The 212,568-nt window shown below is 62.7% G+C and carries 183 protein-coding genes, 6 tRNA genes, 1 pseudogene and 1 riboswitch; of the genes and pseudogenes, 130 read left to right on the top strand and 60 right to left on the bottom strand.

What is annotated here, in order from left to right; genetic code table 11:
- Positions 1 to 529, top strand: a 529-nt coding sequence (locus F759_RS0109625) for an FAD-dependent oxidoreductase (RefSeq protein ID WP_027799663.1), incomplete at its 5' end; no start/stop codon positions are given.
- A gap of 347 nt (positions 530 to 876) precedes the next feature.
- On the opposite strand, the gene F759_RS0109615 is transcribed toward F759_RS0109625, so the two are convergent.
- On the bottom strand, positions 877 to 1,449 hold the full coding sequence (locus F759_RS0109615; RefSeq protein WP_006051259.1) for a phasin family protein: 573 nt from the start codon (positions 1,447 to 1,449) through the stop codon (positions 877 to 879).
- A gap of 764 nt (positions 1,450 to 2,213) precedes the next feature.
- Between F759_RS0109615 and pbpG the strand changes: the two genes are divergently transcribed.
- On the top strand, positions 2,214 to 3,395 hold the full coding sequence (pbpG, locus tag F759_RS0109605) for a D-alanyl-D-alanine endopeptidase (protein WP_027799661.1): 1,182 nt from the start codon (positions 2,214 to 2,216) through the stop codon (positions 3,393 to 3,395).
- 97 nt (positions 3,396 to 3,492) lie between these two features.
- On the opposite strand, the gene F759_RS0109600 is transcribed toward pbpG, so the two are convergent.
- Positions 3,493 to 4,305: an IclR family transcriptional regulator gene (locus F759_RS0109600; RefSeq protein WP_027799660.1), complete on the bottom strand. Its 813-nt coding sequence runs from the start codon at positions 4,303 to 4,305 to the stop codon at positions 3,493 to 3,495.
- A 179-nt stretch (positions 4,306 to 4,484) separates the two neighbouring features.
- Between F759_RS0109600 and F759_RS0109595 the strand changes: the two genes are divergently transcribed.
- Together F759_RS0109595 and F759_RS0109590 are read left to right on the top strand one after the other, a co-directional pair.
- A complete protein-coding gene (locus F759_RS0109595; protein WP_027799659.1) occupies positions 4,485 to 5,207 on the top strand; it encodes a (Fe-S)-binding protein in 723 nt (240 codons plus the stop codon).
- 10 nt (positions 5,208 to 5,217) lie between these two features.
- A complete protein-coding gene (locus tag F759_RS0109590) occupies positions 5,218 to 6,633 on the top strand; it encodes a lactate utilization protein B (protein WP_027799658.1) in 1,416 nt (471 codons plus the stop codon).
- Between the two features lie 227 nt (positions 6,634 to 6,860).
- Here the strand turns inward: F759_RS0109590 and F759_RS0109585 are convergent, their stop codons facing one another.
- Positions 6,861 to 7,373, bottom strand: a complete 513-nt coding sequence (locus F759_RS0109585; RefSeq protein WP_027799657.1) for a hypothetical protein — start codon at positions 7,371 to 7,373, stop codon at positions 6,861 to 6,863.
- A 265-nt stretch (positions 7,374 to 7,638) separates the two neighbouring features.
- Here F759_RS0109585 and F759_RS0109580 point away from each other — a divergent pair, with 265 nt between their 5' ends.
- The 10 genes from F759_RS0109580 (at position 7,639) to iscX (ending at position 14,810) form a co-directional block, all read left to right on the top strand.
- Complete coding sequence (locus F759_RS0109580) at positions 7,639 to 7,878, top strand: hypothetical protein (RefSeq protein WP_027799656.1); 240 nt, start codon at positions 7,639 to 7,641, stop codon at positions 7,876 to 7,878.
- A gap of 182 nt (positions 7,879 to 8,060) precedes the next feature.
- Positions 8,061 to 8,558 carry a low molecular weight protein-tyrosine-phosphatase gene (locus F759_RS0109570; protein WP_027799655.1) on the top strand — a complete coding sequence of 166 codons (498 nt, stop codon included), beginning with the start codon at positions 8,061 to 8,063 and terminating at the stop codon, positions 8,556 to 8,558.
- Between the two features lie 131 nt (positions 8,559 to 8,689).
- The gene (gene iscR / locus F759_RS0109565) at positions 8,690 to 9,223 is read left to right on the top strand and encodes a Fe-S cluster assembly transcriptional regulator IscR (RefSeq protein ID WP_027799654.1); all 534 of its coding nucleotides are present in this window, start codon (positions 8,690 to 8,692) and stop codon (positions 9,221 to 9,223) included.
- Positions 9,224 to 9,296: 73 nt separating this feature from the next.
- Positions 9,297 to 10,520, top strand: a complete 1,224-nt coding sequence (locus F759_RS0109560; protein WP_027799653.1) for an IscS subfamily cysteine desulfurase — start codon at positions 9,297 to 9,299, stop codon at positions 10,518 to 10,520.
- A gap of 71 nt (positions 10,521 to 10,591) precedes the next feature.
- Positions 10,592 to 11,005, top strand: coding sequence for a Fe-S cluster assembly scaffold IscU (gene iscU / locus F759_RS0109555; protein WP_027799652.1), 414 nt, complete (start codon positions 10,592 to 10,594; stop codon positions 11,003 to 11,005).
- 131 nt (positions 11,006 to 11,136) lie between these two features.
- Positions 11,137 to 11,460: an iron-sulfur cluster assembly protein IscA gene (gene iscA, locus F759_RS0109550; RefSeq protein ID WP_027799651.1), complete on the top strand. Its 324-nt coding sequence runs from the start codon at positions 11,137 to 11,139 to the stop codon at positions 11,458 to 11,460.
- Between the two features lie 155 nt (positions 11,461 to 11,615).
- The gene (gene hscB, locus F759_RS0109545) at positions 11,616 to 12,143 is read left to right on the top strand and encodes a Fe-S protein assembly co-chaperone HscB (protein ID WP_027799650.1); all 528 of its coding nucleotides are present in this window, start codon (positions 11,616 to 11,618) and stop codon (positions 12,141 to 12,143) included.
- Between the two features lie 97 nt (positions 12,144 to 12,240).
- Complete coding sequence (hscA, locus tag F759_RS0109540) at positions 12,241 to 14,112, top strand: Fe-S protein assembly chaperone HscA (protein ID WP_027799649.1); 1,872 nt, start codon at positions 12,241 to 12,243, stop codon at positions 14,110 to 14,112.
- 143 nt (positions 14,113 to 14,255) lie between these two features.
- Positions 14,256 to 14,597 (top strand): ISC system 2Fe-2S type ferredoxin, encoded by a 342-nt coding sequence (fdx, locus tag F759_RS0109535; RefSeq protein ID WP_027799648.1) that lies wholly within the window; start codon positions 14,256 to 14,258, stop codon positions 14,595 to 14,597.
- A 15-nt stretch (positions 14,598 to 14,612) separates the two neighbouring features.
- Complete coding sequence (gene iscX / locus F759_RS0109530; protein WP_013588918.1) at positions 14,613 to 14,810, top strand: Fe-S cluster assembly protein IscX; 198 nt, start codon at positions 14,613 to 14,615, stop codon at positions 14,808 to 14,810.
- A 92-nt stretch (positions 14,811 to 14,902) separates the two neighbouring features.
- Here the strand turns inward: iscX and F759_RS0109525 are convergent, their stop codons facing one another.
- The 5 genes from F759_RS0109525 to F759_RS0109505 all read right to left on the bottom strand — a co-directional run bounded on the left by F759_RS0109525 (position 14,903) and on the right by F759_RS0109505 (position 21,883).
- The gene (locus F759_RS0109525) at positions 14,903 to 15,649 is read right to left on the bottom strand and encodes a glycine zipper 2TM domain-containing protein (RefSeq protein WP_027799647.1); all 747 of its coding nucleotides are present in this window, start codon (positions 15,647 to 15,649) and stop codon (positions 14,903 to 14,905) included.
- 251 nt (positions 15,650 to 15,900) lie between these two features.
- Positions 15,901 to 17,457 (bottom strand): lysine--tRNA ligase, encoded by a 1,557-nt coding sequence (lysS, locus tag F759_RS0109520; protein ID WP_051377195.1) that lies wholly within the window; start codon positions 17,455 to 17,457, stop codon positions 15,901 to 15,903.
- Positions 17,458 to 17,627: 170 nt separating this feature from the next.
- Positions 17,628 to 18,732 (bottom strand): peptide chain release factor 2 gene (prfB, locus tag F759_RS40740; protein ID WP_152530612.1). Its coding sequence is split into 2 segments (ribosomal slippage): positions 17,628 to 18,650 and positions 18,652 to 18,732, totalling 1,104 coding nucleotides; the frame shifts between segments, so codons are not numbered across the junction.
- Between the two features lie 165 nt (positions 18,733 to 18,897).
- Positions 18,898 to 20,604, bottom strand: coding sequence for a single-stranded-DNA-specific exonuclease RecJ (recJ, locus tag F759_RS0109510; RefSeq protein ID WP_027799644.1), 1,707 nt, complete (start codon positions 20,602 to 20,604; stop codon positions 18,898 to 18,900).
- Positions 20,605 to 20,641: 37 nt separating this feature from the next.
- Positions 20,642 to 21,883: a hypothetical protein gene (locus tag F759_RS0109505; RefSeq protein WP_027799643.1), complete on the bottom strand. Its 1,242-nt coding sequence runs from the start codon at positions 21,881 to 21,883 to the stop codon at positions 20,642 to 20,644.
- Positions 21,884 to 22,451: 568 nt separating this feature from the next.
- Between F759_RS0109505 and F759_RS0109500 the strand changes: the two genes are divergently transcribed.
- The 9 genes from F759_RS0109500 to ftsB all read left to right on the top strand — a co-directional run bounded on the left by F759_RS0109500 (position 22,452) and on the right by ftsB (position 33,993).
- Positions 22,452 to 23,705, top strand: a complete 1,254-nt coding sequence (locus F759_RS0109500) for a lipoprotein-releasing ABC transporter permease subunit (protein ID WP_027799642.1) — start codon at positions 22,452 to 22,454, stop codon at positions 23,703 to 23,705.
- Positions 23,698 to 24,441, top strand: coding sequence for a lipoprotein-releasing ABC transporter ATP-binding protein LolD (gene lolD / locus F759_RS0109495; protein ID WP_027799641.1), 744 nt, complete (start codon positions 23,698 to 23,700; stop codon positions 24,439 to 24,441). The genes F759_RS0109500 and lolD overlap by 8 nt, the downstream gene beginning before the upstream one ends.
- Positions 24,442 to 24,535: 94 nt before the next feature.
- Positions 24,536 to 25,324, top strand: a complete 789-nt coding sequence (locus F759_RS0109490; RefSeq protein ID WP_027799640.1) for a TatD family hydrolase — start codon at positions 24,536 to 24,538, stop codon at positions 25,322 to 25,324.
- 136 nt (positions 25,325 to 25,460) lie between these two features.
- Positions 25,461 to 28,208, top strand: a complete 2,748-nt coding sequence (locus F759_RS0109485) for a ComEC/Rec2 family competence protein (protein WP_027799639.1) — start codon at positions 25,461 to 25,463, stop codon at positions 28,206 to 28,208.
- Positions 28,209 to 28,450: 242 nt separating this feature from the next.
- A complete protein-coding gene (locus F759_RS0109480; protein ID WP_027799638.1) occupies positions 28,451 to 29,254 on the top strand; it encodes an alpha/beta fold hydrolase in 804 nt (267 codons plus the stop codon).
- Positions 29,255 to 29,376: 122 nt separating this feature from the next.
- Positions 29,377 to 31,050 (top strand): CTP synthase, encoded by a 1,674-nt coding sequence (locus F759_RS0109475; protein WP_027799637.1) that lies wholly within the window; start codon positions 29,377 to 29,379, stop codon positions 31,048 to 31,050.
- Positions 31,047 to 31,901: a 3-deoxy-8-phosphooctulonate synthase gene (gene kdsA / locus F759_RS0109470; protein ID WP_027799636.1), complete on the top strand. Its 855-nt coding sequence runs from the start codon at positions 31,047 to 31,049 to the stop codon at positions 31,899 to 31,901. Before F759_RS0109475 ends, kdsA begins: the two co-directional genes overlap by 4 nt.
- A gap of 260 nt (positions 31,902 to 32,161) precedes the next feature.
- Positions 32,162 to 33,445, top strand: a complete 1,284-nt coding sequence (gene eno / locus F759_RS0109465) for a phosphopyruvate hydratase (protein ID WP_027799635.1) — start codon at positions 32,162 to 32,164, stop codon at positions 33,443 to 33,445.
- A 116-nt stretch (positions 33,446 to 33,561) separates the two neighbouring features.
- Positions 33,562 to 33,993, top strand: a complete 432-nt coding sequence (gene ftsB / locus F759_RS0109460; protein ID WP_027799634.1) for a cell division protein FtsB — start codon at positions 33,562 to 33,564, stop codon at positions 33,991 to 33,993.
- 178 nt (positions 33,994 to 34,171) lie between these two features.
- Here the strand turns inward: ftsB and F759_RS0109455 are convergent, their stop codons facing one another.
- From F759_RS0109455 to F759_RS0109445, 3 genes are all read right to left on the bottom strand, one after another.
- Positions 34,172 to 34,561 (bottom strand): hypothetical protein, encoded by a 390-nt coding sequence (locus tag F759_RS0109455; protein WP_027799633.1) that lies wholly within the window; start codon positions 34,559 to 34,561, stop codon positions 34,172 to 34,174.
- A 234-nt stretch (positions 34,562 to 34,795) separates the two neighbouring features.
- Positions 34,796 to 35,746, bottom strand: coding sequence for an Hsp33 family molecular chaperone HslO (hslO, locus tag F759_RS0109450; protein WP_027799632.1), 951 nt, complete (start codon positions 35,744 to 35,746; stop codon positions 34,796 to 34,798).
- Positions 35,747 to 35,788: 42 nt separating this feature from the next.
- Positions 35,789 to 36,313, bottom strand: a complete 525-nt coding sequence (locus F759_RS0109445) for a gamma carbonic anhydrase family protein (protein WP_027799631.1) — start codon at positions 36,311 to 36,313, stop codon at positions 35,789 to 35,791.
- Positions 36,314 to 36,648: 335 nt separating this feature from the next.
- Here F759_RS0109445 and F759_RS0109440 point away from each other — a divergent pair, with 335 nt between their 5' ends.
- The 10 genes from F759_RS0109440 (at position 36,649) to F759_RS0109395 (ending at position 45,901) form a co-directional block, all read left to right on the top strand.
- Positions 36,649 to 37,572: a ferritin-like domain-containing protein gene (locus tag F759_RS0109440; protein WP_036023953.1), complete on the top strand. Its 924-nt coding sequence runs from the start codon at positions 36,649 to 36,651 to the stop codon at positions 37,570 to 37,572.
- A gap of 81 nt (positions 37,573 to 37,653) precedes the next feature.
- Positions 37,654 to 38,538, top strand: a complete 885-nt coding sequence (locus F759_RS0109435; RefSeq protein ID WP_027799629.1) for an alpha/beta fold hydrolase — start codon at positions 37,654 to 37,656, stop codon at positions 38,536 to 38,538.
- A gap of 130 nt (positions 38,539 to 38,668) precedes the next feature.
- Positions 38,669 to 39,499 (top strand): 3',5'-nucleoside bisphosphate phosphatase, encoded by an 831-nt coding sequence (locus F759_RS0109430; protein WP_027799628.1) that lies wholly within the window; start codon positions 38,669 to 38,671, stop codon positions 39,497 to 39,499.
- Positions 39,500 to 39,705: 206 nt separating this feature from the next.
- Positions 39,706 to 40,341 carry an L-threonylcarbamoyladenylate synthase gene (locus F759_RS0109425; protein WP_027799627.1) on the top strand — a complete coding sequence of 212 codons (636 nt, stop codon included), beginning with the start codon at positions 39,706 to 39,708 and terminating at the stop codon, positions 40,339 to 40,341.
- A gap of 47 nt (positions 40,342 to 40,388) precedes the next feature.
- The gene (locus F759_RS0109420; protein WP_027799626.1) at positions 40,389 to 41,051 is read left to right on the top strand and encodes a site-2 protease family protein; all 663 of its coding nucleotides are present in this window, start codon (positions 40,389 to 40,391) and stop codon (positions 41,049 to 41,051) included.
- Positions 41,052 to 41,057: 6 nt separating this feature from the next.
- On the top strand, positions 41,058 to 42,260 hold the full coding sequence (locus F759_RS0109415; protein ID WP_027799625.1) for a tryptophan--tRNA ligase: 1,203 nt from the start codon (positions 41,058 to 41,060) through the stop codon (positions 42,258 to 42,260).
- 17 nt (positions 42,261 to 42,277) lie between these two features.
- The gene (locus tag F759_RS0109410; RefSeq protein WP_027799624.1) at positions 42,278 to 42,874 is read left to right on the top strand and encodes a class I SAM-dependent methyltransferase; all 597 of its coding nucleotides are present in this window, start codon (positions 42,278 to 42,280) and stop codon (positions 42,872 to 42,874) included.
- 43 nt (positions 42,875 to 42,917) lie between these two features.
- The gene (gene dapA / locus F759_RS0109405) at positions 42,918 to 43,856 is read left to right on the top strand and encodes a 4-hydroxy-tetrahydrodipicolinate synthase (protein ID WP_027799623.1); all 939 of its coding nucleotides are present in this window, start codon (positions 42,918 to 42,920) and stop codon (positions 43,854 to 43,856) included.
- A gap of 125 nt (positions 43,857 to 43,981) precedes the next feature.
- A complete protein-coding gene (gene bamC / locus F759_RS0109400) occupies positions 43,982 to 45,121 on the top strand; it encodes an outer membrane protein assembly factor BamC (RefSeq protein ID WP_027799622.1) in 1,140 nt (379 codons plus the stop codon).
- 6 nt (positions 45,122 to 45,127) lie between these two features.
- A complete protein-coding gene (locus F759_RS0109395; protein ID WP_027799621.1) occupies positions 45,128 to 45,901 on the top strand; it encodes an MBL fold metallo-hydrolase in 774 nt (257 codons plus the stop codon).
- A 134-nt stretch (positions 45,902 to 46,035) separates the two neighbouring features.
- On the opposite strand, the gene F759_RS0109390 is transcribed toward F759_RS0109395, so the two are convergent.
- Positions 46,036 to 46,734, bottom strand: a complete 699-nt coding sequence (locus F759_RS0109390) for a Bax inhibitor-1/YccA family protein (protein ID WP_027799620.1) — start codon at positions 46,732 to 46,734, stop codon at positions 46,036 to 46,038.
- 310 nt (positions 46,735 to 47,044) lie between these two features.
- On the opposite strand from F759_RS0109390, the gene ndk reads away from it, so the two are divergent.
- The 17 genes from ndk to F759_RS0109305 all read left to right on the top strand — a co-directional run bounded on the left by ndk (position 47,045) and on the right by F759_RS0109305 (position 66,662).
- The gene (gene ndk / locus F759_RS0109385) at positions 47,045 to 47,470 is read left to right on the top strand and encodes a nucleoside-diphosphate kinase (RefSeq protein ID WP_027799619.1); all 426 of its coding nucleotides are present in this window, start codon (positions 47,045 to 47,047) and stop codon (positions 47,468 to 47,470) included.
- A gap of 160 nt (positions 47,471 to 47,630) precedes the next feature.
- Complete coding sequence (gene rlmN, locus F759_RS0109380) at positions 47,631 to 48,782, top strand: 23S rRNA (adenine(2503)-C(2))-methyltransferase RlmN (protein ID WP_027799618.1); 1,152 nt, start codon at positions 47,631 to 47,633, stop codon at positions 48,780 to 48,782.
- A 215-nt stretch (positions 48,783 to 48,997) separates the two neighbouring features.
- Positions 48,998 to 50,074, top strand: a complete 1,077-nt coding sequence (locus tag F759_RS0109375) for a helix-turn-helix domain-containing protein (protein ID WP_027799617.1) — start codon at positions 48,998 to 49,000, stop codon at positions 50,072 to 50,074.
- Between the two features lie 83 nt (positions 50,075 to 50,157).
- Complete coding sequence (gene ispG, locus F759_RS0109370; protein WP_027799616.1) at positions 50,158 to 51,474, top strand: flavodoxin-dependent (E)-4-hydroxy-3-methylbut-2-enyl-diphosphate synthase; 1,317 nt, start codon at positions 50,158 to 50,160, stop codon at positions 51,472 to 51,474.
- Positions 51,475 to 51,494: 20 nt separating this feature from the next.
- Positions 51,495 to 52,835 carry a histidine--tRNA ligase gene (gene hisS, locus F759_RS0109365; RefSeq protein ID WP_027799615.1) on the top strand — a complete coding sequence of 447 codons (1,341 nt, stop codon included), beginning with the start codon at positions 51,495 to 51,497 and terminating at the stop codon, positions 52,833 to 52,835.
- 78 nt (positions 52,836 to 52,913) lie between these two features.
- On the top strand, positions 52,914 to 53,543 hold the full coding sequence (locus tag F759_RS0109360) for a YfgM family protein (RefSeq protein ID WP_027799614.1): 630 nt from the start codon (positions 52,914 to 52,916) through the stop codon (positions 53,541 to 53,543).
- 77 nt (positions 53,544 to 53,620) lie between these two features.
- Positions 53,621 to 54,766: an outer membrane protein assembly factor BamB gene (gene bamB, locus F759_RS0109355; RefSeq protein ID WP_027799613.1), complete on the top strand. Its 1,146-nt coding sequence runs from the start codon at positions 53,621 to 53,623 to the stop codon at positions 54,764 to 54,766.
- Between the two features lie 606 nt (positions 54,767 to 55,372).
- Positions 55,373 to 56,710: a ribosome biogenesis GTPase Der gene (der, locus tag F759_RS0109350; RefSeq protein ID WP_027799612.1), complete on the top strand. Its 1,338-nt coding sequence runs from the start codon at positions 55,373 to 55,375 to the stop codon at positions 56,708 to 56,710.
- A 143-nt stretch (positions 56,711 to 56,853) separates the two neighbouring features.
- Positions 56,854 to 57,090 carry an RNA chaperone Hfq gene (hfq, locus tag F759_RS0109345; protein ID WP_006051315.1) on the top strand — a complete coding sequence of 79 codons (237 nt, stop codon included), beginning with the start codon at positions 56,854 to 56,856 and terminating at the stop codon, positions 57,088 to 57,090.
- Between the two features lie 58 nt (positions 57,091 to 57,148).
- Positions 57,149 to 58,336 (top strand): GTPase HflX, encoded by a 1,188-nt coding sequence (gene hflX, locus F759_RS0109340; protein ID WP_027799611.1) that lies wholly within the window; start codon positions 57,149 to 57,151, stop codon positions 58,334 to 58,336.
- 49 nt (positions 58,337 to 58,385) lie between these two features.
- Positions 58,386 to 59,780, top strand: a complete 1,395-nt coding sequence (gene hflK / locus F759_RS0109335) for an FtsH protease activity modulator HflK (RefSeq protein ID WP_027799610.1) — start codon at positions 58,386 to 58,388, stop codon at positions 59,778 to 59,780.
- Positions 59,781 to 59,792: 12 nt separating this feature from the next.
- Entirely contained in the window at positions 59,793 to 60,698 is a 906-nt protein-coding gene (gene hflC / locus F759_RS0109330; RefSeq protein WP_027799609.1) for a protease modulator HflC, read from the top strand.
- 41 nt (positions 60,699 to 60,739) lie between these two features.
- Entirely contained in the window at positions 60,740 to 60,931 is a 192-nt protein-coding gene (locus F759_RS0109325; protein ID WP_020065549.1) for a DUF2065 domain-containing protein, read from the top strand.
- Positions 60,932 to 61,159: 228 nt separating this feature from the next.
- Positions 61,160 to 62,311, top strand: coding sequence for an ATP phosphoribosyltransferase regulatory subunit (locus tag F759_RS0109320; RefSeq protein WP_027799608.1), 1,152 nt, complete (start codon positions 61,160 to 61,162; stop codon positions 62,309 to 62,311).
- A 214-nt stretch (positions 62,312 to 62,525) separates the two neighbouring features.
- On the top strand, positions 62,526 to 63,872 hold the full coding sequence (locus F759_RS0109315) for an adenylosuccinate synthase (RefSeq protein WP_027799607.1): 1,347 nt from the start codon (positions 62,526 to 62,528) through the stop codon (positions 63,870 to 63,872).
- Between the two features lie 3 nt (positions 63,873 to 63,875).
- Positions 63,876 to 64,466 (top strand): phosphoribosyltransferase, encoded by a 591-nt coding sequence (locus F759_RS0109310; RefSeq protein ID WP_027799606.1) that lies wholly within the window; start codon positions 63,876 to 63,878, stop codon positions 64,464 to 64,466.
- A 309-nt stretch (positions 64,467 to 64,775) separates the two neighbouring features.
- Positions 64,776 to 66,662, top strand: coding sequence for a potassium transporter Kup (locus F759_RS0109305; RefSeq protein WP_027799605.1), 1,887 nt, complete (start codon positions 64,776 to 64,778; stop codon positions 66,660 to 66,662).
- A 151-nt stretch (positions 66,663 to 66,813) separates the two neighbouring features.
- Here the strand turns inward: F759_RS0109305 and F759_RS0109300 are convergent, their stop codons facing one another.
- Together F759_RS0109300 and F759_RS43265 are read right to left on the bottom strand one after the other, a co-directional pair.
- Positions 66,814 to 69,162 (bottom strand): Tex family protein, encoded by a 2,349-nt coding sequence (locus tag F759_RS0109300; RefSeq protein ID WP_027799604.1) that lies wholly within the window; start codon positions 69,160 to 69,162, stop codon positions 66,814 to 66,816.
- Positions 69,159 to 69,491, bottom strand: coding sequence for a hypothetical protein (locus F759_RS43265; RefSeq protein WP_167334015.1), 333 nt, complete (start codon positions 69,489 to 69,491; stop codon positions 69,159 to 69,161). Before F759_RS43265 ends, F759_RS0109300 begins: the two co-directional genes overlap by 4 nt.
- Positions 69,492 to 69,513: 22 nt before the next feature.
- Between F759_RS43265 and F759_RS0109295 the strand changes: the two genes are divergently transcribed.
- The 3 genes from F759_RS0109295 to F759_RS0109285 all read left to right on the top strand — a co-directional run bounded on the left by F759_RS0109295 (position 69,514) and on the right by F759_RS0109285 (position 73,167).
- On the top strand, positions 69,514 to 70,446 hold the full coding sequence (locus F759_RS0109295; RefSeq protein WP_244438805.1) for a hypothetical protein: 933 nt from the start codon (positions 69,514 to 69,516) through the stop codon (positions 70,444 to 70,446).
- Positions 70,447 to 70,619: 173 nt separating this feature from the next.
- Positions 70,620 to 70,838, top strand: coding sequence for a DUF465 domain-containing protein (locus F759_RS0109290; RefSeq protein ID WP_027799602.1), 219 nt, complete (start codon positions 70,620 to 70,622; stop codon positions 70,836 to 70,838).
- A 64-nt stretch (positions 70,839 to 70,902) separates the two neighbouring features.
- Positions 70,903 to 73,167 (top strand): ATP-dependent DNA helicase, encoded by a 2,265-nt coding sequence (locus tag F759_RS0109285; protein WP_027799601.1) that lies wholly within the window; start codon positions 70,903 to 70,905, stop codon positions 73,165 to 73,167.
- 178 nt (positions 73,168 to 73,345) lie between these two features.
- Here F759_RS0109285 and F759_RS44010 read toward each other — a convergent pair whose 3' ends face one another.
- Both F759_RS44010 and F759_RS0109275 read right to left on the bottom strand, forming a co-directional pair.
- Positions 73,346 to 73,606, bottom strand: coding sequence for a hypothetical protein (locus tag F759_RS44010; RefSeq protein WP_084534229.1), 261 nt, complete (start codon positions 73,604 to 73,606; stop codon positions 73,346 to 73,348).
- Positions 73,607 to 73,839: 233 nt separating this feature from the next.
- Entirely contained in the window at positions 73,840 to 75,090 is a 1,251-nt protein-coding gene (locus tag F759_RS0109275) for a cupin domain-containing protein (RefSeq protein WP_027799600.1), read from the bottom strand.
- A 32-nt stretch (positions 75,091 to 75,122) separates the two neighbouring features.
- On the opposite strand from F759_RS0109275, the gene F759_RS0109270 reads away from it, so the two are divergent.
- Entirely contained in the window at positions 75,123 to 75,668 is a 546-nt protein-coding gene (locus F759_RS0109270) for an FKBP-type peptidyl-prolyl cis-trans isomerase (protein ID WP_027799599.1), read from the top strand.
- Here the strand turns inward: F759_RS0109270 and F759_RS0109265 are convergent.
- From F759_RS0109265 to F759_RS0109250, 4 genes are all read right to left on the bottom strand, one after another.
- Positions 75,648 to 77,069, bottom strand: a complete 1,422-nt coding sequence (locus F759_RS0109265; RefSeq protein WP_027799598.1) for a hypothetical protein — start codon at positions 77,067 to 77,069, stop codon at positions 75,648 to 75,650. The genes F759_RS0109270 and F759_RS0109265 overlap by 21 nt on opposite strands.
- Positions 77,056 to 79,743 (bottom strand): DNA mismatch repair protein MutS, encoded by a 2,688-nt coding sequence (gene mutS, locus F759_RS0109260; protein WP_027799597.1) that lies wholly within the window; start codon positions 79,741 to 79,743, stop codon positions 77,056 to 77,058. The genes F759_RS0109265 and mutS overlap by 14 nt, the downstream gene beginning before the upstream one ends.
- 183 nt (positions 79,744 to 79,926) lie before the next feature.
- Positions 79,927 to 81,225 carry a lysophospholipid transporter LplT gene (gene lplT, locus F759_RS0109255; protein ID WP_027799596.1) on the bottom strand — a complete coding sequence of 433 codons (1,299 nt, stop codon included), beginning with the start codon at positions 81,223 to 81,225 and terminating at the stop codon, positions 79,927 to 79,929.
- 402 nt (positions 81,226 to 81,627) lie between these two features.
- Complete coding sequence (locus F759_RS0109250; protein ID WP_027799595.1) at positions 81,628 to 82,431, bottom strand: inositol monophosphatase family protein; 804 nt, start codon at positions 82,429 to 82,431, stop codon at positions 81,628 to 81,630.
- Between the two features lie 421 nt (positions 82,432 to 82,852).
- On the opposite strand from F759_RS0109250, the gene F759_RS0109245 reads away from it, so the two are divergent.
- Positions 82,853 to 83,692 carry an RNA methyltransferase gene (locus tag F759_RS0109245; protein ID WP_027799594.1) on the top strand — a complete coding sequence of 280 codons (840 nt, stop codon included), beginning with the start codon at positions 82,853 to 82,855 and terminating at the stop codon, positions 83,690 to 83,692.
- A 209-nt stretch (positions 83,693 to 83,901) separates the two neighbouring features.
- Positions 83,902 to 84,846, top strand: a complete 945-nt coding sequence (cysE, locus tag F759_RS0109240; RefSeq protein WP_027799593.1) for a serine O-acetyltransferase — start codon at positions 83,902 to 83,904, stop codon at positions 84,844 to 84,846.
- A gap of 77 nt (positions 84,847 to 84,923) precedes the next feature.
- Here cysE and F759_RS0109235 read toward each other — a convergent pair whose 3' ends face one another.
- The 4 genes from F759_RS0109235 to F759_RS0109220 form a co-directional block, all read right to left on the bottom strand.
- The gene (locus F759_RS0109235) at positions 84,924 to 85,721 is read right to left on the bottom strand and encodes a UDP-2,3-diacylglucosamine diphosphatase (protein ID WP_027799592.1); all 798 of its coding nucleotides are present in this window, start codon (positions 85,719 to 85,721) and stop codon (positions 84,924 to 84,926) included.
- A gap of 51 nt (positions 85,722 to 85,772) precedes the next feature.
- The gene (locus F759_RS0109230) at positions 85,773 to 86,267 is read right to left on the bottom strand and encodes a peptidylprolyl isomerase (protein ID WP_020065568.1); all 495 of its coding nucleotides are present in this window, start codon (positions 86,265 to 86,267) and stop codon (positions 85,773 to 85,775) included.
- Between the two features lie 145 nt (positions 86,268 to 86,412).
- Positions 86,413 to 86,997 (bottom strand): peptidylprolyl isomerase, encoded by a 585-nt coding sequence (locus tag F759_RS0109225; protein WP_027799591.1) that lies wholly within the window; start codon positions 86,995 to 86,997, stop codon positions 86,413 to 86,415.
- 47 nt (positions 86,998 to 87,044) lie between these two features.
- Complete coding sequence (locus tag F759_RS0109220) at positions 87,045 to 87,857, bottom strand: tetratricopeptide repeat protein (RefSeq protein ID WP_027799590.1); 813 nt, start codon at positions 87,855 to 87,857, stop codon at positions 87,045 to 87,047.
- Between the two features lie 350 nt (positions 87,858 to 88,207).
- On the opposite strand from F759_RS0109220, the gene cysS reads away from it, so the two are divergent.
- The 7 genes from cysS (at position 88,208) to yfcF (ending at position 96,056) form a co-directional block, all read left to right on the top strand.
- Complete coding sequence (gene cysS / locus F759_RS0109215; protein ID WP_027799589.1) at positions 88,208 to 89,605, top strand: cysteine--tRNA ligase; 1,398 nt, start codon at positions 88,208 to 88,210, stop codon at positions 89,603 to 89,605.
- A 47-nt stretch (positions 89,606 to 89,652) separates the two neighbouring features.
- Positions 89,653 to 90,738 (top strand): DNA-3-methyladenine glycosylase family protein, encoded by a 1,086-nt coding sequence (locus F759_RS0109210; protein WP_027799588.1) that lies wholly within the window; start codon positions 89,653 to 89,655, stop codon positions 90,736 to 90,738.
- A gap of 124 nt (positions 90,739 to 90,862) precedes the next feature.
- Complete coding sequence (locus F759_RS0109205; RefSeq protein ID WP_027799587.1) at positions 90,863 to 91,834, top strand: acetyl-CoA carboxylase carboxyltransferase subunit alpha; 972 nt, start codon at positions 90,863 to 90,865, stop codon at positions 91,832 to 91,834.
- A 59-nt stretch (positions 91,835 to 91,893) separates the two neighbouring features.
- Positions 91,894 to 93,342, top strand: a complete 1,449-nt coding sequence (gene tilS, locus F759_RS0109200; protein WP_027799586.1) for a tRNA lysidine(34) synthetase TilS — start codon at positions 91,894 to 91,896, stop codon at positions 93,340 to 93,342.
- A 406-nt stretch (positions 93,343 to 93,748) separates the two neighbouring features.
- On the top strand, positions 93,749 to 95,002 hold the full coding sequence (locus F759_RS0109195) for an aspartate kinase (RefSeq protein ID WP_027799585.1): 1,254 nt from the start codon (positions 93,749 to 93,751) through the stop codon (positions 95,000 to 95,002).
- A 189-nt stretch (positions 95,003 to 95,191) separates the two neighbouring features.
- Positions 95,192 to 95,285: transfer RNA gene (locus tag F759_RS0109190), tRNA-Ser, on the top strand.
- Positions 95,286 to 95,396: 111 nt separating this feature from the next.
- Positions 95,397 to 96,056 (top strand): glutathione transferase, encoded by a 660-nt coding sequence (yfcF, locus tag F759_RS0109185; RefSeq protein WP_407668527.1) that lies wholly within the window; start codon positions 95,397 to 95,399, stop codon positions 96,054 to 96,056.
- A 422-nt stretch (positions 96,057 to 96,478) separates the two neighbouring features.
- Here the strand turns inward: yfcF and F759_RS0109180 are convergent, their stop codons facing one another.
- Positions 96,479 to 97,246 (bottom strand): DeoR/GlpR family DNA-binding transcription regulator, encoded by a 768-nt coding sequence (locus tag F759_RS0109180; RefSeq protein WP_027799583.1) that lies wholly within the window; start codon positions 97,244 to 97,246, stop codon positions 96,479 to 96,481.
- A gap of 179 nt (positions 97,247 to 97,425) precedes the next feature.
- Between F759_RS0109180 and F759_RS0109175 the strand changes: the two genes are divergently transcribed.
- From F759_RS0109175 to F759_RS0109135, 9 genes are all read left to right on the top strand, one after another.
- Complete coding sequence (locus F759_RS0109175) at positions 97,426 to 98,280, top strand: transketolase (RefSeq protein WP_027799582.1); 855 nt, start codon at positions 97,426 to 97,428, stop codon at positions 98,278 to 98,280.
- The gene (locus F759_RS0109170; protein ID WP_051377193.1) at positions 98,273 to 99,217 is read left to right on the top strand and encodes a transketolase family protein; all 945 of its coding nucleotides are present in this window, start codon (positions 98,273 to 98,275) and stop codon (positions 99,215 to 99,217) included. The genes F759_RS0109175 and F759_RS0109170 overlap by 8 nt, the downstream gene beginning before the upstream one ends.
- A gap of 30 nt (positions 99,218 to 99,247) precedes the next feature.
- A complete protein-coding gene (locus tag F759_RS0109165) occupies positions 99,248 to 100,045 on the top strand; it encodes a GolD/DthD family dehydrogenase (protein WP_027799580.1) in 798 nt (265 codons plus the stop codon).
- Positions 100,046 to 100,109: 64 nt separating this feature from the next.
- On the top strand, positions 100,110 to 101,057 hold the full coding sequence (locus F759_RS0109160; protein WP_027799579.1) for a D-ribose ABC transporter substrate-binding protein: 948 nt from the start codon (positions 100,110 to 100,112) through the stop codon (positions 101,055 to 101,057).
- Between the two features lie 68 nt (positions 101,058 to 101,125).
- Positions 101,126 to 101,761, top strand: coding sequence for a DUF2291 family protein (locus tag F759_RS0109155; RefSeq protein ID WP_027799578.1), 636 nt, complete (start codon positions 101,126 to 101,128; stop codon positions 101,759 to 101,761).
- Positions 101,758 to 103,296 carry a sugar ABC transporter ATP-binding protein gene (locus F759_RS0109150; RefSeq protein ID WP_027799577.1) on the top strand — a complete coding sequence of 513 codons (1,539 nt, stop codon included), beginning with the start codon at positions 101,758 to 101,760 and terminating at the stop codon, positions 103,294 to 103,296. Before F759_RS0109155 ends, F759_RS0109150 begins: the two co-directional genes overlap by 4 nt.
- Positions 103,297 to 103,316: 20 nt before the next feature.
- Positions 103,317 to 104,399, top strand: coding sequence for an ABC transporter permease (locus F759_RS0109145; protein WP_152530610.1), 1,083 nt, complete (start codon positions 103,317 to 103,319; stop codon positions 104,397 to 104,399).
- Between the two features lie 33 nt (positions 104,400 to 104,432).
- A complete protein-coding gene (locus F759_RS0109140; RefSeq protein WP_027799575.1) occupies positions 104,433 to 105,902 on the top strand; it encodes an FGGY family carbohydrate kinase in 1,470 nt (489 codons plus the stop codon).
- Positions 105,903 to 105,911: 9 nt separating this feature from the next.
- Entirely contained in the window at positions 105,912 to 106,721 is an 810-nt protein-coding gene (locus F759_RS0109135; protein ID WP_027799574.1) for an SDR family oxidoreductase, read from the top strand.
- Between the two features lie 79 nt (positions 106,722 to 106,800).
- Here F759_RS0109135 and F759_RS0109130 read toward each other — a convergent pair whose 3' ends face one another.
- The 10 genes from F759_RS0109130 to F759_RS0109085 form a co-directional block, all read right to left on the bottom strand.
- Positions 106,801 to 107,298, bottom strand: coding sequence for a 6,7-dimethyl-8-ribityllumazine synthase (locus F759_RS0109130; protein ID WP_027799573.1), 498 nt, complete (start codon positions 107,296 to 107,298; stop codon positions 106,801 to 106,803).
- 74 nt (positions 107,299 to 107,372) lie between these two features.
- Positions 107,373 to 107,540, bottom strand: a riboswitch (FMN riboswitch).
- A gap of 150 nt (positions 107,541 to 107,690) precedes the next feature.
- Positions 107,691 to 108,209 (bottom strand): hypothetical protein, encoded by a 519-nt coding sequence (locus F759_RS0109125; RefSeq protein ID WP_027799572.1) that lies wholly within the window; start codon positions 108,207 to 108,209, stop codon positions 107,691 to 107,693.
- Positions 108,210 to 108,355: 146 nt separating this feature from the next.
- Entirely contained in the window at positions 108,356 to 108,679 is a 324-nt protein-coding gene (locus tag F759_RS37490; RefSeq protein WP_036023939.1) for a DUF971 domain-containing protein, read from the bottom strand.
- Positions 108,676 to 109,671, bottom strand: a complete 996-nt coding sequence (locus F759_RS0109115) for a HEAT repeat domain-containing protein (RefSeq protein ID WP_027799571.1) — start codon at positions 109,669 to 109,671, stop codon at positions 108,676 to 108,678. The genes F759_RS37490 and F759_RS0109115 overlap by 4 nt, the downstream gene beginning before the upstream one ends.
- Positions 109,672 to 109,710: 39 nt before the next feature.
- On the bottom strand, positions 109,711 to 109,956 hold the full coding sequence (locus tag F759_RS0109110) for a 4Fe-4S dicluster domain-containing protein (protein WP_027799570.1): 246 nt from the start codon (positions 109,954 to 109,956) through the stop codon (positions 109,711 to 109,713).
- Positions 109,957 to 109,968: 12 nt separating this feature from the next.
- Positions 109,969 to 111,708 carry a fumarate reductase/succinate dehydrogenase flavoprotein subunit gene (locus F759_RS0109105; protein WP_027799569.1) on the bottom strand — a complete coding sequence of 580 codons (1,740 nt, stop codon included), beginning with the start codon at positions 111,706 to 111,708 and terminating at the stop codon, positions 109,969 to 109,971.
- Positions 111,705 to 112,514 carry a GntR family transcriptional regulator gene (locus tag F759_RS0109100; RefSeq protein WP_027799568.1) on the bottom strand — a complete coding sequence of 270 codons (810 nt, stop codon included), beginning with the start codon at positions 112,512 to 112,514 and terminating at the stop codon, positions 111,705 to 111,707. Before F759_RS0109100 ends, F759_RS0109105 begins: the two co-directional genes overlap by 4 nt.
- 99 nt (positions 112,515 to 112,613) lie before the next feature.
- Complete coding sequence (locus F759_RS0109095) at positions 112,614 to 113,801, bottom strand: porin (RefSeq protein ID WP_027799567.1); 1,188 nt, start codon at positions 113,799 to 113,801, stop codon at positions 112,614 to 112,616.
- A gap of 60 nt (positions 113,802 to 113,861) precedes the next feature.
- Positions 113,862 to 116,285, bottom strand: coding sequence for a glycoside hydrolase family 31 protein (locus tag F759_RS0109090; RefSeq protein WP_027799566.1), 2,424 nt, complete (start codon positions 116,283 to 116,285; stop codon positions 113,862 to 113,864).
- Between the two features lie 18 nt (positions 116,286 to 116,303).
- Positions 116,304 to 117,590 (bottom strand): MFS transporter, encoded by a 1,287-nt coding sequence (locus tag F759_RS0109085; RefSeq protein WP_027799565.1) that lies wholly within the window; start codon positions 117,588 to 117,590, stop codon positions 116,304 to 116,306.
- A 615-nt stretch (positions 117,591 to 118,205) separates the two neighbouring features.
- Here F759_RS0109085 and F759_RS0109080 point away from each other — a divergent pair.
- The 6 genes from F759_RS0109080 (at position 118,206) to F759_RS0109050 (ending at position 125,492) form a co-directional block, all read left to right on the top strand.
- Positions 118,206 to 118,553, top strand: coding sequence for a hypothetical protein (locus tag F759_RS0109080; protein WP_027799564.1), 348 nt, complete (start codon positions 118,206 to 118,208; stop codon positions 118,551 to 118,553).
- 422 nt (positions 118,554 to 118,975) lie between these two features.
- Positions 118,976 to 120,808, top strand: coding sequence for an extracellular solute-binding protein (locus tag F759_RS0109070; RefSeq protein ID WP_027799563.1), 1,833 nt, complete (start codon positions 118,976 to 118,978; stop codon positions 120,806 to 120,808).
- Between the two features lie 75 nt (positions 120,809 to 120,883).
- Positions 120,884 to 121,921, top strand: a complete 1,038-nt coding sequence (locus F759_RS0109065) for a microcin C ABC transporter permease YejB (RefSeq protein ID WP_027799562.1) — start codon at positions 120,884 to 120,886, stop codon at positions 121,919 to 121,921.
- On the top strand, positions 121,921 to 123,027 hold the full coding sequence (locus F759_RS0109060; RefSeq protein WP_027799561.1) for an ABC transporter permease: 1,107 nt from the start codon (positions 121,921 to 121,923) through the stop codon (positions 123,025 to 123,027). The genes F759_RS0109065 and F759_RS0109060 overlap by 1 nt, the downstream gene beginning before the upstream one ends.
- A gap of 74 nt (positions 123,028 to 123,101) precedes the next feature.
- Positions 123,102 to 124,688: an ABC transporter ATP-binding protein gene (locus tag F759_RS0109055; RefSeq protein WP_036023972.1), complete on the top strand. Its 1,587-nt coding sequence runs from the start codon at positions 123,102 to 123,104 to the stop codon at positions 124,686 to 124,688.
- Positions 124,689 to 124,826: 138 nt separating this feature from the next.
- On the top strand, positions 124,827 to 125,492 hold the full coding sequence (locus F759_RS0109050; protein ID WP_027799559.1) for a C40 family peptidase: 666 nt from the start codon (positions 124,827 to 124,829) through the stop codon (positions 125,490 to 125,492).
- 118 nt (positions 125,493 to 125,610) lie between these two features.
- Here F759_RS0109050 and F759_RS0109045 read toward each other — a convergent pair whose 3' ends face one another.
- Positions 125,611 to 126,570, bottom strand: coding sequence for a patatin-like phospholipase family protein (locus F759_RS0109045; protein WP_027799558.1), 960 nt, complete (start codon positions 126,568 to 126,570; stop codon positions 125,611 to 125,613).
- Between the two features lie 375 nt (positions 126,571 to 126,945).
- Here F759_RS0109045 and gltX point away from each other — a divergent pair, with 375 nt between their 5' ends.
- The 7 genes from gltX to F759_RS0109000 all read left to right on the top strand — a co-directional run bounded on the left by gltX (position 126,946) and on the right by F759_RS0109000 (position 129,915).
- On the top strand, positions 126,946 to 128,355 hold the full coding sequence (gltX, locus tag F759_RS0109030) for a glutamate--tRNA ligase (RefSeq protein WP_027799557.1): 1,410 nt from the start codon (positions 126,946 to 126,948) through the stop codon (positions 128,353 to 128,355).
- Positions 128,356 to 128,505: 150 nt separating this feature from the next.
- Positions 128,506 to 128,581: transfer RNA gene (locus F759_RS0109025), tRNA-Ala, on the top strand.
- Between the two features lie 178 nt (positions 128,582 to 128,759).
- Positions 128,760 to 128,835: transfer RNA gene (locus F759_RS0109020), tRNA-Glu, on the top strand.
- 102 nt (positions 128,836 to 128,937) lie between these two features.
- A tRNA-Asp gene (locus F759_RS0109015) sits at positions 128,938 to 129,014 on the top strand.
- A gap of 61 nt (positions 129,015 to 129,075) precedes the next feature.
- Positions 129,076 to 129,151: transfer RNA gene (locus tag F759_RS0109010), tRNA-Glu, on the top strand.
- 80 nt (positions 129,152 to 129,231) lie between these two features.
- A tRNA-Asp gene (locus F759_RS0109005) sits at positions 129,232 to 129,308 on the top strand.
- A 142-nt stretch (positions 129,309 to 129,450) separates the two neighbouring features.
- Positions 129,451 to 129,915 (top strand): GNAT family N-acetyltransferase, encoded by a 465-nt coding sequence (locus F759_RS0109000; RefSeq protein ID WP_027799556.1) that lies wholly within the window; start codon positions 129,451 to 129,453, stop codon positions 129,913 to 129,915.
- Positions 129,916 to 129,945: 30 nt separating this feature from the next.
- On the opposite strand, the gene F759_RS0108995 is transcribed toward F759_RS0109000, so the two are convergent.
- Positions 129,946 to 130,860, bottom strand: a complete 915-nt coding sequence (locus F759_RS0108995) for an AraC family transcriptional regulator (protein ID WP_027799555.1) — start codon at positions 130,858 to 130,860, stop codon at positions 129,946 to 129,948.
- 140 nt (positions 130,861 to 131,000) lie between these two features.
- Between F759_RS0108995 and F759_RS0108990 the strand changes: the two genes are divergently transcribed.
- Positions 131,001 to 131,402 carry a gamma-glutamylcyclotransferase family protein gene (locus F759_RS0108990; RefSeq protein ID WP_027799554.1) on the top strand — a complete coding sequence of 134 codons (402 nt, stop codon included), beginning with the start codon at positions 131,001 to 131,003 and terminating at the stop codon, positions 131,400 to 131,402.
- A gap of 130 nt (positions 131,403 to 131,532) precedes the next feature.
- Here the strand turns inward: F759_RS0108990 and aceB are convergent, their stop codons facing one another.
- Both aceB and F759_RS0108980 read right to left on the bottom strand, forming a co-directional pair.
- Positions 131,533 to 133,134, bottom strand: a complete 1,602-nt coding sequence (gene aceB / locus F759_RS0108985; RefSeq protein ID WP_027799553.1) for a malate synthase A — start codon at positions 133,132 to 133,134, stop codon at positions 131,533 to 131,535.
- 92 nt (positions 133,135 to 133,226) lie between these two features.
- Positions 133,227 to 134,105 carry a (S)-2-haloacid dehalogenase gene (locus tag F759_RS0108980; RefSeq protein ID WP_027799552.1) on the bottom strand — a complete coding sequence of 293 codons (879 nt, stop codon included), beginning with the start codon at positions 134,103 to 134,105 and terminating at the stop codon, positions 133,227 to 133,229.
- A 148-nt stretch (positions 134,106 to 134,253) separates the two neighbouring features.
- Between F759_RS0108980 and F759_RS0108975 the strand changes: the two genes are divergently transcribed.
- Entirely contained in the window at positions 134,254 to 135,156 is a 903-nt protein-coding gene (locus tag F759_RS0108975; RefSeq protein WP_036023935.1) for a LysR family transcriptional regulator, read from the top strand.
- 145 nt (positions 135,157 to 135,301) lie between these two features.
- Entirely contained in the window at positions 135,302 to 135,736 is a 435-nt protein-coding gene (locus F759_RS0108970) for a universal stress protein (RefSeq protein ID WP_027799550.1), read from the top strand.
- A gap of 285 nt (positions 135,737 to 136,021) precedes the next feature.
- Here F759_RS0108970 and aceA read toward each other — a convergent pair whose 3' ends face one another.
- From aceA to F759_RS0108955, 3 genes are all read right to left on the bottom strand, one after another.
- A complete protein-coding gene (gene aceA / locus F759_RS0108965) occupies positions 136,022 to 137,329 on the bottom strand; it encodes an isocitrate lyase (RefSeq protein ID WP_027799549.1) in 1,308 nt (435 codons plus the stop codon).
- A 481-nt stretch (positions 137,330 to 137,810) separates the two neighbouring features.
- Entirely contained in the window at positions 137,811 to 139,436 is a 1,626-nt protein-coding gene (locus F759_RS0108960; RefSeq protein WP_027799548.1) for a DEAD/DEAH box helicase, read from the bottom strand.
- Positions 139,437 to 139,862: 426 nt separating this feature from the next.
- Entirely contained in the window at positions 139,863 to 140,132 is a 270-nt protein-coding gene (locus F759_RS0108955) for an acyl-CoA-binding protein (protein ID WP_027799547.1), read from the bottom strand.
- Between the two features lie 303 nt (positions 140,133 to 140,435).
- Between F759_RS0108955 and tsaB the strand changes: the two genes are divergently transcribed.
- The 4 genes from tsaB (at position 140,436) to F759_RS0108930 (ending at position 144,064) form a co-directional block, all read left to right on the top strand.
- On the top strand, positions 140,436 to 141,245 hold the full coding sequence (gene tsaB / locus F759_RS0108945; RefSeq protein WP_027799546.1) for a tRNA (adenosine(37)-N6)-threonylcarbamoyltransferase complex dimerization subunit type 1 TsaB: 810 nt from the start codon (positions 140,436 to 140,438) through the stop codon (positions 141,243 to 141,245).
- A complete protein-coding gene (gene rimI, locus F759_RS0108940) occupies positions 141,242 to 141,736 on the top strand; it encodes a ribosomal protein S18-alanine N-acetyltransferase (protein ID WP_027799545.1) in 495 nt (164 codons plus the stop codon). Before tsaB ends, rimI begins: the two co-directional genes overlap by 4 nt.
- Complete coding sequence (locus F759_RS0108935) at positions 141,723 to 142,940, top strand: uracil-DNA glycosylase family protein (RefSeq protein WP_027799544.1); 1,218 nt, start codon at positions 141,723 to 141,725, stop codon at positions 142,938 to 142,940. The genes rimI and F759_RS0108935 overlap by 14 nt, the downstream gene beginning before the upstream one ends.
- Before the next feature lie 110 nt (positions 142,941 to 143,050).
- Entirely contained in the window at positions 143,051 to 144,064 is a 1,014-nt protein-coding gene (locus tag F759_RS0108930; RefSeq protein ID WP_027799543.1) for a DUF1853 family protein, read from the top strand.
- 10 nt (positions 144,065 to 144,074) lie between these two features.
- On the opposite strand, the gene thiD is transcribed toward F759_RS0108930, so the two are convergent.
- Together thiD and lplT (F759_RS0108920) are read right to left on the bottom strand one after the other, a co-directional pair.
- The gene (thiD, locus tag F759_RS0108925) at positions 144,075 to 144,884 is read right to left on the bottom strand and encodes a bifunctional hydroxymethylpyrimidine kinase/phosphomethylpyrimidine kinase (RefSeq protein ID WP_027799542.1); all 810 of its coding nucleotides are present in this window, start codon (positions 144,882 to 144,884) and stop codon (positions 144,075 to 144,077) included.
- Between the two features lie 58 nt (positions 144,885 to 144,942).
- Positions 144,943 to 146,250 (bottom strand): lysophospholipid transporter LplT, encoded by a 1,308-nt coding sequence (gene lplT, locus F759_RS0108920; RefSeq protein WP_027799541.1) that lies wholly within the window; start codon positions 146,248 to 146,250, stop codon positions 144,943 to 144,945.
- Between the two features lie 218 nt (positions 146,251 to 146,468).
- On the opposite strand from lplT (F759_RS0108920), the gene alr reads away from it, so the two are divergent.
- From alr to F759_RS0108905, 3 genes are all read left to right on the top strand, one after another.
- Entirely contained in the window at positions 146,469 to 147,539 is a 1,071-nt protein-coding gene (gene alr / locus F759_RS0108915; protein WP_027799540.1) for an alanine racemase, read from the top strand.
- Between the two features lie 75 nt (positions 147,540 to 147,614).
- Complete coding sequence (gene radA, locus F759_RS0108910) at positions 147,615 to 148,991, top strand: DNA repair protein RadA (protein WP_027799539.1); 1,377 nt, start codon at positions 147,615 to 147,617, stop codon at positions 148,989 to 148,991.
- A gap of 144 nt (positions 148,992 to 149,135) precedes the next feature.
- Positions 149,136 to 149,414 (top strand): DUF2866 domain-containing protein, encoded by a 279-nt coding sequence (locus tag F759_RS0108905; RefSeq protein WP_027799538.1) that lies wholly within the window; start codon positions 149,136 to 149,138, stop codon positions 149,412 to 149,414.
- 77 nt (positions 149,415 to 149,491) lie between these two features.
- Here the strand turns inward: F759_RS0108905 and F759_RS37485 are convergent, their stop codons facing one another.
- Both F759_RS37485 and F759_RS0108895 read right to left on the bottom strand, forming a co-directional pair.
- Positions 149,492 to 150,604 (bottom strand): CaiB/BaiF CoA transferase family protein, encoded by a 1,113-nt coding sequence (locus tag F759_RS37485; RefSeq protein WP_036023967.1) that lies wholly within the window; start codon positions 150,602 to 150,604, stop codon positions 149,492 to 149,494.
- A gap of 139 nt (positions 150,605 to 150,743) precedes the next feature.
- On the bottom strand, positions 150,744 to 152,684 hold the full coding sequence (locus F759_RS0108895; RefSeq protein WP_027799537.1) for an ATP-binding cassette domain-containing protein: 1,941 nt from the start codon (positions 152,682 to 152,684) through the stop codon (positions 150,744 to 150,746).
- A gap of 135 nt (positions 152,685 to 152,819) precedes the next feature.
- On the opposite strand from F759_RS0108895, the gene F759_RS0108890 reads away from it, so the two are divergent.
- Positions 152,820 to 153,299 (top strand): glutathione peroxidase, encoded by a 480-nt coding sequence (locus F759_RS0108890; protein ID WP_027799536.1) that lies wholly within the window; start codon positions 152,820 to 152,822, stop codon positions 153,297 to 153,299.
- A 37-nt stretch (positions 153,300 to 153,336) separates the two neighbouring features.
- Here F759_RS0108890 and cls read toward each other — a convergent pair whose 3' ends face one another.
- The 6 genes from cls to dapC form a co-directional block, all read right to left on the bottom strand.
- Positions 153,337 to 154,833 (bottom strand): cardiolipin synthase, encoded by a 1,497-nt coding sequence (cls, locus tag F759_RS0108885; protein ID WP_027799535.1) that lies wholly within the window; start codon positions 154,831 to 154,833, stop codon positions 153,337 to 153,339.
- A 398-nt stretch (positions 154,834 to 155,231) separates the two neighbouring features.
- On the bottom strand, positions 155,232 to 156,116 hold the full coding sequence (gene prmB, locus F759_RS0108875) for a 50S ribosomal protein L3 N(5)-glutamine methyltransferase (RefSeq protein ID WP_027799534.1): 885 nt from the start codon (positions 156,114 to 156,116) through the stop codon (positions 155,232 to 155,234).
- Between the two features lie 26 nt (positions 156,117 to 156,142).
- Positions 156,143 to 157,282, bottom strand: a complete 1,140-nt coding sequence (gene dapE, locus F759_RS0108870; protein ID WP_027799533.1) for a succinyl-diaminopimelate desuccinylase — start codon at positions 157,280 to 157,282, stop codon at positions 156,143 to 156,145.
- A gap of 234 nt (positions 157,283 to 157,516) precedes the next feature.
- Positions 157,517 to 157,882 carry an ArsC family reductase gene (locus F759_RS0108860; protein ID WP_027799532.1) on the bottom strand — a complete coding sequence of 122 codons (366 nt, stop codon included), beginning with the start codon at positions 157,880 to 157,882 and terminating at the stop codon, positions 157,517 to 157,519.
- Entirely contained in the window at positions 157,882 to 158,709 is an 828-nt protein-coding gene (gene dapD, locus F759_RS0108855; RefSeq protein ID WP_027799531.1) for a 2,3,4,5-tetrahydropyridine-2,6-dicarboxylate N-succinyltransferase, read from the bottom strand. Before dapD ends, F759_RS0108860 begins: the two co-directional genes overlap by 1 nt.
- A 165-nt stretch (positions 158,710 to 158,874) precedes the next feature.
- Positions 158,875 to 160,092, bottom strand: coding sequence for a succinyldiaminopimelate transaminase (gene dapC, locus F759_RS0108850; protein WP_027799530.1), 1,218 nt, complete (start codon positions 160,090 to 160,092; stop codon positions 158,875 to 158,877).
- Between the two features lie 531 nt (positions 160,093 to 160,623).
- Between dapC and F759_RS0108845 the strand changes: the two genes are divergently transcribed.
- The 5 genes from F759_RS0108845 to def all read left to right on the top strand — a co-directional run bounded on the left by F759_RS0108845 (position 160,624) and on the right by def (position 169,519).
- Positions 160,624 to 161,628, top strand: a complete 1,005-nt coding sequence (locus F759_RS0108845) for a DMT family transporter (RefSeq protein WP_027799529.1) — start codon at positions 160,624 to 160,626, stop codon at positions 161,626 to 161,628.
- Between the two features lie 160 nt (positions 161,629 to 161,788).
- Positions 161,789 to 165,307, top strand: a complete 3,519-nt coding sequence (gene smc / locus F759_RS0108840) for a chromosome segregation protein SMC (RefSeq protein ID WP_027799528.1) — start codon at positions 161,789 to 161,791, stop codon at positions 165,305 to 165,307.
- 115 nt (positions 165,308 to 165,422) lie between these two features.
- A complete protein-coding gene (locus F759_RS0108830) occupies positions 165,423 to 166,736 on the top strand; it encodes a cell division protein ZipA C-terminal FtsZ-binding domain-containing protein (protein ID WP_027799527.1) in 1,314 nt (437 codons plus the stop codon).
- 186 nt (positions 166,737 to 166,922) lie between these two features.
- Positions 166,923 to 168,989, top strand: a complete 2,067-nt coding sequence (gene ligA / locus F759_RS0108825) for an NAD-dependent DNA ligase LigA (protein WP_027799526.1) — start codon at positions 166,923 to 166,925, stop codon at positions 168,987 to 168,989.
- On the top strand, positions 168,986 to 169,519 hold the full coding sequence (gene def / locus F759_RS0108820) for a peptide deformylase (RefSeq protein ID WP_027799525.1): 534 nt from the start codon (positions 168,986 to 168,988) through the stop codon (positions 169,517 to 169,519). Before ligA ends, def begins: the two co-directional genes overlap by 4 nt.
- A gap of 146 nt (positions 169,520 to 169,665) precedes the next feature.
- Here the strand turns inward: def and F759_RS40720 are convergent, their stop codons facing one another.
- The 3 genes from F759_RS40720 to map are packed head-to-tail and all read right to left on the bottom strand — an operon-like array spanning position 169,666 to position 175,278.
- On the bottom strand, positions 169,666 to 171,852 hold the full coding sequence (locus F759_RS40720) for a pseudouridine synthase (RefSeq protein ID WP_084534226.1): 2,187 nt from the start codon (positions 171,850 to 171,852) through the stop codon (positions 169,666 to 169,668).
- A gap of 6 nt (positions 171,853 to 171,858) precedes the next feature.
- Positions 171,859 to 174,438 (bottom strand): [protein-PII] uridylyltransferase, encoded by a 2,580-nt coding sequence (locus F759_RS0108810; protein WP_027799523.1) that lies wholly within the window; start codon positions 174,436 to 174,438, stop codon positions 171,859 to 171,861.
- A gap of 30 nt (positions 174,439 to 174,468) precedes the next feature.
- Positions 174,469 to 175,278, bottom strand: a complete 810-nt coding sequence (gene map / locus F759_RS0108805; protein WP_027799522.1) for a type I methionyl aminopeptidase — start codon at positions 175,276 to 175,278, stop codon at positions 174,469 to 174,471.
- Positions 175,279 to 175,808: 530 nt separating this feature from the next.
- On the opposite strand from map, the gene rpsB reads away from it, so the two are divergent.
- The 16 genes from rpsB (at position 175,809) to F759_RS0108725 (ending at position 192,418) form a co-directional block, all read left to right on the top strand.
- Positions 175,809 to 176,561, top strand: coding sequence for a 30S ribosomal protein S2 (rpsB, locus tag F759_RS0108800; RefSeq protein ID WP_006048672.1), 753 nt, complete (start codon positions 175,809 to 175,811; stop codon positions 176,559 to 176,561).
- Between the two features lie 225 nt (positions 176,562 to 176,786).
- Complete coding sequence (tsf, locus tag F759_RS0108795; protein ID WP_027799521.1) at positions 176,787 to 177,668, top strand: translation elongation factor Ts; 882 nt, start codon at positions 176,787 to 176,789, stop codon at positions 177,666 to 177,668.
- A 219-nt stretch (positions 177,669 to 177,887) separates the two neighbouring features.
- A complete protein-coding gene (gene pyrH, locus F759_RS0108790) occupies positions 177,888 to 178,601 on the top strand; it encodes a UMP kinase (RefSeq protein WP_027799520.1) in 714 nt (237 codons plus the stop codon).
- Between the two features lie 100 nt (positions 178,602 to 178,701).
- Positions 178,702 to 179,262, top strand: a complete 561-nt coding sequence (gene frr, locus F759_RS0108785; protein ID WP_027775328.1) for a ribosome recycling factor — start codon at positions 178,702 to 178,704, stop codon at positions 179,260 to 179,262.
- Between the two features lie 154 nt (positions 179,263 to 179,416).
- The gene (gene uppS / locus F759_RS0108780; protein ID WP_027799519.1) at positions 179,417 to 180,199 is read left to right on the top strand and encodes a polyprenyl diphosphate synthase; all 783 of its coding nucleotides are present in this window, start codon (positions 179,417 to 179,419) and stop codon (positions 180,197 to 180,199) included.
- Positions 180,193 to 181,014, top strand: coding sequence for a phosphatidate cytidylyltransferase (locus tag F759_RS0108775; RefSeq protein ID WP_027799518.1), 822 nt, complete (start codon positions 180,193 to 180,195; stop codon positions 181,012 to 181,014). The genes uppS and F759_RS0108775 overlap by 7 nt, the downstream gene beginning before the upstream one ends.
- A gap of 10 nt (positions 181,015 to 181,024) precedes the next feature.
- Positions 181,025 to 182,230, top strand: coding sequence for a 1-deoxy-D-xylulose-5-phosphate reductoisomerase (locus F759_RS0108770; protein WP_027799517.1), 1,206 nt, complete (start codon positions 181,025 to 181,027; stop codon positions 182,228 to 182,230).
- Between the two features lie 7 nt (positions 182,231 to 182,237).
- Positions 182,238 to 183,677: an RIP metalloprotease RseP gene (gene rseP / locus F759_RS0108765; protein WP_027799516.1), complete on the top strand. Its 1,440-nt coding sequence runs from the start codon at positions 182,238 to 182,240 to the stop codon at positions 183,675 to 183,677.
- 67 nt (positions 183,678 to 183,744) lie between these two features.
- Positions 183,745 to 186,057, top strand: coding sequence for an outer membrane protein assembly factor BamA (gene bamA, locus F759_RS0108760; RefSeq protein ID WP_027799515.1), 2,313 nt, complete (start codon positions 183,745 to 183,747; stop codon positions 186,055 to 186,057).
- 47 nt (positions 186,058 to 186,104) lie between these two features.
- Entirely contained in the window at positions 186,105 to 186,626 is a 522-nt protein-coding gene (locus F759_RS0108755; protein WP_027799514.1) for an OmpH family outer membrane protein, read from the top strand.
- Positions 186,627 to 186,867: 241 nt separating this feature from the next.
- Positions 186,868 to 188,016: a UDP-3-O-(3-hydroxymyristoyl)glucosamine N-acyltransferase gene (gene lpxD / locus F759_RS0108750; RefSeq protein WP_027799513.1), complete on the top strand. Its 1,149-nt coding sequence runs from the start codon at positions 186,868 to 186,870 to the stop codon at positions 188,014 to 188,016.
- Between the two features lie 182 nt (positions 188,017 to 188,198).
- Positions 188,199 to 188,663 carry a 3-hydroxyacyl-ACP dehydratase FabZ gene (fabZ, locus tag F759_RS0108745; protein ID WP_027799512.1) on the top strand — a complete coding sequence of 155 codons (465 nt, stop codon included), beginning with the start codon at positions 188,199 to 188,201 and terminating at the stop codon, positions 188,661 to 188,663.
- 88 nt (positions 188,664 to 188,751) lie between these two features.
- Complete coding sequence (lpxA, locus tag F759_RS0108740) at positions 188,752 to 189,540, top strand: acyl-ACP--UDP-N-acetylglucosamine O-acyltransferase (protein WP_027799511.1); 789 nt, start codon at positions 188,752 to 188,754, stop codon at positions 189,538 to 189,540.
- A gap of 3 nt (positions 189,541 to 189,543) precedes the next feature.
- Entirely contained in the window at positions 189,544 to 190,713 is a 1,170-nt protein-coding gene (gene lpxB / locus F759_RS0108735; protein WP_027799510.1) for a lipid-A-disaccharide synthase, read from the top strand.
- Positions 190,710 to 191,507, top strand: a complete 798-nt coding sequence (gene rnhB, locus F759_RS0108730; protein ID WP_027799509.1) for a ribonuclease HII — start codon at positions 190,710 to 190,712, stop codon at positions 191,505 to 191,507. Before lpxB ends, rnhB begins: the two co-directional genes overlap by 4 nt.
- Before the next feature lie 122 nt (positions 191,508 to 191,629).
- The gene (locus tag F759_RS0108725; RefSeq protein WP_027799508.1) at positions 191,630 to 192,418 is read left to right on the top strand and encodes a TrmH family RNA methyltransferase; all 789 of its coding nucleotides are present in this window, start codon (positions 191,630 to 191,632) and stop codon (positions 192,416 to 192,418) included.
- 243 nt (positions 192,419 to 192,661) lie between these two features.
- Here F759_RS0108725 and ppsR read toward each other — a convergent pair whose 3' ends face one another.
- A complete protein-coding gene (ppsR, locus tag F759_RS0108715; RefSeq protein ID WP_013338896.1) occupies positions 192,662 to 193,477 on the bottom strand; it encodes a posphoenolpyruvate synthetase regulatory kinase/phosphorylase PpsR in 816 nt (271 codons plus the stop codon).
- A gap of 551 nt (positions 193,478 to 194,028) precedes the next feature.
- Between ppsR and ppsA the strand changes: the two genes are divergently transcribed.
- The 3 genes from ppsA to F759_RS0108700 all read left to right on the top strand — a co-directional run bounded on the left by ppsA (position 194,029) and on the right by F759_RS0108700 (position 198,046).
- Positions 194,029 to 196,434: a phosphoenolpyruvate synthase gene (gene ppsA / locus F759_RS0108710; RefSeq protein WP_027799507.1), complete on the top strand. Its 2,406-nt coding sequence runs from the start codon at positions 194,029 to 194,031 to the stop codon at positions 196,432 to 196,434.
- Between the two features lie 167 nt (positions 196,435 to 196,601).
- Positions 196,602 to 197,057: an NfeD family protein gene (locus F759_RS0108705; protein ID WP_027799506.1), complete on the top strand. Its 456-nt coding sequence runs from the start codon at positions 196,602 to 196,604 to the stop codon at positions 197,055 to 197,057.
- A 56-nt stretch (positions 197,058 to 197,113) separates the two neighbouring features.
- On the top strand, positions 197,114 to 198,046 hold the full coding sequence (locus F759_RS0108700) for an SPFH domain-containing protein (protein ID WP_027799505.1): 933 nt from the start codon (positions 197,114 to 197,116) through the stop codon (positions 198,044 to 198,046).
- A gap of 258 nt (positions 198,047 to 198,304) precedes the next feature.
- On the opposite strand, the gene smpB is transcribed toward F759_RS0108700, so the two are convergent.
- Positions 198,305 to 198,751, bottom strand: coding sequence for an SsrA-binding protein SmpB (gene smpB, locus F759_RS0108695; protein WP_027799504.1), 447 nt, complete (start codon positions 198,749 to 198,751; stop codon positions 198,305 to 198,307).
- A gap of 100 nt (positions 198,752 to 198,851) precedes the next feature.
- Here smpB and F759_RS0108690 point away from each other — a divergent pair, with 100 nt between their 5' ends.
- Both F759_RS0108690 and F759_RS0108685 read left to right on the top strand, forming a co-directional pair.
- A complete protein-coding gene (locus F759_RS0108690) occupies positions 198,852 to 199,289 on the top strand; it encodes a type II toxin-antitoxin system RatA family toxin (RefSeq protein WP_012433427.1) in 438 nt (145 codons plus the stop codon).
- Positions 199,286 to 199,618 carry an RnfH family protein gene (locus F759_RS0108685; protein WP_027799503.1) on the top strand — a complete coding sequence of 111 codons (333 nt, stop codon included), beginning with the start codon at positions 199,286 to 199,288 and terminating at the stop codon, positions 199,616 to 199,618. Before F759_RS0108690 ends, F759_RS0108685 begins: the two co-directional genes overlap by 4 nt.
- Positions 199,619 to 199,642: 24 nt before the next feature.
- Here the strand turns inward: F759_RS0108685 and F759_RS0108680 are convergent, their stop codons facing one another.
- A complete protein-coding gene (locus F759_RS0108680) occupies positions 199,643 to 200,620 on the bottom strand; it encodes a DMT family transporter (RefSeq protein WP_027799502.1) in 978 nt (325 codons plus the stop codon).
- A 44-nt stretch (positions 200,621 to 200,664) separates the two neighbouring features.
- On the opposite strand from F759_RS0108680, the gene F759_RS42845 reads away from it, so the two are divergent.
- The 5 genes and pseudogenes from F759_RS42845 to F759_RS44005 form a co-directional block, all read left to right on the top strand.
- Positions 200,665 to 200,814: a hypothetical protein gene (locus F759_RS42845; protein WP_154670910.1), complete on the top strand. Its 150-nt coding sequence runs from the start codon at positions 200,665 to 200,667 to the stop codon at positions 200,812 to 200,814.
- A 51-nt stretch (positions 200,815 to 200,865) separates the two neighbouring features.
- Positions 200,866 to 202,326, top strand: coding sequence for an IMP dehydrogenase (gene guaB, locus F759_RS0108670; RefSeq protein WP_020065652.1), 1,461 nt, complete (start codon positions 200,866 to 200,868; stop codon positions 202,324 to 202,326).
- A gap of 6 nt (positions 202,327 to 202,332) precedes the next feature.
- On the top strand, positions 202,333 to 203,154 hold the full coding sequence (locus F759_RS0108665; protein WP_027799501.1) for a hypothetical protein: 822 nt from the start codon (positions 202,333 to 202,335) through the stop codon (positions 203,152 to 203,154).
- A gap of 221 nt (positions 203,155 to 203,375) precedes the next feature.
- Positions 203,376 to 204,959: a glutamine-hydrolyzing GMP synthase gene (gene guaA, locus F759_RS0108655; protein ID WP_027799500.1), complete on the top strand. Its 1,584-nt coding sequence runs from the start codon at positions 203,376 to 203,378 to the stop codon at positions 204,957 to 204,959.
- A 326-nt stretch (positions 204,960 to 205,285) separates the two neighbouring features.
- A pseudogene (locus tag F759_RS44005) lies at positions 205,286 to 205,769 on the top strand (tyrosine-type recombinase/integrase); the annotation flags it as partial.
- 64 nt (positions 205,770 to 205,833) lie between these two features.
- Here F759_RS44005 and F759_RS37470 read toward each other — a convergent pair.
- Positions 205,834 to 206,478 (bottom strand): NADPH-dependent F420 reductase, encoded by a 645-nt coding sequence (locus F759_RS37470; RefSeq protein WP_051377190.1) that lies wholly within the window; start codon positions 206,476 to 206,478, stop codon positions 205,834 to 205,836.
- Between the two features lie 38 nt (positions 206,479 to 206,516).
- A complete protein-coding gene (locus F759_RS37465; RefSeq protein ID WP_407668526.1) occupies positions 206,517 to 207,233 on the bottom strand; it encodes an NAD(P)H-binding protein in 717 nt (238 codons plus the stop codon).
- A 121-nt stretch (positions 207,234 to 207,354) separates the two neighbouring features.
- Here F759_RS37465 and F759_RS44000 point away from each other — a divergent pair, with 121 nt between their 5' ends.
- The 3 genes from F759_RS44000 (at position 207,355) to F759_RS0108625 (ending at position 212,272) form a co-directional block, all read left to right on the top strand.
- Positions 207,355 to 207,642: a winged helix-turn-helix transcriptional regulator gene (locus F759_RS44000; RefSeq protein WP_244438804.1), complete on the top strand. Its 288-nt coding sequence runs from the start codon at positions 207,355 to 207,357 to the stop codon at positions 207,640 to 207,642.
- Positions 207,643 to 208,283: 641 nt separating this feature from the next.
- Positions 208,284 to 210,770 (top strand): two-partner secretion domain-containing protein, encoded by a 2,487-nt coding sequence (locus tag F759_RS0108630; RefSeq protein ID WP_027799499.1) that lies wholly within the window; start codon positions 208,284 to 208,286, stop codon positions 210,768 to 210,770.
- A 791-nt stretch (positions 210,771 to 211,561) separates the two neighbouring features.
- A complete protein-coding gene (locus tag F759_RS0108625) occupies positions 211,562 to 212,272 on the top strand; it encodes an extensin-like domain-containing protein (protein ID WP_051377188.1) in 711 nt (236 codons plus the stop codon).
- Positions 212,273 to 212,568 lie beyond the last annotated feature (296 nt).

Here is a 212,568-nt window from a genome sequence, read left to right as displayed (position 1 = left end):
CGACAAGCAGATGCGCACCAACGTGCCGCACATCTTCGCGATCGGCGATATCGTCGGCCAGCCGATGCTCGCGCATAAAGCCGTGCACGAAGCTCACGTCGCCGCCGAAGTGGCTCACGGCGAGAAGGCGTACTTCGACGCGCTGCAGATTCCGTCGGTGGCCTACACCGATCCTGAAGTGGCGTGGGCCGGCAANACCGAAGACCAGTTGAAGGCTGAAGGCATCAAGTACGGCAAGGCAGTATTCCCGTGGGCTGCTTCAGGCCGCGCGATCGCCAACGGCCGCGACGAGGGCTTCACGAAGCTGCTGTTCGACGAGGAAACGCATCGCGTGATCGGCGGCGGGATTGTCGGTCTGAATGCGGGCGACCTGATCAGCGAAGTGTGCCTCGCAATCGAAATGGGCGCGGATGCNACGGANATCGGCAAGACGATTCACCCGCACCCGACGCTCGGCGAATCGATCGGCATGGCCGCCGAACTGTACGAAGGCGTGTGTACCGATTTGCCGCCGCAGAAAAAGAAGTAATGCGCTCAGCGCATCCGCATCCGTGCGGATGGCGCCGACAAAAAAACGGCGCGCCCTTTGCGGGGCGCGCCGTTTCTCTTTGCGTTTCCGTTTGACCAGCCATCGGGTCAGCTGGGAATGCTTGGGCGACAGGTTGCGGCTACAAGCGTGCTCGCCAAGTTTCCGCGCAAAAAAATCCCGGCGCTTCGCCGGGCAAACGATACGTCATTCGACGTATCGGAGCGTTCGGCCAATTAAACCGTGTGAGCGGCAACGGCACGACGCTGTTGCTTACAGAAACGCCGGCGCAGCAGGAAGCTGGGCCGGCGTAAATATGCCTCCGGGTCACGCCCGGAGTAGCCGAAAGCTTAGACCGGCTTCTTGGCCGAGCGCGATGCCTGCGCGGCGGCTTGCGAAGCTGCCTTCGACGCGGCCGTAGCGGCTGCGTTGAAGTTGCTTTCCGCGATTTCGACAGCTTGCTTGGTCGCCTTGTGAACCGTTTCGTACGTGGTGTTGGCGGCGGTGATGGCCGACTTGATCACGGCGACAGCGGTTTCCGAACCGGCCGGTGCATTCTTTGCGACGTTTTCGACGAGCGACTGGACCTTGCGGTTCTGCTCTTCGAATTGCGCTTCAGCTACGCGGGCAAACTCGCCTTGCGTTGCCGAAACGATCTCGTACACGTGACGGCCATACGACAGGGCCTTTTCAGCGACCGGCTGTGCGAGGCTCGCTTGCAAGGCCAGCAACTCTTGCGCGTCTTTGACGGACAGCGCGCGTTGCGCGTTTTCCTGGCTTTCCGCGAGCGTCGACTTCACGACTTGCAGGTTCAGTTCAACCAGCTTTTCGACGCCTTCAAATGCCTTGGTCGTCAGGCCGAACAGCGTTTCAAAGTTGGCTTTCTGGGCTGCAGCGAATTGCTCGGGGGTCAGCAGAGTCATGGTTTTACGCTCCTGGATCGCGGCCGATCTTTGCGGACCGCATTGGGTAATGGCGAGACGCATAGCTTCGTCTGCCCGGACCGCGATGTATTGTGCATCGCAGCAATGGGTTCCATTTTAAGATGGCGCCGATGAATGTCAAGTCTTTTTTGTGCGTTGCACAATTTTAAGAAACTGCTTAGAAAACAATATGTTATGCGGCAGGCATGACAGACCCATGACTCAGGTCGAATTGACTGTCGCACTAGGCTCGTGCGACGCAAGGCGGTAATTTGTTCCGGTAATTAACGCGTTTTCGGCCAAGAACGGGACGCCAAGGCAAACGTCGCGTCACTAATTAACAAAAGGTCGCGGCACGAGCGAATCCATGTAAACCGTAAAGTGTCACGGAACGTTAATCGTTGATCCCGGTCGAATGCGCGTCTGTGATTTGCAGCGGGTGTTTAACACATACAGGCGGTTGCTTTTGATGCTGCCCGGCGGCGCAAGACCCTCGTCTTCTGCCGCGGCCGTGTTTCCCCTCATCAAGGTTGTCTCGAAATTGCCGTTATGCTTAAAGGATCATGCCCTTTTTGAGCGTGACGAGGGCGGCGACGCACGGCGCGTTGATCGTTTTTTTCGATCGAAGCGCGGCACTTATTTGTATTTTTGCGATCGGAGCTTACAAGCCGGTTTAAGGAGCACGTATAAGTGCTTCAAATTGCTAATTTTTCGTTGTTTTACTACACTTGCGGAAACCTCTCGCCGCTCCCTACAGAACACCCATGAAAACCGACATGTTTTCGTCGCTGAAAGTGATCCACGGCGCGGCGCGCAGCACCGCGTTGTCGGTGGCCGCTTCCATGATTCTCGCGGCCGCGCTGAGCGCCCCGGTGAGCACTTTCGCCGCTACGCCTGCTGCATCGGCAAAAACCTCGAAACACGCCAGGACCGCGAAGAAGCCTGCCGCCACCGCCAAGGTGTCGAGCAAGGCTGCCAGAGCCGGCAAGGGCGCCGTGGCAAAAGCCGCCGCCGCCGATGACGACGCGCCCCGCGCGAGTGTCAAGCGCAAGCGCGTGACTTATACCTCGAACGGCCGCCATCGCTCGGTGGTGCGGCGCGTCGCGTATGAGCCGCGGCAGCCGACCGTCGGCCAGGCGTTCGGCCTGCACGAAACGCCGGACGCGCTGATGCTGCGCTCGAGCGTCGCGTACGTGGTCGATCAGAACACCGGCGAGCCGCTCTTTGACAAGAACTCGCGCGCCGTGGTGCCGATCGCGTCCATCACCAAGCTGATGACTGCAATGGTCGTGCTCGATTCGAAAGAACCGATGACCGATCAGCTCGAAGTCACGGACGAAGATCGCGATTACGAAAAGAACACCGGTTCGCGCCTGTCGGTAGGCTCGGTGCTTTCGCGCGAAGACATGCTGCACATCGCGCTGATGGCATCGGAAAACCGCGCCGCCGCAGCGCTCTCGCGCTACTACCCGGGCGGCCGCCCGGCATTCCTAGCAGCGATGAACGCGAAGGCGCGTCAACTCGGCATGACCGACACACACTTCGAAAACCCCACTGGTTTGACGAGCCAGAACGTGTCGAGCGCGCGCGATCTCGTGAAAATGGTCAACGCGGCGTATCAATATCCGCTGATCCGCAGGTTCTCCACGGATCACAGCTACGAGGTGTACACCGGCAAGCGTACATTGGCTTACAACAGCACCAATGCGCTCGTGCGTAATCCGACGTGGGACATCGGTCTGCAGAAGACGGGTTTCATCAACGAAGCAGGCGAATGCCTCGTAATGCAAGCCAATATTCACGGCCGCCCGATGGTGCTGGTCCTGCTCGATTCGTCGGGCAAGTATTCGCGGTTTGCGGATGCCACGCGGCTGCGCACGTGGCTCGATAGCGGCGGCGATCAGGCGCGTATCACGAGCGCGGACGCTGGCGGACCCGGCACCTGAGCGGGTTCATTTTCGGCTGGTTGGCCGACAGCTGTCGGCAATAAAAAAGCCCCGCATCCGTTGCGGGGCTTTTTTCATTCAGCGCGAGGTTCTCGGATCACGCATGTGAGTTTGAATGATGGCCATGAGCCTGCGAAGCTTGTGGCCGATACCCGAGCGCCTCAGAAATGACAAGCGCAGTCTGGCTGATTTGTCCGAGCCAGGAATCCTGAAGCCGGTCAGCCGGCGCGGAGAGCGACAAACCCGCGACGAGCTTACCCGTATCGTCGTAGATTCCCGCAGCGATGCAGCGCACGCCCAGTTCCAGCTCTTCGTTATCGCGCGCGCAGGCCTGCTGGCGTACATGCGACAGTTCGCGCTCCAGCTTGGCGAGGTCGGTGATGCTGTTCTGCGTGTGGCCGGACAAGCCCGTACGCGTTGCGTACGCGCGCACACGCGTCGATTCGTCGGCGGCTAAAAAAAGTTTGCCCACTGACGTGAGATGCAGCGGCGCGCGTCCGCCGATGGCTCGCACTACCTGCATGCCGGAGCGCTCCGAATACGCGCGTTCTATGTACACGATTTCGTCGCCCTGACGCACCGACAGGTTCACCGTCTGCCCCGTCTGGCGATGCAGTTCGCGCATCGGCGTGAGCGCCGCGTCGCGCACCGACAGGCGCGCTTTCACGAGATTGCCCAGTTCGAGCAGGCGCATGCCGAGCCGGTACGTGCCGGGATCGGACCGGTCGACCAGACGGCACATCACCATGTCGTTCAGGATACGGTGCGCGGTGGACGGATGCAGTTCCGTGCGGATGGCAAGTTCTTTCAGGCTGACCGGGTCGCTATGCGCGGCGAGTGCGTCGAGCAGGCGCATCATGCGTTCGATCACCTGGATCGAGGTTTTGGGATCCGGGTTCGTGTCGCTCATAAGAAGAATCGGTTGACGCGTCAAACAGCGGAAACTGATTGTATCTCGTATCGTGAAAAAAGCGAACGCAGTTGGAAGAGCGCTTCGAATTCAGCGAGACCTTCGTCCCACGCCTTCTGGACGTTGGTATTGTGCGCCAAACAGCGGATAATCAGGGACGTTTTCCCGGAGGAGGGCTCATGCGAGTCGGATTGTTCGTCACCTGCCTGATCGACCTGATGCGGCCCGAAATCGGATTCTCGGTGATCAAGCTGATCGAAGGCGCGGGTTTTGAAGTGATCGTGCCGCCGGCGCAAACGTGCTGCGGACAACCCGCTTACAACTCGGGCGAGCGGCGCATTGCCCGCGATCTTGCCGAGAAGACGCTGCGCGAGTTCGAACAGTTCGATTACGTGGTGGTGCCCTCGGGCTCGTGCGGCGGCATGATTCGCACGCACTACGGCGACCTCTTTGCCGACGATCCCGAACTGATGAACCGCTTTGGCCGGCTGCGCGCCAAGGTGTTCGAACTTACCGATTTCCTCGTCAATGTCGCGCATGCGCAATTGCAGCCGGGCGAGTTCTCGGGGCAGGTCACGTATCATGACTCATGCTGCGGCCTGCGCGAGCTTGGCGTGAAGGCCCAGCCGCGCGAACTCCTCGCTCAGGCGGGCGTGGCGGTGACGGAGATGAAGGGTTGCGAGCACTGCTGCGGTTTTGGCGGCACGTTCGCGGTCAAATATGGCGACATTTCCACGGCGATCGTCGACGAAAAGTGCGCCAATATTCGCGAGAGTGGTGCTGGCACGGTCGTGCTTGGCGACCTGGGCTGCATGCTCAATATCGAAGGGCGTCTGAGGCGTACCGGCGATACGGCCACGCGCGTGCTGCACATCGCGCAAGTGCTGGCCGGGGACGTGTGAGGAGATCGCCATGCAAATCGAGTCGATGCAATTCAAAGCGCGCGCCGGTCAGAAACTCGCGGACCAGCGGCTGCAACAGAACCTGACCAAGCTGTCCACCAAGTTCGTTTCCGCACGCGCCACGGCGCTCACGGCGATCGACTTCGCAGCCACCCGCGCAGCGCTCAAGGAGCGTCGCAATCGCGCGCTGGAAAATCTGGACGTGTGGCTGGAAACCTTCGAGCGCGAGGCAGCCCGGCGCGGGGTCACGGTGCTCTTTGCGGAAACCACTCAGGAGGCGGCGCGGCTCGTCGGCGACATTGCGCGCCGGCACGACGTAAAGAAGGTGATCAAGACCAAGTCGATGGTCACCGAGGAAATGCGCCTGAACGAAGTGCTCGGGCAAATGGGCGTGCAATCCATCGAAACCGACCTGGGCGAATACATTCTGCAGATCAACGGCAATGAGCCGCCGAGTCACATCATCGCGCCGGTCGTCCATAAGGATAAGGACGAGATCGCCGACCTGTTCGCAAAAACACATGGCCGGCCGCGTCTTACCGAAATCCCGGACATGACGCTCGAAGCCCGGCAGGTACTGCGCCCGCACTTCATGAGTGCGGATATGGGCGTGACGGGCGGCAACTTTGTGATCGCGGAAACCGGCTCGGTGGTGCTCGTCACCAACGAGGGCAACGAGGGCATGTGCACTGTCATGCCGCGCGTGCATGTTGCCGTCACCGGCATCGAGAAGGTACTGCCCACACTCGAAGACCTGGCCACGGCCATGCGTCTGCTGCCGCGCTCGGCCACCGGGCAGACCATGTCCAATTACTTTTCCGTGCTGACCGGGCCGCGAGGCGAGGGCGATCAGGACGGGCCCGAGCATATGTACGTGGTGCTCGTCGACGGCGGGCGCACGGGGCTGATCGGCGGTGATTTCCAGGAGATGTTGCGCTGCATTCGCTGCGGCGCGTGCATGAACCATTGCCCGGTGTATCAGAAGGTGGGCGGCCACGCGTATGGCTGGGTCTATCCGGGTCCGATGGGCTCGGTGTTGACGCCCAGCTACGTTGGCCTCGACAAGGCGCTGGATCTGCCGCAGGCCGCCACGCTGTGTGGCGAGTGCAATAGCGTGTGCCCAGTCGGCATTCCACTATCCGATCTCTTGCGCAAACTGCGCGAGAAGCAGGTCGAGCGACGCCTGCGTCCGTGGAAGGAGCGGGCGGGTCTTGCCGTGTGGGGCTTTCTGGCGATGCATCCGGACGCTTATGCCCTCGTTACGAAGCTCGCGGTGCGGGTGCTGGAGCGCATGGGTGGGCGCAATCGGTCGATCGCCAAGCTGCCGTTGGCGGGCGCCGGCTGGACCGATACGCGCGAGATGCCCGCGCCGGTCGGACGTACTTTCAGGGAGTTATATGCCGCCCAGCGCAGTCATATCGGCTGACGGCTGACGGCTGACGGCTGACGGCTGACGGCGGATGGGTGGGCGGTTGACGGCCCGCGGCCATCCGCATGACGGCGCCGCCAACCGTTTTCGTCTAGCTGGCCGGCGGGCTCGCCGCGCTCACGCAATGTTGCTCACCTTGATGTCGATTGCGCAGGAACAACTTCATAGCAGGCGGCGGCGCATGGCAAATCACGTCGCGCCTCGTCTAGCCGCTGAAGAGCGGCTTAGTGATCCGTCGGGCCGCCCGACGGGCGATTCGGATTTCCTCTAACCACCGGCGCGCCGCCATTGCCCCGGCCGCCTCCGCCGCCTGCCTGCTGTGTTGGCGTTGGCGCGGGCGGCGGCGCGGCCGCAGGCCGCGGTGCATTCGACCCGCTCGGCCCCCGCGGACCGGCCGCCGCACCGTGAGGCGGCGGGCCGCCACCAGGCTGGTCGCGCGAACCGCCATTGCCGCCGTGGTTGCCATGGTCTCCGTCGTGATAAGGGTGTCCGGGATAACCGCGATACCCTGGCCCCGGGCCGTAATATCGGCCCGGACCGTCGTAATATCCTGGCCCGTAGTAATTGCTGTAGCCCATGTAGACGTTCGTCTGGGGGGCGACCGGCACGCCGTAGCCATCGTAACCGTCATAAGTGCTGTAGCCGTTGCTGTACATCGGGGTGCCGTCCGGATACACGGCGCAGCCGCCCAGAAGAGCGGCGACGGCGACAGCGGCGAAAGGTGCGAAGCGTTTCATTTCAAGCCCAAGGCGGAAGGTTTCATATCTATAAGACCGCAATTATCCGGATCTGTCGCGGTAGCTTTGTATGCTTTTGTAATGACTTATTTTTCGTGCCAGCCTGACGCCGCAGGGGCGTTGGGCCTCACTCGGTTCACTGTTCCATTTGGGGCAACGCTGTATCGCACTGCGACGGGTTACTCTCGATTGCCTCTTTCTATAGGATTCGAAATAGGCATAGTGAGCGCTGAGCTCGCGAGCCACCTCCCGGAAGAACGACATCATGAGAAAGACAATAGCGGTGTACTGGCCTGTCGCACTCGTCCTCGCATTGGCGACGGTAGCAAGCTTGCGTATTTGCGGCGACGCGGCTTCGCGTTCCACGCAGGCGCCTTTGGCGGCAGATCGCCTGACCGCCGAACTCGCGCGCGCTGTCTCCTACGGCATGATCGACGATGCTTCGTCGGCGCCGGACAAGCCCCTGCGCGCCGTCACGGCGTTGCCGCTGCCGCAGGCATCGTGAGCTAACGAATGATCGCGCGGAAGCGGCGCAGCGGCCGGCGAGATTGTGCGCGGCTTTGTATAATCGCGGCACCGCGCGGCTGGCGGGCGATCTTAGCAATGCGGCCGTCGTGCTGCCGCATGCCGTTGTTTGCGGCCGTTCGCATCCTCACTGCGTTGTGACGCGTCAAGAAGAAGCCTTCGATGAAAACTGTGTCCATCTGCTTTATCTGCCTCGGGAACATCTGCCGTTCGCCGACCGCGGAAGGCGTGATGCGCCGTCTGGTCGAAGAGGCGAAGCTCGGCGAACGTATTCTGATCGACTCTGCCGGCACCGGCGACTGGCACATCGGCCAGCCGCCGGACGAGCGCGCGCAGCACGCGGCGCGCGGCCGGGGCTACGACCTTGCAGCGTTGCGCGGACGGCAGATCGCCGGCATCGACTTCGACCGCTTCGACCTGTTGATCGCAATGGACGACAAAAACGTGGCCGCGCTACACCACGTGTGCCCGCCGGGTCAGCAGGACAAGATTCGTCTGCTGATGGAGTTCGTGCCCGAAACCGACGCTCGCTGGAGTGGCTCGCGCGAAGTTGTCGATCCATATTTCGGGGGCGCCGAAGGCTTCGAGCAGGTTCTCGACCAATGCGAAGCTGCCTGCCGCGGCCTGATTGCGGCGCTGCGTCCCCAATTAATGGGGTAGGCGCACTGCGCACCTGAAATGGGCACGCCAACAATTAAGCAATGACCCAAATCGCGATAGGGATACTTGACTAAATCGCTCATGTATTTATACTTGACAAAACTTGTCGAGAATTGCGGTTCCCCATACATATGAGACTCACCACGAAAGGCCGTTTCGCCGTCACGGCGATGATTGACCTGGCGCTGCGCCAGGAGCAGGGCCCGGTGACGCTTGCGGGTATCAGCCAGCGCCAACATATCTCCCTGTCGTACCTCGAGCAGCTGTTTGGCAAGCTGCGTCGCCATGAAATCGTCGAGTCCGTGCGCGGACCAGGCGGCGGCTATAACCTTGCCCGCCGTGCCGAAGACGTGACGGTGGCCGACATCATCATCGCGGTAGACGAGCCGCTCGACGCCACCCAGTGCGGCGGCAAGGGTTCATGCGAGGGCACGAAGCAGCACGACGGCCACTGCATGACTCACGAGCTGTGGTCCACGCTGAACCAGAAAATGGTCGAGTACCTGGATTCTGTCTCCCTGAAAGACCTGGTCGATCAGCAGCGTTCGCGCGAAGGCGCGCCGGCTGTCTTGCGCGACCGGCGCAGCGAGGCGCCGGCGGCGGTCGAGCCAGTTCGCGTGGCGCCCAGAGGGCCCAATTCCGTTTTCAACATGGCCGGTTCGTAAAGCGCGGCGCGACATCACCGCAGCCCGATAGCGAATTCAGAAGCCAGAGCACACGACGTCCCCGGAGCGATAGATGAATAACGACATTCCCCACCTGCCCATTTACATGGACTACAGCGCCACGACCCCGGTCGATCCGCGCGTGGTGGACAAGATGATTCCGTTTCTGCGCGAGCAGTTCGGCAACCCCGCATCGCGCAGCCACTCGTATGGCTGGACGGCGGAGCGCGCAGTCGAAGAAGCGCGCGAGAATGTCGCGGCGCTGGTGAACGCCGACCCGCGCGAAATCATCTGGACCTCGGGCGCAACGGAGTCCGACAATCTCGCGATCAAGGGCGCCGCGCACTTCTATAAGAGCAAGGGTAAGCACATCATCACGGTGAAGACCGAGCACAAGGCCGTGCTCGACACCTGCCGCGAACTGGAGCGCGAAGGCTTCGAAGTCACGTATCTGGACGTCAAGGACGACGGTCTGATCGACCTCGAAAAGTTCAAGGCCGCGATCCGCCCGGACACCATTCTGGTGTCGATCATGTCGGTGAACAACGAGATCGGTGTGATTCAGGACATCGAGGCAATCGGCGAAATCACCCGTGAAAAAGGCATTATTTTTCACGTGGACGCGGCGCAGGCCACCGGCAAGATCGACATCGATTTGCAAAAGCTGAAGGTCGACCTCATGTCGTTCTCGGCGCACAAGACTTACGGTCCCAAGGGTATCGGCGCGCTGTACGTGCGCCGCAAGCCGCGTGTGCGTATCGAAGCGCAGATGCACGGCGGCGGTCACGAGCGCGGCATGCGTTCGGGCACGCTGGCGACGCATCAGATCGTCGGCATGGGCGAGGCATTCCGTATTGCGCGCGAAGAAATGGCAACGGAAAACGAGCGCATTCGCATGCTGCGCGACCGCTTGCTGCGCGGCCTGTCGGAGATCGAAGAAGTGTATGTGAACGGCGACATGGAAAAGCGTGTGCCGCACAACCTGAACATCAGCTTCAATTTCGTCGAAGGTGAATCGCTGATCATGGCGGTGAAGGACGTGGCGGTGTCGTCGGGCTCGGCGTGCACATCGGCTTCGCTGGAACCGTCGTATGTGCTGCGCGCGCTCGGCCGTAACGACGAGCTTGCACACAGCTCGATCCGCTTTACGGTGGGCCGCTTCACGACCGAGCAGGATGTGGACTATGTGATCAATCTGCTGACGACGAAAATTTCGAAGCTGCGCGATCTATCGCCGCTGTGGGAAATGCACCAGGACGGCATCGACATCTCGACGATCCAGTGGGCAGCGCACTGACGCGCCAGTTGGTTTAAATCATCGCGCAGTTCATCAGACACGCAGATTGAAACGAATCAAGGAGTGTAATCATGGCTTATAGCGACAAGGTTCTGGACCACTACGAAAACCCGCGCAACGTCGGTTCGTTCGCGAAAGACGACGACACGGTCGGCACCGGCATGGTCGGCGCGCCCGCTTGCGGCGACGTGATGAAGCTGCAGATCCGCGTGGGCGCGGACGGCACCATTGAAGACGCGAAGTTCAAGACGTACGGCTGCGGTTCGGCGATCGCGTCGAGCTCGCTCGTCACCGAATGGGTGAAGGGCAAGACGCTCGATCAGGCTATGTCGATCAAGAACACGCAGATCGCCGAAGAACTCGCGTTGCCGCCGGTAAAGATCCACTGCTCGATTCTCGCGGAAGACGCGATCAAGGCAGCGGTCGCCGACTACAAGCAACGTCACGGCGCAACGGTCGAAGAAAGCGACAAGCAACACGCTTGAAGCTTTAGGTTCGGGAGCGATTGGATGAAGGCAGGCGGGCGGCGCGATAAAGACGCGCCGTCAGGCATGAGCGACATTTGATGCAGGCAGGGTAGCGGTGCGTCGGCACGCACCGCGCAATGAGAAACGCTATGGCAATTACGTTGACCGAAAAGGCAGCACAGCACGTCCAGAAGTATCTGACCCGTCGCGGTAAAGGCGTGGGGCTGCGCGTGGGTGTGCGCACCACCGGCTGCTCCGGCTTGGCTTACAAGCTCGAGTATGTGGACGAACTCGCGCCCGAGGACGAGGTGTTCGAATGCAACGGCGTGAAGATCATTGTCGACCCGAAGAGCCTCGCTTATATCGACGGAACCGAACTGGATTTCGCGCGTGAAGGGCTGAACGAGGGCTTCAAGTTCAACAATCCGAATGTGAAAGACGAGTGCGGTTGCGGCGAGTCGTTCCGCGTCTAACTCGAACATTTCCGCGTGCAGCGGACAAAAGGCGGCGCGGGCCGCCTTTTTAGTTTGCTCCGCGAATTCGCGCGGCGCGTCTGCCTCGCTCCTGGTCCGACCGCGCCGTGCACCTTCGCACATATGCGTTTTTAAAGACGGAATTTTTTGACCCGATGGCCTCGCTGAACGACAGCCACTTCGACCTGTTTGGTCTTCCCGCGCAATTCGCGCTTGATCCGGCTGCGCTGGATCACGCATATCGCACGGTGCAGGCGCAAGTGCATCCGGACCGCTTCGCGGCAGCCGGCGACGCGCAAAAGCGCATCGCAATGCAATGGGCGACGCGCACGAACGAGGCGTATCAAACGCTGCGCGATCCGTTAAAGCGCGCGACGTACCTGTTGCATCTGCGTGGCATCGACGTCGGTGCGCACGACAACACGGCAATGGAACCGGCGTTCCTGATGCAGCAGATGGAGTGGCGCGAAGGCATTGAAGACGCCGCCGCTGCAAAGAACGTCGATGCGCTCGACGCGTTGCTCATCGAATTGCGTGACGAAGAACGCGTGCGTTTCGACAAGCTCGGCGCGTTGCTCGACAGCGGCGCAAATCAGGCGGCGGGCGAGGCGGTGCGGCAGTTGATGTTTATCGAACGGGTGGCGGCGGAAATCGGCACGCAGATCGAGCGGCTCGAGAACTAGCGTCGCTCGCCGCATTGCATCGGTGCAAAGCGGCTTTGGCATTACATCCAGCAACGCAACATTCAGGACGGAGTCTCACGGCTCCGAGAAGATCCAGATGGCCTTACTGCAAATCTCCGAACCCGGCATGGCGCCGGCGCCTCATCAGCGGCGCCTGGCGGTCGGTATCGACCTCGGCACGACCAACTCTCTCATCGCCGCCGTGCGCAGCGGCGTGCCCGACGTGCTGCCCGACGAAGACGGCCATGTGCTGCTGCCGTCGGTGGTGCGCTACCTCGAAAAGGGCGGCCGCCGCATCGGCCGCGCGGCCAAGGCTGAGGCCGCAACCGATCCGCGCAACACGATCGTCTCGGTCAAGCGTTTCATGGGACGCGGCAAGGCGGAAGTGGAGGGCGCCGAAAACGCGCCCTACGATTTCATCGACGCGCCCGGCATGGTGCAGATCCGTACCGTCGACGGCGTGAAGAGCCCGGTCGAAGTGTCGGCGGAAATTCTCGCGACGCTGCGCCAGCGCGCCGAAGACACGCTCGGCGACGAACTGGTCGGTGCAGTAATCACGGTGCCGGCCTACTTCGACGAAGCTCAGCGCCAGGCGACCAAGGACGCCGCGCGTCTCGCAGGCCTGAACGTGCTGCGCCTGTTGAACGAGCCGACTGCGGCCGCGATTGCCTACGGTCTCGATAACGGCTCCGAAGGCTTGTACGCCGTCTACGACCTCGGCGGCGGCACGTTCGACCTGTCGATTCTGAAGCTCACGAAAGGCGTGTTCGAAGTGCTCGCGGCAGGCGGCGACTCGGCGCTTGGCGGCGACGATTTCGACCACGCGTTGTATCGCCATGTGTTGCAGCAGGCGGGGATCGCGCCGCAATCGCTGGCTCCGGAAGACGTGCGTCTGCTGCTCGACAGCGTTCGCACGACCAAGGAGGCGTTGTCGGACGCGCCTGAAGCTACCCTCGCCGTGACGCTTTCCAACGGCACCAGGATCGATCTGACGATCGGGGAAGCCACTTTTGAGGCCATCACTCAGGCGCTTGTGCAACGCACGCTCGGTCCCACGAAAAAGGCGTTGCGCGACGCAAAGGTGACGACGAAAGAGATCAAGGGCGTCGTGCTGGTCGGCGGCGCGACCCGCATGCCGGTGATTCGCCGCGCGGTCGAATCGTTCTTCGGCAAGCCGCCGTTGACCAATCTCGATCCGGATCAGGTCGTCGCACTCGGCGCCGCGATCCAGGCCGATCTGCTTGCGGGCAACCGCGGCGCGGACGGCGACGACTGGCTGTTGCTCGACGTGATTCCGCTGTCGCTCGGCGTGGAGACGATGGGCGGCCTGACCGAGAAGATCATCCCGCGTAATTCGACGATTCCGGTCGCGCGCGCGCAGGATTTCACCACCTTCAAGGACGGCCAGACCGCGATGGCGATCCACGTCGTGCAAGGCGAGCGCGAGCTCGTCAGCGACTGTCGCTCGCTCGCGCGCTTCGAGCTGCGCGGCATTCCGCCGATGGCGGCCGGCGCCGCGCGCATCCGCGTGACGTATCAGGTTGACGCGGATGGCCTGCTGTCCGTGTTCGCACGCGAGCTCGGCTCGGGCGTGGAGGCGTCGGTAGTCGTGAAGCCATCGTACGGTCTCGCCGACGACGACATTGCGAGGATGCTCGAAGACAGCTTCTCGACCGCAGAAGTCGATATGCGCGCCCGCGCGCTGCGCGAGGCGCAGGTCGAGGCGCGGCGTCTCGTCGAAGCAACCGACGCCGCGCTAGCCGCCGACGCCGAACTGCTCGACGACAGCGAACGCGCGGAACTCGACGCGCTGCTGAACGGTTTGCGCGCAGTCGCACAGAGCGACGACGTCGACGCAATCGAAGCGGCAACGAAAACGCTCGCCGAGGGCACCGACGAATTCGCCGCTCGCCGCATGAACAAGGGCATTCGCCGCGCGCTGGCCGGCCGCAAGCTCGACGAGATCTGAAGCCTCGCGCGGCTAGCGTCGGCAAGCGGCGGCTCGCCGCAAAAACTGAAAGCGCGACGCGCGGACTTAAAAACTCCGTGCGTCGCCAGTAAAATGGTGCGAAGCCTGTTTGAGGCCGCGCCTCAGACCCAAACGGAAAATGTATGCCTCAAATCGTTGTGCTGCCTCACGTCGAACTGTGCCCGGAAGGTGCGGTGATCGAAGCCGTGCCCGGCAAGAGCATTTGCGACAACCTGCTCGATAACGGCATCGAAATCGAGCATGCCTGCGAGAAGTCGTGCGCATGCACGACCTGTCACGTGATCGTGCGTGAGGGTTTCGCCGCCTTGACGCCGTCCGAGGAAGACGAGGACGATCTGTTGGACAAGGCGTGGGGGCTCGAGCCGGCTTCGCGTCTGTCGTGCCAGGCGATGGTGCCGGCCGAGCAGGACCTGGTCGTCGAAATCCCGCGTTACTCGATCAATCACGCGAAGGAAAATCACTAACAGGAGGACGCAGCCATGAAGTGGACCGATACGCAAGACATCGCGATGGCCCTGACTGACAAGCATCAGGACGTGGATCCGCAGCAGGTGCGCTTCACCGACTTGCACCGCTGGGTCACCGAACTGGAAGGATTCGACGACGATCCGAACCGGTCGAATGAAAAAATCCTCGAGGCGATTCAGGCTGCATGGATTGAAGACGCGGATTACTGAGTTCGCGAGGCGGCTTGCGCTGATGCGGCTGCGGTAAAGAAAAAGGCGATTCCATTGGAATCGCCTTTTTTATGCACGTCAGATGCGCAGCGTTAATCCGCGACGAGCGTGCCGTTCTGCACGCGAACGCGCTGCCCCTGCTGGAACGGCGGCGCTTCGTGATAGGTGAAGTAGCGCGTCTTGCCGTTTTCCATCCGCACTCGCACCGAATACGAGGTACTGCTGCGGATATGCTTTTCGACTGAATTGCCGGCGAGCCCGCCGCCGAGCGCGCCGAGCAGCGTCATCGCCGTGCGCCCATTGCCGCTGCCGAACTGATTGCCGACCACGCCGCCGGCCACCGCGCCGCCGACCGCGCCAATGCCGGTGCCGTGTCCTTCCTGACGCACCGCCGAGATTGCGACGACCGTGCCGCAACTCGCGCAGTAGGCCGGCTGCGTGGGCTGATGCTGCTGAGCGTATTGTGGCGCGGGCTGTGCCTGTTGCTGCTGAACGTATTGTTGCTGCGCGGGAGATGGTGCCGGCGCGGGTTGCGGCTCGGCTTGCTGCGGCGCGGACTGCTGTGCGATCTGACCGGAACTCCGTTGCGCCGACGGGTTCGCCGGTGCAGCGGAATCAACCACGGCCGGCTGGCCGCTCTGCGGCAGAATCTGGGCCGCCTGAGTCTGGTTCGTCGGTTCGCCGTTGCTCGACGCCTTGGGGAACATGCCCGTCATCGCCGCCGTCGCAACCAGGCTCGCGATAATCACAGCCCCGGCAGCAGTCGCGATGAGCGGATGAAGCCGCCGCTGCGGTGCAGACGATACCGGCTGCGCCACTTGCGTGTTGGGTTTATCCATATTGGCCTCCGTCTTTGGCAGAGTGATTTTAATGAGACCAAGTCTCCGGGAAATCGATCCAGTGGACGTTTCTAATTGTAACGATTTGCTGGAAACGGCGCTTTCCCGCAGCCCCGCGACGCGCCTTTTACCGATGGTTACACACCGTCCAGCCGTCGTACCCATTGACCGCTACGCACAACGCAAAACGCCCGGCATGAGAGCCGGGCGTTTTCTAAACCGTACGCAAGCGCGCACGAGCCGCGTAACGTTCAGTCTTCGCGGCGCAGATGCGGGAAAAGAATCACGTCGCGGATGCTCGGGCTGTCGGTGAGCATCATAACCAGACGGTCGATGCCGATACCGCAGCCGCCCGCCGGCGGCATGCCGTATTCGAGTGCGCGGATATAGTCGGCGTCGTAGAACATGGCTTCTTCATCGCCGGCGTCTTTCTGGTCGACCTGCTTCTTGAAGCGCGCCGCCTGGTCTTCCGGATCGTTCAGCTCCGAAAAGCCGTTGGCGATTTCGCGTCCGGTAATGAAGAGTTCGAAGCGCTCGGTGATGCCCTCGACCTTGTCCGACGCGCGCGCGAGCGGCGATACCTCGACCGGATAGTCGATGATGTACGTCGGCTCCCACAATTGCGACTCGGCGGTCTCTTCGAACAGCGCGAGTTGCAGCGAGCCCACGCCCGCATTCAGGAACTGCGGCTGCGACGCGTCCACGCCGAACTTCTTCAGTTCCGCGCGAAGGAACGTGCTGTCGGCCAGCTGCTCGTTCGTGTATTGCGGCGCGTATTTCTGGATGGCCTGGGAGATCGTCAAACGATGGAACGGCTTCGCCAGATCCAGCTCGCGCCCTTGATACGTGATCGTCGCGGTGCCCAATGCGTCGATCGCGGCCTGGCGGATCAGCTGCTCGGTGAAATCCATCACCCACTTGTAATCCGTGTAGGCCGCGTAGAACTCGATCATCGTGAATTCCGGATTGTGGCGCACGGAGACGCCCTCATTGCGGAAGTTACGGTTGATCTCGAAGACGCGCTCGAAGCCGCCCACCACCAGCCGCTTCAGATACAGCTCAGGCGCGATGCGCAGGAACATCTGCATGTCGAGCGCATTGTGGTGCGTGGTGAACGGCTTGGCCGCCGCGCCGCCGGGAATAGGGTGGAGCATCGGCGTTTCGACTTCCATGAAGTCGGCCTCCGCCATGAATTTGCGGATCGACGAAATCGCCTTCGTTCGCGCGACGAACGTCTTGCGCGTTTCCGGTGTGACGATCAAGTCGACATAGCGCTGGCGATACTTCATCTCCTGGTCCGACAGACCGTGGAACTTGTCGGGCAGCGGACGCAGCGACTTCGACAGCAGGCGCAGTTCGGTGCAGCGCACCGACAGCTCGCCCTTGTTGGTGCGAAACAGCACGCCGCGCGCCGCGACGATGTCGCCCATGTCCCACTTCTTGAAGGCGTCGTACGTTTGCTGACCGACATCGACCGGCGTGATGAAGAACTGGATTTGGCCCGAGCCGTCGCGTACGGTCGCAAAGCTTGCCTTGCCCATCACGCGCTTGAGCATCATGCGGCCGGCGATGGCGACTTCGAGCGGGTTCGCTTCGAGCGCTTCCTTGTCGGTGTGCTCGAACTGCGTTTGCAGATCTTCAGCATGATGCGTGGGACGGAAATCGTTCGGATAGGCGACGCCTTGCTCACGCAACTCGCGCAACTTTTCGCGGCGCTCGGCGATGATCTTGTTGTCGTCCACCTCGGGCGCGAGGTTCGGCTGTGCCGCATCAGGCAAGGCCGCATTAGGCTGGATCGGTTCGTTCATGATGGTTTGGTATTCGTGGTCCGCATCGGTGGTCAGCATTCGGTGGCCTGCAATCCGCGAGCGGCTATCGGCGCTCATATTGCTGTGGCCCGCTTGCGGACAGCCAGTCGGTGACAGACCTCAGGCGGTAAAAAGATACGGCGCGGCCTTGCGTGCCGCGCCGGTCGCACTTAGACGCCTTGCTTCAGGCTCGCACTGATAAACGGATCGAGATCGCCGTCGAGCACGCTCTTCGTATTGCTGATTTCGACGTTGGTGCGCAGGTCCTTGATACGGCTGTTATCCAGCACGTACGAGCGGATCTGGTGACCCCAACCCACATCGGTCTTGCCCGCTTCAAGCTTGTCCTGCTCGGCCTGACGCTTGCGGATTTCCGCTTCGTACAGACGTGATTTCAGCATGGCCATTGCTTCGGCGCGATTGCGGTGCTGCGAGCGGTCGTTCTGGCACTGCACGACGATGCCCGACGGCATGTGCGTGATACGCACCGCGGAGTCGGTCTTGTTGATGTGCTGCCCGCCCGCGCCCGACGCGCGGTAGGTATCGATACGCAGATCGGCCGGGTTGATGTCCACTTCGATCGAATCGTCGACTTCCGGATATACGAACACCGACGAGAACGACGTATGACGGCCGCCCGACGAGTCGAACGGCGACTTGCGCACGAGCCGGTGCACGCCGGTCTCGGTGCGCAGGAAGCCGTAAGCGTATTCGCCTTCGATCTTGATCGTGGCGTTCTTGATGCCCGCGACGTCGCCGTCGGTCTGCTCCAGCACTTCCGTCTTGAAGCCCTTGCGTTCGCAATACCGCAAATACTGGCGCAGCAGCATGGACGCCCAGTCGCACGCTTCGGTGCCACCCGCGCCGGCCTGGATGTCCAGGAACGCGTTGTTCGGGTCGGCCGGGTTCGCGAACATACGGCGAAATTCCATGTCGGCGACACGCTGTTCGAGCGCTTGCGCATCTGCTTCGCAGGCGATCAGCGTTTCGTCGTCGCCTTCTTCACGCGCCATGTCGAACAGCTCTTGCGCGTCGCGCAAGTCGTTGTGAAGCGACGTGAGTTTGCCGACGGTGTCGTCGAGCAGTTTCTTTTCCCGGCCGAGCGCCTGGGCGTGCTTCGAGTCGTTCCAGACGTCCGGGTCTTCGAGTTCCCGGTTGACTTCGATTAGACGCAGTGCTTTGTCGTCGTAGTCAAAGATACCCCCGTAGGTCGGCTGCGCGTGTGCGCAGGTCCGCCAGAGAGGCTTCGATCGCGTTAAGACGTTCCGCTTCCATGTCGATCTTTTGTGGCTTCGTAAAAAGGGGAAATTATAGCCGATCGGCGCGCCACGCCGCAGGCGCATCGGCGATCCGGCCGGTGTTTGGGGTTGATTTTGCGGGGATTTTCGACGCCGCGGCAGGTTTCGCGCGGCGGCGTCGGGGAAGCCGTTGAAGGGCGCTCTAGCTCGCCGCGTGCTCGACGATCAGCTGCACGCGCGAGACGCCGTTCCACGTGTCGCTCGCGAGCCGATACGCGACGGTGGTGCGCGCGGGCAGCGTATCGGTGTGATTGAACCAGATCGCGTTGAAGCGCTGGCGGCCGCGCACGAGTTGCAGCTTCAGGTGCTTGTCCTTCACGAGCGCCTGCGAGGCGATGTCGAATTCGCCCGAAAACACCGGCGCCGGGAAGCCTTGGCCCCAGACGGCGGCGTCGAGCATTTCGACGAACTGCGGCGTGAAGTACGCGTCCTCCAGTTCGCCGTCGGTTTCGACGGTGCGCGAGAGCGCGTCGTCGGTTAGCCACTCGCGGCCGACCGCTTCGAACGCGGCCGTGAAGCGCGGCACGTCGGCAGTTGCGAGCGTCAGGCCTGCCGCCATCGCGTGGCCGCCGAACTTGACGATCATGCCCGGCTCGCGCTTCGAGATCAGATCGAGCGCGTCGCGCAGATGAAAGCCCGCGATCGAGCGCCCCGAGCCTTTGACGAGCTGGCCGCTGTCGTCGGCGAGCGCGAAGGTGAACGAGGGCCGGTGGAATTTCTCCTTCAGCCGTCCTGCCACGATGCCGATCACGCCCTGATGCCATGCCGGATTGAACAGCGTGATGGTGGCCGCGCCGTCGGGGTCGATCAACGAGAGGTCGTCGAGCGCCTGCTGCTGCATGCCGGCTTCGATCTCGCGGCGCTCGCGGTTCATCGTGTCGAGTTGCTGTGCGAGTTCCCATGCGCGGCCGACGTCGTCAGTCGTCAGGCATTCGATTCCGAGCGACATGTCCGACAGGCGTCCCGCCGCGTTCAGCCGCGGCCCGAGCGCGAAGCCGAGGTCGAAGCCGGACGCGTTGCGGGCGTCGCGCGCGGCGGCGCGAAAGAGGGCGGCGATGCCGGGCTGCATTTTTCCCTTGCGAATGCGCTGCAAACCTTGCGCGACCAGCACGCGGTTGTTGCCGTCGAGTTTCACGACGTCCGCGACGGTGCCGAGCGCGACGAGATCGAGCAGGCCGTCCAGACGCGGCTCCGGAAAATCGTGGCCGAACGCGCCGCGCCGGCGCAATTCGGCACGCAACGCGAGCAGCACGTAAAACATCACCCCGACGCCCGCAATGCACTTGCTCGGAAACTCGCAGCCCGGCTGATTCGGATTGACGATTGCGCGTGCGGCCGGCAACTGGTCCCCGGGCAGGTGATGATCGGTGACGAGCACGTCGATGCCGAGCGCATTCGCCGCTTCGACGCCGTCCACGCTCGCAATGCCGTTATCGACCGTGATCAGCAGTTCCGGCTTGCCCGACGCATTGCGCGCGGCCAGCGCGACGATCTCCGGCGTGAGGCCATAGCCGTATTCAAAGCGGTTCGGCACCAGATAGTCGATCTGGCCGCCGAACATGCGCAAGCCCCGCACGGCGACCGCGCAGGCGGTGGCGCCGTCGCAATCGTAATCGGCGACGACCAGCATGCGGCGCTTTTGCTGGATCGCGTCGGCGAGCAGCACGGCAGCGTTTTCGCAGCCCTTCAGCGCGACGGGCGGCACGAGGCGCGCGAGGCCGGTTTCGATTTCGTCGGGCAGGCAGACGCCGCGCGCGGCATACAGGCGCGCGAGCACCGGATGCAGGCCGTGGCGCACGAGAATTTCGGCGTCGACAGGAGAACAGGCGCGCGTAACGATTCGGGTCATTCTGAAAGGCCGTCCGTAGGGTCGGTCATGCAATCGATCATTCGATGAAGAGCGAGGCGAGCACGCGCCGTCGCCAGAATTTGCGCAAATCGCCGCGCGTGATGCTGAGCGTGACCGAGCCCGTGTCGCCGCACAAGGTCAGGCCGAGTTCGGCAAGCGCACCGGATTGCAGCGCTTCGAGCGCCGGTTCGAGCCAGTCGCCTTGCAGTGCCGCGAAGGCCGTGTTCCAGCGCGCCCAGTCCTGTTCGATGTACGGCGCGGAAAATGGGTCGAGTTCGACCAGCATGGTGTTTAGCGCGTGGCTCGTAGCGTTGGCTTGCTTGTTATTCGCGCGGCCGATCGAGTGGTTTGCCGTTGCACCGCTCACGTTTTCGCCCGGGCGGTCTGCCAGCGAAAACAGCGCCGCGAACGAAGCGGGCGGCGCGCCGACGGGCACGCCGGCTGTCATTGCGAGGCCGCGCGTCGCGGCGGCGTCCGAGAAAACGCGCGCGAAGGGACTTTGCACCGGCCGCGCCGCGCCTTGCGCATGAAACCAGATCGAATTGACGGCGGGCAGACCGCGCGCCTCGCGCGCTTCGTTCACGGGATGCTCGAACCAGGCCATCTGCACTTCATTCTGCAACTTCATCCACGCACGCGAACGCTCGCCGGAATGCGCTTCGTGCGGCAGCCAGATTTCGATGTTGCGGCCGCTCGCGCGCAGCGGCGATGCGCCGGCGAGCGTGCCGAAGCCGTCTCCCGACAGATACCAGCGCGCGGGTTTCGGCGCTTCGATGCGCACGCCGAGTTCCTCGATCAGCGGGCGGGCCACGGCGAGCAGCGCGCTCGCCTCTTCATCGGACAGTTCGAGCGATGCCGGATCGATCAGCACCAGGTGGTCATGCGCGATGCGCACGTGCACTGGCTGCACGCACGCCCACGTCGCGTCGCCAGGCTCGCCGCCGTCGGCACGCAGCATGTAGGGCGCGAGCGGCGCTTCGTCGGCGGTTGCCGCGCCGGTTGAGTCGCTCGGGTAGCTCGCATTCGTTGCGCCTGTCGGGCTTGTCGGGCTTGTCATGCCAGTGGTCAAGACGCCGAACTGACGCGCGATCCAGCGCTCGTGCGGCAGGGTGCGCTGGAAGTCCTCGCCGATCACGCGCTCCACGAGCGTCGCGCGGGCGACCAGCCGGTCGAGCGCCGGGCTCCGGATGTCGTGCAGGGCAGTGGAGGCGTCGGCTGCGGCGGGCAGCGCGAATGGAAGCAGAAGATGAAGGCGGTCGGCGTGCATGATGCTGCGCATTGTAGGGCAAAGCGCGCGGCGCTTTCGATGGGTGCGTGCGGTTGCGCGCATCGATATTGCGCGGGGCGGCCGTGGCAAGGCCCGGCGGGCGTGTGTGCCTGGCGCCAAGCGGCTCGGCAACGAAGCGGTCCAGGAATCAACTGGTCCTGGAACCAAGCGGTCCTGCAACCGCAACCGGCAAACCCGGCAAACCCGGCAAACCCGGCAAACCCGGCAAACCCGGCAAACCCGGCAATCCGGCAATCCGGCAATCCGGCAATCCGGCAATTCGAACCCGGAACCCAGCACTCCGGGCGGTCCTTGCAAAGCCCCCGGACAGCCTCCATTGCGCGGCAGCGCGGCATTGTATGGCAAACTTCGCGCTTGGTTGACGGTGGCGGCATCGGCAATACCGGGCGGGTTTGCGCTGCAAGGTCAGACCGGAACCATCCGGATTGCCGCGACACCAATGATCAGGACACTCGGGCCGCGCTCGCGACGCGAATGCAGACGCAACTGCGGACGCACCGGCACGCAACAGCGCCGCACGGCGGCCGAGAGTAGCCGAAGAACGCAGAAAAGGACTCGCTTGAAATTTCCCTACGAATGGCAAATAGGCTGGCGCTACACCCGCGCCGGCAAACGCACGACCGGCAACGGCTTCATCTCCTTCATCGCACTGGTTTCGATGTCGGGCATCGCGCTCGGCGTGGCCGCGCTGATCGTCGTGCTGTCGGTCATGAACGGCTTCCAGAAAGAAGTGCGCGACCGGATGCTGTCGGTGCTCGCGCACGTCGAAATCTTTTCCCCGACCGGCTCGATGCCTAACTGGCAGCTCACGGCCCAGGAAGCGCGTCAGAACAAGGAAGTGATCGGCGCGGCGCCCTATGTCGAAGCGCAGGCGCTGCTCACACGTCAGGACGCCGTGAGCGGTGTCGCGTTGCGCGGCGTCGAGCCGACGCTAGAACCGCAGGTATCCGACATCGGTAAGGAGATGAAAGGCGGCAAGCTGACCGATCTCGTGCCGGGCGACTTCGGCATCGTGCTGGGGGCGGACCTCGCAACCAACCTCGGCGTGGCGGTCAACGACAAGATCACGCTGGTTGCGCCCGAAGGCACCATCACGCCGGCCGGCATGCTGCCGCGCCTGAAGCAGTTCACGGTGGTGGGCATCTTCGAGTCGGGGCATTACGAGTACGACAGCACGCTCGCACTGATCAACATCAAGGACGCGCAGGCGCTGTTCCGGCTGCCCGCGCCGACCGGCGTGCGGCTGCGCCTGACCGACATGCAGCGCGCGCCCGAAGTTGCGCATCAGCTTGCGCGCAGCCTGTCGGGCGACCTGTACATCCGCGACTGGACGCAGCAGAACAAGACCTGGTTCTCGGCCGTGCAGATCGAAAAACGCATGATGTTCATCATCCTTACGCTGATCATCGCGGTCGCGGCGTTCAATCTGGTGTCGTCGCTCGTAATGACCGTGACCAACAAGCAGGCCGACATCGCGATTCTGCGCACGCTCGGCGCGCAGCCTGGCTCGATCATGAAAATTTTCGTCGTGCAGGGCGTGACGATCGGCTTTATCGGCACGGCAACCGGCGTGGCGCTCGGTTGCCTGATCGCGTGGAGCATCCCGTGGCTCGTGCCGATGATCGAACATATGATCGGTGTGCAGTTCCTGCCGCCGTCGGTGTATTTCATCAGCGAACTGCCGTCCGAACTGATTCCCGCCGACGTCGCGCGAATCGGCATCATCGCATTCGCGATGTCGGCCGTGGCGACGCTTTATCCGAGCTGGCGCGGTGCCAAGGTCCGTCCCGCGGAGGCGCTGCGCTATGAATGACCGTTCCGCAACTTTACCCATGACCGCTCAGGAAATCGCGCCGCATCCCTATGTGCTGGAAGCGACCGGCATTTCGAAGTCCTTCGTGCAGGGCGGTTTGAATGTGCAGGTGCTCAACAACACTGAACTGAACGTTCGGCGCGGCGAGAAACTCGCGATTGTCGGCGCATCGGGTTCGGGCAAGAGCACGCTGTTGCATGTGCTCGGCGGCCTCGACGATCCGAGCGCGGGCCACGTCTCGGTGATGGGCAAGCCGTTCACGAAGCTCTCCGAGCGCGAACGCAACGACTTGCGCAATCGAGCGCTCGGTTTCGTGTATCAGTTTCATCATCTGCTGCCGGAATTTTCCGCGCTCGATAACGTCGCGATGCCGCTGCGGATTCGCCGCATGACGACCGAGGCGTCGCGCCGCGAGGCGTTCGCGGTACTGGAGCGGGTCGGCATGGCGCATCGCGCGAAACATCGGCCGGGCGAGCTGTCGGGCGGCGAGCGTCAGCGTGTGGCGATCGCGCGGGCGCTGGTCACGAGGCCGGCATGCGTGCTCGCCGACGAACCGACCGGCAACTTGGACGGGGGCACCGCCGACACCGTCTTCAACCTGATGCTCGAACTGTCGCGCACGCTGGAGACGAGTTTTGTGATCGTCACGCACGACCCCGAACTGGCGGGGCGGTGCGATCGCATCATGCGGCTGCGCGAAGGCGTTTTGCACGAAGAGCCGCCGGTCCCGGTGTGACGGCGAGGCGGCACAGGGCTTGCAACGCTCGACGCGGGCCGCGTCGCGAACACCGATGCGGGCCGCTCAATCCGCTCCGTTAGCGAGGCAAGTCATGTGGATCGATACGCACTGCCATCTCGACGCTTCCGAATTCGACGCCGACCGCGAGCACGTTGCGGCGGCGGCGAAGAGCGCGGGCGTGGCGCGTATCGTGATTCCGGCCATCGGCCGGCAGAACTTCGCGGCTGTGCGCGAACTGGCGCACCGTTTCGACGGCGGCGCGTACGCACTGGGCATTCATCCGCTCTTCACACCATCCGCAGAGGAACGCGACCTTGAACTGCTGCGCGCGGAAATCGAGGCGAGCCTCGACGACCCGCGCTTTATCGGCATCGGCGAAATTGGCCTGGATTATTTCGTGGACGGCCTCGACGACGCTCGCCAGCAATTCTTCTACAACGGCCAGCTTCAGATTGCGCGCGAATTCGATTTGCCCGTGATTTGCCATGTGCGCAAATCGCAGGACCAGGTCATCAAAGGATTGCGCCGACATCAGATTCACCGCGGCATCGCGCACGCATTCAACGGCAGCTTCCAACAGGCGCAGGCGTATATCGACCAGGGCATTCATCTGGGCTTCGGCGGCAATCTGACTTTCGAGCGCGCGCGGCAGATTCGCCGGCTTGCCGAACAGCTACCGTTCGAGGCGCTCGTGGTCGAAACCGACGCGCCGGATATTGCGCCGTCGTGGATCTATAAGCAGCGCAACTCGCCCGAGCAGATTCCCGGCATCGGCGCGGGCCTCGCGCAATTGCGGGGCATGGCCGTCAACGAAGCCGCCCTAGGCACAACGGCTAACGCGCTCGCCGCGCTGCCGCGGCTCGCGCTTTCATCTGCATAATCAACCTCATTGATTTACGAGTGGTTCGCGCCGGGCGAGACCCACGTCCGGCGGCTTACTGACGCCCTGCGCGCCCCGCGCCGCGCGGCTGTCCGACGTCTCGTCCGGCGCATAGCCAGTGGCGGGCGGAGGGCGGATGCGTGCATGGTGGTGTGGATTTGCGTTGGGCGTCGTCTGGCTTCAGCGGCAGGCGGCGCTGCCCGGCTGGGGCGGCTGGTGCGCGGTGGTGTCGTTGGCTTGCGCGGCGTCGGTTGCGGCAGCGTGGGGCTTGCGGGGACGTTCTCATCTGGAGGACCGCGAGCGCGCCGCGCATTTGCACGAGCCGCTTCGCCGCTTGCGCTCGTTCGCCGGCTGGAGTGCGCTCTCGTGCGCTGCGTTCTGCGCAGGCTTTGGCTATGCGGCGTGGCGTGCCGAAACACGGCTTGCGGCGAGCCTGCCGCTCGCGTGGGAAGGCCGCGACATCGACGTGATTGGCAGCATCAAAGGACTGCCCGCGCGCGACGACAAGGGCGTGCGTTTTCTGTTCGATGTGGAGTCGGCGGACGCGCTTGCCGTCGAATCGCCGTCGGCCGAACCGGTCAGGTTTCCGCGCGTCGTTCAACTGTCATGGATCGCTGACGAAGCGCCGCCGCCGCTTCAAGCGGGCGAACGCTGGCGTCTGCGTGTGCGTCTCAAACGGCCGCACGGCAATGCAAACTTTGGCGTGCGTGACGCTGAAGCCACCTTGCTTGCGCGCAACGTGCGAGCCATCGGCTATGTGAGCGCAGCGGCGCTGGGGGTGCGGTTGCACCCGGATGCGCGCGGCGTCCGTGTGACGGTGGACCGCTGGCGCGCGGCGCTGCGTGCGCGGATCGACGCGGTGCTCGCCGGCGCGCCGCATCGCGGCATCGTCGTCGCACTGGCGATTGGCGCACAGGACGAAATCAGCGCTACCGACTGGCAGTTGATGCGGGCCAGCGGCACGAGCCATCTGGTGGCGATTTCGGGGTTGCATATCGGCTTTGCCGCGGGACTCGCGGCCTGGCTTTCCGGTGCATTCTGGCGACGCTCCGGATGGGTCGGCCGCAACTGGCCGCTGTGGCTTCCCGCGCAAATCATCGCGGTGACCGGCGGCGCGCTCTTCGCCGCGTTGCATGCTGCGTTGGCCGGCTTCAACGTGCCTGCGCAACGCGCGCTGTGGATGGCAGGCGTCATTGCGCTCGCCTACGTGAGCGGGCGCAATGTGCCGCGCTCGGGCGTGCTCACGTGGGCGCTCGGGCTCGTGCTATTGATCGATCCGTGGGCGGTCGTGTCGGCGGGATTCTGGTTGTCGTTCTGCGCGGTGGCGGCGATTCTGTTCGCCACCTCAGGGCGGCCCCGGGTGCGGAATCGCGAACAGCATACGCACAAGACGGACGAAAGCGGGGGCGCGCCCGGCCGATTGCCGCGTCTGCGCGCCACCGCGGTCCGCCGCATTCGCGCTTTCGGTGGAAGGCTGCGCGGCGCCGCGCACGTCCAGTTTGCTGTCACCGTCGCGCTTGCGCCGCTGACCGTCTACTGGTTCGCACAGATTCCACTGATCGGGCCGCTCGCGAACGCGTTCGCGATTCCGTGGGTAAGCCTGCTCGTCACGCCGTCAGTGCTGGCAGGCGTCGCGTTGCCTGCGCCGCTCGATGCTTACGCGCTGCGCACCGCGCATGCATTGCTCGACGTGATGACTGGCGGATTGCAGTGGCTGTCCGGGCCTCGGTGGGCGCTCTGGTGGTTGCCGCAGCCGGATGGATGGACGCTCGCCGCCGCAGCGGCGGGCGTGCTCTGGTGTCTCGCGCCGCGCGGCTGGCCGCTGCGCTGGGCGGCGCCGCTCACGTGGTTGCCGCTGCTCGCGCCAGCGCCGTCCGGGCCGCCGCATGGCAGCTTCCGGCTGACCGCGCTGGACGTTGGGCAGGGCACGTCGGTGCTGGTCGAGACGACGCATCATGTGCTGCTGTTCGACACGGGGCCGGGCCCCGAGTCCACGCACGCGGGCGAGAGGATCGTCGTGCCATATCTGCAGGCGCACGGCGTGAACGTTCTGGATACGCTGATCGTGAGCCACGCCGATTCGGACCACTCTGGCGGCGCTCCGGCCGTGCTGGATGCAATCGAAGTCCGTCAGATGGTCGCGGCTCTCGCGCCGGCCAATGCGCTATGGGCGAATGCGCGGCAACGCGGCGCGCAGACGCTGCCATGCGCGGCGGGACAGCGCTGGCAGTGGGACGGCGTCGAATTCTCGATGCTCTGGCCCGACGCGGGGCCGCTGCAAGGCAAGCCGAATGCCCATTGCTGCGTGCTGCGGGTGAGCACGTTGCCGGGTGCGGTTTCGGCGTCGGATGAGCGGAGTGGGGCGGACGACGGGTCCAACGGAACAGCGGATCAAACGGCGGACAGCGGATCGCACGACACGGCGGATCGCGCTCGACAGGGCAAACCGAACGACACGGCCGACAGCCGATCGCAACAGCAAGCGCAAGGCACAGGCCTTGCAGCGCTATTGACCGCCGACATCGAGGCGCCGGCCGAGCGCATCCTGTTGTCGCGCGATCGCGAGATGCTGCGCGCTCAGGTGCTCGTGGTCCCGCATCATGGCAGCAAGACGTCGTCGACCGAACCGTTCCTCGATTCTATCGACCCGCTCGTCGCGCTATTTCAGGTAGGCTATCGCAACCGGTTTCATCATCCCAGTGCGGGCGTGCTGGCGCGTTATTCGGCGCGGCATATCCAACTCGGACGCAGCGATACGGACGGCGCAGTGCGCGTTCTCATCGATCCGGACTTTGCAGCGCGACGGGGCCCGCATGCGCCCGATGCCGCACTCACGATCGAGCGTTATCGCGACACGCACCGACGTTACTGGATGGATCGTTGAACCGATTGCAGATTGCGGCCGCGGGCATGGGGAACCGAAAAAAGCAACGCATAGCACCACATAAGAGCAACGCAGAAAAGCATGCGGCCAAAGCGGGCGGCCTTGCTAACGGAAACTGCACTGCAAACGTCACGACGTAGCATTCCGCACGGCATCACCCAGCGTCACAGCACCACGCACATCCCGCGAGAACCGCCAGACCTCACCCGCCGTGCAAAAAAACAGAACGGAGATAGCCGCAGTTGAAAAATATCATTCACTTCTCGCATGCGAACGGTTTTCCGGCGTCTACTTACCGGACGATTTTCGCGGAACTCTCCGACGACTACGAAGTGCGCTACATCGATCGGATCGCGCATGATCCGCGCTATCCGGTGACGCAGGACTGGCCGCATCTCGTCGAACAACTGCTCGACGACATCGGTCGCACCTATGAGCAGCCCGTGTGGCTCGTCGGACATTCGCTCGGCGGTTATCTGTCGCTGATGGCCGCGCTAAAGAAACCGCAGTGGGTGAGGGGGGTCGTCATGCTCGATTCTCCTGTGGTCGCCGGCTGGCGCAGCAACATTCTGCGCGTGTCGCAGTGGACCGGGCTCGACGAGCGGCTCTCGCCCGCCGCCGCCACGCGCTCGCGCCGCACGCACTGGGCGAGCCGCGACGAGGCATGGCGGCATTTCCATTCGAAGCCCGCGTTCGCGCGCTGGGACGAGCGCATGCTGTCCGATTACATCGAGTTCGGTATTCCGCAGGTCTCGCACGACGGCTCGCGCAGCCTCGCGTTCGATCGCCGCATCGAATATCAGATCTACCGGACCTTGCCGCATACGCTCGGATCGCGGCTCGCGCGCGGCGCGCCGGTGCCCGTGGGATTCATCGCCGGCACGCGGTCGAAGGAAATCCGCCAGGTGGGCTTGCGCGCCACACGACGCGCGACCGGCGGCCATGTCGAATGGATCGAGGGCAGCCATCTCTTTCCGATGGAAAAACCGATCGAAACCGCGCGCGCAGTGCAGCGGATGTTACGCGAACTGGAGCAGCGCGGCTGAGGCTCTGCGCACCGGTCATCGGTGACTTGCGCGGTGCGTATGCGAGCCGGGGACGCTCGTATTTTGCTGGGGTCGAGACCCCGCTTTACGGTATAATCCGTTTTTCCCGCGAGCATCCAGCGATGACCAAATATGTTTTCGTCACCGGCGGCGTAGTATCTTCCCTCGGCAAGGGTATTGCCGCCGCTTCCCTCGCCGCGATCCTCGAATCGCGCGGTCTCAAAGTCACCCTTCTCAAGCTCGATCCCTACATCAACGTCGACCCCGGCACGATGAGCCCGTTCCAACACGGCGAAGTGTTCGTGACGGAAGACGGAGCGGAGACCGACCTCGACCTCGGCCACTATGAGCGCTTCATCAGCACGAAGATGCGCAAGGCCAATAACTTCACCACGGGCCAGATCTACGAATCGGTAATCCGCAAGGAACGCCGCGGCGATTATCTCGGCAAGACGGTGCAGGTCATTCCGCACATCACGAATGAAATCCAGGCGTTCATCGAGCGTGGCGCGGCGTCGGCTACCTGCGGCGAGCCGGACGTGGCGATCGTCGAAGTGGGCGGCACGGTGGGCGACATCGAATCGCTGCCGTTCCTCGAAGCCGCGCGTCAAATGAGCCTGCGCATGGGCCGCAACAGCGCGTGTTTCGTGCATCTCACGCTGGTGCCTTGGGTCGCCACTGCCGGCGAACTGAAAACCAAGCCCACGCAGCACAGCGTGCAGAAGCTGCGCGAAATCGGTATTTCGCCGCACGTACTGCTGTGCCGCGCCGACCGCCGTATTCCCGACGACGAGCGCGCGAAAATTTCGATGTTCTCGAACGTGCCGGAAGACGCGGTGATCTCGGTGTGGGACGCCGACAGCATCTACAAGATTCCGCAGATGCTGCACGATCAGGGTCTCGACGCGATCATCTGCGAAGAACTCAAGCTCACGCCGAAGGCCGCCGATCTGTCCATGTGGGCCGACCTCGTCGAGAAGCTGCAGAACCCGCAGCACGAAGTCACGATCGGCATGGTCGGCAAGTATGTCGATCTGACCGAGTCGTACAAGTCGCTGATCGAAGCGCTGCGCCACGCGTCCATGCATACGTCCACACGCGTGAACATCGAGTACATCGATTCGGAAGAGATCGAGACGCAAGGTGTCGAAAGTCTCAAACATCTGGACGCCGTGCTCGTGCCTGGCGGCTTCGGCCGTCGCGGCACTGAAGGCAAGATTGCGGCGATCCGCTATGCGCGCGAAGCGAAGGTGCCGTATCTCGGCATCTGCCTCGGCATGCAACTGGCGGTGATCGAATTCGCGCGCGACGTGGTTGGTTTGAAGAACGCGAACAGCACCGAGTTCGATCAGGAAACGGAAAACCGCGTGGTCGCGCTGATCACCGAGTGGTACGACCGCGAAGGCCGTGTCGAAAAGCGTACCGAAGAATCGGATCTCGGCGGCACGATGCGCCTCGGTTCACAACGTTGCCCGATCAAACCCGGCACGATGGCCGAAGAGATCTACGGCAAGGATGTGAACGAACGCCATCGCCACCGTTATGAAGTCAATAACCGCTTCGTGCCCCAGCTCGAAGCCGGTGGTCTTATCATCAGCGCCCGTACCCCGAGTGAAGACCTGCCCGAAATGATGGAACTGCCGCGCAGCATGCATCCGTGGTTCGTCGGCGTGCAGTTCCACCCGGAATTCACGTCCACGCCGCGTGACGGTCATCCGCTGTTCAAGTCGTTCGTCGAGGCAGCGCTCGCGCATCAGCAGTCGCGCGTCGCGAACGAAGTCGGGGAGAAAGCATGAAACTGGGCGATTTCGAAATCGGGCTCGACAAGCCGTTTTTCCTGATCGCGGGCACCTGTGTCGTTGAGTCGGAACAGATGACGATCGACACGGCCGGCCGGCTGAAGGAAATCTGCGCCAAGCTGAAGATTCCGTTCATCTACAAATCATCGTACGACAAAGCCAACCGCAGCAGCGGCAAGTCGTTTCGCGGTCTTGGCATGGACGAAGGTTTGCGCATTCTGTCGGAAGTGAAGCGTCAGCTCGGCCTGCCGGTGCTGACCGACGTTCACGCCGAGCACGAAATCGAGCAGGTCGCTTCAGTGGTCGATGTGCTGCAAACGCCGGCTTTTCTGTGCCGTCAAACAGACTTCATTCATGCGTGCGCGCGTTCGGGCAAGCCGGTCAATATCAAGAAAGGCCAGTTTCTCGCGCCCCACGACATGAAGAATGTGATCGATAAGGCGCGCGACGCGGCGCGCGAAGCCGGGCTGTCTGAAGACCGCTTCATGGCGTGTGAGCGCGGTGTGTCGTTTGGTTATAACAATCTCGTGTCGGACATGCGTTCGCTCGCGATCATGCGCGAAACCAATGCGCCGATCGTGTTCGACGCGACGCATTCGGTGCAATTGCCGGGCGGGCAGGGCACGAGCTCGGGTGGTCAGCGCGAATTCGTGCCGGTGCTGGCGCGTGCCGCGGTGGCGGTCGGCGTTGCGGGTCTTTTCATGGAAACGCACCCGAATCCGGCGCAAGCCAAATCGGACGGCCCGAACGCGGTGCCGCTTCACCGCATGGCCGACCTGCTCGAGACGCTCGTCACGCTCGATCAGGCCGTCAAGCGCGCGCCGTTCCTCGAAAGCGATTTCAACTGATTCACGCGTTCGCCGCGTGTCGGCTTGCGTCTTGGGCCGCCCGGTAAAGTGCGCACGTGGCGGATGCGCACAATGGTCGTCGAACGTATCGGCGCGTAGGTTGTCTGTCGGGAGACCGTGCTTGGCATGGGCATGGGCAAGCGCTAAAGCGCCAACTCTGGTCGACGCGCTCTGCATGGGACCAGAGTAAGCGCTAAAGCGCTAACTCTGGTCGACACACTGTCACAGTAAAGAATTTATCGTCATTTCTTGAGGAAACCATGAGTGCTATCGTAGATATCATCGGTCGAGAGATTCTCGATTCGCGAGGCAACCCCACCGTCGAATGCGACGTGCTGCTCGAGTCGGGCACGATGGGCCGCGCCGCGGTGCCGTCGGGCGCGTCCACCGGTTCGCGTGAAGCGATCGAGTTGCGCGACGGCGAAACCGGTCGCTACGGCGGCAAGGGCGTGCTGAAGGCAGTCGAGCACATCAACACCGAAATCTCCGAAGCGATCATGGGCCTCGACGCTTCCGAGCAGGCTTTCCTCGACAAAACCCTGCTGGAACTCGACGGCACGGATAACAAGTCGCGCCTCGGCGCAAACGCGATGCTGGCTGTTTCGATGGCCGTCGCGAAGGCCGCCGCTGAAGAAGCCGGCCTGCCGCTTTACCGTTACTTCGGCGGCTCCGGCGCGATGCAACTGCCGGTGCCGATGATGAACATCGTCAACGGCGGCGCGCACGCGAACAACAGCCTGGACATCCAGGAATTCATGATCGTGCCGGTCAGCCAGCCGACCTTCCGCGAAGCATTGCGCTGCGGCGCCGAAGTGTTCCACGCGCTGAAGAAAATTCTGTCGGACCGTGGCATGAGCACGGCGGTGGGCGACGAAGGCGGCTTTGCGCCGAACTTCGGCAGCAACGACGAATGCCTGTCGACCATCCTGCAAGCTATCGAAAAAGCCGGCTACCGCGCCGGAGAAGACGTGCTGCTCGCGCTCGACTGCGCGGCCAGCGAGTTCTACCACGACGGCAAGTACCAGCTGGCAGGCGAAGGCCTGCAACTGTCGTCGGCGGAATTCGCCGATTACCTTGCAACGCTCGCCGACAAGTTCCCAATCGTGTCGATCGAAGACGGCATGCATGAAAGCGACTGGGAAGGCTGGAAGCTCCTGACCGACAAGCTCGGCAAGAAAATCCAGCTCGTAGGCGACGACCTGTTCGTGACCAACACGCGCATCCTGAAGGAAGGCATCGAGAAGGGCATCGCGAACTCGATCCTTATCAAGATCAACCAGATCGGTACGCTGACGGAAACCTTCGCGGCGATCGAAATGGCCAAGCGCGCCGGCTACACGGCTGTGATCTCGCACCGCTCGGGCGAAACAGAAGATTCGACGATTGCGGATATCGCCGTCGGCCTGAACGCCGGTCAGATCAAGACGGGTTCGCTGTCGCGTTCGGACCGCATCTCGAAGTACAACCAGTTGCTGCGTATCGAAGAAGACCTCGGCGATATCGCCAGCTATCCGGGCAAGTCGGCGTTTTACAATCTGCGCTAATGGTTGTGAGTGGACTGTTTCCCGCGCTGACCGATGAGCCGGTTTTTCTTCGTCTCTGATTGACCTCGCCGCCCTGCGTATAGCGCAGGGCGGCGCGTATTTATTGTGCTTACTTCATGCGGCTCGTCACTGCTGTACTGATCGTTCTGCTGGCGTTGATCCAGTATCCGCTCTGGTGGGGCCACGGCGGCTGGCTGCGCGTGCACGAGCTGCAGCAGCAACTCGCGCAGCAGATGCAAAAGAACGCCGACGCGAAACTGCGTAACGAGCGAATTCAGGGCGAGGTGCAGGACTTGCAGAACGGCACCGCTGCCGTCGAAGAGCGTGCCCGCTACGAAATGGGCATGGTCAAGGACGGCGAAGTGTTCGTGCAGTTCGTTTCGCCGAATGCGCCGTTGCCGGCGGCGAACGCGTCTTCGGCTACGACGTCGACTCGCGGCGAGGTGTCGGCTGCACCGCTGCATGTGGTGCCGAATCCGGAGTCGCGAACAAAGCCTGAGCGCAAGCGCGGCGGCAAGGCAGCGAAAGACAAGAAGCCCGGACACTGAGTGCGACGGCGGGTCAATGCGACGGCGGTCAATGCAAAGCCGGCACAAAGGCGCGGTTCAGATCACACTGAACCGCGCCTTTTTTGCATCAACAGCCATTCAGCAGCCGATAGTGAGGCGGCGACGAGGCCTCATTAGCCGGCATCCCGGCATCCCAGCATTGCCCCCGCCCGGACCATCACCAGCCCCAATACGATCCATAGCCGATGCCGACACCGCTGCCCCAGCCGTGCCCCCATCCGCCGCCGTAATAGCTGCCGTACACGGTGACGGGCACGGGCGGGCTGTAGTAGTAGCGCGACCACGCCTGCGCGGCGTTTTCGGCGGCGATGGCCTGGTTCTGCTCGGCCATGACCTGCTGGTCGATTGAGTCGTAGCGCTGACGCTCCGCAGGGGAAAGCGGCTGTGCGGTGCTGGCCATGCCCGACTGGTCGGCGGGCAGCCGGCTGTAAATGGGCGAAGGGCCCGGCGGGTCCATCATGCAACCGGCCAACGCGGTGACGCCCGCCAGTGCCGCCAGAATGCCAAGCGCGCGAGTGGGACGTAGCAACGAAGTAGGAATGTTCATGTTCGGCCTCGATCGGTCGGATACCTAAGTAAAACATGCAAGGCAACAGGCGCGGCACGTATCGTTATGACTCAAAGCAAGGCGGCGCAACCTTGCAACGTCAAAGATACCGCGCCGCCGATGCTTATGGAAAGCGTGGGCGGCGCGCGTGACTACTGGCGAAGACATGTATGGCCGGTTCTTCTATGGACCCCGCCGCACTCGCGGAAAGCGACCGCGCAGCCAGCCGTCGTTTCAGTGCCGTTGCCCGGCGGCCGGCGTCACACCTTGTGAGAGTGCGTTGGCGAGAAAAAGTTGCGCCACGTCGACCGGGTCGAATTCATACCGCTGGTTGCAGAACTCGCAATGGATCTCGACGTGGCCGCGCTCCTCGATCACGCTGTCCACTTCCTCGCGACCGAGCATCTTCAGCATCGAGCCGACTTTTTCGCGCGAGCAGGTGCATTCGAAGCGCGCGGCGGCCGGCTCGAAATGCTGGACGTTCTCCTGCCAGAAGAGCCGCCGGAACACCGTCTCCGGTTCTTCCTTCAGCAATTCGTCTTGCGACAGCGTGCCGCCGAGCGTGCAGACGCGCTCCCACGTATCCGCGTCGAGCTCGCCGGGGTGGGGGACGATGCCGCCGTCGCCGGGCAGCTTCTGCAACAGCATGCCGACCGCGCGCTCGGCATTCGCCGCGAGCCACAGGCGCGTATCGAGCTGTTCCGAGTGATGCATGTAGTGCTCGAGCACTTCCGCCATCGAGTTGAGCGGACCGTCCACGCCCGACAGCGGCACGATGCTCTGGTACGGCTGCTGGCCCGGTTTCTTGTCGCGCGGATCAAGCGTGATCACGCAGCGGCCGTGGCCGCTTGCGTTGAGCAGTTCCACCAGCGAGGCGCTTTCGCCGATCATGCTGCCTTCGTCGCCGGAGAGCTTGGCGGTGGCGCGCATCGACAAATCGGAGCTGCATTGGACCACCAGCATCTTGGCCGGGCCGTCGCCGAAAATCTGCATGATCAGCGTTCCGTCGAACTTCAGATTCGCCGACAGCAGCGCACACGCGGCCATCATCTCGCCGAGAATCGTCCGCACCGGCGCCGGATACTCGCGGCGCGTCAGCACTTCTTGCCAGGTATTGCGCAGCGAGACGATTTCGCCGCGCACCGGCGCCGCGCTGAACATGAATTTTTGCAACTGGTCGCTCACAACTTTTCCTCTATCGAATGGCGCGCCACGGCGCCCGGCCGGTTAGCCGATGCGCACGAGCTGCGCCTTGAAATGCTCGCGGCGCTCGGCATAGCTTGCCGTGCCGCGCTGCATGTTGGCGATATCCGTCTCGGTCAATTCGCGCACCACTTTCGCGGGCGCGCCGAGAATCAGCGAATTATCGGGAAACACCTTGCCTTCGGTGACGATGGCGCCCGCTCCGACCAGACAGTTGCGGCCGATTACCGCTCCATTCAAGACCACCGCCTGAATGCCGATCAGCGAACCTTCCTTGATCGTGCAGCCGTGCAGCATGACCTGGTGGCCGATCGTGACGTTCGGCTCGATCGTCAGCGGAAAGCCGGGGTCGGTGTGCAGGACCGCGTTTTCCTGGACGTTGCTGCCTGCGCCCAGCGTGATCGGCTCGTTGTCGCCGCGAAGCGTCGCGCCGAACCAGACGCTGGAATTCTCCGCGAGCGTCACATTGCCGATGATGGTCGCGGAATCCGCGACGAACACACTTTCATGGATGTTCGGTGCGGCGTCGCCAAGCTTGTAAATGGTCACGTTGTCTCCTCGTGGATCGTTCGCTGGGCGCGGGACGGACCGCGGCCGTGCGTGGCTGGCGGCTCTTCGTCGCCGCGTCCGACGCTCGCGATTGTCGAATCGAGTATTGTAAACGGTTGTGTGGTTGTGCCGCTTGGCGAGATGTGCCGGGCGGTGGGCGTTCCTGTCATGGCTGTTCGAGCGGCCCTGGCCGTCTGCGGGTGTTCGATGGGTCACGCCGGTCTTGCGTGCAGGTGTGCTAGCGCTTCCGAGCCGCCGCTCTTGCCGTTGACGAACCCTCCGCGGCGCGCGCCACTCGACATCTGTCTATTTATTGCCTTTGCCAATTCCCTTTCATGATGTCCCTCGTTCCGCCCGCTTCCTCCGCGCCGTCCGCTCCGATCGTCCAGTCCGCGCCCGAGATCGGCGGCCAGCCCCTTTGCGCGCGTAACGCAGCGCTCGCCGCGCTATGCGAAGCCGATCCGGCAAGGAAGGCGGCCGCGGCGCGCGCGTTATATGCGGGTGTGCTCGATGGCAGCGTGCCGTGCTCCGCGACCCTCCAACTCGACGAGCCGCCGGAATTGCCGGGCCGGCCCGCGCGGCCGGAACTCGTCGAGCCGCGCAAGCTCGGGCGGCGCAGCATGCAATCGGCGCAAGGGCGCGCGGTGCTGCTGCACGCGCTCGCCCATATCGAATTCAACGCGATCAACCTGGCGCTCGACGCGGTCTGGCGCTTCGCCGGCATGCCCGCCGCTTTCTACACCGACTGGCTCAAGGTCGCGGCCGAAGAGGCGTATCACTTCTCGCTGCTTTCCGCGCGGCTCGCGGAATACGGCCATGCGTACGGCGATTTTCCCGCTCACGACGGCCTGTGGGACATGTGCGAACGTACCCGCGGCGACGTGCTCGCGCGCATGGCGCTGGTTCCGCGAACGCTGGAAGCGCGCGGCCTCGACGCCTCGCCGCCCATCCGCGCACGCTTGCAGCAGGCGGGAGACGATGCGTCGGCGTCGATTCTCGACGTGATCCTGCGCGACGAAATCGGCCATGTGCTGATCGGCAATCGCTGGTTTCGTCATCTGTGCGACGAGGGCGGTCTGGATCCGCATGTCACTTACACGCGCCTCGCCGACCAGTATCACGCGCCGAAATTGCGCGGTCCGTTCAATTTCGAGGCGCGCCGCGACGCCGGTTTCGATGAGGCGGAACTCGCGGAACTGGCGGCGTTGGCGGGCATCGACACGGACAGCGCGCAGACCGAGCCCGGCGCCCGCGATTGAGGCTCCCTACGACTTGCAGCGGCCCCGCCGTCCGCTTATCTCGTTGTAATCGAACGATCATTCTTTTTTGCATATCCGCTCATGAACACTTCCCGTTCCGAGTTCGTCGCCGTGCGAGGCGTCCGTCTGCATGTGCGGCGTTGGGGCAGCCCCGATGCGCCAGCGCTGTTCATGCTTCACGGCTGGATGGACGTGGCGGCGTCGTTCCAGTTCGTCGTCGATACGCTCGGCGGCGACTGGCAGGTCATCGCGCCGGACATGCGGGGCTTCGGCCTGTCGGACTGGCCGGTCGCGCAAAGCGGCGGTGGCCATTACTGGTTCCACGATTACCTGGCCGATCTCGACGCATTGCTTGATCACTATGCGCCGGCCGGTCAGGTCAATCTGGTCGGTCACAGCCTCGGCGCGAACGTCGTCTGCCTATATGCGGGTGTGCGGCCGGAGCGGGTGCGTCGCGTGGTCGACCTGGAGGGCTTTGGACTTGCGCCTTCGCATGCAGCGCAGGCGCCGAAACGTCTGCAAAACTGGCTCGACGAACTGCGTGATCCGCCGCAACTGAAGCGTTACGCGTCGCTCGACGAAGTCGCCGGCCGTCTCGTCAAAACGAATCCGCGTCTCGCCCCGGCGCGTGCGCAGTTTCTGGCGAAGCATTGGTCGAAGCCGGACGGCGAGGGGCGTTTCATGCTGCTTGCCGACCCGGCGCATAAGCTGCGCGGTCCCGCGCTGTACCGTCTCGACGAGGTCATGGCCGTGTGGCGCAAGGTGAGCGCGAAAGTGCTGCACGTCGAAGCCGCCCATTCGCCGACGCTCGTTGCGCTCGCCGGCGAGATTCCGCTCGATGAATTCAAGGCGCGCTTTCAGGCGTTCGCGGACTGGCGCGAAAAGATCATCGACGAGGCGGGGCATATGGTGCACCACGACCAGCCCGAGCAGGTGGCGGCGCTGATCGAAGGCTTCTGCGCGTAGTTCGAGCGCGAAGGCGAGCGCGAGCACGCAGCCGGCGCAGCAAGCCGGCAGAAAACCCCCGGCGAGAGATTGCTCTGCGTTCACTTACTGCGTTGCAGTAAAATGGCTGCAGAACCTTCTCCAGACGATGATGAACGCCGACCTCCACTGTCACTCCACCGTTTCCGACGGCCAGTTCGCGCCGGCCGATGTCGCGCGCCGTGCGCATGCGGGGGGCGTGACATTGTGGTCGCTGACCGACCACGACGAACTGGCCGGCCAGCGTGAAGCCCGGGAAGCCGCCGAGGAACTCGGCATGGGCTATCTCAGCGGCGTCGAAATTTCGGTGACGTGGGCGGCGCGTACGGTGCACATCGTCGGGCTCGGCATCGATCCCACCAGTTCCGTGCTGATCGACGGCCTCGCGCGCACGCGCAACGGCCGCGCCGCGCGCGCCGAGGCGATCGGCGAGCAACTGGCCACGCTCGGCATTCCCGACGCCTATCAAGGCGCGCTCAAGTACGTGTCGAACCCGGACATGATCTCGCGCACCCATTTCGCGCGTTTTCTGGTCGAGAACGGCTACGCCAGTTCCACGCAAGACGTGTTCAACCGCTATCTCGGCGATGGCAAGCCTGGCTATGTGTCGCACCGCTGGTCGAAGCTGGCGGACGCCGTCGGCTGGATCAAGGCTGCGGGCGGCGAGGCGATCGTCGCGCATCCCGGCCGCTATGCGTATTCGCCGGTGGAATTCGACGCGTTTTTCGCCGAATTCATCGAGCTGGGCGGCAAGGCGATCGAAGTCGTGACCGGCAGCCATACGCCCGACCAATACCGCGAATACGCCGACGTCGCGCGCCGCTTCGGCTTCGAGGCATCGCGCGGCTCGGACTTCCACGCGCCCGGCGAGGGCCGGGTCGAACTCGGCACGCTGCCGCCGCTTCCTTCCGATCTCAAGCCCGTCTGGGAACGCTGGCTGTGAACGCGCGCCGTGCCAATGCGGCACGTCGCGTGCGAGAGCCGGCTGATCGCGTGCACTCCCGCTTGCCGCGCGCGGTCCGGCGCCGTTCCGTGGGGGTTCAGCCGGTTGCCCGGGCGTCACGCGTTGCGCTCATTTGCTGTCCGTTCGCCGTCATTCGACATCGTCCGCCGTTTATCCGTAGCTATCCGTAGCCATTGTTAGCCGCCATGTCCCAATATTTTCGGCTTCATCCAGATAACCCGCAGCCGCGCCTCGTCAAACAGGCAGTGCAGATCATCAACGATGGCGGCGTGGTCGCGTTGCCGACCGATTCGAGCTACGCACTGGCCTGTCATCTCGACGACAAGAATGCGGTCGAACGCCTGCGCCGGATTCGCGGACTCGATGAAAAGCAACTGCTGTCGCTCCTCGTGCGCGACCTGTCGGAACTCGCGAACTTCGCGATGGTGGATAACCGCCGGTACCGGCTGATCAAATCGGTGACGCCGGGGCCGTACGTGTTCGTGCTGCAAGCCACGAAGGAGGTGCCGCGGCGCCTGTCGCATCCGTCGCGCAAGACGATTGGTCTGCGCGTGCCGGAGCATGCGATCACGCTCGCGATTCTCGGCGAACTCGGCCAGCCGCTGCTCGGCTCAACGCTGATCCTGCCGGGGGAAACGGCGCCGCTGAACGATCCGGAGGAAATCCGCGCGCGGCTCGAAAAGCAGCTCGATCTCGTGATCGATGGCGGCCCATGCGTGTGCGAGCCGTCCACGGTGATCGATCTGACCGGCGACGAGCCGGTGCTGGTGCGGGCAGGGCGCGGTTCTCTTGCGCCATTCGGTCTTGAAGAGACGGCATGAGCGAAAGCGGACAGACGCACGCAATCGCATTGTTACAATAGCGAGTTATGGATTCTTCCCTGATACAAACCATCGCGGTGTACGCGTTGCCGGTGATTTTCGCAATCACGCTGCACGAGGCCGCGCATGGTTACGTCGCGCGCTGGCTCGGCGACAACACGGCCTATGTGCTCGGCCGCGTTTCCATCAATCCGATGCGCCACATCGATCCGCTCGGCACGATTGCGATTCCGTTGCTGCTTTATTTCGCCACGAGCGGCGCGTTCATGTTCGGCTACGCGAAGCCGGTGCCGGTTGCTTTCGGCAACTTGCGCAATCCGCGCTGGGGGAGCCTGTGGGTTGCCGCGGCGGGTCCCTTGTGCAACTTCGTGCAGGCGCTCGTCTGGGGTCTGTTCGGCGTAGCGCTCGCAGTCATGGCCGTCGACGAACCGTTCTTCACGCGCATGGCGGGCGCGGGTGTCGGCGTGAATCTCGTGCTCGGCGTGCTGAATCTGTTTCCGTTGCCGCCGCTCGACGGCGGACGCGTGCTGATGGCGCTGCTGCCGCCGCGCCAGGCCATCGCGCTGTCGCGGCTCGAACCGTATGGCTTTTTCATCGTCATGGCGCTGGTCATGACGGGCACGCTGACGCGTTACTGGTTAAGCCCGCTCGTCACGCTCGGTTACAGCGCGATCACTGCAATCCTGACTCCACTTGTTTCGCTTTTCTAAATAACCATGTTCCCAGACCGTATCTTCTCCGGCATGCGGCCCACCGGGTCACTGCACCTCGGCCACTATCACGGCGTGCTGAAAAACTGGGTGCGGCTGCAGTCCGAATACCCATGCTTCTTCTGTGTGGTCGACTGGCACGCGCTCACGACTCACTACGAAACGCCCGAGGTGATCGAAAAGAACGTCTGGGACGTGCTGATCGACTGGCTCGCTTCCGGCATCGATCCGGCGCAGGCCACGCTGTTCATCCAAAGCAAGGTGCCCGAGCATGCCGAGCTCGCGCTGTTGCTCGGCATGAGCACGCCGCTCGGCTGGCTCGAACGCGTGCCGACCTACAAGGAGCAGATGGAAAAGCTGAAGGACAAGGATCTGTCCACTTACGGCTTTCTCGGCTATCCGGTGCTGATGGCAGCGGACATTCTGCTGTATCGCGGCTCGCTCGTGCCGGTCGGTGAAGATCAGGTGCCGCACGTCGAAATGACGCGTGAAATCGCGCGCCGTTTCAACTATTTGTACGGCCGCGAACCGGGCTTCGAAGAGAAGGCCAACGAGGCCGCGAAGAAGCTCGGCGGCAAGCGCGCGAAGCTTTATCACGAACTGCGCAACGCCTACCAGCAGGAGGGCGACGACGAAGCGCTCGAACAGGCGCGCGCCATGTTGCAGGAATCGCAGAGCCTGTCGATGAACGACCGGGAGCGCCTGTTCGGCTATCTCGAAGGCTCGCGCAAGATCATTCTGGTCGAGCCGCAGGCCATGCTGACCGAAGCGTCGCGCATGCCGGGCCTCGACGGCCAGAAGATGTCGAAGTCGTACGGCAACACGATCGGCCTGCGCGAAGACGCCGAGACGATCACGAAGAAAGTGCGCACCATGCCGACCGATCCTGCGCGCGTGCGCCGCACCGATCCGGGCGATCCGGACAAGTGCCCGGTGTGGCAACTGCATCAGGTCTATACCGACGAAACCACGCACGAGTGGGTGCAGAAGGGTTGCCGGTCCGCAGGCATCGGTTGTCTCGAATGCAAGCAGCCGGTGATCGACGGCATCCTGCGCGAACAGCAGCCGATGCTCGAACGTGCGCAGAAATACATGGACGATCCGTCGCTCTTGCGCGCGATCGTCGCGGACGGCTGCGACAAGGCCCGCCGCTTCGCCACGGAAACGATGCGCGACGTGCGCGAGGCAATGGGCCTGTCGTACAACTAGATGGGCGCGCCGAAGCGATGAATACGACCGCGGCCATACATGGATTGGGCGAGCCGTCGCGCTGGGTGTGTCATTGGGCGCATCTCATCGCGGCGCGCGGGGCGGTGCTCGACGTTGCTTCGGGCGCGGGGCGGCACGCGCGGTTCTTTGCGTCGCGCGGCCATCCGGTGACGGCGATCGACCGCGACGCGGCCGCGCTACGCACGTTGGCGGACGAGCCGCTGATCACGCCGGTTACGGCGGATCTCGAAAGCGCCCCTTGGCCCTTGCCTGCGAACGCGCAGTTTGCGGCAGTGATCGTCACGAACTATCTGCATCGGCCGCTCTTTCCGCGACTGATCCACTCGCTTGGGCCCGGTGGCGTACTGGTTTACGAGACCTTCGCGCAAGGAAACGAAACGGTGGGCAAGCCCTCTAATCCCGCGTTCCTGCTCGCACCCGGCGAACTGCTCGAGGTCGTGCGCGGCCGCTTACGGGTGGTCGCGTTTCAGGACGGTTTTCTCGCGCAGCCACGTCCGGCTTACGTCCAGCGCATCTGCGCAATTCTGGAGGCGGACCGCTCGGACGACTCCGCACAGGCGGTGCCTCCGCCTTGTTACGAGTTGGCTGGCTAATCCGCTACAATCGCGGTTTACCTGATCAAATTCATGGCGTTTCATGACTAACGGCAACCAATCCGGCAACTCGCGCGGCAACCCGGCCGGCAACGACGGCGTTCAGATTCGCGGCAGCATCCCTGCCATCATCACCCCGATGCTCGAAGACGGCAGCCTCGATCTGCCGGCATTTCGCAAACTGATCGACTGGCACGTCGCGGAGGGTACCAATGCGCTCGTCGTCGTCGGCACGAGTGGCGAGTCGGCCACGTTGTCGGTCGAAGAACACGTACTGATGGTCAAGACCGCGGTCGAGCACACTGCGGGCCGGATTCCGGTGATCGCGGGCTCGGGCGGCAATTCGACCACGGAAGCCATCGAACTCACGCGCCAGGCGAAAGAAGTCGGCGCTGATGCCACGCTGCAGGTCGTGCCGTACTACAACAAGCCGACGCAGGAAGGCATCTATCGCCATTTCGTGAAGATCGCCGAAACGGTCGATCTGCCGGTGATCCTGTACAACGTGCCGGGCCGCACGGTCGCGGACATGAGCAACGAGACCATTCTGCGTTGCGCACAGGTGCCGGGCATCATCGGTGTGAAAGAAGCGACCGGCAATATCGATCGCGCGGCGCATCTGGTCAAGTCGGCGCCGGCTCACTTTGGCATCTACAGCGGCGACGATCCCACGGCAATCGCGCTGATGCTGCTCGGCGGCCACGGCAATATTTCGGTCACGGCAAACGTCGCGCCGCGCGCGATGAGCGAGTTGTGCAAAGCCGCGCTTGCGGCGGACGCGAAGACCGCGCGCGAGATTCATCTGAAGCTCCTGTCGCTGCACAAGAACCTGTTCATCGAATCGAATCCGATTCCGGCGAAATGGGCACTGCAGCAATTGGGTCGTGTGCAGGGCGGAATCCGCCTGCCGCTCACGCCGCTCGACGCGCAATACCACGAAGTGGTGCGCGGCGCGCTGCGCGAAGCGGGTCTGCTCGGATAAGCGGTTCATCCGCGTATCCGCCAGCGCTCACTCAGCCCACCGGCATTCCCTTAACCGACGTCGATCCAGCCCACGTTCCCGCCACTCAGAACCAGGCACCGCGTTCCAGCATCACGAAGGACCTCATGAAACGTTCCGCACTTTCCCTCCACGCAACCCGCATGGCGGCGCTGACGCTTGCTCTGGTGACGCTCGCCGGCTGTGACACCCTGAACGACTGGTTTGCTTCAGATCGCGTGAACTACAAGGGCGCGGGCAGTGCGCCGCCGCTCGCGGTGCCCGGCGATCTGACGACCACGCCGACCGATCAGCGCTACGTCGCGCCGCCCGCCAATCTGGCGCTGGGCGGCGCGACGCAGCGCGCGGTCACGGCGGCCGGCAATTCCACGGAAGGCCAGCCGAGTGCGCAGGACCCGTACGGCATGCACATCGAGCGCGACGGTGACCGCCGCTGGCTGGTCGTAGATGGCCGTTCGCCGGAACAGCTGTGGCCGCAGTTGCAGGAGTTCTGGCAGGAAAACGGCTTCGCGCTGAAGACCGACGCGCCGGCTACCGGCATCATGGTGACCGACTGGGCCGAAAACCGCGCCAATATTCCGGACGACTGGTTCCGCCGTACGGTTGGCAAGGTAATTGACTTCGCTTATTCGTCGGGCACGCGGGACAGTTTCCGCACGCTCGTATCGCGCGGCCCGTCGGACACCACCGATATTTCCGTCACGCACAGTGCAATGGAAGAAGTGCTGACGGGGCAGGACAAGACATCGTCGCGCTGGGAAGAGCGTCCGCGCGATCCGGCGCTCGAAGCGCTGTTCCTCACGAAGCTGATGCAGAAATTCGGCCTGACCGAAAAGCAGTCGAAGCAACTGTTGACGGAAGCGCGCACGGCCGCGGCACCGGCTACGCTCGACAAGAGCGCGGGCACATCGACGCTCGATCTGCAGGAATCGTTCGACCGTGCATGGCTGCGCGTCGGCCTTGCGCTCGATCGCACCAACTTCACCGTCGACAACCGCGATCGTGCGAAGGGCATCTACTACGTGCGCTACGCCGATTCAATGCAGGAACTGAAGAAAGAAGGGCTCCTCGGCAAGCTGTTCTACAGCGGCAATTCGGCGAAGAAGCCGGGACAGGAGTTCCTCGTCAACGTGCGCCCGAAGGGTGACACGGTGACGCAAGTCGCGGTGCTCGACGCGAATGGGCAAATCGACAATTCGTCCGACGCCCAGCGCATCGTGACGCTCTTGCACGCCCAACTGAACTAACGGGCCGTGCGGTTCGCAAGTCTTGGCAGTGGCAGCGAAGGCAATGCATTGCTGGTGGAAGCGCAAAGCGGCGCGACCACCACGCGCGTGCTGCTCGACTGCGGCTTTTCGGCCAAGGAAGTCGAGCGGCGTTTGATGCGGCTCGGCGCGAGCGCCGACGGTCTCGATGCTATCGTAATCACTCACGAACACAGCGACCATATTGGCAGCGCCCTGACGCTGGCGCGCAAATGGTCGATTCCGCTCTATATGAGCTGGGGGACCGCCCGCGCGGTAGGCGCCGATGAAGCCGACGTCGATCTGCACGTGCTGTGGGGCGACGAGGCGGTGGCGATCGGCGACCTGAGCGTCCTTCCGTACACGGTCCCTCACGACGCCCGCGAGCCGTTGCAATACCTGTTCTCAAATGGCGCGAGCCGCCTTGGCGTCTTGACGGATGTCGGCACGTCCACGCCGCATATCAGCGCCGTCTTGAGCGGTTGCGACGCGCTCGTACTCGAATGCAACCACGATGTGCGGATGCTGGCCGGTAGCCGCTATCCGCAATCGCTGAAGGCGCGCATCGGTGGCAATCATGGGCATTTGAACAACGACGCGGCGGCCGACATTCTGGCCTCGCTCGATCGCTCGCGTCTGCGCCATCTGGTTGCCGCGCATTTGAGTCAGCAGAACAACTTGCCGGAGCTCGCGCAGGCCGCCGTGGCTAGCGTGCTGGGCGCGGCGCCGACCGAGGTGGTGGTGGCTTCCCAAGCCGAAGGTTTTGCCTGGCTGAGCGTGTGAGTTTCCGTGCGCTCGCTGCTTCGTCGTCAGAAGCGGCGGCGTAACGAAAAAGCCCATAACGATTGCTCGTTATGGGCTTTTCGGCAAGGCGAGCGTTTGCGGTGCCGCGCCTTTCTGGATCGAAACGTCAGACTTTAATTGCGGTTGCCGCCGAAGATGCCGAGCAGCGCGAGCAGGTTGACGAACACGTTGTACAGGTCGAGATAAATCGCGAGCGCAGCCGTGATGTAGTTCGTCTCCCCGCCGTTCACGACGCGTTGGACGTCGAACAGCATGTAGGCGGAGAAGATCACGATTGCCATGACGGAAACCGTGAGCATCAGCGCCGGCAAGTGCAGGAACACGTTCGCGACCGACGCCAGCAACAGCACGATCACGCCCATGAAGAGCCACTTGCCGAGACCGGAAAAGTCGCGCTTGCTGACGGTGGCGATGGTTGCCATCGAGGCGAAGATCACACCGGTGCCACCGAAGGCGAGCATGATGAGCGACGGGCCGTTGGAGAAACCCAGCACGAAGCCCAGAATGCGCGACAGCATCAGGCCCATGAAGAACGTGAAGCCGAGCAGCACGAACACGCCGGCGGCACTATCTTTTGTTTTCTCGATGGCGAACATGAAGCCGAAGGCGATCGCGAAGAACGCCAGCATGCTCATGGCCGGACTTGTGGCGGCGAACAGCGAGAAACCGGTGGCGAGGCCCACCCATGCGCCGAGCACTGTCGGAATCATGGACAGCGCGAGCAGCCAGTAGGTGTTTCGTAGCACGCGGTTACGCGTTTCGACCGTGCTGACTGCGCCAGTGCGGCCAAAGCTATACGGATGATCGTTCATGGTCTCTCCTTACGTCAGAAGCGTGTTGCGTGATGGTATCAGCGGTTTGTCCAGCGCTCTCGCAGCGGGCGGTGCCGGAGGCTCTTCGCTACCCGTTGCGGACTACCCGTTCCTAAGATTGATGCGGTGGCGAGGAGTTTCAATGCCTTCGGAGGTCTGGAAAGCATGTCATGGCCTACGCTACCAGCATTCAGAAACTCCTGCTTGGAGTCTTTCAGTGCTGTAAGGGTTCAATCGCAATCATACCCGGGAACATGCTACAATAGCGGATTCATTTGAATCTGTAACCTCTTAATTTTTTGGAGTTTTTATGGCGATCGAACGCACCCTGTCGATTATCAAGCCGGACGCAGTGGCCAAGAACGTGATCGGCCAGATCTACAGCCGTTTCGAAAGCGCTGGTCTGAAGATCGTGGCTTCGCGCATGGTCCATCTGTCGCGCGCCGACGCTGAAAAGTTCTACGCCGTGCACGTCGCACGTCCGTTCTTCAAGGACCTGGTCGAGTTCATGATCTCGGGTCCGGTGGTCGTGCAGGTGCTGGAAGGCGAAAACGCCGTCCTGAAGCACCGTGACCTGATGGGTGCGACGGATCCGAAGAAGGCCGAAAAGGGCACGATCCGCGCTGACTTCGCCGACAGCATCGACGCAAACGCGGTGCACGGTTCGGACGCCGCTGAAACGGCTGCGGTTGAAATTGCATTTTTCTTCCCGCAAGTGAACGTCTACTCGCGCTAAAGCTGGATTGCCCCGGCGGTCGGTGCAGCCGATTCGTTCAGTCACACGAATCGCCGGGCAAAGTAGTAAGGTAAGAGCAGCAGGGATGGGCGCGAATGGCTTTGCGTTCATGCAGCTTGTTGCATGAACGCAGTCTCGCACTGAAATGGCAGGATTCGATATGACGAGCAGTTCCACCGTCAACCTTCTCGACCTCGACGCCCAAGGGCTCGTCGCCTATTGCGACAGCCTGGGCGAGAAGCCGTTTCGCGCCAAGCAGTTGCAGCGCTGGATTCACCAGTACAACGCTGCGGACTTCGACGGCATGACCGATCTCGCGAAGTCCTTGCGCGAAAAACTCAAAGGCCGCGCTACGATCTCGATGCCGGGCATCGTCAGCGACCATATTTCCACCGACGGCACACGTAAGTGGCTGATCGACGTCGGCAACAGCAACGCAGTCGAAACTGTTTTCATCCCTGAGGAAACGCGTGGCACGCTGTGCGTGTCGTCGCAAGCGGGATGCGCGGTGAACTGCCGTTTCTGTTCGACCGGCAAGCAGGGTTTCTCCCGCAATCTCACAACCGGCGAGATCATTGGCCAGCTGCGCATGGCCGAGTTCGCGCTGCGCGCGTCGCGCGGCGTAGCTGGCGGCCGTGCCACGGGCGGTGACGGCAAGGGTGAGCGCGTTGTCACGAACGTTGTGATGATGGGCATGGGCGAGCCGCTCCTGAACTACGATGCCGTCGTGCCCGCCATGCGCCTGATGCTCGACGACAACGCTTATGGCTTGTCGCGCCGGCGCGTCACGTTGTCGACCTCGGGCGTCGTGCCCATGATGGACCGGCTTGGCGCCGATCTGCCGGTTGCACTGGCCGTTTCGTTGCATGCGCCGAGCGATCCGCTGCGCGACATGCTGGTGCCGCTGAACAAGAAGTACCCGCTGCGCGAATTGATGGCGGCCTGCCAGCGCTATTTGAAAGTCGCGCCGCGCGATTTCATTACGTTCGAATATTGCATGCTCGACGGCGTGAACGACAGCGAAGCGCAAGCGCGCGAACTGCTGGCGCTCACACGAGACGTCCCGTGCAAGTTCAATCTGATTCCGTTCAATCCGTTTCCCGAGTCGGGCCTCGTGCGCTCGAAGCAGGAGCAGATCAGGCGGTTCGCACAAGTGTTGATGGACGCGGGCGTCGTCACTACAGTGCGCAAAACACGCGGCGATGATATCGACGCTGCCTGCGGTCAGTTGGCCGGTGCGGTGAAAGACCGCACGCGCCTTGCTGAGCGCACCGGGAAGGCAGCGAAGGTCATCGAGGTTCGCGCCGTGTAGGTCGGGAGGGCGGCGCGTGCGGGTATTCGGCGCAAGACGCCGGAAAATGCTCAAAAGCGCTTCGCAACCCGGCGATTGAAAAGAAAGTTTGCAGAATCGATCGGAAGCGGCACAAGAGGCCGCGCATTTTGTTATAAACGGTCTGCGATTCGGACATGAGGTTTGGACCCGTCCGGTTGCACAAGTGAAAAAGAATCGACGCGAAAGGATTTGGGATGAGTGAGCCGCAGCACCCGCAGCCGCAGGACACAGACACGAACGAAGGCCACCCGGCATCTGTCACGCGGGCGGCGGTGCAGCCTGCGGTACAGCCCGTTGCGCAGTCGGGCCTCGAGTCGCTTGCGGCGGTTGGCGCGCGCCTGACCCAACTGCGCGAATCGAAGGGCTGGTCAATCGAAGACGTATCGGCCCGGCTCAAAGTAGCGCCCGCCAAGTTGCGTGGGCTCGAATCGGGCGACATTAGCCATTTGCCGGACACGACCTTTGCGCTTGGCGTCGTGCGCAGCTATGCGAAGATGCTCGGCGCCGATCCCGCGCCGTTTACACAGGCCTTGCGTCGTGAGAAAGGCGTGCCGGCACCGGATCTGTCGATGCCGGCATCTTCGGGCAAGGACTTGCCGCGCGGCCGCGTGTCGTTGTCGCTCGGCGGCGGTGCGCAAAAAAGCCGCTCGTGGTTATGGGGCGTGGCGGCGGTGATCGTCGCGGTGATCGCGCTCGCTATGTGGCACACCAATGGCGGGGAATCGACGGCATGGCTCGCGCGTTTGAAAGCGAGCGCGAATGGCGGATCCGGTGGCGCTACCGGCGTATCGGGCGCCGTTGCGCAAGGTTCGGCGGCAGGCTCCGAGGTTATTGCGCAAGAAGCCGCGTCCGAGCCCGAAACGCAGGCTGGAACGCAGAGTGCCGCATCGGCTACGCCGATGCCCGTGCCGCTCGCGGCTGGCACTGCGCCGGCTTCCGCGCCGCCCGTCACCGCGGCGCGAGGCGCGAACGCTCCGGCGGTGGTCGCCGGCGCATCGGCGGCAGCAGCGGCGCCGGTTGCCGGTTCGGCAATCATTGCGCTGCGCGTGGCTCAGGATAGCTGGTTCAGCGTGCGCGGCAAGGACGGCAAGGAAGTGTTCTCCGGCCTCGTGCATGCGGGCGATACGAAGGAAGTGACGGGCGAGGCGCCTTTCAAGGTCACGGTAGGCAACAAGGCCGGTCTTGAGTCGATCACGCTCAACGGTCAGCCGGTCGATCCGTCGAAGTATGCGGCGACGAAAGGCAACGTGGCGCGCTTCGCGCTGCCTTGATACACACGGTGTGCGCCGCGGCCAACCGGACCGTGGCGCGTTTTCAATTGAGGCGCTGCATTTTTGTGGCGCGTGCGGCGTAAATGGGTTTTTCGATGCAATCCGAAGCTCAATCCCAATCCAGTAGCAAGATCGTGTCTAACGAGCCGGTGTTCGGCGGCCAGGCTGCGCGGCGCAGGTCGCATGCGGTCGACGTCCGCTGGGGTGGCCAGCTCGTCACCATCGGGGGCGACGCGCCCGTGCGCGTCCAGTCGATGACCAACACGGACACCGCCGACGCCATCGGCACGGCTATCCAGATCAAGGAACTGGCGCAAGCCGGCTCCGAACTGGTGCGCATCACGGTGAACACGCCGGAGGCGGCCGCGGCGGTGCCGGCGGTGCGCGAGCAACTCGACCGCATGGGCGTGTCGGTGCCGCTGGTCGGCGATTTCCATTACAACGGCCACCTGCTGCTGCGCGATTACCCGGCGTGCGCGGAAGCGCTGTCGAAGTACCGGATCAATCCGGGCAACGTCGGCCACGGCGCGAAGCGCGACACCCAGTTCGCGCAGATGATCGAAGCGGCGGTGAAGTACGACAAGCCGGTGCGCATCGGCGTGAACTGGGGCAGTCTGGACCAGGACCTGCTCGCAAAAATGATGGACGAAAACGCTGCGCGCGCGACGCCGTGGGAAGCGCAAAGCGTCATGTACGAAGCGCTGATCCAGTCGGCGATCGGCTCGGCAGAGCGCGCGGTCGAACTCGGTCTCGCGCGCAACAAGATCATTCTGTCGTGCAAGGTGAGCGGCGTGCAGGACTTGATCGCCGTGTACCGCGAACTTGCGCGCCGTTGCGAGTTCGCGCTGCATCTCGGCTTGACGGAAGCGGGCATGGGATCGAAGGGCATCGTCGCGTCGACGGCGGCGTTGTCGGTGTTGCTTCAGCAGGGCATCGGCGACACGATCCGTATTTCGCTCACGCCGGAGCCGGGCGCATCGCGTACTGGCGAAGTGATCGTCGGCCAGGAAATTCTGCAGACGATGGGCCTGCGCTCGTTCACGCCGATGGTGATCGCGTGTCCCGGCTGCGGCCGCACAACCAGCACGCTGTTCCAGGAACTTGCATCGCAAATTCAGACGTATCTGCGCACGCAGATGCCGGTGTGGCGCGATCAGTATCCGGGCGTCGAGAAGATGCACGTCGCGGTGATGGGCTGCATTGTCAACGGTCCCGGCGAGTCGAAGCAGGCGAACATCGGCATCAGTTTGCCGGGCTCGGGCGAGAATCCGGCCGCGCCGGTGTTCATCGACGGCGAGAAGGTGAAGACGCTGCGCGGCGAGAACATTGCGCAGGAATTCCAGCAAATCGTGAGTGACTACGTCGAGCGCCGCTACGGCCGCGCCGAGGCACTCAACTAAACATCGGCTATCGAAGACAGATGACTGAACAGAAGAAAAAGCTCGAAAAGCTGTCCGGCGTGAAGGGCATGAATGACATCCTTCCGCAGGACGCCGGGTTGTGGGAGTTTTTCGAAACTACCGTCAAGTCGATGCTGCGTTCGTACGGATACCAGAATATTCGTACACCGATCGTCGAACATACGCAGCTCTTCACACGCGGTATCGGCGAAGTCACCGACATTGTCGAGAAAGAGATGTACAGCTTCACCGACGCGTTGAACGGTGAAAATCTGACCATGCGCCCGGAAAACACGGCAGCGGTGGTGCGTGCGGCGATCGAGCACAACATGCTGTACGACGGCCCGAAGCGCCTGTGGTACATCGGCCCCATGTTCCGGCACGAGCGTCCGCAGCGTGGCCGTTATCGCCAGTTCCATCAGGTGGGCGTGGAAGCGTTGGGCTTTGCCGGTCCGGACGCCGACGCTGAAATCATCATGATCTGCCAGCGCCTGTGGGACGACCTGGGCTTGACGGGCATCAAGCTTGAAATCAATTCGCTCGGCCTCGCGGAAGAACGCGCGGCGCATCGCGTCGAACTCATCGCATACCTCGAAAAGCACATGGAGGTGCTGGACGAAGATGCGAAGCGGCGCCTCCACACGAACCCGCTGCGCGTGCTCGATACGAAGAATCCTGCGTTGCAGGACGTCGCGCAGAATGCGCCGAAACTGATCGACTTTCTCGGCGAGGAATCGCGCGCGCACTTCGAAGGTTTGCAACGCATTCTGAAGGCGAACAACATTCCGTTCAGGATCAATCCGCGTCTCGTGCGCGGTCTCGATTATTACAATCTGACCGTGTTCGAATGGGTGACGGACAAGCTCGGCGCGCAGGGCACCGTCGCGGCGGGCGGCCGTTATGATCCGCTGATCGAACAGCTCGGCGGCAAGCCCACTGCGGCTTGCGGCTGGGCGATGGGCATCGAGCGGATTCTCGAGTTGCTGAAGGAAGATCAACTCGTGCCGGAAGATGAAGGCTGCGATGTGTACGTAGTGCATCAAGGCGACGCGGCCCGCGAGCAAGCCTTCATCATTGCCGAGCGGCTGCGCGACACGGGTCTCGACGTGATCCTGCATTGCAGCGCCGACGGTCAATCCGCGAGCTTCAAATCACAAATGAAGCGCGCCGACGCAAGCGGCGCCGCGTTCGCGGTGGTGCTCGGCGAAGATGAGATCGCCAACGGCACGGTCGGGGTCAAACCGCTGCGAGATACGCATGCTAACGGCGGTAAAAACGAGCAACATAACGTGCCCGCCGAAGACTTGACCGAATTTCTAATCAATGCGATGGTTGCAACCGCCGAAGACGGCGAAGACTGATCGCGATGTCGTCGAGCCGGTTGGTTCCCGATCGGACTCGACACGCACACGTAGCAAGAAAGAGGAAATCGCCGGGCAATGAGTTACCACGACGAACAAGAATCGATTGAAGGTCTGAAGGCTTGGTGGGCGCAGTGGGGTAATGCAACCACGTGGATCGTGCTGGTGGTGCTGGTCGCCGCAGCCGGCTGGAACGGCTGGAATTTCTGGCAGCGGCGCCAGGCGGCGGAAGCCGCTGTGCTGTACGACCAGGTGCAGCAGGCCGTGGCATCGGGCGACAAGGCGAAGATCACGCGCGTCGCCGCCGACATGGAAGACAAGTTCAGCCGCACGGCGTACGCGCAAATGACCGCGCTTGGCGCCGCCAAGGCGCTCTACGCCGCAGGCGACGAAGCAGCGGCGAAAGCCCAGTTGCAATGGACGATCGATCATGCGAAGGACGACGAGTTCAAGCAGATCGCACGGCTGCGCCTTGCTTCGCTGCTGCTCGACGAAAAGGCTTACGACCAGGGTCTCGCACTGCTCGCCGAGCCGCAGTCCGACGCGTTCAAGGGCGTCGTCGCCAACGGCCGCGGCGATCTGCTGGCCGCTCAAGGCAAACGTGACGACGCGCGTGCGGCCTACAAGCTCGCGATCGAATCTCTGCCGAAGAGCGACAGCTCGGCGCGCCAGTTGATCCAGTTCAAACTGGATGCGCTGGGTGGCTAAGCGCCGCGTGCGGCGCGCCGCATGCAACGACCAACCGGTCTTTCTTTAAACCTATTTCCTGAATGCTTCGTCCACCGATGAATCTGCTGAAACGTTACGCTGTGCCCGTTGTCTGTGCGATGACCGTCCTCGCTCTCGCGGCATGCTCATCCACGAAAGACGAGCGCCGCGTGCCGACGCCGCTCACCGAGTTCAAACCCGTGCTCGACGTGCAGCAAGCCTGGAAGACGAGCGTCGGGAAGGCAGGCCGTTATCTGTTCTCGCCCGTCGCGGTCGGCGACGCCGTTTATGCGGCCGGTGCAAACGGCTCGGTCGCGAAAATCGACGCGCAAACCGGTAAGGACGTCTGGCGAGTCAAGCTGCACGACGACATCTCCGCAGGTGTGGGCAGCGACGGCACGCTGACGGCGGTCGGCGGCCTGAAGGGCGACGTCTACGTACTCGGCGCGGACGGCAAGCAACTGTGGACGGCCAAGGCGCCCGGCGAAATCATTTCGCCGCCGCTCGTCGGTAATGGTCTCGTTGTCGTGCGTACTGTGGACGGACAGATCGTCGCATTCAATGCACAAACCGGCGAGCAGAAGTGGAACTACCGCAATCGCGCGGTGCCGCTGAATCTGCGTGTGTCGTCGGGTATGACTTTCGCGGGCGACGCGGCGGTGCTGGCCGGTTTCCCCGGCGGCGCATTTGCCGCGATCAACCTGCAGACGGGCGAGAATTACTGGCAAACGCCGGTCTCCTATCCGAAAGGCGTGACGGAAGTGGAGCGCATCAACGACGTGACCGGGCCGCCCACGCTGGTCGGTTCGGAAACGTGCGCCGTGACGTTCCAAGGGCAGATCGGCTGTTTCGACGCGAACTCGGGCCGTGCGCTGTGGGAAAAGGCGTTCTCGAGCGCGAGCGGTCTCGCGCAGGACGACCGCGCGGTCGTCGCAGCGGACGACTGGTCGGTCGTATCCGCATTCGACGTCACCAACGGCACTCAACTGTGGAAGAACGACAAGCTGAAGAATCGCGAACTGGGCGTGCCGTTCATCCTCGGTCATGCGGCCGTGCTGGGCGACTATCAGGGCTATGTGCACTTCCTTTCGCGCGACGACGGCACGTTGGTCGCACGCGTGAAGACGGACGGCAGCGCGATCACCGCGGCGCCGGTGCTGGCCGGCGAAACGCTTGTCGTGCAAACGCGCGACGGCGACCTGTACGGTTATCGCCCGCGCTAATCCGACAGAAAGCATATTGAACGCGCAGGCCGGCTTTGCCGGCCGCGCGTTTTTTGCGGCGCGTGCGGTTGCAGTGTTCCTGGCGTTCCGCAGCGCACCCGGGGCCCCGCAGGCGGCATCGCCAAGGAAGTATAGAAATGGAATCCCGTCGCACTGGCTGTGTCGACGGGCCGACAAAGCGGCTGAGATAATCGGCCGACAAAAGCAGCCGACAAAAAGCAGCTGAGAAAGCGGCTTAAGAGAGCGGTGAACAAGAGCAGCGGCCAAGGGCAGCGCACAGAAACGGCGCATAAAAGCGGCGCACACCGGGGCCAAACAGAAGCGGCCCATGTGGCCTTGGTCACTGCTTGTAGCGCCGCCTTCCAGGCATTGCAAGACGGCAGCGCAATTCGCGAGCGAACCGCCCCGCAGCAAGGGAAAGCCTCGTAGCCTGGCCGCGCGGCGCATACAGCTAAACCCCCGTCCGCCTCGGCGCGCATATGGACAGCGCATCCGGGGCTGGCCGAATTCGTGATAATTTTCGTCAAACGCTGCCGTCTAGCGGCGCAATGGCGTCGCAACGCGGACGGTCGATTCCGATCCGCGTTTCACCGTGAACAACATCTGATGAAACCCGTTATTGCCCTCGTAGGGCGCCCCAATGTGGGGAAATCCACGCTCTTCAATCGTCTCACGCGTTCGCGTGATGCGCTCGTCGCCGATTTGCCCGGCCTCACACGCGATCGCCACTACGGCGAAGGGCGCACCGGCGAGCGGCCGTACCTGGTTGTCGACACGGGCGGTTTCGAGCCCGTCGCGAAAGACGGCATCCTGCACGAGATGGCGCGTCAGACGCGTCAGGCGGTCGAGGAATCGGACATCGTCGTGTTCATCGTCGACGGGCGCAATGGTCTTGCGCCGCAGGACAAGTCGATTGCCGACTATCTGCGCAAGACTGGCCGGCCGATCTTCCTCGTCGTCAACAAGGCTGAGGGGATGAAGTACAGCACGGTCGCCGCCGACTTTTACGAGCTCGGCCTCGGTGATCCGCGCGCGATTTCCGCTGCGCACGGCGACGGCGTGACGGAAATGATCAACGAGGCGCTCGGCGTCGCGTATGCGGGTCAACCGGAAGAGAGCGACGACGAAAAGGAAGCGCGCGGCGTGAAGATCGCGATCGTCGGCCGTCCGAACGTCGGCAAGTCCACATTGATCAACGCGCTGGTCGGCGAAGAACGCGTGATCGCATTCGACATGCCGGGCACTACGCGCGATTCGATCTACGTCGACTTCGAGCGCCAGGGCAAGCCGTACACGCTGATCGATACGGCTGGTTTGCGCCGTCGCGGCAAGGTGTTCGAAGCGATCGAAAAGTTCTCGGTGGTGAAAACGCTGCAGTCGATTTCGGACGCGAATGTCGTGATTCTGCTGCTCGATGCACGCCAGGACATTTCGGAGCAGGACGCGCATATCGCCGGTTTCGTGGTGGAGCAGGGCCGCGCGCTGGTGGTCGGCGTGAACAAGTGGGACGGGCTCGACTCGCATGTGCGCGAACGCACCAAAGCCGATCTGGAACGCAAACTAAAATTCCTCGACTTCGCCAAATTTCATTTCATTTCCGCTGCGGAAAAGTCTGGGATTGGTCCGTTGATGCGCTCGGTCGACGACGCGTACGCCGCGGCAATGGCCAAGCTGCCGACGCCGAAGCTCACGCGCGCGCTGATCGATGCAGTGGAGTTCCAGCAACCGCGTCGCCGAGGTCCGGTGCGGCCGAAATTGCGCTACGCACACCAGGGCGGACAGAATCCGCCGATCATAGTGATTCACGGCAACGCGCTCGACGCGATCACCGAAACGTACAAACGCTACCTTGAAAACCGCTTCCGTGAAACTTTCAAGCTGACCGGGACTCCATTGCGAATAGAGTTCAGATCGTCGACGAACCCTTACGCGGACAAAGGCTGAAACCCGCGTGTGCGTTGGGTTTGGCCGCTTGGGCAGGGCTCCCGCGCGAAAACGAAAATCGGCTATAGTGTAGCGGTTGGCTGCGGATACCTTTTTCTTCCGTCGTCAATTTAGTCAACCTGCAAAAAAATACGGAGTTTGCTATGAGCAACAAAGGGCAATTGTTACAAGACCCGTTTTTGAACGCACTGCGTAAAGAGCATGTGCCGGTGTCGATCTACCTGGTCAACGGCATCAAGCTTCAAGGGAACATCGAATCGTTCGACCAGTACGTCGTGTTGCTCCGGAATACGGTCACCCAGATGGTCTACAAGCACGCAATCTCGACTGTCGTGCCAGCCCGTCCGGTGAATTTCCACCCGGATTCTGAACAGTCCTAAACCCCCGTCGCGGCCGGCGTAGCGTCGCCCGTTGGCGATCACTCCCGGCCGCCTCATTTTGATACCCTCCAATTTGATCAATGCAGCGCTTGTCGGCATCGACTTCGGTAAGATCGATTTCGAAGCCAGCCTCGAAGAACTCAGCCTGCTCGCGCAAAGCGCGGGCGCGAATCCTCTAGTCACCCTCACCGGGCGCCGGGCCAGTCCCGATGCAAAGATGTTCGTCGGCAGCGGCAAGGCCGAAGAACTGCGTCTCGCGTGTGAGGCGAACGACATCGAACTCGTCATCTTCAACCACGCTCTTGCGCCTGCACAGCAGCGCAATCTGGAGCAAGCGCTTAATCGGCGCGTGGTCGATCGCACGAGCCTCATCCTCGACATTTTCGCGCAACGCGCCCGCAGCCATGAAGGCAAGCTGCAGGTTGAGCTCGCGCAATTGCAGTATCTGTCGACGCGGCTGATCCGCGCATGGACCCACCTCGAGCGGCAAAAAGGTGGTATCGGCTTGCGCGGTCCGGGCGAAACGCAGCTCGAAACCGACCGCCGGCTGATCGGCGAGCGCATCAAGGCGCTCAAGACGCGACTCGAGAAGTTGCGCCGTCAGCACGGTACGCAGCGTCGCCAGCGTTCACGCAATCAGACGATGTCGGTGTCGCTCGTCGGCTATACGAACGCGGGCAAGTCCACCCTCTTTAACGCGTTGACCAAGGCGCAGGCGTACGCGGCCAACCAGTTGTTCGCCACGCTCGATACGACCTCGCGGCGCGTTTATCTCGGCGACGAAGCGGGGCAGGTGGTGGTGTCCGACACGGTCGGCTTCATTCGCGAACTGCCTCACCAACTGGTCGCCGCGTTTCGCGCCACGCTCGAGGAAACAATCCACGCCGACCTGCTGCTGCATGTCGTCGACGCGTCGAGCGCCGTGCGCCTCGATCAGATCGATCAGGTGAACGAGGTGTTGCACGCAATCGGTGCGGACACCGTCCGGCAGGTGCTCGTGTTCAACAAGATCGACGCGGTGCCGGAGTTGGCGGCCCGTGGGGACGCAGTCGAGCGGGATGAGTATGGTAATATTTCGCGCGTCTTTTTGAGCGCGCGCACGGGGCAAGGGCTGGACACATTGCGCGCTGCCATCGCTGAAATCGCTACTGCCGAACCTCTTCCCGACACGTTGCTCGACTCCTCGGAAGAAGACCGGTCCGCAGCACCACGCGACGACCGCAAGGTCACAGAACTCGGGCACTGACCCGTTCCAATTGCACTGACCCGCTGTCTACTCTGGTGAACGAACACAGGTGAACGATTACAACGAGCGGAGTATCTGGCTGCGCATGCGCGCCATGCTTTCACTGAACGATCCGCGCTGGGGCCGTGGCGATGGCAATGGTGAGCGTCAGCGGCCCGGTGAGCCCAAGCGTCCGCAGAGCAAGGACGGTGAAGGTCCGCCCGATCTCGACGAGATGTGGCGGGATTTCAACCGCCGCTTGAGCCGGATGTTCGGCCGCAAGGGCGGCGGTGTAGGCGGGGGCCGTCCGGACAACGGGCGTGGCGCGCGCATCGGCGTGGGCATCGTAATCGGCGTGCTGATCGCGATCTATCTTGGTAGCGGCGTGTTTGTCGTACAGGACGGCCAGGCCGGTGTCGTGATGCAGTTCGGCAAATATCGCTACACGGCGGGCCAAGGCGTGCACTGGCGCTTGCCCTATCCGTTCGAAGCGCATGAGCTCGTCAATATCGGCCAGGTTCGCCAGGTCGAGATCGGCCGCAACAATGTCGTGCGTCTTGCGAATGTAAAGGACGCGTCCATGCTGACGCACGACGCGGACATTGTCGACGTTCGCTTTGCTGTGCAGTACCAGATACGCAAGCCGACCGATTACCTCTTTCGCAGTGTCGATCCTGATCAGAGCGTGATGCAGGCCGCGCAGGCGGCAGTGCGCGGCATCGTCGGTGCGCGCAGCACCAATGACATTCTTTATCAGGATCGCGAAACAATTCGTCAGCAGCTGATGGCGGCGATTCAGCAATCGCTCGATGAGTATCAGTCCGGCCTCGCCGTGACCGGTGTGACGATCCAGGGCGTGCAGGCTCCCGACAAGGTCCAGGCCGCGTTCGACGACGCCGCCAAGGTTCGTCAGGAAAACGAGCGTGCGAAGACCGACGCACAGGCCTATGCAGCCGAGTTGCTGCCGCGCGCGCAAGCGGATGTGGCACGCCAGATCGACGACGCAAAAACGTACAGCGACAAAACGGTGGCTCAGGCGCAAGGCGACGCCGAGCGCTTCAAGCAGGTCTACGCGCAGTACTCGAAAGCGCCCGCTGTGATCCGCGAGCGCATGTATCTGGAAACCATGCAGCACATCTACTCGAATACGACCAAGGTGTTTGTAGACAGCAAGAGCGGCAACAACGTGCTGTATCTGCCGCTCGACAAGCTCGTCGAGCAAACCCGCCAGCGCGTCGCAGATGCCGCTGCGGCCGCCTCGGCAGCATCCGGCGCGGCTGTCGCCGGCGCACCGCAGGCAGCGAATCCGGGCGCACCGGCCGCAGGCGGATCGTCGGGGGCAGCAGCAGGTGTGTCTGCGTCCGCCGCAGCCGCCACACCCGCTAGCCGTCCGGCGGCCGGCAGCGACCCGCTGCGCTCACGCGACTCCTTCCGCAGCCGTACGCGCGAAGACGACGTTCAATAAGGAGCGCACATCATGAACAAGATCATTGCGCTCGTCATTGCGGTTGTCATTGTGCTGCTTGCCGCTTCGTCGATGGTATTCGTTGTCGACCAGCGCCATATGGCGGTGTTGTCGTCCCGTGGCGACGCGGCCCCGACCTTGCTCGGCCCAGGCTTGCACGTGAAGTTGCCGCCGCCGTTGCAAACGGTGACGCTCGTCGATAGCCGCATCCAGTCGCTCGACGCGCCGGACGAAGACCGCTACGTCACGTCGGACAAAAACGATTTGCTCGCGAACCCGGTCGTCAAATACCGCGTGACCGACCCGCTGAAGCTGCTCGCCGAAACGAAGGGCGACGTGCAAAGCCTGCCGGAGCGCCTCGCGCTCGCCGCGCGCGGTGCGCTCGGCGACGCGTTCGGCAAATACACGCTATCCGATGCATTAGCCAAACAGCAGGCGCTCGCCGACGAGGCTCGAGGAGCGATGGAGAAGACTGCGGCGTCGCTGGGCGTGTCGGTGGTGGACGTGCAGTTGACGCGTGTAGACTTCCCGGCCTCGATGGCGGATTCCGTCTACAAGCGGATGATCGCCGAGCGCGAGCAGGCCGCGGCCGACGAGCGCGCGAAGGGCGCAGCCGAAGCGGACAAGATTCGGGCAGACGCCGTCGCCCAGCAGCAGGCGATTCTCGCGGACGGTTATCGTCAGGCGCAGACCATCAAGGGCGAAGGCGACGCAAAGGCAGCCGAGATCGCCGCACAAGCGTATGGCAGCGATCCGGAGTTCTATCAGTTCTATCAAAGCATGCAGGCGTACCGGAACACCTTCAAGCCAGGCGACGTGATCGTGGTCGATCCGAGCAGCGAGTTCTTCCGCTTCATGCGTAGTCCGACCGGTGGCGCGGCCCCGGACGCTTCCGCGGCCCCGCGCAAACACCAATAACCCGGAACGCCGCGGCATTCGCATCGCGGCCCCTTCTTCGCATGGATATAGTCGGCTCGTTACTGCTCGCGATCGCGTTGATGCTGATTATCGAGGGGATGTTCCCGTTCGTTTTTCCGAGCGCCTGGCGCGACACGTTCCGTAGAATAGCGGAGCGGCCCGCGCATCAGATTCGTGTCGGTGGGCTGATCGTGATGCTGCTCGGACTGATTCTGCTGTTTTTCGTGACTTGACCGAGCCGGCTGGCTGGCGCGCGGAGGCAGCGCGCCGCCAAGCACCGGCCGTGAAGATTGCCGCCATGCTTCCGTAGCGCAGGCGCGCGTTTCCAATACGCTGCCGATGCCACGTGACGCGGCATGTCGGGCAGCCGCGAGACTCGCCAGAATCGAGCCTTGGCCCGCCATTCACACACATTTGCCGGCGCATTCAACCGCCGTGTTCAACGTCGTAGGACTGTATCGATGTCGACCTGGTTACTTCCCGAGAACATTGCCGACGTGCTGCCGTCGGAAGCCCGCAAGATCGAAGAATTGCGGCGCCATTTGCTGGACCGTTTCCGCTCGTACGGCTACGAGATGGTCATGCCGCCGATGCTCGAATACATCGAGTCGCTGCTGACGGGCGGCGGGCACGATCTGAATCTGCGCACCTTCAAGCTCGTCGACCAGTTGTCCGGACGCACGCTCGGCCTGCGCGCCGACATCACGCCGCAAGTTGCGCGTATCGATGCGCACTTGCTGAATCGCCAGGGCGTTACGCGTCTTTGCTACGCCGGAAACGTCGCGCACACGCGGCCACGCGGCCTGCATGCTACGCGCGAGCAGATTCAGATCGGCGCGGAAATCTACGGTCATGCGGGCCTCGAAGCCGATCTGGAAATCCAGCAACTGATGCTCGATGCGCTGCGTCTCGCGGGCCTTGCCAAGGTGCGTCTCGATCTGTGTCACGCGGGTGTGCTCGCTGCGTTGATCGAGGCCGAACCGGCGGCTGCGGATCTCGGCCAGTCGCTTTACGACGCGCTGGCGGGCAAGGACGTGCCGCGGCTCGTCGAATTGACCGCGGGCCTCACGGCCGTCACACGCGATGCGTTGCGCTCGCTGCCCTCGCTTTACGGCGACGCCTCCGTGCTCGAAGAGGCTCGCGCACGTCTGCCGAATGCGCCGGCCATTGCGCGCGCGCTCGACGACCTCGCGTTCCTCGCGAGCCAGGTAGAAGGCGCCGAAGTGATGATCGACCTCGCCGATCTGCGCGGCTACGCGTATCACAGCGGCGTGATGTTCTCGGCGTATGTGGACGGCGTGCCGAACGCGGTCGCACGCGGCGGCCGTTATGACCACGTCGGGCAGGCTTATGGGCGGGCACGGGCGGCGACCGGCTTTTCGCTCGATCTGCGCGAAGTGGCGCGCATCTCGCCGGTCGAAGCACGCAGCAGCGCGATTCTCGCGCCGTGGCAACACGACGACGCGCTGCGCGTGAGCGTCGCCGCGTTGCGCGATGCGGGCGAAGTGGTGATCCAGGCGTTGCCTGGGCACGAGCACGATCTGGATGAATTCGCGTTCGACCGCGTGTTGGTCGAGCGCAACGGCGCATGGACGGTCGAGCCGCGTTCCTGACCACGATGCATAGAGCCGCCCACGCGCTTTTCTCGATGCATATCGAAGCGCCTCACACGCACCGTGCGTGAGTCGCCGAACACGGCGCGGTCATCGGCCGCGCTTCTTTCGCAATACCCACCATAACGTGCATACCGTTGAGCGGAAACGGAAAAATTCCGGAAGCTTCCGCGAACCTAGGTAGAATACGTTTTTAACCAGCTTACGAAACAACATGTCTGCCAGCGCAGTGAATGTGAACCCCGGGCGCAACGTCGTCGTCGTGGGGACCCAGTGGGGTGATGAGGGCAAGGGCAAGATCGTCGACTGGCTGACGGACCACGCTCAAGGCGTCGTTCGCTTCCAGGGCGGTCACAATGCCGGTCACACGCTTATCATCGGCGGCAAGAAAACCATCTTGCGCCTGATTCCGTCGGGCATCATGCATCCAGGCGTCGCGTGCTACATCGGCAATGGCGTCGTGTTGTCGCCGGAAGCGCTGTTCAAGGAAATTGGCGAGCTGGAAGCTGCCGGGGTCGACGTTCAGAAGCGCCTGTTCATTTCCGAAGCCACCACGCTCATCCTGCCGTACCACATCGCTATCGACCAGGGCCGCGAAGCGCGCCGTGGCGCGAGCAAGATCGGCACCACTGGCCGTGGCATCGGCCCGGCGTACGAAGACAAGGTCGCACGCCGCGGCTTGCGCGTACAGGATCTGTTCGAACCCGCCACGTTCGCCGAACGTCTGCGCGAAAACCTCGACTATCACAACTTCGTGCTGACGCAGTATCTCGGCGTCGCCGCTGTCGACTTCCAGCAAACGCTCGACACGATGCTGAGCTACGCGGACCGTCTGAAGCCGATGGTCACGGACGTATCGCGCCGTCTCTACGACGCGAACGCCGCGGGCAGCAACCTGCTGTTCGAAGGCGCGCAGGGCACGCTGCTCGATATCGACCACGGCACCTATCCGTTCGTCACGTCGAGCAACTGCGTCGCCGGCGCCGCGACCTCGGGCGCAGGCGTCGGTCCGCAAAAGCTGAACTACATTCTTGGCATCACGAAGGCGTACTGCACGCGCGTCGGTGCGGGCCCGTTCCCGAGCGAGCTGTACGACGCGGATAACGCCGCGCGTCAGGAAGCAATCGGCCTCGAACTCGCCACCGTCGGCAAGGAATTCGGCTCGGTCACCGGCCGTCCGCGCCGCACCGGCTGGCTCGACGTCGCAGCACTGCGCCGTTCAATCCAGATCAATGGCGTGTCGGGCCTGTGCATGACGAAGCTCGACGTGCTCGACGGTCTCGAAGAAGTGAAGCTGTGCGTCGGTTACACGGTCGACGGCAAGAACGTCGATCTGCTGCCGCGCGGCGCGTCCGAAGTCGCGCGCTGTGAGCCGGTGTACGAAACCTTCGCGGGCTGGAAGGAAAGCACGGTCGGCATCAAGGAGTGGGACAAGCTGCCGGCGAACGCGCGTGCGTACCTGTCGCGCGTTCAGGAAGTGGCAGGCATCCCGATCGACATGGTGTCGACCGGTCCGGACCGCGACGAGACCATCCTGCTTCGTCATCCGTTCAAGGCTTAAGCGATGGTGCAAGGTGTACCCATGATTGCGATGAAAGATCCGCGCAACGACGACAAGAACCTCTGGGTCGGCTGGGACGAGTATCACCGGCTGATCGAATTGCTCGCGATGGCGGTGCATGAGTCGGGCTGGAAGTTCGACAAGATCCTGTGTCTCGCACGCGGCGGCTTGCGCGTAGGCGACCAGCTGTCGCGCATCTATGATCTGCCGCTGGCTATTCTCGCCACGAGTTCGTATCGCGAAGCGGCCGGCACGGAGCAGGGCGAACTCGACATTGCGCAATACATCACGATGACGCGCGGCGAGTTGCACGGCAATGTGCTGCTGGTCGACGATCTCGTCGATTCGGGTGTGACGCTCGCGCGCGTGCAGCAGCATCTGAAGGAGCGCTATCCCGCCATCACCGCGGTGCGTTCGGCGGTGCTCTGGTACAAAGGCTGCTCGAAGGCGAAGCCCGATTATCACGTGCAGTATCTGCCGACCAATCCGTGGATTCATCAGCCGTTCGAGGAGTGGGACACGGTTCGTCCGCATAACCTCGGCGCGTGGATCAAGCGCGGCATGGCGCAAGCGCAGGAGTCCTCGGGAAACTGATGGACCTGGACGTCGCAGGCATGGCGTTGTCTAGCGCATGCAGTGCCGCACCGTGCCGATACAGCGCATCTGAAGCGGAGCCCGATTGGGCTCCGTTTTTTTATGCGCCCACATTGACGCGTGCCGCGTTTTGACAGTGTGGAATGACATTGGCAGCACAGCGATTCGCGCAGCAGACGCGCACATATCGCAGTGCTACACTGCGCGGACCATCCACGTGGTGTATCCACAACAAGCCGGGCGGCGTCATGCACGCGGTTTAGAATAGCGGTCGTTTTTTCCGCCCTGGGAACGGATTTCCTCGCGTTTATGACAGATAACAATCACGTGCACAAACAGCCCCTGCCTTCCCTCGCGATTGCCGCGATCGGGGTAGTGTTCGGCGATATCGGCACGAGCCCGCTGTACGCGCTAAAAGAAGCCTTCAGCCCGTCGCATGGCATCCCACTGACCGATCAATCCATTCTCGGCGTGATTTCGCTGCTGTTCTGGGCCATCGTGATCGTGGTCGGTATCAAATATGTATTGTTCGTGATGCGCGCCGACAACAACGGCGAAGGCGGCGTGCTCGCGCTCATGGCACTGGCGCTGCGTTCGCTCGACGAAAAATCAAAAATGGCCGGCTTGCTGATGATGCTCGGCATCTTCGGTGCCTGCATGTTTTACGGCGACGCGGTGATCACGCCTGCCATTTCGGTGATTTCCGCAGTCGAGGGTCTGGAGATCGCGGCGCCGCATCTGTCGCATCTCGTGTTGCCGCTGACTATCGTGATTCTCGTGTTGCTGTTCTGGATCCAGCGGCACGGCACGGCTACGGTCGGCCGCCTGTTTGGGCCGATCATGCTGCTGTGGTTCGTCGTGCTGGCTGCGCTCGGGCTCTGGCATATCATGCAATCGCCGAATGTGATCCGCGCGCTGAACCCGTATTACGCGTACACCTTCATGGCGGCGCACGTGCTGCAAGCCTACGTCGTGCTCGGTTCGGTGGTGCTGGTGCTGACGGGCGCCGAGGCGCTCTACGCGGACATGGGCCACTTCGGTGCGAAACCTATCCGCATGGGCTGGTATGTGCTTGTCATGCCGTCGCTGGTGCTGAATTATTTCGGCCAGGGCGCGTTGCTGATGCACGACGCGAAAGCGATCGAAAATCCGTTCTTCCTGCTCGCGCCGCAGTGGGCATTGCTGCCGCTCGTCGTACTGTCGACGGTCGCGACGGTGATCGCTTCGCAGGCGGTGATCTCGGGCGCGTATTCGTTGACGAGCCAGGCGATTCAACTCGGCTACGTGCCGCGTATGAAGATCCTGCACACATCCGAACTGGCAATCGGCCAGATCTATGTGCCAGTGGTGAACTGGATGCTGTTGTTCATCATCCTGTGCATCGTGATTGCGTTCAAGAGCTCCGACAATCTCGCGGCCGCCTACGGCATCGCGGTGACGGCGACGATGGTCATCACCACGATCCTCGCTTGCGTCGTGATGGTGAAGGTGTGGAACTGGAACAAGTTTCTGGTCGGGCTGATCATCGCCGTGTTTATCACGATCGATTTAGGATTTTTCGGCGCCAATCTGCTGAAGGTGGAAGAGGGTGGCTGGCTGCCGCTCGGCATCGGCGCGTTGCTGTTCTTCCTGCTGATGACGTGGTTCAAGGGCAGGATGATCGTTAAGGAACGCACGGCCGCCGACGGTATTCCGCTGATGCCGTTCCTGCAGGGCCTGCTCGCGCATCCGCCGCATCGTGTGTCAGGTACGGCGATCTATCTGACGGGGAGCGATTCGCTCGTGCCTGTCAGCCTGCTGCATAACCTGAAGCACAACAAGGTGCTGCATGAGCGCACGATCTTCCTGACCTTCGTCACACGCGATATTCCGTATGTGAACGATGCGGAGCGCGTGACGGTGAAGAACATCGACGGCGGCTTGTATCTCGTGAAGGCCGCATACGGGTTCAATGAAACGCCGGACGTGAAGGCGGTGCTCACCGAAATCGGCCGCACGCACGACATGACTTTCGAACTGATGGACACGTCGTTTTTCCTCGCGCGCGAAACGGTCGTGCCGACGCAACTGCCAGGCATGTCGGTGTGGCGTGAAAGAGTATTTGCGTGGATGCACCAGAACGCAGCGAAGCCGACGGACTTCTTTAGTATTCCGGCGAATCGCGTTGTGGAGTTGGGCACGAAGATCGAGATCTGACGGCGCAAGGTTCGGCGCCTTCACATCGCGAAGTGCCTCGCCGGAAATAGAAAACCCACGCTTTTGCGTGGGTTTTTTGTTGGCTGACGCGCGGCAGAAGGTGCGCGCTCAGTGGTGCACAAGCGCTTCGTACATCGAACGCACTCGGTCCTTACTTCTGCTTGAGCTTCGCGAATGCAGCGGCCATTGCGCCGCCCGCTTCCGGCTCGCGCGAGCGCTGTTGCGGCGCGCCGCGTCCGTTACTGCCCGAGCGGCCAAAGTTGCCGCGATCCTGCTGTGCACCGCCGCCGCTACGCGCCGCCGCCGCGCCGAACTCGTCATCAAGACGCATGGTGAGCGCGATGCGCTGGCGCTTCACATCGACTTCCAGCACCTTGACCTTGACGATCTGTCCGGCCTTGACGACCTCGTGCGGGTCTTTAATGAACTTCGTTGACATCGCCGATACGTGCACGAGCCCATCCTGATGCACGCCGATGTCGACGAACGCGCCGAAAGCCGCGACGTTCGTGACGACACCTTCGAGCACCATGCCCGGCGTCAGATCGCTGACTTTTTCGACGCCTTCGCGGAACGTCGCCGTCTTGAACTCCGGACGAGGATCGCGGCCCGGCTTTTCCAGTTCCAGCAGAATGTCACGCACGGTTGGCAGACCGAAACGATCGTCGACGAATTCGCCCGGCGACAAACCTCGAAGCGCGTCGCGATTGCCGAGCACTTCGCCAACGTGCTTATTGATTTTGGCGAGAATCCGTTCAACGACCGGGTACGCTTCCGGGTGCACCGACGAGCGGTCGAGCGGATTTTCGCCGTTGTTGATGCGCAGAAAGCCGGCGGCCTGTTCGAACGTCTTGTCGCCGAGACGCGGCACCTTGCGCAAATGCTCGCGCGACGGGAAGGGCCCATTCGCATCGCGATAATCGACGATGTTGCGAGCCAGCGTGGCGTTCAGCCCGGACACGCGCGCGAGCAGCGCAACCGACGCCGTGTTCGCGTCCACGCCGACCGCGTTGACACAGTCTTCAACCACCGCGTCGAGCGAGCGCGCGAGTTCCCGCTGATTCACGTCGTGCTGATATTGGCCGACGCCGATGGCCTTCGGCTCGATCTTCACGAGTTCGGCGAGCGGGTCTTGCAGACGCCGCGCAATCGACACCGCGCCGCGCAGCGACACGTCCATGTCGGGGAACTCCTTCGCCGCGAGTTCGGAAGCGGAATAAACCGATGCGCCCGCTTCGGACACGACGATTTTTTGCAGCTTGAATTCCGGATGACGCGCGATCAGTTCGCTCGCGAGCTTATCCGTTTCACGCGACGCGGTGCCGTTGCCGATGCTGATCAACTCGGCTTGCGTCTGTGCGCAGATGCGCGCGAGTTTCGCGATCGAGCCGTCCCAGTCGCGACGCGGCTCGTGCGGGTAAATTACGTCGGTGGCGAGCACCTTGCCGGTCCGATCGACCACGGCCACCTTTACGCCGGTACGCATGCCTGGATCGAGACCGATCACGGCCTTCGGACCTGCTGGCGCAGCCAGCAACAGATCCTTCAGATTGCGCGCGAACACGCGAATCGCTTCGTGTTCGGCTTCGTCGCGCAAATTGGTCAGCAGTTCGTTCTCGATGTGCGGCTGAACCTTCACGCGCCAGCACCAGCGGCACACGTCGGAGAGCCACTTGTCGGCCGGCCGGTTCTGATTGGCAATGCCGAAGTGACGCGCGATCAGCGCCTCGCCCGGATGCGGCACTTGCGCGTCGAGCTCTTCGCCAAGGCCCAGCTTGACCATCAGCACGCCTGCATTGCGGCCGCGAAACAGCGCCAGCGCGCGATGCGACGGCACGGTGCGGATCGTCTCCGCGTAGTCGTAGTAATCGCGGAATTTTTCTTCTTCAGCGGTTTCCTTGCCTTCGACCACTTTCGACGACACCACGCCCTGATTGAACAGATAATCGCGCAGCTTGCCGAGCAGGTCAGCGGTTTCGCCGAACTGCTCGGAGAGGATGTCGCGAGCGCCGTCGAGCGCGGCCTTCACGTCGGCGACGCCTTTCTCGGCGTCCACATACGCGGCGGCTTCGGCTTGCGGGTCGAGCAGCGGATTGCCGAGCAGCGCGTCGGCGAGCGGCTGCAAACCGGCCTCGCGGGCGATCTGCGCGCGCGTGCGGCGCTTCGGCTTATATGGGAGGTACAGGTCTTCGAGCACCTGCTTGCTGTCGGCGCCCTCGATCGCGGTGCGCAGCTCGTCGGTGAGCTTGCCCTGTTCGTCGATGCTGGCAATGATCGACGCGCGCCGATCCTCCAGTTCGCGCAGATACAACAGGCGTTCTTCGAGGTTACGCAGCTGCGTGTCGTCGAGATTGTCGGTCACTTCCTTACGGTAGCGGGCGATGAACGGAACAGTCGCTCCTTCGTCGAGGAGTTGCACCGCGGCCGCGACCTGGCGCGGCTGGACTGACAGCTCGGCGGCGATGCGCTGTACGATCTTGAGTGCTACGGTTTCCGTCATAAGCTCTTGGGTTTCCTGCGGACTCGATCAAAGGCCGTGCGCCGGCGGCGCCTTGCGGCGCCGGGCACGCAGTGCGTGCGCGCTGCGACCAGGTTGCTAGAGCGGGGCATTTTGCCACAAATGCCAAAGGGCTCAACCGCAGGGGGTGATAGAATTTCGGGCATGTTCCGTTGCCCCTCTACGACGTTGCCAACCTCCTTTTCTTTCAACCGCCCGGACTTCCGCTCGCCACATTTGCCGCCGTTCGCAGTGCGCTGGCCGTTCGCGTCGCGTGGCCGAGTGTCGCGCGGCGTCGACGTCAGCGCGTTCATTTCCAGCAGGATGTTCATGGCGGCCTGCGCGGCGTGTGTGATGGCTGCCACGCTCGTGTTATCGGCGCCTGCTTCGGCGCAGTCCGTGGCGCCTGAAAGCGGTGCTATTACGCCTGCGGTAAAGCCCGCGGCGTCGGCTACACGGGGCGCGGCATCGTCGCAGCAGGCCGTGGGCATCGGTGGCGAGACGAATGGCTCAGTGAATGCCGCCGCTGGCAACGCAGAAAGCGGCGACAGCACAACATCCGAAGACAGCGAGTTCGACGCGCGGCAGAAAGTGCTCGACCAACGCAGCGACGAAAACAACTATCGCTATGGCGTCGCCGAGCACAACTGCTACAGCACGTTTTTCGTCAACCACTGCCTGAACAAGGCGCGCGATCAGATGCGCACGGTGCAGGCGCAGATCCGCAAGGAACAACTCGCGCTCGACGGCGAGGAGCGTGTGCAACGCGCCCGCAAACGTGACGAGCAGGCGGCGCTAAAGCGCGCGCAAGACGAAGCGAGCGCGCCGCAGCGCGCCGCTGAAGACGCGCGCAACGCCCAGGCCTACAAAGAGAAGCAGCGTCAGTATCAGCTGAACGAGGCGCAGCGCAGTGCGGAGGCGCCGCAGCGCGCCGCTAACGCCCAGGCGTACGAGGAAAAGCAGCGTCAGCATGCGATCGACCAGGCGCAGCGCGGCATCAGCCCGTCGAAAGCCATGGCCAATCAGCAGGCTTACGATCAGAAGCAGGCCGACTTCCAGCGCAAGCTCGATGAGGCCCGTCAGCAGGGCGCGCAAAAGGCTCAGGAACGCGTAGAGAAGCAGCAAAGCTTCGAGAAGAAGCAGGCCGAAGCCACTCAGCACAAAGCCGACGTCGAAGCGCGCCAGAAGCAGGCCGCCGAAAAAGCCGAGCAGAAACGTCAGGATCAGTTGAAGCAGCAGAAGCAACTCGAAGAGCAGCAGAAACAGCAGCAGCAACAGCAACAATGAGCCCGCGCGCGGCGTTGCGCTCGTGTGGCGGGCGCCTGCGCGGTTGTAGTATCTCAAGTAGTGCACGCAGTGGTGCAGACAGTCGTAGCGCGTTTTGAGCCGGACAGCAACCTCAGGCAACGGGCTGAACATGGCGAACATGCAGCCCACGCAACAGTCGAGCGGAGGCGAGCATGCGCGATCAACATCACGTCATCAACGCGGACACACTTCGCGACCGGATTCTGCAACTGGAATCGGAGCACAGTGGGCTCGACCGCTTGATCGATCGAATGTCGGATGAGTCCGGCATCGACGACTTCGAGTTGCAGCGCCTGAAAAAGCGCAAACTCAAGGTCAAGGACACCATCATCTTGCTGCAATTGCAGCTCGAACCGGACGTACGCGCCTGAGTTCGCGGCCTGGCAGGCGCTGGGCGCGCGCTGCGCGAGCCGGATTTTGCAGGAAACGCTTGCCTTGAATTCACCGCTTGAAACTTCACGACGCGCGACGGCCGCCGACGACGCCTCACAAACCGGCACACCCGCGCCGCGTCCCGCCGCGTCTGCGCTGAGTGCGTCGCTCAATCCGAGCCGCGCCGCTGAGCTCAACGAAATCTTCGCCGACAACGGTTTGCTGGCCAGGCAGATCGACGGCTACCGCTCGCGTGCGTCGCAGATCGAAATGTCGCGCGCCGTCGCAGCCGCAATGGAAGCGTCGGGCCGAGCGATGCCCGAGCCCGCGATGTTCGAGGCGCACAAGCGTCCGGCGCGGCGCCTGCAAACTGCTGGCGCCGATGCCGCAGTGGAAACAGCAGAAGCCGACGAAGCGCAGGGCCTGGATGGCGGCGAGAACACGCTGATCGTCGAGGCGGGCACTGGCACCGGCAAGACCTATGCGTATCTGGTGCCGGCCATGCTGTGGGGCGGCAAGGTGATCGTTTCGACTGGCACCAAGCACCTGCAGGACCAGCTCTTTCAGCGCGATATTCCGACCGTGCGCGACGCGCTTGCGGTGCCCGTGTCGGTCGCCATGCTCAAGGGCCGCGCGAACTATCTGTGTCACTACTACCTGCAGCGCACGGCCGATAACGGCCGCTTGCCGTCGCGCCAGGAAACCTCGTATCTGCAGGACATCGTTCGGTTCGCAAAGATCACGCGCACGGGCGACAAGGCCGAACTCGCAAGCGTGCCGGAAACTGCTGCGGTGTGGTCGATGGTCACGTCCACGCGCGACAACTGCCTCGGCCAGGAGTGTCCGCATTACAAGGACTGCTTCGTGATGCAGGCGCGCCGCGAGGCGCAGCAGGCCGACATCGTGGTGGTCAATCACCATCTCTTTTTCGCCGACATCATGTTGCGCGACACCGGCATGGCGGAACTGCTGCCCACGGCCAACACGGTCATCTTCGACGAAGCGCATCAGCTTCCCGAGACTGCCACGCTCTTTTTCGGCGAGACGCTTTCCACCGCGCAGTTTCTCGAGCTCGCACGCGATTCCGTTGCCGAGGGTTTGGGCCATGCTCGCGACGCGGTCGACTGGGTCAAGCTCGGCTCCACGCTGGAACGCGCCGCGCGCGACGTGCGGCTCGCGTTCAAGGAAGACTCGGTGCGTTTATCGATCGGTCAGTTGCCGGACGATCACCCGTTGTTCTCGGCACTCGAAGCGCTCGAAACCGAACTCGACGCGCTGACATCCGCGCTTGCGTCGCAAGCCGAACGCGCCGAGTCGATCGGCGCATGTCTGCGCCGCGCTCGCGAGTTGCAAGGCGTGCTTGCCGGCTGGACGACTCCACCTACCGAGCTCGAGCGTCAGGCGGTCGATGCGGCTCAGAGCGGCTCCGCTGAGGGCCGCAATGAGCGCGCCGATCCCAACGAGAAGGTGCGCTGGATCGAAGTGTTCGCGCATACCGTGCAGTTGCATGAGACGCCGCTCTCGGTCGCGCCGATCTTTGCCAAGCAGCGCGCCGGCGTGCCGCGGGCGTGGATCTTTACATCGGCCACCTTGTCGGTGCGCGGCGACTTCACGCACTACGCTGCGCAAATGGGCCTGAACGCAAAGCGTTCGATGACGCTGCCGAGTCCGTTCGACTATCCGTCGCAAGGGCTTCTGTATGTGCCGCGCAATTTGCCGCAGCCGTCGTCGCCGATGTTCACCGACGCTGTGTTCGACGCCGCGCTGCCAGCAATCGAAGCGTCCGGTGGCGGCGTGTTCATGTTGTGCACGACGTTGCGCGCCGTGGACCGCATCTCCGCCAAACTACGCGACGTGATTGAAGCGCGCGGCTGGAACTATCCGCTGCTCGTGCAGGGCGATGCAAGCCGCACGGAATTGCTCGATCGGTTCCGCTCTTATGGCAACGCGATTCTGGTGGGCAGTCAGAGTTTCTGGGAAGGCGTCGATGTGCGCGGCGACGCGTTGTCGCTCGTCGTCATCGACAAGCTGCCTTTCGCCCCGCCTGACGATCCGGTGCTGTCAGCGCGTCTCGACGCGCTGACGAAGAAAGGTCTGAGCCCGTTTGCGGTTCATCAACTGCCGCAGGCTGTCATTACGCTGAAGCAGGGCGCGGGCCGACTGATTCGCGCGGAAACGGATCGCGGCGTTCTGATGATCTGCGACACGCGTCTCGTTGACAAACCTTATGGACGCCGGATCTGGCAGAGCTTGCCGCCGTTCAAGCGCACACGTGAAATCGAGGTGGTGCGCGAGTTTTTCGAAGAGAACGCGGAGGCCGCTCAATAGTGGCGTCTCAATCGCCACGTCAATGGCCGGCTTTCGTTTCATTGATACGGTTGCAAAAGCGGCGCTTGAATGACAAAACGCCACGGACCTGAGTCCGTGGCGTTCTGTTTTACCACTCGGGAAATCAAGTTGATTTCCCGATGCAGTTTCCGCCCGAAGGCGAACCCTACGCGACAGCTTACTGGCTTGCGCCCGAAGCCGGAGCAGCAGCCGAAGCAGCAGCGCCTGCGTCCGAAGCAGCGGTCGTAGCCGAAGCAGCAGCGTCGCTCGCAGCAGCAGCCGCACCCGAAGCAGCAGTAGCCGAATCCGAAGCTGCTGCAGCCGGTGCCGAAGCGGCAGCTGCGTCGCTAGCCGGGGCCGCGGCTTGGTCGTTGCTCTTGTTGCATGCAGCCAGTGCCACAGCTGCCAACAGGGATGCTACGAGGAGGGATTTCTTCATGATCACGTCCTTTTATGGTTAAAGGTAAGCAACAGCGCAAAATAATACCGGTAATGTGCTCCAACACCGACCTGGGCCGCTGGTGGAGACGCTCTTTTCACGAGCAGGAATCTTCCCTACGGCTTGGGCGGAAATTATATGCACTTTCGTACTGACAATCCATAAATCCGGGGTCAATACGTTGTCTTTCTCATACAAAATTTCAATGTACTGTGTATAACAGACACGCGAGGCTAGGCAAGCTCGCCCATCCGTATCCAGCCCGCACAATACCACTCGTGCAGCCGTGCTGTCACCGACGAATCGTGTGAGAGTGTTACAAAGCGTTTCGCACTCAGACAGCGGTGATCGGCGAGATCAAACAACCATTTTTTCGCGCCGTCGAACGGGGTTTTCTCTCCATTTACGAAGAAAAAACGGCGGTTGTACAACAAATTGGTCTTGCGGTCCAGTCGCACACCTAACGTTGATGCCTGACTGATGAAACGCGCTTCGTTGAGCGGCCTTTGCGGCGGATCGAAGACGACGCTCGGCTTGGGTTCGCTGAGGTACGTGCCAAGGAACGACGCAATGTCCTGCTCATTCCAGCTGATTCCAGCAAGGATTGCGCCAACCCGTTCGACCAGCGCTGCCGGCAGTTCGGCGGGCCGGTCTACGGCAGGCTGTTGAGGATCGCGGTAAAGCGCGCCTGCAGGAATATTCTCCTCGCGACGTTCGGCCAGATGGTAAAGGAACTGGGCCGTTAGCTCGCCCGCCGACGGTGCGCGAAAACCGATCGAGCAGGTCATGCATTCGCCTTCGGCTACGCCGTCGTGCGCGATATGCGGTGGTAGATACAGCATGTCGCCGGGCTCCAGCACCCACTCTTGCTCTGCCTCAAAGTTCTGTAAAACTTTCAACGGCAGGCCGGCTTGCAGCGTCAGATCTTTCTGCGCACTGATGCGCCACCTTCGCTTGCCTTTTACTTGCAAAAGAAACACATCGTAGGAATCGAAGTGCGGGCCGACGCCGCCGCCGTCGGTGGCATACGAGATCATCAGATCGTCCAGACGCGCGTCCGGCACGAAGCGGAAGCGGTCGAGCAGGGCGCGCGCGCGGTCGTCGTGGAGATCTACGCCTTGCACTAGCAGGGTCCACGCGCGCTGCTTGAGCGACGGCAGTTCGTCTGGCGCGAACGGTCCATGCTGCAGTTGCCATTTATTGCGGAAGTGCGTGATGAGCCGCGCCTCGACTTCATCCTGGTCCGCCAGTTCGAAGAACTCGTCGCGCGAGAGCGGCGACTCGACATTGGGAATCGCCTGGCGGATCAACAACGGCTTTTTCTGCCAGTAGCGGCGCATGAATTGTGACGGCGTGAGGTTGCCGAGCAGTGGTGTGGGCGTGTCGGGCGAGGGCGGAAGAATCGCGGAAGCCGGCTTTTTAGCCGACGAGGAATTGCGTGCCGAAGCTGCTTCGGCCGGGTGGTCAGTGGGCCGCTTGGGCATCGTATAATGTGAGTTGTATTCTGGAGAATCGAATGAAAATCGCAAAGAACACCGTCGTGTCGGTCGCTTATAAGCTGTCGGATGCGCAGGGCAATCTGATTGAAGAGAGCGACGAGCCGATGGTCTATCTGCACGGCGGCTATGATGGCACGTTCCCCAAGATCGAGGAAGAGCTCGACGGCCACGAGGCCGGCTTCGAGACCCAGATCCAGCTGGAGCCGCAAGATGCATTCGGTGAGTACGATCCGGACCTCGTGAAGATCGAGCCGCGTAATCGCTTTCCGGAACCGCTCGAAGTCGGCATGCAGTTCGAAGGCACGCCGGAAGAAGGCGACGAGGATCTCGATTCGCTCGTCTACGTGGTGACCGACGTCGCGGAAGACAAAGTCGTGCTCGACGGCAATCATCCGCTCGCCGGCATGGCGCTGCGTTTCGCGTTGACGGTGAAAGACGTACGTCCGGCTACCGAAGACGAAATCCAGCACGAGCACGCGCATGGTGCGGACGGCCTGGAAGTCCTCGACGAAGACGACGAGGCCGACGACGACAGCGGCAAGTCAGGGCCCACGCTGCACTGAGCTTGCGGGGCCGCCGGGAGCGCCTGAAGCGCCCGAGGCCCCCGGCATGTGCGGCTGCGCGGAGGGCATTGTCTGCGCAGGCGGAATCGACGTAGCGGGTCCGTATCCGCCGCCGCCTTGGTCGGCTGGAATGTGCGGTAACGGGTCGAGTTGCTGCGAGTCGGGTTGTGGCTGGCCGGGCGTCTGAAAGAGCGGCGGCAAGTCTGACGCGGGCCCGAGCGACGGCACGGCCGGCATCGAAGCGGCGGGCTCCTCCCGCAGCAACGGAGGCTGTGCCGTAGGCATCGGCATGTGCCGCGGTACATCGCGCACGGTCACGCGAAACGGCGGTTTTTTGCCGAAATCCGCTTCTATCTGAATCCACTGGTTAAGACGATCATGCGGTGCAAGCGCGACACGCGTGAGGTTCGTCACCAGATTCCCCTTGTCGTTGCGTAGCGGCTGATCGATCACAAAGCCGGCGCTTGCGCGTTCGTCGTCGGAATGGATGACGAGCACCGGTCCAGGAAAGATCTGAGCGAGCTTCACGAGGCTGCGCTTGAACTCGAGGAATCCATCGCGGCGCGGATTGCGTCCGAAGCGCAGCCACGCAAAACGTTCGGGCCGTTCATAGCGCTCAGGATCGGGATCGCCCTGAATGAACACGACGATTGCGCGTGCGTCGCGGCGCTTCGCAAATTCGCCGGCGTGTTCGAGCCAGAATGCATTGGCGATCACGCGGTCTTCGAACTCGCCGTTGCGCCCGCCCGCAGTCAGATAGTGATTGTTCGGACTGGGCGCGTTCAGGCCGACGAACACGGTGTCTCCCAGTTGCCAACGCACATTCTCCCGATACGGACGAAAGCGCGACACCTCGCTCTCGCGTGTCAACGCAATCGGGTTCTGGCCCATCGAGTTAGCGTCGCTAAACAGCGTCTGGCGTAGCAGGTCAAGCCGTTCGACTGGATCGAAACCGCCGGCCTGGGCGCTCGCGCAATCGATCCAGTCGTGCTGGCCGGGGATGAAAAACAGCGCGGGCCGCGACGTTTCGAAGAGCGCGTGGCGCCGTTCGTACAGCGCATCGCGGCACGCTTCTTTCGGGCCTTTGAGATTGCCGTCGTAGACGATGAACGACACGCCGCGCTCCCGGCCGATGGCATCGATCAGCCGCTGCGTCGACGCTTCGTCGGCGGGGCTTTGCATGGTATTCGCGATGACCGCGAAGCTATAGTTCGGCGCTTCCGCATATGCCGCGGTTGCCGGCAGAAAAAAAGCAGAAGCGAAAACAAACGCGAAAGCAAACGCCGATGCGAAAGTCGCGGCAACGCACCCGCGGCCGCATGCTAGTGTCGAGGCAATGACCAGTGCCGCGCGGAATCGGCGCGGCCGCTGCACAAGGCTGCGTGCGTCAATGATCGGCATCCGGCGCAGAGGCCAGCTCATGCAGTTCATACAACAGGTCGAGCGCTTCGCGTGGCCGCAGATCGTTTGGATCGATGCCACGCAGACGCTCGGCCAGCGCTTGCATTGCGGAAGATGCCGCAGGCGCATCGCTGTCTGTGGCGCGTTCATCGTCCGTGTCTTCGAGCAGCATCGGCGGCGGCGCGGCAAACAGATCCAGTTGCGGAGCCGGTTGCGCCGCCGACTGCTGTTCGAGATGGGCGAGATGCTTGCGCGCCGCGCGAATCACCGCGTTCGGCACGCCGGCGAGCTGCGCGACCTGCAAACCGTAGCTCTGATTCGCCGGTCCTTCGTTGACGGCGTGCAGGAACACAATGCCGTGTCCATGCTCGACCGCCGACAGATGCACGTTGGCCGCCTGTGGAAATTCGGCCGGCAACTGCGTGAGTTCGAAGTAGTGCGTTGCGAAAAGCGTATGGCAGCCATTGTGCGCAAGCAGATGCCGCGCGATGGCCCATGCGAGCGCGAGGCCGTCGAAGGTGGACGTGCCGCGGCCGATTTCATCCATCAGCACGAGGCTTTGCGGCGTAGCGTCGTTCAGGATGGCAGCGGCTTCCGTCATCTCGACCATGAACGTCGAACGCCCGCCTGCGAGATCGTCTGCTGCGCCGATGCGCGTGAAGATGCGGTCGATCGGGCCGAACGCCGCGCGCCGTGCGGGCACGTAGCTGCCTACGTAGGCCAGCAGCGCGATCAGCGCCGTCTGGCGCATGAAGGTCGACTTGCCGCCCATGTTCGGGCCGGTTATCAGCAGCAGTTTGCGCTCGGGCGTCAGCGTACAGTCGTTCGCAATGAACTGCTGGACCTGTGCCTCGACGACCGGATGACGGCCCTGTTCGATTTCGATGCCTGCATTCGGCGAGAAGCTCGGTGCGACCCAGTCGAGTGCGCGGGCACGTTCGGCGAAAGCTGCGAGCAGATCGAGCTCCGCGAGTGCCGACGCGACGCGCTGGCAATCGGCAATGAACGGCAGCAGTGCCTGCAACAGCGCGTCGTAGAGCGAACGCTCGCGGGCAAGCGCGCGTTCCTGCGCGGACAGCGCCTTGTCTTCGAACGTCTTCAGTTCCGGCGTGATGTAGCGCTCGGCGTTCTTCAACGTCTGACGGCGGCGGTAGTCGTCCGGCACCTTGTCGGTCTGGCCGCGCGTGACCTCGATATAGAAGCCGTGCACTTTGTTGTATTCGACGCGCAGATTGCCGATGCCGGTGCGCGCGCGTTCACGCGTTTCGAGATCGATCAGGAATTGCCCGCAGTTCTCCGAAATATCCCTGAGTTCGTCCAGTTCCGCATCGTAGCCGCGCGCAATCACGCCGCCGTCTCGCACCATCGCGGCCGGCTCCGGCGCGATGGCGCGCGTGAGCAGTTCGACGCAAGCTTGCGGCGGCTCGAGCGACACGTCGATGCGCGCAAGCGAATCCGCATTCGATGAAACAGCCGCCAGCTTCGCGCGAAGCTCGGGCAGCGCGATGAAGGTATCGCGCAAGCTCGACAGGTCCCGAGGCCGCGCGGACAGCAATGCGAGGCGGCCAGTGATCCGCTCGATGTCCGAAATATGCCTGAGCGCGCTGCGCAGCGAGTCGACGTCCGCACCCGCGGGCGCCTCGAGCAATGCGCCGATAGCCTGCTGACGCGACTGCGCGAGCGCCGGATCGCGCGGCGGATGATGCAGCCAGTGACGCAGCAAACGGCTGCCCATAGTCGTGCAGCACGTATCGAGCAATGAGCACAGCGTGGGTGACTCGGTGCCGCGCAGCGTCTGCGTAATTTCGAGGTTGCGCCGCGTGGCAGGGTCGAGGCCGATATATTCCGATTCGTACTCGACCTTCAGGCTGCGCACGTGCCGCAGTTGCTGACCTTGCGTGGCCGCCGCGTACAGCAGCAACGCGCCGGCCGCGCCGCATGCGCAGGTGAGCGAATGCGCGCCGAAGCCGTCGAGACCCGCCACTTCGAGTTGATCGCACAGACGCTGCGTTCCCGAGGCGACATCGAAATGCCACGCGGGCACGCGGGTCAGTGCGCGGGCGCCGGTGGGCGGCGTCCAGCTTGCCGAATCAGCAGCGGTGTCGGCAACCAGAATTTCCGCGGGATCGATCCGTTCGAGCGCCGCGGCGACCTGATCGGGGGCGGCTTCCGCGAGCCGCAATGCGCCGCTCGCGAGATTCAGCCACGCAAGCCCGACGCTCGTCGCGACGCCGCGCCGATTGTGCGCGACGCACACGGCGAGCAGAAAGACGTCGTTCTTGTCGGACAGGAGCGCAGCATCTGTGAGCGTGCCCGGCGTGACGACGCGCACTACCTTGCGCTCGACCGGACCCTTCGACGTTGCCGGGTCGCCGATCTGCTCGCAAATCGCGACGGATTCGCCGAGCTTCACAAGTTTCGCCAGATACTGTTCGACCGCATGATGCGGCACACCCGCCATCTTGATCGGATTGCCCGCCGACGCTCCGCGCTGCGTGAGCGTGAGGTCGAGCAGACGCGCGGCTTTTTCCGCGTCGTCGAAAAAGAGTTCGTAGAAGTCGCCCATCCGGTAGAACACCAGCGTGCCCGGATGCTCCGCCTTGATGCGCAAATACTGCTGCATCATTGGCGTATGTTGTGCGACGTCGCTGGCCGCTGCGGTTTGAATGCCCATCCTCGGTGTCTTTTGCGTTAGCTGTTCAGGGCGTGAGTTTAACCCGCCGGCGCGGCGAGCGGACCCTAGCCGGATGGCCAACGCACGCTGTCACGCGAATTGCTCAGTCGCCGGCGCAGTCAAGCACAGCAAGCCCGCGCAAGCATCTGCGCCGTCCACGAATGTTTCGCACTCACGCCCACGTCATTCTTCGAGCAGCGCGCGCATATTGGCGCTACGTTCGTTCTGCGCGCTGCGCCTTTTCGCGAGCCACATCATGAATGTAATGAACACGCCGAACACGACGATGATCCATTGCGCCGGCATCTTTGCCGTGAGCAGCAATGCGTACGCGCCGAGCATCAGCAGCACGGCGAGATTCTGGTTGAAGTTCTGCACCGCGATCGAATGGCCGGCGGACAACAGCGTCGCGCCGCGATGCTGAAGTATCGCGTTCATCGGCACGATAAAAAAGCCGGACAGCGCGCCGAGCAGAATCATTAGCGGGTAGGCGAGCAGGATATAGACCGGCGCCACGTACGAGCCGATATGGACGCTGGCGTGTGCGGGGAAAAGATTCTTGTTGTAGAAGGCCATTGCAATCGCCACGGCGCCGGTGAGAATGCCGATCGGCAGCACGCGCAACGAACGGCGCAGCGGGATCAGCACGGCCGCCGCTGCCGCGCCGACGGCAATGCCCAGACCGGTGACACCCTGCATGACGGCTGCCTTCGAGAGCGACAAGCCGAGGTTGACATTGGCCCATTTCAGCACCAGCAATTGCAGCGTCACGGCGCCGCCCCACATCAGCGTCGTCACCCACAGCGCGATCTGCGCGAGCTTGTCGGCCCACAGCACGTTAAAGCAATGATAGAAATCGCCGACGAGTCTCGTCGGCTGCGACAGGCGGTTCGGATAGCGCGCGCCGGTATCGGGAATGAAGATGTTGATGCCGGCGGCGACCGCGTAGGTGAGCATCACGGCGAACATCGCGAGGTCGGCCGACGAACCGATCAGCGGCAAATGCGCGCGCGCGACGAATTTATCGGCGAATGTGCTAATGAGCGCGCCGCCCACCATCGTGCCGACGATGGTCGACAGCACGGTCGCCGATTCGAGCCACGCGTTCGCCTTGACGAGTTTTTCGGCTGGCAGCAGCTCGGTGAGAATGCCGTACTTCGCGGGCGAATATGCGGCCGCGCCGAGGCCGACCACGCCGTAGGCGATCATTGGATGGACGCCCGCGATCATCATTAGACAGCCGCTCGCCTTCAGTGCATTCGAGATGAACATCACGTGCCGCTTTTGCATGGAATCCGCGAACGCGCCGACGAATGGCGCGAGCAACACGTACGAGACGGTGAAGAAGATCTGCAGCAACGGCGTGACCCACGCGGCGGAACGGATCACGGATAACAATGCGATGGCGGCGATCAGCAGGGCATTGTCGGCAAGCGACGAAATGAACTGCGCCGCGATGATTGTGTAGAAGCCTTTTTTCATGAAGCGGATGGGAAGCTGCGCGCGAAGGCTTCGGCGCAGACAAAGGCGCGGACGAGGCGCGTATGCGGGCGCAGCGTGGAACGCGAAATGCAGCCGGCGAGGAAAGCGCGCCGGCGCGGCTTCCCGCTTTGTAGCACGAACGCTCGCACGATGCTGGCGCGCCGACGAAAAAGCGGCAGAGGCCGCTTATCGTGAATGTGTCCGTCGTGATTTTCGCTCGCGCGGCATTGCTTGCGAGTGGTGCGTCACGTTTCCAGTGCGCGTTCTTCGGGCGCCGCGGCCGGACGCGCATGCCGAAGTCAGGCGAGGCCGCGCGGGCTGCCGGAGCGGCGGGGTGTGATCGACCGATGACGCGATCAACCCGTGACGTGATAGACCGATGACCGAGCCCGCCGCGAACCCTTAAGCCGCTTGTTGACGGGTACGGCTGTAGCGCGACAGGATCGGCACCATCTGCGCATAGATCTTCGGATTGCCGGCGACGACTTCGCCGACGTGCAGGAAGTCCGAGTCGCCGGTGTAATTGCCCACGAGACCGCCGGCCTCGGTAATCAACAGACTGCCCGCGGCGACGTCCCACGGATTCAGGCCTTGTTCGAAGAAGCCGTCCATGCGGCCCGCAGCGACGTTCGCCAGATCGAGCGCGGCGGCGCCCGGGCGCCGCAGACCCGCACACGCCTGCGTCATTTCTGCAAACTGGCGGCCATACGCTTCGAGACCGTCGGTTTCGCGGAACGGAAAGCCGGTGCCGATCAGGCCGTCGGCCAGCCGGTCACGCTTGGCGACGCGAATGCGGCGGTCGTTCAGGAACGCGCCGCGGCCACGCGAAGCGGTGAAGAGGTCGTTGCGGGTCGGGTCGTAAATCACGGCCTGGGTCACGATGCCTTTGTGCGCCAGCGCGATCGACACACAGTAGTACGGAAAGCCGTGAATGAAGTTGGTCGTGCCGTCGAGCGGATCGATGATCCACTGGTACTCGGACTCGTTCTCCGACTTGCCGGATTCTTCGGCGAGGATTGCGTGGTCGGGGTAGGCGGTCTCCAGCGTGTCGATGATCGCCGCTTCAGACGCTTTGTCGATCTCCGTGACGAAATCGTTGTGCTGTTTCTTGCTGACCTGAATCAGATCCAGGTCGAGGGACGCGCGGTTGATGATCTGTGCTGCGCGGCGCGCGGCCTTCACAGCGATATTGAGCATGGGATGCATGGACTGATCCTTGTGCCGGGGCAGCACGGCTGCTTGCCGGTAAATGAGCGCTAGGCGCGCGCGAATTGGCGCCCTCGACGAGGCGCGAAAAACAGCACGGAACGCTCGCCCGATACACGACCGGTGCGCATTCCGCCAACGGAGACGAATTGAATAAGAACGAAGCGCCCGCTTCGCCCGTTGCATGCATTGGGCTCGGGGCAGGCGCGAATACCGGTATTTTACCTGAGTCCGGACGTCGCGGCAGCGTTCGGGACGAGGAGGCTTGCGGGCAGGGCTTTGCTACGCACTTCGATACGCGCTTCGATACGAGATGTGACGCGCAATGTGATGCGCGATGTGGCGTGCCATGTCGCGTGCAATTCGGCGCCTTCGCGCGTTGGCGCTACCATACGCGTTCTTTGGCTTGCAAAACTTCATCGTGGATCACACCCATCATTCTTCCGATCCCGCCGTGGCGGACTTGCGCGGCGGCTTCACGTCGACGCGCTTTGTACTCGTCGAGCCGAGCCATCCCGGCAACGTCGGGGCCGCCGCGCGCGCACTCAAAACTATGGGTTTTTCGCGGCTCGTGCTGGTCTCGCCACGCGTGCCGCATGTGCAGAGCGATCCGGAAGCCATCGCAATGGCAAGCGGCGCCGACGACGTGCTCGCTTCGGCCCACGTCGTGCCGACGCTTGCGGATGCGCTCTCCGGCGTGCATTGGTCGATCGCGCTGACCGCGCGGCAGCGCGAATACGGTCCTCCGCAATGGACGCCGCGTGCAGCCGCAAGCCTCGCGCGCGACGAAGCGTTGCACGGCGAGATCGCGCTCGTGTTCGGCAACGAGCGCACGGGCTTGTCGAATGAAGACGTGGAGCGATGCAGCGCGCTCGCGCATATCCCGGCCAATCCGGCCTACAGTTCGCTCAATCTCGCGCAAGCAGTCCAGGTGTTGGCCTACGAGCTGCGCATGATCTATCTGACGAGTTGCGCCGACACCAACGCGCCCGCAATCCGTGCGCCGCAAACGTCGGCCGCATCTGCGGAACCGGCAGGCGCGCGTGCCGCGAGCAATGAAATTGAAAGCATGTTTGCGCACCTCGAAAGCGCGCTCGTCGCGCTCGAGTTTCTCGATCCCGCGAATCCGAAGAAACTGATGTCGCGTTTGCGGCGGCTCTTCGCGCGCTCGGGTCTGGAGCGCGAGGAAGTCAATATCGTGCGTGGCATCGCCAAGCACATCCTGCTCAAGACGGGCCGCAAGGACGACAGCACGCAGTAGCGTGGCGCGCGGTGCGACGACGCAGCAAGTTGGCGGACGCCAGCTAACACGACGACCTTTTGCGCTACATGGACTTCCGGCAGGTTTGCGGGAACCGTCCTACAATCCTCGAAACGTTCAAAGCAAAGCTGCCGGTCTGCTATACGGCGGCCCTGCACGCGTATGGCGTTTCGCGCATGCAGTCTTTCCCCCACAACATAGTCCCTGCCATGTTCACGAGACTTCGCGAAGACATTGCTACGATCCGCGAGCGCGATCCCGCTGCCCGCAGTGCCTGGGAAGTGCTCACGTGTTATCCGGGCTTGCACGCGTTGGTGCTTCACAGGCTCGCGCACGCGTGCTGGCAGGCGCGGCGCCGCTGGCTTGCGCGTTTCATCTCGCAGATGGCGCGCTTCATGACAGGCATCGAAATTCATCCCGGTGCGACGGTGGGGCGGCGCGTGTTCATCGATCACGGGATGGGCGTGGTGATCGGCGAGACTGCACAGATCGGCGACGATTGCACAATCTATCAGGGCGTGACGCTCGGCGGCACGTCACTCACGCGCGGCGCGAAACGGCATCCGACGCTCGATCGCGGCGTGATCGTAGGTGCGGGCTCGAAGGTGCTCGGCGGTTTCACGATCGGCGCGGACGCGAAGATCGGATCGAATGCGGTGGTGACGAAGCCCGTGCCGCCCGGTGGTACGGCTGTGGGCAATCCGGCGCGCGTCATCGTGCCGGCGGCGGCTTCGACTGCTTCCGCGGCTGCCGCGGCGTCTGTCGTTGCGAGCGCGGCGGCCACCGCGGCTGCGAATGTGGCTGCGGATGCGACCGCCAACGGCGGCGCGAGCGCCGCTCGCGATGCCGCAACGAATGAACGCGCTTCTTCGAACGGCACGGCGCGCGAGAGCGGCAAGCTCGCCGTCGAGCGCAGTGCGTTCTGCGCCTACGGCATCACGCCGAATGCGGACGATCCTGTGTCGCTAGCCATTCATGGACTGATCGATCATGCGGCGACGCAAGCCAAACGCATCGACGAAATCGTCATTGCGCTCGAGCATCTCGGCACGAGTCTCGAAGGACTGCAAGGCGCCGACGCAGCGCTGCTCGATTTGCGGCGCTTGTCCGCGGCGATTGCCGGCAAGGTGGATGGGGTGGCAGTGGAGCGCTGATCTTTGAAGCGGTGATGTATCGCGCGCGTGACGCCGCTGCGTGCGGTGCGCGGCGGCGAGGCACGCATGCATCGCACTCAGTCAAGCGGCAACGCCCGAATTCCTTCAGCGTCGATACGCAGATAGCCGCCGCGCCGTTCGCCATGATCGAGGTCCCAGTCGGGCAGCACCCAGCGTATTCCACCCGGCTCGCGATGACGCGCGGGGCGGTGCGTGTGCCCATGAATCATCGTTGCCGCTTTGTACCGTTTGAATAACGCCGCGACGCCTTTTGGCGTCACGTCGTATTTGAGCGAGACAGGCCGCGAGCGGCCGTGCTCGCTTTTCGCGCGCATGTTTTCGGCGAGCGCCTGACGCCACGAATACGGCGACGCGAGGAACAGCATCTGCGCGAGCCGGTTGCGCGCCAATCCCCGGAAGAGCTGGTAACCGCGATCCGCCGTGCACAAGCGGTCGCCATGCGCGAGCGCGATGCGCGTGCCGAATGCGGTGATCACGAATGGATCGGGCAGCCAGATGGCGCCGGCCGCTTTCATGAAGCGCTTGCCGAGCAGAAAATCGCGATTGCCATGCATGATGTAGAGCGCGATGCCGCGCTCGGTCAGCGTGTGCAACAGCGCGGCCATACGCGCGACGAACGGCTCGGCGAGCATGTCGTCACCGATCCAGTATTCGAACAGATCGCCGAGAATGAAAACAGAGTCCGCCTGGTCGGCGGTGACGCGAATGAAGTGTTCGAACGCGGCGACCGTGCGCGGGATCGCCTCGCTCAAATGAATGTCGGAGAGGAACAAAAACGGGCGTGCGGCGTGCGGGCGTTTGCCCTCGCCAGGCACGCCCGCGGCGACGCTTCGCAGCGGCGTTTCTTGCAGCATTGAAGGTGCCTAAGTCTGGTTTTTATAGTCCGGGTCTGGACGTGCCGGCAATCAGTCGACGATCACGGCCTTTTCGATCACGACGTCATCAACCGGCACGTCCTGATGGAAACCCTTCGAACCCGTCTTGACCTTCTTGATCTTCTCGACGATGTCCATGCCTTCGACCACCTTGCCGAACACCGCATAGCCCCAGCCTTGCGGCGTGGGCGACGAGTGATTCAGGAAGTCGTTGTCGTTCACGTTGATGAAGAATTGCGCGGTTGCCGAATGCGGGTCGTTGGTGCGAGCCATCGCGACCGAACCGTTCACGTTCTTCAGACCGTTGTTCGCTTCGTTGTTGATCGGCTCGGCCGTCGGCTTCTGCTTCATGCCGGGTTCGAAGCCGCCGCCCTGAATCATGAAGCCGTCGATCACGCGGTGGAACACCGTGTTGTCATAGTGACCGGCCTTCACGTAGTTGAGGAAGTTTTCAACCGACTTCGGCGCCTTCTCGGCGTCCAGTTCGAGTTTGATGACGCCGTGGTTCGTATGCAGTTCAACCATGATGGAATCCTTTGATGAACGGGTGGGTGGAAGAGGCGCGGTGAGCCGTCGTGCTGCATTTGAATGCGGTTGATGCGGGCCGCGCCGGGCGTGGATCTGACGCTTGGGTACGAGCGTTCCGTGTTCCGTTACTGCACTGTTACCGTTACTTGCTGCTGACGACGCTAGCCGATTCGATCACGATCGGCTTTTGCGGCACGTCGCCCATCGGGCCGCGCGTGGTGGTCGGAGCGCCTTCGATTTTCTTCACGACGTCCATGCCGCTCGTGACCTTGCCGAATACCGCGTAGCCATTGCCATCCGGATTCGGATAGTCGAGGCCGGCGTTGTCTACCGTGTTGATGAAGAACTGCGCGGTGGCCGAGTTGGGGTCGCTGGTGCGCGCCATCGCAAGCGTGCCCGCCATGTTCTTCAGACCGTTGCGGCTTTCGAGCGGAATGGGCGCGCGCGTGGGCTTCTCAGCGAAGCTCTGCGTATAACCGCCGCCCTGAATCATGAAGCCGCGAATCACGCGATGAAAGATCGTGCCGCTGTACTGACCGGACTTCACATAGTCGAGAAAGTTGGCGACTGTCTTAGGCGCTTTCTCAGGATACAACTCGACGCGAATATTGCCTTCCGACGTCTTGAGGAGGACGGACGGATGCGCGGCTTGCGAACCGGACTGCGCAGACGCGGGTGCGTTTGCGATCAGGGCGGCGCTGCCGAGCGCCAACATCAACCATTTCATGAAGATCCTCAGGGTTGGAAAAAACGTATAGCCGCAAGCGGGCGGCTTTATTGCGAAGGCGCCATGTAAGGCGGCATGGCGAGCGAGCCGTTTGCGCCGCCGTACTGGAAGCTCGGCGTTTGCGTCATGTTCGCAGTGGCGCGGTCCGTATAGTTCTCTTGCACCGCAGCGGCTTTTCTAGTCGACTTGCCCGTTTTTGGCGGCGACACGATCTTCTGGATGTCGGCGATGCGCTGCGTGGTCGTGGCGCTTGCCTTGCCCAGGCTCTGCGCGCGGCGGTACGCTTCGTTGGCCATGCGCAAATACAGGTCGCCCAGGTTCTCGTAAGCGAGACCGTAGCCTGGATTGACCTTGGTCGCGGTTTCGAGCGCCGCGCGTGCTTCCACATAACGGCCGTGCTTCGCGTACAGCGCGGCAAGATTGTTATACGGTTCGGGCAGCTCGGGATACAGCTGCGTGAGTTCGGTGAATGCGGTAATCGCTTCGTCGTCGCGGTTCAGATGCGCGAGCACCGTGGCGCGCTTGAACTTCGCCTGCGCGTCGCGCGGGTTCGAAGCGATGCGCGCATCGAGTTGCGTGAGCGAGGCTTGCCAGTCTTTCTGCGCGATCGACGCGTCGATTTCGGGCGTGTTGTCGCGCACTGCGGGGCCTTGCGGCATGGTCGGCGATTTCTGCGCGAACGCCGCGGTGCCAGGCAGAATGCCGAGGGCGACAGCCACGGCGACGCGTAACGTAAAGGCGCGCGCGAGGCCGCCAGCAATGTTACGCGCAATGCCACGGCGAGCGCCGCGTATGGGGCGCTCGAAGGCCGTCGCGGCGAGGGTCGCAGCGCTGCGCGCGCGGCCGCTGGAAGGTTTCATAGGCTCGGGTCTGGATGTTATACTCCGAGCCATTCTAACAAAAGGTCTGCGCGTTCCGTCGAACCGCCGGCTGTCTTTTCGCCACTCGTGGTCGTCTCCGCCTTGATAGCAGTCTGACCGCCGCACCAGATGCACCGGTTTGCTGCTGTGCGTGTTTCAACAGTCAGGCAACAGCCGGACACAGTCGGGTACTCAAGCAAGGGCCGAACAAGGGCCAGGCAAGAGCCAAGCAGCAGCCCGGCAAAAGTCAGGTCATAGTCAGGCAACAGTTCGTCCCCGCCGTCTTGTATTCGGGGGGCGGCACGCACGAAACACATTGCGGATTTCTTTCGGCCCACGCACCGTTCTCTATGGAATCACTGCGCATCTACAACACGCTCGCGCGTGACAAGCAAACTTTCGTGCCCCTGCAAGCAGGCGTCGTGCGGATGTACGTCTGCGGGATGACCGTGTACGACTATTGTCACGTCGGTCATGCGCGTGTGATGGTCGTGTTCGACATCGTGCAGCGGTGGCTGCGCACGCTCGGCTACCAGGTGACGTACGTGCGCAATATCACGGACATCGACGACAAGATCATTCGCCGCGCCGTCGAGAACGGCGAGACGATCAAGTCGCTGACCGATCGCTTCATCAACGCATTGCATGAAGACGCGGACGCGCTCGGCATCGAGCGGCCCGACATCGAGCCGCGCGCAACCGACTTCATTCCTCAGATGCTCGGCATGATCGAGAAGCTCGAAGCGAACGGCTACGCGTATCAGGCGAGCGACGGCGACGTGAATTACACGGTGCGTAAGTTCGCGGGCTACGGCAAGCTCTCCGGCAAGTCACTGGAAGATTTGCGCGCGGGCGAGCGCGTGGCCGCGAACGACGCGAAAGAAGACCCGCTCGACTTCGTACTGTGGAAGCAGTCGAAGGCCGGCGAACCCGCCGACATCGGCTGGGATTCGAAGTATGGGCGCGGCCGTCCCGGTTGGCATATCGAATGCTCGGCTATGGGCTGCACGTTGCTCGGCGATCAGTTCGACATTCATGGCGGCGGGCAGGACTTGCAGTTTCCGCACCACGAAAACGAAATCGCGCAAAGCGAAGCTGCTACCGGTCAAACCTTCGTGAATTACTGGATGCACAACGGCTACGTGCAGATCGACAATGAGAAGATGTCGAAGTCGTTGAATAATTTCTTTACGATTCGCGAAGTATTGGAGCAGTACGATGCCGAGGTCGTGCGTTTTTTCATCGCACGTGCGCATTACCGTTCGCCGCTGAATTACAGCGACGTGCATATCGACGACGCCCGCAACGCCCTCGGCCGTTTGTACACCGCGCTGAAGGACGTCACCCCGGACGGCGCCGCGCTCGACTGGAACGAAGCGCATGCGCAGCGTTTCCAGGCAGCGATGAACGACGACTTCAACACGCCGGTTGCAGTGTCGGTGTTGTTCGAGTTGGCAACTGAAGTGAACCGCACGCGCGACCCTGCGCTGGCCCGTCAACTGCGCTCGCTCGGCGCGGTGCTCGGGTTGCTCGGGCGCGAACCGCGTGCATACCTGCAGCAGGCAGCGGGCGCAGCGGTACAAGGCGCGCTCGAGCCCGCGGCGATCGAAGCGAAGATCGCAGAGCGCGTGGCCGCCAAGCAGGCGAAAGACTATGCGGCAGCAGACCGGATCCGGGCCGAATTGCTCGAGGCCGGCGTTGCACTTGAAGACAAACCCGGCGGGTTGACCGAGTGGCGGCGCGTGTGAGCGCACCTCGTACTTCCCTCTGAACGACTCGCCAGGCAGGAGGCAGGATGGCAACGGCCACGAAGACGCCGGCTAAACGAGCCGCGTCTCAAACAAACGCAGCAGCCGCGGCAAAGTCGACTCGAACGTCGGCTCGCACGGCAGGCGGCGCTGTAAAGGCAGCATCGTCGAAAGGCGCGGGGGCGGCGGCAAAGACCGCGGCTGGCGCGTCGAAAAAGACCGCGGTCAAACGTGCGCTTAACGGCTCGTCCGCACACGCGCCGGCGCCTTCGCCGAATACGAGGCGTACAAAGGTGTCGTCCGCGAGAACGGCGCGTGCAAAGGCCAGCAACGGCGCATTGCCCGCCGAACTCGCCGGCGACGTGCAGGAACTCGCGCGCGTCGCAAAGGTGCAAGAGGGCGAAGGAGCCGAGATCGTGCGCAAGACGCGTGCGTCGTCTTCGGCTGGCGGCGAAGCGGCGAGCGCAAGCGAAGTCGCGGTGCCGGTGCAGATCGGCGGCCTTGCGCCTGAAGTCGCGCGCCCGGACTACTGGGACAAAGCGTGCGCCGACCTCGTCAAGCGCGATCGCATTCTGAAGAAGCTGATTCCGAAGTTTGGTCCGGTGCATCTGCTAAGCCGCGGCGATCCGTTTGTCACGCTCGCGCGCTCGGTCGTCGGCCAACAGATTTCGGTGGCATCGGCGCAGGCCGTGTGGGCGAAAGTCGCGGCCGCATGTCCGAAGCTCGTGCCGCAACAGTTCATCAAGCTGGGCCAGGAAAAGCTGACAGCTTGCGGCTTGTCGAGGCGCAAGGCGGAGTACGTGCTCGATCTCGCGCAGCATTTCGTATCGGGTGCATTGCACGTCGGCAAGTGGCGATCGATGGAAGACGAGGCGGTGATCGCCGAGCTCACGCAGATCCGCGGCATCGGCCGCTGGACGGCGGAGATGTTCCTGATCTTTAACCTGTCGCGTCCCGATGTGCTGCCGCTCGACGACCTCGGTCTGATCCGCGCAATCAGCGTCAATTATTTTAGCGGCGAGCCGGTCACGCGCAGTGAAGCGCGCGAGGTCGCCGCGAACTGGGAGCCGTGGCGCACGGTCGCCACCTGGTACATGTGGCGTAGTCTCGACCCGTTGCCGGTCGACTACTGAAGCAACAAGAAGCGACGCCGCCTCGCAGCTATCAATTGTTAGATTCTGATAGTTGCGAAGTGGTTTAGACATCGGCGAGCGCGGTTAGAATACGCGCTGCCGGTAAGTCCAAGGATTAAAACCAATGAAGACCACCTTTCTGGATTTCGAACAGCCGATCGCTGAACTCGAAGCGAAGATCGAAGAATTGCGCTTCGTGCAGGACGATTCGGCCGTCGATATTTCGGAAGAGATCGAGCGGCTGTCCAAGAAAAGCCAGCAACTCACGAAAGATCTGTATGCGAACCTCACGCCGTGGCAGGTTTCGCAAATCGCCCGTCATCCGCAGCGCCCGTACACGTTCGACTACGTGAACGAGCTCTTCACCGATTTCCACGAACTGCACGGCGACCGCAACTATGCGGACGACCTGTCGATCGTCGGCGGCCTCGCGCGTTTCAATGGCCAGGCCTGCATGGTGATCGGTCATCAGAAGGGCCGCGACACGAAGGAACGCGCGCTGCGCAACTTCGGCATGCCGCGTCCGGAAGGCTATCGCAAGGCCGAGCGTCTGATGCGTCTCGCCGAGAAATTCAGCCTGCCGATCTTCACCTTCATCGACACGCCGGGCGCGTATCCTGGCATCGGTGCAGAAGAGCGCGGGCAGTCGGAAGCCATCGGCCGCAATCTGTATGTGATGGCCGAACTGAAAACGCCGCTGATCGCAACGATCATCGGCGAGGGCGGTTCGGGCGGCGCGCTTGCCATCGCGGTCGGCGACAGCGTCCTCATGCTGCAATTCTCGACCTATTCGGTGATTTCTCCGGAAGGTTGCGCGTCGATTCTGTGGAAGAGTGCTGCGAAAGCGCCGGAAGCAGCGGAAGCGCTGGGCCTCACCGCGCATCGTCTGAAGGCGCTGGGTCTGATCGACAAGATCGTCAACGAGCCGCTCGGCGGCGCCCATCGCGACCCGAAGGGCATGGCGGCCATGCTGCGCCGCGCGCTCGCCGATTCGCTGCGGCAGTTCCAGGGCATGAGCATCAACGACCTGCGTCAACGCCGTTTCGAACGCCTGATGTCCTACGGCAAGTTCAAGGAGACGACGCCGGGCGCCTAAGCCCGTGCGCGTTCTCTTTCGTCCATCGGCGCACAACGCGTTAATACTGCGCTAGCAACGTGACTTCCACTGCCGAATCGCCCGCCGACCGCCTCGTTCTCGAGGCGGTCGGCGTTGCGCTTGCCGCGCTGCCTTTCGATGCCCGGATTGCGGTGGCGTTCAGCGGCGGCGTCGATTCCAGCGTGCTGCTCGATGCGGCGGTGCGTGTCGCCGGCGCTTCGCGTTGCGTGGCGCTTCATGTTCACCACGGACTGAGCGCGAACGCCGATGCATGGCTCGCGCATTGCGAGGCGTTCGCGCGGGAACGCGGCGTCGAATTCGCGGCGCGGCGCGTCGAGGTGTCGCGCGATGCGGGTGTGAGCGTCGAGGCGGCCGCGCGCGACGCGCGTTATCGTGCGTTGGATGCGCTTTGCGCAGAGCGCGGCCTGCATTCGCTATGGCTCGCGCAGCACGCGGACGATCAGGCGGAAACGGTGTTGCTGCAACTGCTGCGCGGCGCGGGGCTCGCGGGTCTGGCGGCAATGGCGCCGGAGTTTTCGCCTCTGGGTGCAGCGGCGGCGCGCGTGCGACCTTTGCTTCATCTGCTGCGTGCGCAACTCGAACGGTATGCGAGCGGACGGCATCTGCGCTGGATCGACGACGAATCGAACGCGGACACGCGCTATGCACGCAATGCGCTGCGCCATGAAGTCACGCCCGCCTTGGCCGTGCATTTTCCTGGTTTTCGCGATGCCCTTGCGCGCACCGCATCGCATGCCGCATCAGCGCAACGTTTGCTCGACGACCTCGCACGTATCGACCTCGACATGGTGTCGCGCGACGACGGGCGTGCACTCTCGCATGACGCACTTATCGCCCTCGACGACGATCGCGCGCTCAACCTGCTGCGTTACTGGATGCGCTTGCAAGGCTTTGTCGCTGCGTCCACAGCACGGCTTGGCGACGCGCTGCGTCAACTGCGCGAAGTGGGCGCGGGCGGCGACGGGCATCGCTTGCGTATCGATCATGCAGGGCATGCATTGCGCAGCTATCGGGGACTCGTGTATTGGGAAGCGGGCGATAGCAGCGATCCCGCCGACGAGTCCGCACTCGTCGAACGCGAAATCAGCGAACTCGCCTGGCACGGCGAAGCGACGTGGCGTTTGCCGCAATGGCGCGGCACGTTTGTCTTCGAATCGATCGACGCCGCGGCCTCGACTGCCGCGGCGCATCGCGATGCGATTCCCATCAGCGTATTCCAGCGTGCATTGCTAAGCGCACGTTCGCGCAGCGGCGGCGAGCGCATGCGCATAAGCGACGCGCCTGGTGCGCCCAGTCGAACGCTGAAGAACCTGTTCCAGGAACGCGGCATTCCCGCGTGGAAGCGCGACGTGCCGCTGCTCTACATCGGCGACGAACTGCTGTTCGTTCCGTTGCTCGGCGTGAATCGCGCAGTGTTGCCTGCACATGTGTCGCCGGGTGAGTCCTGCGTGACGATCGTCTGGCGCGAGGACTTGCTGATCGCGTGACCGGCCGGTCGGACGCGCGGTATCACGCCGTGAACCTTGGAATTGGCGCGAGGAAGGGCACAAGCAAGGCCGCTAACATCGGTGCGGATGCGCGCCGGCCAAGGCTTTGCCAGCCACGTCGCAAGCCTCGCCACGGCCTTTGCGGCTTGTCTTTTTGCGCCTGATCGGGTACGTTAACTTGTTTGCCCGGCCCGCTTTTGCCCTCGCTTTTGTCGGTTTTCCGATCGTGATCCGAATTTTCCGGTAAGCCATTAGCGATCAATCACGGGCAAATCCGCGCGTGCTGCACGCGCGCTGCATCTACGCCGCCACACACTTTGCCGCCGTTCACGAGACGTTGCGCCCCTGTGCTTTTGTGCGGTCGTCGCCAGCGCCAGCGCGGTTTCTCCTCCAGTTCAGAACGACAATGGCACTCATCGTACATAAATACGGCGGCACTTCGATGGGCTCCGTCGAGCGCATCAAGAACGTCGCCAAGCGCGTCGCGAAATGGCATAAAGCCGGCCACAAGATGGTTGTCGTGCCGTCGGCAATGTCCGGCGAAACGAACCGCCTGCTCAGCCTTGCAAAAGAGATCACGACCCAGGCCAGCCCGCGCGAACTCGACATGATCGCGGCCACCGGCGAGCAGGTTAGCTCGGGTCTGCTCGCCATCGCGCTGCAGGAAGCCGGCGTCGACGCGGTCAGCTATGCCGGCTGGCAAGTGCCGGTCAAGACAGACAGCGCGTTCACGAAAGCGCGCATCAGCGAGATCGACGGCGAGCGCGTTCTGCGCGATCTCGATGCGGGCAAGGTGGTCGTGATCACGGGCTTCCAGGGTATCGACCCGGACGGCAACATCACCACGCTCGGCCGCGGCGGTTCCGACACCTCGGCGGTCGCGGTCGCGGCTGCGTTGAAGGCCGACGAGTGCCTGATCTATACGGACGTCGACGGCGTGTACACGACGGACCCGCGCGTGGTGGAAGAAGCGCGCCGGCTCGATCGCGTGACGTTCGAAGAAATGCTGGAAATGGCAAGCCTGGGTTCGAAGGTGCTGCAGATCCGCTCGGTGGAATTCGCCGGCAAATATCAGGTGAAGACGCGCGTGCTGTCGAGCCTGACCGATCCGCTCATCCCGCTCGACGCTGAAATGAAGTCGGGCACCCTGATTACTTTTGAAGAAGACGAGACCATGGAAAAAGCAGTCATCTCGGGCATCGCGTTTCAGCGCGACGAAGCTCGCATCGCCGTGATGGGCGTGCCCGACAAGCCGGGCATCGCGTATCAGATTCTCGGCCCGGTGGCGGACGCGAATATCGACGTGGACATGATCATCCAGAACCAGAGCGTGGAAGGCAAAACGGCTTTCACGTTCACCGTGGGTCGCGGCGATTACCAGCGCGCTATGGACATTCTCACGAACCAGGTGAAGGGTCATGTTCAGGCCGAACAGGTGCTGGGCGATCCGAAGGTGTCGAAGGTGTCGGTGGTCGGCGTGGGCATGCGGTCGCACGTGGGTATCGCGAGCACGATGTTCCGCACGCTGTCGGAAGAGGGCATCAATATCCAGATGATCTCGACCTCCGAAATCAAGATTTCGGTGTTGATCGACGAGAAGTATATGGAGCTCGCGGTGCGCGCGCTGCACAAGGCTTTCGAACTCGATCAGCAGGCGTAATTCGATGCAAACGGCGGGGCATAGAGGAGCGTCCCGTTCGTTGAGGTCCGTTTGCGCGGTCGCGTGAAAAAAGTCCTCATTCAATGACGATATTGGCACAAAAACCGTTCGTCGGACATTGACCTTGGCGGTTCGGCCCGCTATTATCTTGGCTTCGTCGCGCTGACTCCCTGCGCGACCGAAAGTTTGGGAGACGTGGCCGAGAGGTCGAAGGCACTCCCCTGCTAAGGGAGCATCTGGGCCAAAACCTGGATCGAGGGTTCGAATCCCTCCGTCTCCGCCAGTGATGGTGGCAAAACCCCGTAAGTCGAAAGATTTACGGGGTTTTTGTTTTCTCGGCCACACAATGCGACTACCAGATGGCAAACACATGTGTGCGCTATCTGACGAGTTTATGAACCTGCCCACCAAGGAGCGCGCCGTGCACGAAGTCCCTCTCCACCTGTTCGCCGATGCGCAGTTTGCGAGCCCTTATGCGATGTCAGTATTCGTGGCTCTCGAGGAAAAACGCTTGCCGTTCGCATTGTCGACCCTGGATCTGGACAGCGGCGCGAATCATGAAGCGAGCTATGCAGCAAAGTCGTTGACGCAACGCGTACCCACGTTAGTACATGGAGACTTCGCTTTATCGGAGTCGTCGGCAATCACCGAATACCTCGACGACGTATTTCCCGAAACGCCTCTGTACCCTCAAGACCGACAGCTTCGCGCGAGAGCGCGCCAGCTGCAAGCCTGGCTTCGGAGCGATCTGTTGCCGATCCGGCAGGAGTGCTCAACGGAAGTCGTGTTCTACGCACGACGAGGAGCGCCGCTCAGTTCTGCGGCCGAAGCAGCGGCCCAGAAACTCTATTCCGCAGCCGACGCTTTACTGGCGCAAAACTCCGCGAACCTTTTCGACGAGTGGTGCATCGCCGACACGGACCTTGCTTTAATGCTGAATCGGCTGATCCTGAATGGCGATCCCGTATCGACCAGATTAGTGGACTACGCTGCGTATCAGTGGAAGAGACCCGCCGTACAGCGGTGGCTTGAACTGAACCGTCCTCCGCTGTGAAACGTGAAGTCCCGGACAAACGCGGTGTGTCGCGCGTGCCTCCGTGCCATGCGGGCGCGAACGGAGCACAATAAACAACCCACGGGCGCCTGCGTCGCAGGTGTGAAGGTTCGCATCACTCGCCAGCGGATGGTCGGAGAAATCGCCCGACCCAGTGGCGCGGACATAGCAGCCGGAGTAACGCCCGGCCGCCCGTGGCAGCTTCGAGGCCGAGCGTCGTTAGAGCCGCCCGAACCTTCGCGCCACGGACCGCTTCCGCCGAAGCGCCGCATGTTCAACGTGACGCCACAAGAGACAAACGAGCTTGCATGCACCGCGGGTTTGCAGGCCGTGCTCCACACCGTTACCTTCTTTCGATCGCAACTTGCGAACAGGAAGAGCGGAGTCATAGACGCGACTAGCCTTCGAGAAACGCCCTCGTATCAGGCATAGATGATCTCAGTACCGCTGTCCGTGAGCCACTTTGCAAACTCGCTTCCGAGGCCCTCGTCCGTGACGAGGTAGTCGATCCGGTCCATCGCTCCGAATGCGGCGAACTCGCGTTTGCCAAACTTCGTCGAGTCGGCCAGCAGATAGACGGTGCGGGCCGCATCGATCATCGCGCGCTTGACATGCAGGTCGATGAAATCCGGATACGAAATTCCAGACTGCATCGACACGCCGCCTGCGGCAAGGAACAGCTTGTCGACGAACATGCCCTCGAAGAAAGTCGATGCCTTTTCTCCGGAGACAGCGATGGTCTCCGGCTTGAAGATGCCACCCGTCAACATGACCTGGTTGGTTGGCTCGGCGCCCAGAAGAATGGCGATATTCAGCGCATTGGTCACGATACGCAGGTTCTTGCGCTCCGTCAGGTTCCAGGCCAACTCCGTGGTGGTTGCGCCGCAATCGAGAATGACGGAATCGCCGTTTTGGATCAGGCTCGCGGCCTTCCGCCCAATCAGCGCTTTCTGCTCGCTTGTCGGAAGGATCTTCGCCTCGTAGCTGCGCTGAGCGGCCTGCGGCTGCGCGCTCTTGAGCCGCACGTTGCCATGCACTCGCTCGACGCGCCCGAGCCGTTGCAGTTCGTCAATGTCCTTGCGAATGGTCGGCATCGACACGCCGAATTCACTCGAAAGCTCCGAAAGCTTCACGAGCTTGTCCGCTTGCACTTTTTCGAAAATTTTTTCTGTTCTGGTTCGTTGATCCATTTGCGTTCCCCGCGAACCGCCCCTGCGAGCGTCGCCATTACACCGTCGTATTCTGCCTGATTCGGCCCTCGCATAGCTCAGTCTAAGTGTTTTCCCTCTTTCATTCTATTTCTCTTTGACTTTCGATAGAAAGTAAAAGAAACTAAATAACAAGCAAACAGGAAGTTCGGGAGCAGGGAATGGAAAACCCCTTCAAGCAGTCAGGCGAGGTACTGCACCGGCGGGCGCAGGAAATCCGCAAGAAGATTTGCGTGATGAATGCAGCGGCCAGAAGCGGCCACACCGGTGGCGACATGTCGGAGGCGGACATTCTCGCAGCGCTTTACTTTCATGTGCTTCGCTATGAAATCGGTCAGCAAAACACCGTTCGCTGGCATGACGAGTTCGTGCTGAGCAAAGGCCACGGCGTGGGCGGCCTCTACTCGTGCTTCGCCGAACTGGGGTGGCTGCACGACGAGGAACTGCTGACTTACCTGAAGGACGATTCGCGACTTCCGGGCCATCCGGTGCGGCAAAAGCTGCCGGGGTGGATCACCGTCAACACCGGCGGACTGGGCCACGGGCTGCCGATCGCAGCCGGCCTCGCAATGGCCAAGCAACGCCATGCCGCGCAAACCGGGGGATCGACGGGACGCATATTCGTGCTGACCGGCGACGGCGAACTGGAGGAAGGTTCGAACTGGGAAGCGGCGATGGCCGCCGCGCATTTCGAATTGTCCAACCTGGTTGTCATCGTGGATCGCAACCGTCTGCAACTGGCCGACTTCACCCACAACATCATGGATCTCGACCCGCTGGACGAAAAATTCCGCGCTTTCGGTTTCGAGGTCCATGACGTGAACGGGAACCAGGCAGATGCAATATGGAAACTGATAGAAAGCCTCGACTACGAAAACAGAAAGCCGAAGGTGGTAATCGCCCACACGATCAAAGGGCGCGGCGTGTCGTTCATGGAGAACGTACCCGCGTGGCATCACAAGTTTCCCGACGAGAATCAGTTGCAGCAGGCGTTGAAGGAGCTGGACCATGCGTGAGTACGCCGATTTGCGCGATGGCGCAGTGAGCGCGCTGGGCCGGCTCACGGCCGCCGGCGAGGACATCATCGTGATGGTGGCGGACTCCACCTCCACCTCGAAGATCGGTCCGTTCCTCGAAAGGTATCCTGACCGGGTCATCAATGTGGGCATCGCCGAGCAGAACATGGTCGGCATGGCAGCCGGGCTCGCGCTCGGCGGTCACATCGTCTTCACGGCTAATGCGGCGCCGTTTCTCGTCGGACGTGCGAACGAGCAGGTCAAGAACGACGTCTGTTATAGCGCGACGAATGTGAAGATGCTCGGGCTCAATGCGGGCGTCGCGTATGGCCCGCTTGCGTCGACCCATCATGCAATCGACGACATCTCGATCATGAGCGGCTTCGGCAACGTACAGATCTTCGCGCCGTGCGACGAGGTCGAGGCGGCTCAGATGATCGATTACGCGGCGGCAGTCGATGGTCCTGTGTATATCCGCCTCGACAACGCAAAGTTTCCGGTGGTTCACGACGCTGCGTACCGCTTCGCGCCTGGCCGGCCCGATGTGCTGATCGAAGGCAGCAAGGTCGCCGTCATCGCGCTTGGCTCCGTCGTCGGCGAGGCACTCGACGCATGTGAACTGCTGCAAAAGGAAGGCGGCATCAACCCGACGCTCGTCAATCTGTCCTCGCTGCGGCCGCTCGATCACGGCGCGCTCGCTGCGATCGTCGAGCGGCACGAGGCAATTGTCACCGTGGAGGAGCATTCGTTGCACGGCGGCATCGGCGCCACGGTTGCAGTGCTGATGGCGCGGCGCGGGATCGCGCGTCCTCTGACGATGCTCGGCGTGACCGAGGGCGAGTTCGCTCATTACGGCACGCGCAAGGGCATTCGCCGCCATTACGGAATCGACGCTGCGGGCATTGCCGAAACCGTTCGCGCGCAGTGCGCACGCTAGAAGTCCAAGACGAGTTCCAGGAGACAAACAATGGGCATTCAATACGACATGTCGTTGCGCCACGGCGTCGATTTCGACTTTCGACTCGACGGCAAGATTGCAGTCGTGACCGGTGGTCTCGGCGGCATCGCAATGGCGACCAACGCGGCGCTCATCGCGAAGGGCGCACGCGTCGCCATTCTTTACCCGAGCTTCGAGGAGCCGCGAGTCCAGGCAGCGATCGACGAATTGGGCGCAGCCAACGCGAAGGCGTTTTCTTGCGACGTCGCTAACGAAGCCGACGTAGAGCGGGCTATCGGCGCGGCGCATGAGCACTTCGGCGACCTTCATCTGCTCGTGAATGCCGCCGGCTGCATCACCCTAACGCCGGCCGAGGACATCGGTTACGACGAGTGGCAAAAGCAGATCGGCGTCAATCTGACCGGTCCGTTTCTGTGCTCGAAGCACTTTGCCCGCCATGTACTCGCGAGCGGTCACGGCGGCAAGATCGTCAACATCGCGTCGCAGGCCGCGACCGTCGCCATCGATCAACACTGCGCGTACACGTCGGCCAAGGCCGGTCTGATCGGCATGACAAAGGTGCTCGCGAAGGAATGGGCTCGCCGCGGCATTACCGTGAACACCGTGTCGCCCACTGTAGTGCTGACCCCGATGGGCGCGGCGGCGTGGGAGGGCGAAAAGGGTGAGGCGATGAAGAAGCTCATTCCCGTCGGCCGCTTTGCGTATACCGACGAAATCGCCGCAGCCATTCTGTTCCTGTTGTCGAACGGCGCCGACATGATCACGGGCGCCGACATCATGATCGATGGAGGTTACACCATCTGCTGAAGCGTCGTTACCCGCGGTCGCTTGCAGGCCGCATTATCGAAAAGAAATTCAATCGGAGACAAACATGTACAAAAAGCTTGCCGTTGCGACCGCCGTGACTGCGTCGTTGGTGACTGCCATGCAACCCGTCGACGCCGATGCCGCGAGCAAAGGCACCATCGCAATTCTCGTCAACGCGCTGGACAACCCATACTACGCGGCCGAGGCAAAAGGCGCAGACGCGGAAGCGAAAAAGCTGGGTTACGACACGATCGTTCTATCCCACGGCGAGGACGTCAACAAGCAGAACGAACTCGTGAATCTGGTAATCGGCAAAGGCGTGAAGGGCATTGTTCTCGACAATGCCGATTCGAACAGCAGCGTCGCAACGGTGCGTACAGCACAGGAAAAGAAAGTACCTGTGGTGCTGATCAATCGCGAGATTCCGAAAGACGGCATTGCTATCGCGCAGTTGAGCCACAATAATCTGCAAGCCGGCACCGAAGTCGCGCAGCGTTTCGTCGAGGCTATCGGCGAGAAAGGCGAGTATGTCGAACTGACCTGCAATCTCGCGGACAAGAACTGCGTCACGCGCTCGCAGGCTTTCCATCAGGTGCTGGACCAGTATCCCGATCTGAAGATGGTTGCGCGTCAGGATGCGAAGGGCGCGCTGTTGCCGGGCAAGCAGGCGATGGATTCGATCCTGCAGGAACACTCGCACATCAAGGGCGTGATCTGCGGCAACGGGCCGGTCGCGCTCGGCGCGATTGCTTCGCTTGAATCGGCAGGGCGCAAGGATGTCGTCGTGATGGGCATTGACGGAAGCAATGACGAACGCGACTCGCTGCTGCAAGGCAAGCTGAAAGCAAGTGTGATGTTGCAGGCGCAAGGCATCGCCATTCACGGTGTCGATCTGCTCGACAAATACATCACGACCGGCAAGACGGGCGAACCGGAACGCCAGCTTACGCGCGGCATTCTGATCACCAAAGATAACGCTTCCAAAGTGAAGGATTTCTACTACACCAAGTAGTACATGGTCGGTGTCGCGCGGGTGCGGCTCACGCTGCACCTGTAGAAGTCCTGTCAAGTGAGGTTATCATGGTTCATTCCATTTCCGCTGCCCGGTTCGCGCTCGCGGCATTGGCTGTTGCGTCGCTCGCCGCGTGCCACGTCGTGACGGATACAGAGCTGGCCGAGATTCGCAGTCAGGGCCAGCACCACGGCCCCGATGCAGCCAGATTGTTCAATGAACAGCTGATTCCCTACGCCGATAAGAACGCCAAACCGGCCGCCCAGGTCATCGGCGCGCTCAACCAGAATTTCGACGACGCTTGCAAGCAGTACGGCTTTCGTCAGAGCACGGCGTTCCCTTGCAATTTCTGGATTCGCGTGCAGGGAAAAGTCACGCGTATCGACAGCGCGTCGCGCGTGGGCAAGGCATACGTCGACGTAGGTCAGGCTGCGGGCGCAGAGCCGGTTCAGGTGGTTCTCGAAACAGGGCCGGTCGTGGTTGGCACAGGCGTGCGTGACGGCTTTCCCGGCATCAAGTACAGCGACTTCGACGACCAGACGCGCTTCGCCGCTTTCGGGCAGGAGATCAATAAGCTCGTGGTGGCGCGTGCGCAGCAATCGCTGAAACTGAAGATAGGCGAGACCGTCGACGTGGCCGCCGTCTATAGCAGCTGGAGCGAGCCGACGGGCGAAATCCGCGCGATACCGGTGGCCTGGAAATGAACCAGCCCGCAACCATGAACCCGGCCAGTGTGATCGAAACGCGAGGCCTGTCGAAGATTTATCCGGGCACAGCCGCGCTCGTCGACGTCGATTACACAGTGCGCCGCGGCAAGGTGAACGTGCTGATCGGCGAAAACGGCGCGGGCAAATCGACGCTGATGAAACTGCTTGCCGGCGCCGAAACGGCGACCTCCGGCGAGATCCTGATCGACGGCAAACCCGCTCACATCACCGACGTGCGCAGCGCCGAACGTTATGGCGTCGGCATCATCTTTCAGGAGCTCAATCTCTTTCCTGACATGACGGTTGCCGAAAACATCTTTGCCGGTAATGAGCTCACGAGTGGCGGAGTGATTCGTAGCAAGGACGAAAACCATCAGGCCAAAGTACTGCTCAACCGCCTGCAGATTCCGATCGAACCGCGCGCGCGCGTGGGAGACCTGTACGTCGGACAGCAGCAACTCGTTGAAATTGCCAAGGCGCTGTCCAAGCACATCAAGGTGCTGATCATGGACGAGCCGACGTCTGCGCTGTCGAAGACCGAGGTCGAAATTCTCTTCAAGATCATCCGCCAGCTGAAGGACGAGGGCGTGACCGTCATCTACATTTCGCACCGGCTCGAAGAGATCATGGCGATCGGGGACTGCATCACCGTGTTGCGTAACGGCCGGCTCGTTGCGGAGGACGACGTAGCGAACATCGACATACCGTGGATCATCGAAGCGATGGTCGGGTCGTCGAAGAAACGCTTCGCGTTCGAACAGCATGCAGTGGGAGCCGAAGTACTGAAGGTGAAGGATCTCGCGCTCAAGCGCTCGAATGGAATCTACGCCGTCGATCACGTGTCGTTTTCCGTCAGGGCGGGCGAGGTCATCGGCATTTACGGTCTGATGGGCGCGGGCCGAACCGAGCTGCTCGAATCGTTGCTTGGCGCACAGCCGCTTGCGCTCGGCGAGATCGAGCTGGCCGGCAAGGCCATCGAAGATCTGCCGATCCCGAGGCGTATCGAAGCCGGCATTGCGCTAGTACCCGAGGACCGGCAAAAGCAAGGCATGGTGCAACTCATGTCGATTCTCGAGAACATGACTTTATCGAGCCTCGGCAAGTTCGTTCGGCGCTTTTCGTTCGGCGCGCTCACTCGTGAAAAACAGGTGGAAGCGGCCAACGACATCGTCAGGCGTCTTGCGATCAAGGCCGCCTCGGTCGATGCGCCGATTATGTCGCTATCGGGCGGCAACATGCAGAAGGTCGTGATCGGCAAGGCTTTGCTGACGGCGCCGAAAGTACTGTTGATGGATGAGCCGACGCGCGGCATCGACGTCGGCGCAAAGGAAGACGTCTACAAGACGATTAGCCTGCTCGCGAGTTCAGGCATTGCGGTCATCTACGCGACGTCCGAACTGGATGAAGCGATGGCGGTGTCCAACCGTGTCTTCGTGATGGCGAGCGGCAGGCTGACCGCAGTCATGGAGCGTTCCGAGTTCGACAGCGAACGCATCGTGCGCGCGTCGACGCCTGCCACAGCCGTGGTCTGAAGCAATTCGAGGTTGAAATCATGAACACTCCAAATAGCGGCAACGCGTCGGTCCATCCGGTGCACACGAGGCACAACCGTCATACCGCCTATGTGGCCTCGCGTATTGCGGTCAATCTCCTGAAGCTGAGAATCTTCATCGCACTGTTTGCAATCGTCATTGTCTTTTCGTTCGCGACCGAGAACTTTCTGTCGGCGAGCAACATGTTGATCATGGCCAAGCATGTGACGGTCGTCGCGATTCTGTCCATCGGCATGACGCTCGTGATCCTGACGGGCGGGATCGATCTTTCCGTGGGCTCGATTGTCGGCATAAGCGGCATGGCGGCGGGTTATCTGCTGCTGGAAGGCGTGAAGATCGGGCACCACGTCGTGTTCTTTCATCCGATTGGTGTTGCGCTGATTGCGTGCGCGCTCGGCGCGATCATTGGCGCCGTGAACGGTTACCTCATCACGATGCTCAACGTGGCGCCCTTCATCGCAACGCTCGGCATGCTGTACGTGGTGCGCGGCGCGGCGCTGCTGGTGAACAACGGCAGCACGTTTGCCGACCTCGAAGGCAATCCGGCGTTGGGCAACACCGGCTTCGAGTTCATCGGCAACGGCACGATACTGGGCCTGTCGATGCCGGTCTGGATCATGATCATTCTCGCTGCGGTGACGATCTTCGTCGCCCGCAAGACGCCGCTTGGCCGGCGCATTTACGCGATTGGCGGTAACGAGCAGGCCGCGCGTTTTTCGGGTATTCGCACGAACCGCGTAAAGCTCTTTGTCTACATGTTTTCCGGCTTCTGTGCCGCGATCGTCGGGCTCGTGATCACCGCGCAATTGCAAACGGCTCACCCGTTGACAGGGCAGACGTTCGAACTGAATGCGATCGCCGCGGTGGTGCTCGGCGGCACCGCGCTGATGGGCGGCCGGGGCACGGTCTTCGGCTCGGTGGTCGGGGCATGTGTGATCAGCATTCTCGGCGACGGCATGGTGATGTGCGGAATCAGCGACTTCTGGCAGATGGTGATCAAGGGACTGGTGATCATCTTTGCCGTCGTTATCGATCAGTTGCAACAGCGCCTGCAGTCGCGAATGGTAGCGCTCACGGCGTGAGCCTCGCCAAACGACTCATCAATGGAATGTCACATGCAATACGTTCTGGCGATCGATCAGGGAACCAGCGGCACCAAGGCGCTTGTGTTCGACAGCGACGGGCAGGTTCACGCGCGAGGCTTCGCGGCCGTAACGTGTACTCATCCGCGCACGGGTTTTGTCGAGCAGGACGCCGACGCGCTGTACGAATCCGTGCTGGACGCAGTGCGCGGATGTCTCGCGAACTTTGCGGGCGATCGTCATGCGATTGAAGGTGTCGGCATTTCGAATCAGCGCGAAACGGTCGTGGTGTGGGATGCGCAAGGGCGGCCCATCGTGCCTGCGGTGTCGTGGCAGTGTCAGCGGTCGCTGGCAATCTGCGAGCGTCTGCGCAACGACGGCATGGCGGCTGTCATCGCGGACAAAACGGGGCTGCTGATCGACCCGTATTTCTCCGGAACGAAGCTCATCTGGCTCAACGAAAACGATGAACGCGTGCGCTCGCGAATCGCCGAGGGCAATGCGTTTTTCGGCACAGTCGATAGCTGGCTGCTTTATCGTTTAAGCAAGGGCGAAGCGTATTGCACCGACTATACGAACGCGTCGCGAACGATGCTGTTCAATCTCGCCACGCTCCAGTGGGACGACGAACTCGTCGATTCATTCGGACTGCGCGGACTCAGGTTGCCGGAGTTGAGGCCGTCGGCGTCGGCATTCGGCGCGACGGATTTCGATGGACTGCTTGACCGGCCGCTACCCATCGTGTCGATGATCGGCGACTCGCACGCGGCGGCTGTCGGCGAAGGGTGCCTGAAGGCGGGGGTTGCGAAGGCGACCCTGGGAACGGGGTCGTCGATCATGATGAATGTCGGCGACAAGCCCCAGGCGCCCGCGCATGGCCTCGTGTCCACGTTGTGCTTTGCGACCGATGAGCGCGTGTACTACGCGATGGAGGGCATCATCATCAGCGCCGGATCCACTCCGGCCTTCCTCAAGGAAAAGCTTCGTCTTTTCGACGACTTCGCTGACGCGGAACAGGCATTTGCAGACTACGACAATGGCGGCGTGTTCCTGATTCCCGCTTTTTCCGGCATCGGCTGTCCTCACTGGAAGTATCCGGGCGGCGCGCAAATCGTCGGCCTCAATTTTTCGACGTCGTGGCAGAACGTGGCGCGTGCCGCGTACGAGTCGATCGTCTACCAGATCAAGGATGTGATCACGGTAATGGAAGAGGCCGCGAAGGTTCCGCTTCGCGAACTCTTCCTCGATGGCGGGCTTGTGCAGCGCCCGTTTCTGCTCCAGTACCTGTCGGATACATTAAACCGGCCCGTGAGCACGCTCGCGTTGAGCGAGATCTCGGCGGCTGGCGCGGCAGCGCTTGCTTCGTTGAGCGCCGGAATAATCGGCTCGCTCGATGCTTTCGAGGCAAAACGCGCGGTCGCGCGGCGCGTCGAGCCAGGCAGCGGAGTAGACGCGGCGGCGCGCAATCATGCCCAATGGTTGCGCTGGATCGAACGTCTCTAAGCGGATTTCATGAGGAGAGTGGAAGTGGTCTACGAGGCAAAGCGGTTCGTGAACAAGGTTGTTGTCGTAACGGGCGGCAGTCGCGGCATCGGTCTCGCGGTTGCTGAACGCTTCGCTCGGGAAGGCGCGAGCGTCTGTGTTTCCGCTAATGAGAAAGGCGTGCACGATGCGGCGGCGCAATTGCGCGATGCGGGCTTCAACGCGATCTCGGTAGAGACCGACGTGACGGACAAGGCACAGGTCGTTGCTCTTTACGAGGAAGTGGCCGGCAAGCTAGGCGAAGTCGATGTCTCCGTGCAGAACGCGGGCGTCATCACCATTGCGAAGCTGCCGGATCTCACCGAGGCCGAGTGGGACAAGGTAATGGCAGTGAACACGAAGGGCGTATTCCTGTGCTGTCAGGAAGCGGCGACGCGCATGCTGCGGGCAAGAAAGGGCGGCCGGCTGATCAACACGGCTTCGGGGCAGGCGCGGCAGGGGTTTGTCTATACGCCGCATTACGCGGCAAGCAAGTTCGGCGTGCTCGGCATTACCCAAAGCCTTGCCAGGGAACTCGCGCCGACCGGCATCACGGTCAACGCGTTTTGCCCCGGCATTATCAGCACGGACATGTGGTCGTATAACGACGAAGCGTGGGGCAAGCTGCTCGGCAATTACAAGCCGGGCGAACTGATGGCCGAGTGGGTCGCCAACATTCCGATGAAACGCGCGGGAAGCGGCGAGGACGTGGCCGGCCTCGTAACGTTCCTCGCTTCCGAGGACGCAGCCTATATCACCGGACAAACGGTCAACGTCGACGGCGGCATGTTCATGTCCTGAGCGCGAGGCGGCCTTCGCAACGCGGCCGTGGGCAGCGCTTCAGACGTTGCCCGAAGCCGCGTGTCGTGCACATGAAGAGTCAGCGCACCGGCAATGCAGCCAGCTTGGCGACCGTATCCGCGCAGGCGTGAGCCGCCTCCGCGCCTTTCACGACGAAGTGTTCCTTGAAGAAGCCAATGTGCTCGTCGCCATGATGAAAGTGATGAGGTGTTAGAACAGCGGAAAAGACCGGCGTACCCGTTTCGAGTTGAACCTGCATCAATCCGTTGATGACGGCTTGTGCAACGAACTCGTGACGATAAATGCCGCCATCGACGACGAGTCCTGCCGCAACGATGGCCGCATAGCGGCCGCTTTGCGCGAGGCGCTTTGCGTGCAACGGAATTTCGAAGGCGCCTGCGACTTCATAAAGATCGATGTCTTCCGAGGCATATCCGTGTTTCTGGATCGACTGTAAAAACGACGACTTGCACTGGTCGACAATGTCGCGGTGCCAGCATGCCTGAACAAACGCAATGCGCGGACGGATGCCGGACGAGGACACTGTTTGTGATTCGAGAGAGGTAGACATGTTCATGGACTTCAGCCTGTTTGTATGAACAGGGCGAAGGACGGCCAGAAGCCTTCACTTTGCGTGAAGGACGCTGACCGTCCTGTTCTCTTTCATCCGGACTATTACCGTCGGCCCCGGAATCCAACCGGGTCTGCTGACCTCTCTTTTCGCGGTGAAAACATGGCGAAACGAGAGCGCTCGCGGGCTACGTCCCGTTAAAGACGATTACCGCCGGTGGGGAGTTGCACCCCGCCCCGAGAACGTGTTCTTGACGAACGGGGTGTACGTTACCAGAAATGCGGATGGCTCGCTCGCTGAGTCAACCTGTGAATGGCAGCCGGACGCGGGTGATGAAGCGATGATAAAGCCATGCGACGCGGGCACGTTTTGCGCGGAATGACGATGCGTCAGACGATTCAGCCGGCCTGATCTTTGCCGTCGACGCTTGGAATGCCGCCTCGCTTATCGACGTCAACTGCGTCGGCTGTTTTGCGCACCAATCGGAAAAGCGCCGGATGGCAAGTCAGCGCAGACGCCTGGTTACAGGACGCGACGCGTTGTGCCAGTGTGCGCCCGCGCAGCTCTGCACAGGCTGCGTCGCAGGAAACTTTTTCACGGCACGCCGCAAGCGTTGCGGACAGCGCTTGCGAGCGCAAGGGATGCGCGTAGTTGGCCGTCAGAAGATCGTCGAACACAGTGGGCGATTGCAAGTAGTCGCGCGCAACGGCTTCATTGCCGGCGAGCCGTGTTGCAATCTCCAGGACCTCGCGTTCCGTCTCCTTCAAAAATGCTTCGGACAGCGTGAGGTCAGGCGCATGGCGCGAGGCCCACAACTGACTTGATTCGACAAAGTGCGCAAATGAGAGCCACTTCCCGTCGATTTGCATGGACGCCAGTTCCTGAGCGACAAGGTCACTCAACAAAAACACTTTCATTGCTTATCTCGTTGTGAGGCGGGGCGGTACGCCCAGTCGGTCAACGAGTATGTATGCGCAGGGTTCGTCGCAAAAATGGGAGGATTCTCATTTGAACGAGCCGTGTCGATGCTTAAGCAGTGAACGAGCGGCGTCGGGACGCCTCTTTAAGGTTGTCCGGATTCTTCATATTCTGGCTTGCTTCTGGCGTCTTTTGCCAGCCCTTCAAGGTAAGTCCAAGGGAAAATGCCGCGCTCATGGCCGTCGTCGAACACCAGTTGCAGACCATAGCCCGACGGCCGCGCATCGAGCAGTCTAACGTCGGGCAGCGATGATGGCGCCTGTCCATCGAGCTTGCGCCTGCGACACTGTGCGCATAGGCATGCCGAGCGCAGCGCAGCAAACGGCAACTGTGCAATCGCACCGCCCGGCCAGCGTATCGACAGGCTAGCGATAGTCGCGTCGATCGCCACGTATTCAGGCACGTTCATCGTTGACGCCCGGCGATTTGGCTCAGCGCGATCCGCACCGCCTTGCGAACGTCCGGATCGGCGTCGGCTTGCGCCGCTTCGAGTGCGCTCAGTATTTCAGCGTCGCCGATTTCACCGAGCGCAAGCGCGGCTTCCTTGCGCACGTTGCTGATCGGATGCGAGAGCAGGGCAGCGACGTGCGTCGCGCTAGCGGCGTCGCCGATCTGCCCCAACGCGCGCAGTGCGCGCAAACGTACTTGCCAATAGGCGTCGCCGAGCGCTTCGATAAGCGCATCGCGCGATTTAGCGACGCGCAGTTTGCCGAGCGTCGTGGCGGCTTCTTCGCGCACCTGCCACGCGTCGACGTGCAAGGCGCCGAAGAGCGCGGCCGCTGCCTCAGGGTGCCCCGGCGGCGCAAAGCCGAGTGCCGCTATCGCGGCGCGCCGGATCGAAGTGTCGGGATCGCTGGTCGCGACAGAGGCTAATGGGCCAAGCGCAACCGGATCCTTCAACCATCCCAATACGCCGACGGCCTCGACGCGCACGTTCGCGTCCGCGTCCGCGAGCGCCTGCAACGCCGGTGTCAGCGCATCGGCCACGCGCAGTTCGCGTAGCGCGCGCAACAACGCTGAACGCACGAACGGGTCGGGTTGCTTCAGCCAGTCGAGTAGTATCGCGCCGGAGGACGCTTGCTTCAGCTCCGACAGGCTCTGTGCGGCGCTTGCGCGAACCGCCGCGTCGTCATCGAGCAACGCGTTGCATAGCGCGTCCACCACATCGCCGCGCTCCCATGAGGCAAGCAGACGCGCGGCCTCGCCGCGCACATCGGGCGATGCATCGCGCCGCAGCGCTGCGACGATAGGCTCTATGACATAGGTATCCTCCAGATCGGCCAGATCGATTAGCGCAATCCGGCGCACGACGGCGTCTTCGTCGGCGAGACGAGACAGGAGGGCGGCTGTTTCCCCTGCACTACTATCGAGCGAAGCGCCCGGATCGATCGAATGGGACATGGGCGGACCTGAATGGAGAGAAGGAACTGCGCGCATCGCTCAACGCAGAAGATACGGAATGGACACTTTCACTGCGCCCGTCGGACAATCCTGCTCGCAAGGCATGCAGTACCAGCACTCGTCGAACTGCATGTACGCCTTGCCTTTTTTTATGTCGATCGCGAGCAGGTCGAGCGGACACACATCGACGCATACCGTGCAGCCCTTTTCGGCAATACACCTGTTTTCGTCGATCGTGACGGGCGCTGAACTGCGCTGGAAAATATCGTGCGGCGTAAAAGACATCGGGTTGCTCCGTCAGGCAGTTGCGGCGTCGAGCGCAGGCTCGCCGATTCGCAGGCTACGATAGGCATCGCGTTCGTTTTCGTTAAGCGCAACGATATACGGTTCGACCGCGCGCTTTTCGCTCGTCATGCGGCCGTTCGCGTCCTTGCGCAGATGTGTGTGGCAGAACCACTGCGCATCGTCGCGCTCGGGGTAGTCCACGCGATGGTGATACAGACCCCAGCGACTCTCGGTTCGAAAGAGCGACGCACGTGCGGCCATTTCCGCGCAATCGCGTATCGCACGCACCTCGGCCGCGCGCATCAATTCGTGCGGATGTGTGGCCGATATCGACTCGATATCCTCACTGATTTCTGCAAAGCGTTGCAGACCGATTTCCATTTTTCGCGTGACCTTCGGCGGTTGCAGATAATCGTTCACCGAGCGACGCAGCTTGTACTCGACCTGTGCAGGCGAAAGGCCGTTCTCGCGCTCGAGTGGTGCATAAATGCGCGTGCGTTCGGCGTCGATCTGCTCTGCGTCGATGGCGGCGTGTTCGCGGCCCGCTACATATTCCGCCGCGTTATGACCCGCGAACCATCCGTAAGTAAACGCGCCGAGCATGTAGTTGTGCGGCACCGCCGCCATGTCGCCGGCCGCATAAAGACCAGGCACGCTGGTTTCCGCGCGCGCGTTGACGTACACGCCCGAAGCACTGTGCCCGCTGCAAAAGCCGATTTCCGAAATATGCATCTCGATCATCTGCGTGCGGTAATCGGTGCCTCGCCCTTCATGGAAGCGGCCGCGGCTCGGACGTTCGTTGGTGTGCAGAATCTGTTCGATCGTTTGAATCGTTTCTTCCGCGAGATGGTCGAGTTTCAGGAACACGGGACCGTTGCCGCTTTGGAGTTCCTGATAGAACTCCCACATCATCTGGCCGCTCCAGTAGTCGCATTCGATAAAGCGTTCGCCTTTGCCGTTCGCGGTAAAGCCGCCGAGCGGCCCGGTCACATACGCGCAAGCCGGGCCGTTATAGTCCTTGATGAGCGGGTTGATCTGGAAGCACTCGAGGTTCGCGAGCGCGGCGCCGGCGTGATAAGCCATTGCGTAGCCGTCGCCGGCATTGGTCGGATTTTCGTATGTGCCCATCAGATAGCCGGAGGCCGGTAGACCTAGCCTTCCCGCAGCACCGCAACTCAGGATGACGGCTTTCGCGCGCACCACGTAGAAGTCGGCGGTGCGGCAATCGAAACCGAGCACGCCGCAAACACGGCCTTGCGAATCGGTCAGGAGCCGCGTCGCGACGATCCGGTTGGTAATCGCTACGCGTGCGCGTTTGAGCTGCCTGTACAGCACTTTCTTGATGTCATGACCCTCAGGCATCGGCAGCACATACGAACCCATGTGATGCACTTTCTTTACTGCATAGTCGCCGGTGCCGTCCTTTTCGAATTTGACGCCCCAGCGGTCCAGTTCCTCGATCGTCGTGAAACTGTGGCGCGCATACGCATACACGGCCTCCTGATCCACGATGCCGTCATTCGCGATCGTTATTTCGCGCGTGTACTGTTCGGGCGTTGCGTGACCCGGAATCACCGCGTTGTTTAGCCCGTCCATACCCATCGAAATTGCGCCGCTGCGCTTCACGTTGGCTTTCTCGAGCAGCAACACCTTCAGCGATGGATCGCGCTCCTTCGCCTTTATGGCAGCCATCGGGCCTGCCGTTCCGCCGCCGACCACCACCACGTCGTAGTCGAGTACATGCGTATTCATCGTGCCTCCGTCGCATTTTTGCTGCTCTGTTGCAGGTGTTTTTCGCGGTCGACGCGCAGCCGGTACTGAAAGGCGTCGCCGCGAAAGTACAGGTATTCGAAATCGACCGGCTGTCCCGACGCGTCATGCGTGAGACGCTCGATACGCAACACGGGGCTGCCTTCTTCGACGCGCAATGCGTCGACCATGTCTTGATCGGCGAGAATCGCGTCGATGCAAACATCGGCGTGACCGAGCGGCACACCGCAGTCGTTCTCGAGAACCAGGAATATGTCGCGCGTCGTGAGGTCCGCAATCGCCAGGCGCTTGCCGATGGCTTGCGGGACCCATGTCAATTCGAGCGATATGGGCTCGCGATTGAGCAGCCGTACGCGATGAATCTCGGTGACCGGCGCGCCTTCGGCGAGGTTCAGGCGCGCGGCAACGTGGCGTCCGGCTTCGACCGTTCCGAAACTGCGCAACTGGTTGACGATTTCGTAGCCCATCGACGACATGGCTTCCGCGAAGCCCTGCAATGACGTGACATTCTGGAACGCCTTGGGCTTGGCGACGAAGGTGCCTTTGCCGTGCAGCTTGAACAGCAGACCTTCCTTATGCAGATCGCCGAGCGCTTGACGAACAGTGATGCGGCTCACGTCGAACATGCGGCACAGTTCGTGTTCGGACGGCATCTGCGAATGCGGCGCATAGGTGCCGTCGAGTATGCGCTCGCGCAGCACGTCCTTGATCTGCGCGTAAAGCGGAAGAGGCGTAGCCGATACCATTGCGGTATCGGCTGTTACCGGCACGAGAGTCGTTTTGGACATCGCTCAAACTTGTTATGACAAGACGATGTGCAGTCTAGTAAGACACCGCCTCGCTTCAAACCAAGTTTTTCTGCTATGTATTTCTCGTCGCGGAGTTAGTCAGAACGCGTGCCGCAGTCCCACCATGCCGACGAACTGCGAAGGCCCCGAAGAGGGCGTCGCATTCTGCGAGTCGCCGACCACGGCCACAGCGTCGATAATGCTCGTGGCGCCGCTGCCCGCCGCGGCGAGTGTCTTGCCGCGCGCGAGTTGATACGCCTCCAGCGCGTAAAGCGTGGTGCGCGTCGACAGGCTGTAGGTCTGTTCGAGCGAGATCTGGTGATAGCGCGCCGGGTCGCTGACACCGTTCGCTTTGTTCGCTCGCGTATAGCTGTAGCCGGCGCCGACAATCACGGCAGGCGTGATCCGGTAGGTCGAAATGACGCCGTATGTGTTGAACACGCCTTCGTTTGCGAACAGCGAGCCGTGGCCCGGCGCATATTGCACGTTTGAGTAGTTGATGCCGATCATCAGATCCTGCGCGGTATAGCGCGCCGCAGCCGCGAAGAGTTGTGCGCTGCGTGCGCTCGCGTAGCCGCTATTCACCGGCGAGTTGATTGCGTAAGTGCCGAGCGCCGCACTCGTCGCGATATCTTTCAGCTTCACGTAACCCGCGGCGATGGCGAACGGCTTGTAATCGTAGCGCAATGCCGCGCTGAAGTGACTGCCGTTGGCGACGCTGCCGGGCACGCCGCCGAGTCCGTATTGCGCGCTGAATTGCAGACCGGCGAGTGTCGGAGATAGATAGGTTACCGAATTATTTAATCGCAGTGTGGTGTCGAGTGAGTCGATGTCGCCGGGATGCGCGCCGGTTGCACCCGTCAGTACGCCTGTCGGCCCGAGCGCGCCGACCATCTGGAAGTAGGGCGTGTACTGGCGGCCGAGCGTCACCGTTCCGTAGCGGTCGTTGCTGAGCCCCACATACGCCTGCCGGTTGAAAATAAAGCCCGAACTGCTTTGTGCGCCGGTCAACGAGTTAAAACCGCTTTCAAGCCGGAAAATTGCTTTGGTGCCGCCGCCGAGATCTTCCGCGCCGAGCAGGCCGAACTTGCTTGCCTGCAGATTCCCCTGACTCATATAGAAGTTCGCATGGCCGCGCTGATTGCTGACATAGGTGAACGCGTTGTCGACGACACCGTATAGCGTGACGCTGCTTTGCGCCGATGCGCCGCTGGATAGCAACGCGCCCGCGAGCGGCAGGCAGGACATGACGACCGCGCGGGTGCGCGCGCGCTTCAATGAGTTCATGGTTTGGAAGTCTCCGATCTAGTTGTGCGGCGTTGTGTTGTTGAGCGCAATAGCGTGCGTTCAGGGCGCGATGGAAATAGTCAGGCATCGCCAGCCATCGGCGCGGTGGTCGTTCAGCAGCGCTCCACGTTCGCAGATGACCGCGCGCGTTTCGTGCATCGGCACGAACACGCGGATTTCGCTCAGCGCATCCGCCATCGCACCTTCGCGTTCGATCGCAACGCGCAGCGCATTCGCGTCGCTTGCGATCGTCAGGTTCCAGCGGCCTTGCGCACCTGAGCGCCAGGCTTCCGTTTCGCCGTCGTCCTCGATAGAGCCGCCGTGCGCCGTGCCAGCGCCCGCATATGGCACAGCGATGAATGCGCGTTCGTCAGCGGGGCGGCCAAAGTGTTGTTCGGCGATGTTGAGCGCAATCACGCTGCCCTCACGCAGCAACATGACGGGCTGATCGAATGGCGCGGGCAGCGTGACTGTCTGGCCGCCATCGAACGATTCGCCGCTCCAGTACGACACCCAGCGCATTCCCGAGGGCAGATAGACGTCGCGCGTCGATTGGCCCGCATCGACCACCGGCGCGACCAGCATCGACGAACCGAGCATCATGTCGTCGCCGTCGGCAAGGCAGCGCGCGTCGTGCGGGAACTCTGCGAACATGGGACGCACAACGGGTTCGTAGGCGCTGTGCGATTGCCAGAGCAACTCGTAAAGATACGGAATCAGCCTGTAGCGCAGTTTGATCAGAGCGGCGACCTGCTGCGTGACTTCGGGGTACATCCACGGTTCGTTGACGGTGCCGTCGTCGTTCCAGGAGTGAATGCTGAAGCGCGGCAGGAAGATGCCGAAAGCGACCCATCGTGCGAAGAGTTCCGGACCGGGCGCGGGACCCGAGAATCCGCCGATGTCATGACCGCTGTTCGACACGCCGGACATGGCGAGACCGAGGCCCATTTTGAGATTGAAGCGCAGGGTTTCCCACGACGTGTAGTTATCGCCCGACCAGGTCTGCACATAGCGATGCATGCCCACGCCGCCCGAACGCGACACGAGAAATGGCCGGCGTTCAGGCGTGAATTCGCGTTGCGCATCGCGCGAGGCACGCATCATCAACTGGGTTTGCAGAACCTTCGCCTGGTGGGCTGGATAGGGCTTGCCAAAACCGCGCGCGATCGCATCGCGAGCCCAGACCTCGAACTCATTGTTGTCGTTCCAGGTCGCGGCTATGCCGTGTATCAGCAGGCTATCTTTCACGCGTGACTTCCACCAGTCGACCGTGGCGGGATTGGTGAAGTCGAGATAAGCGCCGACCTCGTCCCAGAACTGCACCCAGGCGGGCTCGCCGTTGCTCGATGCAATCAGCAGCCCCGCGTTTGCAGCCTCTTCGAACGCGGGGTGGTCTTGCAGCAGGCACGGCTTGATGTTCGCGCACAGGCGCACGCCATGTTGAAGGTAGCCGTTCACGAAGCCGTCGATGTCCGGAAACTTCTCGTGATTCCAGTTGAAGACGTAGCGTTTCTCACCGATCGATGTATAGCCCGACGACAGATGAAACGAATCGCACAACACGTCGTGCTCGCCGCATCGTTCAATGAATTCGCTCATGCGTTGCTGCGCATCCGGCGCGTCGGTGTAACTCATCGTCGAACCGGAGTAGCCGAGTCCCCATCTGGGCATCCATGCGGGACGCCCGGTAAGCCACGTAAAGCGGCGTACCGCGTGCAAGGGCGTGTCCGCCGACGCGATGAAGTAATAGTCGAGGTCGCCATGCTCCGCGATGAAATGGCGATAGTGGCCGTGATAGTTATCGAGCTCGCGGCCCAGGTCGAAGCGGCAATCCGCGAGTGTGTCGTAAAAGAGCCCGAAGCCTGTCGACGTTTGCGGCTGCCACGTCACGTAAAACGGTATGTGCTTGTAGAGCGGATCGGTAGTGCGCGCGTTGTAGCCCATCGCGTCGATGTTGCGCATCTCGTACGACTGGTCCGCGCGATCGAGTGAACCAGCGCGTTCGCCGAGGCCGACATACATCTCGTCTTTACGACGCTCGATGTAGTGATACACGCGCTCGTCCCACCAGCCGAAGTTGTACGACTGCGTTTTGCGGTCGTTCATCACGCGATGCCATTCGGCGCCGCGCAGGATGTCCCACGCGCAGAATCCGCCGTCGAGCGTCACGCTCAAACGGATGCACGCCGTTTGCACGATGAGTTGCACGCCGTCGTTCGACACGTCGAAGGGCGGCGGTGCGAAGCCGCTCGTATCGCGGCGCTCGCGGCCTTCGAGCGGGACGTCCTCGAGGCCTGGCGCGATGGCCCATGTGCGTGGCCCATGCAGTTCACCGTCGGGCAGCACCAGCACACGGATGATGTCTTCGGCGAGGACAAAGAGTTCGATCCGGCAATTTTCCGCGGCTTCCAGAACGATGTGATGGCCGGCGTGAGACGCCAGCGCAAAGCGCGGCGGGCGCTTGAGGTTCGTGATTGAACGCATGATGGGTTCTCGATGAAATCACACTGTCGCATTCGAAGCCGCGTCGGCCTCGCGCGGACGTGCGTCGCGCGAAACGCCGCGCATCAGGATGATCAGCAGCGTTGCGCCGATGATGTCGAAGGCGCCGAGCGCACCGAAGAGCGGTGTGTAGCCGATGGTGTCCGCGAGCGCGCCCACCAGCAGCGAAAAGCCGAGGCCGCCGATCCACGCGGCCATGCCCGCAAAGCCCGCGACGGTGCCGACTTCACTTGGATCGAATACGTCGGCGGCGAGCGTGTTGACGAGCGCCGAGATCATCTGATGCGCGAAGCCGCCCACGCAGAAGAGCGCGATGGCTTCATACGGTGAAGCGACGAGACCGATGCATGCGGGTCCGAGCATCATTAGCGCGCCGAGCGCGACGCCCGCGATACGCGACCAGACGAGCGGCACGCGCAGATGCTTCATCAGGAAGGGCGACAGGTAGCCGCCGAAGAGCCCGCCCAGATCCGCTGCGAGAAACGGCAGCCACGCGAACAGCGCGATCTGCTTCAGATCCATGTGACGTTGCGTCGCGAGATAAAGGGGAATCCAGAAACTGAATGTCTGCCATGCCGGTTCCGCGAAGAAACGCGCTTGCGCGATAGCCCAGAAACGACGCGTGCGCAGCACCTCGCGGATGCTGCTGCGCCGTGGCGCGGGCGGCGTTTGTCCGCTGACGATGGTGTTGCGCTCGGCGTCGCCGATCCGCGCATGCTCGGTCGGGGAACGATACAGCGCGTACCAGGCGGCGGCCCACACGAAGCCGAGCGCGCCGGTCACGGCGAACGCGCTTTGCCACCCATAGCGAAGCGACAGGTACACGACCAGCGGGGGAGCGAGCAGCGAACCGAGGGACGTGCCCGCGTTGAAGTAGCCCACCGCGACCGATTTCTCGCGATTCGGAAACCACTCGGCGACGACCTTCATGCCTGCCGGAATGGCGACCGCTTCGGTGAGGCCCATCAAGCCGCGCAGCGCAGCGAGCGAGAACCAGCCGCTGGCGAAGCCATGCAGCACGCCGGTTAGCGACCACAGACAGGCAAACAGCGCGAAGCCGAGGCGCAGACCAATCAGATCGATGATGAGCCCGCAGACCGGCTGCATCACGGTGTAACCCACCTGGAAGGCGCCGACGACATACGAGTACTGCTGCGTACTCATGTGCATCAGCTTCATCAACTCGGGCGCCATCACGCCGAGCGCGTTGCGCGACAGGTAATTGACGATCGTCCCAGCACATACGAGGGCGATGATCCACCAGCGCAAACCAATGATTGTCTTCAAAGTCTGTCTCCATGCCCGCATGTCCGGCGGCTGGCCGCTCGTGCGGCGATGCGCGAATTCGAACATTTTAGCCGGCTTTAGTGTCAGTCATCGTATCACTACGTGTTCGGTTTGATACTAGGGAAAACCATTGCTATTCAACGAACTGCGCGAGGAAAAAGGGGTTAATCTACTTTGTCGCACTGAAATTGGTGCGGAAGTCTGATGACTGCTTTTCCGGAAATTCTCGCATAAATGTTCTTTCGAACATGTAATGTTCATTCTCGGTCGGACTTGTGATGTGCGAAAGCAGTGTCGTGGGGCGCACGCGGCGACATACGGCGAGTAACTCCGTTCTATGGGTATTCCCTGCGATTGGCACGTCAATCTGGCACGTCGATCATTCGTCATCCTATGTAATTGATCAGCCCGTCGAGCTGTCCGCGAAGGTTAAAGAGTCTCTCCTCGCCGTCTAAGCCCGCCGTTTTTTTCGCCCGAATCGCTCGCGAATGTAACGGGACGTAACCTCCCGCACTCGCTGCGATTTTATGCATCAGTTATTACAAAGTTGAAATACGCGGCCTGCGACCTTGCGTTATATTTCCGCCAACAACACATTCTTCCAAAGGGTGATCCATGAAGTCCGCTCGTTTTGTTCCGCTATTGATCGGGGTTATCGCGTTGGGTGCGTCGAGTGCCGCTATGGCCGGCGGGCTCAACATCGGGGTCAACATAGGCATTCCCGCGCCGGTCTACGTCGCGCCAGCTCCGGTCTATGCGCCGCCCCCGCCGCCTCCGCCGCCTGTCGTATACCAGCCCGCGCCCGTGTACTACGGTGGTCCCGCCATCGTGATCGGCTGGCACGGCGACCGTTACTGGGACGGTCGCCGCTACTGGGCGCGCGACGACTGGTATCGCCATCATCCTTCGGGGCGTTATAACTACGGTCGCGATCACTACGATCACGGTCGCGGCTGGCATTGAACGCTGCCGACGAATTGCTAGTGACGATAAGAACCGCCCCAATGGGCGGTTTTTTTCATGGTTTCGCGTACCGCTCGATGAGATCCTCGGAAGATGTCATCCGCGCGCAAGTACTGAGCGCCGAGCGACGCATCGAGATTACGCACGCTCGCTTCGCGCGAGGTCTTTGACAGGCTCGTTGCGGCTTGTCGGATATCGGGCGCCTGTCCTCCACGAGGCCGAGCGAAGCTACGGTTTGCGAGGGTTTATTGGGTAGAATTCGTCACAACGCAATTGCCCACTGAACGATCACCAAGGCGCTTATGACAACAGGCTCGCGACGGGTTCCATCGCCTCATGCACTTCGATGCAGCGCAATGTCGAGGCCCTCGCGTGTCGATGTCACGGTTGTCTCGCGTTCATGGCGTAATGCCCGCGTTGCGATGCTGTGCGGCGCGCTGGCCGTCGCCGGTTTGTTCGCCGCGCCGCAAGCTCACGCGGTATATGCGATCGGGCAGTACGGCAAGCCGAAATATCCTGCCGACTTCAAGCACTTCGACTACGTCAATCCGGATGCGCCGAAGGGCGGCACGCTCGTGTTGGCCAATCCGAGCCGCCTTACGAGCTTCGACAAATTCAATCCGTTCACCTTGCGCGGCAACACCGCGCCCGGGGTCGATCTGCTGTTCGAGAGCCTGACGACCGGCAGCAGCGACGAAGTGGCATCCGCGTATGGACTGCTCGCCGACGACATCAAGGTCGCGTCGGACGGCCTGTCGACCACATTCCATATCAACCCGCGCGCGCGTTTTTCGAACGGCGACGCTGTCACCGCGGACGACGTCAAATATTCGCTCGACACGTTAAAGAGCCCGCAAGCCGCGCCGCAATTCATGTCGATCTTCGGCCAGATCATGCGCGCGGTGGTTGTCGATCCTCACACCGTACGGTTCGAGTTTCAGCAGCGCAATCGCGAGCTGCCGTTGCTCGCGGGCGGCATGCCGGTCTTCTCGCGCAAGTGGGGGATGAGGCCGGACGGCAGCCATATTCCATTCGATCAGTTGGCGTTCGAGAAACCGATCGGCAGCGGCCCGTATCTGATCGAACGCTACGACAACGGGCGCACGATCACATTTCGGCGCAACCCGGACTATTGGGGCGCGGCGCTGCCGGTGCGTGTCGGCACGTACAACTTCGATCGCATCGTCTACAAGCTGTATTCCGATAGCGTCGCGCGGCTGGAGGCGTTCAAGGCGGGCGAGTACGATGCGCTCGTGGAGTACGTCGCGCGAAACTGGGTCCGACGCGACGTCGGCAAGAGGTTCGACAGCGGCGAGCTGATTAAAAAGGTCTTCCCGCAACACAACGGAACCGGCATGCAGGGCTTCATGCTTAACACGCGGCGGCCGCTGTTTCAGGACGTGCGCGTGCGCCGGGCGTTCGATCTCGCGCTCGACTTCCAATGGCTGAACCGGCAGTTGTTCTTCAATCAGTACACACGTATCGACAGTTTCTTTGCCAACACCGACCTGCAGGCCAAGGGACTGCCCTCGCCAGGTGAACTCGCGCTGCTCGAACCGTGGCGCGCGAAGCTCGATCCCGCGGTTTTCGGGCCGCCGCCGAAGCAGCCTGACACCGATCCACCCGGCTCGCTACGCGCGAATCTGCTGCAAGCACGCGCGTTGTTGCAGCAGGCCGGATGGACGTATCGCGACGGCGCGCTGCGCAACGCAAACGGCGAGCCGTTCCAGTTCGAGATACTCGACGACTCGGGATCGGCCGCTCAAATGGAGCCGATCGTCGCAACGTTCATTCGGAACCTGAAAAAGCTCGGCATCACAGCGACATTTCGCGTAGCCGATTTTGCGGTCTACCAGAAGCGGCTCGATGCATTCGATTTCGACACCACGACGATCCGCATGCCCGATGTGCAGGTGCCCGGCTCCGAGCAGATCGAGCGCTTCGGCAGCAAGGCGGCGGACACGAACGGTTCCGACAACATGATCGGACTGAAGTCGCCCGCAGTCGATGCCATCCTGCGCGCGCTCGTGCAAGCGCAGACGCGCGAGCAACTGCTCGATGCGACGCATGCGCTCGATCGCGTGTTGATGCATGGCTACTACGTCGTGCCGCACTGGTACAGCGCGACGCATCGCGTGGCGTTCAAGCGTGGGCTTGCGTGGCCGTCGACGCTGCCCCTGTACTATGGAGCCGAAGGCTGGATTACATCGACGTGGTGGTTCGCGCAGCCGCAAGCAGGAACGCAGGCGCAGTAATGCCGTCGGCTGATCTGGTCACAACGGTCCCGCTATTGCTATTCATACCTCGCCCTTGCAACGGAAACGCCCGCCATGTGGAGCTACATACTCAAACGCCTGCTGCTGATGATCCCCACGCTGCTCGGTGTTTTGACGCTCACGTTCGTCGTGATCCAGTTCGTACCCGGCGGTCCGGTCGAGCAGATGCAACACGAATTGCGCAAGGGTGCCGAGGGCGCGGTGCCGTTCGGTTTGCGCGCGCATAACGGCGTCGATGCGCAGCAGGTCGCGCAACTGAAAGCGCTATACGGTTTCGATAAGCCGCCGTTCGAGCGCTACGTGTTGATGCTCAAGCGCTTTTCGACATTCGACCTCGGGCAGAGCTATTTCCGCCATCAGAGCGTGTGGTCGCTGATCGTGTCGAAGCTGCCGGTGTCGATCAGCATCGGCTTATGGACGTTCTTTCTCACGTATCTGATTTCGGTGCCGCTCGGCATTGCGAAAGCGGTGCGCAACGGCTCGCGCTTCGACATCGCGACGAGCCTCCTGGTGCTGATCGGTTACGCGATTCCGGGTTTCGTGCTCGGCGTGCTGCTGCTCGTGCTGTTCGGCGGCGGTACATTTCTGCAGCTGTTTCCGTTGCGCAATCTCACGTCGGATAACTGGGCGCAACTGAGCGTCGTGGGCAAGATTCTCGATTACTTGTGGCATATCGCGCTGCCGATCACAGCTTCGGTGGTCGGCAGTTTTGCGGTAATCACGATGCTCACGAAGAATGCGTTTCTGGACGAGATTCGCAAGCAATACGTGCTGACCGCACGGGCGAAGGGTCTCTCGGAAAAACGCGTGCTGTGGAAGCATGTGTTTCGCAACGCAATGTTGCCGCTGATCGTTGGCTTTCCTGCTGCGTTTATCGGTGCTTTTTTTACAGGCAGCCTGCTGATAGAGACGCTTTTTTCTCTCGACGGTCTCGGCTTGCTGTCGTATGAGTCGGTCGTGCGTCGCGATTATCCGGTCGTGCTCGGCACGCTGTATCTGTTCACGTTGATCGGTCTGGCGACGAAGCTGATTTCCGATCTTTGCTATGTGTGGGTCGATCCCCGCATCCAATTCGAACAACTGGAACGCTGATGAATCGAGCCCGCCTTTCAGCCGATGCAGCGGCGCGCGTCGAACCCGCGCGCGCGTTCGTCTCGCCTTCGCCAGCGCGCCGTGTATGGCAGCGGTTTCGCCAGCAGCGCCTGGGTTACTGGAGCCTCATCGTATTCGTGGTGGCCTTCGCGGCGAGCCTGGCCGGCCCGCTCTGGTCGAACGACAAGCCGCTCGTGGTGCGCTACGACGGCCACCTGTATTTCCCGCTCTTCAGGACCTACGCGGAAACCACGTTCGGCGGCGATTTTCCGACGCCCGCAGACTATCTCGATCCCTATATCAAGCAGCGTTTCGATACGCCGGGCAACTTCGCGGTGTATCCGCCGAACCATTACTACTACGACACGCTGAACTATTTTTCAAAAGCGCCGAATCCGGCGCCGCCTTCGCGTGAAAACTGGCTCGGCACCGACGACCGCGGCCGCGATGTTTTCGCGCGACTGTTGTACGGCTTTCGAGTTTCGGTGGAGTTCGGCCTCGTGCTGACCTTCATTGGGACGATACTTGGCATCGCCGCCGGCGCCGTGCAAGGATATTTCGGAGGACGTATCGATATTGTCGGGCAACGTCTGATCGAAATCTGGAGCGCGTTGCCGGAGCTCTACCTGCTGATCATTTTCTCGTCTATTTTCGAGCCGGGGTTCATTCTGCTGATCGTGCTGCTTTCGCTTTTTGGCTGGATCGGCCTGTCCGATTACGTGCGTGCGGAGTTCCTGCGTAATCGTCAGCAGGACTACGTGCGCGCGGCAAGGGCGATGGGCCTGTCGAACTGGCAGATCATGTGGCGGCACCTGTTGCCCAATAGCCTTACGCCGGTGATCACGTTCCTGCCGTTTCGCATGAGCGGCGCGATTCTCGCGCTCACCAGTCTCGACTTTCTCGGCCTAGGCGTGCCTTCGCCGACGCCGAGCCTCGGCGAACTGCTCGCGCAGGGCAAGGCGAACCTCGACGCGTGGTGGATCTCGTTGTCCACCTTCGGCGTGCTGGTCGCGATGCTGTTGTTGCTCACCTTTATGGGCGACGCGCTGCGTAACGCGCTCGATACCCGCATCTCCGATGCAATGCGCGCCGGAGGCAATCAGTGAACGCTCAACGGCAAGCGCAGGCGCCGCGCAAGGGGCAAGGACATGGCAGCGCCGAAGCGGCGAGCGCGGCGCCGCTGCTAGAACTCGATCGTCTGCATGTGAGATTCGGCGACACAGTGGCTGTGAACGACGTCACGCTGGCGATCCAGCGCGGCGAGCGCGTTGCGCTCGTCGGCGAATCCGGCTCGGGAAAAAGCGTGACCGCGCTGTCGATCCTGCGTCTGTTGAGCGACGCGCAGGTGAGCGGCTCGGTCCGTTTCGACGGCGAGGATCTGCTCGCCAAAAGCGAGCGTGAGATGCGCGGCATGCGCGGCTCGGACATCGCGATGATCTTTCAGGAGCCGATGACCGCGCTCAATCCGCTCTATACAGTCGGCGACCAGATCGCGGAAACGATCGTCGTTCATGACGGCGTTTCGGCGGCGGAAGCACGCAAGCGCGCGGTCGCGCTGCTGGGGCGCACGGGCATTCCCGAGCCGGGCAAACGCGTGAACAGCTACCCGCATCAACTCTCGGGCGGACAGCGGCAGCGCGCGATGATCGCGATGGCGCTCGCGTGCCGTCCCCGTCTTCTTCTCGCCGACGAACCGACTACCGCGCTGGACGTGACGATTCGCGCGCAGATCGTCGAGCTGCTACTCGAACTGCAGCGCGACGAAGCCGAAAAGCGCGGCATGGCCGTGCTGCTGATCACGCACGACCTGAACCTCGTGCGCCATTTTGCACAGCGCATCGCGGTGATGGAGAAGGGCGTACTGGTCGAAAGCGGGCCGGTCGAGCAAGTGTTCGAGTCGCCGCAGCACCCGTACACGCAGCGGCTGCTCGAAAGCCGGCCGCAGCGCACGGTCGTCCCGGTGCTACCTATTTCGCCGGTGCTGCTGGAAGCTCGCGATGTTTGCGTCGATTTCAGAACGAAGTTGCCGGGATTCGCCGGCTGGTTCCGCTCGGGGCGGTTTCGCGCGGTTGCGGACGCGGCTATTTCGGTGCGGCAGGGCGAGACGCTTGGCATCGTCGGTGAATCCGGTTCCGGGAAATCGACGCTCGCAATGGCCTTGCTCGGGCTGCAGCGCACCGCGCACGGCGAAATCGAATTTCAGGGCAGGGCGCTTCGCAGCTATCGCGGCGCCGAGCAGACCGCGTTGCGCTCGAATATGCAGGTGGTGTTTCAGGACCCGTTCAGCTCGCTTTCGCCTCGCCAGACGATCGAGCGGATCGTCGGCGAAGGGCTGCCGTTGCACCGGCCGCACATGACGCCGCAGGCGCGGCGCGATAAGGTGCTTGCCGTGCTGCGCGAGGTCGGGATCGACCGGACCGCGCTGCTGCGTTATCCGCACGAGTTTTCCGGCGGACAGCGCCAGCGCATAGCCATTGCACGGGCGCTCGTGGTTGAGCCGCGGATTCTGATCCTCGACGAACCGACCAGCGCGCTCGACGTTTCTATCCAGCAGCAAGTGCTGAAACTGCTCGCCGGCTTGCAACAGAAGTACAACCTGGGCTTCGTTTTCATCAGCCACGATCTGGCCGTGATTGGAGCGATGGCGCACCGCGTTGCGGTGATGCAAAACGGTTCTATCGTCGAAAGCGGAGACGTTGAGAAAATCTTTTCGACGCCGGCCCACCCGTACACTCGAAAGCTCCTGAAAGCAGCGTTGAATCACTGATTTTTCACCCCTTTCACCAATTGGGTGCGGGTATCGATTGTATTTTTCTATTTGTTTTGACACGTGAATACTTACTGGCTAGTATCGACCAAACTTTTTTCCGTAGACCCCTGATTCTTTAGCAAAAAATACCGACCAATGCAGCACAGAAATCTGACCCAGGCTTGCACGCGCGCCGTCGCCGGGATGTTCATTGGCGTCTTGATCGCAGCAGCTCCCGGCGCTTTCGCCGACGAAGTAAGCAGTTTCAATCAGAATGCCTCATATTCGCCGAGCAACGCGGCGAGTTCTTCCTCCCCCTCCAATTCGCAAACGCTCGGCAGCAATACTGACGGCGGCGCCAAATCGTTTCTTTCCGGCATGGCCGGCAAGGCGGGCGACGTGGTCGTCGGCGCGCTGAACATGATCGGCGTTCGCTACCGTTGGGGCGGCAACACGCCGGACTCGGGGCTCGATTGCAGCGGCTTCGTGCGCTACGTGTTCCAGGACACGCTGGGCATGGCGCTGCCGCGCCGCGCCGAGGAAATGAGCCGTGTCGGCGAGAAGGTCCGCGTGAGCGACCTCAAGCCGGGCGATCTGGTGTTCTTCAACACCATGCGCCGCACGTTCTCGCACGTGGGCATCTATATCGGCGACAACAAGTTCGTGCATTCGCCCTCCACCGGCAGCACGATCCGCGTCGACGACATGGATAGCGGCTACTGGGAAAAGCGTTTCACCGGCGCGCGCCGGATCGAGACGTCGTATCAGGACGGCGAAGATCTGCGCAAGCGCGTGAATGCGACGATCGGCGGCAATAACTGATTTTTGCTGAGCCGGCAGTTCGGGCACAGCACAAAAGCCTGCTTCAAATGAAGCAGGCTTTTTGCGTTTTGGAGCCGGTCCGCCGGTCCTGTGCCGAACCCCGCAACGCCGGGCTGCGCTAGGCCGCCGCACGGCTCACGGCCAGCTTGCGTTGTAGTTCCGGCATGATCTTCGCAACGGCTTCCTCGCCGGCCAGGATCGCGGCGTTGCGCTGCGAGAAGTCACTGCCGCTCATGGCCGCGAGATTCGGACGGATGACGATGTCGGCGTATTTGTCGAGTTCATACGCCTTGATCGTCTGGCCCATGATCGTGAAGGTTTGCATGAGCACGTCGAAGGAGTTGGCCGTCAGGCCGCTTTCGGGGCGCTGCGAGATATCCACGGCGATCACGAAGTCCGCGCCCATTTTGCGTGCGAACGACGCTGGCACTGGGCTCACCAGACCGCCGTCGACATATTCGTGCCCGCCGATTTTCACCGGCTCGAAGATCGACGGCACGCTGCATGAGGCGCGCACCGCGATACCTGTATTGCCGCGCTGAAAGAGAATTGGCTGGCCGGTTTTCAGGTCGGTAGCGACCACGCCGAGCGGCTTCACCATTTTTTCGATCGGGCGATTGTTGAGCGTGGTGTTCAGATAATTTTGCAGGGCGATGCCTTGCAGAAAGCCGCGCGTGCGAAATGGCATGGCCCAGTCGCTGATGGATGCTTCATCCATGTTCAACGCCAGCTTGTTTAGCGCGAAGCCGTTCATGCCCGACGCGTAAAGCGCGCCGACCACCGAGCCGGCGCTCGTGCCGGCCACCAGATCGACCTGAATGTTGCGCGCCTCCAGCGCCTTGATGACGCCGATATGCGCGAAGCCGCGCGCCGCGCCGCCACCTAGCGCAAGCGCGACGCGAATCGGCCGCTGCGGCTTGTCCAGCGGCGCCGCGCCTGTGGTGGGCGTAGCTGTGGCCGCATTCGACGACGACGCGCCGTCAATTCTGCTGCCTGCTGTGGTGCAGGCAGCGAGTACCGCTGAGGCTGCGGCGAGCGAAAAATTGCGACGGCCGTAACGGGGCGACGAAGGTTTCAACGAGTTCTCCAGCAACGGCGTGTGCAGCGCGACGGGCGCCGCTTTGGGCCGCAATCAGGCAAGGGTCGGGGTGAGTGCAAACAGCGGTTCGATGCGCGGATGAGCGCGTCTGCGCCTCAGCGCGCGCACATCATAAATCAAAGCGGCGCATGCGCGGCGGCCGGTAACGAAAGCTTGCGCGGACACTGCCCGTGGCCATCAATAGCCCATTCGGACGAGGGCGGGCCGCGCGCTTACGAAAGGTATAATTCGACTTCCGCTTCAATTCCTTCGTGTCCATGCACGGCAGCCGTCGTGTCGTATGGGCGCGGTTCGCTGCCGCGCTTGACGGGCGATGTTTGTCCGGCGCCGGCGCCAGTCTTCGAGTAACCGCTAATGACCACCTCCGTTCGTACCCGTTTCGCACCGAGTCCCACCGGCTTCATTCACCTCGGCAACATCCGCTCAGCGCTGTATCCGTGGGCGTTCGCGCGCAAGATGAAAGGGACCTTCGTGCTGCGGATCGAGGATACCGACGTCGAGCGTTCCACCACTGAATCTGTGGACGCGATTCTCGAAGGCATGGAATGGCTCGGCCTCGATTTCGACGAAGGCCCGTTCTACCAGATGCAGCGCATGGACCGTTATCGCGAAGTGCTCAAAGAGATGCAGGACGCGGGGCTCGTCTACCCGTGCTACATGTCGACGGAAGAGCTCGACGCGCTGCGCGAGCGTCAGCGTGAAGCCGGCGAGAAGCCGCGCTATGACGGCACATGGCGTCCGGAGCCTGGCAAGGTGTTGCCCGAACCCCCGGCGGGAGTCCAGCCGGTGCTGCGCTTCCGTAATCCGCTCACTGGCGTGGTGGCCTGGGACGATGCGGTGAAAGGGCGCATCGAAATCTCCAACGAGGAGTTGGACGACCTCGTGATTGCACGGCCGGACGGCACGCCGACCTACAACTTCTGCGTGGTGGTCGACGATCTCGATATGCGCATCACGCACGTCATTCGCGGCGACGATCACGTGAACAACACGCCGCGGCAGATCAACATTCTGCGCGCGCTCGGCGGCGAGCCGCCGGTCTATGCGCACCTGCCGACCGTGCTCAACGAGCAGGGCGAGAAGATGAGCAAGCGTCACGGCGCAATGAGCGTGATCGGCTATCGCGATGCCGGTTATCTGCCGGAAGCGGTGGTGAACTATCTGGCGCGTCTTGGCTGGTCGCATGGCGACGCGGAAATTTTCTCGCGCGAGCAGTTCGTCGAATGGTTCGATCTCGAGCACCTGGGCAAATCTCCGGCGCAGTACGACCACGACAAGCTGAACTGGCTGAACGCGCACTACATCAAGGAAGCCGATAACGCCCGACTCGCCGGACTGGCGCGGCCGTTCTTCGCGGAACTGGGTATCGACGAGGCGACCATCGCTCAGGGCGCGGATCTGACGGCGGTCGTTGGGCTGCTAAAGGATCGTGCATCGACGGTCAAGGAGATCGCGGAGAACGCCGCGATGTTCTATCGCACGCCCGCGCCGGACGCCGAAGCACTAGCGCAGCATGTGACTGATGCGGTGCGCCCGGCGCTCGGCGATCTTGCCGCTGCGCTGAAGACGGTCGAGTGGACCAAAGAGGCGATCGCCGCAGCGCTGAAGGCAACGCTTGGCACCCACAAGCTGAAGATGCCGCAACTGGCGATGCCGGTCCGTCTGCTGGTCGCGGGCACGACGCATACGCCCTCGATTGATATGGTGCTGATGCTGTTCGGCCGCGATGTGGTCGTGGGGCGTATCGGGAAGGCGTTGGCATAAGACGTGAAAGGGCCCACAAGCGGGCCCGAGCGCGTTCCGGCGTGCATTGAGTGTGTTTGCATGCGAGTTCGGAAAAAAGTCGCATGCGATTGCTCAAAGGGTATTTACAAAGCGCAAATTGGCCTCTAGAATCTCGTTTCTGTTCTGCAAGGGGGTATAGCTCAGCTGGGAGAGCGCTTGCATGGCATGCAAGAGGTCAGCGGTTCGATCCCGCTTACCTCCACCATCAGAGCAGAGTGAAGTCGTTCCGAAGTCTGGAGCTTGTAGAAAAAAAGACTTCACAAGCAGCAGTATCGTAGTTAAAATAGCGGTCTTCGCAGTTGGCGGAATAAATAACTAGCATTTAGCTTTTCGCTGGTTAATCCGACTCAGCGGCGAATAAAAGGCATGTCTGAAAAGATCATGTCCCCTTCGTCTAGAGGCCTAGGACATCACCCTTTCACGGTGAGTACAGGGGTTCGAATCCCCTAGGGGACGCCAAACATCAGCGTCGCTTTAGCGTTCGGGTTAATGCCCGATCAGCAGTAAAGCAGCGCAGCTTGCAGAGAAATAACCGACGCTCGCAAGCCAGGTGTGAAGACTGGAGTGGTAGTTCAGTTGGTTAGAATACCGGCCTGTCACGCCGGGGGTCGCGGGTTCGAGTCCCGTCCACTCCGCCAGACAAAGCCCGTTCATACACACTTGAACGGGCTTTTTCATTAAAGGTGTAAGCAGTACGTTGTCCCCTTCGTCTAGAGGCCTAGGACATCACCCTTTCACGGTGAGTACAGGGGTTCGAATCCCCTAGGGGACGCCAGAATATCGGCGTCGTTCGGTTGGAAGTTGAACGGTGCAGTGGGTGAGTGAGCGCAGCTTGCTTGCCGGGTGTGAAAATCTGGAGCGGTAGTTCAGTTGGTTAGAATACCGGCCTGTCACGCCGGGGGTCGCGGGTTCGAGTCCCGTCCGCTCCGCCAGATTTGAAAAAGCCCACTTCGAAAGAAGTGGGCTTTTTTTATTCCGCTGATCATCCCGCCTGGATATGCTCGGGACAAACAGCCATTGCCAGCGCGCGCGGCCTGTTTTACCGTTTATCCGACTTCTCTTCGTCGTGCCACCATGTTCGATCCAACCGAAGCTCCGTTGCCGTTCCATCTGCGCAAAGCCAGCATGGACGATTTCGAGTTCGCTGAGGCGCTGACTCATAGCAACATGGGCGGCTATTATCAGCGGCATCATCTCGTCTGGCGTGGCGATCTCTTTCTCGGCAGTTGGCGCGAGTCGGAAAATTTCATCCTCGAAATGGACGGCAAGCCGATTGGCGTGTTGCGCATCACGCAAGAAGGCGATTCGCTGCATATCCGCGACGTGCAGATTGCTGAAGGGTACAGGCGGCTCGGCGCGGGCACCTATCTGCTGGATATGTCGCACCAATGGGCGCGCGAGCGCGGACTGCGCGAACTGCAGTTGCGCGTGTTCGTCGACAATCCCGCAGCGCGGCTCTATCAGCGCAAAGGCTACAAACTGACCGGGCCGCGGCTCGCACAGCTTGGCGCGATCCGTCATCTTGCGCGGCGCGTTTGAGCCGCGCGCCCGGCGACCCAGGTTCAGCGTTCATCCGTGTTCGCTGCTCGCCGCATCCGCCCGATGCTGCGCTGCCTGCTCGCCGGCATTCTCGTCCAGGTCCGCATCGTCGCGGCTTTCGCCATTTTCCAGACGATGTTCCGAGCCCCGTTCGATAAACGCGCGCGGGCTTTCACCAAACGCACGCCGGAACATCGCGGAAAATGCGCTCTGGCTCTGATAGCCCAATTCCTGGGCGACATGCGACAGTGGCCGTCCCTGACTCAGTAGTGGAATCGCCCGCGCGAGAATCGCCTGTTGCCGCCATTGCGAAAAGCTCACGCCAAGCTCCTGCCGGAAAAGCCGCGCAATCGTGCGCGTACTCGCTCCGACGCTCGCCGCCCATTGTTCGAGCGACTCACCGGGCGTCGGGTCCGCGATCACCGCCTCGCACAGCGCGCGCAGGCGCTTTTCGTTGGGCATCGGCACCGACAGCGGCAGTGGCTCCGAACGCGTCAGCTCATCTAACGCGAGCGCGCCGAGCAACTGCTCGCGCGCGGGCGAGATGCCAGACGTGTCGAGCGCGGCAATCACTTCGCGCAGCAGGTTCGAGACTTCGACGACACGGGGCGCGTCGAGTCCCGCAGGCACCGCGCTTTCACTGATATACAACGTGCGCAGGAACGCATCTTCGACGGCCACCACCTCGTGCGTGACGTGCGGCGGCACCCAGATTGCTCGGGAGGGCGGCACCATCCATGTCGTGCCGGTCGTCGCGACGCGCAGTACGCCGCGCGACGCATACGCGACCTGTGCCCAGGCATGCGTATGACGCGCAAAGTGAGAACCCATCGGCATGGGCCGCGAGCGCACGCGAATCGGATGCGCGTCGTTCGGCTGAAACTCTGGCGGAGTGTCGGTCAAGCTGACGAAGCTCGAGCGGTCCGAGCCGGCGTACGGAGTCATGGCGAAGGTCGATCCACGGAACGAAACGCTATGGGCATGAGGCCCGAACATGAGTGGGTTCTCATTGTAGAACGTGCCCGCTTTGAGACGTTGCATAATGTCCCGATTGACCGACCACCATTCGAGGAGCACGAACGACGATGCAAACCGTCTTTGTCTACGGCACGCTGCGAGCGGGCGAAGTGAACGACATCCGCGAAGCCGCGGCGCGCAACGACATAGCCGAGCCGAACCTGCTCGGCACGGCCACGGTTCGCGGCCATCTGTTCGACTTCGGTTCGTATCCGGGACTCGTCGTCGACGAACAGGGCGTGGACGTGATCGGCGATGTCTATGAAATCGACGATCAACTCGTCGCCGTGCTCGACGAGATCGAGGCGGTGTATCCAGGCATCGAAGATCGCTTTCTCGCCCGTGAAGTGATGGTGAAAGTGGACGGCAACGTCGTGAACTGCCGCTTCTATCCGGTCGCTCCTCAAGCGGTGAAGGGTCTCCACGAAATCAGGTCCGGCGACTGGGTCGAGTATCGCGCCACGCGCTGACACACCTAGCGCGCGCTCACACGCGCTAAAAACAGCATAAAATACGGCCCGTCAGGCATGCGCCTGACGGGCCGTTCGGCCGGACATTCATTGCACGCGGTCGTCGTTATGAGCCGACGAGCGTTCGCGTTCAGATTTCTTCGTAGAGCGGCAGCGTCAGAAAGTCGGTGAACTGCCCGGACGTCGACATCTCTTCGAAAATTTGCGCCGCGCGTTCATACGGTTTCGTATCGCCGCCAACGGCCTGCTTCACTTTGTCGAGTTCCTGCACAGCGAACTCGCGCACAAGTTCGGCCGTCACCTTACGGCCATCGTCGAGCGTGCCTTTCGGCGAGCGAATCCACTGCCACACTTGCGAGCGCGAAATCTCGGCGGTGGCCGCATCTTCCATCAGGTTGTGGATCGGCACGCAGCCGTTGCCCGCGAGCCATGAACCGAGGTAGTGAATGCCGACGTTGATGTTGTTGCGCAGACCGGCCTCGGTGATCGGCGCTTCCGGGCGGAAGTCCATCAGATCCGTTGCGGTGACGAGCACGTCGTCGCGTTGCTTGCCGATCTGGTTCGGCTTGTCGCCGAGCACCTTGACGAACTCTGCCATCGCGATCGGCACGAGGCCCGGATGCGCGACCCAGCCGCCGTCGTAGCCGTCGCCGGCATCGCGCGCCTTGTCGGAGCGCACGCCGGCCATCGCCTTGTCGTTGGCAGCAGGATCGTTCTTGATCGGAATCAGCGCGCTCATTCCGCCAATGGCCGGCGCGTTGCGGCGATGGCAAGTCTTCAGCAGCAACAGCGCATACGCGCGCATGAACGGCGAGGTCATCGTGATCTGCGAGCGATCCGCAAGGCAGAAGCCGCGGTCGGACTTGAACTTCTTGATTGCGGAAAAGATGTAGTCCCAACGACCGGCGTTGAGCCCCGAGCTATGTTCACGCAGCTCGTACAGAATCTCGTCCATTTCGAACGCGGCGAGAATGGTTTCGATCAGCACCGTCGCGCGAATCGTGCCGCGCGGCACGCCGACTGCTTCCTGCGCGGCGACGAAGATGTCGTTCCACAGACGCGCTTCCAGATGGCTCTCCATCTTCGGCAGATAGAAGTAGGGGCCCGAGCCGCGCGCGACCAGTTCCTTCGCGTTGTGCACCATGAAGAGCGCGAAGTCGAAGATGCCGCCCGACACGCGCTTGCCGTCCACCTTCACGTGCTTCTCGTCGAGATGCCAGCCGCGCGGACGCACGATCAGCGTGGCGACCTTCTCGTTCAGCTTATAGCTCTTGCCGTTCTGCTCAAGCGAGATCGTGCGGCGCACGGCGTCCTTCAGATTGATATGGCCGGTGATCTGGTTGTCCCAACTCGGCGCATTCGAATCCTCGAAGTCGGTCATGTACGAATCCGCGCCCGAGTTCAGCGCGTTGATGATCATCTTGCGCTCGACCGGACCGGTGATCTCCACGCGGCGGCATTGCAGGTCTTTCGGCAGCGGCGCAATGGTCCAGTCGCCGTCGCGCACGTTCTTTGTCTCGGCGAGGAAGTCGGGGCGCTCGTCGGCGTCGAGCCGTTTCGTGCGTTCCGCGCGCGCCTGCAACAACTGCTGACGGCGCGGCTCGAACGTGCGATGCAGCGCGGCGACGAGTTCGAGCGCTTCGCGCGTGAGGATCGCTTCGTAGCCCGGCTTGATTTCTGCGGTAATTTCCATGCCCTGCGGCAGCGACAACGATGACAGCGAATTCGCCATGTTTTCTCCTTGGTCGGTCAGATTGCAAAGATGCAAAGTTGAAACGCGGTTGTAGTGGTTGAGTCGATTCGATAAGTTGCCGAAGGTGAGCGTCATGCGCCGGGGCTGCGGCGTGTGCGGCTCGCTGCGGCGCCAGCGCGTCCGGCGCGTCTGGCAGACGCAAGGGTTTTCAGGAAGGCCAGCAGATCGCTCATGCCTGCGCCGGCGCCATGCGGCGTCACACCGAGTTCTTCGAGCGGCGCGTTCTGCCGGTTGAGCCAGAACGTGGTGAAGCCGAACCACGTCGCGCCGGCCACGTCCCAACCATTCGACGACACGAAGACAATCTCGCGCGGATGCGCGTCGAAGGCTTGCGGGCCGAGCGCGTAGGCGGCGGGTGCGGGTTTGTATGCGCGCACGGCGTCGACGGAAAGCACGTGATCGAACAGGCCGCTCATGCCCGCGCTCTTCACCGCGACATCTAGCATTTGGGGATTGCCGTTGGAGAGAATCGCGAGGCCGGGGCGCGAGCCGCCCGACGTACTCGCCGATGTGCAGACGGCGCGCGCAGGGCTCGATGCGGATATCGACGCCGGCTTGGAGGCACATGTGGCGGACCCAGGTCCAGACGCCGCATCGCGCAGCACACGCAGCGCAGGCACAGCATCGGGAAACGCGGACAGGCACGCGTACTCGTCCATCAAACGCTTTTCAGCCGTACGGCCGAGCGTGAGTTGAAGCTTTTTCGCGGAAAAGCGCAGAGCGTCGAGCGTGACGTCCCAGAACGGACGGTAGTGCGCGCCGTCGCCGGCATCGGCCAGCGTGCGCAACTGCGTGTACTCGATCTGTTTCTGGCGCCACAACTGGGAGAGCGCGTCGCCGCGTCCGGGGAAGATCTGCTCTGCGGCAGCGATCACCGAATGCACGTCGAAAAGCGTGCCGTAGGCGTCGAAAATCACTGCTTTAGGGGAAAGTGTCGTTGTGGCCGACATTGCCGTGCGCTCCAGTCAGAGGTCAGGACGGATTGTATTAGCGGTGCTGTGCGCTAAAAAAGAGGCTAAGGATCACTTGATCTTTTACTTTCACCCACCTAATCTGACGCGCACCGGTCAACTTTGCTGCGCCAGCGGCGCCGCTTTCATGGACAGATTCAAGCAGATCGAGACCTTTGTCACCGTCGCTGCCAGAGGCAGCCTGTCGGCTGCGGCGCTTGCCGAGGGCGTGGCTCCCGCGATCATCGGCCGACGTATCGATGCACTCGAAGAACGTCTCGGCGTCAAGTTGCTGGTGCGCACCACGCGCAAGATCACGCTGACTTTCGAGGGCTCGGCGTTTCTCGAAGACTGTCAGCGCATCATTCACGACATGCAGAACGCCGAGGCGAGCGTGTCGGCGGGCGGTGTGAAAGCGAGCGGCCACCTGCGGCTGTCCGCACCGGCCGGTTTTGGACGCCGCCACGTTGCACCGCTGGTGCCGGCGTTCACAGTTGCGCATCCGGATGTTTCGATCACGCTCGATCTGTCGGACCGGCTCGTCGATCTGGTCAACGAAGGCTTCGATTGCGCGGTACGGCTCGGCGAATTGCCCGATTCGTCGCTGGTGTCGCTCAAACTCGGCGAAAACCGGCGCGTGTGCGTCGCTTCGCCGTCGTATTTGAGTCGGCGCGGCGCGCCGCATAGTCTCGCGGATCTTGCGCAGCACAACTGTCTCGCGCTTGGCGCGAGCGCCAATCAGCAGCGCGGCTGGATGTTCCAGCAGGGCGATAAAGTCGTGTCGATCAAGGTGTCCGGCACGATGGAATGCTCGGACGGCGCGGTGCTGCATGAGTGGTGTCTCGAAGGACACGGCCTCGCGTGGCGTTCGTGGTGGGAAGTCGGCGCGGACATCGCGGCGGGGCGCCTCGTGAGCGTACTCGACGAGTTCGCGGCGCCGCCCATTGGGATCCATGCGGTGTTTCCGCAGCGCCGCCATCTGCCGCTGCGAGTGCGGCTTTTTCTGGATTTCCTCAAGCATACGTATGGCCTTCCGGAGTACTGGGGCTGACGCCACGCAACGGGTTTTCGATATTCGGACAGACCCTCAATAGCGGTTTGCGGCAGGTGTCCGCGACCTACAATCGTTTTGAGGCCGGCATGCCAAAAACGCAGCCGATACGGCCGCCCGACATGGACACGGATACGGAGGGCACATGTTCAAGCACATTCTCGTTCCGACCGATGGTTCAGATCTCTCGCGCAAGGCGATTGCCGGCGCCATCGACCTCGCCCAGGCGGTCGGCGCGCGCATCACCGCATACGCGTGCCTGCCGCAATATCCGTATGCGCCGTTCTCCGACATCGTTGTCGAACCTCCGTCCGAGTTCCTCGAGCGCAGCGAACGCGAAGCGCAGGAGCATCTGCGCGAAGTGGAGTTCGCCGCCAGCCGTGTCGGGGTTGTCGTCGATAGGCACACCAGCGTGCATCCGGCGCCGTATCTCGGCATCATCGAAGCGGCGGAGCGGGGCGCATGTGACGTGATCTTCATGGCCTCACACGGGCGACGCGGTCTCGGCAGCCTGCTGATCGGCAGCGAAACGCAGCGCGTGCTTACACATACGAAAATTCCGGTGCTCGTGTACCGGTAGACCTCGCCGATGTCCGGTTCCGCGGTTTGCGCCGGCAGCGGAAAAACGCGCCGGCGACCAGGCCGGCGCGTCGTCCGTTCGCCGCACAATGCATTGTGCTGGCTTTTTGTGCAGCCCCCGCCTTATCGCAACCCGCCATCGGCGCCGCGCACTGCGCCGAGGCACCGACACGCCGACACGCCGATGGCGAAGCTCCTCCCTGTTGACGGCGGCGTCCCAACAAAACCGCTTCGCCGTTGTTCCGCCGTCCGTCTGCCTTTCGTTTTCGCGATCGGGCGCGAGACCTTACGCGACTTTCTTGTCGAAGAACTGTTCGTCTTCCGTCGAGCCGTGCAACGCGGTGGTCGATGCTTCGCGCTCGACTGTTTGCGTCACCGCGTCGAAGTAGCCCGTACCGACTTCGCGCTGGTGCTTCACGGCGGTGAAGCCCTTTTCCGCTGCCGCGAATTCGGCCTGCTGCATCTCGACGAACGCCGTCATCTGGTTGCGGGCATAGCCGTGCGCGAGGTTGAACATCGAGTAGTTCAGCGCGTGGAAGCCGGCCAGTGTGATGAACTGGAACTTGTAGCCCATTGCGCCCAATTCGCGCTGGAACTTGGCGATGGTCGCGTCGTCCAGGTTCTTCTTCCAGTTGAACGACGGCGAGCAGTTGTACGACAGGAGTTGATCCGGGTACTCCTCGTGGATCGCGTCGGCAAATTTCTTCGCGAACTCGAGGTCCGGCTTGCCCGTTTCGCACCAGATCATGTCGGCGTACGGCGCGTAGGCGAGGCCACGCGAGATCGCCTGTTCGAGACCCGGCTTCGTGCGATAGAAGCCTTCGACCGTGCGCTCGCCGGTCAGGAACGGCTTATCGTTTTCGTCGACGTCGGATGTGATCAGGTCGGCGGCTTCGGCATCGGTACGGGCGAGCAGCACGGTCGGCACACCCGAGACGTCCGCAGCCAGACGCGCAGCCGTCAGCTTCGCGACGTTTTCGCGAGTCGGTACGAGCACCTTGCCGCCCATGTGGCCGCACTTTTTCACCGATGCCAGTTGATCTTCGAAGTGCACGCCCGCCGCGCCGGCTTCGATCATCGCCTTCATCAGTTCAAATGCATTCAGCACGCCGCCGAAACCGGCTTCGGCGTCCGCGACTATCGGCGCGAAGTAATCGATATACCCTTCGTCGCCGGGATTCTTGCCTTCCGACCACTGGATCTGGTCGGCGCGCGTCAGCGTGTTATTGATGCGCTTGACGACGAGCGGCACCGAGTTGGCCGGATAGAGCGACTGGTCCGGGTACATTTCGCCGGCCACGTTCGCATCGCCCGCGACCTGCCAGCCCGACAGATAGATGGCCTTCAGACCGGCCTTGACCTGCTGCATCGCCTGATTGCCGGTGAGCGCGCCGAGGGAATTAACGAACGGCTCGGTGTTCACGCTATGCCAGAGCTTTTCGGCGCCGCGCTTGGCGAGCGTGTGTTCGACCTGCACGGAGCCACGCAGACGGATCACGTCCTCAGCGGTGTAGGTGCGCTTGACGCCTTTCCAGCGCGGATCGGTTTGCCATTGCTGTTGAAGTTGGCGGGCTTGTTCTTCGCGCGTCGTCATGGTTTTCTCCTTGGTTGCCTGAAAAAATGGATGCTGGACTCTGTCTTCGTCGAAGCGATCAGCCGGGGAGGCGTTTTGTTTCGCGAAGTCTTATATAAGAGTCTAGGCAAATCGACCGATGAGCAATAGTCGCCCGCCCGCGATTTTCTAATAATTGTTGTCCTTAAAAATCATTGACTTATCAATTACATTCCGCATTAAGAAACGATTTTTCCCATCTTGCAATGGGCACCGTTGTGCCGTGCAGCAAGATTTTTTACGACGCAAAAAAATTTTGCACATCGTGAAATCCAGGTGGCGATAATCGATGGACGAAAAAAAACCGATGCCTGAGCACCGGTTTTTCATTTCGACTTAACGACAGCACGAAGCTGCCGGGGTCTTTTCAACTAACTATTTCTTGCCTATTCCAGCCAGAACGCGGCTTCCGCACTGAGGCGGGCACGCCGTTGCTCCAGCTGTAAGCGTTGACTCACGCGTCTTAGCTGCCGCGACGTGCGGTACGCGGGCCGTCGCTGCGGCGTGCGCCGTAGCCGCCGTCACGCGAGCCGCCGTAGCCTTCGCGCGAACCGCCGCCAAAGCCGCCATCACGCGAACCGCCGCCAGCCGGCTTGCCGGCCCAGCCGCCGCCGGTGCCGCTGCGCGAGCTGCCGGCGTTACCGGCCGGCTTGCCCGAGCCGCTGCCGAAGCGGCGTCCGCCGCCATTGCCGCCGCCCGGACGGCCGCGGCCGCCAAAGCCAGGACGGCCGTTGCCCGACGGGGCCGACTTACGCGGCTCGAAACCCGCGACGACGTTGACCGGCAGCGGCGTGCGCACGAAACGCTCGATGCGCTTGAGCGCGCCCTGTTCGGCGTGATGCACGAGGCTCACCGCGATACCCGAGCGGCCAGCGCGGCCGGTACGGCCGATACGGTGCACGTAGTCTTCGGCGAACTTCGGCAGGTCGTAGTTGAACACGTGCGTGATGCCCGGGATGTCGATACCGCGAGCGGCGACGTCCGTTGCCACCAGCACGCGCACGCGGCGCTCGCGCAGTGCGCGGATCGTGCGGTTACGCGCGCCTTGCGGCAGATCGCCGTGCAGTGCGGCCGACTCGAAACCGGCGTCGGCGAGACGCCCAGCCAGTTGGTCCGCGTCCATCTTGGTTGCCGTGAAGACGATAGCCTGGTCGAGGCCGGAATCACGCAGCAGATGGTCGAGCAGACGGTCCTTGTGATCGCGGTCGTCGACGTAATGAACGGTTTGCGCGATGTTGGTACGCTGTTCCAGGCGCTGAACGATCTCGATACGCTCCGGGTCCTTCAACAGGCGGCCGGTCAGCGAACTGATCTTGCCGTCGAGCGTGGCCGAGAACAGCATGGTCTGACGCGTGGCCGGCGTGGCGGCGACAATCGTTTCGATGTCTTCGATGAAACCCATGTCGAGCATGCGGTCGGCTTCGTCGAGCACGAGAATCTGCAGTTGCGACAGATCGATACGGCCGCGCTCGAGGTGGTCGATCAGACGGCCTGGCGTAGCGACCAGGATTTCCGGGTTCTTCGCCAGCAGCATCAGCTGTTGGCCGTAAGCGACGCCGCCGAGAATGCTGACGGTGCGCAGGCGCTTCAAATGCTTGCCGTACGTGGCGGCGGCGGTGGTGACCTGCATCGCGAGTTCGCGGGTCGGCGTCAGAACCAGCATGGTCGGACGGGCAACCGGTTGCGGGCGGCGCGTGCGGGCGCCGTCGGCCGGACGCGGTTCACGCGGCTGGCTGGCTTGTGCCTTTTGCAGTTGCGAGAAACGCTCGATAGCGGGCAGCATGAACGCGGCGGTCTTGCCCGAACCGGTCGGGCTCGAAACCATCAGATCGCGGCCGGCGATGCCAGCGGGGATCGCGCGTTGCTGAACCGGCGTGGGGTTCTGGTAACCAGCGGCGGTCAGCGCGGAGACGACATCCGCGGACAGACCGAGCGACGCGAACGTCGGGCCGGCCGGGACTGCGGCTTCAGCGGCGACGGCTTCCGGAGCGGCAGCAACGGCTGCGGCTTGTGCGGGTGCGTCGGCGAGACCGAGTGCCTGGTCGGCGATGGCGTTCAACGGGCTGCTGGGGGTATTGCTCGAAGTCATGAGAATCCTTGGTACACAGGGAATTAAAACGTCGGCGCCAATCGGCATACCCAAGTCGTCGGATTCAGCGAGCAAAGAAGCAGCGAGCAAATCGAAAAACGGGGGCAACTCGCAACAATAAAGGCGAGTTTTTCGTTAGAAGCTGTATCGGATGCGACACGCCAACATGGCTTGCCGCCAGCCTGGGACATGATCGCCCGTAGGGGGCTAGGCAGGAGGGGACAGGTTCTAAACTGGATTGGAGCTAAACGCTACGAGGCGCTGCGCCGCAAAGGCCGCTTATGAAAGCGGGCAAAGCAGTGAAGCGCAGGCAACATTGTATAGGTATTTGTTGCACTGCGCCACCGTTAGGACATTTCTTAGCGGAAAACTTGCACCGCGCGAGGCGCAGCGCGGTGCTGCGAGCGGCTTTGAACGAATGGGCCTTCAGGCGGACGCGCCGCTCCTCAGCGATTCGACGAGTTCCACGTACTGCTGCTTGGCGGCGTCCTGCGCGGTGCCCTTGAGCGCGGCCCACGCGTCGTATTTGTATTTGCCGACGATATCCGCGAAGCCCGGCTTGTCGCCGTGGACGTCGCCTTCGCTGGCTTGCTTGAAGAGCGCGTAGAGGCGCAGCAGCGTGAGATTGCCCGGACGCTCAGGCAGTTGCTTGACGTCTTCCTGGGCTTGGGTGAATTGCGTGTCGAGGTCCGTCATCGTCGTGCTCTCCGGCGGGATGGTTAGGTGGCCGACGATCATAACAATTGCATGCCCTGGCGTGGCCGAGGGCTTATTCCAAACGTTAGCTGTTGGCGAGTACCGAACCGGCGCGCGAATATATAGCCGGTATCGATATGCGGTTCCTGTTCCGCGTGATCCAGTTGCGATTGCGCGTCGTCCGATTCCGGTACCGCATCGGCAGCCGATTACGCGTCCGGCGCCCGCCGCCCGCCGAACGACATGCGTCGTGCCGAAGACCAAACCGCATCGGCGCGCGCGGCGCCGATTACAATACGGTCCATGACTCAAACAGTGCTTCTTGCCCTCGATACTTCCACCGAATTCTGCTCGGTAGCGCTTCTGTCGGCCGCCGCCGTCGATGTCGACGCAGCGGACCACGCACGCGCCGAGCCGCGCGCGTGGGTGCGCCACGAGCAGACGGGCGCCGTGTCGAGCATGCGCCTGCTGCCCGCGATCCGCGAACTTTTCAGCGAAGCGGGTCTGGCGCTCGCCGACTGCAACGCGATCGCGTTCGGTTCTGGTCCGGGCTCGTTCACCGGCCTTCGCACGGCCACGGGCGTCGCGCAAGGGCTGGCGTTCGGCCTCGATCTGCCGGTCGTGCCGGTCAGCACGCTGCTGGTTTGCGCGGAAAGCGCCCGGCGCCGCGATCCGGCCGCCACACGTGTGCTGGCGGCGCTCGACGCCCGCATGGACGAAATCTATTGGGCCGACTACGCGTGGGACGAAGCTCAGGGCGAATGGCGCACCGTTCAGAGCGCATCGCTCGATACGCCCGAGCGGCTCGTGTTGCCCGACGAGCCCTTCACGCTCGCAGGTAACGCTGCCGCGGCCTTCAGCGCGCGGCTGCCGGCGCTCGCAGCCGCCCGGTCCGTCGATTACGAGGCATTGCCGCATGCGCTGCCGCTCGCGTACGCCGCGTTGCGCGCATTTCACGCGGGTCGCACCGTGCCCGCCGATCAGGCCGCGCCAGAATACATCCGCAACAAGGTCGCGCAAACCACGGCCGAGCGCATCGCGGAAAAAGCGGCAAAGGCAGGGCAGGCCGCGGCGCTTGCCCATGACGCCCTGCCTCGCGAGGGACGGCAATGAGCGGCGTGCTGCTGGCGGACCGCTATATGTCGCCGATGACCGAAGGCGACCTCGACGAAGTGGCCGCCATTGAAAAGCTCGCCTACGAGTTTCCCTGGAGCCGCGTCAATTTCGGCGACTCCCTGCGCAACGGCTATTTCGGCGTTTGTCTGCGGCATGTTACGGGCACGCTGATCGGCTATTGCGTGCTGATGCCGGTGGTCGACGAAATGCATTTGCTGAATCTGTGCGTCGCGCCCGCCGCGCAAGGCGCCGGCGCCGGACTCACACTACTGCGCGAGGCCGTGCGCATTACCCGCGCAGAGAAGCTCGACGGGCTGCTGCTCGAAGTGAGGCCGTCAAATCATCGCGCGATACGGCTCTATGAGCGTTTCGGCTTCACGTCGATTGGCCGGCGCAAAAACTATTATCCGGCGCGGCATCGCAGCCGGGAGGACGCCATCGTGATGCGTTTATCGTTTGTCAGGGAGGGCGCGGATGGCGCTGCATGATTCGGTACTGGAAGAGTTCGGGCTCGCGCCGCGCTGGGTGCGTCGCGGGATGGCGGCGGTGCAGGAACCGGCTGCCGGCGCTGGTGCAGAGCAGGGTGTCGACGCGCCCCGCCCGCATGGTGCGAGCGACCTCACGCAGAGCGATGCGCGTGCGCCTTCCGCGGCCGGCTTGACGCCGCAAACGTCGCGCACCTCCGCGATACGCGGGGCCGAGCCGTCGCGACAAGCCGACGACGACCTGCACGCGCAAACGCATACCGAAAGCGATGCGCGAGCTCGTGGGACTCAGCCGCCACATCCGGCAGGATCTCGCGATAGCGTTCGGCACGTACGGCCGGTCGAGCGCGTCGACGATCCGGCGCACATCGTTCCGGACGCGGCACAGCGCGAGTCTCGGCCGCCGCCCGCACCGGACGCGGGGCAGCAGCGCATATCAGGCGCAGCCGGGAGCCGCAACCCGGCAACCGCACAGCGGCAGAGCATACCCGAGCCGTCCTCTTTCGACGCCCCGCCCGCCGACGACTTCGCATGGTTCGACGACCTCCCGCTTCATGCACCGGGCGACGTTGGCGCGCCCATGCACGCGCGCCGCGAAACGCTCGAACCTCCCGCGATCCACACGCTCGACTGGGACGCGTTGAGCGAGCGCGCTTCGACCTGCGAACGCTGCCGGTTGTGCGAGAAGCGCACAAAAACCGTGTTCGGCGTAGGCGATCGGAACGCCGACTGGATGCTGATCGGCGAAGCGCCCGGCGAGAACGAGGACCGCGTGGGCGAGCCGTTCGTCGGCCAGGCGGGCAAGCTGCTCGACAACATGCTGCGTTCGCTCACGTTGGCACGCGACGCCAACGTGTATATCGCGAACGTGATCAAGTGCCGCCCGCCTGGCAACCGCAATCCCGAGCCCGATGAAGTCGCGCGTTGTGAATCTTATCTGCAACGCCAGGTGGGGCTCGTGAAACCCAAGCTGATCGTCGCGCTCGGGCGCTTTGCCGCGCAGAGCCTGCTCAAGACGGACGCGAGTATTTCGTCGTTGCGCGGCCGCGTCCACGAGTATGAGGGCGTGCCGGTGATCGTCACCTATCACCCGGCCTATCTACTGCGCAGTCTGCCTGACAAGGCGAAGGCGTGGGCCGATCTGTGTCTCGCGCGCGATACGTGGCTTGCGGGCGGCGGCGCACCGTCGAACGCGGCGAAGCGGTGAACGTGGATGAGCCGGCGGCGCGTCGTCCGGCGCAAGCGCGCGAGCACATCGCCGGCGTCGACTCTGTTGGGGCGACGGTTGGGAGCGGCGATGCCGCCAGTGCGCACACCATTCTTTCCACGTTACTCGACACGTTGCGCGACTGCGCAGTTCGCGATCTCGCCTGGCTGCTGCTGAGCGCCGATCTGTTGCGTCCGCAACCGCCGATGGGCGAACTTGCTGCTCCTTTCCAGACCTCGCTGCAACTCCACGACACGCTCGACTGGCTGCGCGCGCTCGATGCGGCGCCCGCCCAGTTGCATCACGACCTAGCCGCGACGCGCATCACGCGTCTTGGCCGCTACGCCGAACGCTTGCTCGGCTGGTTTCTGCAACATGGACCGGCGGCGCGGCTCGTCGCGGCGGGCGTGCCGCTGCGGCGCGCGGGGCTCACGCTCGGCGAATGCGATTTTCTTTTACGCACGCAGGACGGTGCGCAGCTTCACTGGGAGCTTGCGGTGAAGTGCTATCTGCATGCGGGCGATGCAAGCGGGCTAACCGCGCTAACCGCCCCGCAGTCAGATGTGCGTTTATCAGCAGCGCCGTTACCAGCGGCTGGATCGCCGCAGCTATCGAACTATGTGGGCCCGAACCTGAAAGACCGCTTCGATCTCAAGCTCGCCCATCTGCTCAATCACCAGTTGCCGCTGAGCGCGCGCGAGGACTTTGCGTCGACGGGTTATCCGGGCCCGTGGACACCGCAAATGTTCGTCAAAGGCTGGTTGTTCTATCGGCATGGCGAGACGCCAGCAGATCCGGTCGAGGTCGACCCCGCGCATGGCCGCGGCTGGTGGGTGACGTGGAGTGACTGGCTGGAATTCGCGGCGGCACACGCGCAGCATTGGCGTGTGTTGCCGCGGCTCGAATGGCTGGCGCCGAGGCGCTATCGTCACGACGAACAGCACGCGGCGTATAGCGCTTGGGTCGATCCGCTAACGCTCGCCGCTCAAACGTCGCATCAACCGGGACCGACGATGGTCGCCGCATTCGCAGCGGACAGCGCGGGCAACCTGCTCGAACGCTCGCGCGGGTTTATCGTGCCCGACGAGTGGCCCGAGCGGGCGCGAGCTTACGCAAGCCAGTAAGCCTGCCGCATTACCACCATCGATAGAAATGATGCACGGGGCCGACGCCGCTGCCGACCTGCAGGCGATCGCTTGCCTGCAATGCGCCGGTCAGATACTGCTTTGCATCGGCGACCGCGCTCGCAAGGTCGTCGCGTTGCGGAACCAGCGCCGCAATCGCCGACGACAGCGTGCAGCCCGTCCCATGTGTGTTCTTCACGGGCACGCGCGGGCCGCCGAGGCGCAGCGTGCCGCTTTCCTGAACCAGCCAGTCGGGGCTATCGGCGGCGCCCAGATGGCCGCCTTTCATCAGCACCGCACGGGCGCCGAGAGCGCGCAGCGCTTCGCCTTGCTCGATCATGCCGGCTTCGTCGGCAGCGGCTTGCACGCCGTCGAGCAGTGCGGCGGCTTCGGGAAGATTGGGTGTCAGCAGATCGGCGAGCGGCAGCAATTCTTCGCGCAGTGCGGCGACCGCATCCGGCAGCAGCAGCGCATGGTTACTCTTCGAGATCATCACCGTATCGAGGATGATGTGCTTGGGCTTGTGCCGGCGCAACGCATCGGCGACCGCGCGAACAATCGACGCGTTGGCGAGCATGCCGATCTTCACCGCGTCGATGCGGATGTCGTCGAACACGGCGTCGAGTTGCGCGGTGATGAAGCTCGCGTCCGGCGCGTGAATCGCGGTGACGCCGCGCGTGTTCTGCGCGGTAAGCGCGGTGATCACGCTCGCGCCATAAGCGCCGAGCGCCGAGAAAGCCTTCAGATCGGCCTGGATGCCGGCGCCGCCGCCGGAGTCGGAGCCGGCGATCGTCAGCACGTTGGGAATCGGTTGAGTCATGGCAAAGCGGGAAAGGGTAAAAGCGCGCGCGCGGCAGAAGGAGGCACGCCCGGACGTGTCAGTGCTTGACTTCGCCGATCAGCGCCACTGAGTCGAACGCGCGCTGGTTCGCCTGGTGACGCCGCATCACGATCCACATCATCAGGCAGACGAAGCTGCCGAACAGCACGATCACCGCCGTGACCGGCACGTCCAGCCAGACGAGCACCGCGTACAGGCACAGCATGACGAGCACGGAGAGATTTTCGTTGAAGTTCTGTACGGCAATCGAGTGGCCCGCCGACAGCAACACGTGGCCGCGATGCTGGAGCAGCGCATTCATCGGTACGACGAAGAAGCCGGACAGGCCGCCGACGATCATCAGGAAGATATAAGCGACGATCAGATAACCGGGCACGTGTATCCGGCCGAAGTACACGCCCCAATGCGCAGGAAACAGGCTGCGCGTGTAGAAGGCCATCAGCATCACGGCAAGGCCCATCATGATGCCCACCGGCAGCACCGACAGCGACTTCTTCAACGGCACGCGCGAAGCGGCGAAGATCGCGCCGCCCGCGACGCCGACAGCCACCACCGCCTGCAGGATCGCCGCTTCGGAGAGCGACATATTGAGCGACACTTCCGCCCACTTCAGCACGATGAATTGCAGCGTCGCGCCCGCGCCCCAGAACAGCGTCGTGACCGCGAGCGAAATCTGCCCGAGCTTGTCGCGCCAAAGCACGAGAAAACAGTCGGCGAAATCGGTGACGAGCTTGATCGGGCCGCGTTCCTGTTTCGGGTAGCGCGCGCCGGTGTCGGGAATGCGCAGATTGAAGAGCGCGGCGATCACGTAGATCACCATGATGACCAGCATCGCCGCTTCAGCGGGTGTGTTGACCGTGGGAATATGGTGCCGCAAGATGGGCGCCGCAATATGCGGACTGATCAGTGCTCCGCCGAGCACGGTGCCGAGAATGATCGAACCGACCGTGGTACCTTCGATCCAGCCATTGGCGGCGACGAGCCGGTCAGGCGGCAGCAGTTCGGTGAGAATCCCGTATTTGGCGGGCGAATACGCAGCCGCGCCGAAACCCACGATTCCGTAGGCAAGCAGCGGATGCGCGCCGACCAGCATCGTGATGCAGCCGAGCACCTTGATGGTGTTCGTGATGAACATCACGCGTCCTTTCGGACGGGAATCGGCGAAGGCGCCCACGAAGGCGGCGAGAACGACGTACGACAGCACAAAAAACAGCTTGAGCAGCGGCGTCATCCAGTTTGGGGCGTGTAGATCTTTCAGCAGTGCTATAGCAGCGATCAGAAGCGCATTGTCGGCCAACGACGAAAAAAACTGCGCGGCCATGATGGTGTAAAAACCTTTTTTCATCTGATGCGATGCTGTCCTCGCTGCGGTCTGTCCGCCCCGGCCGTTTGTTATGCGTCCGGGCTTATGCCGTTCGAAATGGGTTGTGCGCACGGCTTTATATCACGAAAATAGCTGCATTCAGACTAGCAGAATCCTTGATCGCACCGCCCAGCGGGCTGCCGCGCGTTGAAAACGCCCTGTAAGCTGCTGATTCGCAAGCGTCTTTACGAAAATACTCCATGCCGCGCCCCCTCTCAGCCACGATTCACACCTCCGCCCTCGCCAATAACCTCGCCGTCGCGCGCCGCTATGCGCCTAAATCGAAGATCTGGGCGGTCGTCAAGGCCAACGCCTATGGGCACGGCCTCGCGCGCGCTTTCCCAGGTTTGCGGGCAACGGACGGCTTTGGGTTGCTGGACCTCGAAGAAGCCGTGAAGTTGCGTGAATTGGGCTGGGCGGGCCCAATTCTTTTGCTCGAGGGATTTTTTCGTCCGACGGACATTGACGTCATCGACCGCTATAGCCTGACGACGGCGCTCCATTCGGACGAGCAGTTGCGCATGCTGGAGATGGCGCGTCTGTCCAAGCCTGTCAACATCCAGTTGAAGATGAATAGCGGGATGAACCGGCTCGGCTATACGCCGGAGAAATTCCGCGCGGCGTGGGAGCGGGCGCGCGCATGTCAGGGCGTCGGCCAGATCACCTTGATGACCCATTTCTCCGACGCCGACGGCGAACGCGGCGTGGCTCACCAGATGGAAGCATTCGAGCGCGGCGCGCAAGGCATTGCCGGTGCCCGCAGCCTCGCCAATTCGGCGGCCACGCTGTGGCATCCCGAATCGCACTTCGACTGGGTGCGTCCGGGCATCATTCTGTACGGCGCGTCGCCGTCGGGCGTGTCGGCCGCCATCGAAGGCACCGGCTTGCAGCCGGCCATGACGCTCGCGTCCGAACTGATTGCCGTGCAAACCATCGCGGAAGGCCAGACAGTCGGCTACGGGTCGCTCTTCAAGGCGCGCGCGCCGATGCGCATCGGCGTGGTGGCGTGCGGTTACGCCGACGGCTATCCGCGAGTGGCACCCGAAGGCACGCCGGTGATCGTCGACGGCGTGCGCACGCGGGTCGTGGGACGTGTGTCGATGGACATGCTCACCGTCGACCTCACGCCGGTCCCCACCGCGAATGCCGGCTCGCGCGTCGAATTGTGGGGCACGTCGCTGCCCATCGACGATGTTGCGCGCGCCTGCGGCACGATCGGCTACGAGCTGATGTGCGCGGTCGCGCCACGCGTGCCGGTGCGCGCCGAGTAATAGGGGGCGCGCTGCTTCATCGGGCGGTGCGGTCAAGACAAAGAACACCAAACACCAGTAACCAGGCAAGAACGCGTGGCAAAAGCAAAAACGTTGTACGTATGCAGTGAATGCGGCGGTCAAACGCCGAAATGGGCGGGGCAGTGCCCGTCCTGTCAGGCCTGGAACACGCTCGTCGAATCGGTCGCCGAAACGCCTTCCACGCATCGCTTCCAGTCGCTCGCGAAGAGTGCGCCGGTGCGGCGTCTTGCCGATATCGAAGCGTCCGACGTACCGCGCTTTTCCACCGGCGTCGGCGAATTCGACCGTGTGCTCGGCGGCGGTCTGGTGCCGGGCGGCGTGGTGCTGATCGGCGGCGATCCGGGCATCGGCAAATCGACGCTCCTGCTGCAATCGCTCGCCGAAATCGCCGCCGACAAGCGCGCGCTCTATATCAGCGGCGAAGAATCGGCCGCGCAGATTGCGTTGCGCGCGCAACGATTGTCGCTGCTCGAACCGGGCTCGAAAGCGAGCGAACTGCAATTGCTCGCCGAAATCCAGCTTGAGAAAATCCAGGCGACGATCGCGGAGCAGCGGCCCGACGTCGCAGTCATCGACTCCATCCAGACGGTCTATTCCGACGCGCTTACGTCCGCGCCGGGCTCGGTCGCGCAGGTCCGCGAGTGCGCGGCCCAATTGACGCGCATCGCGAAGCAGTCGGGCACCACGATCATCATGGTCGGCCACGTGACCAAAGAAGGCGCGCTTGCGGGGCCGCGCGTGCTGGAGCACATCGTCGATACAGTGTTGTACTTCGAGGGCGACACGCACTCGTCGTTTCGCCTCGTGCGCGCGATCAAGAACCGCTTCGGCGCAGTTAATGAACTCGGAGTGTTCGCGATGACCGAGCGCGGCTTGCGCGGCGTCGCGAATCCGTCGGCGCTCTTTCTGTCGCAACACGAGCAGTCGGTGCCGGGCTCGTGTGTGCTGGTCACGCAGGAGGGCACGCGGCCGCTATTGGTCGAAGTGCAGGCGCTGGTGGATTCCGCCAACGCACCGAATCCACGGCGCCTCGCCGTTGGTCTCGAACAGAATCGGCTCGCGATGCTGCTAGCGGTGCTGCATCGGCACGCCGGGATTGCGTGTTTCGATCAGGACGTGTTTCTGAACGCGGTGGGCGGCGTGAAGATCACCGAGCCGGCCGCGGATCTGGCGGTGCTGCTCGCCATTCATTCGTCGATGCGCAACAAACCGCTGCCGAAGGGGCTCGTGGTGTTCGGTGAAGTCGGGCTCGCCGGTGAAATCCGGCCGTCTCCGCGCGGCCAGGAACGCTTGAAGGAAGCGGCGAAGCTCGGCTTTTCGGTAGCCGTCATTCCAAAGGCCAACGCGCCCAAGCAGCCGATCGACGGCTTACAGGTCGTTGCGGTCGAGCGCATCGAACAGGCAATCGACCGGGTCCGCACGCTCGAGTAGACGGGCATTGCGCACGCTGCGCGCCGCTTGGGCGCCGTAATGCGCCGTAAATATCTCCAGGTTGGCTGTAACCAACAAGCCCTTCCTTTTTCCTTAAGCTCCACAGCTATTGCATCCCTTCGATGCCCGAAAAAGGATCGCGCCTTGAAACAGTCACATGAAACCATAGCCGAGCGGCCGATACAGGTGCGCGGCTGCCGGGTCTCTGCGCCCATTCAGCAACCGTGGGGCGGCGCTTGCCGGATCGTCGAGTGGATCGACAGGACGGGACAGATTTCGCGCCGCGTCGTAGCGGGCGACGCAACCGCCGCCGAGGTGCGCGCGACGATCAATCGTCACGTGGAAGGCCGCAAGCATTTGCTCTACGACGATGAAAAGACGCCGCGGCAGACGTTGCCGCGGCAGACGCCGGCGCGGCGGTGAGGCCGAAGGCGCGGGCGCGAGGCGTTTAAGCGAGGCGGGCTTCGATTGCCTTCGGTTGCGCTTCAGTCGGTCGCCGGTCAGGCTTTCGGGCGTAGGTCGCTCCGATCTTCGAATTCGTCTGTGAGTTCATCCGGCTCGTCATGATCTTCATGCGCTTGCGGATTGAACAACGGATGCCGCGCGGCTTCCGCCACCGTCAGCACCGGCGAGACGCAGCAATCCAGCGGTTCCAGCAACGCGACCCAATCATCGAGCCCACGCGTGCCGATGAGGTCCGCAAGCTCCTGCGTGAGCGCGGCCGCGTCCGGCCCACCGATCGCTTGGCCGAGACTCCAGTGGCGCGTCGCCCACTCGGGTCGGTCGAGCGCCATGCACAAGCTTTCCCAGAACTTCAGTTCCAGCGCGCCGACCGCGAGCCAGCGGCCGTCGAGCGTCCGGTACAGGTTGTAGCACGGCACGCCGCCATTCAGCAGACCGGCGCCCGCCGCCGTTTCTTCCGCTGGGTTTTGCGCCGCGTTTGCAGCGTTGTTTCGCGCCGTGCTTCCATTGGCGTTAGCGAGCGCGACTTGCGCGACCACGTTGTGCGCATGGGTGGCGTGTGTCATCGAAACGTCGACGAAACGGCCTTCGCCGCCGCGCGATACATGCCATAGCGCGGCGAGGATTTGTGTGACCGCACTGAGCGCGCCGCCGAGCAGGTCGGCGATCTGGAAATTCGGCACGATTGGCGTGCCGTCGCGGCTCGTCAGTTGATCGAGAACACCCGCGTAGCCGATGTAGTTCAGATCGTGCCCGGCGTAATCGGCAAACGGACCGCGTGCGCCGTAGCCGCTGATCGCGCAATACACGAGCCGCGGATTGGCCGCGCGCAGCGTCGCATAGCCCACGCCGAGCCGGTCCATCACACCCGGCCGGAAGCTTTCGATCAATACGTCCGCTTCGGCGGCGAGTGCGCGCAGCACATGACGTCCCGCTTCCGATTTCAGGTCGAGGCGCGTCTCGCGTTTGCCGCGATTGACGAGCCGGTAGAACGCGCCAGGCCGTCCGGCCACGCGGTCGCTCGACGACTGCATCATCGTGCGGGTCGGGTCGCCCGCACCGGGCGCTTCGATCTTCAGCACTTCGGCGCCGAGTTCGGCAAGCCGCAACGCGGCGACCGGGCCGGGCAACAGGCGCGTGAGGTCGAGCACGCGCAAGCCGGTTAGCGGAGGCGGCGCGGCTTCCGCCGCCGAAGAGCCGGCGGAAGAAACCGAAGATGCAGCGGAAGACATCGCAGATGACAAAGCCAACCTCTCGTCGATGCCGGCGCGGATCGCAAACAGCGTCCCGCTAGCCGATTTGTTCGAGTTCCTCGTGTGTCTCGAGCCATTCGGCTTCGAGTGCTTCAAGGCGCGCGTTCACATCTGCCTGACGGCGGATTGCGTCCGTCAGTTTGCTCTTCTGAGCCGGCTCGTAGCTGGCCGGATCGGCGACGAACGCATCGAGCGTCGCTTTCTCCGCGTTGAGCGCGTCCATTTCCTTCTCGATCTTCGTAATGCGGCTTTGCAACGGCTTCTTCAGATGCGCGAGCTTCTGACGCGTTTCCGCTTCCAGCCGGCGCTGTTCCTTGCGATTGACGCCGCCGTCCGCGCCATTCTCCGCGCCGTTCGAAGCATTGCCTGCCTTCAATGCCGCACGCTGCTCGGCCGCATGCTGCAGTAGCCAGTCGCGGTAATCGTCGAGATCGCCGTCGAACTCCTGCAACCGGTGCTTCGCGACCAGCATGAATTGATCGGTCGTGGCGCGCAGCAAATGCCGGTCGTGCGACACGAGAATCAGCGTGCCTTCGAACTGCGCGAGCGCCACGGTCAACGCGTGACGCGTTTCGAGATCCAGGTGGTTAGTCGGCTCGTCGAGCAGCAGCAGATTCGGCTTTTGCCAGATGATCAGCGCGAGCGCGAGCCGCGCCTTTTCCCCGCCGGAGAATGGCGCGATTTTCGACGTCGCCATTTCGCCGGAAAAATTAAAGCTGCCGAGAAAGTCGCGCAATTCCTGTTCGCGCGTGTCCGGTGCGAGGCGCGCGAGGTGCTGCAAAGGCGTGTCGTCAGCGCGTAGCGTTTCGAGCTGATGCTGCGCGAAATAACCGATACGCAGGCCCTTGCCTTCACGCACGTGGCCGCCGAGCGGCGCGAGCGTGCCGGCCAGCGTCTTGATCAGCGTGGACTTGCCCTGGCCGTTGGCGCCAAGCAGACCGATGCGCTGGCCGTTCTGGATAGACAGCGTCACGCGCTCGACGATCGGAATCTCGACGCCTTCCTCGCTGTGATAACCGCAGCGCACGTCTTCCATCACCATCATCGGATTGGGCGCGGAATCGGGCGTGCGGAATTCGAAGGTGAACGGCGATGCGGCGTGCGCCGGCGCGATCAGTTCCATCTTTTCCAGCGCCTTCACGCGGCTTTGCGCCTGGCGGGCCTTGGTGGCCTGTGCCTTGAAGCGGTTGATATAGCTCTGCAAATGCTCGACCGTGCGCTGCTGTTTTTCGTACGCGCTCTGTTGCAGCGCGATCTGCTGCGCGCGCAGCACTTCGAATTGCGAGTAATTGCCGCCGTAACGTTTGATCTGCTGCTGTTCCAGATGCAGCGTGACGTTGCAGACGGAATCGAGAAATTCGCGGTCGTGCGAGATCACGACGAGTGTGCCCGGATAACGGTGCAGCCAGTCTTCGAGCCAGATGATCGCATCGAGGTCCAGGTGGTTGGTGGGTTCGTCGAGCAGCAGCAGGTCCGAACGGCACATCAGCGCCTGCGCCAGATTCAGCCGCATGCGCCAGCCGCCCGAGAAACTGCTGACCGGCTCGCGGGTCTGGTCGAGCGTGAAACCGAGACCGAGCAGCAACGCTTCGGCCCGGGCGGGAGCGGTGTAGCCGTCGGCGTCCGCAAAGGCTGCATGCGCTTCGCCTTCGGCTGCGCCGTCGTGCGCGGCGGAGGCGGCGGCGATGCGTTCTTCGATGGCGCGCAACGCGGCGTCGCCGTCGAGCGTATAGGCGAGGGCGGTTTTGTCCGCAGCGGGCGTTTCCTGGGCGACGTGCGCGATCTGCCACGTGGGCGGGATCGAGAAATCGCCGCCGTCCGCGTGCAGTTCGCCGAGCAGCACGGCGAAGAGCGTCGACTTGCCCGCGCCGTTCGCGCCCACGAGGCCCGCCTTTTCGCCGGGATTGAGGGTGAACGTGGTGTTGTCGAAAAGCGGCTTGGTGCCGCGCGCGAGGCTGAACTGGTTAAAGCGGATCACGAAGAGGCCGGCTTGAGAAAAACGCTATTTTAGACTGCCGGGGATGACACCGGGCGCTCAGCCGGCATCGGCCATTCGGCCGACTGTAATCGCCGCGCTTTTGGCATAGACTGACGGCTTTCGTGGGGAGTGCAGATGACATCGATTTATTCTTTTTCGGCCCGCACGCTAGGCGGCGACGAAGTTAGCCTCGGGCAGTACGAAGGCAAGGTCTTGCTGATCGTCAATACGGCAAGCGAATGCGGATTCACGCCGCAGTATGCAGGCTTGCAGAAGCTCTATGACACCTATGCGGCGCGCGGGCTCGCGGTGCTGGGCTTTCCATGCAATCAGTTCGGCAAGCAGGAGCCGGGCGACGCCGCGCAAATTGGCAGCTTCTGTGAAAAAAACTACGGCGTGACTTTCCCGATGTTCGACAAGGTGGATGTGAACGGCGCTAACGCGCATCCGCTGTTCCGTTATCTGACGGGCGAGGCGCCTGGCCTCCTGGGCCTCGAAGCAATCAAGTGGAACTTCACGAAGTTTCTGATCGGCCGCGACGGCAACGTGGTCAAGCGCTATGCGCCTTTGACCAAGCCTGAGGCGATTGTCGAGGACATCCAAAAACTGCTGTAACGCGGCGGCGCGCGTTAGGGTGCTTCATTACGGTGCTTCAAAGAATCGGCGAAAACAGTCGAGCCACATGCATCAGCACGCGCCGCAATGCGCTCGCCTTGCGATACTCGTTGCGGTCTATCTCGCGCGATTGCGCGAAGTCGGCGAGCAGCATCGCCTCGACTTCTTTAGCGAAATCGTGGTCGACGGTCATCACCATGATCTCGAAGTTCAGGCGGAACGAGCGGTTGTCGAGGTTCGCGCTGCCCACCGCCGCGGCGATGCAGTCGATCAACACGACCTTCTGGTGCAGGAAGCCCGGCTGGTAGCGAAAGATGCGAATACCCGCGCGCAGTGAATCGTACGCATATAGTTTCGAGGCTTCGAACACCACCACATGATCGCGCCGGCTCGGAATCAGAATGCGCACATCCACGCCGCGCAGCGCCGCGAGCCGCATCGCTGAGAACACGGCTTCGTCGGGCACGAGGTAGGGAGTCGTAATCCAGATGCGCTCGCGCGCCGCGTTGATCGCTTCGACGAAAAAGAGCGAGCAGGTTTCCTGCTTGTCGGCTGGGCCGCTCGGCACGACGAGGCAGTGCATGTCGTAGCCCGTCGACTGATGCGCCAGGTTTGCCGGCTGCGCCTGGCCGAGCGGCTCGGCTGCATCGGACGGCGGCATCGGCGGTAGATCGAGTTGCGGCAACTGCTGCGTCGCCCAGTACCAGTCTTCGGTGAACACGAACTGGATGCTGGCGACCGCGGGTCCGCGCACTTCGATATGTGTGTCGCGCCACGGCGAGAGCGGCGGCTTGCCGCCCAGATACTCCACGCCGACATTGTGCCCGCCGACGAATGCGCGTTCGCCGTCGACGGAAACAATCTTGCGGTGGTTGCGAAAGTTCAGTTGCAGCCGGTTGACGAACAGGCGATTGGTGGCGAACGGATGCGTCTCCACCCCACCCGCGCGCAGCGACGCGACGTAGCGGTGCGGCAGGTCGAAGCTGCCGATGCTGTCGTACAGGAAATAGACTCGCACGCCTTGCTGCGCTTTCGCTATCAGCGCCTCCTTGAACATCTCGCCGAGCGCATCGTCGCGCACGATGAAGAACTGGACGATCACGTAGTGCCGGGCGTTCTCGATGGCCTCGAAAATTGCCTCGAATGTTGCAGCGCCGTTCACCAGTGTGCGCACGGAATTACCGGGCAGAAACGGCATGCCGCCGAGACGCGTGAGCGAGTGCACGAGCCTGCCGCCAAGTGCGTGCGCAGGCAGTCGTGACGACGAAGCCAGCTTGTCCCACTCGGGAGGATGCGCGTGCGCGCGCAGCAATTCGTTTTCGACGCGACGCGCGTCGGCGTAGCCGGCGAATTTACTGCGTCCGAGAAAAAGATAGGGGACGAGCGTGAAATACGGCATCGCGACCAGCGACACAGCCCATGCAATTGCGCCTTGCGACGTGCGGGTGTTGAGAATCGCGTGACACGCCGCGACCACGCCGAGTATGTGGGCGAGGGCCACCAGCGTGCCGACGTGAAGCAGGTCGAATTGCATAGGCGGGCGAAGGAGTGGGCGAAGCGCTGTACCGGCTCGCTGGGCGAACACGGGCAGCTAAGGAGCTAACGGCGCTCATCTTACCGAAGGCGCGCGGGTTGGGGGCGGGTTGCGTCGAGCTCGTGTTGCGTGGCGGTGATATTTGCGAGAGTCTCGCGCTGCATGCAGTGGCCGGCGAGCCCGCCGCACGCGCACGCCGCACGCCGCACGCCGCAATGGCTTCGCGTGCGGCCTGATGCCGAAACGGCCATCCGGCCGCATGAGACCACAGCCAGCGTTTTGCATCGCGTCGCAATGAGTGCTGAAGCGCCCACTGTGACCGACTGCGCAGTCAGCAGCCGAAGCACCCACTGCGACCGACAGCTAAAGCCTCGACTGCGGTCGATAGGCTGACGGTTTCACACCGGCAGGTCCGCGGCCTGGATCAGGAACACGTTATCGTCGCCGGCGCTGGTCGACAGCCATACGAGGTTCAGGCCGCCGAACGCCGCTTCGACATGCTGGCGCTCGTTGCCGATCTCGATCACGAGCACGCCGTCGTCGGTGAGCCAGTTACGTGCGTGCGCAATGATCCGTCGCACGATGTCCATGCCGTCGGCGCCGCCCGCGAGCGCCATTTCCGGCTCGTGCTTATATTCGGCGGGCAGCTCCTGCATCGACGTGGCGTTCACGTAAGGCGGATTGCTGATGATCACGTCGTAGCGCCGTTCCGCGAGCGGCGCATACAGGTTGCCTTCGAAAAGCGCGATGCGCTCTTCGAGCTTGTAGTCGGCCACGTTGCGCGCGGCGACTTCGAGAGCAGGCCCGGACAGATCGACCGCGTCGATGTCGGCATTCGGAAACGCGTGCGCCGCAAGAATCGCGAGGCAGCCCGAGCCCGTGCATAGTTCGAGTACGGCGCCGACTTGCTCGGGATCTTCGACATAAGGTTGCAGCCCGTCTTGCAGCAGCTCGCCGATGAACGAACGCGGCACGATCGCGCGTTCGTCGACATAAAAGCGAAAGCCGTGCATCCACGCTTCCTGCGTGATGTACGCAGCCGGCACGCGCTCTGTGGCGCGGCGCTCGATCACGTTGAGCACCGCGTCGATCTCGGCCGGGCTCAGGCGCGCGTCCATGAACGGGTCGAGCAGGTCGAGCGGCAGATGCAGCGTGTGCAGTACCAGATAGGCGGCTTCGTCATATGCATTGGCCGAGCCGTGACCGAACGAGAGCTCCGCCTGGTTAAAGCGCGACACCGCGAAACGCAGCAGATCGCGGACGGTGGAAAAGGGCAGCGTCATCGCAAGAGTCCTTGGATATTTCTGGGTTAAGCGATCAATTGTTCGAGCACGCGGCGGTACACGTTCTTGAGCGGCTCGATGTGTGCGACTTCGATATGTTCGTCGATCTTGTGAATGCTGGCATTCAGCGGGCCGAACTCGACCACCTGTTGGCAGATCCGCGCGATGAAGCGGCCGTCCGACGTGCCGCCGGTGGTCGACAGTTCAGTGCTTATTCCGGTTTCGTCCTTGATTGCCCTCGCGAGCGCGTTCGACAGATCGCCGTGCGGCGTGAGGAACGGCAAGCCGCTCACGGTCCATTGCAGGTCGTAGTCGAGGCCATGCCGGTCGAGGATCGCGTGCACGCGTTGCTGCAAACCTTCCACAGTGCTGGCTGTGGAGAAGCGGAAGTTGAACATCACGTCCGCATGGCCCGGGATCACGTTGGTGGCGCCGGTGCCGCTGTGAATGTTGGACACCTGCCACGTGGTGGGCGGGAAGTATTCGTTGCCGTCGTCCCAGCGTTCGGCGACGAGATCCGCCAGCGCGGGCGCGAGCCGATGCACCGGATTTTTCGCCAGATGCGGATAGGCGATATGGCCTTGCACGCCCTTGACCACCAGCTTGCCCGACATCGAGCCGCGCCGGCCGTTTTTCACGGTGTCGCCGAATTGCGCACTGGAAGTCGGTTCGCCGACGATGCAGTAGTCCATGCGCTCGCCGCGCGCTTGCAGCGCTTCGACCACTTTGACGGTGCCGTCCGTAGCGGGGCCTTCTTCGTCGCTGGTAATCAGAAACGCGATCGAGCCGCGATGCCGCGGGTGCGCCGCGACGAATTCCTCGCTCGCGACCACGAAGCCGGCGATCGAGGTTTTCATGTCGGCTGCGCCGCGGCCGTACAGCTTGCCGTCGCGATGCGTCGGCTCGAACGGCGCCGACCGCCATTGCTCGAGCGGGCCGGTGGGCACGACATCCGTATGGCCGGCAAACGCGAGCAGCTTGCCCGCGCGGCCGTCGACGCCGCGTTTGACGGCCCACAGGTTGGTCACGCCGTTCGATTCAATGGTCTCGTGCTCGAAGCCGAGCGCGGATAGGCGTTCGATCAGGAGGCGCTGGCAATGCTGGTCGTCGGGCGTGACGGAGGCGCGCGCGATCAGTTGTTCGGTAAGGGCGAGGGTGCCGGACATGGATTCAATACAAGCCACTTTAGAATGAAAAAATGCCGGCTGGCGGTGACGCACCGCAGCCGGCAACAGCTTTGACGCAACTCGGCGAGTCCGCGCTCAGCAACACGACGCTGCGGCTGAACAACCGGCGCAGTGCCTGAGCGCCGAGCAGCGCGCTATCGCAACCGCGCAGTGCTCACGCAAACGTCGCCGCACTCCCAGCGCGCATGCAAACGTCGGCAAACATAGCCGCGCTTACGCGAACAGCGCCGCATATTCGTCGGGCGAAAAACCGAGCGACTTGACCCGCCCGTTGATCACCAGCACAGGCCGCTTGATCACCGACGGCTTGTGGATCATCAACGCGATCGCGCCGGGCTGTGTGTCCGCCGCCGCCTTCATGTCGTCCGACAGGCCGCGCCATGTGGTGCCGCGACGGTTCAGCAACGCGTCGAGCTTGACGTCCTTCAGCCAGTCCTGCACGAGCGGCTCGGTCACGCCGGCCTTCTTGAAGTCGTGAAACTCGAACTCGACGCCGTGCTCTTCGAGCCACACGCGCGCTTTCTTCACGGTGTCGCAGTTCGGAATACCGTAGACGACGGTTTTGGTGCCGCGCGCCATCAGTCGCCTCGCAGCAGCTCGTTCAGGCCGACCTTCGCGCGCGTCCTGGCGTCGACCTTCTTGACGATCACGGCGCAGTAGAGGCTGTGCGAGCCGTCCTTTGACGGCAGGTTGCCCGCCACCACGACCGAGCCGGCCGGAATGCGGCCATACGTGACTTCGCCGGTTTCGCGGTCGTAGATCTTGGTGCTCTGGCCGAGATACACGCCCATCGAAATAACCGAATTTTCTTCGACGATGACGCCTTCCACTACTTCCGAACGCGCGCCGATAAAGCAGTTGTCTTCGATGATGACCGGGTTCGCCTGGAGCGGCTCCAGCACGCCGCCGATGCCCACGCCGCCCGACAGGTGCACGTTCTTGCCGATCTGCGCGCAGGAACCGACGGTGGCCCACGTATCGACCATCGTGCCTTCATCCACGTAAGCGCCGATGTTGGTGTACGACGGCATCAGCACGACATTCTTCGCGATGAACGAGCCGCGGCGCGCGATGGCCGGCGGCACGACGCGAAAACCGCCGGCGGCGAAGTCTTCAGCGGTATAGCTGGCAAACTTCGAGGGCACCTTGTCGTAAAACTGGCTGTAGCCGCCCGCCGGCATCGGCGCGTTGTCTTCGAGGCGGAACGACAGCAGCACGGCTTTCTTCAGCCATTGATTGACGACCCAGTCGCCGTCCTTCTTTTCGGCGACGCGCAGCGCGCCCTTATCCAGTTGCTCGATGGCGCGGGCGACGGCTTCGCGCACGTCGGCAGGGGCGGCCTTGGGCGACAGTTCTGCGCGGTTTTCCCAGGCGGTGTCGATGATTTGCTGAAGTTGTTGCGACATATGCGTGCTTTCTGAAGAGTTGAAGTCTGAAGAAGGGAGGCGGTGCGCAAGGCGTTCGCCGGGAAAACGGAACAGGAACAATCAGCGGCAAGCCCGGCGACGAATCTCGCGACGGGCCTGGCTACGAACCGGGTAACCAGCCCGATAACCAGCGCGGCAAGAAACTCAACCCGCGAGCCCGCGGCAAAAATCGACGATTCGTTGCGCGCCCTGCGTGCATTCGTCGACATCGGCGACGAGCGCGAGGCGCACGAAATTGCGGCCGGGGTTCACGCCGTGCGCGGTGCGCGCGAGAAACGAACCCGGCAGAACCGTCACATTATAGTCGGCGTAAAGACGCTGGGCGAACTCCGTGTCCGTGAGGCCGGTGCGCGAGACGTCGGCCCACAGATAGAAAGCGGCGTCGGGCAGGCGCACATCGAGCACCGCGGCGAGCATCGGCGTGACGGTGGAAAACTTTTGCACGTACTTCGCGCGGTTCTCGCGCACGTGCGCTTCGTCGTTCCAGGCCGCGATGCTCGCGCTTTGAAACACCGTCGACAAGGCCGCGCCGTGGTACGTCCGGTACAGCAGGAAGTCCTTGAGGATCGAGGCGTCGCCGGCGACAAAGCCCGAGCGCATGCCAGGCACGTTCGAGCGCTTCGACAGGCTCGACAGCATGACGAGCCGCTCATAGCCGCGGCCTAGCTTGTGCGCGGCTTCGAGGCCGCCGAGCGGCGGGTTGGCTTCGTCGAAATAGATCTCGGAGTAGCACTCGTCGGAGGCGATCACGAAGCCATGACGGTCCGACAGCGCGAAGAGTTCGCGCCAGTCTTCGAGCGTCAGCACCGCGCCGGTCGGATTGCCCGGCGAGCAGACGTATAGCAGGTGCGTGCGGGCCCAGATGTCGGCCGGCACCGCCGAGTAATCGCACGCGAAGTTGCGCGCCGGGTCGCTATTGACGAAGTACGGCTGTGCGCCCGCGAGAATCGCCGCACCTTCGTAGATTTGGTAGAACGGGTTCGGACAGAGTACGATCGCAGGCTCGCCTTTCGCATTGCGCTTCGGGTCGATCACCGTTTGCGCTAGGGCAAACAGTGCCTCGCGCGAGCCCGACACCGGCAGCACTTCGGTGGCAGGATTCACCGGTGGCAAGCTGTAGCGCTGCGTGACCCACTTGGCGATCGACTCGCGCAACGGCAGCGAGCCTACCGTGGCCGGATACGCGGAGAGACCGCCGAGCGAGGCGATCACGGCGTCGGTTATCAGCGCGGGTGTTGGATGTTTCGGCTCGCCGATGCCGAAGCTGATATGCGCGAGGCCGGCAGCCGGCGTGACGTCTTTGAAAAGCGCGCGCAGCTTTTCGAACGGATAGGGCTGAAGGGAGTCGAGTAGCGGATTCACTGGGCGGATCGGGCCTGATCGAAGAGGGCGCGGAAAGATGTACGGCGGCGCATGCGCTGGGCCGCGCCGCGCCGTGCAAAAGGCGGCAGGGCGGCAGCGGCGGCGAGCAGAGGATTATAGCGTGACGCGCCGGGGCTGGCGGCTGCGGCGCGTCGGAGGTGTCCTTGATGCAGTGGCTGAAGCGCGCCGCGCAACCAAAATTTCGACGAACAGACGAGCCGCCACCGTAAAGAGGCCACACCGCGAAGCAGCGTCGCGGGACATTGGAGCCAACGGGCGCAACGAGGCGTTAGCCACGCGTGAACCAGGCATCAACCCGGCAGCATTAACCGCCAGGCCGCGCAGACAATGCGCCGCAGCGGAAACGACGCGGACCCTGAAAGGCCCGCGCAGAAACAACGCAGGAACAGCAATGTACGCAGCAATCCACGATACGTCCGCACAACGAGGGCACGAAAACGCCGCAGTCCGCGGCACGAGCAGCACCGCGAACCGCATCGCCCGCAGCACCGTCTCGCGGAGCCCGTCGCCATGACCAACTGGCTTCGCACAGGCTGGCCGACGCTCGCGATCATGCTGGGCGCCTCGGTGTGGGGAATGATCTGGTATCCGCTGCGTATGCTCGCATCGCTCGGCGTGACCGGCACGGCCGCGAGCGCGCTGACGAGCGGCGCCGGTTGCCTCTTCGTGCTGCTGGTGCGCCATCGGGCGGTGAAGACCGTGCGCTGGCACTGGCTGCTGCCGGCGCTCGCGCTCGCCGCGGGCATCACGAATCTTGGCTTCGTGTGGGGATCGATCCACGGCCAGGTGATGCGCGTGCTTCTGCTCTTCTATCTGACGCCCGCATGGACCGCGCTCTTCGCGCACTTCATCCTGCATGAACGGCTGACGTGGGCGGGCGCGGGTCTCGCCGCGCTGTCGCTCGCCGGCGCGATGACGATGCTGTGGTCGCCGCAGCTCGGCATCCCGCTGCCGGGCAACCTCGCCGAATGGGCGGGCCTCGCGGGCGGCATGGGCTTCGCGATGAGCAACGTGCTGATCCTGAAGACAAGCCGTGTGTTACCGCAGATGAAACCGGAGATGCGCACCGCGACCATCTTCGGCGGTGCGGCGATTTTCGGCGCGTGCGCGTCGCTGTTCGAAGCGATGCCCGCGCCGCCCACGGGCGCTCATCTCGGCACCGCCGCCTGGCTGGTGCTGGGCCTCGGTTTTCTGCTCGCGTCGAACAACATGCTCGTGCAATACGGCCTGTCGCGCGTGCCGGCCAACCGGGCGTCGATCATCATGCTGTTCGAACTCGTGGTCACGACCATGTCCGCGTGGCTCTTCGCCGGCGAGACGCCCGGCCCACGCGAATGGGCGGGCGGCGCGTGCATCGTGCTTGCGTCGGCGCTCTCGAGCTGGATGCATCGGACGAAAACAATGCCGCCCGATCCCGCCAATCAGGACCCGGGCGCCGCGACTGCGTGCGAGGCGGACATCGACAAGCGCGACGACCCTAAGGACGGCAAGAAGCGCACACGCGCGATGGTATGATTGCCCCTCATTAGCTGGCGCATGCGTGACGCGCATGCAGCCGGCGCCCAAATCCCGAGGGCTGGCAAGGCGCGCGGGGCCGTATCGCTGCACCGGCGGACGGCTCATGCGGCCTTCGTGAGCCACCTATTATTTTTCCTTCTCAAACAGCGAAATCGCCGTGCGTCTGACCTCGATCAAACTCGCTGGATTCAAGTCATTCGTCGATCCCACGCATTTCCAGGTTCCGGGCCAGCTAGTCGGCGTGGTCGGACCGAACGGATGCGGCAAATCCAACATCATCGACGCCGTGCGCTGGGTGCTCGGCGAATCGCGCGCCTCCGAGCTGCGCGGCGAGTCGATGCAGGACGTGATCTTCAACGGTTCGACTGCGCGCAAACCGGGCAGCCGTGCTAGCGTCGAGCTCGTGTTCGACAACGCCGACGGGCGTGCTGCCGGGCAGTGGGGCCAGTATGCCGAGATTGCCGTGAAGCGCGTGCTCACGCGCGACGGCACGTCTAGCTACTACATCAATAATCTGCCGGCGCGTCGCCGCGACATTCAGGACATCTTCCTCGGCACGGGTCTCGGGCCGCGCGCCTACGCGATCATCGGGCAGGGCATGATCGCGCGCCTGATCGAAGCGAAGCCCGAAGAACTGCGCGTGTTTCTCGAAGAAGCCGCGGGGGTATCGAAGTACAAGGAACGCCGCCGCGAGACGGAGAACCGTCTACACGACACACGTGAAAACCTGACGCGGGTCGAGGATATCGTCCGCGAACTGGGCACGAATCTCGAGAAGCTCGAGGCGCAGGCGGTGGTCGCCACCCGCTACAAGGAACTGCAGACCGACGGCGAAGAGAAGCAGCGTCTGTTATGGCTGCTGCGCAAGAACGAGGCTAGCAGCGAGCAGGAGCGTCAGCAGCGCGCCATCGAACAGGCGCAGATCGACCTCGAAGCGCAAACCGCGAAGCTGCGCGAAGTGGAAGCGCAGCTCGAAACGCTGCGCGTCGCGCATTACTCGGCGAGCGACGCCATGCAGGGCGCACAAGGCGCGCTCTACGAAGCGAATTCCGAAGTGAGCCGGCTTGAAGCCGAGATCAAGTTCATCGTCGAATCGCGCAACCGCGTGCAGGCGCAAATCGCGGCGCTCACCGCGCAGCGGGAACAGTGGCAATCGCAGGCTGAAAAAGCGCAAGGCGATCTCGAAGACGCCGAAGAACAGCTCGCCGTCGCCGAAGAAAAAGCCGTGATCGCGGAGGAAGAAGCCGCCGCGAAACACGACGCAATGCCCGCGCTCGAAGCCCGCTGGCGCGATGCGCAAGCGGAACTGAACGCGGAGCGCGGCGGCATCGCGCAGACCGAACAGGCGCTCAAGCTCGAAGCCGCACATCAGCGCAACGCCGATCAGCAATTGCAGCAGTTGCAGCAGCGTCATGAGCGGCTGAAGTCGGAAGCGGGCGGCCTCGACGCGCCCGACGAAGCTCAGCTGGAAGAGTTGCGCATGCAGCTCGCCGAGCACGAAGAGATTCTGCACGACGCGCAAACGCGTCTTGCCGATGCCCAGGAAACGCTGCCGCGCCTCGACGCCGAACGGCGCGCCGCGCAGGAGCGCGTGCAAGCCGAAAGCGCACAGATTCATCAGCTCGACGCGCGCCTTGCCGCGCTCAAGCAGTTGCAGGAAAACGTCCAGACCGAAGGCAAGATTCAGCCGTGGCTCGAAAAGCACGAACTGGGCGGCCTGCCGCGTCTGTGGAAGAAGCTGCATGTCGAAGCCGGGTGGGAAACCGCGCTCGAAGCCGTGCTGCGCGAGCGGCTTGCCGCGCTCGAAGTGTCGAACCTCGACTGGGTCAAGGCTTTTGCTACCGACGCGCCGCCGGCCAAGCTCGCGTTCTACGCGCCGCCCGTCGCGGGTCAGCCGGTCGCGGCGTCGCCCGCACTGCGTCCGCTGCTGTCGCTGGTTCGCATCGACGATGCAGGCATCCGAGCGGTCTTGAACGACTGGCTCGGCCTTGCGTTCGTCGCTGATGACTTGCAGCAGGCGCTCAGCATGCGCTCGCAATTGCCCGAAGGCGGCTCGTTTGTCGTGAAGGCGGGGCATGTGGTCACGCGCGTCGGCGTGCAACTCTATGCCGCCGATTCGGAACAGGCCGGCATGCTGGCCCGTCAGCAGGAAATCGAAAATCTCGCGCGTCAGGTGCGCGCACAAGCACTGCTCGCCGACGAAGCGAAAGCCGCCGCGATCCGCGCTGAAGCCGCGCACACGCAAGCCGCGCAGGCGCTGAGCGACGTGCGTCAGCAGGCCGAGCGCGCGACGCAGCGTGTGCACGCATTGCAACTCGACGTGCTCAAGCTCACGCAGGCGCACGAGCGCTACACGCAGCGCAGCACGCAGATTCGCGAAGAGCTCGAAGAGATCAACGCGCAGATCGAAGAACAGCGTGCGATGCGTGCGGAATCCGAAGCGAACTTCGAGCGCCACGACGGTGAACTGGCGGAATTACAGGCTCGTTTCGAAGATCATCAACTGGCTTTCGAAGCGCTCGACGAAGCGCTCACCGCTGCACGCGGCGAGGCGCGCGATCTCGACCGCGCCGCGACCGACGCGCGCTTCGCCGCGCGCAACATGGCGAATCGCATCGACGAATTGAAGCGCAGCATTCAGGTCGCGCATGAGCAGAGCGAGCGGGTTGCGGCGTCGCTCGAAGATGCGCGCGCCGAGCTTGAAACGATCAACGAGCAGACCGCTCACACAGGCTTGCAGGACGCGCTCGATATTCGCGCAGTCAAGGAAGAGGCGTTGCATGCCGCGCGTCTCGAACTGGACGACCTGACGGCCAAGCTGCGCGCCGCCGACGAAACGCGTCTGACGGCCGAGCGTGCGCTGCAACCGCTGCGCGACCGCATCAACGAATTGCAGTTGAAGGAGCAGGCCGCGCGGCTGAACGGCGAGCAGTTCATCGAGCAACTGTCCGCGGCCGGCGTGGACGAGGCGGAGCTGCAAGCCAAACTCACGCCGGACATGAAGCCGTCGTACCTGCAGGGCGAAGTCACGCGGATCAACAACGCGATTACTGCGCTCGGTCCGGTCAACATGGCTGCGCTCGATGAACTGAAGGCGGCCACGGAGCGCAAGTCGTTCCTCGACTCGCAATCAGCCGATTTGACGAGCGCGATCGAAACGCTCGAAGACGCAATCCGCAAGATCGACGGGGAAACACGCACGCTCTTGCAAGGCACCTTCGACGAAGTGAACCGTCATTTCGGCGAACTGTTCCCGCGTCTCTTCGGCGGCGGCCAGGCGAAACTGATCATGACCGGCGACGAAATTCTCGACGCCGGCGTGCAGGTCATGGCACAGCCCCCGGGCAAGAAGAATTCGACGATCCACTTGCTGTCGGGCGGCGAAAAAGCACTCACTGCCACCGCACTCGTGTTCGCGATGTTCCAGTTGAATCCGGCACCGTTCTGTCTGCTCGACGAAGTGGACGCGCCGCTCGACGACGCCAACACCGAACGTTTCGCGAACCTCGTGCGCGCGATGTCCGACAAGACCCAATTCCTTTTCATCTCACACAACAAGATCGCGATGGAAATGGCGCAGCAACTGATCGGCGTGACGATGCAGGAGCAGGGCGTGTCGCGCATCGTTGCCGTCGACATGGAAACGGCTGCGGGTTTCGCCCAGAATATCGTTTAAGTTTTCGTTTGAATCAAGGTAGCGCGGGCGCCCGCGTTCAGCGCTGCGGCATTGGCCGCGCGATACGTGTGACGGGCGCCGGGCCGCGAGATAAAGAATTGCTGATGGAGCATGCATGGACGAGTTGACACTCGGTTTGATCGGCGCGGGTGCCGTGGTGGTCGGGGGCGTGGTCGTGTACAACGCGTGGCAGGGCGCCAAGGTGCGCCGCAAGATGCCACGGTCCATGCCCGCGGACGCCGCGGAGAATTTCGCGCGCGACGACCATCAGGAACAGAGCCCGTTCATCGAACCGGCTAGGCCGACCACGCGCCGCGAGCCGGTAGTGGGCTCGGAGGCGTCTGCCGATACGGCGTCGGCTCGCGTCGAGCCGACTTTTGGCGCACCGCTAGGCGCCGCGCCGCTCGATACGCCGGCCGATATTCAGGCCGAGTCGACCACACCGAACGGCTATCTGTCAGCCGGCGACGATGCCGCGACGGAAGCCGGTGCAAGTGCCGATGCTGGCAAGGACGCAGCGGCAGCCGGTCAGCCCACGAGCCACACGTCGCGCGAAGCCGACGAGCAGATCGAGCCAATTCTGCCCGCTGCCACGACGATCTCGTCGGCGCCGCCGGCCATCGTCGATCGCCGCATCGACTGCATCGTGCCGATTCGTCTGAACGGACCGGTTGCCGGCGACAAGGTGATTCCGCTTGCGCAGCGTTTGCGCCGCGCCGGCAGCAAGCCGGTGCATATCGAGGGCAAGCTCGAAGGCGGCGCGTGGGAGTTGCTGCAAAACGGCGCGCGTTATGAAGAGCTGCGCGCGGCCGCGCAGTTGGCCAATCGCAGCGGTGCACTGAACGAACTCGAATTCTCCGAGTTCGTGACAGGCGTGCAGCAGTTCGCCGACGCAATCGACGCGTCGCCGGAATTTCCCGACATGCTCGAAACGGTCGCGATGGCGCGCGAGCTCGACGGTTTCGCCGCGCAATGCGACGCGCAATTGTCGATCAACGTACTGTCCGACGGTGCGCCCTGGTCGGCCAATTACGTGCAGGCCGTGGCGTCGCAAGACGGCTTGCTGCTCTCGCGCGACGGCACGCGTTTCGTCAAGCTCGACGCGCGGCAGAGTCCGGTGTTCATGCTGCAATTCGGCGACACCAACTTCTTGCGCGACGACCTCACGTACAAGGGTGGCCAGATGATCACGCTGGTGCTCGACGTGCCGGTCGCCGATGAAGACATCTTGCCGTTCCGTCTGATGTGCGACTACGCGAAGTCGCTCGCGGAGCGCATTGGCGGGAGGGTGGTGGACGACGGCCGTCGCCCGTTGCCGGAGACCGCGTTGCTCGCCATCGAAAAGCAGTTGATGACGCTGTACGCGAAGCTGGAACAGGCCGGCATCCCGGCGGGCTCGCCCGCCACGCGGCGTTTGTTCAGTCAGTAACCCGCTGCGGATTTGAAGTGTCTGCAACGGCCGCGCATCGCGCGGCCGTTGTCGTTTCGAACGGGCACCGCGCACACTTTCGCATGCTCGCGCTCGGGCCTGCAACCTGGCCATTCGGCCGATGTAAAGGGGCACGCTTCCTGCGATAATCCAGTGTCCGATTTCACTGAAGAAGCGCTCGACAGCATGGCTCGAACTCCCGCCTCACATTCAGCAACCAGCGCTCCGGCCGAGCGGGCCGCGTGGCTGCGCGCGGAACTTGAACGCGCCAATTACGCGTACTACGTGCTCGATCAACCGGACCTGCCGGACGCGGAGTACGACAGGCTGTTCAAGGAGTTGGAGGGCATCGAGGCGCAGCATCCCGACCTGATCGTGCCGGATTCGCCCACTCAGCGCGTGGGCGGTGAGGCGGCGAGCGGATTCGAGCCGGTCGTCCACGACCAGCCCATGCTGTCGCTGAACAACGGCTTCGCGGACGAAGACATTCTCGCGTTCGACAAGCGCGTCGGCGACATACTCGGCAACAATGCGAAGGAGCCGCCGGTGCCGGTCGACTACGCGGCCGAACTGAAGTTCGACGGCCTCGCGATCTCGCTGCGTTATGTCGACGGCGTCTTCGTGCAGGCCGCTACGCGCGGGGACGGCACGACGGGTGAGAACGTCACCGAGAACGTCCGCACGATCCGCTCGATTCCACTCAAGCTCAAGGGCAAGCGCGTGCCGCACATACTCGACGTGCGCGGCGAAGTGCTGATGTTCAAGCGCGACTTCGAGCGTCTGAACGAGCGTCAGCGGGCCGCGGGTCACAAGGAGTTTGCCAATCCGCGCAACGCCGCGGCGGGCAGCTTGCGTCAGCTCGATTCGAAGATCACCGCGCAAAGGCCGCTGTCGTTTTTTGCGTATGGCATCGGTGTACTCGACGGGATTGAGATGCCGGCTACGCACAGCGAACTGCTCGACTGGTATAAGGAGTTGGGCCTGCCGGTCAATGCGGAACGTGCGGTCGTGAAGGGCGCAGAAGGTCTGCTCGCGTTTTTCAACGCGGTCGGCGAGAAGCGCGACAAGCTGCCGTACGACATCGACGGCGTGGTGTACAAGGTCAACCGGCGCGACGAGCAGGACGCGCTCGGCTTCGTGTCGCGTGCGCCCCGGTTTGCGCTCGCGCACAAATTCCCGGCGCAGGAAGCGCTGACGAAACTCGTCGCCATCGACGTGCAGGTCGGCCGCACCGGCGCGATCACTCCGGTGGCGCGCCTCGAGCCGGTGTTCGTCGGCGGCGCGACTGTCACGAATGCCACGCTGCATAACGAAGACGAAGTGCGTCGCAAGGACATCCGTATCGGCGACACGGTGATCGTGCGGCGCGCGGGCGACGTGATTCCGGAGGTGGTGAGCGCGCTCACCGACCGGCGCCCGCATGACGCTCGCGAATTCGTGATGCCGACGCATTGCCCCGTGTGCGGCTCGAACATCGAGCGGTTGCCCGACGAGGCGATTGCGCGCTGCACCGGCGGCCTGTTCTGTCCGGCGCAGCGCAAGCAGGCGCTGTGGCACTTCGCGCAGAGGCGCGCGTTGGACATCGACGGGCTGGGCGAGAAGATCATCGATCAACTGGTCGAGCAGAACCTGGTGCGCACGCCCGCCGATCTGTTCAACCTGGGCTTCGCGACGCTTGCAGAGCTTGACCGGTTCGCCGACAAGTCCGCGCAGAACCTGCTCGACTCGCTCGAGAAGGCCAAGCACACTACGCTTGCCCGCTTTATCTACGCGCTCGGTATTCGCCATGTGGGCGAATCGACGGCGAAAGATCTGGCGAAGCACTTCGGCTCGCTGGACCCGATCATGGACGCGTCGGTGGAAGCGTTGCTGGAAGTCAACGACGTCGGGCCGGTGGTCGCCGAATCCATTCACCAGTTTTTCGCGGAGGAGCACAACCGCACCGTGATCGAGCAATTGCGCGCACCGGGCAAGGTCACATGGCCGGAAGGGCCGCCCGCGCCGAAGGCGCCGCAAGGCGTGCTGGCCGGCAAGACGGTCGTGCTGACGGGCACGTTACCGAGTCTCGCTCGCGAGGAGGCCAAGGAAATGCTCGAAGCGGCCGGCGCGAAAGTGGCCGGCTCGGTGTCTAAGAAAACAGACTATGTGGTGGCGGGCGCCGAAGCTGGCAGCAAGTTGGCAAAGGCCGAGGAACTCGGCATTCCCGTACTCGACGAAGATGGTATGCGTAAGCTCCTGGAGGGGCAGCTATGATCCGCGAAATTCTCAAGATGGGCGATCCGCGCCTGCTGCGTATTGCCGATCCGGTCGATCACTTCGACACGCCGGAATTGCATGATCTCGTGAAAGACATGTTCGAGACCATGCACCACGCGAACGGAGCGGGGCTCGCCGCGCCGCAGATCGGCGTCAATCTGCAGGTGGTGATTTTCGGATTCGGCAGCAACGAACGCTATCCGGATGCGCCACCGGTGCCGGAAACGGTGCTGATCAATCCGACCATCACGCCGGTTTCGCTGGATATGGAAGAGGGCTGGGAAGGCTGCCTGTCGGTGCCGGGGCTGCGCGGCGCGGTCAGCCGCTTTTCGATGATCAAGTATCACGGCTTCGACCAGTACGGCAAGCCGATCGATCGCGTTGCCGAAGGTTTTCACGCGCGCGTCGTGCAGCACGAATGCGATCATCTGATCGGCAAGCTGTATCCGATGCGGATTACCGATTTCGCCAAATTCGGCTTTACCGAAGTGCTGTTTCCAGACCTGGATCCGAATACCGACGATTAACCGGCCGTTTCATTCGGCGGTAGCGTCGTCGCGGCAACAAAAAACCCACGCATCCGCGTGGGTTTTTTTCGGGGCCGCCACCGCGCCGGATGCCCTTAAGGTGGCGTGGATCGGTCAGGCGCGTGATCAGCGGTTGTCGGCCGGCGTCAGAACGACTCGTCCGCTGCCAGGTAGCGCCACTGTCCGGGCGGCAGTGCGCCAAGCACCACACGGCCCATCCTCACGCGTTTGAGGCCCATCACTTCGAGGCCGACGAGTTCGCACATGCGGCGAATCTGGCGCTTCTTGCCCTCGCGCAGCACGAAACGCAATTGCTCGCCGTTTTGCCAGCTGACTTCGGCGGGCTTGAGCGGCACGTCGTCGAGCGAAAGGCCGTGACGCAACAGCGCGAGACTTTCCGGCGGGAAGTGACTTTCCACATCGACTGTGTGCTCACCGTAGGCGACGCGCACCAGGTATTCCTTGTCGATCTCCGAATGGCCGCCGATCAACTGCTTGGCAATGCGGCCGTCTTGTGTCAACACCAGTAAGCCGGTCGAATCGATGTCCAGGCGCCCGGCCGGCGCAAGCTGACGCAGATGCGCGACGGAAAAGCGGATGTCCGAGCGGTCGCCGTCCCAGCGATTCTCTGGCGTAACCAGCGTGATGGCCGGCTGATAGCCGTCTTCTGCCTGGCCCGACACGTAGCCGACTGTCTTATGGATCAGCACCGTCACCTGGCTCGCTTGCACGGCTTCGGCAGCGGGGTCGATTTCGATCCGCTGATCTGGGCGAACCTTCGTGCCCAAGGTGTCGATCCGTTCGCCGTCGACTAGCACCCAGCCTTTCTCGATCCATTCGTCGGCTTCGCGGCGCGAGCACAGGCCCAGCTCCGACATGAGCTTGGACAGGCGCAGCGTGCCGGGGGCATCTTCGATATCGCGACGCGGCGTGCGCGGGGCGGTGTCGCCGTGCGCGCGGTGTTCGGCCAATGCGCCGCCACGCGGTTTGGGCTTGCCGGATCGCGCCGGGCGATCGTCGCTGAAACGGCGGTCTCCCGCCGGTGCCTTATCGAAGTTGCGTGCCGGGCGTTCGCCACGATCGGTATGCGTAGCGCGCGGCGCGGCGTGCGAGTCGGTTCGCGCCGGGCGATCGCCGAATTCCCGGCGGGCCGGGGCACGTTCGCTTCGTTCTGCCCGGTCGTCGCGGGGTGCGCGTGCTGGACGGTCCGAGCGGTCGCCATAGCCGCTCTTGACCGGCTTCGCGAAGCTGCGTTCGCCTTCGGAACGGCGCGGTGGGCTGTCGCCGCGCGGTCCGCGCTCGCCGCCGCGGCGGTCTTGTGAAGCGCCACGGTCGTTGCTGAAGCGAGGGCGGTCGGAGGCATCCCGTTCACCGCGCATTGGACGCTCGCCACGTGAGCCGCCTTCGGAGGGACGGGCTGCTGACGTGCGCGGTCCGCTGAACGGACGGCGTTCGCCTTCATCGCGGCGCGGTGCGCGATTGCCCTCGAAGCTGCGGGAGGCGCTGCGGTCTGCGTTTCCTTCGAAGCGGCGGGGTGCGCGTTCACCGCGATCGGTGCCGCCTTCGAAGCGGCGCGGTGCGCGTTCACCGCGATCAGCGCCGCCTTCGAAGCGGCGCGGTGCGCGTTCACCGCGATCAGCGCCGCCTTCGAATCGGCGGGGTGCGCGTTCACCGCGATCAGCGCCGCCTTCGAATCGGCGGGGTGCGCGTTCACCGCGGGCACCACCACCGCTTTCGGATCGGCGGGGCGCGCGATCACCGCCACCTTCAAATCTGCGAGGCGCTCGCTCGCTACTTCCCGCGCGATCTTCAAACCGGCGCGGCGCACGTTCGCTGCGCTCACCGCCAGCAGCGCCACTTCCCGTACGACCTTCAAACCCGCGCGGCGCGCGTTCCCCCACATCCCGACGCGGCCCGCGCTCTCCACGTTCACCGGCGCCCTCAAACTTGCGCGGCGCCCGCTCACCACCTTCGCGCCGCGGCCCGCGCTCGCCGCTCCCTTCAAAACGCCGCGCGGGCGCGCCTGCGCCCTCGCGGCGCGGCGGGCGGTCCGACGCCGCGCGTCGCCCGCTGCCGGCGCCGCCCGCATCGCGCTCGCGCGAAAACGAGCCTTCGTCGCGGGGCGCACGAGGCGCACGCGCGCCCGCGCCAGCCGGACGCTTGCCACCGGACGACTTACCCGCGCCTTCGCCTCGCGCGCCGCTCGGGCCCGCCATCGACGGTTTCGGTCCTGCGGGCCGTGTCGGCTTGCGTGCCGACGTGCTGCCGCTACGGACAGGGGCGCGTTCGGACGAAGCCGGCCGCGGGTGCTTGGCTGTTAATTTGAGTCGCATGAAATCTCACACTGCGATCGCGCGCAGCAGTTCTGTCTCGACCTGAATTTGCAGGCGGTTGTCCGACAGACCGTGTCCATCCAGCAGAAACACGTCCTCGACGCGTTCGCCGAGCGTGTTGATCCGCGCCGACGCGACGCCGACCCGGTGTTCGGCCAGCACGCGCGCGATCGAATAAAGAAGGCCTGGCCGGTCGTTCGCCGACACGGACAGGATGTAGTATTGGCCGCGCTCGTCGGCCCGAAGGTCGACGCGCGGCGTAACAGGGAAGGTCCGCGATAGCCGCGACAAGCGGCCCTTAGACGGCCCGGGGAGCCAGGTGCCGTCGCCGGTGAGGCGCGCGGTCAGTTCCTGTTCGACGAGGTTGGCAATGTCGCGATAATGCACGTCTTCTTCGGTATGCGCGACGAGGAAATTATCGAGCGCATAGCCGTGACGTGTCGTGCTGACCCGCGCGTCGAGCACCGACAGGCCGTTGCGGTCGAAATACGCGCAAATGCCGGCGAACAGATCCGGCTGATCCTTCACATACACCAGCACCTGAAGCGCTTCGCCAATCGGCGATGGGCGGGCACGAACGATCGGCGTGGGCGTCTCCACATAACGGTAGAGCACGCGCGTTTGCCACGCGATGTCCGCCGCGTCGTGGCGCAGAAAGTAGCCGACGTCGAGCTTGTCCCACAGCGCCTTCTGCGCGCCTTCCGGCACCGTCTCGAGGCGCAGCAGCGCGAGCGCCTCTTCCTGACGCGACTCCAGTTCCGAATGCGCGTCCGGCCGCGCGCCGCCGAGCACCGCGAGCGTCGCGCGGTACAGGTCTTCGAGCAGCTTGCCTTTCCACGTATTCCAGACCTTCGGGCTGGTCCCGCGGATGTCGGCCACCGTCAGCAGATACAGCGCGGTCAGGCGTCGCTCGCTACCGACCAGTTCAGCAAAGCGCTTGACGACCTCAGGGTCGCTCGTGTCCTGTTTCTGCGCGACCTGGCTCATGGTCAGATGCTGCTGCACCAGCCACACCACCAGTTCGCCGTCTTCGCCCTCGATGCCGTGATTGCGGCAGAAACGCCGTGCGTCGGCCATGCCGAGCGTGGAGTGGTCGCCGCCGCGACCCTTGGCAATATCGTGAAACAGCGCCGCCACGTATAGCACCCACGGCCGGTCGAAGCTGACGATCAACTGGCTGCAAAACGGATACTCATGCGCGTGTTCGGCGACCGCAAAGCGCCGCAGATTACGCAGCACCATCAGAATGTGCTGGTCAACGGTGTAGACGTGATACAGGTCGTGCTGCATCTGTCCGACAATACGCCGGAAGTTCAGCAGGTAGCGCCCGAGCACGCTCGTCTGGTTCATCAGGCGCAACGCGTGCGTGATGCCGGCCGGCTGCTTCAGGATGTCCATGAAAAGGCGCCGGTTTCCCGGATCACGGCGCCAGTGCTGGTCCATCACGTCGCGGGCGTTGTAGATCGCGCGCAGCGTGCGCGCCGACAGACCCTTGACGCCCGGCGTCTGCTCGTACAGCAGGAACGCTTCGAGAATCGCGTTCGGCTCGCGCTGGAACAGGTCGTCGCTGGCAATTTCGAGCATGCCTTGCTTCTCGACGAAGCGGTCCGACAGCACCCGCGTAATGCCGCTCGTGCTCGGGAAAAGCTGCGCCTCGATGTTCTGGATCAGGATCGTGGCGAGCTGCGTGACCGCCTTGGCCGCCCAGTAATAGCGGCGCATCAGCTGTTCGCTCGCGCGCTTCGTGGCGGTGGGCTGGTAGCCGAAACTTTCGGCCACCGGCGTTTGCAGATCGAACACCAGAATGTCCTGACGACGTCCGGCAGTGACGTGCAGCCGCGCGCGCAGCGACTTCAGAAAACCTTCGTTGCGCCGCAGCTCCTGCGCTTCGCGCTCCGTAATGAGACCGCGCGCCTCGAGTTCGCGCCAGCTGCTGCCGAAACGGGCGGCTTGGGTTACCCACAGGATCAGTTGGAGATCGCGCAGCCCGCCCGGGCTTTCCTTGATGTTCGGCTCGAGCGCGTAGGGCGTGTCCTGAAACTTGGCGTGACGCTGGCGCATCTCCAGCACCTTGGCCTGGAAGAACGCTTTCGGGTCGAGCGCCTCGCGATAACGCTTCACGAAGTCGTCGAACAGCGCGGCGCTGCCCGTGATGCGCCGCGCTTCGAGCAACGACGTGCGCACGGTCACGTCGTTCGCGGCTTCTTCGAGACACTGCGAAACGGTGCGCACGCTGCTGCCGAGTTCCAGCCCCAAGTCCCACGCGAGGCTGATAAAGCGCTCGACGCGCGCCTCCAGATGCTCGAGCGGCGCATCGGGCAGCAGCACCAGAATGTCGATGTCGGAATGGGGCGCCAGTTCGCCGCGCCCATAACCGCCCACCGCGAGCAACGCAAGATCGGCCGGCAGTTCGCAGGTGTTCCAGGCGGCGCGCAGGGAGTCGTCGGTGGTGCGCGAAAGCGCCGCCATCAACGCTTCCACGTTGGTGGCGGTCTTGAAGCGTTCCAGCAACTGGGCTTTGGCCACTTTGTAGTCTGCCTTGAGCGACGTGGCATGGGACGAGGCGACGGCTGGAACACTACTCATGGGCGGCTGGCGGTGAGGAGGCGAAATCGGTCAGGCCGTGGCGGCAACCACAGGCGGACGCGCAGGCGTGCCGGCAGAAACGGTCAGCACGTCATAACCGGTCTCCGTCACGAGTACCGTGTGCTCCCATTGCGCCGAGAGGCTGCGGTCCTTGGTCTTGACGGTCCACTGATCGGGCATGGTGCGGATGTCGCGGCGGCCGGCGTTGATCATCGGCTCGATCGTGAAGATCATGCCGGCTTGCAGTTCGAGCCCCGTGCCGGGACGGCCATAGTGCAAAATCTGCGGATCTTCGTGAAACACCGTGCCGATGCCGTGGCCGCAATATTCGCGTACTACGCTGTAGCCTTGGGCCTCGGCGTGCTTCTGGATCGCATAGCCGATGTCCCCAAGATGCGCACCCGGGCGCACCTGGTCGATGCCGAGCCACATGCATTCGAACGTGGTCTGAACGAGCCGTTTGGCGAGAATCGACCCCTCGCCGACGATGAACATGCGGCTCGTATCGCCGAAATAGCCGTCTTTTATCACCGTGATGTCGATGTTCAGCGCGTCGCCGTTCTTCAGCGTCTTGTCGCCGGGAATGCCGTGGCAGATCACGTCGTTGACGGAAATGCAGGTGGCCTTGGGGTAGGGCGGATAGCCGGGCGGCTGATAATTCAGCGGCGCGGGCACAGTGCCCTGTTCCTTCAGCATGTATTCGTGGCACAGGCGGTCGAGTTCGCCGGTGGTGACGCCGGCGGTGACGAACGGCGTAATGTAGTCGAGTACTTCGCTCGCAAGTTTGCAGGCGACGCGCATCTGCGCGATATCGTGTTCGTTTTTGAGCGTAATAGCCATGAGTCGGGCCTGAAATGCGATTTATTCCGGGATTATCGCACCATATTCCCCATGCCGCTGTGTTTTGGCGCCCTGTTGGCGCCTTTTGCGATAAGCGCGCCGCGCCTGCCCGCTCGCAGCCTCGCGGTGCGTAGTGAGGCTGCGAGGCGAGCGAGCGGTGCAACCTGCGGCAGCCAATGGGAGCCACCCGGCAGGTTGAGTCGGCCGATAGTCGCATGCTATAATCTTTGGCTAAGTCGATCCTTCTTTTGCCTGTTGTGTGATCGTCGCCATTGCGTTGTCATCGTTCAGTCCGGGTTCTGGCTGAAAATAATGTGAATGGCGGCATCCAGTCAGCAGCGTTCAATAGATCCGGGTGACACTTCCCGTGGCGCTCGCTGCCTGAGCCACGGAGTGAAAGCAGTATCCAGGCAGCAGACTCGCAAGCCGGCGCACCCAGGGTGTCCGCGGCGCTCAGCCAGGCAAGACTTGACCTGGCGGCGCGGCAGATACGGCGGCCGGCTTAAGACCCAACCCTCGCGGAGATTTTCATGGCAGTTACCATGCGTCAAATGCTGGAAGCCGGTGTCCACTTCGGTCACCAAACGCGCTTCTGGAACCCGAAGATGGCTCCCTTCATTTTCGGCCATCGCAACAAGATTCACATCATCAACCTCGAAAAGACGCTGCCGATGTACAACGACGCGCTGAAGTACGCGCGTCAACTGGCAGCGAATCGCGGCACCATCCTGTTCGTCGGCACGAAGCGTCAATCGCGCGACACGATCGCCCAGGAAGCACAGCGCGCCGGCATGCCGTACGTCAACGCACGCTGGCTCGGCGGTATGCTGACCAACTTCAAGACGCTGAAGGTATCGATCAAGCGCCTGAAGGACATGGAAGCAGCGCTGGAAGCAGGCGAAACCGAACGCATGAGCAAGAAGGAAGCGCTGCTGTTCGAACGCGAAATGGCCAAGCTGCAAAAGTCGATTGGCGGCGTGAAGGACATGGGCGGTATTCCGGACGCTATTTTCGTGGTCGACGTCGGCTACCACAAGATTGCCGTCACCGAAGCTAACAAGCTCGGCGTACCGGTCATCGCAGTGGTCGATACGAACCACTCGCCGGAAGGCATCGACTACGTGATCCCGGGTAACGACGACGCCAGCAAGGCTGTCGCTCTGTACGCGGCTGGCGTGGCCGACGCGATCCTCGAAGGCCGCGCCAATGCGGTCAACGAAGTGGTGCAGGCTGCACGTGGTGACGACGGCGACGAGTTCGTCGAGGTCAACGCGGAAGCGTAAAGCTGCCCCGTGTCCGGCAAAAAAGGGGGCTTTCTACAGGCCCCCTTTTTTTAAGCCGCGACGTCGTAGTGGGGCGCTGTCTCCGGCTGGGGCGGTGCCCGATGCGTTATCCGTAGAAAATGCGCATAACGCTGAAACAAATTCTTGCCGCCGGTATCGAAGTCCGGGCGGCGTGTAATAGACGCAAACACAGACGCAACACAGACGGAACTCAAGGAGCAAATGATGGCGGCAATTACCGCAAGCATGGTTGCAGAACTGCGCGCAAAGACCGACGCGCCGATGATGGAATGCAAGAAGGCGCTGACGGAAGCCGACGGCGACATGGCGCGCGCTGAAGAGCTGCTGCGCGTGAAGCTGGGTAACAAGGCGAGCAAGGCTGCATCGCGCGTCACGGCTGAAGGCGTGGTCGCCTCGTTCATCGGCGGCAACGCGGGTTCGCTCGTCGAACTGAACTGCGAAACCGACTTCGTTTCGAAGAACGACGACTTCCTGGCTTTCTCGAAGAAGATCGCCGAACTGGTCGCTACGCAAAACCCGGCTGACGTCGCCGCGCTGTCGGCTCTGCCGCTCGACGGCCAGACCGTCGACGCAGTGCGCCTCGCGCTGGTCGGCAAGATCGGCGAGAACCTGTCGATCCGCCGTTTTGTGCGCTTCGAGACGTCGAACAAGCTGGCCGCGTACCTGCACGGCACGCGTATCGGCGTGCTGGTCGAGTACACCGGCGCTGACGAGCAGGTTGGCAAGGACGTGGCGATGCACATCGCCGCGATGAAACCGGTCTCGCTGTCGTCGGACGACGTGCCGGCGGATCTGATCGCCAAGGAACGCAGCATCGCTGAGCAGAAGGCCGCCGAATCGGGCAAGCCGGCTGAAATCGTCGCGAAGATGGTCGACGGCAGCGTGCAGAAGTATCTGAAGGAAGTGTCGCTCCTGAACCAGACGTTCGTTAAGAACGACAAGCAGACGATCGAACAGATGCTGAAGGCCGGCAACGCGAGCGTTCAGAAGTTCGCGCTGTTCGTGGTCGGCGAAGGCATCGAGAAGAAGCAGGACGACTTCGCTGCTGAAGTTGCCGCGCAAGTGGCTGCTGCAAAGCAACAATAAGCTTCACCGAGTCTCAGCTAGTACCGTTGTACCCGCGGCAGAGCAAGACTGTGCCGCGGTCGGCGGCGCCGCAAGGCTGCGCGCGGGTCGACCCTCGCTGCGCAGCCGCCGTTGGCGGACCTCCTGGGTTCATCAATTTGGCGGCGCTTGCCCGAATCAGCATTTCACCCCTACATTAGTCCCTTGTTGTTGCCCTGTTCTGCGCGATCTGGATACCCTATGCCCACTGCCTACAAACGCGTCCTGCTCAAACTCTCCGGTGAAGCTCTGATGGGCGACGATGCCTTCGGCATCAATCGCGCGACCATCGAACGAATGGTGGCGGACGTGGCCGAAGTGGTCCGTCTTGGAACGCAGTTGGCCGTGGTGATTGGCGGCGGCAACATTTTTCGCGGCGTAGCGGGCGGCGCAGCCGGTATGGATCGCGCAACAGCCGACTATATGGGCATGCTCGCCACCATGATGAACGCGCTGGCACTGCAGGACGCCATGCGTCATGCAGGCATCGAGGCGCGTGTGCAATCCGCGCTGCGCATGGATCAGGTGGTTGAGCCGTACATCCGCCCGCGCGCGATTCGCCAGCTAGAAGAAGGCAAAGTCGTGATTTTCGCGGCCGGCACCGGCAACCCGTTCTTTACGACCGACACGGCCGCCGCGCTGCGCGGTTCGGAAATCGGCGCCGAAGTCGTGCTGAAAGCCACCAAGGTTGACGGCGTCTACTCAGCCGACCCGAAGAAAGATCCGAGTGCGACGCGCTACACCACGATCAGCTTTGACGAGGCAATCGGCCGCAATCTGCAGGTCATGGACGCCACGGCGTTCGCGCTGTGCCGCGATCAGAAGCTGCCGATCCGCGTGTTTTCGATCGTCAAGGCGGGCGCGCTCAAGCGCATCGTGCTCGGCGAGGACGAGGGCACCCTCGTCCACGTGTAAACTCTCGTTCACATAACGTGGGCTTTGACGCGAGCCCGGGCCGCCGCATACCGCGCGTGCTGGCCGGCTCGCACCGTTTTGAAGGTTCGGAGGTTTAAAAATGTCTGTGGCTGATATCAGGAAGGGCGCTGAACAAAAAATGCAGCGTTCCATCGACGCGTTCAAGAACGATCTGTCGAAAATTCGCACGGGCCGTGCGCACACGGGCCTGCTCGATCATATCCAGTGCGATTACTACGGCTCGCCGGTGCCTATTTCCCAGGTTGCGAACCTGACGCTGATCGACGCACGTACGATCGGCGTGCAGCCGTGGGAAAAGAAGATGGTCCAGGTCGTCGAAAAGGCGATCCGCGAGTCGGACCTCGGTCTGAACCCGGCCACCCAGGGCGACGTGATCCGGGTGCCGATGCCCGCGCTGACGGAAGAACGCCGCCGCGAACTGACCAAAGTGGTCAAGAGCGAGGCCGAAACGGCCAAGATCGCGGTCCGCAACCTGCGTCGCGACGCTAACGAGCAGTTGAAGAAGCTCGTTAAAGACAAAGAAATTTCGGAAGACGACGAGCGCCGTGCAGGCGACGATATTCAGAAGCTGACGGACAAATTCGTCGCTGAGATCGACAAGCTCGTCGTGACGAAAGAAGCCGAGATCATGACGGTGTAAGGCCGCCCGGCTCCGGGGAAAATGCGGGGCCGGTCCGGCTTTTTCTGTCCCTTCAGGGGCTGGCGCGAAGTGCTAACCGTACTGCGCCAGGTCTGGGAGCACCCACCAATTCAGGGTTTTCACTTCTTCATTTGCAGTTATTGTCCCGACGGCCATGACCTACACCAGTTCAACCGTGCGCGTGCCTGATGTCGCCGCGGTGCCGCGACATATCGCGATCATCATGGACGGCAACGGCCGTTGGGCCACCCAACGCCGCTTGCCGCGCGTGGCCGGGCATACGCGCGGCGTCGACGCTGTGCGTGCGGCCGTCGAGGCGTGCGCCCGCCAGGGCGTCGAATATCTCACGTTGTTTGCTTTTAGCTCCGAAAACTGGCGCCGTCCGAACGACGAAGTGTCGTTCCTCATGCGCCTGTTCGTCACGGCGCTGGAACGCGAAATCGGCAAACTGCACGCGAACGGCATCCGTTTGCGGGTGGTCGGCGATCTCGAGCGTTTCGATACGCGCATCCGCGATCTGATCAGGCGCGCGGAGACCAAGACGGCGCGCAATACCCGCCTCACGCTCACTATCGCGGCCAATTACGGCGGCCGGTGGGACATCATGCAAGCCACTCGCAGGCTCGCCGAGCAATCGGCGCTAGCGGGCAAGGCGGTCGAGGTGAGCGAGGAATCGTTCGCCGAGCACCTGTCGATGTCGTATGCGCCCGAGCCCGATCTGTTCATCCGTACGGGCGGCGAGCGGCGCGTCAGCAATTTCCTGCTGTGGCAGCTGGCCTACACAGAGTTCTATTTCACCGACACCTTCTGGCCGGATTTCGACGCCGACGCGCTCGGCCACGCGATCGCTTCGTACGCTGAGCGTGAGCGCCGTTTCGGCCGCACCAGTGCTCAGCTCGAGCCGCAATCGCAAAACGTCGATTCGCTTCCATGCTAAAAACCCGTGTCATCACGGCGATTGTTCTCCTGGCGGTGTTTCTGCCCGTCACGTTGTTCGCGCCGGTTGGCGCGTTCGGCGCGCTGATTGCGTTCGTCGTCGTATTCGCCGCGTGGGAGTGGGCGCGCCTGCTCAAGCTGGGCGGCGCCGGCCCCGTCATTTACGCGCTGGTCGCCGCAGTGGCGCTAGTGGCGAGCACGCGCCTCGGCATTGGCGTCGAGGGAGCGCGGCCGTTTTATCAGGCGGCCGCCATTTTCTGGGTGATCGCCGGCCCGTTCGTGCTGCTGCGCAAGCCGACGCTCGCGCAGGGCGCCTGGCGCAGCTTTCTGTTCCTTGCCGGCATTGTGATATTCGTCGCGTGCTGGCATGCTCTCGTCGCCGCGCGCATGCACGGTGTGCCGTTCGTGCTGTCGCTGCTGCTATTGGTATGGCTCGCCGATATCGGCGCATACTTCTCGGGGAAGGCATTCGGCAAGCACAAGCTGGCGCCCGCCATCAGCCCCGGCAAGACGTGGGAGGGGGCGATCGGCGGCTGGCTCGTCGTGATAATCGTCGCCCTGGCGGCGGTCGTCTCGCATGCGTTCGAGCCGACCCTGTATTCCGGATTGTGGGCGCAATGGGGCGCCCTGCGTGCGTTGCTCGCACTGACGCTGCTGGTGGTGTTCAGCGTGGTAGGCGACCTTTTTGAATCCATGATGAAGCGCCAGGCCGGCGTGAAAGATTCGAGCGGCCTGTTGCCGGGGCACGGTGGCGTGCTCGACCGCATCGACGCATTGTTGCCGGTGCTGCCGATTGCCATGCTGCTGCTCGGCTAGAGAAAGAGATATGCAAAAACGTCTGACATTGCTCGGTTCCACGGGCTCGATTGGAGACAGCACGCTCGACGTCGTTGCGCGTCATCCGGAGCGTTTTTCGGTTTATGCGCTCACTGCACACCGCAACGGCGACAAGCTCGTCGAGCAATGCCTGCGTTTTCGACCGGAAGTTGCGGTGGTCGGCGACGCCGACACGGCCGCACGCGTCGCGGACAAACTGCGCGAGGCAGGCTGCAAGACCGAAGTGACCTACGGCGCCCAGGCGCTCGTCGACGTGTCGAAAGCCAGTGGCTGCGACACGGTGGTGGCGGCCATCGTGGGTGCGGCCGGCCTCGCGCCGAGCCTCGCCGCCGCCCGCGCCGGCAAGCGGATCCTGCTTGCAAACAAGGAAGCACTGGTGATGTCGGGCGCCATTTTCATGGACGCGGTCCACGACAATGGCGCGGTTCTGCTGCCGGTCGACAGCGAGCACAACGCTATTTTCCAGTGCTTGCCGCGCGAAGCCGCGCTGCATGGCGGCGTGTCGAAGATCATTCTGACCGCGTCGGGCGGCCCGTTTCGCACGCGCGAACCGGCCACGCTTTTCGACGTCACGCCGGACGAAGCCTGCAAGCATCCGAACTGGGTCATGGGCCGCAAGATTTCAGTCGACTCCGCCACGATGATGAACAAGGGCCTCGAAGTCATCGAGGCGCATTGGCTGTTCGGCTTGCCGGGCGAGCGCATCGACGTGCTGATTCATCCGCAAAGCGTGATCCATTCGCTGGTTTCATATGCCGACGGCTCGGTGCTCGCGCAACTAGGCAATCCCGACATGCGCACGCCGATCGCGCACGCGCTCGCGTTTCCGGATCGCGTCGATTCGGGCGTCGCGCAACTGGACCTCGCGGAAATCGCGTCGTTGTCGTTCGAAAAACCGGACTACGCACGTTTCCCCTGTCTGGCTTTGGCCATGAAGGCGCTCGCCGAAGGCGGCCTCGCCAGTGCGGCGCTCAACGCCGCTAACGAAATTGCTGTTGAAGCGTTCCTGTCGCGCCAGATCGGTTTCATGGCGATCGCGCAAGTGGTCGACTCGGTGCTCAATGCGTTGCCGAATGGCAGCGCGCACGCGCTCGAAAACGTGATCGAAGCAGACGCCGCAGCGCGCCGCGCCGCTGCCGAATTCATCGCGCGTCTGCCCGACGCCGCCCGCCGCACGGAACGCGCCGTCCAGTGAGGCGCTTATGAATCTGCTGATCGAAGTGCTCGCCTTCGCGGTTGCGATTGGCGTGCTCGTGGTCGTCCACGAATATGGGCATTACAGCGTGGCGCGGCTGTGCGGCGTCAAGGTGCTGCGCTTTTCGATTGGCTTCGGCAAGCCGCTCTTTCAGTGGGTCAGTCCGAAGAGCGGCACCGAGTGGACCATTGCCGCGCTGCCGCTCGGCGGCTATGTGAAGATGCTCGACGAGCGTGAGACCGGCAGCGCGCCGATTCCCGTTGAAGCGTTGCCGCATGCGTTCAACCGGCAGTCGGTGTGGCGCCGTATCGCGATCGTCGCGGCTGGGCCGGTTGCGAATTTCCTGCTGGCGATCGTGCTGTTCGGCCTCGTGTTCGCCACCGGCGTTACCGAACCTGCGGCCATTCTGGCCGTGCCAGCGCCGAACACGGCAGCCGCCGTTGCCGGTTTCGAAGGCGGGGAAACGGTGGTCGCCGTGCGCACGGAGAATGCCGCCGACTCCGCGCCGGTGCGCTCCTGGTCGGACTTGCGCTGGAAACTGCTGGGTGCGGCGTTCGATCACAAACGCGTCGTGCTGAGCGCGAAAGGCCCGGATGGTACGTCCGACTTTCAACTCGACTTGCGCGGTATCAATGAAAAGGACGTCGACGACGACTTCATGTCGCGCCTCGGCTTCGAACCCGGCGGCGGCAAGCTGACCGTTGCGAGCGTGCAGCCGGGCAGTGCCGCGCAGAAGGCGGGACTTGCTCCGGGCGACCGCTTGCGCGCGATCAACGGCATCGCAACCGATAACGCCACGGCCTTCATCGCGTATGTAAAATCGCACGCCGGCCAGCCTTTGACGCTGCAAGTGGAGCGGGCAGCCGGGGGCCAGACGCAGGGTCAGAGCCAAGGTCAAAGCCAAGGTCAAAGCCAAGGTCAAACGCAGGGCAAGCTCGAAGACATCAGCATCGTTCCGCAAGCGCAGCGCGACGCGGCAACGGGGCAGCAGATCGGCCGCATCGGCGCGGAACTGGCGACCCAGGTGCCGTCGATCAACGTGCGTTATGGACCTTTCGAAAGCCTTCAACTGGGCGCGCGCCGCACGTGGGATCTCGCGGTTTACTCGGTGCGGATGTTCGGCCGCATGATTGTCGGCGAGGCCTCGCTGAAAAATCTGTCGGGTCCCGTGACGATCGCCGATTACGCAGGAAAGAGCGCACGTCTGGGTCCTTCTGCATTCCTGTCGTTCCTGGCCCTCGTCAGTATTAGCCTCGGTGTACTGAACCTGCTACCAATTCCGGTATTGGACGGGGGTCATCTGTTATATTATTTGGTTGAAGCCGTGACCGGTAAAGTTGTCTCCGATCGCTGGCAACTCGTTTTTCAGAGGGCGGGCCTCGCCTGCATCGTTGCTTTGTCGGCGATTGCACTGTTCAACGATCTCGCTCGTTTAATCCACTTTTAAAGTGTCCGGCGGCGCTCACAACGGCGACCGTCCGACCTGATGCAGCTATACACACTGGGGAAGCACGTTGTTTAAACCTCATCGCTTTGTTCCGAAGACGGTTATAACCGCGGCATTCGCCGCGCATGGACTGGTTGCTCACGCAACCACGCCCTTCGTGGTGCAAGACATCCGGATCGAGGGATTGCAACGCGTCGAACCTGGCACCGTGTTCGCCTACCTGCCTATCAAGCAGGGTGACACGTTCAGCGACGACAAGGCATCGGAAGCCATTCGCGCACTGTACGCAACCGGCTTCTTCAACGACGTCAAGATCGCGACCGAAGGCAATGTGGTCATCGTGCAGGTGCTGGAGCGTCCGGCCATCGGCACGATCGACTTCGCGGGCATTCACGAGTTCGACAAGGAAAACCTCACCAAGGCGCTGCGCGCCGTCGGCTTGTCGCAAGGTCGTTACTACGACAAGGCGCTGGTCGACAAGGCCGAACAGGAACTGAAGCGTCAGTATCTGACGCGCGGTTACTACGCGGCCGAAGTCACGACCACGATCACGCCGATCGACCGCAATCGTGTCTCGGTGCTGTTCTCGGTGGCTGAAGGGCCGAGTGCGAAGATCCGCCAGATCAACTTCATCGGCAACAAGGCGTTCAGCACCGGCACGCTGCGCGACGAAATGCAGTTGTCCACGCCGAACTGGTTCTCGTGGTACACGAAGAACGACCTGTACGCGAAAGACAAGCTCACCGGCGACCTCGAAAATGTCCGCTCGTATTATCTGAACCGCGGCTACCTCGAGTTCAATATCGAGTCGACGCAGGTGTCGATCACGCCGGACAAGAAGGACATGTACCTGACGGTCACGCTGCATGAAGGCGAGCCGTACACGATTTCGAGCATCAAGCTAGCGGGCAATCTGCTCGACCGCGAGCCGGAGCTTGCCAAGCTCATCAAGATCAAACCGGGCGACCGCTTTTCGGCTGAAAAGCTGCAATCCACCACCAAGGCTATCGTCGACAAGCTGGGCGAATACGGTTACGCCTTCGCGACCGTCAACGCGCAGCCGCAGATCGACCAGGCGAACCACAAGGTCGACCTGACGCTGCAAGTGGACCCGAGCCGCCGCGTCTACGTGCGCCGGATCAACGTGGTCGGCAACACGCGTACGCGTGACGAAGTGGTGCGCCGCGAAATGCGTCAGCTCGAAAGCTCGTGGTTCGACTCGAACCGCCTCGCGCTGTCCAAAGACCGTATCAATCGTCTTGGCTACTTCACCGACGTCGACGTGACCACGATTCCGGTGGAAGGCACGCCGGACCAGGTCGATGTCGACGTCAAGGTGGCCGAGAAGCCGACCGGCGCGATCACGCTCGGCGCGGGCTTCTCTTCGACCGACAAGGTGGTGCTCTCGGCGGGCGTCTCGCAGGACAACGTGTTCGGCTCGGGCACGAGTCTCGCGGTGAACGTCAATACCGCGAAAACCTACCGTACCCTGACGGTCACGCAGGTCGATCCGTACTTCACGGTCGACGGCATCAAGCGTATTACCGACGTTTATTACCGTACGTATCAGCCGCTGTACTACTCGACCGATTCGAGCTTCAAGATCGTCACGATTGGTGGTGACCTGAAGTTCGGCATTCCGTTCTCGGAAGTCGACACGGTGTACTTCGGCGCGGGTCTCGAGCAGAACCAGCTGGACGTGGACGCCAATACGCCGGCTTCGTACAAACAATACGTGACCGACTTCGGCCGCGTGTCGAACAACGTGCCGGTCACGGTGGGCTGGTCGCGCGACGCGCGTGATAGCGCGCTCGTGCCGAGCCGCGGCTACTTCGCGCAGGCAAACGCCGAATACGGTACGCCCATCGGCAGCACCCAGTATTACAAGGCCGACATCAACGCGCAGTACTATTACTCGTTTGCGCGCGGCTTTGTGCTGGGCTTCAACTTCCAGGGTGGCTACGGCAAGGGCATGGGCGGCAAGCCATACCCGATCTTCAAGAACTACTACGCGGGCGGTATCGGTTCGGTCCGCGGCTACGAGCCGAGCTCGCTCGGCCCCCGCGACACCACAACCGGCGATCCGATCGGCGGCTCGAAGCTGCTTGTCGGCAACATCGAATTGACGTTCCCGCTGCCGGGCACCGGCTATGATCGGACCTTGCGCGTGTTCACCTTCCTCGATGCCGGTAACGTCTGGGCCGACGCAAGCACCGCCGCCACGTCGAACGGCGCCAACGGTCTGCGTTACGGCTACGGTGTCGGCCTTGCATGGATTTCGCCGATCGGACCGCTCAAGCTGAGCTTGGGCTTCCCGCTCACCAAGCATACGGGCGACCAGTATCAGAAGTTCCAGTTCCAGATCGGGACGGCGTTCTGATCCGCGTTGCGGGTGGCTCGCCAAACAACAGTATCGAGAGGATCACTTTGCTAACCGGTATGTTTTCGAAACGTGTGGCTTGCGCGCTGGCGCTGGCAATGACGCTGGGCGTCGGAGTAGCGCACGCGCAGGAAGCCAGGATTGCCGCAGTGAATTCGGACCGGATTCTGCGGGAATCCGCTGCGGCGAAAGCGGCCCAGGTCAAGCTCGAGGCCGAGTTCGCCAAGCGTGACAAGGACCTCGCGGACATGGCGCAGAAACTGAAGTCGATGTCCGATTCGCTCGACAAGAGCGGCGCGTCGATGTCGTCGGCGGATCGGGCGCAAAAGCAGCGCGATCTGTCACAACTCGACACGGACTTTCAGCGCAAGCAACGTGAGTTTCGCGAGGACCTGAATCAGCGTCGCAATGAAGAACTCGCGGCGGTGCTGGACCGCGCGAACAAGGTCATCAAGCAGATCGCCGAGGCGCAGCACTACGACCTGATCGTTCAGGAAGCGGTGTATGTCAGCCCGCGCATCGACATCACGGATCAGGTGCTCAAGGCTCTCGCGGCCTCGGGCAACTGAAAGCACCGGCAGGGCGTTGGACGCAGAGTTGAAGGGCGCGGTGGAACAGGGCAGGGAATGCACACGCCGCGCGTGGCCCGCGCTACCAACTGGTAAGTTCGAAGAAGCGAGCTTTACGCGGACCGGAATCACGCTAGTACCGCGCCAGGACCGCGCCGGAACTACGCACGAAGCGCCGGACCGAGAGGCTCCAGCCCGCAGCACCGACAAGACGCACTGAACAGCAGGAGACAGGATAGGCATGGCATTTACGCTCGAGGACATCGTCCAACGGTTCGGCGGTGAAGTAGTAGGAGACGGTTCGCAGCGCGTCGGCAGCCTGGCGCCGCTCGACCAGGCAGGCCCGGACCAGCTGGCGTTCCTCGCCAACCCGAAGTACCTGTCGCAAGTGGAGACGACCCGTGCGGGCGCCGTGCTGATCAATGCCGACGACCTCGCGAAGCTCGCCTCCCGCAGCGCGCGTAACTTCATCGTCACGCCGAATCCGTATGCTTACTTCGCGCGCGTCGCGCAAACCTTCATCGACCTGGCTTCTCCAAAGGTGGCACCTGGCCTTCATCCGAGTGCGACGATCGATCCGTCCGCGCAGATCGCCGCGAGCGCGGTGATCGGTCCGCACGTTACGGTCGAAGCCGGCGCGGTCATCGGTGAAAACGTGCGGCTCGACGCGAACGTCGTAATTGGCCGCGGCACGCGCATCGGCGCGGGTTCGCATCTGTATCCGAACGTGACCGTGTATCACGGTTGCAAGCTCGCCGAACGCGTGATCGTGCACGCGGGCGCGGTGATCGGCTCGGACGGTTTCGGCTTCGCGCCGGATTTCGTCGGCGAAGGCGAAGCGCGTACCGGTAGCTGGGTGAAGATTCCGCAAGTTGGCGGCGTATCGATTGCAGCGGATGTCGAAATCGGCGCAAACACCACGATCGACCGTGGCGCGATGGCCGATACGATCATCGAAGAGTGCGTGAAGATCGACAACCTCGTGCAGATCGGCCACAACTGCAAAGTCGGCGCCTATACGGTGATCGCCGGTTGCGCGGGTATCGCGGGCAGCACGACCATCGGGCGTCATTGCATGATCGGCGGCGCGGTCGGCATTGCCGGGCACGTGACGCTCGCCGATCATGTGATCGTCACCGCGAAGTCCGGCGTATCGAAGTCGCTACTCAAGCCCGGCATGTACACGAGCGCATTTCCAGCTGTGAACCACGCCGACTGGAACAAAAGCGCGGCTTTGCTGCGCAATATCGACAAGCTGCGCGACCGCATCAAGGCGCTGGAAACTGCCGCGGCGGACCGGCCGGGCGTCAGGGCGGAGGCAAAGCCGGACAGTAAGCCCGCGCCTGCGCCACAGGGCGCGACAGGCAATTCACACAGCGACAAAAGCTAGATTTCTGGGCGGCTCGCCAGTACCGCGTAAAATGGCGGGCGAATATCAGGAAGCGAAGACGGTTGCCGTGACCCGGTGGCACGGCCCCGGTTCACGGCGAGCGCCGGCAGCACGCGTTACCAACCCACCTGCACCAGCATCCGCAGTCATCATCGCGCAGTCAATGCGTGAGCAGAAACACCATGAGCACCGAAAAAATCAATCTCGACATTCATAAGATTCTCACGCTGCTGCCACATCGTTACCCGATCCTGCTGGTCGACCGGGTGCTCGAACTTGAGCCGCACAAGAGCATCAAAGCGTTGAAGAACGTGTCGATCAATGAGCCGTATTTCCAGGGACACTTTCCGACGCGGCCCGTCATGCCTGGCGTGCTGATCCTCGAAGCGCTCGCACAAACGGCAGCGCTCCTCACGTTCTCGGAAGAGCCGAGCGACCCGTCGAACACGTTGTACCTGTTCGTCGGTATCGACAACGCGCGCTTCAAGCGCGTCGTGGAACCGGGCGATCAGCTCATCCTGAACTGTACATTCGAGCGGCATATGCGCGGCATCTGGAAGTTCAAGTCGCGAGCCGAGGTGGATGGCGTGGTGGCGGCGGAAGCGGACCTGATGTGCGCGGTGCGTCACACGGACAAGGACGCCTGAGTCAATGTCCGGGCAGCCGGCGCCTTATGACGCAGCCGGCCAGGCCCAGCCCATCCAGACAACGCAACAGAATCAGAAGCGAGGACGCATGAGCAGGATTCATCCCACTGCGATCGTCGAACCGGGCGCACAACTCGACGAATCCGTCGAAGTCGGGCCGTACGCGGTGATCGGCGCCCATGTGACGATCGGCGCCCGGACCACCGTCGGTTCGCATAGCGTGATCGAAGGCCACACCACGATTGGCGAAGACAACCGGATCGGCCACTACGCATCGGTCGGCGGTCGTCCGCAAGATATGAAGTACCAGGACGAGCCGACGCGGCTCGAAGTCGGCAACCGCAATACGATCCGCGAGTTCACCACGATCCACACCGGCACCGTGCAGGACGCGGGCGTAACCACGGTCGGCGACGACAACTGGATCATGGCGTACGTGCACATCGGGCACGATTGCCACGTCGGCAACAACGTGATTCTGTCGAGCAACGCGCAGATGGCCGGCCACGTGACGATCGGCGACCATGCGATCGTCGGCGGCATGTCGGGCGTGCATCAGTTCGTGCGCATCGGCGCTCATTCCATGTTGGGCGGCGCTTCGGCATTGGTCCAGGACATTCCCCCGTTCGTGATCGCGGCGGGCAACAAGGCCGAGCCGCACGGCATCAATGTTGAAGGTCTGCGCCGCCGCGGCTTTTCGCCGGACGCCATTTCGGCGCTGCGCTCTGCGTACCGCCTGCTGTACAAGAACAGCCTGTCGCTCGAAGAAGCGAAAGTGCAGTTGCGTGAACTGGCGTCGGCCGGCGGTGACGGCGATGAGCCGGTGCAAACGCTGCTTGCGTTTGTCGAAGCGTCGCAGCGCGGCATCATCCGCTAAGCGATGGCATTGCAACCCAGTCCGCTGCGCATCGCAATGGTGGCCGGCGAGCCATCCGGCGACCTGCTTGCCTCGTCGCTGTTGGATGGCCTTGCGAGCCGCCTGCCTGCCGCCACGCACTTCTACGGGATCGGCGGCCCGCGCATGGTTGCCACGGGTTTCGACGCGCACTGGCCGATGGAAAAGCTGTCCGTGCGCGGCTACGTCGAAGCGCTGCGGCACATTCCCGAAATCCTGCGCATTCGCAACGACCTGAAGCGCCAATTGCTGGCCGAGCCACCCGCGGTGTTCGTTGGTGTAGACGCGCCCGACTTCAACTTCGGGCTCGAACATCCGTTGCGCGAGGCAGGCATTCCGACGATTCACTTCGTTTGCCCGTCGATCTGGGCATGGCGCGGCGGGCGTATCAAGAAGATCGCGAAGGCCGTCGACCACATGTTGTGCGTGTTCCCGTTCGAAACCGCGCTGCTGGAAAAGGCGGGCGTCGCGGCATCGTACGTGGGTCATCCGCTTGCCGACGAAATTCCGCTCGAACCCGACACGCTTGGCGCGCGCCGGGCGCTCGGTCTCTCCGAAAGTGGTCCGATCATCGCGGTGTTGCCGGGCAGCCGCCGCTCGGAGATCGACCTGATTGGGCCGACTTTTTTCGCCGCGATGGAAATGATGCAGCATCAGGAGCCCGGTCTTCGCTTCGTGATGCCGGCGGCGACACCCGCGTTGCGAGAGATGCTGCGCCCCCTGGTCGACTCGCACCCGGGCCTCGCGCTCACTATTACCGACGGCCAGTCGCAACTCGCCATGACCGCCGCCGACGCGATCCTCGTGAAAAGCGGCACCGTTACGCTCGAGGCGGCGCTGCTGAAAAAGCCGATGGTCATCTCGTACAAGGTGCCTTGGCTGACCGGCCAGATCATGCGCCGGCAGGGCTATCTGCCGTATGTCGGTTTGCCGAACATTCTGGCGGGGCGCTTCGTGGTGCCGGAAATTCTCCAGCATTTTGCGACGCCTCAGGCGCTGGCCGAAGCCACACTGAAACAGTTGCGCGATGAGGCCAACCGGCGCACGCTGACGGAAATCTTCACGGAGATGCATCACGTGCTGAAGCAGAACACCGCGCAACGGGCGGCGGAAGTCGTCGCGAGCGTTGTCGAAAAGCGCAAGGCGCGGCCGTGACCGACGAATGCACCGGCGCACGCCTACCACGCCGCAAGACCGCTGCGGGCGCGGTCGCGGCCGGCTCGACTCGTCGGCAGGTCGGCCTGAACTTCGAGACACCGGACGACATCGTCTGCGGCGTCGACGAAGCAGGGCGCGGACCGCTGGCCGGTCCCGTCGTGGCTGCGGCCGTGATTTTCGATCCGTCGAAGCCGATGATTCGCGGTCTCGACGACTCCAAAGCGTTGAGCGCGAAAAAGCGCGACGAACTGTACGACAAGATCGTCGACCGTGCGCTCGCTTATTGCATCGCTTCGGCAACGGTCGAAGAAATCGATTCGCTCAATATCCTGCACGCAACCATGCTTGCGATGAAGCGCGCGGTGGAAGGCCTGTCGGTCGCGCCCACGCTGGTGAAGATCGACGGCAATCGCTGCCCTACACTGAACGTTCGCAGTGAAGCAGTGATCGGCGGCGACGCGCTCGTGAAATGCATTTCGGCTGCGTCGATTCTTGCGAAGGTCACGCGGGACAGAATGCTGCTGGAATTGCACCAGACCTATCCCGTGTACGGTTTCAATGCGCATGCCGGCTACGGCACACCGCAGCATCTCGCGGCGCTGCGCGAGCATGGGCCGTGCGAGCATCACCGGCGCTCGTTCGCGCCTGTGCGTGAGGCGCATGTGCGCTTCGGCACCGGCGTGCCGCTGCCGGCGGGTGAGCTCATCGCTGTGCCGGATATGCTCGCAGACGGCATGTTCGACGATGCGATGCTCGATAGCGACGCGTTCGGCGAACGCAGCGGCGCCTGAGCATCGTGCGGGAGTGGCAGGCGGCGCGATCGCAACCGGTTGCTGCGATTCCATCGAGCATAACGCCTCGCGCCCGCCAGGCGCGCTAACTTTTTCCTGACCCCTCACTGTCTTCGCTGCCTGTGAAAGCCATCACCTCGCGGGACAATCCGCTCTATAAGCGCCTGAAGGCGCTCGCTGGTTCGACGCATCAACAGCGCCGCAGCGGCCATGCGCTGCTGGAAGGCTTCCATCTGGCGAGCGCCTATCTCGACGTCGCCGGCCAGCCGGAAATGTGCATTGTCACCGACGGCGCGCTTCGTCACGATGAAGCCCAGGCGATTGTTTCGCGCATCGACGAACAGCGCATCGTCACGTTGCCGGATGCGCTGTTCGGGCAGTTGTCGAATGTCGTGCACGGCGTCGGGATTCTGCTGCTCGTGGAAAAGCTGGACACGCCGCTGCCGGAAACCGTCGCGCAAACGTGCCTGGTGCTCGACGGCGTGCAGGACGCCGGCAACGTCGGCTCTATTTTGCGCAGCGCGGCCGCGGCCGGCATTGAGCAAGTGTTTTGCGCACCGGGGACGGCGTACGCGTGGTCATCCAAAGTGCTGCGCTCCGGCATGGGCGCGCACTTCCTGCTGCAAATCCACGAAGATGTGGAAGCCCAGACGTTGATCGAACGCCTCGCGGTGCCTGTCGTGATTACGGACTCGCACGGAGCCAAGGCGATCTACGATTGCGACTTGAGCGCAGAGCTCGCATGGGTGTTCGGCAATGAAGGGGCCGGCGTGTCGCAAATCTGGCGCGACGCCGTCTCGTTGCGAGTGACGATTCCGCAGCCGGGCGGCATGGAGTCGCTGAATGTGGCGGCCGCCGCGGCCGTCTGCGTGTTCGAGCAATGCAGGCAGCAGCGCGCGATAAGGCGATAAGGCGATAAGGCGATAAGGCGATAAGGCGATAAGGCAGTGGCGAGGAAGGCGGAACAGTACGCCGAAAGCCGCCTGAAGCTCAGTCATGCGGAACGTGTAGTGACGCGCGACATCGGCGCGGTTGACGTTGCCGCGCATTGAAAAACAGTGCGAAGCGCGAAGCCCTCGCAAAAACGCGCAATCCGCATCTATGCGCGATAAACGCCGCGCCGCAACCACCGCAGCGACGCGCGCGTTTCGAGCTCAATAAGACGGCCGATCCAGTTTGATTTCCTGCAGGATCGTGGTCGCGATTTCTTCGATCGACTTGTGCGTCGACGACAGCCACTTGATCCCTTCGCGGCGCATCATCGCTTCAGCTTCATTGATCTCGTAACGGCAATTCTCGGGCGCGGCGTACTTGCTGCCCGGCCGGCGCTCGTTACGGATCTCCGACAGCCGCTGCGGATCGATCGACAAGCCAAACATTTTCTGCCGATGCGCCAATAGCGGCGTAGGCAGCTTGCCTCGCTCGAAGTCTTCCGGAATCAGCGGATAGTTGGCCGCTTTCACGCCGTACTGCATCGCGAGGTAGAGGCTTGTCGGCGTCTTGCCGCTGCGCGATACACCAACGAGTATCACGTCGGCATCCGCGAGATTGCGGTTCGACTGGCCGTCGTCGTGCGCGAGCGAGAAGTTGATCGCCTCGATCCGGTTCTTGTACTCCTCGGTGTCCGCGTTCTGATGGCCGCGCCCCATTGCGTGGCTCGACTTCAGTTCCAGTTCCTGTTCGAGCGGCTCGACGAAGGTCTGGAACATGTCCAGCACGAGCGCGTTCGAGCCTTTGACGATCTGATTCGACGCGCTATCGACGAGCGTCGTGAAAACGATCGGGCGGCGGCCGTCCTGCTGGATCGCCTCGTTGATCTTTTCGAGCGTGGCATAGGCCTTTTCCGTCGAGTCGACGAAAGGCACACGGACCAGGCGGAATTTCTGGTCGAACTGGGAGAGGATCGAATGCGCGAAGGTTTCGGCAGTGATCCCGGTACCGTCGGAGACGATGAATACGGTGGGCGGCATCAGTGGGGCAGGGAACGTGAGCGGCAAAAAGCGCTCGAATGGAACATCGCTGCATTGACTTCGCTGCGCGGTGGCTGACCGCAGAAGCAGCGGCGTCAAACAGCGCGCCGTGGGCACCGCTACTGCGCCAGCTCGCGCCGGGAGGCTCTTTCGAGATACCGAAAGAGCCGTGCAGGCGGCTCGGGCGCGGTTCGAGGCGCAATTCTCGTCCGACAGTCACATTTCGAGAGTCGGCACGGTAGAATAGCGGCAACCTGTTGGATAAGCAATTGCAGGCGATTGGTGTCTAACTTACTGCGAACGGTCGTTCAACGCTACGCTATCAGGCGTTAAAGCGAACACAAAGCGGTGGATCAATCGCTAAGTCCGGGCATTCGCGTTCTTCGTCGCCTTCCTGGGCGCGCGCAATGCGCAATGCGCAACCGCATAAGCGCCCCAAGCGATTGCTTCTCCAACAGGTTGTGCAAGACGCGAGATCACGCTTCCAATGAGCGTCTCGCGTTCGAGCCCACTTGCACAGCCGTGAATTTCTTTCACACTTAGGGGCTTGTATGACTAACGCAGTTACCGTCGCAAAGGATAAGGCGTATGTAGTTCCGTTCGAGCAGTTGCGAATGACCGATGTGGAGATTGTCGGCGGCAAGAACGCGTCGCTTGGCGAGATGATCAGTCAGCTCGCCGAAGCCGGCGTGCGCGTGCCGACCGGTTTCGCCACGACGGCACTGGCTTTCCGCGACTTCTTGCATCACAACAACCTGACCGAACGCATCGCCAAACGTCTGGAGACGTTCGACGTCGACGATGTGAAGGCGCTTGCCGAAGCGGGCAAGGAGATCCGTCAATGGATCATCGACGCGCCGCTGCAGCCCCAGCTCGAGGCTGATATCCGCGCAGGTTTCGACACCTTGCAAAACAGCTCGCCTGAAGAGCTGTCGTTTGCCGTGCGTTCGTCGGCAACGGCGGAAGACTTGCCGGACGCATCGTTCGCGGGTCAGCAGGAAAGCTATCTCAACGTGGTCGGCGTCGAAGACGTGCTCGATCGCATGAAGCACGTGTTCGCGTCGCTGTACAACGACCGCGCTATTTCCTATCGCGTCCACAAGGGCTTCACGCATGCTGAAGTCGCGTTGTCGGCGGGCGTGCAGCGCATGGTGCGCTCCGATGTCGGCGCGGCCGGCGTGATGTTTACGCTCGACACGGAATCTGGCTTCAAGGACGCGGTTTTCATCACGTCGAGCTACGGTCTCGGCGAAACCGTCGTGCAAGGCGCAGTGAATCCGGACGAGTTCTACGTCTACAAGACCACGCTCGCGCAAGGCAAATATCCGATCATCCGCCGTTCCATCGGCTCGAAGCTGATCAAGATGGAATTCACGAAGGCGGGCGAAGAAGGCCGCGTGAAAACTGTCGACGTGCCGCATGAACAGCGCAACCGCTTCTCGATCACCGACGAAGACGTGATCGAGCTCGCGAAATACGCGGTCATCATCGAAAAGCACTACGAGCGTCCGATGGATATCGAGTGGGGCAAAGACGGCCGCGACGGCAAGATCTTCATCCTCCAGGCGCGTCCCGAAACGGTGAAGAGCCAGGCTACCGGTAAGGCAGAGCAGCGCTTCAAGCTGAAGGGCCAATCGAACGTGCTGACCACTGGTCGCGCAATCGGCCAGAAGATCGGCGCGGGTCCGGTGCGCGTAATCCACGATCCGTCGGAAATGGACCGTGTGCAGCCGGGCGACGTGCTGGTTGCCGACATGACCGACCCGAACTGGGAACCGGTGATGAAACGCGCTTCGGCCATCGTCACGAACCGGGGCGGGCGCACCTGCCACGCGGCGATCATCGCGCGTGAGCTGGGCGTGCCGGCAGTGGTAGGTTGCGGCGACGCAACCGACGTCCTGAAGGACGGCGCGCTCGTGACCGTCTCGTGCGCGGAAGGCGACGAAGGCAAGATCTACGACGGCCTGCTCGAAACCGAGATCACCGAAGTGCAGCGCGGCGAGCTGCCGCCGATTCCGGTGAAGATCATGATGAACGTCGGCAATCCGCAACTGGCTTTCGACTTCTCGCAACTGCCGAATGCGGGCGTCGGTCTGGCGCGCCTCGAGTTCATCATCAACAACAATATCGGCGTTCATCCGAAGGCGATTCTCGAATATCCGAACGTCGATCAGGATCTGAAGAAGGCCGTGGAAAGCGTCGCGCGCGGTCACGCGTCGCCGCGCGCGTTCTACGTCGACAAGCTGACCGAAGGTATCGCGACGATCGCTGCGGCGTTTTATCCGAAGCCCGTGATCGTGCGTCTGTCGGACTTCAAGTCGAACGAGTACAAGAAGCTGATCGGCGGTTCGCGTTATGAGCCGGACGAAGAGAACCCGATGCTGGGTTTCCGCGGCGCATCTCGCTACATCGCCGAAGATTTCGCCGAAGCGTTCCAGATGGAATGCATCGCGCTGAAGAAGGTGCGTGAAGAGATGGGCCTCGACAACGTCGAGATCATGGTGCCGTTCGTGCGTACGCTGAAGCAGGCGGAGCGCGTGGTCGGGCTGCTCGAGAAGTTCGGCCTGAAGCGCGGCGAGAATGGCCTGCGCCTCATCATGATGTGCGAAGTGCCGTCGAACGCGATTCTCGCTGAGGAGTTCCTGCAATTCTTCGACGGTTTCTCGATCGGTTCGAACGACCTCACGCAGCTTACGCTCGGCCTCGACCGCGACTCCGGCATGGAACTGCTCGCTGTCGATTTCGACGAACGCGACCCGGCGGTCAAGTTCATGCTCAAGCGCGCGATCGAAACCTGCCTGCGTCTGAACAAGTACGTCGGCATTTGCGGGCAGGGTCCGTCGGATCATCCCGACTTCGCTCAATGGCTGACGGATGAAGGCATCAAGTCGATCTCGTTGAACCCCGACACGATCATCGAGACGTGGCAGCAGTTGGCGAAATCGTCGACGAAGTAAGCGCGGTGCGTGCCGCGTCCCAAGCGGCACGCATAACGAAAGGTGCGGCATATCAAAGGCGCGTTGAAGGTACGCGTTAGCCGCGTCTTCGATGCCGGTAATCCGCATCCGCTTCGTGCTATAAACACCCCGGTAGATCCGGGGTGTTTTGCTTTGTGGAGGTCGACGTGGCGCCAGGTGGTTTGTTCTGGTGGATCGGGGCGGGTGTGCTCATCGTGCTGGAATTGCTCAGCGGCACTTTCTATCTGCTGATGATCGCGCTCGGATGCGTCGCCGCGGCCGTGGCGCATATCGCGGGCGCTGCCGCCGACGTGCAGTTCGCCGTCGCGGCGATTGTCGCCCTCGCGGCGGTGCTGCTGCTCAGGCGTTCCGGGTTCGGCCGCAGGATACGCAAGGAGGCGTCCAGGAATCCAGACGTCAATCTCGACATTGGACAGACGCTGAGTGTGCCGACGTGGCACGAGCGACGAGCGCGCGTGAACTATCGCGGCGCGGAGTGGGACGTCGAACTCGCGCCTGGCGAGCCGGAAGATGCGCAGACCTACGAGATCACGGAGTTGCGCGGCAGTTGCCTTGTCGTCGCCGCGAGGCAGCCCACGGCGTCGAATACTGCGCGTCTTTGAGGTTGCCAGGCGTCGCGCAAGTTAATTAAACCAACTAAAGGCTTTGGAGGTTAGATATGGATTCGACCATCATCGGGGCGGTGTTCCTGGTCATCGTCATCGTGCTGGCTGCGCAGACCATCAAGATCGTGCCGCAGCAGCATGCGTGGGTGCTCGAGCGGCTTGGCCGCTATCACCGCACGCTGACGCCGGGCTTGAGCTTCGTGTTTCCGTTTGTCGACCGGATCGCGTACAAGCACATTCTCAAGGAGATTCCACTCGAAGTGCCGAGTCAGGTCTGTATCACGCGCGACAACACGCAGTTGCAGGTGGACGGCGTGCTGTACTTCCAGGTTACCGATCCGATGAAGGCGTCGTATGGATCGAGCAATTTCGTGTTCGCGATCACGCAGTTGTCGCAGACCACGCTGCGCTCGGTGATCGGCAGACTGGAACTCGACAAGACTTTCGAGGAGCGTGACTTCATCAATCACAGCATCGTGTCGTCGCTCGACGAAGCCGCGGCGAACTGGGGCGTCAAGGTATTGCGCTACGAGATCAAGGATTTGACGCCGCCCAAGGAAATTCTTCACGCGATGCAGGCGCAGATTACCGCCGAGCGCGAAAAGCGCGCGTTGATTGCAGCGTCCGAAGGGCGCAAGCAGGAGCAGATCAATATCGCGTCGGGCGGCCGCGAAGCGGCGATCCAGAAGTCTGAAGGCGAGCGGCAGGCGGCGATCAACCAGGCGCAAGGTCAGGCCGCGGCGATTCTCGCCGTTGCCGACGCAAATTCGCAGGCCATTCAGAAGGTTGCCGCTGCGATCCAGTCGCACGGCGGCATGGAGGCGGTGAACCTGAAGGTGGCCGAACAATACGTGAACGCGTTCGGTAATCTGGCAAAGCAGGGCACCACGTTGATCGTGCCTGGCAATCTGTCCGATATGAGTTCGATGATCGCATCGGCGCTCGCCATCGTGAATAAAGGCAAGGGCGTGCTGGACGCGCGCTGAGCGCGTCGGCGGCCCGCGCTGTACGGCGCCCGGCGCTGACTGAGCCGAGCGAGTCGGCTCAGTCGGATGAGTCGGCTGAGTCGGCCGTGAAAGCCCTCCGGAAGGGCGCTCGCAGAAAAAGAATGGCCCGCATCAGTGCGGGCCATTTTCGTTGGGTCTGGCGAAGAAAGACGCGGCGTCTTCGGGCGAAGTGCAGCATATCCGCGCGACACTTTTTTCGCGTCGCCTGAAGCGAACGACGCAGATGGTGTGCGGCCCTCAGCCCGGCGAGCGCATCAAACGCGCCTTTTCGCGCTCCCAATCGCGCTTTTTCTCGGTTTCGCGCTTGTCATGCTGCTTCTTGCCCTTCGCGAGACCGATCTCGCATTTGACGCGGCCGCCCTTGTAGTGGAAGTTTAGCGGCACGAGCGTATAGCCGCGCTGCTCGACTTTGCCGATCAGTTTGCTGATTTCCTCGCTGTGCAAAAGGAGCTTGCGCGTGCGGACCGGGTCGGGGTTGATGTGGGTCGAAGCTTCGGGCAGCGGGCTGATGTGCGTGCCGATCAGGAACAGTTCGCCGTTTTTGATCACGACGTAACCTTCCTTGATCTGGCCGCGCCCGGCGCGAAGGGCCTTGACCTCCCATCCTTCGAGCACGAGCCCTGCTTCGTAGCGTTCTTCGACTGAGTAGTCGTAGAACGCTTTTCTGTTGTCGATGATGCTCATGAATGGAAAGTGCCCAACTCGTTTAAAATCACGATTTTAGCAAAGCGGGGCAAGGAAAGCCCGCGGCGCTCGTCCACCCTTGCCACGCGCTGTTCAATTTATGGCAGATGTCCAGAAAACCGTGTTGATCCGCCATTCGGCGGAACAGATGTTCGACCTCGTCACCGACGTCGCCGATTACCCGAACTTCCTGCCCTGGTGCGGGGGCGTCGAGATCCGTCGTCGCGACGAAACCGGCATGGAGGCGAAGATCGACATCAACTTCAAGGGTATCAAGCAGCACTTTGCCACGCGCAACAGCATGGAGCGGCCCACCCGTATCGACATGGAGTTCGCTGACGGCCCGTTTCGCAAGTTCACCGGCTTCTGGCGCTTCACGCCGTTGCGTGCGGACGCCTGCAAGATCGAATTCGCGCTGCACTATGAATTCACCAACATCATTCTCGAGAAGATCATTGGGCCGGTGTTCAATCACATCGCCAATACATTCGTCGAATCGTTCGTGAAGCGCGCCGATCAGCGCTACGGCAAGGCATGAGCGAACGTCTGTCGGTGCAGGTCTGCTACGCGCTCGCCAACGAGCAGGCGTTGATTGCCGTCGAACTGCCGCCAGGCGCCACACTCAAGCAGGCGATCGAGGCGAGCGGCATTTTGCAGCGTTACCCTCAGATCGATCTCGACACGCAGAAGGTCGGCGTGTTCGGCAAGCTCAAGTCACTCGACACCGTGCTTGCCGATCATGATCGCGTCGAAATCTACCGGCCGCTGCTCGTAGACCCGAAAGTGTCGCGCCAACGCCGCGTCGAAAAAACCCGCAAGGCGGGATCGATCGAAGGGCGCCGCTGGCAGAACAGGGACTCGCGCTAGGCGCCGGTTGTTGTGCGCGCCACCTCAAGGTGCCGAACTCTGCGCCTTTTTGCCAATCGGCGCAGCGCCTCCAGAATCGTCGTGCGCATGTTGGCGCACCGACCAGCACACGCCCGCCACCAGCAGCAGAACCGCGGCCAGTTCCAGCGGCCGCGGCAGGCGCTCGTCGTAAATGAACGCGTAGAGCAGCGCAAACAGCGTTTCAAACACGATCAGTTGACCGGAGAGGGTGAGCGGCAGCCGCTTCGACGCCGCGTTCCACAGCCCATTGCCGAGCCACGACGCGCCGATCGCGAGACCTAGATTGAGCGTCCAGAAGCTCTGCCAGCGGCCCTGTGCAAGTTCGCCTTGCGGGCCGCCCGGCGGCAGCGCGGCGATCGCAAGCCAGAGCGCGGCGCCGAGCATACCCGTCACCACACCCCACAGCACCGACCACTCGTTGCTGCTAAAACGCGTCTGCCGTTGCAGGTAGCGGGCGTTTTCGACCGCGAACCAGGTCCAGCAGCCGAGCGCGCCGACGGCGCATGCGAGCCCGAGCAGTTTCGTGAGAACGCTGACCGGCGTGCCGTCGGCGACCGTGAATACGTCGATGTTGATACAGGCGATGCCTGCCATCACCGTCGCGAGCGGCCAAGCGAGGCGGGCGAGCGGCACCGCGCCGTGGTCGCCGCGCCCCATGAGCGTCACGGTGACGGGCAGCACGCCGACGATCAGCGACGCCGGCGCGATGCCGACGAGGTGGACAGCGGCCGTCAGCAGCAGGTAATACAGCAGATTGCCGGCCAGCGCGAGCTTGACGAGCGCGACCACGTCTTCGCGAGTCAGACGCGTGACGAGCGAGCGCGCCATCGGCAGCGCCGCCGCCAGCGAGACGACGCCGTACATCGTGTAGCGGCCGGCGGACAGCAGCAGCGGCGAAAAGTCCGGCAGCACCCGCGGGACCAGAAAAACCATGCCCCACAAGGCTCCAGCTATAACTCCATATGCGACACCGCGCTGCATCGACTGCTCCTGCAAGAAAACCGGAATGGTCCGCAGATTAACCGGTGGGCGGCGAGCGCGTCTTGTTTGATTCTGCATTCGGGGCGACCAAACGAAACGCGATCGAACCCGAGGCGAAAGGCGAAGCGAAATCGCGGGCGCAAAGCCACGAAAAAAAGCGCTTGAAATTCGCTAAGCTGCTGTTCGCGCAGTGAAAAGCGGGGAGGTATCGCGTATAATTCGCTTTTGCGCCTATAGGATTTGCCATGCGTCTGATCCAAACAGCACTCACGTTCGATGACGTGCTCCTCGTCCCGGCCTTCTCCGATGTTCTGCCGCGCGACACCAGCCTCAAGACCCGGCTGACCCGCAATATTTCCCTGAATATGCCGCTCGTGTCCGCCGCAATGGACACCGTCACCGAAGCCCGCCTCGCCATTGCAATGGCGCAAATGGGCGGCGTCGGCATCATCCACAAGAATCTGACGGCAGCCGAGCAGGCGCGTGAAGTTGCGAAGGTCAAGCGCTTCGAGTCGGGCGTCGTGCGCGATCCGATCACGGTGCCGCCGCAAATGAAGGTGCGCGACGTCATCGCGCTGTCGCAACAGCATGGCATTTCCGGTTTTCCGGTGGTGGAAGGCGCGCAGCTCATCGGTATCGTGACCAATCGCGACCTGCGCTTCGAAGAGCGTCTGGACGAGCCAGTGCGCAACATCATGACGCCGCGCGAGCGGCTCGTGACCGTCAAGGAAGGCACGTCGCTCGCCGAGGCCAAGGCGCTGATGCATAGCCACCGTCTGGAGCGCGTGCTCGTCATCAACGACGCATTCGAACTGCGCGGCCTGATGACGGTGAAAGACATCACCAAGCAGACCGAGCACCCGGACGCCTGTAAAGACGAGCACGGCAAGCTGCGCGCGGGCGCCGCGGTCGGCGTCGGCGCGGACAACGAAGAGCGCGTCGAACTGCTGGTGCAGGCGGGCGTAGACGTGATCGTCGTCGATACCGCGCACGGCCATAGCAAGGGCGTGCTCGAGCGCGTGCGCTGGGTCAAGCAGAACTTCCCGCACGTCGAGGTGATCGGCGGCAACATCGCTACCGCCGCGGCGGCCAAGGCGCTCGTCGAATACGGCGCAGACGGCGTGAAGGTCGGCATCGGCCCGGGCTCGATCTGCACCACGCGGATCGTCGCCGGCGTCGGCGTGCCGCAGGTCACCGCGATCTCGAACGTGTCCGAAGCGCTGAAGGGCACGGGCGTGCCGGTCATCGCAGATGGCGGCGTGCGCTTTTCGGGCGACGTCAGCAAGGCGCTGGCAGCGGGCGCGAATGCCGTGATGATGGGCAGCATGTTCGCCGGCACCGAAGAAGCGCCGGGCGACGTGTTCCTGTATCAAGGCCGCCAGTACAAGTCCTACCGCGGCATGGGCTCGGTCGGCGCAATGAAGGACGGCGCAGCGGACCGCTATTTCCAGGACAATTCGGCGAATATCGACAAGCTGGTGCCGGAAGGCATCGAAGGCCGCGTCGCCTACAAGGGCTCGGTCAACGCAATCCTGTTCCAGCTGATCGGCGGCGTGCGCGCGAGCATGGGCTACTGCGGTTGCCGCACGATTGCCGAAATGAACGACAAGGCCGAGTTCGTGCAGATCACGGGCGCGGGCTTGCGCGAGTCGCACGTGCACGACGTGCAGATCACCAAGGAAGCGCCCAACTATCACGTGGACTAAACGCCAATGAAGCCATTGCTGCGCGCTGTACTCATCGTCGATGCGTTGTTGCTGCTCGCGTTCGGTCTGCTGTTCCTGCTGACGCCGTGGACTTCGTTGTACAACGCGCTGCTTCTCGTGCAAACGCAGCCGGCGCTGGTCGGCCAGGCGTTTGGCGTTGCATTGATCGGGCTCGCGTGGCTCGCGTTGCATGCGTCGATCGACGGCGCGTTGACGTCGTCGGTTGCAAGGGTTGTCGGCCACGTGAACTGGTTGACCGGCGTGCTGATGCTGGTCTGGCTGCTCGGTCTGCATACGCCGGCGCTGACCGGCTTCGGGCAGATCGTCGCGGTGCTCACCGGCGTGGTGCTGCTGGTGTTGGGTCTGGGCGGCGTACGTTTGTCGGGCGCGGTGCGGCGGCGCGAAAGATTGCGCGTCGCTGAAGCCGCTGCCGCCGAGCGTGCCGAAAAGCAGGCCGCGAAAGACGCCACGAAAAACGCTGCAAACAGGGCAGCGAGCGAGACGGCAAGCAGCACGGACAGCCGGCGCGAGCCCGTTGTTCCGGTCACGGCGGGCTTTCCGGTGTATCACGCGGAGCCGGTCGTCGAGCCTGCTATGCCGGCTGCTGCCGCTGCTGCCGCTGCTCCCGCTGCTCCCGCTGTGCCTGCGACTGCGGCAGCGCGGCCGGTGGCGTCGGCATCTTCCGCGCCGTTGCATCCCGCAGCCGATGAGCCGGGCCTGAACGCATCAGAACGCGCCGCACGGGCTGAAGCCGCCGCCGCTCGCGACGAAGCCCGCAATGCCGCGGCCGATGCGCCCAATGCGCCCCGGCCACCGTTTCATGGCTGACACACTGCGCACCACTGCATCCGTCGAAGCTCCCGCAATCCGTACGCGCGCGCCGCACGCAGGTTTCCGCGAGCGTGTGTGGCTGAGAGCAAACTGGCTTCACATTCGCGTTTCGCCATCGCATTTGCTAGTCCGCGTGTCCACGTGAACCGCTTTGAATTCAACGCCGCGCTTCATGCGCGGCATTCCGTATCCGCTCACTTTTGACTCCGTCCGCTGCCATGCACGACAAGATCCTGATCCTCGACTTCGGTTCGCAAGTCACCCAACTGATTGCACGTCGCGTTCGCGAAGCCAACGTGTATTCGGAAATCCATCCGTATGACGTCGACGCTTCGTTCATCCGCGACTTCGCGCCGAAGGGCGTGATTCTGTCGGGCGGCCCGAGTTCGGTCACCGAAACCGACACGCCGCGTGTGCCGCAAGCGGTGTTCGAGCTCGGCGTGCCGGTGCTCGGGATCTGCTACGGCATGCAGGCGATGGCCGAGCAACTGGGCGGCAAGGTCGACATCGGCCATCTGCGCGAGTTCGGTTATGCCGAAGTGCGCGCGCGCAACCATACGAGCCTGCTCGAAGGCATCAGCGACTTCACCACGCCGGAAGGTCACGGCATGTTGAAGGTGTGGATGAGCCACGGCGACAAGGTGCTTGAAATGCCGCCGGGCTTCGCGTTGATGGCATCGACGGAATCGTGCCCGATTGCGGCGATGGCCGACGAGAAACGCCGCTTCTACGGCCTGCAATGGCATCCGGAAGTTACGCACACCGTGCAAGGCCGGGCGATGCTCGAACGCTTCGTGCTGCAGATTTGCAGCGCGCGGCCCGACTGGGAAATGGGCCACTATATCGACGAAGCCGTCGAGAAGATTCGCGAGCAGGTCGGCGGCGAGCATGTGATTCTCGGCTTGTCGGGCGGCGTGGATTCGTCGGTGGCGGCGGCGCTCTTGCATCGCGCGATCGGTGATCAGCTCACTTGCGTGTTCGTCGATCATGGCCTCTTGCGCCTGAACGAAGCCGAGCAGGTCATGGCAACGTTCGCCGATCACCTTGGCGTCAAGGTGATTCACGTCGACGCGAGCGACGTGTTTCTGCGCAAGCTGGAAGGCGTGACCGATCCGGAAGCGAAGCGCAAGATCATCGGCGCGGAATTCGTCGAGGTGTTCCAGGCGGAAGCCGGCAAGCTGACCGATGCAAAGTGGCTCGCGCAGGGCACGATCTATCCGGACGTGATCGAATCCGCGGGCAAGGGCAAGAAGGCCACGCAGACCATCAAGAGCCACCACAACGTGGGCGGCCTGCCTGAGACGCTGAACCTCAAGCTGCTCGAACCGCTGCGCGAACTGTTCAAGGACGAAGTGCGCGAACTCGGCGTGAAGCTCGGTTTGCCGCCGGCGATGGTGTACCGCCATCCGTTCCCGGGCCCGGGTCTAGGCGTGCGCATTCTCGGCGAAGTGAGGCGCGATTTCGCAGATCTGCTGCGTCGCGCGGACGCGATTTTCATCGAGACGCTGCGCACGTTCATCGACAAGGAAACCGGCAAGTCGTGGTACGACCTCACGAGCCAGGCATTCGCGGTGTTTCTGCCGGTGAAGAGCGTCGGCGTGATGGGCGACGGCCGCACTTACGAATACGTGGTCGCGCTGCGTGCCGTGCAGACGCTGGACTTCATGACCGCGCATTGGGCGCATCTGCCGCATGAACTGTTGGGGCATGTGTCGAACCGGATCATCAACGAAGTGCGCGGGATCAACCGGGTTGTGTATGACATTTCGGGGAAGCCGCCGGCGACGATCGAGTGGGAGTAGGGGGTAAAAATTCATAATAAATCAAAGACTTGCGATGATTTAGGTAAAGGTTTCCTTGTTGGCCGTTTCGTTGTAAGCCATTGATGTAAAGGAAAAAGTTTTGAAGATTCCAGAGGCAGTCGAGCCGTTGTGTGCCGCAAAATGACGGTATGGTGGACGGTATGCGCCGAATGCATGATTGCGACTCGATAATTTACCGGCAGCGCGATTCGGCCGCGACGGTAAAATTCTTTCCAAAAAGCTAGGCGTGGTGCGCGTTTGCGGGCACATCGAGGGCTCGTGGTTGGTGACGGTAAAAGGTGTACCAACCACGAGAACGAGAAACGATGCTCACCGAATTTGCACTCCGCAACCTTAAGCCCCGCACAGCCCCGTACAAGATCGCCGACCGCGACGGCATGTACGTCGCAGTATCTCCGGCGGGCACGGTTTCCTTCGATACGACTACCGCATTAACGGGCGGCGAGAAACGCTGACCATCGGCCGCTATGGTTGTGGGGGCATCTCGCTGGCGTTGGCACGGGAAAGCTGCTCGACGCCCGTCGTGTGGTCCGTGAAGGCACGTCGCCGGCCTTGTAGAAACAGCGGGAAAAGCAGCGGCAAGCTGTCGCGAAGACCTTTGTTGAATGGGCCGACAGTTGGCTCGAGGGAGGCAGAACGGCGGACACGACGCGATCTGTACGCAAGGGCATCGTTGTGCGCGACATCCTGCCGGCCTTCAGGGGAAGGCTGCTTTGTGAGGTCACAGCAGATGATCTGCGTGCGCTCTGCATGCGGGTAAAGGAGGGGGGTGCGCCGGCTACCGCAATACCACAAACGAAAAGCGGAGAACGCGGAATAGAACAGGCGGATGATATCGCCGTTCGTCGTCAATTCAAGAGCGGCGCCGTACGACGCCGCATTTCCGCACGCGGCCAGTTCCGGCCAGGCGACCGGCGAAGGAGTCGGACATTCGAAGGTCCGCTATCAGACCGAGCGCCTCGAGCGTCGAGGCCATGTGCAGACCGCCGACATCCAACGGACGCAGTCCGAGACTCTCGATGAAGGTCGAGACGCGCGCCTTGGCCTCCGCGTCGTCGGCTGCGATGAACGCGTCGAGGCGTCCGTTCTTGGCAAGTACGTGGCCAAAGACGGCGTTGAACGCCTTTACGACGTGTGCGGTGGCGGGAAGACCCTTGGCGATCTCCTGCGCGCCGGAACTGCCGTGCGGGGTGACGAGGCCGGAAAGGTCCGGGGCGACCGGATTGGTGATGTCGATGATCACCTTGCCGTCGAGCGCGTCTCCGTAATCGGCCACTACCGCCGCCGCACTGCCGTACGGCACGGCGAGGATGACGATATCGCCCGTCGGCGCGGTGGCGTAAGTCCCCGTGATCGCTCCCGCTGAGAGCTTATCGGCCAGCGCCCGTGCTTTGGCTGGGTCGCGGCTCAGGATCTCGACGGTATGTCCTGCCTTGGCGATACGGGCGGCGGCCGCCGTGGCCATGTCTCCTGCGCCAATGATGCTAATAGTGCTCATGTCAAATATCCTTCTGAGTTGGGGTATGCCTGTGATCTCTACGAGGCTTTCGCCCAAAATGTTTTCCGTGTGCGCCGAGCCACTCGCGTCACCCTCCTACCGCTCCGGGAGGATAGTGTCCTGGTCGGGCTCGGCGCGATGCGGGAGTCCTGCCGTCCGCTTAGCTCAGCTGGCAGGGAAGTAGTGGCCATTGTCCATATCGGCAAACAGGCCGGGCTGCGTTGGTGTCCAGCCGAGCGTCTGGCGCGTGATGGCATTCGACGCCGGGACCGCACACCTTTTTCGGCGAGGCCGATTACAGTGGTTTCCACGATGTTACGAACCCGCAGGGTGTTCTTGTATGGATCGCCGCCGGAAAGAGGAGGATCCTCCTCGGTGGCCGGCCGACCCAGATTTTCCCAGCCGGGTGAGCCGATGCTTCCCGATGAGACCAGCGGCTTTCCGGTTCCGGCCAGCGCCTCGCCGTATGCGAGCATGATCTGAAGCTCCGCATCGGCCACGGCGTTGATCCCGCCGACCGGCATCAGGTCTTGCCGGTGTGCGACATGGATGACACCGTCGGAGGCGGCGGCAGCTTCTTTAAGACCGTCAAGATCTTCGAGGCTACCGAGACGCGCCTTCGCACCGAGTGCGGACACCGCAGCCGCCGCCTTGTCTGAACGAGCCAAGGCGGTGACCTCATGGCCGGCGGCGATGAGGTCGGAGATGATGTATGGACCGGAATGGCCGGTCCCGCCAGTGACGAATACGTGCATGTTAGGGCTCCTGTGCTTGCAAAAAACAAGTAAACGACGGAATTTACTTGCGATATGCAAGTGATGTTAATATCTAGCTATGAAGACGACATCTAAAGAAGACGTTCGGTCCCATTGCGCAGTGAACTACGGCGTGGAGATCTTCGGCGACCGGTGGTCGCTCTTGATCATTCGCGACATCGTTTTTGTCGGCAAGAAGACGTATGGCGAGTTCCTGAAATCGGAGGAGGGAATCGCAACCAATGTCCTTGCTTCCCGCCTTGCGTTTCTTGAAGAGCAAGGAATTCTCTCGAGGGCACCCAGCCCCGACGACAGGCGGAAGGACTTTTATACGCTGACCGAGAAGGGCCTGGACCTCATTCCCGTCGTGCTTAACATAGTCCTTTGGAGCGCGAAGCACGATTCGTAGTCGTACGTGCGGCGCTGCAAGGAGTTCGTTGCTCGATTAAATCGAAACCCCATGCAGGTGAGCGAAGAGGTGAAGGCGCTGATCCGCAATGGCGGATGTATGTTTCCTGGGAGCAAGGAATGAGCAAGACGGCAAGCGCGCCCTCTCACGTCGCACGAACGATATGCACACACCACCGGCTACGAGGTGCAGCAAATAACGGGGCCGATGTCCGAAACGGTCCTGGAAGCCGCCATTAATGTTTCACCAATCCTAGCGGCTGCTCAAGGTCCGCGTGCTGCCGATCACTGCATCGCACGGCCTCGGCGTGCGCATGCGGCTTGCATGAGGCAGTCCCCGGCCATCAAGCGTCGTTCACCCCTCCCCTTGGACAGACGTTCAGACGTCGGCTCCGCACTGCAACCGGTCCCTGAACTTTCACGACCTTTAACAGTTTCACATTGATTTCCTGGACGCATCAGGTGAGGCGGCCACACAAACAGCGGCCGCAACTGCACAGACAATAAGGCGCAAAACGCAGAGACATCGGCAGGCGTACGCAGGGGCCAACAGCTATTCTTCAGACGCTGCGACCATTGCATTTGCGCTCGACTCTGCTGATCATCGGCGGCCCTTCGGTATGCATGCGGAAAAGGGGGTGTATGTCACGTCCCAAACTACCTCAGTCTGCGCGACGCGCACTGCGACGTCAGCAATCCAACGCAGGCTTCTTGCTGGCCATCTGCATTTCGCTGACTGGGCTTTCCCTGACACCCGTGACGCTCGCGGCTGGCCTCCTTCCACGAGGCGGCACATACGTGACCGGCACCGGCACGATAGCAAGCCAGGGCAACGGCCTCGTGATTACCCAACCGGGCGCGACGCGCGGAGTGATCGAGTGGAACAGCTTTTCGATCGGTAAAACCAACAGCGTGACCTTCAACAACGGCTCGGGCGCGACGCTGAACCGGGTGACGGGTGGTTCACCCTCTGCCATCCTCGGCAGCCTCGGTGCGACGGGCAGTCTGTACGTGATCAATCCGCAGGGCATCGTCGTCGGGCCATCGGGCACTATTACAACCAGCGGTCGTTTCGTCGCGTCAACGCTCGACATCTGCAACGACGCGTTCATGCAGGGTAGCGGCTCGCTGACGCTGTCGGGCAGCTCGAACGCAGCGGTGATCAATCTTGGCAAGATCAGTTCGAGCGGCGACGACGTGTTTCTGATTGCGCGACACGCAGTCATCAACGCCGGTACCGTGGCAGCGCCCAATGGCACGGCGGAACTGGCCGCGGGCGAACAGATGCTACTGCAGGACTCGGCCGGCAGCAGGCAGGTATTCGTGCAGACGGGCAGTCAGGGCACGGTCGTCAACAAGGGGGGAATAACCGCCGCGCAGATCAGTCTGCAGGCCGCGGACGGGAACGTCTATGCGTTGGCGGGCAAGCATAACGTGATCCGCGCGACCGGCACTGCGACGCGCGACGGACACGTCTGGCTGGTTGCCGACAGCGGGACCGTCACCCAGTCTGGTGCCATCCGCGCCACCAATGCCGACGGTCAAGGCGGCACGGTCGACACGACCGCGCAAAACGTATCGTTCGGTAACGGCGACAGAAACGGCTACCTTCACAAGCCGTTCGTCACGGCGGCTCTGTGGAACATTTCCGCCGCGACTTTCACAGTCAACGACGCCGCTTCCGGTGCAATGTCGCGCAGCCTGAATGCCGGCACTTCAATCGATCTGGCGACTACCGGCGCTCACGGTAGTAGCGGCGATCTGAGCGTCGCGTCGAATATCCATTGGCAAGGCCCGGCATCGCTGACGCTGGCCGCTTATCACAGCCTCACAATTGCCCCGAATACGACCCTCAGCAACAGCGGCGGTGGCAACCTGACGTTGAACGGCGATGCATTGGCGCTCGACAACGGCGGCAGCGTGACCAATCTTGGGACCGTCGACTGGTCCAAAAGCACAGGCATCGTGACGGCGCTCTACGATATGAGCGCATACGGCGGGAGCTTTACGCCGGGCACATTCCTCAGTAACGCCGCATGGTCGGTCCCGCCAGATAGCGGCCTCGTCACGCAGATTACAGCTTATCGGCTTGTCAATTCGCTGACCGATCTTCAAAGCGTATCGGCTGATCTTGCGGGCAACTATGCGATCGGCAAGGACATCGACGCGAGCGCCAGCACGAACAGCGGGTTCGTCCCCTTGGGCAATTACAGCACGCCGTTTTCGGGGCAGTTCGACGGGCGAGGGCACCAGATCCAGTCGCTCAGGCTCGCGCAGTCCGTGGACGGGGGCGTTAGCCAGCCGCCCTTTACGTTGCAGGCAGAAGGCCTATTCGGTTGGATCGGCAGCGCTGGCGTCGTGCGCAACATCACAGTGAATGGCTCAATCAACTCATATGGCACATATGGCGGCTTCGGCATCCTTGCTGGAGTGAATGAAGGGACCATCGTGCGCGGTGCCAGTTCAGGTTCGATCAGCCTGGTCGGTAGCGCTTACGATGCATCGTCCGGCGGACTGGTGGGAATGAACCTCGGCACGGTCGCGCGCTCGTCAAGCAGCGTCGGCGTTTATGCAGAAGGCTTGCCCGGGGGACTCGTCGGCGATAACGAACTCGGCGGCGTCATCGAGCAGTCGTATGCGAGCGGCGCAGTTACTGCTGTCGCCCACACGGTTGGCGGCGGTGGTCTTGCCGGCGGCAATGAAGGGACGATCACGCAGTCGTATGCGACTGGAGCCGTGACGTTCCAGCCCGACTATTGCGGCGGAACCTCCTACGCTTGCCTCTCAGGGGGCGCAGGGCTTGTCGCATCCAACTCCGGGAAGATCACTCAGTCGTTCGCGACGGGCCAGGTCACGCAGGTGGGCCTGCCCGGTCAGGTTCCCCCGTCAATCGGTATCGCGTTTTCGAACACAGGCACGATTGGTAGCGACGTCTATTGGAACAAGGACACCACCGGGGCGAACATCGGGGTGTATTCCGGTACGGCCATGCCCGCCGCGAATGGGCTTACGAGTGCGCCGATGAGCATGCCGTCGTCCTTCGTCGGTTATGACTTTGAACCGAACGGCGTATGGTCGATGCCCGCAGGTGCAACGCACCCGGTGCTAAGCTGGCAGCTCGCACCTTGACAAGCGGTGATTGCCATTCTGGGAGCGACGTTTACCGGAACGTCCAGCCGACGGGGCCAACCATCGAGCGGTGGCAATCTGCCTGCGTCGAACGGGTTCACTACCGCCCAGATGAGCGACCCGACGAGTTTTGCTGGGTGGGACTTCGGTCCGAACGGCGTGTGGGTGACGCTGCCCGATGCCACCCACCGTTCTCGCCTGGCAGGTCGCCCCGCACTGAACGATGGTCTCCGAACCGACGGCTTTATAGGCGTCTACCGAGTGGCACGACGTGGTAGCGTCGTTTCTCCAAGATTTGCGTTGCCGTGGTCGTTGTTTCGTCCGGACGACGTTCACCGATCCTGCCCACCTTACGACGTAAAGCCATCGTGCTGTCCGTACACATAGCCTGAAATCGCGAAAATTCGTCGATGGAACAGTCCGTCCGTCCGCTTGTCAATTGCGACGACCGATGTACACCGGAAACCGCCATTGGGTCGGTAAATGCGCGAACGGCCGAGCCGGGTCGGGTACAGCCGACGACGTCGGGCAGTTGACCGGCCAGGAAGTGTCATTCGTGGGCACCTTTGACCTGACATTCGGATGTCGCTTCCCAACATCAAGTGGCCGCTCGCGAGGCCCGGGTCACCGGACGGGCTGAGCCGTCCGCCGCGTAGAGGCAAGGCGAAAGCTTGCCTGAAGACGCAAAACGCGCCGCGTGCAACGCGTGGTCTGGACGACTACACTCGACGTGTGACCAGCTTTTGCGACGCCCCCTCCGTCCCGGCGGCTTCCGGCTCGCCCCCCCTGCGATGATGGCCCGTATCGTCGCTGCCCTGCTGTTGCTCGCCGCGTTGTGTGGCGTCGTAATCGCGTGGCTCGTTTATGAACGGCGCATCAGCGTGCCTGAGCGCGACAATCCATTCCTGCCACTCGATGTCCGTGCCGTACCCGGCCTGCTCACTCCGTGGAAATTCTGGCAGGCGACGCACGACCCGTCACGCTGTATGGCGGCGCTGGAGACCTCCGGCCTGACATTCACGCCCGTCGCGGATCGGACCTCATCGCAAGGATGCGATGTGACGCATGCGGTGCGCGTCGAGAGATTCGCGGACGCGAGCGTCAACCGCGCGTTTTTGGCGACGTGCCCCCTGGCGCTCGCCCTTGCGATGAGCGAGCGCCACGCGTGGCAACCCGCAGCGCTATCGCTCTATGGTCAACGCATCAGGCGCATGGACCAAGTCGGCAGCTATGCGTGCCGCAACGTCAATCACGCCGCGGACGGGCGCTTAAGCGAACACGCCAATGCCAACGCCATCGATGTGGAAGCTTTCGAGCTCGCCGACGGCTCGCGCATCACGATCGCTCGGGACTGGCATCCGGATTCGCGTGCGGGCCGATTGCTCGCGCGCATCCACGCAGGCGCGTGCGCCTACTTTCATGCTGTGCTAGGCCCTGACTACAACGAGCTCCATCGAACGCACTTCCACCTGGACATGGGGCCGTATCGCGCGTGTCAGTAGATGCGTTCATCCAAGGTTGGGAATCATACGCCTTCAGGCAGAAGGTCCGCTGGTCTGGGCGCGAGCTAGGGCAGACGGAGACGGCCCAGAGTGTGTCAAAACGGCTGGCGACTGGGAATTGACGAAACCTGTCTCGGCGCAGGTCACGGCTTTTCGATTGCGGCAACCCAAACGTCAAATCACGGTCGAACACATCGCAAAGGGTCAACAACCCCGTACGGGCATCACGCCCTCATCGCCTTCATAACCGCTTCTGAACCGAGTAGCTTGATCGCCCGCTTCATGTTGTACGCCAG

The sequence above is a fragment of the Paraburkholderia dilworthii genome (assembly GCF_000472525.1).
GTDB lineage: Bacteria > Pseudomonadota > Gammaproteobacteria > Burkholderiales > Burkholderiaceae > Paraburkholderia > Paraburkholderia dilworthii.
This window is presented reverse-complemented; position numbering and strand designations above follow the sequence as displayed.

Bases quoted from the DNA above. Each gene is read 5' to 3' on its own strand.
- F759_RS0109615 (WP_006051259.1), bottom strand. From the start codon at position 1,449: ATGACTCTGCTGACCCCCGAGCAATTCGCTGCAGCCCAGAAAGCCAAC.
- pbpG (WP_027799661.1), top strand. From the start codon at position 2,214: ATGAAAACCGACATGTTTTCGTCGCTGAAAGTGATCCACGGCGCGGCG.
- F759_RS0109600 (WP_027799660.1), bottom strand. From the start codon at position 4,305: ATGAGCGACACGAACCCGGATCCCAAAACCTCGATCCAGGTGATCGAA.
- F759_RS0109595 (WP_027799659.1), top strand. From the start codon at position 4,485: ATGCGAGTCGGATTGTTCGTCACCTGCCTGATCGACCTGATGCGGCCC.
- F759_RS0109590 (WP_027799658.1), top strand. From the start codon at position 5,218: ATGCAAATCGAGTCGATGCAATTCAAAGCGCGCGCCGGTCAGAAACTC.
- F759_RS0109585 (WP_027799657.1), bottom strand. From the start codon at position 7,373: ATGAAACGCTTCGCACCTTTCGCCGCTGTCGCCGTCGCCGCTCTTCTG.
- F759_RS0109580 (WP_027799656.1), top strand. From the start codon at position 7,639: ATGAGAAAGACAATAGCGGTGTACTGGCCTGTCGCACTCGTCCTCGCA.
- F759_RS0109570 (WP_027799655.1), top strand. From the start codon at position 8,061: ATGAAAACTGTGTCCATCTGCTTTATCTGCCTCGGGAACATCTGCCGT.
- iscR (WP_027799654.1), top strand. From the start codon at position 8,690: ATGAGACTCACCACGAAAGGCCGTTTCGCCGTCACGGCGATGATTGAC.
- F759_RS0109560 (WP_027799653.1), top strand. From the start codon at position 9,297: ATGAATAACGACATTCCCCACCTGCCCATTTACATGGACTACAGCGCC.
- iscU (WP_027799652.1), top strand. From the start codon at position 10,592: ATGGCTTATAGCGACAAGGTTCTGGACCACTACGAAAACCCGCGCAAC.
- iscA (WP_027799651.1), top strand. From the start codon at position 11,137: ATGGCAATTACGTTGACCGAAAAGGCAGCACAGCACGTCCAGAAGTAT.
- hscB (WP_027799650.1), top strand. From the start codon at position 11,616: ATGGCCTCGCTGAACGACAGCCACTTCGACCTGTTTGGTCTTCCCGCG.
- hscA (WP_027799649.1), top strand. From the start codon at position 12,241: ATGGCCTTACTGCAAATCTCCGAACCCGGCATGGCGCCGGCGCCTCAT.
- fdx (WP_027799648.1), top strand. From the start codon at position 14,256: ATGCCTCAAATCGTTGTGCTGCCTCACGTCGAACTGTGCCCGGAAGGT.
- iscX (WP_013588918.1), top strand. From the start codon at position 14,613: ATGAAGTGGACCGATACGCAAGACATCGCGATGGCCCTGACTGACAAG.
- F759_RS0109525 (WP_027799647.1), bottom strand. From the start codon at position 15,649: ATGGATAAACCCAACACGCAAGTGGCGCAGCCGGTATCGTCTGCACCG.
- lysS (WP_051377195.1), bottom strand. From the start codon at position 17,457: ATGAACGAACCGATCCAGCCTAATGCGGCCTTGCCTGATGCGGCACAG.
- recJ (WP_027799644.1), bottom strand. From the start codon at position 20,604: ATGACCCGAATCGTTACGCGCGCCTGTTCTCCTGTCGACGCCGAAATT.
- F759_RS0109505 (WP_027799643.1), bottom strand. From the start codon at position 21,883: ATGCGCAGCATCATGCACGCCGACCGCCTTCATCTTCTGCTTCCATTC.
- lolD (WP_027799641.1), top strand. From the start codon at position 23,698: ATGAATGACCGTTCCGCAACTTTACCCATGACCGCTCAGGAAATCGCG.
- F759_RS0109490 (WP_027799640.1), top strand. From the start codon at position 24,536: ATGTGGATCGATACGCACTGCCATCTCGACGCTTCCGAATTCGACGCC.
- F759_RS0109485 (WP_027799639.1), top strand. From the start codon at position 25,461: ATGCGTGCATGGTGGTGTGGATTTGCGTTGGGCGTCGTCTGGCTTCAG.
- F759_RS0109475 (WP_027799637.1), top strand. From the start codon at position 29,377: ATGACCAAATATGTTTTCGTCACCGGCGGCGTAGTATCTTCCCTCGGC.
- kdsA (WP_027799636.1), top strand. From the start codon at position 31,047: ATGAAACTGGGCGATTTCGAAATCGGGCTCGACAAGCCGTTTTTCCTG.
- eno (WP_027799635.1), top strand. From the start codon at position 32,162: ATGAGTGCTATCGTAGATATCATCGGTCGAGAGATTCTCGATTCGCGA.
- ftsB (WP_027799634.1), top strand. From the start codon at position 33,562: ATGCGGCTCGTCACTGCTGTACTGATCGTTCTGCTGGCGTTGATCCAG.
- F759_RS0109455 (WP_027799633.1), bottom strand. From the start codon at position 34,561: ATGAACATTCCTACTTCGTTGCTACGTCCCACTCGCGCGCTTGGCATT.
- F759_RS0109440 (WP_036023953.1), top strand. From the start codon at position 36,649: ATGATGTCCCTCGTTCCGCCCGCTTCCTCCGCGCCGTCCGCTCCGATC.
- F759_RS0109435 (WP_027799629.1), top strand. From the start codon at position 37,654: ATGAACACTTCCCGTTCCGAGTTCGTCGCCGTGCGAGGCGTCCGTCTG.
- F759_RS0109430 (WP_027799628.1), top strand. From the start codon at position 38,669: ATGAACGCCGACCTCCACTGTCACTCCACCGTTTCCGACGGCCAGTTC.
- F759_RS0109425 (WP_027799627.1), top strand. From the start codon at position 39,706: ATGTCCCAATATTTTCGGCTTCATCCAGATAACCCGCAGCCGCGCCTC.
- F759_RS0109420 (WP_027799626.1), top strand. From the start codon at position 40,389: ATGGATTCTTCCCTGATACAAACCATCGCGGTGTACGCGTTGCCGGTG.
- F759_RS0109415 (WP_027799625.1), top strand. From the start codon at position 41,058: ATGTTCCCAGACCGTATCTTCTCCGGCATGCGGCCCACCGGGTCACTG.
- F759_RS0109410 (WP_027799624.1), top strand. From the start codon at position 42,278: ATGAATACGACCGCGGCCATACATGGATTGGGCGAGCCGTCGCGCTGG.
- dapA (WP_027799623.1), top strand. From the start codon at position 42,918: ATGACTAACGGCAACCAATCCGGCAACTCGCGCGGCAACCCGGCCGGC.
- bamC (WP_027799622.1), top strand. From the start codon at position 43,982: ATGAAACGTTCCGCACTTTCCCTCCACGCAACCCGCATGGCGGCGCTG.
- F759_RS0109390 (WP_027799620.1), bottom strand. From the start codon at position 46,734: ATGAACGATCATCCGTATAGCTTTGGCCGCACTGGCGCAGTCAGCACG.
- ndk (WP_027799619.1), top strand. From the start codon at position 47,045: ATGGCGATCGAACGCACCCTGTCGATTATCAAGCCGGACGCAGTGGCC.
- rlmN (WP_027799618.1), top strand. From the start codon at position 47,631: ATGACGAGCAGTTCCACCGTCAACCTTCTCGACCTCGACGCCCAAGGG.
- F759_RS0109375 (WP_027799617.1), top strand. From the start codon at position 48,998: ATGAGTGAGCCGCAGCACCCGCAGCCGCAGGACACAGACACGAACGAA.
- ispG (WP_027799616.1), top strand. From the start codon at position 50,158: ATGGGTTTTTCGATGCAATCCGAAGCTCAATCCCAATCCAGTAGCAAG.
- hisS (WP_027799615.1), top strand. From the start codon at position 51,495: ATGACTGAACAGAAGAAAAAGCTCGAAAAGCTGTCCGGCGTGAAGGGC.
- F759_RS0109360 (WP_027799614.1), top strand. From the start codon at position 52,914: ATGAGTTACCACGACGAACAAGAATCGATTGAAGGTCTGAAGGCTTGG.
- bamB (WP_027799613.1), top strand. From the start codon at position 53,621: ATGAATCTGCTGAAACGTTACGCTGTGCCCGTTGTCTGTGCGATGACC.
- der (WP_027799612.1), top strand. From the start codon at position 55,373: ATGAAACCCGTTATTGCCCTCGTAGGGCGCCCCAATGTGGGGAAATCC.
- hfq (WP_006051315.1), top strand. From the start codon at position 56,854: ATGAGCAACAAAGGGCAATTGTTACAAGACCCGTTTTTGAACGCACTG.
- hflC (WP_027799609.1), top strand. From the start codon at position 59,793: ATGAACAAGATCATTGCGCTCGTCATTGCGGTTGTCATTGTGCTGCTT.
- F759_RS0109325 (WP_020065549.1), top strand. From the start codon at position 60,740: ATGGATATAGTCGGCTCGTTACTGCTCGCGATCGCGTTGATGCTGATT.
- F759_RS0109320 (WP_027799608.1), top strand. From the start codon at position 61,160: ATGTCGACCTGGTTACTTCCCGAGAACATTGCCGACGTGCTGCCGTCG.
- F759_RS0109315 (WP_027799607.1), top strand. From the start codon at position 62,526: ATGTCTGCCAGCGCAGTGAATGTGAACCCCGGGCGCAACGTCGTCGTC.
- F759_RS0109310 (WP_027799606.1), top strand. From the start codon at position 63,876: ATGGTGCAAGGTGTACCCATGATTGCGATGAAAGATCCGCGCAACGAC.
- F759_RS0109305 (WP_027799605.1), top strand. From the start codon at position 64,776: ATGACAGATAACAATCACGTGCACAAACAGCCCCTGCCTTCCCTCGCG.
- F759_RS0109300 (WP_027799604.1), bottom strand. From the start codon at position 69,162: ATGACGGAAACCGTAGCACTCAAGATCGTACAGCGCATCGCCGCCGAG.
- F759_RS43265 (WP_167334015.1), bottom strand. From the start codon at position 69,491: ATGAACATCCTGCTGGAAATGAACGCGCTGACGTCGACGCCGCGCGAC.
- F759_RS0109295 (WP_244438805.1), top strand. From the start codon at position 69,514: ATGGCTGCCACGCTCGTGTTATCGGCGCCTGCTTCGGCGCAGTCCGTG.
- F759_RS0109290 (WP_027799602.1), top strand. From the start codon at position 70,620: ATGCGCGATCAACATCACGTCATCAACGCGGACACACTTCGCGACCGG.
- F759_RS44010 (WP_084534229.1), bottom strand. From the start codon at position 73,606: ATGAAGAAATCCCTCCTCGTAGCATCCCTGTTGGCAGCTGTGGCACTG.
- F759_RS0109275 (WP_027799600.1), bottom strand. From the start codon at position 75,090: ATGCCCAAGCGGCCCACTGACCACCCGGCCGAAGCAGCTTCGGCACGC.
- F759_RS0109270 (WP_027799599.1), top strand. From the start codon at position 75,123: ATGAAAATCGCAAAGAACACCGTCGTGTCGGTCGCTTATAAGCTGTCG.
- F759_RS0109265 (WP_027799598.1), bottom strand. From the start codon at position 77,069: ATGCCGATCATTGACGCACGCAGCCTTGTGCAGCGGCCGCGCCGATTC.
- mutS (WP_027799597.1), bottom strand. From the start codon at position 79,743: ATGGGCATTCAAACCGCAGCGGCCAGCGACGTCGCACAACATACGCCA.
- lplT (WP_027799596.1), bottom strand. From the start codon at position 81,225: ATGAAAAAAGGCTTCTACACAATCATCGCGGCGCAGTTCATTTCGTCG.
- F759_RS0109250 (WP_027799595.1), bottom strand. From the start codon at position 82,431: ATGCATCCCATGCTCAATATCGCTGTGAAGGCCGCGCGCCGCGCAGCA.
- cysE (WP_027799593.1), top strand. From the start codon at position 83,902: ATGTTCACGAGACTTCGCGAAGACATTGCTACGATCCGCGAGCGCGAT.
- F759_RS0109235 (WP_027799592.1), bottom strand. From the start codon at position 85,721: ATGCTGCAAGAAACGCCGCTGCGAAGCGTCGCCGCGGGCGTGCCTGGC.
- F759_RS0109230 (WP_020065568.1), bottom strand. From the start codon at position 86,267: ATGGTTGAACTGCATACGAACCACGGCGTCATCAAACTCGAACTGGAC.
- F759_RS0109225 (WP_027799591.1), bottom strand. From the start codon at position 86,997: ATGAAATGGTTGATGTTGGCGCTCGGCAGCGCCGCCCTGATCGCAAAC.
- F759_RS0109220 (WP_027799590.1), bottom strand. From the start codon at position 87,857: ATGAAACCTTCCAGCGGCCGCGCGCGCAGCGCTGCGACCCTCGCCGCG.
- cysS (WP_027799589.1), top strand. From the start codon at position 88,208: ATGGAATCACTGCGCATCTACAACACGCTCGCGCGTGACAAGCAAACT.
- F759_RS0109210 (WP_027799588.1), top strand. From the start codon at position 89,653: ATGGCAACGGCCACGAAGACGCCGGCTAAACGAGCCGCGTCTCAAACA.
- F759_RS0109205 (WP_027799587.1), top strand. From the start codon at position 90,863: ATGAAGACCACCTTTCTGGATTTCGAACAGCCGATCGCTGAACTCGAA.
- F759_RS0109195 (WP_027799585.1), top strand. From the start codon at position 93,749: ATGGCACTCATCGTACATAAATACGGCGGCACTTCGATGGGCTCCGTC.
- yfcF (WP_407668527.1), top strand. From the start codon at position 95,397: ATGAACCTGCCCACCAAGGAGCGCGCCGTGCACGAAGTCCCTCTCCAC.
- F759_RS0109180 (WP_027799583.1), bottom strand. From the start codon at position 97,246: ATGGATCAACGAACCAGAACAGAAAAAATTTTCGAAAAAGTGCAAGCG.
- F759_RS0109175 (WP_027799582.1), top strand. From the start codon at position 97,426: ATGGAAAACCCCTTCAAGCAGTCAGGCGAGGTACTGCACCGGCGGGCG.
- F759_RS0109170 (WP_051377193.1), top strand. From the start codon at position 98,273: ATGCGTGAGTACGCCGATTTGCGCGATGGCGCAGTGAGCGCGCTGGGC.
- F759_RS0109165 (WP_027799580.1), top strand. From the start codon at position 99,248: ATGGGCATTCAATACGACATGTCGTTGCGCCACGGCGTCGATTTCGAC.
- F759_RS0109160 (WP_027799579.1), top strand. From the start codon at position 100,110: ATGTACAAAAAGCTTGCCGTTGCGACCGCCGTGACTGCGTCGTTGGTG.
- F759_RS0109155 (WP_027799578.1), top strand. From the start codon at position 101,126: ATGGTTCATTCCATTTCCGCTGCCCGGTTCGCGCTCGCGGCATTGGCT.
- F759_RS0109150 (WP_027799577.1), top strand. From the start codon at position 101,758: ATGAACCAGCCCGCAACCATGAACCCGGCCAGTGTGATCGAAACGCGA.
- F759_RS0109145 (WP_152530610.1), top strand. From the start codon at position 103,317: ATGAACACTCCAAATAGCGGCAACGCGTCGGTCCATCCGGTGCACACG.
- F759_RS0109140 (WP_027799575.1), top strand. From the start codon at position 104,433: ATGCAATACGTTCTGGCGATCGATCAGGGAACCAGCGGCACCAAGGCG.
- F759_RS0109135 (WP_027799574.1), top strand. From the start codon at position 105,912: ATGAGGAGAGTGGAAGTGGTCTACGAGGCAAAGCGGTTCGTGAACAAG.
- F759_RS0109130 (WP_027799573.1), bottom strand. From the start codon at position 107,298: ATGAACATGTCTACCTCTCTCGAATCACAAACAGTGTCCTCGTCCGGC.
- F759_RS0109125 (WP_027799572.1), bottom strand. From the start codon at position 108,209: ATGAAAGTGTTTTTGTTGAGTGACCTTGTCGCTCAGGAACTGGCGTCC.
- F759_RS37490 (WP_036023939.1), bottom strand. From the start codon at position 108,679: ATGAACGTGCCTGAATACGTGGCGATCGACGCGACTATCGCTAGCCTG.
- F759_RS0109115 (WP_027799571.1), bottom strand. From the start codon at position 109,671: ATGTCCCATTCGATCGATCCGGGCGCTTCGCTCGATAGTAGTGCAGGG.
- F759_RS0109110 (WP_027799570.1), bottom strand. From the start codon at position 109,956: ATGTCTTTTACGCCGCACGATATTTTCCAGCGCAGTTCAGCGCCCGTC.
- F759_RS0109105 (WP_027799569.1), bottom strand. From the start codon at position 111,708: ATGAATACGCATGTACTCGACTACGACGTGGTGGTGGTCGGCGGCGGA.
- F759_RS0109100 (WP_027799568.1), bottom strand. From the start codon at position 112,514: ATGTCCAAAACGACTCTCGTGCCGGTAACAGCCGATACCGCAATGGTA.
- F759_RS0109095 (WP_027799567.1), bottom strand. From the start codon at position 113,801: ATGAACTCATTGAAGCGCGCGCGCACCCGCGCGGTCGTCATGTCCTGC.
- F759_RS0109090 (WP_027799566.1), bottom strand. From the start codon at position 116,285: ATGCGTTCAATCACGAACCTCAAGCGCCCGCCGCGCTTTGCGCTGGCG.
- F759_RS0109080 (WP_027799564.1), top strand. From the start codon at position 118,206: ATGAAGTCCGCTCGTTTTGTTCCGCTATTGATCGGGGTTATCGCGTTG.
- F759_RS0109070 (WP_027799563.1), top strand. From the start codon at position 118,976: ATGCTGTGCGGCGCGCTGGCCGTCGCCGGTTTGTTCGCCGCGCCGCAA.
- F759_RS0109065 (WP_027799562.1), top strand. From the start codon at position 120,884: ATGTGGAGCTACATACTCAAACGCCTGCTGCTGATGATCCCCACGCTG.
- F759_RS0109060 (WP_027799561.1), top strand. From the start codon at position 121,921: ATGAATCGAGCCCGCCTTTCAGCCGATGCAGCGGCGCGCGTCGAACCC.
- F759_RS0109050 (WP_027799559.1), top strand. From the start codon at position 124,827: ATGCAGCACAGAAATCTGACCCAGGCTTGCACGCGCGCCGTCGCCGGG.
- gltX (WP_027799557.1), top strand. From the start codon at position 126,946: ATGACCACCTCCGTTCGTACCCGTTTCGCACCGAGTCCCACCGGCTTC.
- F759_RS0109000 (WP_027799556.1), top strand. From the start codon at position 129,451: ATGTTCGATCCAACCGAAGCTCCGTTGCCGTTCCATCTGCGCAAAGCC.
- F759_RS0108995 (WP_027799555.1), bottom strand. From the start codon at position 130,860: ATGACTCCGTACGCCGGCTCGGACCGCTCGAGCTTCGTCAGCTTGACC.
- F759_RS0108990 (WP_027799554.1), top strand. From the start codon at position 131,001: ATGCAAACCGTCTTTGTCTACGGCACGCTGCGAGCGGGCGAAGTGAAC.
- aceB (WP_027799553.1), bottom strand. From the start codon at position 133,134: ATGGCGAATTCGCTGTCATCGTTGTCGCTGCCGCAGGGCATGGAAATT.
- F759_RS0108980 (WP_027799552.1), bottom strand. From the start codon at position 134,105: ATGTCGGCCACAACGACACTTTCCCCTAAAGCAGTGATTTTCGACGCC.
- F759_RS0108975 (WP_036023935.1), top strand. From the start codon at position 134,254: ATGGACAGATTCAAGCAGATCGAGACCTTTGTCACCGTCGCTGCCAGA.
- F759_RS0108970 (WP_027799550.1), top strand. From the start codon at position 135,302: ATGTTCAAGCACATTCTCGTTCCGACCGATGGTTCAGATCTCTCGCGC.
- aceA (WP_027799549.1), bottom strand. From the start codon at position 137,329: ATGACGACGCGCGAAGAACAAGCCCGCCAACTTCAACAGCAATGGCAA.
- F759_RS0108960 (WP_027799548.1), bottom strand. From the start codon at position 139,436: ATGACTTCGAGCAATACCCCCAGCAGCCCGTTGAACGCCATCGCCGAC.
- F759_RS0108955 (WP_027799547.1), bottom strand. From the start codon at position 140,132: ATGACGGACCTCGACACGCAATTCACCCAAGCCCAGGAAGACGTCAAG.
- tsaB (WP_027799546.1), top strand. From the start codon at position 140,436: ATGACTCAAACAGTGCTTCTTGCCCTCGATACTTCCACCGAATTCTGC.
- rimI (WP_027799545.1), top strand. From the start codon at position 141,242: ATGAGCGGCGTGCTGCTGGCGGACCGCTATATGTCGCCGATGACCGAA.
- F759_RS0108935 (WP_027799544.1), top strand. From the start codon at position 141,723: ATGGCGCTGCATGATTCGGTACTGGAAGAGTTCGGGCTCGCGCCGCGC.
- thiD (WP_027799542.1), bottom strand. From the start codon at position 144,884: ATGACTCAACCGATTCCCAACGTGCTGACGATCGCCGGCTCCGACTCC.
- lplT (WP_027799541.1), bottom strand. From the start codon at position 146,250: ATGAAAAAAGGTTTTTACACCATCATGGCCGCGCAGTTTTTTTCGTCG.
- alr (WP_027799540.1), top strand. From the start codon at position 146,469: ATGCCGCGCCCCCTCTCAGCCACGATTCACACCTCCGCCCTCGCCAAT.
- F759_RS0108890 (WP_027799536.1), top strand. From the start codon at position 152,820: ATGACATCGATTTATTCTTTTTCGGCCCGCACGCTAGGCGGCGACGAA.
- cls (WP_027799535.1), bottom strand. From the start codon at position 154,833: ATGCAATTCGACCTGCTTCACGTCGGCACGCTGGTGGCCCTCGCCCAC.
- prmB (WP_027799534.1), bottom strand. From the start codon at position 156,116: ATGACGCTGCCCTTTTCCACCGTCCGCGATCTGCTGCGTTTCGCGGTG.
- dapE (WP_027799533.1), bottom strand. From the start codon at position 157,282: ATGTCCGGCACCCTCGCCCTTACCGAACAACTGATCGCGCGCGCCTCC.
- F759_RS0108860 (WP_027799532.1), bottom strand. From the start codon at position 157,882: ATGGCGCGCGGCACCAAAACCGTCGTCTACGGTATTCCGAACTGCGAC.
- dapD (WP_027799531.1), bottom strand. From the start codon at position 158,709: ATGTCGCAACAACTTCAGCAAATCATCGACACCGCCTGGGAAAACCGC.
- F759_RS0108845 (WP_027799529.1), top strand. From the start codon at position 160,624: ATGACCAACTGGCTTCGCACAGGCTGGCCGACGCTCGCGATCATGCTG.
- F759_RS0108830 (WP_027799527.1), top strand. From the start codon at position 165,423: ATGGACGAGTTGACACTCGGTTTGATCGGCGCGGGTGCCGTGGTGGTC.
- ligA (WP_027799526.1), top strand. From the start codon at position 166,923: ATGGCTCGAACTCCCGCCTCACATTCAGCAACCAGCGCTCCGGCCGAG.
- def (WP_027799525.1), top strand. From the start codon at position 168,986: ATGATCCGCGAAATTCTCAAGATGGGCGATCCGCGCCTGCTGCGTATT.
- F759_RS40720 (WP_084534226.1), bottom strand. From the start codon at position 171,852: ATGCGACTCAAATTAACAGCCAAGCACCCGCGGCCGGCTTCGTCCGAA.
- F759_RS0108810 (WP_027799523.1), bottom strand. From the start codon at position 174,438: ATGAGTAGTGTTCCAGCCGTCGCCTCGTCCCATGCCACGTCGCTCAAG.
- map (WP_027799522.1), bottom strand. From the start codon at position 175,278: ATGGCTATTACGCTCAAAAACGAACACGATATCGCGCAGATGCGCGTC.
- rpsB (WP_006048672.1), top strand. From the start codon at position 175,809: ATGGCAGTTACCATGCGTCAAATGCTGGAAGCCGGTGTCCACTTCGGT.
- tsf (WP_027799521.1), top strand. From the start codon at position 176,787: ATGGCGGCAATTACCGCAAGCATGGTTGCAGAACTGCGCGCAAAGACC.
- pyrH (WP_027799520.1), top strand. From the start codon at position 177,888: ATGCCCACTGCCTACAAACGCGTCCTGCTCAAACTCTCCGGTGAAGCT.
- frr (WP_027775328.1), top strand. From the start codon at position 178,702: ATGTCTGTGGCTGATATCAGGAAGGGCGCTGAACAAAAAATGCAGCGT.
- uppS (WP_027799519.1), top strand. From the start codon at position 179,417: ATGACCTACACCAGTTCAACCGTGCGCGTGCCTGATGTCGCCGCGGTG.
- F759_RS0108775 (WP_027799518.1), top strand. From the start codon at position 180,193: ATGCTAAAAACCCGTGTCATCACGGCGATTGTTCTCCTGGCGGTGTTT.
- F759_RS0108770 (WP_027799517.1), top strand. From the start codon at position 181,025: ATGCAAAAACGTCTGACATTGCTCGGTTCCACGGGCTCGATTGGAGAC.
- rseP (WP_027799516.1), top strand. From the start codon at position 182,238: ATGAATCTGCTGATCGAAGTGCTCGCCTTCGCGGTTGCGATTGGCGTG.
- lpxD (WP_027799513.1), top strand. From the start codon at position 186,868: ATGGCATTTACGCTCGAGGACATCGTCCAACGGTTCGGCGGTGAAGTA.
- fabZ (WP_027799512.1), top strand. From the start codon at position 188,199: ATGAGCACCGAAAAAATCAATCTCGACATTCATAAGATTCTCACGCTG.
- lpxA (WP_027799511.1), top strand. From the start codon at position 188,752: ATGAGCAGGATTCATCCCACTGCGATCGTCGAACCGGGCGCACAACTC.
- lpxB (WP_027799510.1), top strand. From the start codon at position 189,544: ATGGCATTGCAACCCAGTCCGCTGCGCATCGCAATGGTGGCCGGCGAG.
- ppsR (WP_013338896.1), bottom strand. From the start codon at position 193,477: ATGCCGCCCACCGTATTCATCGTCTCCGACGGTACCGGGATCACTGCC.
- ppsA (WP_027799507.1), top strand. From the start codon at position 194,029: ATGACTAACGCAGTTACCGTCGCAAAGGATAAGGCGTATGTAGTTCCG.
- F759_RS0108700 (WP_027799505.1), top strand. From the start codon at position 197,114: ATGGATTCGACCATCATCGGGGCGGTGTTCCTGGTCATCGTCATCGTG.
- smpB (WP_027799504.1), bottom strand. From the start codon at position 198,751: ATGAGCATCATCGACAACAGAAAAGCGTTCTACGACTACTCAGTCGAA.
- F759_RS0108690 (WP_012433427.1), top strand. From the start codon at position 198,852: ATGGCAGATGTCCAGAAAACCGTGTTGATCCGCCATTCGGCGGAACAG.
- F759_RS0108685 (WP_027799503.1), top strand. From the start codon at position 199,286: ATGAGCGAACGTCTGTCGGTGCAGGTCTGCTACGCGCTCGCCAACGAG.
- F759_RS0108680 (WP_027799502.1), bottom strand. From the start codon at position 200,620: ATGCAGCGCGGTGTCGCATATGGAGTTATAGCTGGAGCCTTGTGGGGC.
- guaB (WP_020065652.1), top strand. From the start codon at position 200,866: ATGCGTCTGATCCAAACAGCACTCACGTTCGATGACGTGCTCCTCGTC.
- F759_RS0108665 (WP_027799501.1), top strand. From the start codon at position 202,333: ATGAAGCCATTGCTGCGCGCTGTACTCATCGTCGATGCGTTGTTGCTG.
- guaA (WP_027799500.1), top strand. From the start codon at position 203,376: ATGCACGACAAGATCCTGATCCTCGACTTCGGTTCGCAAGTCACCCAA.
- F759_RS37470 (WP_051377190.1), bottom strand. From the start codon at position 206,478: ATGAGCACTATTAGCATCATTGGCGCAGGAGACATGGCCACGGCGGCC.
- F759_RS37465 (WP_407668526.1), bottom strand. From the start codon at position 207,233: ATGCACGTATTCGTCACTGGCGGGACCGGCCATTCCGGTCCATACATC.
- F759_RS0108630 (WP_027799499.1), top strand. From the start codon at position 208,284: ATGTCACGTCCCAAACTACCTCAGTCTGCGCGACGCGCACTGCGACGT.
- F759_RS0108625 (WP_051377188.1), top strand. From the start codon at position 211,562: ATGATGGCCCGTATCGTCGCTGCCCTGCTGTTGCTCGCCGCGTTGTGT.